Source organism: Haemophilus influenzae (genome assembly GCF_003494325.1).
Classification (GTDB): Bacteria; Pseudomonadota; Gammaproteobacteria; order Enterobacterales; family Pasteurellaceae; genus Haemophilus; species Haemophilus influenzae_I.
In genome coordinates, this window is sequence record NZ_QQIK01000003.1 from 113,659 (window position 1) to 344,344 (window position 230,686).

Genomic DNA, 230,686 nt, shown 5'->3' on the forward strand with positions numbered 1-230,686 from the left:
AGAGAAGAACAAAATTGGCTCACAATTCTAAAAAATGCCATTTCAGATCCTAAATTATTACTAAAAGCCTTAAATTTACCAGAAGATGATTTTGAGCAATCCATTGCTGCGCGGAAACTTTTTTCGCTCCGCGTGCCACAACCTTTCATTGATAAAATAGAAAAAGGTAATCCGCAAGATCCCCTTTTCTTGCAAGTGATGTGTTCTGATTTAGAGTTTGTGCAAGCGGAGGGATTTAGTACGGATCCCTTAGAAGAAAAAAATGCCAATGCGGTGCCAAATATTCTTCATAAATATAGAAATCGCTTGCTCTTTATGGCAAAAGGCGGTTGTGCGGTGAATTGTCGTTATTGCTTTCGCCGACATTTTCCTTACGATGAAAACCCAGGAAATAAAAAAAGCTGGCAACTGGCGTTAGATTACATTGCGGCACATTCTGAAATAGAAGAAGTGATTTTTTCAGGTGGCGATCCTTTAATGGCGAAAGATCACGAATTAGCGTGGTTAATAAAACATTTGGAAAATATACCGCACTTACAACGTTTGCGTATTCACACCCGTTTGCCTGTTGTGATTCCGCAACGGATTACTGATGAATTTTGCACTTTATTAGCAGAAACTCGTTTGCAAACAGTTATGGTGACACACATTAATCACCCGAATGAAATTGATCAAATTTTTGCTCATGCGATGCAAAAATTAAACGCCGTGAATGTCACGCTTTTGAATCAATCTGTTTTGCTAAAAGGCGTGAATGATGATGCGCAAATTCTAAAAATATTGAGCGATAAACTTTTTCAAACAGGCATTTTGCCTTATTACTTGCATTTGCTGGATAAAGTTCAAGGGGCGAGCCATTTTTTGATTAGCGATATTGAAGCTATGCAAATCTATAAAACCTTGCAATCTCTGACTTCTGGCTATCTTGTTCCTAAACTTGCACGAGAAATTGCGGGCGAGCCAAATAAGACTTTATACGCAGAATAAGATCCGATAAAATACACATAATTTTTTCGCCGCACTTTTGAGCTTCTCAATTTTGTGGCTAATTAATATAAATAAGAACAAGCATCAGAGGCAATCCAGTGAATTCTATGGATAAAAATCAACAATCATCTCAAAATGAATTGGATTTAGGGCTTAATCAAGAGCCAATTACACCAAAGAAAACAATTCAGCCAAGTTCGTCAATTTTAGGTAAAGCAAAAGGGTTATTTGCCAAAAAAAATCACGTGCAAACTAACTTTCAGCAACGTAAAGAACCTACTTTTGGCGATTCATCAACGCAAGAAAATGATCCTTTAATTCCGAGTGAAAATTTGAAAAAAGTGCAAAAGCCTGTTCTTCAAACTTCTTCCACAGAAGAAAATATTTCTGCGGTTGATGAAGAAATCAGTGCTGAAAATAACGCGGATGAACCCGTCGAAAAGGCTGAAAAACCTATTTTAGCTCAACCAGAAAAATGGAAAATATTACAAGTATTGCCAGCAAAACATCGCCGTTTATTTATGGCTATTTTTGTGTTGGTTATTTTATTGATTATTTTCTTCGCATTAAAACCAAGTTCTGACACCGTTGAGTCTTTTACTCAATCTAACAGCAATGAAGTTCCTGTGCAGTTCCAATCGTTAGATCAAAGTCAGCCACTGGAAACCACGATTTTAGATAATCCTCCTGCACAAAATCAAATGGCTGTAGAACAAGCTAACCAATCTGAATTTGCACCAAAAGCAGAGGAAGCGGCGAATAATACGACGGCTCAAAACCCATTAGTAGAAAATGCGCCAATGCAACAAAATGTTGTTCAATCTCCAAGTCAAATGCCAAATGAAATGGCTGCGGCATCTGTTGCGCCTATGCAACCAGCTCAAGCGGAACAGCCAAAAGCAACTGTGCCAGTTCAGCCGATGAAAAAAGCGGTAGAGCCACAAGTTGCGCATAAAGATACAGTGAAAAAAGAAGTGAAAGTTGCGCATAAAGATACAGTGAAAAAAGAAGTGAAAGTGGCGGAGAAAGCACAGGCTCCAGCAAAAGCAACGGAACAAAACGTCGCTAAAACAGCAGGAAACGCACCGATTGTTGAAGCCAAACCTGTTCAAGCTAAAAAAGAAAAGAAAGTTCAAATCGTTGATGCAAAACCTGTGAGTAAATCTACAGCTTCTCGCCTTTCAGCAAAAACATTAACTGTGCCGAAAGGTGTTTCGCTGATGCAACTCTTCCGTGATAATCAACTTAATATTTCCGATGTAAACGCAATGAGCAAAGCGACAGGGGCGGGAAATGTTTTAAGTAGCTTTAAATCTGGCGATAAAGTAACGGTATCTGTGAATAATCAAGGGCGAGTAAATGAAATGCGTTTATCCAATGGTGCGCGTTTTGTGCGTCAGTCTGATGGTTCTTATCAATATAAAAAATAATTTTTTGGGCGAGTAATCGCCCCTTTTTCTTTTTAAGTTCTTTTCTCAAGGTAGGATTTATGTTGAAAAAAACATCTCTTATTTTTACCGCACTTTTAATGACTGGCTGTGTGCAAAATGCGAATGTAACAACACCTCAAGCGCAAAAAATGCAAGTAGAAAAAGTGGATAAAGCCTTACAAAAAGGCGAAGCTGATCGATATTTATGTCAAGATGATAGAGTTGTTCGTGTTGTACACGCCACGCATAAAAAATACAAAAAAAATTTGCATTATGTTACTGTCACTTTTCAAGGCGTATCAGAAAAACTAACCTTAATGATTTCTGAACGTGGTAAAAATTACGCCAATATTCGTTGGATGTGGCAAGAGCGTGATGATTTTAGTACGCTAAAAACGAATCTCGGCGAAATTTTAGCAACGCAATGTGTCTCACAAACAAGTGAACGCTTATCTGGACAATAATCGTGCAAAGCGAACTTCAACGTGGTTTTGTTTTGCATCGTCGCCCTTATAGTGAAACGAGCTTATTGGTAGATTTATTCACTGAAGAAAGTGGGCGTTTAACCGTGATTGCAAAAGGGGCGCGGGCAAAGCGTTCATCTTGGAAATCGGTTTTGCAACCTTTCACACCTTTATTGTTGCGTTGGACGGGAAAAAGCACATTGAAAACCCTCACTAAAGCTGAACCTGCCGCAATTACACTGCCTTTACAACAAATCGCCCTTTATAGTGGATTTTATGTAAATGAATTACTCACTCGAGTTATTGAGTCTGAAACGCCAAATCCTGCACTTTTTCAACATTATTTAAAATGCTTAACGGGCTTGGCAACGGAAACTAATATTGAGCCAACGTTGCGTCTTTTTGAATTTCAACTGTTACAAATTCTTGGTTACGGCGTGGATTTTCTGCATTGTGCTGGTTCTGGCGAGCCAGTGGATTTCTCAATGACATACCGTTATCGTGAGGAAAAAGGTTTCATTGCGTCTTTAGTGAAAGATAATCTCACGTTTTACGGCAGAGATTTGTTAGCCTTTGAAGCCCTTGATTTTTCCGATGATGCGGTACGTCAAGCGGCAAAACGTTTTACTCGTATTGCACTGAAACCTTATCTTGGCGATAAACCGCTAAAAAGCCGAGAGTTATTCACTCAAAATATTTTACTTTTAAAATAATGGTTCTTCTTTATACCCCAAAGCAAAAAACAAAAAATGTTCAAACCATTACGGCTGATATTCTTGATTTAGATTATCAAGGTTTAGGCGTGGCGAAAATTAATGGTAAAACTTGGTTTATTGAAAATGCGCTTCCGCACGAAAAAGTGGAATGTCGTATTTTGGAAGATAAACGCCAATATGGACACGCCATTGTAAAAAAATGGCGTGTAAAAAGCCCTGAACGTTTAGAACCTAAATGTGCTCATTTTATGCGTTGTGGTGGTTGCCAAGGACAGCATATTCCTATTGAAATGCAGAGAAAAGCGAAAGAATCTGCATTGTTTAAAAGATTAAGTAAATTACAGTCAGAACCGATTTCATTTCAACCTATGATTTGTGGCGATGCTTGGGCGTATCGTCGTCGTGTGCGTTTGAGTTTATGGTTTAACCCAAGCACAAAACAAATCGAAATGGGCTTTCGTCAGAAAAATACCAACGATTTAATACCCGTTCAATCTTGCGAAGTAGCAGAACCTGCAATTAATTATTTACTGCCTAAATTAACCGCACTTTTAGAAAAATTTTCAGCACCGAAACAGCTTGGGCATATTGAATTGGTGGCTGCCGATAATGGTGTCGCAATGTTGTTACGTTACACCAAAAACCTTGCGGAAATTGACCGCACTTTATTGCTTAAATTTGCTGAACAAGAAAAGTTAATGCTGTTTTTACAAAGCGATGAAGGCATTGAACAAATCTATGGCGATGCGCCTTATTATCAATTTTCTGATGGCATAAAATTACATTTTGATATTCGTGATTTTATTCAAGTAAATAGTGCATTAAATGAACCTATGGTCAATACAGCGTTGGATTGGCTTGAATTGAGCCAACAAGATTGCGTGCTAGATTTATTTTGCGGCATGGGAAATTTTACGCTTCCTCTCGCCAAACGCGTGAAAAGTGCGGTAGGAATTGAAGGTGTTTTTGAAATGGTGCAAAAAGCGGTGCAAAATGCCGAGAGAAACCAAATCAAAAATATTGAATTTTTCCAAGCGGATCTTGACCAATCCTTTGTTGAACAACCTTGGGCTAATCAGTCGTTCAATAAAATTTTGCTTGATCCTCCACGCAGTGGTGCAGCTTTCGCGTTAAATGCGTTGTGCGAGCTGAAAGCAGAGAAAATTTTATATGTATCTTGTAATCCTGCAACATTAGTGCGTGATGCGGAAATTTTATGTGATTTTGGCTACAAGATTGAAAAAAGTGCGGTGATAGATATGTTCCCTCATACGGGGCATTTGGAATCGATAACCTTATTCACTACAAAATAACTCGGTTATTCGGTACAATATCCACCCAAAATAAAAGCGACAGGAAGTTGCTTGCTCTTCATCAACAAGGGGGTATTATGGTTGCTGTTCGTGGTTCTCATTTGTTAAATCCGCAGGATTTTGTGATTGAACAATGGTGCGCTGGCTTAAAACTAGCAGAACAAACAGAAAAAAGTTTGATCGATGCGTGGTATTACGCACGTGATTTAATGAATGCCTACCCCGATGAAATGAAGAATGCGACCTTGATGCTGCAGTCTGGTGTGGAAATGGTAGAAATTTTGCACGAACTTAATATGGATGCGGAAACATTGCTTACTGCCATGTTGTTTCCTATTGTTGCAAATAAATTAACAGACTGGGAAAGTCTAAAAGAAAAATTTGGTGCGAAAATTACTAAATTACTTAAAGGCGTGTTGGAGATGGATAATATTCGCCAACTTAATGCCAGTCATTCCGCTAACGCTCTGCAAGTGGATAATGTTCGCCGTATGTTGTTGGCGATGGTGGACGATTTCCGCTGCGTAATCATTAAACTTGCCGAACGTATTACTTTCTTGCGTGATGCAGAGCATCGTTGTGCAGAGGAAGATAAAGTCCTTGCCGTCAAAGAATGTTCTTATATTTATGCCCCTCTTGCCAATCGTCTTGGAATTGGTCAGCTGAAATGGGAGTTAGAAGATTACTGCTTCCGTTATCTTCATCCTGAACAATATCGCGCTATTGCTAAATTATTGCAGGAACGTCGTCTTGATCGTGAACATTACATTGCTGATTTCGTCAGTGAGTTGAGCGGTTATTTACGTGAAAATATCGAGCAAGTGGAAGTCTATGGTCGTCCGAAACATATTTACAGCATTTGGCGTAAAATGCAGAAAAAGCATCTTGAATTCAGCGGTTTATATGACGTAAGAGCGGTCAGAATTATCGTGCAAAAATTACAAGATTGTTACACCGCACTTGGGATTGTTCATACTCAATTTAAACACTTACCCAAAGAATTTGACGATTATGTAGCGAACCCGAAACCGAACGGTTATCAATCTATTCATACTGTTGTTTTAGGTAAAGGTGACAAGCCAATTGAAGTACAAATTCGAACCCAACAAATGCATGATGATGCAGAGTTAGGTATGGCGGCACACTGGAAATATAAAGAAGGCAATACGGGTAGCATGTCTGCCTATGAAGAAAAAATTGCGTGGTTGCGTAAATTGTTAGCTTGGCAAGATGATATTACGGATTCAGGCGAAGTGCTGGCAGAGTTGCGTAGCCAAGTGTTTGATGACCGTGTATATGTGTTTACGCCAAAGGGCGAAGTGGTGGATTTGCCAACGGGATCTACACCATTAGATTTTGCTTATGCCATTCATAGTGAAATTGGTCATCGCTGTATCGGGGCAAAAGTGGCAGGACGTATTGTGCCATTTACCTATCAGCTACAAATGGGCGATCAAATTGATATTATTACCCAGAAAAATCCGAACCCGAGCCGTGACTGGCTAAACCCAAATTTAGGATTTACTCACACCGCAAAATCTCGAGCCAAAATTCAAGCGTGGTTTAAAAAACAAGATCGCGATAAAAATATTCCAGCGGGTAAAGAATTACTCGATAATGAACTCGCGCTTTTGAATTTAAGTATTAAGCAAGTGGAACCTTATGCGTTACCACGCTATAACTTGAAAAATTTGGACGATCTTTATGCGGGTATTGGCAGTGGCGATATTCGTTTAAATAACTTAATCCATTTCTTGCAAAGTAAATTGATTAAAGTGACTGCTGAAGAAGCGGATCAAGAGATTTTGCGTCATGTTGCTAATAAAAGTGCGGTCAATTCTCAGCAGAAATCTGAAAAGAACAATGGCTATGTGATTGTGGAGGGTGTGGGCAATCTTATGCATCATATTGCGCGTTGCTGCCAGCCGATACCAGGCGATGCGATTGTTGGCTATATTACAATGGGACGTGGTATTTCTATTCACCGAGCGGATTGTGAACAATTCTTAGATTTGCAAGCGGCTCATCCAGAACGCATAGTGGAATCAATTTGGGGCGAAAATTACGCAAGTGGTTTCCATATTAATATCCGTATTGTGGCAGGCGATCGCAATGGCTTATTGCGTGATATTACGACGGTTCTAGCAAATGAAAAAATTAGCGTATTAGGGGTCTCAAGCCGTGCTGATACCAAAAAACAGCTTGCTACTATTGATATGGAAATTGAACTCCATAATGTTGAAAGTTTAAGTAAAATATTGGCTCGATTAGCAAAATTAGATGATGTTATCGAAGCGAAACGTTTATAAAAATAGGAAAATTTATGTATAAAACGACGGGGCTAACCCATTTAATCAATTCCACGAAATATTCATTACAAGGCTTAAAAAGTGCGTTTAAAAATGAAACGGCTTTTCGCCACGAATGTTTTTTAGCCTGCATTTTAATTCCTCTTACTTTCTTTTTAGGCGAAACAAAAATTGAAATTATATTGATGATTTCTTCTGTTTTGCTTGTGATGGCGTTAGAACTTTTAAACAGTGCGGTAGAGGCAGTTGTTGATCGCATTGGTACAGAACGCCACGAACTTTCAGGGCGTGCGAAAGATCAAGGTTCTGCATCGGTATTTATTGCCCTTTGTATTGTCGGTATCGTTTGGGGCGGAATTTTATTCTTCTAGCCCTTCCAAAGTGCGGTAAGTTTTTACCGCATTTTTGATTTATCCAATCACGTCAAAATCATTTATAAAAATAAGGAAAAATATGACCGCACTTTTAAAAATTGGTCTGGTGTCTGTTTCTGATCGCGCATCAGCAGGCGTGTATCAAGATCAAGGTATCCCAGAATTACAGGCTTGGTTAGAACAAGCGTTAGTAGATCCCTTCCATTTGGAAACAAGATTAATCCCTGATGAACAACCGATTATTGAACAAACCTTAAAAGAGCTGGTGGATGAACAAAGTTGCCATTTAGTGCTGACAACTGGTGGAACTGGGCCAGCAAAACGCGATGTAACGCCTGATGCAACCCTTGCGGTAGCAGATCGAGAAATGCCAGGTTTTGGCGAACAAATGCGTCAAGTGAGTTTGCATTTTGTGCCTACCGCAATTTTATCTCGCCAAGTGGGTGTAATTCGTAAGGAAAGCCTGATTTTAAATCTTCCTGGGCAGCCTAAAGCGATTAAAGAAACCTTGGAAGGCGTGAAAGATAAAGAGGGAAATGTGCTTGTAAAAGGCATTTTTAGCGCAGTGCCTTATTGTTTGCAACTGATTAACGGCTTATATATTGATACCAAGCCTGAAATCATCGAAAGTTTCCGTCCTAAATCCGCAAGACGCGAAAATCTGGAGAAATAGCATGAAAAAAATCGAAGCAATGATTAAACCCTTTAAATTAGACGATGTGCGAGAAAGTCTTTCAGATATTGGTATTTCAGGTATGACAATCACGGAAGTACGCGGATTTGGTCGCCAAAAAGGTCATACAGAACTTTATCGTGGTGCGGAATATATGGTGGATTTTCTGCCGAAAGTGAAATTGGAAGTAGTGGTTCCTGATGAACTTGTGGATCAATGTATTGAAGCGATTGTTGAAACGGCACAAACAGGCAAAATCGGTGACGGCAAAATTTTTGTTTATCACGTTGAGCGAGCGATCCGCATTCGCACGGGCGAAGAAAACGAGGATGCGATTTAGTGCAAAATAATTTAAATTTACACCGCACTTTGCTTGGCATTGCTGCGGTGATTATTATCTTAGCTGGCGTAAAATTGGCGGCAGAAATTGTGGTGCCATTCTTGCTATCACTCTTTATCGCGATAATTTGTTCGCCGATAATTAAGGCGATGACCCAACGCCGCGTCCCGCATTGGTTAGCCATTACTTTGCTTTTTGTCTTGATTTCTTTGGTATTTTTCTTCTTAGTCGGGTTGATTAACAGCACGGCAAGAGAATTTACCCAATCTATTCCACAATATAAAGTTTTGCTTTCACAACGTGTGAGTGATTTAACTGGATTGTTGCAACGTTTCAATCTGCCTTTCACGCTTTCGCGTGAAACCATCCAAGAAAATTTTGACCCAAGCATCATTATGAATTTTGTGAGCCGAGTATTGCTCAATTTTTCTGGTGTAGTGAGCAATGTGTTTGTTTTAGTGTTGGTTGTGATTTTTATGCTTGCCGAAGCACCAACGATGAAACATAAATTTGCAATGGTAATTAGTTCAACCCCTCATGACGCAGTCAAAGAAGAACGCCATATTGATCGCGTTTTACAAGGTGTAATTGGTTATCTCGGCATTAAAAGTATCACGAGTTTACTGACTGGTGTCGGGGTGTTTATTTTGTTGGAAGCCTGTGGGGTTCAATATGCCATTTTGTGGGCAACCTTGAGTTTCTTGTTGAATTATATTCCGAATATTGGTTCTATCATTGCGGCTATTCCGATTATTGTGCAAGCCTTATTACTGAATGGTTTTGGTGTTGGCTTTGGCGTGGCAATTGGTGTTATTGCGATCAATATGGTTGTCGGTAACATTATTGAGCCTAAAATGATGGGACAACGATTAGGGCTTTCAACCTTAGTGGTGTTCCTTTCATTATTGTTTTGGGGATGGTTACTTGGAACAGTGGGAATGCTACTGTCTGTTCCTTTGACGATGGCATTAAAAATTGCCTTAGAGTCCAGTCCCAATACAGCGAAATATGCCTGTCTATTAGGAGATGTCGAAGATTTCAAATAGATTTTAGAGATAAAAGTGCGGTGAATTTTCACCGCATTTTTTATGATAAGTCTTGCGGATCGACGTCCAAAATTAACCGCACTTGGCTGTTTTTTTCTAGTTCGGCTTGTTGATATTCTCTTAATGCTTTTTGCAACGTCATTCTTGATGGATGCTGCAATAATAACTGCCAGCGATATTGCCCCGCTTTTTTGCTGAACGGTGCAGGCATTGGGCCAAGCATTTGTAATCCCGTAATTTGCTTCGATTGAAAAAAATCTGCAATTTGGCTTAAGCAATTTTCTGCAAGATCAGAATGTCGAGCCTGTGCTTTGATTAACGCCTGAAAAGTAAAAGGCGGCAATCCCATTGAATGGCGTAATTGTAAGGTTTCTTTTGCAAAAGCTTGGTAGCCATTTGCCAATAAAGTGGTAAGCAAAGGATGATCTGGATAATGTGTTTGTAGCACCACTTCACCTTGTTTATCGGCACGTCCTGCACGTCCAGCAACCTGAATATAAAGTTGAGCTAAACGTTCTTCTGCACGAAAATCCAGTGAAAATAATGCACTATCTACATTCACTAAGGCAACGAGAGTAACATTCGGGAAATGATGTCCTTTCGCAAGCATTTGTGTGCCAATCAAAATTTGACTTTTGCCTTGTTGAATATCTTCTAAATAACCTTCCAATTTTCCTTTACGCGAAGTGCTATCGCGGTCGATTCGAGCCACAGAATAATGAGGAAATAGAGTTTTCAAGGTTTCTTCTAATTGTTCTGTGCCGAGACCTGTAGTGACTAAATGAGTCGAGCCACAATCACCACATTGTCGAGGAATAGTTTTCTGTGCACCACAATGATGACAACGCAATACATTTTGATGCTGATGATAGGTATAAGGTTTTTCACAATGCGGGCATTGTGCGATCCAACCACATTCATGGCAAAGCAATACGGGCGCAAAGCCACGACGATTCAAGAAAAGCAACACTTGATTGCCTTTTTCGAGGTGGGCTTTCATTCGTTCCAACAAGGGTTTTGAAAGCCCGTTTTGTATATTTTGATTTTTCAAATCAATAACGAAATGACGAAGTGCGGTAGAATTTCCCGCTCTTTTTGATAAAACTAAATGTTGGTATTTGCCGTTTTGTACATTATTAATACTTTCTAAACTTGGCGTAGCAGAACCCATTAATACTGAAATGTTCAGTTTTTGAGCCAGTACAATCGCCAAGTCTCGCGCGTGATAACGCCAACTGTCTTGCTGTTTGTAAGACGAATCGTGTTCCTCGTCCAAAATAATTGCACCAAGATTAGAAAATTGCGTGAACAATGCCGATCTAGTGCCAATCACAATAGCACTTTGTCCAGAGCGGGCGCGATCCCATACATAAAGCCGTTGCGTATCGGTTAAATTAGAATGCAGCACATCAATTTCTACATTGAAACGCACTTTGAAACGTTGCACCGTTTGTGGTGTTAGCCCGATTTCGGGTACAAGCACTAATACTTGTTTGCCCGATTTTAAAATTTCTTCAATATACTGCAGATAAATTTCTGTTTTGCCTGAACCCGTCACCCCATCGAGCAGCCATACATTGAAACCAGAATGAAAACGCAATTGACTAAACGCTAAGGCTTGCTGCTTATTTAAGGTTAAACGATTTTCAGCATTGACAATTGGATTATCGCCTAAGCTTTGTTGCCAGCTTAGGGGCTTTGTTTGGAGAGTCATTTCCTCAATAAACCCTTTGGCTTTTAAGGCTGACCAAATGGCAGAGGAAAAATCATTATTGCCTTTTTCAAGATCAGTTTCAGATAAGCATTGTAGGGCTTCAGCTTGCTTTTTCGAGCGTTTTAACAGACCTTGTTCAAGGGCATTTTTCCCCACATCTGTAATTCGCCAAAAAGTGCAGTCATTTTTCACCGCACTTTCGCCGTTACGCAATTTCACAGGCAAGGCTTGAAATAACACATCGCCTAATCCCGCTTGATAATAATTTGCTGCCCAATGAAGCCAATCCCAATAAATTGGGGTAAAGATCGGTGCTAAATCTAATGGTTGAAGAATGGCTTTGAGTTTATCCTCAGGTACATCTGATTTTGTCGGAAAATCAGCCACAATGGCGACGCGTTTTTGCGTACCAAAAGGCACAAGAACACGCATCCCGGTTTGTAATGAAACATCATCGGGGACGAGATAATCAAATAAACGAGGAAGCGGCACAGCCAGTGCCACTCGGACAATTTTCATAATCAACCTTGGGAAAAAATTTGCCCTATTATACGAGAAAAATTGGTATAATCGCCGCCAATTTTTTCACGAACAAGATTTTTATGACACAAACTTTTGCTGATCAAAAACGTAAAACCGTTGAAACCGCAGAATTTACCGAAGATGGCCGCTATAAACGCAAAGTCCGTAGCTTTGTGTTACGTACTGGCCGTTTGAGCGAATTTCAGAAAAACATGATGAATGATAACTGGGGAGCACTTGGTTTAGATTATCAAACGGAACCTTTTGATTTTGCGAAGATTTATGGTAACGATAATCCAGTTGTATTAGAAATTGGCTTTGGAATGGGAAAATCGCTCGTGGATATGGCTTTTGCTAATCCAGACAAAAATTACCTTGGCATTGAAGTTCATACTCCAGGCGTTGGTGCTTGTATTGCTTATGCAGTGGAAAAAGGCGTCACGAATTTACGCGTGATTTGCCACGATGCAACGGAAATTTTACGTGACAGTATTGCTGATGGTGCGCTTGGCGGTTTGCAATTATTTTTCCCTGATCCTTGGCATAAAGCAAAACATCATAAACGTCGTATTGTTCAACCGCACTTTGTGGCACAAGTTGTGCAAAAATTAGGTGAAAATGGTTTTATCCATATGGCGACAGACTGGGAAAATTATGCAGAGCAAATGCTAGAAGTATTAAGCGCGAATACCGATTTAGTGAATACCTCGAAAAATGGCGATTATATTCCAAGACCAGATTTTAGACCTTTAACTAAATTTGAAGCCAGAGGTCACAGACTTGGACACGGTGTTTGGGATTTATATTTTGTGAAGAAATAAGCGGATTTTAACTAAACCCAATACTTAATTTATGAATTTAATATAGAATACGCGTTTAAATATAACCTTAATAGGAGAAATACAATGTCTAAATCTTACAATCAACGCCAACGCAAAAAACTTCATCTTGCGGAATTTCAAGAACTGGGTTTTCTTGTCAATTTCCAATTTGCAGAAGGTACTGCGATTGAAACGGTAGATGAAATCGTTGATCGTTTTATTAACGAAGTGATTCAACCAAATGGATTAGCTTACGAAGGTAGCGGTTATTTACATTGGGAAGGTTTAGTTTGCCTAGAAAAAATTGGCAAATGCGATGAAAGCCACCGTGAAACAGTGAAAAAATGGTTAGAAACAAATGGTTTGCAACAAATTGAAGTAAGCGAATTATTTGATATTTGGTGGGAATATCCAGCAAAAGCAAAATAATCTAAATTGAAAGCAGCATAGCAAAAATCGCTATGCTGTTTTGTTTTAATCCCTTGCAAAATTCATTAAATCTTAGATTTTTTGATCTATAACAAATAAAGTTCAAATAATTGACAAACTACCTATTTTTGGTTGTTCTCATTCATTCATCGTAAACACATAATCCGTCATCTACAGAAGCATATTAGAAATATTTTAAAGACATTATGACCGTTGAAAATTTACCTCGCAGACAATTTTTACGCGGTAAATTTTCAACATTAAGCTGTTTAGAAAATAATCAAAAACAGAGTTTTGTGGGTATTAGACCGCCTTGGTCTATGGAAAATTCTATTTTTGTAGCGCAATGTACGCGTTGTGGCGACTGTCTTTCTGTTTGTGAAACCAATATTTTGGTAAAAGGTGACGGTGGTTTTCCTGAAGTACGCTTTGATAATGGCGAATGTACTTTTTGTGGAAAATGTGCAGATGCGTGTAAACAACCTATTTTTTATCCTCGTGAGCAGTTACCTTGGTCACATAAAATCGATATTGGCGTAGCTTGTTTGACTTTACATCGTGTTGAATGTCGAACCTGCCAAGATAATTGTCCAGCTAATGCGATTCGTTTCAAATTACAAATGGGTGGCGTAGCACAACCTTTAGTTAATTTCGATGCTTGTAATGGCTGTGGGGCTTGTGTACAAGGCTGTCCTGTGAATGCAATAACAATGAACGATCTAAAACAAAATGAATAATACAAATTTAATATCAGAAAATGCGAGAGATTGGCACGTTGTTGGATTGATCGTGCAAGGTAATCCAAAAAAATTATCAGCAATTCAAACCGCACTTTTAGCGATTGAGCATACTGAAATTCCGACTTTTGATGAAAAACTTGGAAAATTTGTGGTGGTAATGCAATCGAACGATCAGCATCTCTTGCTTGAAAAAATGGAAAGTGTGAAAGATATCGACGGTGTGATTAATGTATCGTTGGTGTATCACGAGCAAGATGAACAAAATAAATAGTTTTAAAATCAAACGTTTAACGTGGGGGAAAACGCGATGAATTTAAGTCGTCGAGACTTTATGAAAGCCAATGCGGCTATGGCAGCCGCAACGGCAGCGGGGCTAACCATCCCAGTCAAAAATGTGGTTGCGGCTGAATCCGAAATTAAATGGGACAAAGCAGTATGTCGTTTCTGTGGTACCGGTTGTGCAGTATTAGTTGGTACTAAAGATGGACGTGTTGTGGCATCTCAAGGCGATCCTGATGCAGAAGTAAACCGTGGTTTAAACTGTATTAAAGGTTATTTCTTGCCAAAAATTATGTACGGTAAAGACCGTTTAACGCAACCGCTTTTACGTATGACAAACGGAAAATTTGATAAGAACGGCGATTTTGCGCCAGTTTCTTGGGATTTTGCGTTCAAAACAATGGCTGAAAAATTCAAAGAAGCGTTCAAAAAGAACGGTCAAAATGCAGTAGGTATGTTTAGTTCTGGTCAGTCTACCATTTGGGAAGGCTATGCGAAGAACAAACTTTGGAAAGCAGGTTTTCGTTCTAACAACGTAGACCCGAATGCACGTCACTGTATGGCATCTGCAGCGGTTGCATTTATGCGTACTTTTGGTATGGATGAACCAATGGGTTGTTATGATGATATTGAACAGGCAGATGCTTTTGTTCTTTGGGGATCAAATATGGCGGAAATGCACCCAATTTTGTGGTCGCGTATTACTGATCGCCGTATTTCTAATCCTGATGTTCGTGTTACTGTGCTTTCTACTTATGAACATCGTAGTTTTGAACTTGCCGATCACGGTTTGATATTTACACCGCAAACTGATTTGGCAATTATGAACTACATCATCAATTATCTTATTCAAAATAATGCGATTAATTGGGATTTTGTTAATAAACATACCAAATTTAAACGCGGAGAAACGAATATTGGCTATGGTTTACGTCCAGAGCATCCATTAGAAAAAGACACGAATCGTGCAACAGCTGGGAAAATGCACGATTCTTCTTTTGAAGAATTAAAGCAACTTGTATCAGAATATACAGTGGAAAAAGTATCGAAAATGTCTGGGTTAGATAAAGTCCAGTTAGAAACTTTAGCGAAACTTTATGCTGATCCAACGAAGAAAGTGGTTTCCTACTGGACAATGGGCTTTAACCAACATACACGTGGTGTGTGGGTAAACCAATTAATCTACAATATTCATTTACTTACTGGAAAAATTTCAATCCCAGGTTGTGGGCCATTTTCATTAACTGGTCAGCCTTCTGCTTGTGGTACGGCGCGTGAAGTAGGTTCATTCCCTCATCGTTTACCTGCCGACTTAGTGGTAACTAATCCTAAACACCGTGAAATTGCTGAACGTATTTGGAAATTACCAAAGGGGACGGTTTCTGAAAAAGTGGGGTTACACACAATTGCACAAGACCGTGCAATGAATGATGGCCAAATGAATGTGTTATGGCAAATGTGTAACAATAATATGCAAGCAGGGCCAAACATTAATCAAGAGCGTTTGCCAGGCTGGCGTAAAGAAGGCAACTTCGTGATTGTTTCAGATCCTTACCCAACTGTATCCGCACTTTCTGCTGACTTAATTCTTCCAACGGCAATGTGGGTGGAAAAAGAAGGGGCTTACGGCAATGCAGAACGTCGTACCCAATTCTGGCGTCAGCAAGTCAAAGCACCGGGCGAAGCAAAATCAGACTTATGGCAATTAATGGAGTTCGCAAAATACTTTACGACGGATGAAATGTGGACAGAAGACTTACTTGCACAAATGCCTGAATATAGAGGTAAAACTTTATATGAAGTGCTCTTCAAAAATGGTCAAGTAGATAAATTCCCATTGAGCGAACTTGCTGAAGGTCAATTAAACGACGAATCAGAATATTTTGGTTACTACGTTCACAAAGGTTTATTTGAAGAATACGCTGAATTTGGTCGCGGTCACGGTCACGATTTAGCTCCATTTGATATGTATCATAAAGCGCGTGGTTTACGTTGGCCAGTTGTGGAGGGTAAAGAAACCTTATGGCGTTACCGTGAAGGCTATGATCCGTATGTTAAAGAAGGGGAAGGCGTGGCTTTCTACGGTTATCCTGATAAGAAAGCGATTATTCTTGCGGTGCCTTATGAACCACCAGCTGAGTCACCCGATAATGAATACGATTTATGGTTATCAACAGGTCGTGTTCTTGAACATTGGCATACGGGGACAATGACACGCCGTGTACCAGAATTGCATCGAGCATTTCCAAATAATTTAGTATGGATGCACCCATTAGATGCACAAGCACGTGGTTTACATCATGGCGATAAAATTAAGATTTCATCTCGTCGAGGCGAAATGATTTCTTATTTAGATACTCGCGGACGTAATAAACCACCTCGTGGCTTAGTATTTACCACTTTCTTTGATGCAGGTCAGCTTGCAAATAGCTTAACACTAGATGCGACAGACCCAATTTCAAAAGAAACCGACTTCAAAAAATGTGCGGTAAAAGTGGAAAAGGCTGCGTAAAAACCATGTAAAAATCAACCGCACTTTATTTCTCCCATCAATAAAAGAGGAAGATGAAAGTGCGGTTAAAATCTAAAAAGAAAATGAAGAAACCCGCACTTAATCCTGAACGTAGAAAATTTCTTAAAGAAGCAACCCGTACTGCGGGTGGTTTAGCTGGCGTTGGGATTTTGTTGGGATTGCAGCAAAATCAAAGTCTTGCACGCGAAGGTGTGCCATTACGCCCTCCATTTGCTTTGCAAGATGCGAAAGCGTTTTCTGCCGCTTGTATTCGTTGCGGACAATGTGTTCAAGCCTGTCCTTATGACATGCTGCATTTAGCCTCTTTATTATCGCCAGTAGAAGCGGGAACGCCGTATTTTATTGCGCGTGATAAACCTTGTGAAATGTGTCCTGATATTCCTTGCGCAAAAGCCTGTCCTAGTGGTGCATTAGATCGTCAAGCAACAGATATTAATGAATCGCGTATGGGGCTGTCAGTACTGTTAGATCACGAAACTTGCTTAAATTATCAAGGATTACGTTGTGATGTTTGTTATCGAGTTTGTCCATTAATCGATAAAGCGATTACATTGGAAACACAACATAATCCACGTTCTGATAAGCATGCCTTATTTATTCCAACAGTACATTCTGATGCCTGCACGGGATGTGGAAAGTGTGAGCAAGCTTGTGTGTTAGAAGAGGCTGCGATTAAGATTTTACCAATGGATCTGGCAAAAGGTATGTTAGGTAAGCATTATCGTTTAGGTTGGGAAGAAAAAGCGAAAGCTGGCCATTCTCTTGCACCTAAAGATATGATTTCGTTGCCAACTCGAACACCAGAAGGAACAACTGTAATTCCTGAACCAGCAGAACCCGTGCTTGCGCCTATTTTAGGGAGTGGCAAATAATGGCAAATGCACCAAAATTTGCAGGGAAAGAGGCTCGAGAAAAATGGGGCTGGTGGTATGCAAACCGCTTTTTGTTTTGGCGTCGATTAAGCCAACTTAGCATTCTTGCGATGTTTTTGAGTGGCCCTTATTTTGGCGTGTGGATTTTAAAAGGTAATTATAGTGGTAGTTTATTACTCGATACTATTCCACTAAGTGATCCTCTAATTACCGCTGAAAGCTTGGCTGCAAGACATTTACCAGATGCTCTCACTTTAATTGGTGCTGCAATTATTGTGTTATTTTACGCAGTACTTGGTAGTAAAGTGTTTTGTGGTTGGGTATGCCCACTAAATGTTGTGACTGACTGTGCAGCGTGGCTTCGCCGTAAGTTAGGCATTCGCCAAACAGCAAAAATTTCGCGCGGTTTACGTTATGGTATTCTTGTGCTTATTTTACTAGGCAGTAGTGTCAGCGGAATGTTGCTTTGGGAGTGGGTTAATCCAGTGGCTGCTCTTGGTCGCGCCTTTGTATTTGGTTTTGGTGCAACAGGCTGGTTATTACTTGTTATTTTTCTTTTTGATTTATTGATTGCTGAACACGGCTGGTGTGGACATCTTTGCCCAATTGGTGCTGCTTATGGTGTGATTGGTGCAAAAAGTTTAATCCGTATTAAAGTGATTGATCGTGCTAAATGCGATAATTGTATGGATTGTTACAATGTTTGTCCCGAAGCCCAAGTGTTACGTTCGCCTTTACACGGAAAAAAAGACGAAAGCCTACTAGTGCTTTCCAAAGATTGCATCAGCTGCGGACGTTGTATTGACGTTTGCGCTGAAAAAGTTTTTAAATTTTCGACCAGATTCGATCATTCAGGGGAGTGATTAATATGACTAAACAGGTATCTAAAATTTTAGCGGGATTATTTACCGCACTTTTTGCTGGCTCACTGATGGCATCTGATGCACCAGCAGTGGGAAAAGATTTAACTCAAGCGGCAGAAAATATTCCACCCGCATTTCATAATGCACCGCGTCAAGGCGAATTACCCGCATTGAACTATGTAAATCAGCCTCCAATGGTTCCACATAGTGTGGCAAACTATCAAGTGACAAAAAATGTAAATCAATGTTTAAATTGCCACAGCCCAGAAAATTCTCGTTTGAGCGGTGCAACTCGAATCAGCCCAACTCACTTTATGGATCGTGATGGAAAAGTAGGTTCAAGTTCATCGCCACGTCGTTATTTCTGTTTACAATGTCACGTTTCTCAAGCAAACGTAGATCCGATTGTTCCAAATGATTTCAAACCGATGAAAGGTTACGGAAACTAATTTAAGAGGTCTATATGTCTGAGAAAAAACCAAATATCTTAAAGCGTTTCTGGCAATGGTTTAGAAAACCAAGCCGTATGGCGATAGGTACAATTATTATCTTATCGGCTATTGGCGGTATTCTTTCTTGGGTTGGTTTTAACTATGGTTTAGAAAAAACCAACACTGAACAGTTCTGTGCAAGCTGCCATATGCAAGATGCTTATCCAGAATATTTACATAGCGTGCATTATCAAACTCGTACTGGTGTGGGGGCAAGTTGTCCAGATTGTCACGTACCACACGAATTTGGTGCAAAAATGAAACGTAAAATTATTGCAGCTAAAGAAGTATATGCGCACTATACTGGAAAAGTGGATACCTTAGAAAAATTCAATGCGCATCGTTTAGAAATGGCTCAAAATGAATGGGCGCGTATGAAAGCTAACGATTCTAAAGAATGTCGTAATTGCCATAATGTAGATCGTATGAACTTCAATGATCAACGTTCTGTGGCGGCACGTATGCACCAAAAAATGAAAACTGAAGGTAAAACTTGTATCGACTGTCACAAAGGTATTGCACACCAATTACCTGATATGAGTGGCGTTGAGTCAGGCTTCAAAGACGAGAAGTGATTTTCTAAAAATAGGCTGAAAAAATACCGCACTTTTTTCAGCCTATTATAAATTTGGGTAGTTTATAAAAAAATCTGCACTTTAATTCGCTGATTTATTCAGCCTTTAAGGTGCAGATTAATTATATTTTCTAAAGTGCGGTTAATTTTTAGATTATTTTTAGCCTAAGATTTTATCTAACTCTTGGCTAACTTCTTCCACTTTTTGTGTACCGTCTAAACGGAAATATTGAGTATTCCCCGCTTTCGCTTCTGCTTGGTAATAATCAATTAATGGGCTAGTTTGTTTATGATATACAGCTAAACGATCTAATACAGTTTCTGGTTTATCGTCTGCACGAATAATTAAATCTTCGCCTGTTACATCATCTTTACCTTCCACTTTTGGTGGATTATAAACGATGTGGTAAGAACGACCAGACGCTTGGTGTACGCGACGGCCACTCATACGTTCAACAATCACTTCGTCTGGCACATCAAATTCTAAAACAAAGTCAATTTTAACACCTGAATCTTTCAGTGCATCCGCTTGTGGAATAGTACGAGGGAAACCATCTAACAAGAAACCATTTGTGCAGTCAGCTTGAGCAATACGATCTTTTACAAGGGCAACGGTTAATTCATCTGGCACTAATTTACCTTCATCCATTAATGCTTTAGCTTGTTTGCCAAGTTCAGTCCCCGCTTTGATTGCAGCACGGAACATATCACCAGTTGAAATTTGCGGGATACCAAATTTGTTCATAATAAATTGTGCTTGAGTGCCTTTACCTGCACCCGGTGCACCTAAAAGAATAATTTTCATAAAAAATCTCCATTAATACAAAACGTGATTAAGATACTGATAAAGCATAGTGCGGTCAAATTTTTTATAATTTTTACCGCACTTTTATACTGAGCTGGTCTTATTATTTTTTTGCTTCCAAGGTGCTACCCAAAATAAACAAAGCATGCCGGGAATCGCTAAAAATAAACAAAACCAAAAATACTGATAATACCCCACTGCTCCCACAACATAACCAGAAAGTATACCTAAAACTTTACTTGGCAAAGCTGAAAGGCTTGTAAAAAGTGCAAGCTGTGTTGCAGTATAAAGAGGATTACTCTCACGCGCCATAAAAGCCACAAAAGCTGCGGTACCAAGTCCAACGCCGATATATTCAGCTGCAATCACAATACCTAGTTTCCATAACTCGGCAGATGTAATAACATCAAAATGTCCAAAAGCAGCCAACCAAATAAACCCACCAATTGTTACCATTTGTACAAGCCCAAATAGCCACAATGCACGGTTAATACCCAGTTTTAGCATTATCATACCACCAGCAAGCCCAGATAAAATGCTTGACCAAAGTGCGGTACTTTTTACAACAATAGCAATATCCTCTTTGCTAAATCCCATGTCATAAATAAATTTGGTTTGTAACGTTGTGGCAAAAGAATCCCCGAACTTATACAAAAACAAAAATAGTAAAAAACCGATAGCCTGAATGACGCCCTTACGCTGGAAAAATTCTTGTAATGGAATCCAAAATGCTTGATAGAACGGCTGATTAGTTTGCTGCATGTCTATTTTTGGCTCTTTTGCTAAAAATAGTGTCATGAAGATGCCTGCTAACATACAAAGTGCGGTCCACAAAAAGACGGTTTCCCAAGGATAAATCGCCGCCAAATATAGCGATAATCCCCCTGGAATTAATCCCGCAATTCGATAAGCATTAATATGAATAGTGTTTCCTAAACCTAATTCATGATCACTCAAAATTTCACGACGATACGCATCCAACACGATATCTTGTGTAGCTGAAAAAAAGGCGATAAGCAACGCAATATTTGCTACTGTACCCAGTTGTGTGAGCGGATCAAACAGGCTAATGATGTAAAGTAAAATCAATAATGCCACTTGTGAAAGTAACATCCAGCTACGACGACGCCCTAAAAAACTCGGGAAATAACGATCCAATAATGGTGCCCACAAAAATTTCAATCCATAAGGCAACATCACGCCGGTTACTGCACCAATAAGCTCAATTGAGAGATGTTTATCCGTCAGCCAAACAGGCAACATTTGCAATAACACAAATAATGGCAAACCAGAATTAAAACCTGTGAAGGCGCAAATTAACATCTTGCGCGTAAAAATTTGGGAAGAAAGGGAATTTGACATAAAGTGCGGTTAATTTTAGTTGTATTTTAGAAATTTCGCCTTTCAATTAAAGGATTTTTGTAAAAATTAGGGGATTTTTAATCATTCCCCTAATGTTTAGCATTCTTCTTCCTAAAAAAGAAAAACAAATATTAGAGAATATTAATCTCTATACCCTTTTGGATTATTTTTCTGCCAGTTCCACGTGTCTTGCATCATTTTTTCAAGACCACGTTCTGCCACCCAACCAAGCTCTTTTGCCGCTAAACTAGGATCAGAATAGCAAGTGGCAATATCGCCAGCGCGGCGTTCTACAAGTTTATATGCAATTGTAATATTGTTGGCTTTTTCAAAGGCTTTTACCATATCTAATACGGAATAACCATGGCCCGTACCAAGATTATAAATATGTAAGCCAGCGTCATTTTCATGACGTTGAAGCGCTTTTAAATGCCCCACAGCTAAATCCACTACATGAATATAATCACGCACACCTGTTCCATCATGAGTGTCGTAATCACTACCAAATACAGAAAGTTGTGCTAATTTACCGATAGCAACTTGGCTAATATAAGGTAATAAATTATTTGGAATACCATTTGGATCTTCACCAATCAAGCCACTTTCATGCGCCCCAACTGGATTAAAATAACGCAAGATAGTCATGCTAAATTTTGGTTCCGCTTTTGCTGTATCGCGTAAAATCTGCTCAACCATATATTTAGATGTACCATAAGGATTGGTTGTACCGCCGACTTCACAATCCTCTGTAATTGGAATAATTTTTGGATCGCCGTAAACCGTTGCAGATGAGCTAAATACAAAGTTCCAAACACCTGCTTTTTTCATTTCTTGAATTAATACAAGGGTGCCAGCGACATTGTTCATGTAATATTCTGTCGGCTTTTGAACACTTTCCCCTACGGCTTTTAACCCTGCAAAGTGAATAACCGAGTTAATCTCATTTTCTGCAAAAATTTTTTGTAACAAAGCACGATCTAAAATATCGCCTTCATAAAACTTTGCTTCTTTGCCTGTAATTTGTTTTACACGCTCAAGGGATTTTGGCGATGAATTGCAAAGATTATCTAATACCACCACCTCTTTGCCAGCATTTAATAATTCTACAACTGTGTGAGAACCGATATAACCGGCGCCACCTGTCACTAAAATGGCCATAATGATTTCCTTGTTAATTATTGAGACTAAAAAATTATATCACTATTTTGTGTGGTAAGAATGGTGATTTTCAATAAAATAAAAAACCTGTTGCTAAAAAGTATTGTTGTAGCGAGTGAGATAACCTCTCATATTTAGGGCTATGTCCATTAGTTGTGTGATATAAGGTTATCTAATCCCATTTTCTTGATTTTAAGGCGTGTTTTATATCATTAGGTAAACGTAATATATCCCAGAACAACCGAAAAATCAGATTTTGGTAAATTCTTGGTTTGGAATATATACCAATTTTTTTATATACAAACTTCGGCGGAATTAAAATATCTTGTGTGTAATTTTTCTTTTCTTCGAGAATAAAAGTAATTGGGTTATTCAGTGGTGATAAAGGAAAATAATTACATAGAGGACTTTCTGGCGAAATGCAATAAATATTTACTCCATAATGTTTTTGTAAAAAATAAAGTGCATTTAAATCATATTCCATAGAATGGATATCGCTTTGACTTTTATTTTGTGAAAAAGAAGGTAATAATTTAATAATATTTTCTTTTTGATGATGAAATGCATAAGGATTCTCTTTTTCTTGATAAAAATCAATGCCTGTCAAATAAAGATCTTTATAACCCATTGCAGTCGCCACTGCACACATATAAACGCCTGATGTAATCCTCTTATTCTCATATAATTCGTGATATTGTAAATGAGCATTAAAAGCTCGTAGTTTTTTCAAATAGCAATGACCAAGATCAATTTGTGGCAGTAATTTTTCTAAATGCTGGATTTTCTTTAATGTTGAATCCCCTAAATTCAGAAAAGATGCTAAGATAATATCAGCATATTCATATTTATATTCATTATTTTTAATTAATTGCATAAACGTATAGTATTGTTCAAAAATTACAGAACAATTAAAAAATACTTTTTTTATTTTCTTGCCAAGAAAATAATGATCTTCAAAATAAAATTGATTGCAACGGAAAACATCATAATCTTTAGGCAATAAACTATAGTCAATTGATTTTAAACTTGTTCCATTACCTGCAATAATGACAGACTTTGATTGATTGATTGATTGATTGATTGATTGATTGATTGATTGATTGATTGATTGATTGATTGATTGATTGATTGATTGATTGATTGATTGATTGATTGATTGATTGATTGATTGATTGATTGATTGACATATTGTACCGTTCATTGAATAAAATAGAAGTTATCCCTAAAAAATAATAAACATTATATAGATTTATAGAACTTTTTACTAAACGTTGATTATACCTTCCTAAAATTATTATCTAATATCAGTTGTACTATCTCCGTTGTATCTTAGCAAGAAAAATTTAAAAATGCTTTTCTTGTTCCATTCGGATAGAAACCTAATCGCTTGTTTTTTCTACCAAACAAGCGTAAACTTACCAACAATTTTTAGTCGGGGTGCCGAAAGGCTGAGATGATACCCGTGAACCTGAAACAGTTAGCACTGACGTAGGAAACTAACATGCCAAAAAATCCATTTTCTTTTCATTCCATTTCTTATCCTTTCTTTTTTATTACGCACTCCCTTTAATCATTAAGGCGAGCAATGGTGCGTATTCAAGATTTGAGTCTTGCCTTTAATGGGCAAACGTTATTTGAGCATCTTAATTTAACCCTGTTGCCGAACGAATGGGTAAGCTTGTTGGGCAGTTCAGGCGTGGGAAAATCGACACTTTTGCGACTACTGGCGGGCATTGAAACGCAAGGTGTGGTGCAGGGGAAAATCCTATTTGAACCGAAAATTCGTATTGCGTGGTTGCCTCAAAAAGAGACACTTTATCCGTGGTTGTCAATTGTCGATAACGTGCAGTTGCAAGCGGTCTTATTTGGGCGAAAATCTGCAAAAACCACTGAAAAAGCTAAAATGTTGCTTGAAAAAGTGGGAATGGCAGCACATTGGCACAAGCCTTGTTCGCAGCTTTCGGGCGGGCAAAAACAGCGGGTTGCCTTGGCACGCACCTTAATGCAAGAGGCGGATTTGATTTTGCTTGATGAGCCTTTTTCCGCTCTTGATGCCATCAGTCGCCATCAACTTCAAGATTTAGCCTTTGAACTGCTCGAAGATAAATCAGTGCTGCTCGTGACCCACGATCCACAAGAGGCATTGCGGCTAAGTCAGCGTATTTTTGTGTTGCGTTCGCCTGAAACTCATCAAACAGCATTATCGGCGGTGATTCTGCCCGAAGGTAACGCCCCGCGTGAGTTGCATCAAGCCAATTTATGGGCGTTGCAGCAACAATTATTGCAGGAATTAGGGGGCGAACAATGAAAATTCGCTTACTTAAACCGCTTTTAATTGTTGGCGTGTTGTTGATGATCTGGCAAATGGTCGCAACCTTGGGCAGCTTCCCACACTACATTTTTCCCTCACCGCAAGCTGTAAGGCAGCAGTTATTCACACACGCTGAACTGCTTTGGCAGCATACGCAAGTCACGTTGTTAGAAATTTGCTTAGGGCTGTTGTTAGGCTTTCTATTTGGGTTGATTTCGGCGTTGTTGCTCTCATTTTCTCGTCAAATTTCTGCCGTCTTATTGCCGATTTTGGTCATTTCGCAAGCGATTCCCGTGTTTGCTATTGCGCCGTTGTTGGTGTTGTGGTTTGGCTATGGAATGGCATCCAAAATTGTGATGTCGGTGCTGATTATCTACTTCCCCGTCACGGCAGCTTGTTATGATGGACTACGCAACACCCCACAAGCGTGGCTCGATTTGGCGAAAACCTTTAACATTTCCCCCTTGCGTTTATTGCTTAAAGTGCGATTACCTGCGGCTTTGCCTGCTTTTGCTTCGGGCTTGCGAATTGCGGTTTCGGTCGCCCCAATTGGTGCGGTGGTAGGTGAATGGGTAGGTTCGTCTGAAGGCTTGGGGTATTTAATGATTCACGCCAATGCCCGAATGCAAGTTGATTTAATGTTTGCCGCCTTACTGATTTTAGTGTCAATTTCACTCTGTTTATATTTCAGCATTGATTGGCTATTACACCGTTTTATTTGGTCTGTTTAACTTTTCATTAAAGGAGAAAAAATGAAGACAATCATCCGTTATTTCAGCTTTGTAATGGGGCTAATGCTCACGCTTCCTAGCTTTGCAAAAGAGAAAATCAGCGTAATGCTAGATTGGTATGTAAACCCCGATCATGCAGCCATCATTGTGGCTCAACAAAAAGGCTTTTTTGAAAAAAATAACTTGGAGGTTGAAATTATCGAACCTGCTGATCCTGCATTACCGCCGAAATTAGCGGCGGCAGAAAAAGTTGATTTAGCCGTGAGTTATCAGCCTCAGCTTTATCAACAAGTGGCAGAAGGCTTGCCTTTAGTTCGAGTGGGTTCACTGATTTCAAATCCATTAAATAGCGTAGTGGTACTAAAAAAGAGCAATTTGAAAAGCCTTGCTGATTTAAAAGGTAAAAAAGTGGGGTATTCTGTCAGCGGTTTTGAAGATGGATTACTTGATACAATGCTTCATTCTATTGGTTTAAGCAATAAAGATGTGGAATTAGTGAATGTAAATTGGTCGCTTTCGCCCTCTCTTTTAACTGGACAAGTGGATGCTGTGATTGGTGCATTTCGTAATTTTGAACTCAATCAGCTTGCTTTAGAAAAGCAAGAAGGTATCGCATTCTTCCCTGAACAATATGGCGTGCCTGCTTATGATGAGTTGATTTTAGTTGCTAATAAAAACAGCGTAACAGATAAAAAAACATCGGCATTTTTGACCGCACTTGAACAAGCCACAAGCTATCTACAAGCTCACCCCAATGAAGCGTGGCAAGCCTTTGTCAGCTATAAACCAAACGAACTTAACACGCCATTAAACCAACTGGCGTGGAAAGACACGCTCCCCTTCTTAGCCAATAAACCTCGCCAATTAGACGCTAAACGTTATCAACAAATGGCAGAATTTATGCAACAAAAAGGCTTAATTCCAAAAGCCTTAGCGTTGAAAGAATATGCGGTAGAAATTGAATAAGGAAAAAAGATGATTGAACAACTCATTCAACAAGCTCAGCCTTATTGGCAACAATATATTGAACACGAATTTGTGCAACAGCTCGCAAAAGGTACGCTACCAAAAGCTTGTTTTCAGCATTATTTGAAGCAGGATTATCTCTATCTTTTTCATTACAGCCGAGCCTTTGCCTTAGGTGTATTCAAGGCAAAAAATTTCGCTGAAATGGAAACACCTCGTAAAACCTTAGAGATTCTTTGCCAAGAAATTCAACTACATTTAAATTATTGCCGTGAGTGGGGAATTAGTGAGCAAGAGATTTTTGCTACTCAAGAAAGTGCCGCTTGCATTGCTTATACTCGCTATTTGCTTGATTGCGGCATGACGGGCAGTTTGGCTGAGCTTTATGCAGCTGTAACCCCTTGTGCTTTGGGTTACGCTCAAGTTGCTCGTTACATTACTCAGCATTATCCTCGCTTACCGAACAATCCTTATCAAACGTGGATTGATACCTATGCGAGTGAGGAATTTCAACAAGCCGCCCAAGAAACCGTTGATTTTCTTACCGCACTTTGCAAACCACTAAACCCAAACCAGCTTGCCGAGATTCAACAGATTTTCACCACCGCAACTAGAATGGAAATTGCGTTTTGGCAAATGGGGTTGGATTTGGCTTAGGCTTAGATTGGCGATTAGACGAATGACTTTATTTATCTCCAAACGGATAAATTTATTGCGATTTTCTACCTCCTCTTTGAGAAAAGAGGGGTAGAAAAATTATCTTATTCTAATCTTGCTATAAGCTAATGCTATAACAAAAAATGCGGCTTGCAGAAGAATGATACAAGCACCTGTTGAGGCATCAAAATGATAGCTCAATATTACGCCAATTAGACTTGATGTAATGGAACTGACAATAGCAATCCATAGCATTTTATCAAAAGATTTAGTAAGCGTAAGTGCGGTAATTCCTGGCGCAATTAACATTGCCACCACCAAAATAACACCTACCACTTGCATCGTGCTTACAATGGTTAAAGCAAGTAGAATTAATAAACCATAATGTAAAATTTTAGGAGAAAGCCCTGCAACACGGGCGTGGCTTGGATCAAAACAATAAAGCAAAAAGTCTTTACGTTTAAAGACAATCAGACAAAAAATTATCGCAGAAATGACCGCACTTTGAATAAGCTCTTGATAACTTACACCCAATACATTACCAAACAAAATATGGGTTAAATGCTGTTCTGTTTGAATTTTGGTAAACATAACAAGACCAATGGCAAACATTCCAGAAAATACAATGCCCATTGCAGTATCTTCTTTTATGCGACTATTTTCTTTTAAATATCCCACACCAAGGGAGCAAAAAATACCTGAGCAAAATGCACCAATGGCTAAAGGAATTCCTGCCAAATAAGCGAGTACAATACCAGGTAATACAGCGTGAGAAATGGCATCGCCCATTAATGACCAACCTTTCAAGACTAAATAGCAAGAAAGTAATGCACAGATAATAGAAACAATCAATGCAGTCAATAAGGCATTTTGCATAAACTCAAATTGTAGCGGTTCTAAAAGCCAATCAAACATTTTCTACCGCCTTTTTATTACGTGTGAGTAAGCCATATTTTGGTGAAAATAAGAAAGCGACTAAAAACAATAATGTTTGCAATGTCACAATCACACCGCCAGTGGCACCGTCTAAATAATAGCTAATATAGACCCCAACAAAATTTGTCACTGCGCCTAAAATAATAGCGATGATTGACAAGGTTTTGAATTTATCAGTGAGTAAATATGCTGTTGCACCAGGGGTAATGACCATTGCAATGACTAAAATCGCCCCCACAGTTTGCAATGCAGCTACCACACAAGCACTTAATAAAGTAAAAAATAAAACCTTATAAAATAATGGCGAAAGCCCTACTGTTCTTGCCTGTGTTTCATCAAAAAAAATCAGTAGTAAGTCTTTCCAGAACAATAAAAGCAATACTAAACAAACACCGATAATAATTGCGACTTGGTAAATATCTTCATCAGCAATGCCTAAAATATTACCTAAAATGATATTGTGCACATTTACTGCGGTTGGATTTAAAGAAACGATTAACAAACCTAATGCAAAGAAAGTACTGAAAATAAACCCGATAACGGCATCTTCTTTCAGTTTAGAAATGGATTTAATCCAAAGAATAGAAAGTGCGGCTAAAATTCCGGCAAAAAATGCACCAAGTGCATAAGGCAAAGAAAAGGCATAAGCAATAGCGACACCGGGTACGACAGAATGGGAAAGTGCATCACCAATTAGAGACCAGCCTTTAAGCATTAAATATGAAGACAAAAAAGCACAAATGCCACCCACTGCGGTACTCAAAATCATCGCCTTGAGCATATAATCATAGGAAAAAGGTTCGAGCAATAAATCTAACATTACCTATTCCTTCTTATTTTCGACCGCACTTTTATAAGGACAGTCTTCAAAATGGCAATCCTGTGTTGTTGGCGCAGGTGGATCTTGCTTAGTTTCGCCATAGAATACAACGGCTTTTTCATCATCTGTTAAGACGGTAACAGAACGTTTATCTTCATCATTATGTAAATTTTCGCCCAATAATTTAATATGACGTAACACCCCACCAAATACAATTTCCAAATTATGTTGGTTAAAGGTGTCTTCTGTTTTTCCTGCGGCGATGACCGTGCGATTAATCATTACCACTTGATCACAAAAATCAGGAACAGAACCTAAGTTATGAGTTGAGACAAGAATAAGATGACCTTCTTCTCGAAGCTGTTGAAGAAGATCAACAATGGCATTTTCAGTTTTCACATCAACGCCAGTGAAAGGTTCATCCAATAAAATAATTGGACTTTGTTGTGCTAAAGCGCGGGCTAAAAACACGCGTTTTTTCTGCCCGCCAGATAACTCGCCAATTTGACGATGCGCAAGATGCTCAATATTTACTCGCTGCATCGCCTCTTGAACTTTTTGTTTATCAATCGCTTTGGGGATACGAAGAAAATTCATATACCCATAACGCCCCATCATCACGACATCATACACTGACACTGGAAATTGCCAGTCCACTTCTTCTGATTGTGGTACATAAGCAACCAAATTACGTTTCAGTGCTTGGGAAATTGGCAGATCACAAAGTTTAATTTCACCTTGTTGTGGCTTCACAAGCCCCATTATGCTTTTAAATAATGTGGATTTACCACTGCCATTCACGCCAACTAACGCACAAATAGTTCCACTATTGAGTGAGAACGTCATATTGTGAATCGCAGTATGACCATTGTTGTAACGAACAGTTACATCATTAACCCAAATTGATGTCGAGAAAGAGTCCATTATTTTCCGAATCCTTTAACAATGGTTGATACAGTGACGTTAAGCAAATCAAGATAAGTTGGCACAGGGCCGTCTTTCGCAGAAAGTGAATCAACGTACAATACGCCACCGTATTTTGCGTCACTTTCTTTGGCTACTTGTTGTGCAGGTTTGGCTGAAATTGTACTTTCACTAAACACAACAGGAATATTGTTTTTACGAACTAAATCAATCACTTTACGCACTTGTTGTGGTGAGCCTTGTTGTTCAGCATTGATTGGCCATAAATAACCTTCTTTTAAGTTGTAATCTTTCGCCAAATAACTGAAAGCACCTTCACTTGTTACAAGCCAGCGTTGCGCTTCTGGAATTTGTGCTAATTTTGCACGAAGTGGTTCATCAAGTTGTTTAATTTTTTGAGCATAGTCAGCGGCATTTTTTTCGTACACTGCTGCATTTTGTGGATCGTATTTCACTAACGCATTTTTAATATTTTCAATATAAATTAATGCATTCGATGGCGACATCCACGCGTGTGGATTAGGCGCATCTTTATAGGGGCCTTCATAAATAGATAATGGTTGAATACCTTCTGTTACTACCACAGCAGGTTTATCTTTAACATTTTGGAAGAAACGCTCAAACCAACGTTCTAAATTTAAGCCGTTCCATAAAATTAAATCAGCAGATTGTGCTTTTACAATGTCTTTTGGAGTGGGTTCATATTCGTGAATTTCAGCACCGGGTTTGGTGATAGATTCCACTGTAGCTGCATCACCCGCCACATTTTGTGCAATATCTTGAATCACGGTGAAGGTGGTAACAACTTTGAATTTTGCATTAGCTTGCATTGCAAATAAACCAAGTGCAAGTGCGGTCATAATTTTGAATGAATTTCGCATAAGATGTCCTTATTTAAAAAAAGATAGATTGAATGCCTGAATAATTGTTCAATAGCTCAACAATTATTCATCGGAGATAATAGTACTACTTTTTATATTGTTTTGGAATGGAAATGATTATCAAAATAATAAATTTATTTATAATTATTTCGTACAAAATGTATTGAATTTATGAAAAAAGAACAAAACATTTTGGTTAGTATTAAGTTCAGCAATAGTCTTGGCTGCTTGTGATGATAAACCTAAAATGACAGAACAAACCAAAACAACTGACCAAGAAAAAGTCACTGTAGAACAGCCTGCTCATCAGCTAAAAAACGCAAGATAAAACAAACTGTTATCTCGCATTTTTATGTTTATGAACATTATTTTGATAATTTCTGAATTAGCGTATTAAATCCCACTTCATCATAGCCATCTTCATATTGGGCTTCTCCTGCTACATCACGAATTGTTCTTCCATTTAATGCTGTGCAGCCGAATTTTTCTAATTTGCTTTTAGTAAAACTAGAACGATACGCTGAGGAAGTGTTATTTAAACTAATTACGCCAATAGTTGCATTTTTGCATGGGTGTTTATTAATGAAAACGAGATTATAACCAGATTCTTGAATGTAGCCTGTTTTATTCACTGCCGCATCAAAAATTTCATCACGCACTAACTTATTGGTATTTTTAATATAAAGTTTGTGTTTCCCTGCTTGGATATAAGTTGCACTAAGATTAGATAAACGTTTAATGTCCGATTTATTTAATGAATATTTGGCGAGCTTAACTAAATCCATTGGGCTGGAAATATTATAGCTAGATAATCCTGAACTATCGTGAAAACGAGTAGAATACATACCAAGTTGATGGGCTTTTTCGTTCATTTTCTTAATAAATTGGCGACGACTTATTCCCGCTGCACGAGAAAGTGCGTGGGCGGCATAGTTATCAGAATGGACAAGCATTGCTTTCAATAATTCGTTACAAGAAATAGGAATATTTTTAGGTAATTTTGTTCCAGTGCCTTTAATTCGATCCGTATCCTCTTTTGTGATTGCGATTCGACAATTAGGATTTTTATTATTCTCTAAAAATACATTAGCCGTCATTAATTTTGTTACAGAGGCAATAGGCTGAATACTATCAGATGCGTGGCTTTCCAACACTCGATTATGGGTAAAATCATACACAACATAAGACTGTGCCAGCGCAAAAGAAGGACACAAAGATAAAATAAATAAAGCTTTTTTAAACATTATTGGTCACCTTAAAAAATAGGCTGATATTTTACCGCACTTTTTCCGCTGTAATTGAAAATATTTGCGATCTAGATCGCAAAAAAGTGCGGTAAGATTTTCTATCGTTTTTCAATTCCGCTAGATTATGCGGTGACAAATCTGTACAATCGCCGTTCATTTTTTAATTGCGAATTTTTCGTTGTGAGTTTTTGATAAAAACACCTGCACAATGCTATCGCCACAATGTGTAATAACGAGGCTAAAATGTCAGAATTATTGTCTGTGCAATCAGATGCACCCGCTAAAAAAATTAATCTAATGGATTTAACGCGCCAACAAATGCGCGAATTTTTTAAAGAACTCGGCGAAAAACCATTCCGAGCAGATCAGTTAGTTAAATGGATTTATCATTTTGGCGAAGATAATTTCGACAATATGACAAACATTAATAAAAAATTACGTGAAAAACTTAAGGCGGTTGCAGAAATTAAAGCCCCAGAAGTTGCCGTTGAGCAGCGTTCAGCCGATGGCACGATAAAATGGGCAATGCAAGTGGGCGAGCAGCAAGTTGAAACTGTGTATATTCCCGAAGCAGATCGTGCGACGCTTTGTGTATCTTCCCAAGTTGGCTGTGCCTTAGCTTGTACCTTCTGTTCAACCGCACAACAAGGCTTTAACCGCAATTTAACGGTTTCAGAAATTATCGGTCAAGTATGGCGAGCCTCTAAAATTATTGGCAACTTTGGCGTAACTGGCGTTAGACCCATTACAAATGTGGTAATGATGGGAATGGGCGAACCCTTATTGAATGTTGCTAATGTTGTTCCTGCAATGGAAATTATGTTAGATGATTTTGCCTACGGTTTATCAAAACGTCGTGTAACCTTATCGACTTCTGGTGTTGTGCCAGCATTAGATAATTTGAGCAAAATGATCGATGTGGCTTTGGCTATTTCATTGCATGCCCCAAACGATGAATTACGTGATGAAATTGTGCCAATCAACAAAAAATACAATATCAAAACATTGATTGACTCGGTAAATCGTTATTTGACAGTATCAAATGCGAATCACGGCAAAGTGACGATTGAATATGTGATGCTCGATCATGTAAATGATGGCGTAGAACACGCTCATCAACTTGCAGACGTATTAAAAAATACGCCTTGTAAAATTAATTTAATTCCGTGGAATCCGTTCCCAGAAGCACCTTATGCAAAAAGCTCGAATACGCGCATCGATCGCTTCCAAAAAACCTTAATGGAATATGATTTTACCGTGATTATCCGTAAAACCCGTGGAGATGATATTGACGCAGCCTGTGGGCAATTAGCGGGAGATGTTATCGATCGTACTAAACGTACGGCAATGAAACGCCAATTTGGACAAAATATTGGGGTGACAGAAGTTAATTAATATTCTAGGTATGTGAATTAATCAAGTTCACATGCCCTATGTTTTCATACAAATTAAAGCATATTAAATATTTCTTCCTGCCCAGTTAAAAGGAGAAAAAATGAAAACAATAAGTAAACAACTAAGTGCGGTTATTTTCCCTTTCATTTTTTCTGCTTGCGTTTCACAATCTGCATCTAGCTTAAATCATCAAGCTGCCGCTAAAGCGCGTGTGGAACTCGCTTTGAGCTATCTTCAGCAAAATAATCCTCAACTGGCTAAAATCAACTTAGACAAAGCACTTCAACACGATAAAAATTACTATCTCGTGCATTCAGCACTTGCACATTATTATCAACAACAAGGGCAAATAGAAAATGCCTTTCGTGAGTATGAAATAGCCGTAAACCTTAATCATAAACAAGGCGATGTGCATAATAATTTTGGTACGTTTCTATGTAGTCAAAAGAAATTTGAACAAGCTCAGCAACAATTTGAATTAGCACTTAATTCGCCGAATTATTATCATCAAGCAGATACATTTGAAAATATCGTGCTTTGTGCTTATTCCGCGCAAAAAATGGATATTTATCAGCAAACTTTAGAAAAATTACGTCAAATCGATGGAAAACGTGCGGAAAAATTCAATAGTCTAAAATAAAGCATTGCCAAATCAAGTATTGGACTTTAAAATTTAGCCTCCATTTACCGCCTAATTATTTGATTAAATTTATGAATCCAACTACTGAGCAAGTGCTTTCCCCTGGTGAGATTTTTCGTCAAACACGCGAAGCCTTAAATCTTTCTCTTGAAGATGTCGCTAAAGAAATCACGCTACGCCCTTCTATATTAGAGCAACTTGAAAATAATGAATTTATTCAAAAATCTACCCCTGCAATCTTTGTAAAAGGTTATGTGCGTAGCTATGCAAAGTTCTTACGTTTGCCAGATTCTGTGTGGGAAAATATTATTTTTGCTGAAACAGAAAAAAATGATTTAGGGAAAAATGCACGTTCAACCCGTGCCGTTAATCAATATTCCTCTCACAATCGTTGGATCGGGCGTTTAACCGCAATAGTATTCGTGATTGTAATTGGTATGACTGGGCTTTGGTGGTGGCAGAGTTATCAACAAAATACTCAAGAACGCGATGATTTAGTGCAAAGCTATGTTGCCTCTACCGAAAACAATCAGCCCGCCACCGCTCTTGTGACAACAGAAGAAACTAATAAATCTGCACCAGAAACAGCAGCACCAGTCTCACAACCAGTAGAAATAACAAATAATCTGTTACCAGAAATAGCACAAGAAAATAGCGTTTCACAACCCAAAAACGATGAAAAATCAGTTTCAGACATTCAAAGTGCGGTCGAAAATCCAAGTATTTCTCCAACGTTACCTATAGCAAAAGGCGATTTAGTGATTGAAATATTGACAAATAGCAGTTGGATTAGTGTAAAAGATAACGCTCGCCACGTATTAGCACAAAAAGAATATAAACAAGGCGAAATATTAACCTTTAATGGCAATGAATTTTCATTAATTGTAGGTGCACCAAGCAATGTGCGTATCACTTACAAAGGCGAGAATTATCCTCTGAAAGTGGATGGCCGTGTAGCAAAATTCAAACTTTCACAACCTTAGGAAAAATAATGTCAGCTTTTCAGCCAACTATTAAGCGTCGTGAATCGACAAAAATATATGTGGGAAATGTACCAATTGGTGGGGATGCGCCGATTGCCGTGCAATCAATGACAAATACTCGCACCACTGATGTGGAAGCGACAGTTGCTCAAATTAAATCATTAGAACGTGTTGGTGCAGATATTGTTCGTGTATCTGTTCCAACAATGGATGCTGCGGAAGCATTTAAACAAATTAAACAACAAGTGAATATCCCGCTCGTAGCAGATATTCATTTCGACTATCGTATCGCGTTAAAAGTCGCAGAATATGGAGTGGATTGTTTACGTATCAATCCTGGCAACATTGGTCGTGAAGATCGCGTCCGTGCCGTTGTTGATTGTGCGCGAGACAAAAATATTCCGATTCGTATTGGTGTAAATGCAGGCTCTTTAGAAAAAGATTTGCAAGAAAAATATGGCGAACCAACGCCAGAAGCCTTGTTAGAATCCGCATTGCGTCATGTAGAAATTCTAGATCGTCTTAACTTCGATCAGTTTAAAGTGAGCGTAAAAGCCTCCGATGTATTCTTAGCGGTTGAATCTTATCGTTTACTGGCTAAAGCAATTAAACAGCCTTTACATTTAGGCATTACAGAAGCAGGTGGTGCACGCGCTGGCGCAGTAAAATCTGCGGTGGGTTTAGGAATGTTATTAGCTGAGGGCATTGGCGATACACTGCGCATCTCTTTGGCGGCAGATCCCATAGAGGAAATCAAAGTCGGTTTTGATATTTTGAAATCTTTACGGATTCGTTCAAGAGGAATTAACTTCATTGCTTGCCCAACCTGTTCTCGCCAAGAATTTGATGTAATCGGTACAGTAAATGCGCTAGAACAACGCCTTGAAGATATTATTACACCAATGGATGTATCTATTATCGGTTGTGTAGTAAATGGTCCTGGCGAGGCACTCATCTCCGATCTGGGCGTAACGGGCGGTAACAAAAAAAGCGGTTATTATCTTGACGGCGAACGCCAAAAAGAGCGTTTTGATAACGAAGATATAGTGAACCAATTAGAAGCAAAAATTCGTGCGAAAGTCGCACGACAAGATCCAAAAAACAGAATTATTTAAGGAAAGCTCGTGGCAAAAACAATTCAAGCAATTCGTGGTATGAACGATTGCGCCCCAACAGAATCTCCATTATGGCAATGGATTGAAGCGCAAGTACGCCAGGTATTAAACAACTACGGTTATTCCGAAGTGCGTATGCCAGTTGTAGAAAGTACACCATTATTCGCTCGTGCAATCGGTGAAGTGACAGATGTTGTTTCAAAAGAAATGTACACATTTTGGGATAACGATGAACAATTAACCTTACGCCCTGAAGGCACTGCAGGTTGTGTGCGTGCCGCCATTGAACACGGTTGGATCTATAACAATGAACAACGCTTATGGTATATGGGGCCAATGTTCCGTCATGAACGTCCACAAAAAGGTCGTTACCGTCAATTCCATCAAGCAGGTGTTGAAGTATTCGGTATTGCGAATCCAGAAATCGATGCAGAATTAATCATGCTTACCTATCGTTTATGGAAAGCGTTAGGTATCGATCAACATGTTACACTTCAACTTAACTCAATTGGTTCTTTAGAAGCACGCGCAAATTATCGCTCAGCGTTGGTTGGATTCTTAGAAAACCATCAAGATTTAATGAGCGATGAAGAAAAAGAGCGTTTAGTAAGAAATCCGCTTCGTATTTTGGATACAAAAAATCCAGAATTACAAAAAGTATTAGATAACGCGCCTAAATTGCTTGATTATTTAGATGATGAAAGCCGTGCGCATTTTGAACAATTATGTTCATTATTAGATGCTGTTGGTATTCAATATGAAATTAATCCTAAACTCGTTCGTGGTTTAGATTATTACAACAAAACTGTATTTGAATGGGTAACCTCTGCTCTTGGCGCACAAGGTACTGTATGTGGCGGCGGTCGTTATGACGGTTTAGTGGAACAACTTGGCGGACACGCAACACCGAGTATCGGATTTGCGATGGGATTAGAGCGTTTAGTCTTGTTGGTACAAGAAGTTAATCCAAATGTTCCTGCGAAAAGTGCGGTGGATATTTATGTTGTTTATCAAGGCGAAGGCGCAACATTAGCCGCTTTTGAATTAGCGGAAAAAGTACGCTCAGAATTACCGCACTTAAATACTATGTTGCACTGCTCTGGCGGTAATTTCAAAAAACAATTTAAACGTGCAGATAAATCTGGTGCAACATTGGCATTAGTTATCGGCGAAAGCGAAGTACAAAATAAACAAGTCGTTGTTAAACACTTGCAAGGTGGCACAGATCAGCAAACCTTAGATTTAGTGAATATAATCGACTATCTTCAAACTCAATTTTAATTTAAAAGGGGAAAAACATGGCTTATTCCATTGAAGAAGAACAAGAGATTAACCAGTTAAAAGACTGGTGGAAAGAGAATGGCAAAACAATTATTGTCGCTTTTATCTTAGGTGTGGGTGGTATGTTTGGATGGCGTTATTGGCAAACTCACCAAGCAGAACAAATCGCTCAAGCTTCTGCACAATACGATACTTTAATTAATTCTGTGCAACAAGACGAACAGGCTAAAAAAGCAAATATAGAACAATTTGTGCAAGCGAATAGCAAAACTGCATACGCTGTATTTGCTTTGTTAGATGAAGCGAAAAAAGCCACTGAAAAACAAGATTTTTCAGCAGCAGAAGCAAATTTAAACCAAGCATTAACCCAATCTCAAGATGAAGTATTAACATCTATTGTTGCATTACGTCTCAGTGCAGTACAATTCCAATTAGGCCAATTAGATAATGCTTTAAGCACCTTAAACCAAGTGAAAGGCGAAAGTTTTAATGCTCGCAAAGCGATTTTAACGGGCGATATCCAAGTTGCAAAAGGAGATAAAGTTGCGGCGAAAAACAGCTTTGAGCAAGCACAACAAAGTGGTAGCCAATTAGAACAACAAATGGCAAAAATGAAATTAAACAACCTTTAAAAAATAATACCCGCATCAAAGTGCGGGTATTTTTTCAATCAAATTTCTGATTATTCAAATTCATCTAACCATTTTAATAAAATAGCCTCAAGAATTGATTCATTTGATTTATTAGGATCGTCATCAAAATCTTCAAGTTCACAAATCCATTTATGTAAATCAGTAAAACGAACTGTTTTTGGATCTAAATCTGGATTACGATCGTAAAGTTCTTCTGCAATTAATTGGGCGTCTGTCCATTTCATTAGTGAGCCGCCTCATTTGCGTGATTAAGGTTATATTTTGGAATTTCTACCACAAGATCTTCATTTCCCACGACGCATTGACAAGATAAACGGCTATCCATTTCTAATCCCCAAGCCTTATCTAGCATATCTTCTTCTTGATCACTCGTTTCATTTAAAGAATCAAAACCCTCACGAACAATCACGTGGCAAGTTGTACAAGCACAAGAACCATCACAAGCGTGATGAATTTCTACTCCCGCATTGTGAGCAACTTCTAATAAGTTATCTCCTGTTACAGCATCAACGACCATACCTTCAGGACAAAAATCTTCATTAGGTAAAAAAATCACTTTTGGCATAATACTTTCCTCAAAATTATTTAATATCTGACTGCAGTTTTACGGATTTTCAATGTCTGACAGATTTTTACCTGTCAAAGCTTTATTAATTGATGCATTCATTCGGCGAGCAGCAAATTCTTGGGTAGCAGTGTCTAAGGCTTTAATTCCTTGCGCAATTGCATCGCGATCTGAACCTTGTTTTACATTCATTAATTGTTTTAACACAGTTTCAATATGATGAAATTCATCTGTGCTAAGCAATTCAGCCCCATCTGCTTGTAGCGCAACAATCACGCTTTCAATAACACGATCTGCTTCCACACGCTGCTCTGCCAATTCACGTGCTTGCAAATCTTCTTGTGCATTATCAAAAGAAGATTTAATCATTGCGGTTACTTCTTCATCAGTTAATCCATAAGATGGTTTAATTTGTATTGAAGCCTGTACTTTTGTCGATTTTTCCATCGCTGTAACGCTTAATAAACCATCTGCATCCACTTGATAAGTCACTCTAATATGGGCTGCCCCCGCCGCCATTGGCGGAATACCTCGTAGAGTAAAGCGTCCTAAAGAACGACAATCATCGACTAGCTCTCGTTCGCCTTGTAGCACATGAACAGTCATTGCCGTTTGCCCATCTTTAAAAGTAGTAAACTCTTGCGCACGAGCCACAGGAATTGTTGTATTACGTGGAATAATTTTTTCCACTAATCCGCCCATCGTCTCAATGCCTAAGGAAAGCGGGACAACATCAAGTAATAACATATCAGAATCAGTTTTATTCCCGACTAAAATATCTGCTTGAATTGCAGCACCAAGTGCCACAACTTTATCAGGATCGATTGAGGTTAATGGTGTTTTACCAAAAAACTCGCCAACTTGTTCTCTTACATAAGGCACGCGAGTTGAACCACCAACCATTACTACGGCTTGCACTTCTTCGGATTCCACATTGGCATCTTTCAATGCCCGACGACAAGTTAGCAATGAACGTTTTACAAGCGGATAAATTAATTCATTGAATTGTTCCTGCAAAATCTCTACTGAAAAATCTTGCCAAGAAATAACCGCACTTTTTTCATTAGTCAAGGTAATTTTAGCTTGGTTGGCAAGGGTTATTAGCTCACGCTGTTGATTTGCTGTTTGTGGTTTTAGCTTAGTTTGTTCTATTACCCAATCTGCAATTAAATGATCAAAATCATCTCCACCTAATGCAGTATCTCCCCCCGTTGCTAAAACTTCAAAGATACCTTTTGATAAGCGTAAAATTGAAATATCAAATGTGCCACCGCCTAAATCATAAACCGCAATAATGCCTTCTTGCCCACTATCCAATCCATAAGCAAGTGCAGCTGCAGTAGGTTCATTCAATAAACGTAATACATTTAGCCCAGCTAAACGCGCAGCATCTTTAGTGCTTTGACGTTGAGCATCATCAAAATAAGCTGGAACCGTAATCACAACCCCAGAAAGCTCACCTCCAAGGCGTTGTTCTGCAATGTGATTTAAGCGCGATAAAATATCTGAAGACACTTCAATTGGACTTTTAGACCCCTGTGCCGTAATAATTAAAGGTAATCCATTTTCACTCGCCACAAATTCATAAGGCAAACTAGAATAACGAGACTGAACATCAGAAAGGCTGCGACCAATTAAGCGTTTTACTGAAATCACCGTATTTTTGGGATCAAGTGAGGCTTGTTCAAAGGCTTCTAAACCAACTTTCTTCTCTTCAACGCCATAATGAACAACTGACGGCACAAGACTGCGTTCTTGTTCATCATTAAGAATCACGGATTGCCCGCTACGCACGGATGCAACCAAAGAATTGGTTGTTCCCAAATCAATCCCAACGGCTAAACGATGTTGATGCGGTGCCGCAGCTTGTCCTGGTTCTGCAATTTGTAATAATGCCATATGCTATTTTTCTACTAGTTATGCGACGGAATACGCCAAATCAAATTTATTTTTTTCTGCAAAGCTTGCTTGGTAATGGGTTTCAATATTGACTTCCTGTTTTTGACGTTCATCAATTGCTATTTTTCTGTCTTGGTTTAAATCAGGCGTAAATACAAAAACTTGGTTACCATCTAATTGTTTTACATCATCTTGCCAATTTTTCCAAAATAGCCCTTGATAAAAGGCCTCTACATCGCCATTCAATGCCCAAGCTAAAAATTCTGTGTAAGTAAAATTTAAATTATGCCAAGTAAGATCTTTTGATGAATAGTAATAAATTTTTCCAATATTATTGCCTAATGAACCACCATTTAACGCAAAATAACCACCAATCACATCATCTGCAACTAATAAATATTTTGGTTTTTCGCCTGACTCACTAAAAGATTTACTGAAATTCCAATCCATCAAGCCACGCGGTAATTTAAAACTTCCAGAACCTAAAATACGTAACCAACCATAATGAATTAAAATTCCACCTGTTTCATAGATTACTGCACCCATTGGCGAGGATGTTGGCATTTGCATAGTAAAAAGCTCACGCTCCGCACTGGATTGATCTTTTTTAATTACTTCACAATGATTGCGAGCGTTATCAATCCATTGGGAAAGGGTTATCCAAGCAGAATGTTCTGGACTAGTGAGCTGTTCAAGAGTTTGCATAGTGTTATTTATTCACATCTCGTAGGAGCAAATTACATTTGCCCCCAGATTTAATCTAATTCAAAAATTCGTTCTTCCACACGTTCAATTTCTTCAGAAAGTTTATGGGTAAAACGTAATTTATCACAGTATTGAGATGCTCTCGCCCATTGTTGAGATTTCAAACTCTCAAAAAGTGCGGTCAATAATGATTGAGTTTCTTGTTTAATTTCTTTAGCAAAAGCATTTAATGCTCTTTCATCTTGCTGGCGTTCAACTTCTTCTAATTGTTCGCGCCATTGTAATTGTTGCATTAAAAACGCCACATCTTGCGTGCTTTTTTGTTCAAGATCTAACTGCTCACCAGTATTAAGAGCAATGATCGCTTCAGCTCGCAAAATTGGGTCTTTTAACGTTTTTAAGGCATCATTCACTTCGGTAGATTTTTGCATCGCAACACGTTGCTCTAAAGCACTACTTGAGACAAAATTATCTGGATGTAGGGCCTTTTGTAATTTTAAATAACGTGCATTTAGTACTTTTTCATCCAGCTGAAAATCAACTGGCAAATCAAAAATTTGAAAAGGATTGAACATCAGATTATTACCTTAAACGTGGAAACTTTCGCCACAACCACAAGATTCTTTTACATTTGGATTATTATATTTAAAGCCTTCATTTAGGCCTTCTTTTACATAATCCAGCTCAATGCCATTGAGATAAACGAAACTTTTTGGATCGACAATAATATTAACACCGTGCTGCTCAAAAACTTGATCTTCGGAATTTAAAACATCTACAAACTCAAGTACATAAGCTAAGCCAGAACAACCTGATGTTTTCACACCTAAACGTAATCCAATACCTTTACCACGATTATCCAAAAAGGCTTTCACTCGCTGAGCTGCTTTTTCTGTTAATGTAATACCCATCTATCCCCCAACACCGCTAAAAATGCGGTCAAAATTGACCGCACTTTTTCACATGATTAGCCTTGTTTTGCTTTATAATCAGCAATTGCTGCTTTAATTGCATCTTCTGCTAAAATAGAGCAATGCACTTTCACTGGCGGTAATTCTAATTCTTCAGCAATTTGGCTATTTTTAATTGCCCCTGCTTCTTCTAAAGATTTACCTTTTACCCACTCAGTAATTAATGAACTAGATGCAATCGCAGAACCACAACCATAAGTTTTGAATTTTGCATCTTCAATAATGCCATTATCATCTACTTTGATTTGTAGTTGCATAACATCACCACAAGCTGGTGCACCGACCATTCCAGTACCAACATTGCTATCTTTTTTGTCCAATGATCCCACGTTACGTGGATTTTCATAATGATCAATTACTTTTTCGCTATAAGCCATTTTAACTTTCCTTTTTTCAATTCTAGTGAATGCCATTGTCAGATAATGGCAACTAAATATTAGTGAGCAGACCACTCAATGGTATTTAAATCAATACCTTCTTTAAACATATCCCATAATGGCGATAATGCACGAAGTTTTTCTACCGCACCTTTCATTAAATTAATTGTGTAATCAATTTCTTCTTCAGTAGTATAACGACCTAATGTGAAACGAATTGAACTGTGCGCCAATTCATCATTTAAGCCAAGTGCGCGCAATACATAAGATGGCTCTAAGCTAGCAGATGTACAAGCAGAACCAGAAGATACAGCAATATCGCGCAACGCCATCATTAAGGATTCGCCCTCAACATAGTTAAAGCTAATATTTAAATTGCTATCTAAACGATGTTCCATTGAACCATTTACATAAGTTTCTTCAATATCTTTTAAGCCATTATATAAACGATCACGAAGTGCTTTTAAGCGCGGCATTTCTGATGCCATTTCTTCTTTTGCAATTCGATATGCCTCTCCCATTCCTACGATTTGATGAACAGGTAATGTACCTGAACGCATACCACGTTCGTGACCACCACCATGAATAATCGCCTCTAAACGTACACGAGGTTTACGACGAACATACAATGCACCAATACCTTTTGGCCCGTAAAGTTTATGGCTAGACATCGACATTAAATCAACAGCTAATTCTTCCAAATTAATTTCAACTTTACCAACACTTTGCGTTGCATCCACATGGAAAATTGTTTTATTTGCACGACAAAGCTCACCAATAGCTTTAATATCTTGTAACACACCAATTTCATTATTAGCGTGCATAATTGAAGCTAGAATTGTATCTGGACGAAGCGCAGCTTTGAATTTTTCTAAATCAATTAAACCATCAGCTTCTGGAGACAAATAAGTTACTTCAAAACCTTCTCTTTCTAATTGACGGCAAGTATCTAACACTGCTTTATGTTCAGTTTTACAGGTAATAATATGTTTACCTTTAGTTTGATAGAAATGTGCCGCACCTTTAATTGCGAGGTTGTCAGATTCTGTTGCGCCAGAAGTAAAGACAATTTCACGAGAATCTGCGCCAATGAGATCAGCGATTTGATTACGTGCAATATCAACAGCTTCTTCTGCTTGCCAACCAAATTTATGTGAGCGAGAGGCTGGATTACCAAATGTGCCATCGATGGTTAGAAACGCCATCATTTTTTTCGCAACACGTTCATCGACTGGACAGGTCGCTGCGTAGTCTAAATAAATAGGTAATTTCATTTTCACTCCTAAATTATGCTAAATATAACCGCACTTTTTTATTAAAAAATATACTGCTTATCTTTTTTATTGATTAACTAATAAATTATTAAAATCACGATGAGATTGACGTTTTACATTACGCTTATTTACCAGCTCTGCTAACGTAATCTCATTTAAAAAACTTTCAATACGTAAACTTAAATCTTCCCAAAGTTTGTGAGTTAAACATTCCACACCATTTTTACAATTTTCACGCCCCAGACATTTCGTTACGTGAATATTTTCATTTACTGCCGCAATAATCATTCCTACAGAAATTTGTTCACTTGGTAGCCCTAACTGATAACCACCTCCTGGTCCGCGAACACTTTTGACTAAACCGTCTTTACGTAATTTAGCAAAAAGTTGCTCTAAATAAGATAAGGAAATATGTTGGCGTTCAGAAATATCCGCAAGGCTTACAGGCCCGCCATCTGCATTTAAAGCAATATCTAAAACGGCTGTAACTGCATAACGACCTTTCGATGTAAGTTTCATAAAGAATCCCTAAAAATTAATTGCGCAATACTTACATATCTGACTAATTTAGTCAATTATTCTCTTTTGTTAAATCAATTCGTTTTTCAACCGCACTTAGCATACCATTTAAAATATTTAATTCGTTTTTCTCTAATTTTGCACGATAGTATAAACGCTTTAATTTACGCATAACTCCTTGATTTTGAATAAATCCAAGAGACTGATATATACGTTCTGTGTAGTCAAAAAAATAAGCTAACTGATCTGTTGTTGGATAGTTTTTCTCTATTAAAGAAAGTGAATTTTTCTTATTATTTTGAACTAAGAAAGCCATACGCAATTCATAACTTACCAGCTGCACAGCCATTGCTAAATTTAAAGAAGAATAATCAGGATTCGCTGGAATATTCAAGTGATAATGACATTTCAGCAGTTCTTCATTGGTTAATCCAATACGCTCACGACCAAACACAATAGCTATCTTGCCTTTATACGCTACAACTTTCTCTGCGCATTCTCGAGGCTCGATCAATGTATTTTGTAAATGACGTAAGCGAGCACTTGTTCCAATTACCAAAGAGCAATCATCGACGGCTTCATCAAAACTATCGACAACCCTAGCATTTTTTACAATATTTTCTGCGCCAGCTGAAAGGGCATAAGATTGTTCATCAACAGATTTAGGTGAAACAAGACAAAGCTGGGTCAATCCCATCGTTTTCATTGCTCTAGCCGCAGAACCAATATTACCACTGTGCGAAGTTTCAATTAAAACAATACGAATATTTTCCAACATAATGATACCCGACTAAAATTTAAGGGTATTCTACCACAATAACCGCTAAAAATAGTCAAGAATTTAAGCAAATTAAAGAAATTTAAAATATTAGAGATGAATAATAAAAATGGTGGGTTGTGAGAGACTCGAACTCTCGACTGACGGATTAAGAGTCCGCTACTCTACCAACTGAGCTAACAACCCAACTGGACAACTAAATCAGAGAGTGGTGGGTCGTGAAGGATTCGAACCTTCGACCAACGGATTAAAAGTCCGCTGCTCTACCGACTGAGCTAACGACCCACTGTACTAATGGATTTATGATAACGCATTTGCTCTAGAATCGAAAGAATAAATTCATTCGTTCAAGCTAATTGGTTAAATTACAAACGATGAAAACAAAACAGAATCCAATAAAAAATGGATCCTGTTTTTCAAGTATTAGAAATACTAAGAATTAGTACGCTAACACTGCACGACGGTTTTTAGAATATGCAGCTTCATCATGACCTAATACTGCAGGTTTTTCTTCACCGTAAGATACTGTGCCTAATTTACCAGCATCAACACCTTTACCAGCTAAATAACCTTTAACTGCATCTGCACGACGTTGGCCTAATGCGATGTTGTATTCTGGTGTACCACGTTCATCAGTGTTACCTTCTACTAATACTTTAGCAGCTGGCGTTGCATTTAAATATGCAGCGTGCGCATCTAAGATTTGAACGTATTCACCAGTAATGTCATATTTATCAAAACCGAAATAAACGGTATTGTAACGTTGTTGAAGATCAGCAACAGAGTAACCGCCAAAAGTTTGAGCAGCACCATTGCCTGCAGCATCGTTGTTAGATGAACTACAAGCTGCTAATGCAGCTACAGAACCTGCAACTAATAATGATTTAACAAATTTGTTCATTAGATTTCTCCTAAATGAGTTTTTTATTTAGTTAAGTATGGAGACCAAGCTGGAAATTTAACTTGACCATCACTTCCTGGAAGGCTCGCCTTAAAGCGACCATCTGCAGAAACCAATTGTAGCACCTTTCCTAAGCCCTGTGTAGAACTATAAATAATCATAATTCCATTTGGAGAGAGGCTTGGACTTTCGCCTAGAAAAGATGTACTAAGTACCTCTGAAACGCCCGTTGTGAGATCTTGTTTAACTACATTATTGTTACCATTAATCATCACAAGTGTTTTTCCATCTGCACTAATTTGCGCGCTGCCGCGACCACCCACTGCTGTTGCACTACCTCCGCTTGCATCCATTCGATAAACTTGTGGCGAACCACTTCTATCGGATGTAAATAAAATTGAATTTCCGTCTGGCGACCACGCTGGTTCAGTATTATTACCCGCACCACTCGTCAATTGAGTAGGTGTACCGCCATTTGCTCCCATAACGTAAATATTCAGAACACCATCACGAGAAGAAGCAAAAGCTAAACGAGAACCATCTGGCGAAAAGGCTGGTGCGCCATTATGCCCTTGAAAAGATGCCACTACTTTACGTGCGCCAGAATTTAAATCCTGTACAACAAGTTGTGATTTTTTATTTTCAAACGATACATAAGCCAAACGCTGGCCGTCTGGAGACCAAGCTGGAGACATAATTGGTTGGGCACTACGATTGACGATAAATTGATTATAGCCATCATAATCTGCTACACGAACTTCATAAGGTTGCGAACCGCCATTTTTTTGCACAACATAAGCGATACGAGTTCTAAAGGCACCACGGATCGCAGTTAATTTTTCAAAAACTTCATCACTCACAGTATGCGCGCCATAGCGTAACCATTTATTTGTCACTGTATAGCTATTTTGCATTAATACAGTCCCTGGCGTACCTGATGCACCAACCGTATCAATTAATTGATAAGTAATACTATAACCATTACCCGATGGAACCACTTGCCCAATTACAATTGCGTCAATTCCAATATTCGACCAAGCCTCAGGATTTACCTCTGCAGCTGAAGTTGGGCGTTGAGGCATTTGAGACACCGCAATAGGATTAAACTTACCACTGTTACGTAAATCATCTGCAACAATTTTACTAATATCTTCTGGTGCAGAACCAACAAATGGCACGACAGCAATAGGGCGCGCACCATCAACCCCTTCATCAATGACAATGCGTACTTCATCGCCAGCGAATGCATTGCTTCCAACAGCAAGTACAATCGCTAATACGCTCACTAAACGTTTTAATAATTTCATTTTGTTACCTTTAAAATTTAACAATAAATTTTTCTAAAGAATTATCGAATATCAAAGTCAATAATTGGTGATTTATATTTTTCATAAATTTCATCTGATGGCGCAGCTGGAACTTTTTTCGTTCTAGCCACCGCACTTAATGCAGCTGAACAAATATCATCAGAGCCTGAAATTTTTTGATACCCCAAGATTGTGCCATCTCGACCTAATTGAATTTTAATACGACAAACCTTTCCTGCAAAATTTGGATCTTTTAAGAAACGACGTTGAATCTCTTTCTTAATTACACCTGCGTATTGATCCCCAACCTTACCACCATCGCCAGAGCCAAGTGCAGCACCGCTACCTTGAGTTCCACCTTTATTTGTGTTTCCCCCTTTAGATGCACTACCGCCACCAATATCTCCGCCATTTAAGAAATCATCTAGGCTTGCTTGATCTGCTTTACGTTTCGCTTCCGTAGCAGCTTTAGCTTCTGCATCAGCTTTTGCTTTTGCCTCTGCTGCCGCTTTCGCTTTTGCCTCCGCTTCAGCCTTTGCTTTAGCTTCAGCAGCGGCTTTTGCCTTAGCTTCTGCCTCTTGTTTTGCTTTTTGAGCAGCAATTTCTGCTGCTTTCGCTTTAGCCTCTTCTTCAGCTTGTTTTGCCGCAGCAGCTAAACGTTTAGCCTCTGCATCTGCTTTTAATTTTGCAGCTTCAGCCGCTTGTTTAGCCCTAGCCTCTTCAGCTTGCTTCTGTTTTTCCAACGCTTCTTGACGAGCTTGCTCTTGTTGTTTTTTTATTTCTTGCTGACGTTGCTGTTCTTGCTGACGTTTTAACTCTTCTTGTCGTTGAACTTCTTGTTGATGCTTAATCTCTTCTTGATTAGGCTCAGGTGGTTTTTCTTCCACAACAGGTTCTGGGCGTTTTTGTTTATCCGCTTGCCCTTTTTTTTGTTGTTGAATACGCCCCCATTCCTGAGCAGCCGTACCAGTATCAACAATCACTGCCCCTATTACATCTCCTTCACCTTCTCCACCACCCATAATTTCAACGGTGTGATAAAATGAACTTAAAATCAATAAGCCAAACAAGATAAAGTGCAAAAGGATAGAAATAGCAAAAGCATTGATTCCTTTCTTTTGTCGATTATTTTGCACGTGTTACCTACTTAGCTAAATGGGATTTGTCATTAAACCTACAGATTTAATGCCTGCAAGATGAAGTAAATTCAATGCCTTAATCACTTCTTCATAAGGCACTTCTTTAGCTCCGCCTACTAAAAATAGCGTATTATTATCCTTATCAAATTCCTGTCTAGATAATTGAGTAACCATTTCTTCTGTTAAACCTTCTTGACGTTCTCCGCCAATAGAAATCGCATATTTTCCAATACCTGCCACTTCAAGAATGACGGGTACTTTATCTTCATTAGAAACCTCTTGGCTTTGCACAGAATCAGGCAATTCAACTTGAACGCTTTGACTAATAATAGGGGCGGTTGCCATAAAAATTAACACTAAAACTAAAAGCACATCTAAAAAAGGCACAATATTAATTTCAGATTTAATTGCTTTACGCTGACGACGAGCCATATATTCCTCTAAAATTTTAACTTATTTTTACCGCACTTTTTCTTCAAAGTGCGGTCAATTTTCCCTATTTTTAGTGAGGGGCTTTACCAAAGGCTTGACGGTGTAAAATCGTCGTAAATTCATCAATAAAGTTACCGTAATCTTGTTCAATGGCATTCACTCGTAAGCTTAAACGGTTATAAGCCATTACTGCAGGAATTGCGGCAAATAAACCAATCGCAGTGGCAATCAAGGCTTCGGCGATACCCGGTGCCACCATCTGTAACGTTGCTTGTTTTGCACCACTTAATGCCATAAAAGCGTGCATAATTCCCCAAACAGTGCCGAATAAACCAATATAAGGGCTAACAGATGCCACTGTGGCTAAAAATGGAACTCGATTTTCCAAGCTTTCAATCTCACGGTTCATCGCAAGATTCATTGCACGCATTGTGCCTTTAATAATCGCTTCAGGTGCGTCTGGATTTACTTGTTTTAAACGTGAAAATTCTTTAAATCCCACGCAAAAAATTTGTTCGCTGCCCGTTAATCCATCGCGACGATTAGATAGCCCTTCATAAAGTTTATTTAAATCTTCTCCTGACCAGAAACGATCTTCAAACGTACGCGCTTCTTTTAAGGCATTCGTTAAAATACGGCTACGTTGAATAATAATTGCCCAAGATATGATTGAGAAAGAAATCAAAATCACAATTACCAGTTGCACAACAATACTTGCTTTTAGAAAAAGATCTAAAAAATTCAATTCTGCAGTCATTGCATACTCCGAAAAATTATTTTAAGTGATGAAACGCCGCTTTAACTTCTTTGGGAAACGCCACAGGTTTCATCTTGCCTAGATCAACACAGGCTACTTTAACAGTAGCCTTTGATAACATCAGGGTGTTGCGCATCAGTCTCTGTTCAAAAAGGATTGTAGCTCCTTTTACTTCTGAAACCTCTGTTTCCACCATAAGTAAATCATCCAATTTTGCTGCCACGCAATAATCAATGGCGAGCGTTTTGACAACAAATGCGAGTTGTTGTTCCTCTAGTAAGGTTTGTTGCGTAAAATTTAATGTACGCAAACATTCTGTTCTTGCTCGTTCAAAAAAATGCAAATAGCGAGCGTGATACACTACGCCACCTGCATCAGTATCTTCATAATACACACGAACAGGAAAAGAAAAGCAATTATCCAACATATTCTCACCCGATTGGTCGCAATAAACCCTGTATTCTAGAACCAGTTTTTGGGATAAGCAAGCTATCTATGAAAAAACTCAATAAGATTTTATTCATTTTAAAACATCTAAAATTTTTACCGCACTTTTAGTCTGACTAGCAAAAGATAAGGTAATGACAAATCATTTTTGACCTTTCTCATTGAGCAAAATCTATTCAAAACATAACCGTTCTTTAAAAATAGCCTCTATGTAATCTTAAGCCACCAGTATTTTTATTCTTGATATTTAGCGTTTCTATGCGACAATCTTTGCGGTTATTTACTTTAAAAATATGTTTTACTAGATGGATTACGAAAATCAAATTGCCAATATTTTCTCACTAAATGGCGAATTAAGCCAAAATATCAAAGGTTTTCGTCCTCGAGCTGAACAACTTGAAATGGCACATGCTGTAGGTAAAGCAATTCAAAATAAATCTTCTCTTGTAGTTGAAGCTGGAACGGGGACAGGAAAAACCTTTGCATATCTCGCGCCTACTTTAGTTTTTGGTAAAAAAACCATTATTTCTACAGGATCTAAAAATCTTCAAGATCAGCTTTTTAATCGAGATCTTCCAGCTATTAAAAAAGCCCTTAATTTCACGGGAAAAATTGCGTTGCTAAAAGGTCGGGCAAACTATCTTTGTTTAGAGCGTTTAGATCAAGTGATTGCTCAAGGTGTGCTTGGAGATAAGTCTGTTTTAGCTGAATTAAGTAAAGTACGAAAATGGAATAATAGTACTAAAACAGGCGATTTCACAGAATGTATCGAGCTTGCAGAAGATAGCCCAATTATTCCTCAACTGACGAGTACAGCTGAAAGTTGTTTAGGCACCGATTGCCCTAATTATTCAGAATGTTATGTAGCAAGTGCGCGTAAAAAAGCATTAAATGCTGATTTGGTTGTAGTTAATCATCATTTATTTTTTGCTGATATGGCTGTGAAAGAAAGTGGTTTTGGCGAACTTATTCCAAATGCAGAAGTGATTATTTTTGACGAAGCTCATCAGCTGCCAGATATTGCCAGTCAGTATTTTGGTCAATCTTTAACATCACGCCAGCTTTTTGATTTATGCAAGGATATTAATATTGTCTATCGCACAGAACTTAAAGATATGCAGCAGCTTGGCACAACATCTGATACCTTACTGAAAGTGGTACAAGATTTTCGTTTATTACTGGGTAATGGGAGTAATGTTCGAGGAAATTGGCGTGAGCTTTACAGGCAAAGTGCGGTAAAAAAAGCCTTTGAATTATTACAAGAGAAAATAGATTTTTTATCTGAAGTAATTAAATTAGCACTTGGTCGTTCCCAAACTTTAGACAGTATTTTTGAGCGTGTTGAGTCCATTAAAATCCAGCTCAAACGTTTATCAGAAACAAATATTGTGGGTTATTGTTATTGGTATGAAGGAAATGGTCGCCAGTTTGGTTTACATATTACGCCATTGACAGTGGCCGATAAATTTGGTGCTCAGCTCGAAGCGAAAGAAGCCGCTTGGATATTCACATCTGCGACATTAGAAGTGGGGGGAACTTTTAATCATTTCTGCCAACGTTTAGGCATTGAAAATGCGACACAAAAAATTTTATATAGTCCCTTTAATTATCCTGAACAATCTTTGCTTTGTGTGCCTCGATATTTGCCGAATACCAATCAAGTGAATACATTAAATTCACTAGGCGAAATGTTATTACCCGTGATTGAAGCAAACAAAGGGCGTTGCTTTGTTCTTTGCACTTCTTATTCAATGATGCGTGGTTTAGCTGAATATTTCCGTGAAACAAGTCATCTTTCGATTTTATTACAAGGCGAAACCTCAAAAGGCAAATTACTCGAACAATTTATAAAAGAAACGCATAGCGTTTTGGTGGCAACTTCTAGCTTTTGGGAAGGTGTAGATGTACGCGGCGATGCACTTTCTTTAGTCATTATTGATAAACTTCCCTTTACTGCACCAGATGAGCCTTTGTTGAAAGCTCGCATTGAGGATTGTCGTTTACAAGGTGGCGATCCATTCAATGATATTCAAATTCCTGAAGCGGTAATTACCTTGAAACAAGGCGTTGGACGTTTAATTCGTGATATTACAGATCGTGGCGTTGTGATTATTTGTGATAATCGATTAGTGATGCGCAATTATGGCGAAACTTTTTTGAAAAGTTTACCTAACTCAAGTCGTACCCGTGATCTCAACAAAGTGATACAATTCTTACAAAATAAGTAAACGAGAATAAGAATGCAAAATTTAACTTTATTGGCGTTGGACACCTCTACTGAAGCCTGTTCTGTCGCTTTATTGTATCGTGGTGAGAAAACACATATTAATGAACTTGCCCAACGCACACACACTAAACGAATTTTACCTATGATCGATGAAATTTTGGCAAATTCGGGTTTAGGTTTAAATCAAGTTGATGCTTTAGCTTTTGGGCGTGGGCCTGGTAGTTTTACTGGTGTTCGTGTTGGTGCTGGGATTGCACAAGGTTTAGCGTTTGGTGCGGATTTGCCTGTCATTCCAATTTCAAATTTAACCGCAATGGCTCAGGCAGCATTTGAATTACATCAAGCAGAAAATGTTGTTGCCGCGATTGATGCGAGAATGAATGAAGTCTATTTTTCTCAAGTAGTGAGAGAAAAAGTGCGGTCAGATTTTGGGGAATTTTTTCAATGGCGAGAAATCATTAGCGAACAAGTTTGTTCTCCAGAACAAGCGATTAACCAGCTTCAAAATGATAACGCATTTAGAGTCGGAACAGGCTGGGCTGCTTATTCTCAATTTACTGAAAAAAATCTAACTGGCTCAGATATAGCATTGCCTAATGCCTTATATATGTTAGAACTTGCGCAGGTAGAATACTTGCAAAAACACACAATTTCAGCTTTAGAAATTGAACCGATTTATTTGCGCAACGAAGTTACTTGGAAAAAATTACCAGGGCGTGAATAAGTTTAAATAACTGGAGGATAGAAAATGAAAGGAAAAATCACCTTATTTTTTACCGCACTTTGTTTCGGATTAACGGGCTGTATTGCACCACCAAAAGGGTTAGAAAAAGAGCGATTCTCAATTAATTCCTATCGCGAGATTTCCCCTCAGGATTTGACCTGTCATTGTAAAACAGTTCGACTTGGAGGAAAAATTGTCAATACTACCGTTTTAGCAAATCAAACAAAAATTGAAGTGTTAAGTTTACCCGTATCATCAATTTCAGCTAAACCATTTGTTGAATTGCAATCCGATGGTCGCTTTATCGTGTATTTCAACGGTTTTGTTGAGCCTGAAAATTTAAAAGAACGTTATATTACTGTAGGTGGTCAATTAGCTGGAACAGAGAAAGGCAAAATAGAACAAGCTGATTATACTTATCCTGTTGTTCAAGCGGATAAATACCGTATTTGGACACTCAGTACCACCTATGATTATCCAACAGATGATTGGGATGAAGATGATGATTGGGGATTTTTTAGATGGAGATATCGCCCTTGGTATGTTCAGCCTGAAATTCGCTATTATTTGAATTAATGATAAAATCTTAAAGATTTTCCAACAAATTAGGATAAAAAATGGAAAAAATTTGGTTTCAAAATTATCCAGAAGGTTCTGAAAAATTTCTAGATACCTCAAAATATGAATCTATTTTGGATATGTTCGACAAAGCAGCGCGCGAACATCCAGATCGCCCCGTTTACATTAATATGGGGCAAGTACTTACTTTCCGTAAATTAGAAGAGCGCAGTCGTGCATTTGCCGCATATTTGCAAAATGAATTTAAACTTCAACGTGGCGATCGCATGGCATTAATGATGCCAAATTTATTGCAATATCCTATCGCACTTTTTGGTATTTTACGGGCTGGCTTAATTGCAGTAAATGTCAATCCTCTTTACACACCGAGAGAATTAGAGCTCCAGTTGCAAGATAGTGGTGCGGTAGCGATTGTCGTGGTATCAAATTTTGCTTCTACCTTGGAAAAAGTCGTTTTCAATACCAATGTCAAACACGTTATTCTTACCCGAATGGGCGATCAACTTTCTTTTGGTAAACGTACTTTAGTCAATTTCGTCGTGAAATATGTGAAAAAACTCATGCCGAAATATAAATTACCGCACGCAGTAACATTCCGTGAAGTATTGAGTATTGGTAAATATCGCCAATATGTTCGTCCAGAAATATCGCGTGAGGATTTAGCCTTTTTACAATATACTGGCGGCACAACTGGTGTAGCGAAAGGCGCAATGCTGACGCACAGAAATATTATAACTAATGTATTCCAAGCAAAATGGATTGCAGAGCCATTTATTGGCGATCATTCTCGCACTCGTTCAGCTATTTTAGCCTTGCCTCTTTATCACGTATTTGCCTTAACCGTAAACTGCTTATTATTTTTAGAGTTAGGTGTCACGGCGATCTTAATCACCAATCCGAGAGATATTGAAGGATTTGTGAAAGAGTTGAAAAAATACCGTTTTGAAGCAATCACTGGTGTGAATACCTTATTTAATGCGTTGTTAAATAATGAAAATTTCAAAGAAGTTGATTTTTCTGCGTTGAAACTTTCTGTGGGTGGCGGTATGGCTATTCAACAGTCTGTAGCAACACGTTGGCACGAATTGACGGGCTGTAACATCATTGAAGGTTATGGAATGACGGAATGTTCGCCATTAATCGCCGCTTGTCCGATTAATGTTGTGAAACATAATGGTACTATTGGTGTGCCAGTGCCAAATACGGATATAAAAATCATTAAAGATGATGGCGCTGATGCAAAAATTGGCGAAGCTGGCGAATTATGGGTGAAAGGCGATCAAGTAATGCGAGGTTATTGGCAACGACCAGAAGCAACCAGTGAAGTGTTAAAAGATGGTTGGATGGCAACTGGCGATATTGTCATTATGGATGAATCATATAGCTTACGCATTGTAGATCGTAAAAAAGATATGATTTTGGTTTCTGGCTTTAATGTCTATCCAAATGAAATTGAGGATGTCGTTATGCTTAATTACAAAGTGGCGGAGGCTGTGGCAATTGGTGTTCCTCATGAAGTTTCTGGCGAAACGATAAAAATCTTTGTGGTGAAAAAAGACGATAGCTTAACTCGTGATGAACTTCGCAACCATTGTCGTCAATATCTCACAGGCTATAAAGTGCCAAAAGAAATTGAGTTCCGAGACGAACTACCAAAAACCAATGTTGGCAAGATTTTACGTCGGGTTCTACGCGATGAAGAGATCGCAAAACGTGTAAAACATTAATATCAAAATGGGATAGCAATATCCCATTTTTGTTCTTTTTAAATAAAAAATCACTATGATAAAAGAATGTCAAAATCCACCGCACTTTAGGGTCATTGCGGATAATGCTGCGCTATTAGAAGTTTGTAATTTAGCCCAACAGAAAAGTGCGGTCGCCTTAGATACAGAATTTATGCGTGTTTCCACTTATTTTCCTAAGTTGGGATTAATCCAACTTTATGATGGCGAGCGCGTCTCTTTAATTGATCCTTTAGCGATTACGGATTTTTCTCCTTTTATCGCATTGTTAGCCAATCCTAAAGTATTAAAAGTCTTACATTCTTGTAGTGAAGATTTATTGGTTTTCTTACAAGAATTTGATCAGCTTCCACGCCCAATGATTGATACGCAAATTATGGCGCGATTTCTTGGGCTTGGCACATCCGCAGGCTTGGCAAAATTAGCACAACAATATTTAAATGTAGAAATCGATAAAGGCGCAACTCGCACCAATTGGATCAAACGCCCCCTTTCTGATATTCAACTTCAATATGCCGCAGGCGATGTTTGGTATTTGTTGCCACTTTATCATATTCTTGAAAAAGAGTTAGCTAAAACACCTTGGGAACAAGCAGTAAGAGATGATTGCGAACTTGTTCTTGCTAAAACGCATAAATTACAAGAGCGAGATTCAGAAAAAGCGTATTTAGATATTCCAAATGCTTGGAAATTAAATCCATTAGAACTGTCTCGTTTAAGAATTTTGGCACAGTGGCGACAAAACGTGGCAATAGAACGTGATTTAGCACTTTCTTATATTGTGAAATCAGAACATCTTTGGAAAGTGGTAAAGAATAATCCACGTAATACATCTGAAATGTTAGAAATGGGATTAACTGAAAATGAAGTGCGTGTGCGTGGTAAAAAGATTTTACAATTACTTGCTCAAGCAAGACGTGTTTCTTCTGACGACTATCCAAAACCTATTGAACGTATTTCTGAAGATCCTCGTTATAAAAAAACAATTCAATTATTACAAGAAAAAGTGAATAGCCTAACACCAGCAGGTTTAACCCCTGAAATCGTTGCAAGTAAACGCACTTTGGATGAATTAATTAAATGGGTTTGGAAATATGATTGTTCTCAAAATAAACTACCAGAGTTGCTGATTGGATGGCGAAAACCTATTGGTGAAAAGTTAGTTGATGAACTTAGGTAAATATACAAAAAGCGTTGGGCAAATAGCTCAACGCTTTTCGTTTTTACTCGTAGAGTTTTTTCACTTGTTCAGCTGTCATTACTCGCTGGTATTTACTAAATTCTTTTGCCATATAGTAAGCACCAAAATTTGTTAGGTGATCTTGATCCCCATACAAGTATTTTCCTTCTGCCATAACGCTATCTTTTGGTAAATACTGTTGAGCATCTACCCAATAAACATTAGGAATATCTTTGACTAAATCATGAATAATTTTGTTACTCGCATCAATATCGCCCATTCTACGAATTGGTTCCAAATATTTTTCAAGGCCATATTTTTCTAGTAAATATCCTCGAACAGGAGATCTACTAATAGAACTGTTATTTGCAAAGATATAAACTGATTTTGATTTAGCCAGTAATTTTACAGTTTCAACAAAGCGAGTTTTGAAGTTATCAATAAAGGAAGCCTGAGCGTTAAATCGGGGAACAGGTTGTCCTCCCATTCTTAAATCATAAAATCCAGAAATAAAAATAGCTTTATATTTAGGTGAATTAATCTCATCAAGTAACCCTTGACACTCAGGTGTTATTTTATTGTTTTTATCCACTAAAACAAAACAATCCTTCCCATCAGTTATGCTTAAAATAGTTGACTTCCATCCTTCTTGCTTACCAAGATATTTTAAAAAATAAGTAAGATGACCAGCATGAGAATCCCCTATTGTTAAAACTGTAGTTGGGAAGTTATTCTCTAAATTAACAGATAAAACATCTTGTTCAATATGTTCTTTTTCTTTTCTAATCTGTTTTCTTTCATAAGTGTTATAACCAATAATAAAAAGAGATGGAATTAGATAAAGATAGATAAATGCCTGTTTAAAGTTTAATTTGGATTTTCTTATAGGTTGCTCAATTAAATAATAACTTGTGATAGAAAAAATAATAGTTAATATAACAACAATTAAAACTGTAATGCCTTGAATCTGCTTGCTTCCAGTAATGTAATAAGCAAACGCAATAAAAATCCAATGATATAAATAAAGAGAATAAGAAATTTTTCCAATAAACACTATTGCTTTATTAGATAAACATAATTTAACGATGTTATTTTGTGATGTGGTATGAATAATTAATGCTGTAAAAATACAAGGAAGAATTAAAGTAACACCTGGAATAAATGCAATATCATTATTCATTAAAAATAAGCAGGAAAATAATAGTAATGTACTTAATATTGCAATAACATTGCTTGCTTGCTTGCTTGCTTGCTTGCTTGCTTGCTTGCTTGCTGAAAGATTATGATAAATTGCTAACAAAGATCCTACAAGTAATTCTGGAAATCTTAGGTTAGAGAGATAATAAATATTAGGCTGATGCAATACTTCTTTGTAAAAATTAGCTGGAATAAAAGAGGTGGCAAGTAAAATAAAAAACAAAATTAGCGTTATAATAAATAATACTTTAATTTCTCTAAATTTTTTATAAGCTAAAATTAGGATAAGTGGAAAAATAAGATAGTATTGTTCTTCTACGGCTAATGACCAAATATGTAACACAGGATTTTCATTTGCGCTTAAATCAAAATAACCTTGTGTTAAACCTAAATAGAAATTAGATAAGAACGCAATGGCTAATTCAATGGTTTTTCTTAATTTATTAAAATCATTATAAATGAAAATAGCAGACGCAATGAAAGACACTAATGCCATCGCTGTAATAAAAGCAGGATAAATTCGTTTAATACGTCGAGTATAAAATTGTTTAAACGAAAAAGAATTCTGTTGAATTTCTGTGATAATAATACCCGTAATCAGAAAGCCAGAAATAACAAAGAAAATATCCACCCCAAGAAAACCACCAGATAACCAGTTTTCATTAAGATGATAAATAATGACTGAAATAACAGCAATTGCACGTAGTCCATCAATTTCTGGACGATATTTAATAGATGACATAATATTCCTTTTATAAAATATCAACCGCACCTTGATTTATGCGTCAAAAGTGCGGTTATTTTTTTATATATTTTTATACATTGAATCGGAAGTGCATTACATCGCCATCTTGTACGATGTAATCTTTGCCTTCTAAACGCCATTTACCTGCTTCTTTTGCACCGTTTTCACCGCTGAATTGGATAAAGTCTTCATAAGCAATAACTTCTGCTCGGATAAAGCCTTTTTCAAAGTCGGTGTGGATTACTGCGGCTGCTTTTGGTGCGGTTGCGCCAACTGAAACTGTCCAAGCTCGTACTTCTTTTACGCCAGCAGTGAAATAAGTTTGAAGATTTAAAAGCGCATATCCTGCACGAATTACACGGTTCAATCCCGGTTCTTCAATGCCTAAATCTTGTAAAAACTCGACTTTTTCTTCATCATCAAGTTCTGCAATTTCAGATTCAATCGCTGCACATACTGGAACAACAACCGCTCCTTCTTTAGCGGCAATTTCACGAACGAGATCTAAATATGGATTATTTTCAAAGCCATCTTCATTTACGTTTGCGATATACATTGTTGGTTTTAACGTTAAGAAGTTGTAACTCTTGATTGCTTGCAATTCTTCTTTATCTAACCCAACAGAACGAATCATTCCTGCATTTTCCAGCACAGGAAGGATTTTTTCCATTACGGAAAGTTCAAATTTAGCTTCTTTATCGCCACCTTTTGCACGTTTTTGTAAACGTTGGATTGCTCGTTCACAACTGTCTAAGTCTGCTAAGGCTAATTCAGTGTTGATAGTGTCAATATCATCAAGTGGGTCAATTTTCCCTGCAACGTGTACAATGTCATCGTTTTCAAAACAACGCACTACGTGACCAATTGCATCGGTTTCACGAATATTTGCTAAGAATTTATTACCCAAGCCCTCGCCTTTGCTAGCACCTGCAACTAAGCCTGCAATGTCCACAAATTCCATCGTGGTAGGTAATACGCGTTCAGGTTTAACGATTTCTGCCAATGCATCTAAACGCGGATCTGGCATTGGCACGACACCCGTATTTGGCTCGATAGTACAGAATGGATAGTTTGCGGCTTCAATACCTGCTTTAGTGAGTGCGTTAAAAAGAGTAGATTTGCCAACATTTGGCAATCCCACAATACCACATTTGAATCCCATAATTTTTCCTTATTTTGAGTAAAACGGTTGTAAAACTAACCGCACTTTTAAATTTTGAAACTGTTTAAACGATTGGTCGCTTTGACCATTCCATCTTTGAAAATCATTTCTACACAATCAGTCGCTTCATCTAGCACTTTTTCAAGTGCATCGCGATCTGACGGTAATGGTTTATTTAAGACGTAACCTGCCACTAAATCACGATGACCCGGATGACCAATGCCAATGCGTAAACGGTAGAAATTATTGTTATTGCCTAGTTGAGCCACAATATCTTTTAAGCCGTTGTGCCCACCGTGCCCGCCACCTTGTTTGAGTTTCGCTGTGCCAGGTGGTAAATCTAATTCATCATGAACCACTAAAATTTCTTCAGGTTTAATACGGTAAAAACTTGCCAATGCCCCAACTGCTTTACCGCTTAAATTCATAAAAGTTGTTGGCACTAAAAGGCGAACTTCTTTTCCATTCACTAAAGTGCGGGCAGTTTTTCCGAAGAATTTACTTTCCAGATTTAGTGAAACGTTAAAACAACGTGCCAAGCGTTCAACAAGCCATTCGCCAGCATTGTGGCGTGTATCGGTATATTTATCGCCAGGATTGCCTAAACCAACAATGAGTTTTATTTCTGACATTTTTATTTGATGATGTAAAAAATGGTGGCGTATTGTAGCGAAAAAGCCTTAAATTCTCAATCTATAACGCTAAAACAAGCGGCTATAATTGAGGGAATTTATTGCGCGTGATTTATCATTAAAAGTCACCGCACTTTTCCGTTATAATGGTTAAAATTTTTTAATGAAGAAGTAAAAATGAATCAGATTAACATTGAAATCGCTTATGCTTTTCCCGAACGTTATTATTTGAAATCTTTTCAAGTTGATGAAGGAATCACCGTGCAAACGGCGATTACGCAATCAGGGATTTTAAGCCAATTTCCAGAGATTGATTTAAGCACAAATAAAATTGGGATTTTCAGTCGTCCAATAAAATTGACTGATGTATTAAAAGAGGGCGATCGTATTGAAATTTATCGCCCATTACTTGCTGATCCGAAAGAAATTCGCCGTAAACGTGCAGCAGAACAAGCTGCCGCTAAAAATAAAGAAAAAGGAGCTTAAAAATGACCGCACTTTCATCTGTTGATTTTTGTTTACCTGAACATATCACGCCAGAAATTTTTCTACGTGATTATTGGCAGAAAAAGCCACTTGTAATTCGTAACGGTTTGCCTGAAATTGTTGGGCAGTTTGAGCCACAAGATATTATTGAACTTGCACAAAATGAAGATGTTACCGCTCGTTTAGTGAAGACATTTTCTGATGATGATTGGAAAGTTTTTTTTAGCCCTTTAAGCGAAAAGGATTTCCAAAAGTTACCAGAAAAATGGTCGGTGTTAGTTCAAAATTTAGAGCAATGGTCGCCTGAATTAGGACAACTTTGGAACAAATTTGGCTTTATTCCTCAATGGCAACGTGACGATATTATGGTGTCTTACGCGCCGAAAGGTGGCTCTGTTGGTAAGCATTATGATGAATATGATGTATTTTTAGTGCAAGGATATGGTCATCGTCGTTGGCAAGTGGGTAAATGGTGCGATTCAAGCACTGAATTTAAACCAAATCAATCGATCCGAATTTTTGATGATATGGGCGAATTAGTCATTGATGAAGTAATGAATCCAGGGGATATTTTGTATATTCCAGCCCGTATGGCACATTATGGCGTGGCTGAAGATGATTGTTTAACCTTTTCTTTTGGCTTGCGTTATCCAAATTTAAGTAATTTGATTGATAGCGTAAGCAAAGGTTTCTGTCATCAAGATCCAGATTTGAATTTAAGCGAATTTGATTTACCGCTACGTTTAAGCCAGTCTGTACAAGCTACAGGTAAACTTGCAGATGAAAATATTCAAGCAATGAAACAGCTTTTATTAGATAAATTGGCTAATTCTGAAGCTTTTGATACGTTATTTAAACAAGCTGTAGCAAGTGCGGTGAGTTCTCGCCGTTATGAGTTATTAGTTTCGGATGAAATGTGCGATCCAGATGAAGTGCGGTCAATTTTAGAAGAAGATGGCGCATTCCTTTCTCAAGACAACAATTGTAAATTGCTTTACACCGAAAATCCGTTGCGAATTTATGCGAACGGCGAATGGTTAGATGAGCTTAATGTGATTGAGAGCGAAGTATTAAAACGCTTATCTGACGGCGAAAGTTTAGATTGGGCATTTTTATCAAGTTTAGTGAATAAAACCGAAGATCCTAAAACCTCAATGGATTTGCTGTTAGATTCAATTTGTAACTGGGTTGATGATGGTTGGGTGTTAATTGAATAATATGTCAGACAATATTTATTCTGTCTCTCAACTGAATTCTGCCGCACGTCAGATGTTGGAGGGGCATTTTTCCCAAATTTGGCTAACGGGGGAAATTTCCAATTTTACCCAACCTGTGTCTGGGCATTGGTATTTAACGCTGAAAGATAAAAATGCACAGGTGCGTTGTGCGATGTTTCGTATGAAGAATTTGCGTGTTGCTTTTCGTCCACAAAATGGAATGCAAGTGCTTGTGCGTGCCAATGTGAGTTTATATGAGCCTCGCGGCGATTATCAACTTATTATTGATTCTATGCACCCAGCTGGCGAGGGCTTGTTGCAACAGCAATTTGAAGCGTTAAAAATGAAGTTGGCTACGGAGGGATTGTTTGCTCAAAATCTCAAGAAAAATCTACCGCACTTTAGTAAGGCGGTAGGGATTATTACTTCTTCTACAGGTGCGGCATTGCAAGATATTTTGCATATTTTGGCACGCCGTGATCCAAGTTTAAAAGTTGTTATTTATCCCACTGCGGTTCAAGGCAAAGAGGCGACAGCAGAAATTGTGCAAATGATTGAACTTGCTAATGTGCGACAAGAAGTGGATGTATTAATTGTGGGGCGTGGTGGTGGTTCATTAGAAGATCTTTGGTGTTTTAATGAAGAAGAAGTAGCGCGAGCGATTTTTCGTTCAACCTTACCCATTATCAGTGCTGTGGGACACGAAACAGATGTGACGATTGCCGATTTTGTGGCAGATCTTCGTGCACCGACCCCTTCCGCTGCGGCTGAGTTAGTTAGTCGTAATCAAGATGAATTATTGCAACAACTTCGCCATCAACAGCAACGTTTAGATATGGCATTTGATCGTTTATTTACGCGAAAAAGCCAGCGTTTGAAACAGCTAACCTTAAGATTACACAATCAACATCCGCAGAATCAGTTACGCGCTCAACAAGCGAAAAATGAACAGCTTACGCATCGCTTGCAACTTGCAATGTTGCGTCAGTTTGAAAATACACAACAAAAATTTACCGCACTTTCTTCTCGTTTGAAGCAAAATCCATTGCCATATCGAGTGCAACGTCATCAACAACGCTTAGAACAACTTCAAGTGCGGTTAAATTTTTGCGTAAATCGCCAAGTGACGGAGCGTCAAAATAAACTGGCAACGTTATGCGGAAAACTGGACGGTTTAAGCCCGTTGAAAGTTTTGGCAAGAGGTTATTCCATTGCGGAAAACCCACAAGGTAAAGCCATTGTTAGTGTAAAAGATGTCAATCAAGGGGACTTAATTACAACTCAAGTGGCTGATGGAAAAATTGTGAGTAAGGTTTTGTAAGATACTTATTTTGTAAAAACGGAGTAAAACATTATCTTACGAAAAAAGAATACCGTGATTATTGATAAATTATCACGGTATTTTATTTTGTGACTCACTTCAAACTTTCAACAAAAAGTGGAAACCTTCTATTTTTTTTGTAGTCTTTTAAGCGTATGATTTTGCGTTCAGTTTTGGAGAAAACAGATGTCAGAAATTCAACATTTTAGCCAACAAGATATAGAAATATTGGGCGAACAAACTTTGTATGAAGGTTTTTTCACGCTTAAACAAATCCAATTTAAACATAAACTTTTTGCTGGAGGGCAAAGTGGCGTCGTAACCCGAGAATTACTGATTAAAGGTGCCGCCTCAGCAGTTATCGCTTATGATCCAAAAGAAGATTCTGTGATTTTAGTCGAACAAGTTCGTATTGGCGCGGCTTATCATCCAGAATCTAATCGTTCGCCTTGGTTACTCGAATTAATTGCGGGTATGGTGGAAAAAGGCGAAAAGCCAGAAGACGTTGCTTTGCGTGAGAGTCAAGAAGAAGCGGGAATTCAAGTCAAAAATTTAACGCATTGTTTAAGTGTGTGGGATAGCCCAGGTGGCATAGTGGAGCGAATTCATTTATTTGCAGGCGAAGTGGATAGCTCACAAGCAAAAGGTATTCACGGTTTGGCTGAAGAAAATGAAGATATTCGAGTACAGGTAGTAAAACGTGAACAGGCGTATCAATGGATGTGCGAGGGGAAAATTGATAATGGCATTGCAGTGATTGGATTGCAGTGGCTTCAATTAAATTATGCTCAGTTACAACAAAGTTGGAAATGTAGTTAGGGGGCATTAATGAAAAATACGTTTGTTTATCAGGCGGAAAAGCCTGTTATTAAATTATTACAAATTACGGATCCCCATTTATTTAAAGATGAAAGTGCGGAATTATTGGGGGTCAATACACAAGCAAGTTTTGCTCAAGTATTAAAGGAAATTCAGCAAGAAAATAACCAATTTGATGTGATTCTTGCTACAGGCGATCTGGTGCAGGATAGTAGTGATGAAGGTTACACTCGTTTTGTAGAAATGATGAAGCCTTTTAATAAACCCGTATTTTGGATTCCAGGAAATCACGATTTTCAGCCTAAAATGGCAGAATTTTTAAATCAGCCTCCAATGAACGCGGCAAAACATCTTCTATTGGGCAAGCATTGGCAAGCTGTATTGTTGGATAGCCAAGTTTACGGTGTACCACACGGACAACTAAGCCAGCATCAACTCGATTTATTAAAAGAAACCTTAGAAAAAAATCCTGAACGTTATACGTTGGTTGTATTACACCATCATTTATTACCAACTAATTCCGCATGGCTTGATCAACATAATCTTCGTAATTCTCACGAATTGGCAGAAGTGCTTGTGCCTTTTACTAATGTGAAAGCTATTTTGTATGGGCATATTCATCAAGAAGTAAACAGTGAATGGAATGGTTATCAAGTGATGGCAACACCAGCAACTTGTATTCAATTTAAACCTGATTGCCAGTATTTTTCTCTTGATACCTTACAGCCTGGTTGGCGTGAAATTGAGCTACATTCAGATGGTTCAATTCGTACCCAAGTGAAACGTATTCAGCAAGCGGAATTTTTGCCGAATATGCAAGAAGAGGGATATTAAATTTTGTGGAGGTTTTAGAAATCACTTTCATAATAAGCATTTTTAAAACGTCCACTATTCTAACCCAACAAAAGTGCGGTCGAGTTTCTCATTGTTTTTAACGATTCGCCAGTTCAAAAATCATCGCTTCTGCTTGGCAACTAAAAGTGAAAGAAGCATTTAATTGAACGCCGTTTTCAACTGCCACGATTTCGCTTTTAATTTCGCAAGGATCACTTTCTGTATTGCGCGCTTTCTTTGTTAATCGTTCAAGCGCTGCATTGGCATCAGCTTCTGTGTTATAAACTTGATGTACTTCTACGCTACAGTCAGAGCCATCAATAATTGTGCCTACATCAACACAGCTACAAGTTAAGGATTCTTCTGCTTTGCATTTTACGGTCATTTTCTTTTCCTTATATGAATATTTTGGTGCATTTTATCATTTTTCTTGTTCCCCATAAATGACAAAAATTGAACAAAACAATCCATTAAATGCAAAAAGCTCCTGCTAACTAGTCGTAGCTCTAATAAAAATAAGGAATAGAGTTGCACTCAATAGATTCGGGCTTTATAATTGCCCAGATTTTTATTTATAACAAAGGGTTCCAAATGAAAAAATTTAATCAATCTCTATTAGCAACTGCAATGTTGTTGGCTGCAGGTGGTGCAAATGCGGCAGCGTTTCAATTGGCGGAAGTTTCTACTTCTGGGCTTGGTCGTGCCTATGCAGGTGAAGCGGCGATTGCAGATAATGCTTCTGTCGTGGCAACTAACCCAGCTTTGATGAGTTTATTTAAAACGGCACAGTTTTCCACAGGTGGCGTTTATATTGATTCTAGAATTAATATGAATGGTGATGTAAATGCTTTGCTAAAAAGTGGTTCAATGAACTTAACAAAGTACGGCTCAGCTTCAGCGCGTAATGTTGTTCCTGGTGCTTTTGTGCCAAATCTTTATTTCGTTGCGCCAATGAATGATAAATTCGCGCTGGGCGCAGGAATGAATGTCAATTTCGGTCTAAAAAGTGAATATGACGATAGTTATGATGCTGGTGTATTTGGTGGAAAAACTGACTTGAGTGCTATCAACTTAAATTTAAGTGGTGCTTATCGAGTAACAGAAGGCTTGAGCCTAGGTTTAGGGGTAAATGCGGTTTATGCTAAAGCCCAAGTTGAACGGAATGCTGGTATTATTGCGGATAGTATTCAGGATACCCAAATAAAAAAAGCACTCACAACAGTAGATCCACAAACAAAAATTCCTAACTATTTGACCTCTAAAGACAAATCTGTTGTGTCATTACAAGATAGAGCCGCTTGGGGCTTTGGCTGGAATGCAGGTGTAATGTATCAATTTAATGAAGCTAACAGAATTGGTTTAGCCTATCATTCTAAAGTGGACATTGATTTTACTGACCGCACTGCCGCTAGTTTAGGAAAAAAGGATATCGTGGCGGGGAAAACAGGTAATTTAACCTTTACATTGCCAGATTACTTAGAACTTTCTGGTTTCCATCAATTAACTGACAAACTTGCTGTGCATTATAGTTATAAATATACCCATTGGAGTCGTTTAACAAAATTACATGCTAGCTATGAAAATGGTGAAAAAGCTTTTGATAAAGAATTACAATACAGTAATAACTCTCGTGTTGCATTAGGGGCAAGTTATAATCTTTATGAAAAATTGACCTTACGTGCGGGTATTGCTTACGATCAAGCTGCATCTCGTCATCAGCGTAGTGCTGCAATTCCAGATACCGATCGCACTTGGTATAGTTTAGGGGCAACCTATAAATTCACGCCGAATTTATCTGTTGATCTTGGCTATGCTTACTTAAAAGGCAAAAAAGTTCACTTTAAAGAAGCACAAGAAGCTGCAAATGGCCAAATAATAACAACCGCAAATTACACTTCTCAAGCACATGCAAATCTTTACGGTTTGAATTTAAATTATAGTTTCTAATCCGTTAAAAAATTTAGCATAATAAAGCACACTTCCACACCAAGTGTGCTTTTCTTTTTATAAAACAAGGCGAAAAATGACCGCACTTTATTACACTTATTATCCTTCACCCGTCGGGCGGCTTTTGATTTTATCTGACGGCGAAAGCATTACACATATTGATTTTGAAAAAGAGCAATATGCGCCTAATCCAAAATGGCACAAGCAAGATGAATTGCCTGTTTTTCAAAAAGTGCGGTTAGCTTTTGAACGATATTTTAATGGGGAAATTGAGCGGTTTGCAGACATTCCCTTAAAACCAGAAGGCACCGCGTTTCAACAAGCCATTTGGCAAGCCTTGCGAGAAATTGCTTATGGCGAGCTTTCAACTTATGGCGAGCTGGCGTTACGGATTAATAATCCTAAAGCTGTTCGTGCCGTGGGCGGTGCGGTAGGCAGTAATCCCATTAGTATTATTATTCCTTGTCATCGCATTTTAGGTAAAGATCGTACTTTAACTGGTTTTGGCGGTGGCTTAGAGGCAAAACGTTTTTTATTGCAGTTAGAGAAAATTCCTTATATTGATAAAGGCACTGAAAACACGAAGCCACGCTTTTTTAAGAAATATCACGAATGATTCCACAAACCCTTGAACAATTGCTTTCCCAAGCACAATCTATCGCTGGCTTAACTTTTGGAGAGTTAGCGGATGAACTGCATATTCCTGTCCCACCTGATTTAAAACGTGATAAAGGCTGGGTGGGAATGTTATTAGAGCACGCTTTAGGTGCAACGGCAGGGAGTAAAGCCGAACAGGATTTTTCCCATTTAGGTGTTGAACTTAAAACATTGCCGATTAATGCGGAGGGTTATCCGCTTGAAACCACTTTTGTGAGCCTTGCTCCATTGGTACAAAATTCTGGGGTTAAATGGGAAAATTCTCACGTTCGTCATAAACTTTCTTGTGTACTTTGGATGCCTATTGAAGGCAGTCGCCATATTCCATTGCGTGAACGCCATATCGGTGCGCCAATTTTATGGAAACCAACCGCTAAGCAAGAACGTCAATTAAAACAAGATTGGGAAGAATTGATGGATTTAATTGTACTTGGCAAATTGGATCAAATTACCGCTCGAATCGGGGAAGTTATGCAACTTCGCCCGAAGGGGGCAAACAGCAAAGCCATTACAAAAGGCATAGGAAAAAATGGCGAAATTATAGAAACCTTGCCTTTAGGTTTTTATCTAAGAAAAGAATTCACCGCTCAAATTCTGAACGCATTTTTAGAAACAAAGTCGCTTTAACTTGATTTTAAAACACGTCAAAAACACGGAAAAAACCGACCGCACTTTTTAGCTTGTTGCCGTAAAAAATTAAAGGGATTCTATTTCGTTCCCAAGGTGGTACGCTTAATTCTTGCCAGATTTTTTTTATATCTTCTCTTGGGCGTTTCGGATGATGTTTCACTTTGCCCGAATAGCCAAAACGAATAGAAATAGGCAAGTTCGTTTTTTCCAGCGTAACAGAGTAATCCTGCCAGTAGAAAATCAGATTATGTTCATTTTCTTGAATTGTGAGATTGCCTAAATCATCAGGTAAATTTAGCGTATTTTGTTCTAATTTTAGGCAGTATTTGGTTAGATCAGAAAACGGCTTAGTTAAATATAAACTATCTTGATAACGTCGAATGACTTTATTTACAAGCTGAAATTGAGGATTTGCCTCTTCTTTTGCAAAAATGACATCATTAATAAGCTGTGTAAGCTGACGTTTACTTGGCATTTCAAGTTGGTTTTCGGCAAGCCACATACGCAAAAGTGCGGTCTGTTTTGCGAGAGAATATTTGCGGAACTGGCACAGTTTAAATTGGTTTTTTATTTGACAATGTTCTGTAAAAATTTCGCTCAATAAATCATTAATTAGCTGTTGTTGCTCAAAACAATGTTGTGCGGAACGTTGCACGGCTAAATCAAAATAAGCCCAGCGTTCACGTAATTTTGGCAAAATTTCATTGCGTAAGAAATTACGATCGTATCGATTATCCTCATTACTTTCATCTGTAATCCAGTTGAGTTTTTCTTTTTGTGCGTAATTTTCTAACTGGGTGCGAGTAAAACCTAACAAAGGGCGTAAAATTGGCATGCCGAACAATACACTTTGTTGTTGCATTGCGCCTAAGCCTTGTAGCCCACTGCCACGTTTTAGGGCTAAGAAAAAGGTTTCAGTTTGATCGTTTAGATGATGCGCTGTGACCAGCATTTCTTGTGTTTGAAGATGTTTTTTTATGGCTTGATAGCGTGCTTCACGTGCACCAGCCTCAATGCCATTGGTTTTATCTACTTGTACTCGCTCGATAATCAATGGAATTTGCAATTGATCGCACAAGTCTTGGCAGTGTTTAGCCCAACAATCTGCGTTTTGGCTTAATCCGTGATGAATGTGGATTGCTCGTATAGATAAAGGCGGTAAGTGCGGTTGTTTTTGACGAAGTTTTGCAAATAAAGAAAGAAGTACAGTGGAATCCAAACCACCACTCAAGGCAATAAGAAATGCTTGAGCGGTGGTTTGTTTGAGTTGTTTTTCAATGTCTGAAAGTAAATCCATTAGGCAACTTTTTCAGCTTTATAATGGCTGCTTGGATTGAGGATTTCAAAACGTGCAGCAATGGTTTGTAATTCGTAAGAACCTAGTTCAAAGGTGGTTTTCATTACGCCTGCTACTTCATTATTCATGGCTTCAAAGGCTTCTACGTCAGATTTTCCATTGAGTAAATTTGCTAAGAATGTCCCTGCGATTAAATCGCCCACGCCCACTGGTTCAAAATTGAATTGATAAAGTGGACGGCTTAAATGCCAAACACCTTCAGGGGTTGCCATAATAATTTCAAATGTATCAGGATCATTGATTTTACCCGCACTGCCTAAATGTTTAACGAGAACTTTCTTCACGCCTTTTGCAATCAACGCATTCACTGCTTTTAACACATCATCAAAGGTATTAATTGGGAATTCTGTGAGCTGACGCAATTCATGCAAGTTTGGCGTCATAATGTCTGCCACTGGAATCGCTTTTTCAATAAGAGCCTCGCAAACACCATTGGCAACCACGCAGCTTTTTTTCGGATGTGGCATTACAGGGTCGCATAAATAAAGCGCATTTGGGTTACGCAGTTTGATTTGCTCTAAAGCAAAAAGAATTTGATCGACTTGTTCCGCAGAACCTAAGTAACCAGATAACAAGGCATCACATTCCTGTAGTTTTTCAATGTTATCGAGCCCAGTTACAATTTCTCGGATTTGTTCTTGTGGAATGACCATGCCTGTCCATTTTCCATATTGAGTATGATTAGAAAATTGAACGGTATTTAATGCCCATACATCTACGCCTAATAACTGCATTGGAAAAGTCGCAGATTTGTTACCTGCAAAACCATAGACCACGTGGGATTGGATTGAAAGTACGTTTTTCATTGTGTTTTCTCCTTTGTTGTATATTTAGATCAAAAAAGAGCGGCAAAAATCACCGCTCTTTTAGAATGTTAGTTAGCAATAACCGTAAGACATTAAACGTTCATAGCGTCTATTTAATAATTCTTCTTTGCTTAGTCCGTCAAGCTCTGCTAAATCTTCTTTTAAACGAAGTTTTAAGTTTTCAGCTATTTCTAGATAATTACGATGCGCACCACCTAAAGGTTCTTGCACAATGCTATCGATGAGATTTAATTCTTTTAAACGGCTTGCGGTTAATCCCATTACTTCTGCTGCTGTTGATGCCTTTTCCGCACTTTTCCAAAGAATGGAAGCGCAGCCTTCTGGCGAGATCACAGAATAAGTGGAATACTGTAACATATTCACTTTATCGCCCACGCCAATAGCTAACGCACCGCCCGAACCGCCTTCGCCAATAACAGTACAAATAACAGGAACGGTAAGTTGTGCCATTTCGCGTAAGTTACGGGCGATAGCTTCCGCTTGACCACGTTCTTCAGCACCGATACCAGGATAAGCCCCTGGTGTGTCAATAAATGTGATAATTGGCAATTTAAAACGTTCAGCCATTTCCATTAAACGTAACGCTTTACGATAGCCTTCAGGTGCTGGCATACCAAAATTACGTTGTACTTTTTCTTTTACAGAACGACCTTTTTGATGACCGATAACCATCACTGGACGACCATCTAAACGCGCCAAGCCACCAACAATCGCTTTATCATCAGCAAAAGCGCGATCCCCTGCAAGTTCTTCAAATTCCGTAAAAATATGTTCGATATAATCTAATGTATAAGGGCGGTTTGGATGACGCGCCATACGTGAAACTTGCCAAGCATCGAGGTTGGCAAAGGTTTTTTTAGTGAGTTCGTTACTTTTCTTTTGTAAGCGTTTGATTTCATCAGTTAAATCAACTTTATCATCTGATGCTGCTCGTAATGCTTCAATTTTTGCTTCTAATTCGGCAATCGGCAATTCAAAATCTAAATATTCTTGGTTCATTTTGTTATCCTAAAAAGACCGTAAAAATCGACCGCACTTTATCAAGAATTAAACTGTGGCGCAAATGGTTTTCACTGGTTGGGCAAGCTTATAATCGCTCTTTTTTGAAGAGTGATAAGACAAATAAAAACGCGGAACAAATCACAACGGAAGGCCCAGCAGCAGTATCATAAAAGGCTGATAATATTAATCCACCTATAATCGATAACATACTCATAATAATCGCCCAGCCCACCATAGATTCTGGCGTTCTCGCAAAGCGACGAGCGGTTGCCGCAGGGATTATTAATAAGGATGTGATAATTAATGCCCCGACAAATTTCATACTCAAGGCAATAGTCAATGCGGTTAATATCATTAAAATAAAACGCATTTTTTTGATATTAATACCTTCAACTTGCGCGAGTTCTGGCGATACGGTGGTGGAAAGTAAGGATTGCCAAAAGTAAATTAATGTTGAAAGCACAATTATCACGCCAATCCCGATATAAATTAAATCCGTATAATTAATTGCGAGTAAATCCCCAAATAAATAATTCATTAAATCTACCCGTACATTCCGTAATAATCCTACGGTTACAACCCCGAGAGATAAACAGCTATGGGCGATAATGCCGAGCAAGGTATCAATAGAAAATTGCGTATTGCTTTCTAACCACACCATTGCGATAGCAAGAATTAAGGTAAGCACCACAATCGCAATGTAAGGATTGACTTGTAAAAAAATACCTAATGCTACACCGAGCAAGGCAGAATGAGAAAGGGTGTCGCCAAAATAAGCCATTTTCCGCCACACCACAAATACGCCAAGTGGCGCGGTAATAAGCGAAAGCACAATGCCTGTTAAAAGGGCAGGAAATAAAATTTCAAACATTATTTATCCTTATTTTGACAATGCACTGCTGATGAATTACAACCGCACACATCGCCGTGCAAGGTGTGATGATGATTGTGATGATGGGTATAAAAGCCGACATTTTGTGCGATCTGATTTCCCCATAAACGCATAAATGTTGGATCATTTGAGAGAACATCAGGCGTACCTGCACAGCAAATATGTTGGTTAATACACAATACTTCTTTACTATCCGCCATCACAATGTGTAAATCGTGTGATACCATCAATACGGCACAATTTAATTTTTGTTGGGTTTGATGAATTAGCTGATAAAGCTCTGCCTGCCCAGTAATATCTACGCCTTGAGTGGGTTCGTCTAGCACAAGTAAATTTGGTTTATTCAAAATTGCACGCGCCAATAATACGCGTTGCATTTCGCCTCCAGACAGTTTTTGCATATTATTTTTGCGTAAATGTGAAATCGAAAGTTGCTCAAGTGCGGTGGATATTTCTTGGGTTTTAATGCCTTTTTTTAGCGAAAGAAATCGCTCAACCGTAATAGGCAAACTATGATCCAAATGGATTTTTTGTGGTACATAACCAATGCGAACATTTTTACTATAAATGACTTCGCCAGAAGTGGGTATTTGTAGTTTTAATAAGGTTTTTAACAACGTAGATTTGCCACCACCATTTGGCCCCACAATGGTAATAATAGAATTGGGATAGATATTTAAATTAATATCTTGCAGAGCGGTTTTTTGTGCGAAAACCACATTGATATTTTTTAATTGAATGAGCGGTTGTGGATTTTGCTCGTTGCGAATGGCTGTGATATTCATAAAATCGCCGTGTTTTCAACAATGGTTGGGGAAAATAACGCATTTTTATAGAATTCTCAAGATTTTCTATCCAATGTCGAATATTTAAGCATTTGAATAATGCTTTTTCCATAGGAATGAATTTTCTTTATAATCTGTAGTCTGAATGCTGAAAACTTTTTTATTTTAGGGATGCCAGTGCAACACGTAAAATTAGCTCGAGATAGACGAAAAAAACGCGCATATATAAAAGTAGGCGTGTTTTTTGTTGCTATTCTGCTTATTTTGACAGGCATTTTACTTACAATAAAAGACAAATCTGAAGAAAATCCCATATTTTCCACCTCTGACAGTGGGGAATATCACGAGTTAAATACATCGCCAAATAAAAATTCCACCGCACTTCAACCTGATGAAGATGCCACCTCTTATGATGATGAACTGCAAGCAAAAGATGATGAAGTTGATGAAGTAAAACTATCTTCAGATGATCTCGGTACTTTACCTCAACACGCACAAGACGCACTCAATGGTTTATTAGACGCAGCCGATCAAGCCATAAGAATTACTGATCAATTTAGCTATACGGTAACCGAAGGGGATACGTTAAAAGATGTTTTAGTTTTATCTGGTTTAGATGATTCATCAGTACAACCGTTGATTAAGCTTGATCCCGAATTAGCCCACTTAAAAGCAGGTCAGCAATTTTACTGGATTTTAAATAAAAATGATAACTTGGAATATTTAAATTGGCTGGTTTCTGAAAAAGAAGAACGTATTTATGAACGTCTCGAAGATGGGAAATTTAAACGCCAAGTTATTGAAAAGAAAAGTATTTGGCGAAAAGAAGTATTAAAAGGCGAGATTCAAAATTCTTTAAATAGTAGTTTAAGAGCACAAGGTCTTGATACGCGACAAATTAGCCAACTTAGTAACGCCTTACAATGGCAAGTGAGTTTACGAAAACTAAAAAAAGGCACTCAATTTGCCATTTTAGTTTCTCGTGAATATTTAGGCGATAAACTTACAGGTCAAGGTAATGTTGAGGCGTTACGTATTTCATCTGGTGGTAAAAATTATTATGCAGTGCAAGCGGCAAATGGTCGTTATTATAATCAGCAAGGGGAAACTTTAGGCAAAGGTTTTGCTCGTTATCCATTGCAACGCCAAGCGCGAGTTTCCTCCCCTTTTAATCCAAATCGTCGCCATCCAGTAACAGGACGTGTTCGTCCCCATAAAGGCGTGGATTTCTCCGTTTCTCAAGGCACACCAGTTATTGCACCAGCAGATGGCACAGTTGAAAAAGTCGCTTATCAGGCTGGCGGTGCAGGACGTTATGTTATGTTGCGTCACGGGCGTGAATATCAAACTGTTTATATGCATTTGAGCAAATCCCTAGTAAAAGCAGGGCAAACAGTTAAAAAAGGCGAACGTATTGCACTTTCTGGTAACACGGGGATTTCTACGGGGCCGCATTTACATTATGAATTTCATATTAACGGTCGAGCAGTGAATCCTCTTACTGTTAAATTACCCGGTACTAGCAGTGGTATGACTTCAGCTGAACGGAAACAATTCCTTGTTCGTGTTCGTGACGCTGAAAAAATGTTAAAACCTTAGCGATATTGCGGTCAAAAATGGTCGCATTTTTACCTTATGTAAAATAATATTTACACTTTGTTGTAAAGAAATTATCATAGCCATATCTTAATTATCTCCATTCCCTGAATATGACGATTTCTAAATTTAATCCACAAAAACCTTTCGAGTGTTTTATTGTACAAAGTGAAGCGATGAAAAGTGCGGTAGAAAACGCGAAACGTTTTGCTATGTTTGATGCGCCTTTGTTAATTCAAGGCGAAACGGGGAGTGGAAAAGATTTGTTAGCGAAAGCCTGCCATTATCAGAGTTTGCGTCGCAATAAAAAATTTATCGCAGTAAACTGTGCTGGTTTGCCTGATGAAGATGCGGAAAGTGAAATGTTTGGTCGAAAAGTCGGAGACAGTGAAACCATCGGTTTTTTTGAGTACGCTAATAAAGGGACGGTTTTACTCGATGGCATTGCCGAACTTTCATTAAGTTTACAGGCTAAATTATTACGTTTTTTAACGGATGGATCTTTCCGTCGAGTAGGCGAAGAAAAAGAGCATTATGCAAATGTGCGCGTGATTTGCACATCACAGGTTCCACTTCATTTGCTTGTTGAGCAAGGTAAAGTACGTGCTGATTTGTTTCATCGCTTAAATGTTCTCACTATTAATGTGCCTGCATTACGAGATCGCATGGCTGATATTGAGCCACTGGCACAAGGTTTTTTACAGGAAATCAGTGAAGAATTAAAAATTGCAAAACCAACTTTCGATAAAGATTTTCTTCTTTATTTGCAGAAATATGATTGGAAAGGGAATGTTCGAGAGCTTTATAACACTCTTTATCGTGCTTGTTCGTTAGTACAAGATAATCATTTAACTATCGAAAGTTTAAATCTTGCTCTGCCACAAAGTGCGGTGATTTCTTTGGATGAATTTGAAAATAAAACCTTAGATGAAATTATTGGTTTCTATGAAGCACAAGTCCTAAAATTATTTTATGCTGAATATCCAAGCACGAGAAAATTGGCTCAACGTTTAGGCGTTTCCCATACTGCCATTGCGAATAAATTGAAACAATATGGAATTGGAAAGTAGTTTTCACATTTGAGATGAAAAAAGTGCGGTCGAAATTTCCTGAGAATTTTCAACCGCACTTAATAAATATTAATTACCCATTAATGGTATTGTGATTACTCTGCTTGAGTTTCCACGTTTTCAACTGCTTCTGTTGGAGTAGTATGATGATTGTTATTGTGATGGGAAACTGAACGAGCAGGCACAACCGTTGAAATTGCGTGTTTATATACCATTTGATTCACGGTGTTTTTTAATAAAATCACGAATTGATCGAATGATTCAATTTGACCTTGAAGTTTGATTCCGTTTACAAGGTAGATTGATACAGGAATGCGTTCACGACGAAGCGCATTTAAATAAGGATCTTGTAAAGATTGTCCTTTTGCCATTTTGCTATCCTTTGTTGTCGTTATTATGAAATTTGTTGATAGAAACGAGTTGTCTCCGTGTGTAAGTGTAGCAATAAACAGAAATATTGTCTATTTGCTTTCCCGCAACTTTTGCAAAATTGCTTTCATTTGATGATCTAGTGACGCATTGAAACGTAGTGTTTCGCCATTTTTAGGGTGTTCAAACCGAATTGAAAAAGCGTGCAAAAACAAACGATTTAATCCTAATTCATTCATTTGTTTATCAAAATCTTTATCGCCGTATTTATCATCTAATGCAATAGGATGTCCTGCATATTGTGTATGCACACGAATTTGATGGGTTCGCCCTGTGACTGGTGAAGCCTTCACAAGCGTAGCATTTATATAGCGTTCTTCAATACTAAAGCGGGTTTCAGATGGTTTTCCTTGCTCGCTGACACGCACAATGCGCTCCCCGCTAGATAATTCATTTTTCAAAAGAGGGGCTTGAATAACTTTTATATGGGATTGCCATTGCCCACGTACTAACGCTAAATAATCTTTTTGAACGGTTTTGACACGAAGTTGTTCGTGCAAATTGCGTAATGCTGAACGTTTTTTCGCAATTAATAAAATGCCTGATGTATCGCGATCCAAACGATGAACCAGCTCTAAAAAACGAGCTTCTGGGCGTAATGCTCGTAAGGCTTCAATCACACCAAAATTTAAACCACTGCCACCGTGTACCGCAATTCCTGAAGGTTTATTTAAAACAATCAAGCAATCATCTTCAAACAAAATTTGGTTTTCAAGTGCGGCAACTTTATTGAGATTTTTTGAAATCGGCGCATCATTTTTTTCTGCGACACGCACAGGTGGAATGCGTACAACATCGCCTGTTTGCAGTTTATATTCTGGTTTAATTCTGCCTTTGTTTACTCGCACTTCGCCTTTACGCACAATGCGATAAATTAAACTTTTGGGTACACCTTTGAGTTTTGCTAATAAATAATTATCAATTCGTTGTCCACTTTCATCTTCACTAATTGTCAGCATTTTTACCGATGAATTAATGATTTTTTCATTTTGTTTTGTCATTTTTTTTCCTTTTGAAAATCGCTGCAAATCATATCATAAAGGCACTATAAACGTAATATGAACGTCACTCTATGAACGCAAATTCGCCTTGCTAATTAATCGTTTTCTATGGATAATAGAACGTCTTTTTGTGCCTAAGAATTTGCGTAAAAAAGAATAAGTTTTGTTGGTGAAAACTCAATGCAGCAATTGGCATAAGACATTGATAATCAACATTTTTCTTAAAATAAATCAGCCGTTTGCAACGCGTGCGGAATATCGCGTTGTTTTATCAAGCAAATATTTATGCTTAATAACGTTATCAATGCACCCAGCAACATACAGTCGTGAGATTGACTGGCGCGAGAAACACGAGGTCGATAACGAAGCAAAGTGCGGTTTATTTTGAGGTTTTTTTTAAATATTTAATAAGAGAATTGACAATGAAAAGAATGTTAATCAATGCAACTCAAAAAGAAGAGTTGCGTGTTGCGCTTGTCGATGGACAACGCCTTTTTGACTTGGACATTGAAAGTCCAGGACACGAACAAAAAAAAGCGAATATCTACAAAGGAAAAATTACTCGCGTTGAGCCAAGCTTAGAAGCGGCTTTTGTAGATTATGGTGCAGAACGTCACGGTTTTTTACCTTTAAAAGAAATTTCCCGTGAATATTTTCCTGATGATTATGTTTTTCAAGGTCGTCCGAATATTCGCGATATTTTGACTGAAGGACAGGAAGTTATCGTTCAAGTTAATAAAGAAGAAAGAGGAAACAAAGGTGCAGCCTTAACTACTTTTGTTTCTCTTGCTGGCAGTTATTTGGTGCTTATGCCGAATAATCCACGGGCAGGAGGAATTTCTCGCCGTATTGAGGGCGATGAACGTACTGAACTAAAAGAGGCATTAAGTTCATTAGATGTGCCTGAAGGTGTAGGCTTAATCGTCCGTACTGCTGGTGTGGGAAAATCGCCAGAAGAATTACAATGGGATTTAAAAGTATTATTACATCATTGGGAAGCGATCAAACAAGCTTCACAAAGTCGTCCAGCACCTTTCTTGATTCACCAAGAAAGTGATGTGATTGTGCGCGCTATTCGCGATTATTTGCGTCGTGATATTGGTGAGATCCTGATTGATAGCCCAAAAATTTTTGAGAAAGCGAAAGAGCATATCAAACTTGTGCGTCCTGATTTCATCAATCGCGTGAAACTTTATCAAGGCGAAGTGCCACTTTTCAGTCACTATCAAATTGAATCTCAAATTGAATCCGCATTCCAACGTGAAGTGCGTTTACCTTCTGGCGGTTCAATCGTTATTGATGTAACTGAAGCATTAACCGCCATTGATATTAACTCCGCACGTTCTACTCGTGGTGGCGATATTGAAGAAACGGCATTAAATACCAATCTTGAAGCGGCAGATGAAATCGCGCGTCAATTACGCTTACGTGACTTAGGTGGATTAGTTGTCATTGATTTCATTGATATGACACCAATTCGCCATCAACGTGAAGTAGAAAATCGTATTCGTGATGCGGTTCGTCCAGATCGCGCCCGTATTCAAATTAGCCGAATTTCTCGTTTTGGTTTGTTAGAAATGTCACGTCAGCGTTTAAGCCCATCATTGGGCGAATCTTCGCACCATATTTGCCCTCGTTGTCAAGGAACAGGCAAAGTGCGTGATAATGAATCTCTTTCTTTATCTATTTTGCGTTTGCTGGAAGAAGAAGCATTAAAAGAAAACACCAAGCAAGTGCATACCATTGTGCCAGTACAAATTGCCTCTTATCTTCTTAACGAAAAACGCAAAGCAATCAGTAATATTGAAAAGCGTCATAATGTCGATATTATTGTTGCCCCAAATGAAGCAATGGAAACACCGCACTTTAGTGTTTTCCGTTTACGTGATGGCGAAGAAGTAAATGAATTAAGCTATAACTTAGCGAAAATTCACTGCGCTCAAGATGAAAATACTGAAGAATCACTGGTTTCTCGTAATGTGGAAACAACCGTTGTTACTGAACAACCAGCGGTTGAAAGTGCAGTAGTTGCGCTTTCTATTTCAGAAGCAGCCCCAACGCCAGTTGAGCGTAAATCAAATGAACCCTCTTTGTTAGCTAAAATTATTGCGAAGATTAAAGGTTTATTTGCGACTAAATCTGAAGAAAACAAACCAAAAAATAACCGCACTTCGCGCAATCCTAATCGTAATCAACGCCGTTCACAGGATCGTCGTTCTTCTCGTCGTCCACGTTCTGAAAATAACGAAACAGAAAGAACCGAAGAACAGGTTCGTAATGTCCGTGAGCGTAATCAACGCCGTCCGCGCCGTAACTTAGTGGAAGAAAGTATCGCTGAAAGTGCGGTAAATTCTACACCTGTTTTTGAGGCTAAAGAAGAAAGAACTGAGCCTGTAACTCAACGCCGCCAACGCCGTGATTTACGTAAACGCGTGCGCGTTGAAGATAATGAAACAGTTGTTGAAAATAACTTCAGCACGACTGAAAAAATGCCAGAAGTGGATGTAATTACGGTTCAAAATAATGATGAAAAACCCGTTCATCAGAACCAACGTTCTGAACGTCAAGAGCGTCAGCGTCGTACTCCACGTCATTTACGTGCAGCGAATAATCAGCGTCGTCGCCGTAATCAAGAGCCAAAATCGCCAATGCCATTATTTGCTGCGGTGGTTTCGCCTGAATTGGCAAGTGGCAAGGCTTGGATTGATTATTCAACGGTAAATCTGCCAAAAGAAAATCATTTCTTATCTGTGGATGAATTGCTTGAGCAAGAGAAAACTAAAAAAGGGTTTATCACGCCAGCAATGGGAATTGTCGTTGAAGAAAAATCCCCTGATGTAAAACCTGCATTAGATTTTATTACTCAACCAGCTAATGAATCGGTACAGAAAAAAGTACAAGAATCTTTAGACCGTTTAAGTTCATATAAACCTCAAGAAGTTGTTGAATCTATTGATCCAGCAATTAATGTAGATGAACCTGAAACGCTCGAGAAAGTATCAAAATTTGTCCGCACTTATGAATTTAATGGACGTTTAGGTACAATTTCTTCAGTACCCCATACAAAAGCGGAGATGACTTTAGCGAAAGCAAATGATGAAATGCCAGAGGCTTTCCCAATTAGGGCTTGGCAGGATTCTCGTTATTATTTCTATGGAAAAGGTGCGGCAGGACATCATTGTGCAATTAGCCACGTTTATTCTGAACCAACCCGCGCAAAATCAGAATAATCAAAAATAAAAATAGAATTGACGTAACCAAAATTACGTCAATTCTTTTTATTTTATAAATACAGTTTGATTGAAAGCATAAAAAACCAATCAGTCAAATTTTGCTGTTATTTTATGCTTTAATTAAAACATTTTTACTTATATTATAAAACAGAGTAAGTTGGGCATGTTGCTACCAGCGGTTACACAAAAGATGAATTTACAACAAAACTTACATTTAAGACTAACAATATGCCAATAGGCGGAGATGTGAAGGCGGATCAGGAAACATCAGGTTCTAGAAGCATAAAACGCATTGGCTTTGGTTTTATTGGTGGTATTGGCTATGACATTACACCGAATATTACCTTAGACTTAGATTATCGTTATAACGATTGGGGACGCTTAGAAAACGTGCGTTTTAAAACTCACGAAGCCTCTTTCGGTGTACGTTACCGTTTTTAATTAAACAAATTTAGTTTTCTATTTAAGCGGTCAAATTCTTCTCATTATTTGCAAAATGAGGGAAAAATTTGACCGCTTGTTTTTTCTTGAAAAGAAGCGTAAACTTCATGCAATTTTTAGTCGGGGTGCCGAAAGGCTGAGATGATACCCGTGAACCTGAAACAGTTAGCACTGACGTAGGAAACTAATATGCCACATATTCAACCTTTCTCTATCACGATTTTATCCTGTTTATTTTTCCAATTTTCTACATTTTATTACATCCGCTAATTGCTCACAGTGAATAGCGGGCATTTTTGTTTATTTTATATTCAATACAAGGAATGCTTATGCAATCAATTTATCTCTCCAAAATCCGTGAGCAGAATCCGCTCATTCATAACATCACCAACATTGTGGCAGCAAATTTTAGTGCCAATGGCTTGTTGGCATTAGGAGCTTCGCCTTTGATGTCGGCGAATATCGAAGAAATGCAGGAAGTACCGAAAATCAGTCAAGTATTGGTCATTAATATTGGTACGCTGATTGGTAAAGATCGGGAGGCAATGTTGCAGGCAGGAAAAACGGCAAATGAGGTTGGAATTCCTGTAGTGTTAGATCCTGTTGGTGTGGGGGCAACGAGCTATCGCCGTGAGACCATTCGCCAATTGCTGGCAGAAGTAAAATTCGCACTTATTCGTGGTAATGCAGGTGAACTGGCTGCCATTGCAGGCGAGACGTGGCAGGCAAAAGGTGTAGATGCAGGGCAAGGCGAAGTGGATTTAAAAGCCGTTGCCGAGAAAGTGGCTCAACGCTATGGCTGTACGGTGTTGATTAGCGGGGCGGTGGATATTGTCAGCGATGGCACACAAACTGCGACCGTTCACAACGGCACGTCATTGTTCCCGAAAGTTACGGCTTCGGGCTGTTTATTGAGTGCCGTGTGTGCTGCATTTTTAGCGGTAAGTGAAGGGAATTATTTTTCTGCGACATTAGAAGCCTGTGTAGCATACACCATTGCAGGCGAGTGTGCGGCGCAAGGCTTAACCACACAAGTGGGACAGTTCCAAATCCGTTTGTTGGACGAGCTTGCTGCACTTTCCCCTGAAACCATTGGACAAAGAGGGCGCATTAATGAGTAATGTGAAACAAGTTTTAACCATCGCAGGGTCAGACAGTGGCGGTGGTGCAGGCATTCAAGCAGATCTTAAAACCTTCCAAATGCGCGGCGTGTTTGGTACATCAGCAATCACGGCAGTTACGGCACAAAACACACTTGGCGTATTTGATATTCACCCTATTCCACTGAAAACAATTCAAGCGCAACTGGAAGCGGTCAAAAATGATTTCCAGATTGCAAGTTGCAAAATTGGTATGTTGGGCAATGCAGAAATTATTGAATGCGTTGCAGATTTTCTTGCTGATAAACCTTTCGGCACGCTGGTGCTAGATCCTGTGATGATCGCCAAAGGTGGTGCACCCTTATTGCAACAGCAAGCGGTGAGTGCGTTAAGCCAAAAATTGCTGCCGTTAGCGGATGTGATTACACCCAACATTCCCGAAGCGGAAGCATTAACGGGGATTGCGATTGTGGACGACATCAGTATTCAACAAGCCGCAAAAGCGTTGCAAAAACAAGGAGCGAAGAATGTGATTATTAAGGGCGGACATTCGCTCAATTCGCAAAGTGAGCTGTGCCAAGATTGGGTTTTACTTGCAGATGGTCGTCATTTTACTTTGCAAAGCCCCCGTTTCAACACGCCGCATACACATGGTACGGGCTGTACCTTTTCTGCCTGTTTAACCGCAGAGTTGGCGAAAGGCGAACCGTTACAAAGTGCGGTAAAAACAGCGAAAGATTTTATTACCGCTGCGATTTCTCACCCGTTGAATATTGGGCAAGGACACGGGCCGACAAATCATTGGGCTTACAGTCGCCTTTAAGGATTGAAAGATGAAAAATATTCAAAAAATCTTACCGCTTTACTTTGTGGCAGGCACGCAAGATTGCCGTCATTTGGGCGAGAACTTATCAGAAAATTTATTATTCGTGCTTAAACAAGCGTTAGAAGGCGGAATTACCTGCTTTCAATTTCGGGATAAAGGCAAATTTTCGTTAGAACATACGCCCTCAGCACAGAAGGCACTGGCGATTAATTGTCGTGATTTGTGCCGTGAATATGGCGTACCCTTTATTGTAGACGACAACGTTGATTTGGCGTTGGAAATCGAGGCGGATGGCATTCACGTTGGGCAAAGCGATATGCCTGTGCAAGAGATTCGAGCTAAAACAGATAAACCGCTAATTATTGGTTGGTCGGTGAATCGTTTAGACGAGGCAGAAATTGGGGAAAATTTAGCGGAAATTGATTATTTTGGAATTGGCCCGATTTTCCCAACGCAATCAAAAGAGAATCCGAAACCAACACTAGGAATGGCGTTTATTCAAACTTTGCGAAATGTGGGCATAACTAAACCGCTTGTGGCAATTGGTGGGGTGAAATTAGCTCACGTTAAAACCTTACGAGAATTTGGGGCGGATGGTGTGGCAGTGATTACTGCAATTACGCACGCCGATAATGTGCAAGCCGCAACAAAAGCATTACGGGAGGCAAGTGATGAATACGCAAAATAGTTTAAAGCAAGTAGCAACAGCGACGATGGTCGGCACTGCAATTGAGTATTTCGATAACTACATTTACGCAATGGCAGCGGTATTGGTATTTAACCATCAATTCTTCCATGCCGCAGATCCACTTTCAGGGCAGATTGCGGCACTTTCCACCTTAGCACTCACTTTTATTGCTCGCCCTTTGGGAGCAATATTGTTCGGGCATTTCGGTGACCGTTTCGGGCGGAAAAATACTTTTGTGATGAGCTTGCTGTTGATGGGCGTTTCCACTGTGGTTATCGGTTTGTTGCCAACCTATGACAGCATCGGTATTTGGGCGACAATTTTGCTCTGTTTATGCCGTATTGGGCAAGGTATCGGTTTAGGCGGAGAGTGGGGCGGTGCTGCGTTAGTTGCGGTTGAAAATGCTCCAGAAGGTAAACGTGGTTGGTATGGCACTTTCCCACAATTGGGAGCCCCGCTTGGCTTGTTGTTGGCAAATGGCGTATTCTTAGGCATTACGGCAATTTTCGGGCAAGAAGCTATGACTGAATGGGCGTGGCGGATACCGTTTTTATCTTCCATTATCTTAGTGGCAATTGGCTTATATGTTCGCCTAAAACTGACTGAAGCCCCGATTTTCCTCGCGGCACTTAACAAGCCAAAACCTAAACGCTTACCAATGTTGGAAGTCATCACTACTTATTTCAAGCCGTTTTTCTTAGGAATGTTGGTTTGCATTGCTGGCTATGTGCTGTTCTACATTATGATTGCCTTTAGCCAAATTTACGCCAAATCTGCTCCAACGGTTTCAGAGGCAGGATACGCAATGGGATTAGGATTTTCCCCGCAAATTTTTACCGCTTTATTGATGGCAAGTGCGGTTTCTTTGGCTATTACCATTGCCGTTTCGGGCAAATATATCGACAAAGTTGGTCGCCGTATTTGGCTCATTTGGACAACTGTTGGCGTTGCGATTTTTGGTTTATCCTTGCCGTTATTTCTCGAAAACGGTACAACTACCAGTTTGTTTTGGTTTTTATTCATCGGTATGGGGTTAATTGGAATGGGCTATGGACCATTAGCGAGTTTTTTACCTGAACTCTTCCCTACTCACGCCCGCTATTCAGGTGCTTCTTTAACCTATAATATTGCAGGTTTATTCGGGGCAAGTGTTGCGGCAATCATTGCCTTACCGCTGAATGCTCACTACGGCTTAAAAGGTGTGGGGATTTATTTAACCCTAAACGCTGTGTTGAGCTTGATTGGATTATGGTTTATTTCAGAAACGAAAGATAAATTACTATCCTAAGATTTGAGGAATTAAATACAACCTATTAAGCGGTTAAATTTTACATAAAATTCTACTAAGAATTTAACCGCACTTTCCTTTACAAGCCAAATATTTTCTCTACAATACCCCACCTAACGATTTACCTTGAGTAAATCCCTGACCTGAAATCAGACAAAAGAGAATATTATGACAACCCAATTCAAACCAGAATTACTTTCCCCTGCAGGCTCTCTTAAAAATATGCGCTATGCGTTTGCTTATGGTGCAGATGCGGTTTATGCAGGCCAACCTCGTTATAGCTTACGTGTACGCAATAATGAATTTAATCACGCCAATTTGAAAATCGGGATCGATGAAGCCCATTCCCTTGGCAAAAAATTCTATGTAGTGGTAAACATTGCACCCCATAATTCCAAACTCAAAACTTTTATTAAAGATTTACAACCTGTCATCGATATGAAACCAGATGCTTTAATTATGTCTGATCCAGGCTTAATTATGTTGGTGCGTGAAAATTTCCCTAATATTGATATTCATCTTTCTGTGCAAGCCAATGCGGTAAACTGGGCAACAGTGAAATTCTGGAAACAAATGGGATTAACTCGTGTGATTTTATCGCGCGAACTTTCAATAGATGAAATTGCTGAAATTCGCCAACAAGTGCCAGATATTGAACTCGAAATTTTCGTACATGGTGCGTTGTGCATGGCGTATTCTGGCCGTTGCTTACTTTCTGGCTATATCAACAAACGCGATCCAAATCAAGGCACTTGCACCAATGCTTGCCGTTGGGAATACAAAATGGAAGAAGGCACGACGGATGAAATAGGCAACATCGTGCCGAAAATCGATCCTGCTCAACAAATCGAAGTGAAAAATGTAGCACCAACCTTAGGCGAGGGTGCGGTAACGGATAAAGTCTTCCTTTATACCGAATCACAAAAGCCTGACGAACAAATGACAGCGTTTGAAGATGAACACGGCACCTACTTTATGAATTCAAAAGATCTACGTGCCGTACAACATGTAGAAAAATTGACCGCACTTGGTGTGCATTCTTTAAAAATCGAAGGCCGCACTAAATCATTTTATTATTGTGCAAGAACGGCTCAAGTTTACCGCAAAGCAATTGATGATGCAGCCGCAGGCAAACCATTTGATGAAAGTTTAATGGATACGTTGGAATCCCTTGCACATCGTGGTTATACCGAGGGCTTCTTACGCCGTCATACGCATGATGAATACCAAAACTACGAATACGGTTATTCTATTTCTGATCGTCAGCAATTTGTCGGTGAATTTACGGGTAAACGTAACGAACAAGGTATGGCAGAAGTAGCAGTAAAAAACAAATTCTTACTTGGCGACAATGTAGAAATGATGACGCCACAAGGCAATATTAATTTCAAAATTGAAAAAATGCTAAATCGTAAAAATGAAACGGTTGATGCAGCACTAGGCGATGGGCATTTTGTATTCTTAAATGTACCACAAGATATTAACTTAAATTACGCTTTATTAATGCGTAATTTAGTTAATACCAATACAAGAAACCCACATTGCTAGTGTGATATAAAACAGAATTTAAATCATACCTAATTAAACATTACTGTTACTTGGCTTGCGTCGTTTGCCGATATTTTTTGTATCCTTATGACGCAATTTTACTTTTTTCTTTGCCTCTGTTTTTTTCTTTTCTTCACGTTTTTCTTTAATACGAGCCTTTTGTTTTTTGCTGACCGATTTCACTTCGCCATCTTTTGGTGGCTTAGTACGAGGTTCTAAACCTGCTAAAATGCGCGCCTTTAAAATTTCCTCGGTATAGCGTTTGATTTTACCAAGTAACTTGTAATCATGGGCTTCGACAAAAGAGACTGCCGTGCCTTTTTTGCCAGCTCGTGCGGTACGTCCAATTCGATGCAAATAAGTATCCGCACTATAGGGCAAATCAAAATTCATCACGTGGCTTACATCATCAATATCAATACCACGTGCAGCCACATCTGTTGCAACCAATACCGTCACAATACCTGATTTCAATTTATCAATGGCATTGTTACGTTGAGTTTGTGCCATTTCGCCTTCTAAATATGCGGAACGAATGCCTCGTTTACGCAATGTTTCAGAAAGTTCACGCGCATCTTCACGACGGCGAACAAACACAATTCCACGCGTCACTTCTTCAGTTTCAATAAAACGTGCGAGCAATTTGATTTTGTGTTCATTGCTGTCTGCGTGATAATACCATTGGTTGATTTTTTTTCTTTCACGGCGACTTGGTTCCGCATCTACTTTCACAGGATCATTCAACAAACGCTCCGCAAAATCGACCAATAACTCTCCTTCTAAGGTTGCAGAAAACAACAAAGTTTGTTTCCGCCAACGGGTTTCAGCTGCAATTTTTTCCGCATCTTGCCCAAATCCCATTTGTAACATTCTATCGGCTTCGTCAAAAATCAGCATTTCAACGGAACGGCAATCAAAATTTTCTTCCTTAATGTATTGCAATAAACGGCCTGGCGTAGCCACCACCAAATCTTGATTGGTATTGAATACATCACCGTGATTTTGATACGCCACGCCACCTGTAATTGTCGCAATATTTAAATGGGTGAACTGCGCTAATTCTTCCGCTTGTTCAGCCACTTGCATTGCCAGTTCGCGGGTTGGTGTTAATACCAAAATACGCGGTGGGCCTGGTTTACGACGCGGATAATCCAATAAATGTTGTAGCGCAGGTAATAAAAAAGCAGCCGTTTTCCCTGTTCCCGTTGGTGCAGAGCCTAATACATCACGCTCTTCCATTGCGGCAGGAATGGCTTCCATTTGAATAGCTGTTGGGCGGGAATAACCTTTTTTCTCAAGCGCCTTTAAAAGCTCAGGAGAAAGATCGAATTGTTCAAATTGGGATAAATTCATTATTGTGCGGTTCTTTGTTAAAATTGGCGAGGATTATACCTGAAAGTGCGGTCAATTTACGAAAAATTTATGAACGGATTTACCTTTAAACAATTCCATATCAATCAAGATTCTTGTGCCATGAAAGTCGGCACTGATGGCATTTTGTTAGGTGCTTGGGCTGATGTAAAGCATTGTAAAAATATTTTAGATATGGGCTGTGGCACAGGATTATTGGTGTTAATGTTGGCACAACGAACTGAAGAAAACTGTCAAATTCAAGCGGTTGAGTTGGATCCCATTGCAGCAAAACAAGCACAAGAAAACATCAATAATTCAGTGTGGAAAAATCGCATTCAACTTACTCAAGCGGATATACAACATTTTTTACAAACCACTGAACAAACCTTTGATTTAATTGTGGCAAATCCACCTTATTTTGAACAAGGTATAGCTTGTAAAAATGAAGAACGAGAATTGGCTCGTTATACCAAGCAAAGCCACTTAAATTGGTTAGAATGGGCTGCAACACGCTTGTCGGAAAATGGGAAAATAAGTTTTGTTTTGCCTTATGAGGCAGGCAAAACGCTCACAAAATCCACCGCACTTTTTTGCATAAAACAGACCAATGTCATCACTAAAATAGGAAAAACGCCCCAGAGAATGTTGCTTACCTTTGCCAAACAACCCGAAGTTTTAATGCAAGATCAATTGGTGATTTATGATGCGGATAATCAATACACTGAAGCATTTATTGAATTGACTAAAGACTTTTATTTGAAATTTTAAAGGGGAAATCATTTTCCCCTTTAATCATACACTATCTAAAATACCACTTCGCTAACAACACACCCGCATTCACTGCAATGTTTAAGCCTGATTTAATTGGGCTTGCGAGCGTTAAACGCACTTGTGTGTCTTCTGGCGTCGCTAAACTTTCCGTAGAACTTTCACTTAGCACAAAAACCACTTTATTTTTTAACCGCACTTTATCCAATGGGTCGCCTTGTTTATTGTGCGATACGTGAATAATTTGATAGCCTGATTTACGCAATTGCATTAAAGCTGAATCAATATCATCCGTTTCTAACACACGAATATATTCTGCGCCACCTTCTGCTACACGCATAGAGGCTCCCGAATACAGATTTTCCACATTATCGGCGACAATATTTTTCACGCCAAAATAAGCACAAGTACGCAATACACCTCCGATATTTTGTGCATTATTCACGTTGTCTAATAGCACTAAACAATCCTCGTTACGAGGAATATCCAAATATCCTTGCAACGTGAAAGCACGCGGTTTCTTCACTAATAAGCAAATGCCACCGTGATGTTCTGTTCCGCTCACTCGGGCTAATTCTTCACTATCTACAACGTGATAAGCCTTCTTGTTTTCGGCTAAATAACTCAATACCTCGCCAATTTTGTGTGACATTTGCACGGTTGCCCACAATCGAACAATACTTTCAGGACGTTCTGCAAATAAAGCTAAACAGGCATTTTCACCGTAAACCTTCATTTCTTCCGCACGGTTTTTCTTAATTTTTTCAGGTGCTCGTGGAGAAAGTGCGCCAGTTTTCTTTTGTTTTATAAGCCGTACCCGTACTTTTTATCATCACTTGAACCTTAGGTTGTTCTGTATTTTTATTTGATGGCGCGCGAGATAAAGAGAGTTGCGTAATTTTAGTTTCTTTCACTTCTTGTTTATCACGAGGAAAACGAGATTTTTCGTTTCTATTTCCATTAAATTTATCATTAAAGTGCGGTCGATTTTGGCTTGGTTTTTCTCTGTACTTTTCCCCCACTGAGCGTTCTTGAAAGGTTTTGCCTGCGGATTGAAAAGACGGTTTGCGTTTGTCGTTCATAGGGTTTCCCTGAGTAAAAATGAATATTTTTTAGCCAAAAAATGCTAAAATTTGTGAGCATTATAACGAAAAAAAGCCTTTTTTCTATTAATAAGCACGTGAAATATTGTAAACTAGTGCACTAGTCTTTAATCACGAGATGGATTATGTTAATCAATAAAACCAAACGAGCTGAACAAAATTTAAATAATTTGCCATTCCTTGCCTTGCAAGCCGAGCAAATTGAATTTTTGGGTAGCCCGGCTGAATTTAAAACTCAAATTATTGAATTAATCAGAAACGCAAAAAAACGTATTTATGTCACCGCACTTTATTGGCAAAAAGACGAAGCGGGGCAGGAAATTCTCGATGAAATTTATCGCGTGAAGCAAGAAAATCCACACTTGGATGTAAAAATTCTCATAGATTGGCATCGCGCACAACGCAATTTATTAGGAGCGGAAAAATCTGCCACTAATGCAGACTGGTATTGCGAGCAACGCCAAACTTATCACTTACCTGATGATCCAAATATGTTCTTTGGCGTGCCAATTAACACACGCGAAGTTTTTGGTGTATTGCATGTCAAAGGCTTTGTATTTGATGATACGGTGCTTTATAGCGGTGCAAGTATTAATAATGTCTATCTTCATCAATTTGAAAAATATCGTTACGACCGCTATCAAAAAATCACTCATGCCGAATTAGCTGATTCAATGGTAAATTTCATCAATGATTACTTGTTAGATTTCAGTGCAGTTTATCCACTTGATGTCGCCAACCGCCCTCGCACCAAAGAGATCCGTGGCAATATTCGCGCTTATCGTAAAGACCTTGCTCAAAATGGTGAATATTCATTAAAAAATGCGGTGAAATTACCGAATGTTTTAAGCGTATCGCCACTGTTTGGCTTAGGCGCATCAGGCAATGAATTAAATCAAGTAATTGAAGATTTATTCTTGCAAGTGCAAGAAAAATTGGTGATTTGTACGCCATATTTTAATTTCCCACGCACATTGCAACATAAAATAGCAACGTTATTGGAAAACGGTAAACGAGTAGAAATTATTGTTGGCGATAAAGTCGCAAACGATTTTTACATTCCACCAGAACAACCATTCAAAATGGCGGGGGCGTTACCTTATCTTTATGAAAGTAATCTTCGCCGTTTCTGTGAAAAATTTGAGACTCAAATTGAAAATGGTCAGCTTGTGGTGCGTTTATGGCGTGATGGCGATAATACCTACCACTTAAAAGGTGTGTGGGTAGATGACCGTTATATTTTATTGACGGGCAATAATCTTAACCCTCGAGCGTGGCGTTTGGATGCAGAAAATGGCTTATTAATTTACGATCCACAACAACAGCTTTTAGCCCAAGTGGAAAAAGAGCAAAACCAAATTCGCCAACATACAAAAGTATTAAAACATTACTCTGAATTAGAAGAATTAAATCAATACCCAGAACCAGTGCAAAAACTTTTGAAAAAATTTGCACGGATTAAAGCAGATAAATTGGTGAAAATGATTTTGTAATTATAAGAAAAGTTTTATGTTTTTTTCTTAAATTCGCTTCCAGTATTAATCTGATAAATTTTGTGGCAATCGTTCTAAAATGGCTTTCCAATAGGTTGAAGAACGTAAATTATGTTTACGGATGCAATCCACTACTGCATCTGCATTTCCCTCAAGACAAATTTGTTGCATTTCTAAATAAAATTGCTTTGTTAATTCACGGTGTTTTTTTTCTTTAAAAAATAACAACCCTATTCGCTGATAAACGCCTTTTAAACTATTGAAAATTAAACGATAAAAGGGTTTGTTGGCAACAACAGTGAATTGACGAAATAATTGGTAATCAAATTCTGTGTAATCTTGTGCTGTGTTTTGTAATTGCTCTAATTCAGCAAAAAGTGCGGTTGATTTTTGAGGAGAATTCTTTACTGCTTCATAAATGTAAGATTCCGACATTTTACTACGTAAAGAGAGCATATTATCAATAATTAAGGGCGCGGACTGCATATCCAAAGCAATTAGGGTTTCAATAATATTCGGCCCTGCAGCATCCCAAATATTATTTACTTTGGTAGGTTTGCCGTGCTGAATTGTTAGCCAACCATCACGAGCCAAACGTTGTAAAACTTCACGTAGGGTGGTGCGAGTTACACCAATCTTATCGGCTAAATCACGTTCTGATGGCAAATTACTGCCCGAAGGAAAAACATCTTGCCAAATACTCTTTACAATATATTCCTCTGCTAAAGCTGCTGGACTTTGGGCTTTTAAAATGTCGTTATTGTTTTGCATTACAATTAAAAATCAGATAAAAATCAAAAAAAATGCAATTTTATAAAAAAATTACTTGGTTTTTATTATCCTTTAAAGGGGGATATATTACAATGTTCGCGTGATAAAAATAATGGAGTTCACTATGACAAACATTCAGGCTTTTATGAAAAACTTTCTTGGGGCAAGTCCAGAATGGTACAAACTTGCCATTGTGGTTTTTCTTATTATAAATCCAATTGTTTTCTTTTTTATTAGTCCTTTTATTGCGGGTTGGTTACTGGTTGCAGAATTTATTTTCACATTGGCAATGGCATTAAAATGCTACCCTCTTCAACCGGGTGGTCTATTAGCAATTGAAGCTATTATTATTGGAATGACAAATGCCAAACACGTCAAAGCAGAAATTATGGCAAACTTTGAAGTGATCTTGCTACTGATATTTATGGTGGCAGGTATTTTCTTTATGAAACAATTACTGCTTTATGTATTTACTAAATTACTTGTCAAAATTCGTTCTAAAATTGCACTTTCTATTGCCTTTTGTTTTAGTGCTGCTTTTTTATCGGCTTTTCTCGATGCTTTAACGGTTGTTGCTGTTATCATTAGTGTCGCAATGGGATTTTATGGTGTGTATCACAAAGTTGCATCAGGCAATAATTTAATTGATGTGGTTGATATTTCAGACGATGGAAAAATTATTGAACAACAGCACGAAATCTTAGAAAAATTCCGTGCATTCTTACGTAGTTTAATGATGCATGCAGGTGTAGGAACTGCACTCGGTGGTGTAATGACCGTTGTTGGAGAACCGCAAAACTTAATTATTGCAGAACAAGCAAAATGGAACTTTATGGAATTTTTCCTCCGTATGGCACCCGTGACTATTCCTGTGTTTATCTGCGGATTACTCACTTGTTTCTTGGTCGAAAAATTCAAATTATTTGGTTATGGCGAGAAATTACCAGACGAAGTCTGGAAAATCTTATCAGATTTAGATCGCACTAATTCAGAAAAAATGTCTAAACAAGATAAAATTAAATTAGGTATGCAAGCGTTAATCGCAATTTGGTTAATTCTTGGATTAGCATTCCATCTTGCCGCAGTCGGTTTAATTGGTTTAAGTATCATCATTTTTGCTACGTCTTTCACTGGTGTGACGGATGAACATACTATCGGTAAAGCCTTTCAGGAATCTTTACCCTTTACTGCATTGCTCGTTGTATTCTTTTCTGTTGTTGCAGTAATTATTGATCAAAAACTTTTTTCACCAATTATTCACTTCGTTCTTTCTGCGGAAGAAAATACACAACTTGCTTTATTCTATTTGTTTAATGGCTTGCTTTCTTCTATTTCTGATAATGTATTTGTTGCAACGGTTTATATTAATGAAGCTAAAGCTGCGCTGACAAATGGAGTAATTGCACCGCATCAATTTGAATTGCTTTCTGTTGCCATTAATACAGGTACAAACTTACCATCAGTTGCAACACCAAATGGACAAGCTGCTTTCTTATTCTTATTGACTTCATCAATTTCGCCATTAATTCGCCTTTCTTATGGCAGAATGGTTTATATGGCTTTACCTTACACGATTGTACTTTCAATCATTGGTTTACTAGCTATTGAATTTATTTTACCAGCTGCCACAATTTGGTTAGCAAGTTTAGGTTTAATTTTGCCAATTTAAGGAGAGAAAATGCTCGCACTATTAAAACAATTTTCCGAAAAACGTTTTGTGTGGTTTTTATTGGCTTTTTCAAGTTTATCCTTAGAATCCACCGCACTTTACTTCCAATATGGAATGGGCTTACAACCTTGTGTGCTCTGTGTTTATGAACGTTTAGCAATGATTGGCTTATTTGTAGCGGGCATTATTGCTTTATTTCAACCTCGCACTTTCATACTTCGATTAATCGCCTTGGCTTTAGGTTTATTCAGCAGTATTAAGGGCTTATTGATTTCATTTCGTCATCTTGATTTGCAAATGAATCCAGCTCCTTGGAAACAATGTGAGTTTATTCCAAATTTTCCCGAGACTTTACCATTTCACCAATGGTTTCCATTTATATTTAACCCAACTGGCTCTTGTAATGAAAGCCAATGGTCATTATTTGGTTTAACGATGGTGCAATGGCTAGTGGTTATTTTTTCACTATATGTGGTTATTCTCACATTATTGTTAATCGCACAAGTGATTAAAACACGGAAACAAAGAAGATTATTTAACTAAAAAAATACGGTGAAATTTCACCGTTTTTTTTATTACATTAAAATCAACCGCACTTTATTCAACGGTAACTGATTTTGCTAAGTTACGAGGTTGATCTACATCAGTGCCTTTAATTAAAGCCACATAATAAGAAAGTAATTGCATTGGAATGGTATAAAAAATCGGTGCAACAATATCATTGACTTTTGGCATCGTGATGATTTTCATTCCTTCACTTGGCGTAAATCCTGCTTCTTTATCGGCAAATACGTATAATTGACCACCACGAGCTCGCACTTCCTCAATGTTCGATTTTACTTTTTCTAATAATTCATTATTTGGTGCAACGACAATCACTGGCATATCAGCATCAATTAACGCTAATGGCCCGTGTTTCAATTCTCCTGCCGCATAGGCCTCAGCGTGAATATAAGAAATCTCTTTCAATTTCAAAGAAGCCTCTACCGCAATTGGATAAAACGCACCACGGCCTAAGAAAAGTGCATGATGTTTTTCAGCAAAATCCTCTGCTAAAGCTTCAATTTCTGAATCAAAGGCTAATGCTTTTTCAATTTCAGCAGGTAAAGATTGCATTGCTTTGATAATCTCACGTTCTTTTTCTACAGAAATATGACCTTTAACTTTACCAAGTGCCGTTACCAGCATTAATAATGCAGCGAGCTGTGTCGTAAATGCTTTTGTCGATGCCACCCCAACTTCAACACCAGCACGAGTCATAAATGCAAGATCTGATTCGCGTACGAGCGAAGAGCCAGCAACATTACAAATTGTTAATGCCGCCATATAGCCTTTTTCTTTCGCTAAACGAAGTGCAGCTAAAGTATCGGCTGTTTCGCCAGATTGAGAAAGGGTAATCAATAAGCTATTTGGACGGGTAACAAATTTGCGATAACGAAATTCTGATGCAATTTCAACATCACAGCTCACTCCAGCTAAAGATTCAAACCAATAACGCGCCACCATACCTGCATTATAAGATGTACCACAAGCAACAATTTGAATATGCTCAACTTTTTCTAAAATGCCTTTTGCACCATTACCGATTGAATCAACAATCACATTTTCGTGATTAATACGCCCTTCCATTGTATTAATAAGTGCGGTTGGCTGTTCGTAAATTTCTTTCTGCATAAAATGACGGAATTTGCCTTTCTCTGCCGCGTCATTTTCAAGATTAGACTCGTGAATTTCACGTTTAGCCTTATTACCGTGAGTATCATAAATATCAACTGTACGACGTGTAATTTCTGCAATATCTCCTTCTTCTAAAAAGATAAAACGACGGGTAACACTTAAAAGTGCAAGTTGATCTGAAGCTAAGAAATTTTCACCGATACCTAAGCCAATCACAAGTGGACTACCAGAACGAGCTGCCACTAAATGTTCAGGATGACGGCTATCCATTACCACCATACCATATGCGCCCGTGAGTTGTTTTACCGATTTCTGCACAGCCTCTAAAAGGGAATCCGTGCTACGCATTTCCCATTCAACGAGGTGAGCGATCACTTCAGTATCGGTTTGTGATAAAAAGACATAACCACGAGATTTTAATAATTCGCGAAGTTCTTCGTGATTTTCAATAATACCGTTATGTACTACAGCAAAAGTACCTGATGAATGCGGATGCGCATTAGTTTCTGATGGTTCGCCGTGAGTTGCCCAGCGGGTATGTGCAATTCCCGTTCCACCAATTAATGGTTTTTCTGATACGGCTTCATCTAAAGCTTTAACTTTGCCTAAACAACGAATACGTTGTAATTCATTTTGTTTATTGATTACTGCAACACCAGCTGAATCATAACCACGATATTCTAAACGATGTAAACCATTAATTAAGATTTCCGCTACATCTCGTTGCGCTACTGCACCGACAATACCACACATAAGTTTTCCTTATTTATTCTATTACTAAGTTTGTTTTTACATTTGCCACGCGTTTACACAATAAAAAAACCCTGCGCAATCGACAGGGCTTCATTTCATTGATGTTATCAATTATTTGATTGCATCTTTTAATGCTTTACCAGATACAAATGCTGGCACTTTAGATGCTGCGATTTGGATTTCAGCACCAGTTTGTGGGTTACGACCAGTACGAGCAGCACGTTCATTTACTTTAAATGTACCGAAACCGATTAATTGTACAGGCTCACCTTTTTTTAGGCTTGCAGTAATTGCATCTAAAGTCGCTTCTAACGCTGCTTTAGCTTGTTTTTTGTTTAACTCTGCAGCGTTTGCAATTGCATCAATTAAATCTGTTTTGTTCATAAATTTGTACCTTCTGTTAAATAAAAAGTTTGATTCTTTAAAAGTATCTTTGCGAATTTGTCGCAAAAACTGTGCAAAGGATAATCTAACTTGAGATGAATTAAAAGCATGATTTATAAAAATTGTGACAAATCTCACGTTATTGATGAAATTCTATACCAATGTTAGATATACCCTCAGTCCGAATTTCATTTTTTAAAGCTAAAATTAATTCAATATCACGTTTTTCACATTCTTTAAGCAAACGATAAACTTGCCATTGCACATCAAGTTCTGTTTGAATATCTTCATTTTCTTTTAGCTTACTTTCTGACCAATCTCGTCCAGTTTCTGTTTCCAATAATGCCCTTATTGTTCCCAACGAAATTAAGCTTATTTCCACCGCTTTTTCTAAGGTTTCGCCCGCAATAATGGCGTGTAAAATTTCAGCTAAAGCCTGACAGGCATCTAACGCTGGCACAACACCAAAACTATCATAATCATTCACATCAGGAATAATGCTTTCTAATTTCTCCAACTGATTTTCAAAGTTGATTTTGACATCTTTAATTGTTAAATATTCCCACACCAAATTGAGAATATTTTGATACGTTTTGGCTTCCGCACTAAGCTCGTTCATTTGACAGAACAATTTAAAATTTGGTGCCATACGTTCACATAAAGCAGCCATAAAAGTAAGATGTTGCCAACTTTCTAAGTTTTCTAAGCGTTTATGAATCGGATTTCGCATCTTATTTCCTTAATTCGTAAGAGTTGGAATATTTATTAATCGCATTTATGTTCCGCTTTACAAAGTTCAAGCGTCACATGAATTAATTTGCGAGCGATAGTACCCGTTGGCGGTAATTCTGGCAAGGGTTGATCATAAGAAAACCATTGTGCATCGTGAATTTCACTTTCCTGCAATGTTATTTCTCCGCTTTCATAATCAGCCAGAAAACCGACCATTTGAGAATTTGGAAATGCCCAAGGTTGGCTACCGAAATAACGAAGATTTTTTATTGAAATCCCTGTTTCTTCAAAAACCTCTCTCTGCACTGCTTGTTCAAATGTTTCCCCTACTTCGACAAAACCTGCAAGCGTCGTGTATATTCCTCCGTTAGGACTATAATGTCGCTTATGATTTGCCAATAGAATTTCGTGACCACGACGAACCGCAACAATAATTGATGGGCAAATCACAGGATAAGTTTGATACCCACAGTGAATACATTGCACTGCAAGCTCTTCTTGAATTTGTTGTGTTTTATGACCGCACTTTCCACAGAATTTATGGGTTTTCAGAAAATGATTAATTTCCACACCTCGGCTTAATATATGGAATTCATCCTCTGGCAGTGAAAGCAAGTTACGCAAACTCACATATTCTCGTTCATCACTTTCTTGCTCAGCCACAAGCCACAACGGATGATTTTTCCATTCTCCAATTTGCATTGCCTGTAATCCTTCCAAATCAATATCTTTAGCGATACCAAAAGGCAATTCATTATTCACTAAATACAGATTAGAACCTTGTGTAAGCAACCAATAACCAAAATCATCTTGTTGAAGTATTTTCATTTTTTCTCCATAAAAATAACCGCACTTTCAAAAGTGCGGTCATTATAAATCTTCTTTTATAACTCACTAATAATAAGAATGTTCGCCACGTTGATGCTCAGTTATATCTTTTGCACCTTTTAATTCATTCGGGAATAAGCTAACAAGTTGTTTTTCTACGCCATCTTTTAACGTAACATCCACCATTGAACAACCGTTACAGCCACCACCAAATTGTAAAACTGCGTAACCATCTTCAGTAATTTCAATTAAGGTTATACGTCCACCGTGATTTGCAAGCTGTGGGTTAATTTGAGTTTGAATTACATATTCAACACGTTCAATTAATGGCGCATCATCAGCCACCTTACGCATTTTGGCATTCGGTGCTTTTAAGGTCAGTTGCGCACCAAGCTCTTCGGTAACATAATCAATTTCTGCTTCTTCTAAGAAAGGCAAACTCACTTCATCAATAAATGCAGAAAAAGTATTATATTTCATTTCAATATCGCTTTCTTCCACGGCATTCGGGGGGCAATAAGATACGCCACATTCCGCATTAGGCGTACCTGGATTAACCACGAAAATACGAATATTCGTTCCTTCTTCTTGCGTGTCTAAAAGTTTTCGAAAATGCGCTTGTGCGGCATCAGAAATAGCGATTTGCTGGGTTGCTTGTTCCATAATTATGTCCTAAATACTTGAGAGAAAGTATCGGGAATAATACGCTTATCGCGCTTTTTTTTCCAGTGCTTTATATTAAGCTCGTGCCAGCCCCCACACTTGAATCTCCTCCACACCTAATTTTCGCAACAATTTTGAGATTTCATTGAGTGTAGAACCAGTAGTAATCACATCATCCACCAATGCTATACGACGATAAGGAAACTCATTTTTCAAAACAGCAAGAGAAAAGGCATTTTTTAAATTCTGACGACGATCTTTTGCACTCAAACCACGTTGAGCGTGGGTGTGTTTCACACGCTTTACGATATTGTTCAAATTAGGAATATCCAGCCAGCGACTTAATTGCCGAGATAATAAATCAGCCTGATTATAACCCCGTCGCCACTGACGAAAATGATATAAAGGCACTGGAATGATTGCCTCTGGCAATTTAAGTTGATGCGTTCGTTTAGCATCACGCACCGCAAGATATAAAAGCCGAGCTAAAGTGCGGTCAATCCAAAATTGATTTTGAAATTTAAAACGCTGAATCAATATCGAAAGAGGTTCAATATAATGCCCAATAATGACCATCTTATCCCAACTAGGTTCTTGTTTAAGACAATTACCACAATGCTGCGCATAATATTGCAATTCCGAACCACAATGACCGCAATAAGGAAAAGATTTAATTTGTTTTTGGCAACCTGAACATAGCCCATTTTTTGCAATATGAAGATTGCCACGACAGTGGATACAGCGAAAATTAAAAAAATTCATCGTCTAAAAAAGTTATTTTTTCCCCGCACTTTTTTGTTTCAACGCCTCTAACGTTTCTCCTGCTTTTAAAATATGCGGCGTGACGAAAATCACGAGCTCACGTTTTTGATGTCGTTCACTTTCTTTGCTAAATAATCGTTTAATAACAGGTATATCGCCAAGCAATGGCACTTTATCTTCGCTTTTCGTGATTGTGTCGTGAAATACGCCGCCAAGCACAATGGTTTCCCCATCTTTGGCAAAAACCTGAGTATTAATTTCTTGTTTATCAATAGAAACCACCTCATTTTGTCCATAAGCGACACGAGAACCAGGGGAATTTTGACTTACCAATAAATCAAGTAAGATATTGTTATCTTTAGAAATATGTGGCGTCACTTCCAAACCAAGTACTGCCTCACGAAATTCCACAGATTGCGTATCGTTACGAGTATTACTCACGATGTAAGGAATTTCTGTCCCCTGTTTAATGCTCGCACTTTTCTTATTGGTAGTGAGTAAGCGAGGACTTGCAATAATTTCTACATTATTTTCACGCTCCAACGCACTCAATTCTAAATCAAGCAATCGCCCATTAATTTTCGCGACTTGTAATGCTATAGAGCCAGCAGGTGTCGTCGTTGTCGCAAAATTTACATTAAGATTATCCGCAATATTTTCAAAGCTATTGCCTGTAAGGCTGCCCGCAACTCGTCTTGCATTTTCAGTTGGATTAAAAATCCCCCACCGAACGCCAAGTTCTTTCAAACTCTCATCCGTAATTGTCACAATTCGTGCTTCAATAGCGATCTGTTCAATAGGCTTATCCATTTCAGCAATCAGTTTTTTGATATTTTGCACAAAACGAGGTTCATCCTGAATAACCAGCAAATTACTGCGATCATCAAAGGTAATGCTCCCCGCAGGAGAAAGCAAAGATCCACTTCCTGTTGTTAAGGATTTCATTAATTCAGAGGCTTTAGCAAAATGAAGTTTTATCGTATGACTCACTAAGTGCGGTTCATTTGTCGCAAGATTTCCTGCAACTTCACCTTTGCCAGATTGACTGCCGTTTAAATAATAAATCCCATCATCTTTATTCAAAGTAAGATGCTTACTTTTTGCGATTATTTTTAGCAAACGTGGCATATCAATATTGTTTAATTTCAAAGAGATCTTGTTTTCCAATATATCTCCAATCACTAAATTCACATCTTGTTGAAAAGCTAATTGCTCCAGTGTTTGAGCTAAAGGTGCTTGCGATAAACGAATAAAAAAACGTTCGTTATCTGTTTTAGGATTAGCAAAAACGATTAATGGCAAACAAAAATACACTAAAAAACAACCGCACTTTAAAAAATATTTCTTCATAATCTTCCTTTAAAAACTTAATTTTTTCCATTCACTACTATCACATTGCTCTCCTAGCTTGCGCATAAATTGAACATTGTTTTGGTTGATTTTTTCTACAATATAGCCCTCTTGAGCCACATCAACGCCCTCTAAAACGCTGTAAACTTGCAAACCTTGATCTTGCAATAAGGCAAAGGCTTTATCTTTAGAAATCACTACGCCCACCAATTTTAAAGCGTTCAAAGGAATTTCAGCCGCTTGGCGATTTTCATCCGCTCCGCATAGATTATTAGGTACATCTGAGGAAATTATTTCTGTCTGTTCCATTACTGTTTGTGCGTTATCAAACTGAGAACGGTTACGCTGTGTTTTATCGAAAGGATCTTGTCCCCAAGTGCAATTTATAAAAAGCAATGCTGTTAGGAAAAACCAATACTTCATTTTGTCTCCCTATCTAACTGAAAAATAATCTCGGTTTGCAATGGGTTGTCTTCGGGTTTCATAAATTGCAGCCGACTTACAGAAAGCTGTGACGTATTAGCCAAAAGTGCGGTTAAAAATGTCTTCGTTTTCTCAAAATGACCTGTAAGCTGTAAATGCAAAATAGGCTGCTGCCCCATTTCCCAACGTAAATGCTGAGATAAACCGTTGCGTGCAGCTAAACGTTGAATTTGTTTATTCAAAGGAATAATTTGTGGAGAAAGTTTTCGACTTTCCGATTGCTGTTGTAAAGAGGTTAAAATTTTCTGTTGATGCAACAATTCTGAACGTTTCACCGCTAACTCATTTTCAATTTCATGGAAACGTGAACTCCCCTCGATATAATCTAAAACGGGGCGAAAAATCACCGCACTTAATAGCAATAAAAAGGTTAAACCGTGCACATAAAAAGGCTGACTTAGCCATTTTCCAAAAGGAGTCAAAGGATCGTTAAAAAAAGCTTTCATTTTTCCGCCCCTTGTTCCACATCAAAGTGAAAAAACAATGTATCTTGTTCAGGTTGAACCTGACTTAATTTCACATTGGGAAAATGTTTCTTTAAAAATTGATGAATCAGTTCAAATTCTGTTTGATCTTGTGCGTTACCTTCCAAGCTTAAGTTATTCGCATCTTGTTTAAATTTATTCAGTTCTCCTTGTTGAAAAGGTAATTCACTTAGCTGTTGTAAACTCTTTTTTACTTGCTCGTTGGGAATAGATGTCAAAACTTCACCAACTTTCACCGCACTGCGTAACTGATCAATTCGCATCGTAGTTTTATGAAGCTGTTGATTAAGTTGTTCAAACGACTTTTGCTGTGCCTGCAAATTTTGTTTCTGTTGTTCAATCAAATTGCTAAAAGCCAACATTAAATTAATAGCAAGCAAGATAAATAAAGCGATATAAAAAGCTAAACGACGTAAACGCTTTTGATGTTGATAAGTACGCCAAGGCAATAAATTCATCGACATTTAACCACCCACTTTTTGTTGATGTAAATCTTTTTGCCATAGCGCGTTGCCAAGTGCAATAAAAGGGAGTTCTGTTTCTACTCGCTGCCAATTTTCTAGTAATGGTGTATGACTTGAGGGAATTTGATAAACAAAAACTTGTTCAAGTTGTCCTTCAAAACGTTCGGTAAATTGTTCATAAAGTGCGGTCAAATTTTCGTGAGATTGTAAAATTTGTGATTGCTGAGATCTTTCACAAATCGCCAAGCAATAGTCATCTTCTTGAAATAAAAATAAGGTATTTTCTGACCGCACTTGTTCATTCAACAAATACTGAAATGCACGCAAAATAGCATTTGACGCAACATCCAACACATTAATTTTAAATGGCTGAAAATCTTGCAAATAAGTTTGAGCAGTACTTTTACGAATTGCAGTAACCTCTAATCGAAAACCTTGCTTTAACGGGGTAGAACGATAATCAAACCACAATTCTTCTAAAAAAATAGGCAGCTCTTTCTCAATCACAAATTTACATTGTTGATGACATTCTTGTGCATTTAACACTTGTGGCAACATTAATACTTTCGACCAAGTTAAGTGAGCGGGAATGCTTGCTACAAACTGCAAAGGAAAGGTTTTCCCTTGATATTGTGTTTTTAGCTGTTGTAAAAAACGATTTTTAAAATAACGATCATTAACAAAGATTTGATAACTTTGTGGCTGCTCAAGATCATCAAACCACACAAAATCAAAATAACTCTGCTTACGATGAATGCCGATTTGTAAAGTGCGGTAATTTTTCAGGGAGAATTGCATATTCTTTCCTATTCTTTAAAGGCTGAATCTTTTATACTTAACAACCAAATCATAGGTCTCTTGACAAGAATATTCATTAACGAAGCGAGAATTTTACGATGCGGATCGCAAAATTAATATTAAACACCCTATTAACTTTATGTATTTTAGGTTTAGTAGCAGGCGGAATGCTGTATTTCCACCTAAAATCTGAATTGCCCTCAGTAGAAACATTAAGAACCGTTGAATTACAGCAACCAATGCAGATTTATACGGCAGACGGTAAATTAATTGGCGAAGTGGGCGAGCAACGCCGTATTCCAGTGAAATTAGCCGATGTGCCACAACGCTTAATTGACGCATTTTTAGCGACGGAAGACAGTCGTTTTTACGATCATCACGGATTAGACCCTATTGGCATTGCCCGCGCATTGTTTGTCGCAGTGAGTAATGGCGGTGCATCACAAGGCGCAAGTACGATTACTCAACAATTAGCGCGTAACTTTTTCTTAACCTCAGAAAAAACCATTATTCGTAAAGCTCGTGAAGCCGTGCTTGCCGTAGAAATCGAAAATACCCTCAACAAACAAGAAATCTTAGAGCTTTATTTAAACAAAATCTTTTTAGGCTATCGTTCTTATGGTGTTGCAGCGGCAGCACAAACCTATTTCGGTAAATCATTGAATGAATTGACCTTATCTGAAATGGCGATTATTGCTGGTTTACCTAAAGCACCTTCAACAATGAACCCGCTTTATTCACTAAAACGTTCAGAAGAACGCCGCAATGTGGTGCTAAGCCGTATGTTAGATGAAAAATACATCAGCAAAGAAGAATATGATGCTGCATTGAAAGAGCCGATTGTGGCGAGCTATCACGGTGCAAAATTTGAATTTCGAGCCGATTATGTCACTGAAATGGTGCGTCAAGAAATGGTGCGTCGTTTTGGCGAAGAAAATGCTTACACCAGTGGTTATAAAGTATTTACCACTGTACTTTCAAAAGACCAAGCTGAAGCCCAAAAAGCTGTGCGTAATAACTTGATTGATTACGATATGCGTCACGGTTATCGCGGTGGCGCGCCATTATGGCAAAAAAATGAAGCAGCTTGGGACAATGATCGCATTGTCGGTTTTCTACGCAAACTACCTGATTCAGAGCCATTTATTCCTGCGGCAGTGATTGGAATAGTGAAAGGCGGTGCTGAAATATTGCTTGCCTCTGGAGAAAAAATGACCTTATCAAGCAATGCAATGCGTTGGACAGGCAGAAGCAATCCTGTGAAAGTCGGCGAGCAAATTTGGATTCGTCAGCGTGCTAATGGGGAATGGCAATTAGGACAAATTCCCTCAGCAAATTCAGCATTAGTTTCTCTTAATTCAGATAATGGCGCGATTGAAGCAGTGGTGGGTGGCTTTAGCTATGAACAAAGTAAATTCAATCGAGCCACACAATCTTTAGTTCAAGTGGGTTCTTCTATTAAACCATTTATTTACGCGGCAGCATTAGAAAAAGGCTTAACGCTTTCAAGCGTATTACAAGACAGCCCGATTTCTATTCAAAAACCGGGACAAAAAATGTGGCAACCGAAAAACTCGCCTGATCGTTATGATGGCCCAATGCGTTTACGCGTAGGATTAGGTCAATCCAAAAATATGATTGCTATTCGTGCGATCCAAACGGCAGGTATTGATTTCACAGCAGAATTTTTACAACGTTTTGGCTTTAAACGTGATCAATATTTTGCAAGTGAAGCCTTAGCACTTGGCGCGGCCTCTTTCACACCATTAGAAATGGCGCGAGCTTATGCCGTGTTTGATAATGGTGGCTTCCTCATTGAACCTTATATTATTGAAAAAATTCAAGATAATACAGGAAAAGAATTATTTGTCGCAAACCCTAAAATTGCTTGCATTGAATGTAATGATATACCTGTAATTTATGGCGAAACCAAAGACAAAATCAACGGCTTTGCCAATATTCCTTTAGGCGAGAATGCCTTAAAACCAACAGATGACAGCACCAATGGCGAAGAATTAGATCAACAACCTGAAACTGTACCTGAACTGCCAGAATTACAGTCAAATTTCACCGCACTTAAGGAAGATGCAATTGATTTAATGGCTGCTGCAAAAAATGCTTCGTCGAAAATAGAATATGCACCACGTGTCATTAGTGGCGAACTTGCTTTTCTCATTCGTAGTGCCTTAAATACGGCGATTTATGGCGAACAAGGTTTAGACTGGAAAGGCACCAGCTGGCGCATTGCACAAAGCATTAAACGTAGCGATATAGGCGGTAAAACAGGTACTACCAACAGTTCAAAAGTGGCTTGGTATGCAGGATTTGGTGCAAACTTAGTCACTACAACTTATGTCGGGTTTGATGATAACAAACGTGTACTTGGGCGCGGAGAAGCGGGTGCGAAAACAGCCATGCCAGCTTGGATCACTTATATGAAAACGGCTTTAAGTGATAAGCCAGAACGTAAATTGCCACTGCCGCCAAAAATTGTGGAAAAAAGCATTGATACTTTGACAGGTTTGCTTTCTCCAAACGGTGGACGCAAAGAATATTTTATCGTGGGAACAGAACCAACTCGAACCTATCTTTCGGAAATGCAAGAGCGTGGTTATTACGTTCCTACAGAGTTACAGCAACGCTTAAATAATGAAGGCAATACGCCAGCGACGCAACCACAAGAACTCTTCTAAAAATGACCGCACTTTAGTGTGAAATCGAGCGAGTCAATTGGCTCGCCTTCGTTATTAAACAAAGGATATATTATGCTGAGTTATCGTCACTCATTTCATGCTGGCAATCATGCCGATGTCTTGAAACATATTGTTTTAATGCTCATTTTGGAAAATCTTAAACTCAAAGAAAAAGGCTTTTTTTATTTGGATACGCACTCTGGCGTGGGGCGTTATCGTTTATCCTCAAATGAATCAGAAAAAACGGGGGAATATAAAGAAGGTATTGGACGCCTGTGGGATCAAACAGATTTACCCGAAGATGTTGCTCGTTATGTAAAAATGATCAAAAAACTCAATTATGGTGGCAAAGAACTACGTTATTACGCAGGTTCTCCATTAATTGCCGCGGAATTATTGCGCCCACAAGATCGGGCGCTATTGACCGAGCTTCATCCTAGCGATTATCCAATACTTCGCAATAATTTTAGCGACGACAAAAATGTCACCGTAAAATGTGACAATGGCTTTCAACAAGTCAAAGCAACGCTTCCGCCAAAAGAACGCCGAGGCTTAGTACTCATCGATCCGCCTTATGAATTAAAAGATGATTATGATCTTGTCGTCAAAGCCATTGAAGAAGGTTATAAACGTTTTGCCACTGGCACTTATGCGATTTGGTATCCTGTTGTATTACGCCAACAAACTAAACGTATTTTTAAGGGCTTAGAAGCAACGGGAATTAGAAAAATTCTAAAAATTGAGCTCGCTATTCGCCCTGATAGCGATCAACGAGGAATGACCGCAAGCGGTATGGTGGTAATTAATCCACCTTGGACATTAGAAACCCAAATGAAAGAAATTTTGCCTTATCTCACAAAAACATTAGTTCCAGAAGGTACTGGAAGCTGGACTGTCGAATGGATTACACCTGAATAACCATATCTTCCCATTCTAAACCCCACTAAATTTCACCGCACTTTATAGCTTAAAAGTGCGGTAAGATTTTCTAAGATTTTAAATAAATCCCACAGTTCCCAAAAGCCCATTTTTTCGCTAGAATGCACGCAATTTTTGACTTAATAAAGGATAACATTATGTTTGGAAAAGGCGGTTTAGGCGGCTTGATGAAACAAGCCCAACAAATGCAAGAAAAAATGCAAAAAATGCAAGAAGAAATCGCGCAACTAGAAGTAACAGGTGAATCTGGTGCAGGTTTAGTGAAAATCACAATTAATGGTGCACATAACTGCCGTCGCATTGACATTGATCCGTCTTTAATGGAAGACGATAAAGAAATGTTAGAAGATTTAATCGCAGCTGCTTTTAATGATGCGGTGCGTCGTGCAGAAGAATTACAAAAAGAAAAAATGGCATCGGTTACCGCTGGAATGCCATTACCACCAGGAATGAAGTTTCCGTTTTAATCGAACACTTGTCTTCCCCTGCTTGCGGGGGAAGGTGTCGCAAAACGACGGAAGAGGGTTCCCCCTAAGCCTTCGGTAGCTTCCCCCGTAAATAGAGGGAGCGGAAAGTAGCCTTATATTTCATCTCAAATTATGCAAAGCAGCCCACTTTTAGAACACCTTATTGAAAACTTACGTTGTCTTCCAGGCGTAGGGCCTAAATCTGCGCAACGTATGGCTTATCATCTTTTACAACGTAATCGTAGCGGTGGAATGAATTTAGCTCGAGCACTCACAGAAGCCATGTCTAAAATTGGCCATTGTTCACAATGTCGAGACTTTACGGAAGAAGATACTTGCAACATTTGCAATAATCCACGCCGTCAAAATTCAGGTTTGCTTTGTGTCGTTGAAATGCCAGCAGATATTCAAGCGATTGAGCAAACAGGGCAATTTTCAGGACGTTATTTTGTTTTAATGGGACATTTGTCTCCACTTGATGGTATTGGACCTCGTGAAATTGGCTTAGATTTACTGCAAAAACGCTTAGTAGAAGAATCTTTCCACGAAGTGATTCTTGCAACAAATCCAACTGTGGAAGGCGATGCAACAGCAAATTACATCGCTGAAATGTGCCGCCAACACAATATCAAAGTGAGTCGTATCGCTCACGGTATCCCTGTCGGTGGTGAACTGGAAACTGTGGACGGCACAACGCTTACTCACTCTTTTCTAGGTCGTCGTCAAATCGACTAATCTTCTCATACCATTATGCGTTTATTTATCGCCGAAAAACCAAGCCTAGCTCGTGCTATTGCTGACGTGCTCCCTAAGCCTCATCAACGTGGGGATGGTTTTATTAAATGTGGCGATAATGATGTGGTAACTTGGTGTGTAGGGCATTTGCTCGAGCAAGCAGAACCCGATGCCTATGATCCTAAATTCAAACAATGGCGTTTAGAACATCTCCCTATCATTCCTGAAAAATGGCAACTTTTACCGCGAAAAGAAGTAAAAAAACAACTTTCTGTGGTAGAAAAACTGATCCATCAAGCGGATACACTTGTTAATGCAGGAGACCCTGATAGAGAAGGACAATTACTTGTAGATGAAGTGTTCAGTTATGCCAATTTATCTGCCGAAAAACGCGATAAAATTTTACGCTGTTTGATTAGCGACCTAAATCCAAGTGCGGTAGAAAAAGCGGTTAAAAAATTACAACCTAACCGTAACTTTATTCCTCTTGCCACATCTGCACTCGCACGAGCCCGAGCTGATTGGCTTTATGGCATTAATATGACCAGAGCCTATACCATTCGTGGCAGACAAACTGGCTATGATGGCGTGCTTTCGGTTGGACGAGTGCAAACCCCTGTGCTAGGTTTAATTGTACGTCGAGATTTGGAAATTGAACATTTCCAGCCCAAAGACTTCTTTGAAGTACAGGCTTGGGTTAATCCAGAGAATAAAGAAGAAAAAACTCCAGAAAAATCAACCGCACTTTTCAGCGCCTTATGGCAACCTAGCAAAGCTTGCGAGGATTACCAAGATGATGACGGCAGGGTGCTCTCTAAAGGATTAGCAGAAAACGTTGTAAAACGTATTACAAATCAACCAGCAGAAGTCACCGAATACAAAGACGTTCGTGAAAAAGAAACGGCGCCTTTGCCTTATTCTCTTTCTGCGTTACAAATTGATGCAGCAAAGCGATTCGGTATGTCCGCTCAAGCCGTATTAGATACGTGCCAACGCCTATATGAAACTCATCGTTTGATTACTTATCCGCGTTCTGATTGTCGCTATTTGCCCGAAGAACATTTTGCTGAACGACACAATGTATTAAATGCAATTTCAACCCATTGTGAAGCTTATCAAGTCTTACCAAATGTCATTTCAACTGAACAGAGAAATCGCTGTTGGAATGATAAAAAAGTAGAAGCTCACCATGCAATCATTCCAACTGCCAAAAATCGTCCAGTAAATCTAACACAAGAAGAACGTAATATTTACAGCCTTATCGCTCGCCAATATTTAATGCAATTTTGCCCTGACGCAGAATATCGTAAAAGTAAAATCACATTAAATATCGCTGGCGGTACTTTTATAGCTCAAGCACGAAATTTACAAACGGCTGGGTGGAAAGAATTGTTAGGCAAAGAAGACAACACAGAAAATCAAGAACCCTTATTACCAATAGTAAAGAAAGGACAAATTTTGCATTGTGAACGCGGAGAAGTGATGAGTAAAAAAACTCAGCCGCCAAAGCCCTTCACGGATGCAACCTTGCTTTCAGCAATGACGGGCATTGCGCGATTTGTGCAGGATAAAGAACTCAAAAAAATTCTGCGAGAAACCGATGGATTGGGTACAGAGGCTACTCGCGCTGGCATCATTGAATTACTTTTTAAACGCGGTTTTTTAACAAAAAAAGGGCGAAATATTCACAGTACAGAAACTGGAAGAATTTTAATTCAGGCATTACCAGATATTGCCACCCAACCAGATATGACGGCTCATTGGGAATCGCAACTCACAGACATTAGTCAAAAACAAGCAACCTATCAACAATTTATGCATAACTTAAATCAAATGTTGCCTGATTTAGTCCGTTTTGTAGATCTTAATGCATTAAGACAATTAAGCCGCATTAAAATGATTAAATCCGATAGAGCGAAACCTAAAAGTGCGGTAAAAAAATCGAGTAAATCAAACGGTAAAACTGATTAAAGTTAAACCAATTAATATTTTTTTTATGCAAAGCACTTGCGAGAAAATTGAATTTTCTATAACATTCACGACCAGTTTTCTTGCAAAATTGCAAATTAGAGAGAAAAAATGTATCAAGTTCTTTTATTTATTTATGTTGTTGTCGCGATTGCCTTGATCGGGTTTATTCTCGTTCAACAAGGTAAAGGGGCGAATGCGGGTGCATCTTTTGGTGGTGGTGCATCAGGTACAATGTTTGGCTCTGCTGGTGCAGGTAACTTTTTAACACGTACTAGTGCGATTTTAGCAACCGCATTTTTTGTTATTGCCCTTGTTTTAGGTAATATGAATTCACATAAAGGCAATGTTCAAAAAGGTGCTTTTGACGATTTATCACAAGCTGCAGAGCAAGTTCAGCAACAACAAGCAGCTCCAGCGAAAGAAAATAAAAATAGCGACATCCCACAATAAAATAGGGTTAGCATAAAAATTAAAGCTCTGGTGGTGGAATTGGTAGACACGCTATCTTGAGGGGGTAGTGACCACAGGTCGTGCGAGTTCAAGTCTCGCCCAGAGCACCAAATTAAAAATATACAGCACTAAAAGCATTACAAAGCCTTGATTCTACTGAAATCAAGGCTTTTTTATTCCCTATACTCCACTATAAAATACTATCGAACCTTAGAATTTTAGTAATAGACTTAATAATATATTCACGCTAAGGCAAAAAAATCTATTACTAAAACAGCATAGAGACTTGTAAATACTAGGATTATCGCCTAGTTTGTTATATTACTACGTAGGGCTATTTTATGGCATACTTAACAAATCCGCTTTCTGACACCCAAATTAAAAAAGCAAAACTGAAAGAAAAAGATTGCTCCTACTTTTACAAACGATTCACGAATACATCCATAACTAAAAGGACTAAGCCCTGTAGATTACAGAGCTTAGTCCTTGATTTCATAGTCTAACTTTTTCAATGAAAATTATTTTTTACATTCAAAGTGCGGTATTATTCCGCATTGTTTTTCGATTTAATAATGGCGTAAACCACACCTGTTGATAAAGCACCAATCGCAATTGCACCAAGATATTTCAATGGCTCAGATACAAATGGAATGACAAATAATCCGCCGTGCGGAGCTTGTAAGGTAATATTTAATCCCATTGAAATCGCACCAGCCACCGCACCACCAATCACAGAGCTAATAATGACTCGAATTGGATCTGCTGCCACAAATGGTAATGCACCTTCAGAAATAAAACATAAACCAAGAACAAATGATGCTTTCCCCGCATCGCGTTGGCTAACGGTAAATTTATTGCGAGCAATCCAAGTCGCAACTGTCATACCAATTGGAGGAACCATACCCGCCGCCATTGCCGCAGCCATTGGTGTATAAACTTGGGAAGCAATCAATCCAACCGAAAAAGTGTACGCTGCTTTATTTACTGGTCCGCCCATATCGATACACATCATTGCGCCGATAATTGCACCTAACACAATCGCATTCACTTCGCCCATTGAAGTAAGCCAATTACTTAGCTCTTTCATAATTTCAGCCACTGGTGGATTGATGAGGTAAATCATCGTCAAACCAACAATCATCGAACCTAAGAGCGGTAAAATTAAAATCGGTTTTAATGAAGTCAGACTTGCTGGCAATCGAATAATCACATTTAGCCCTTTCACCACATAGCCCGCTAAGAAACCTGCAATAATACCGCCAAGAATCCCTGCACCCGCTTCACTTGCCAGCATCCCTGCAATCAAACCAACTGCAAGTCCTGGACGATCAGCGATAGAAAATGCAACGTAGCCAGCAAACACGGCAATCATTAACTTGAACGCCACACCACTACCGATATTTATCAACATATTTGGAAGATCTTGAAAAACTCCTGTATTTTCAATTACATTAAAACTAAACATAAAGGAAATCGCGATCAACAATCCACCAGCAACCACTAACGGTAACATATGAGAAACACCAGTCATTAAGTGTTTGTACACACCTTTTTTCTCACGGCTTTCTTCTTTCGTTCCCGCATTATTTCCACCATCAAAAATTTTGGCCTCTTTAAATGCTTTATCAAATTCTTGATCGGTTTTCTTCAAGGCTAAGCCTGTTGAAGTGCGGTACATTGGCTTACCTTTAAATTTATCTAAAGGCACATCAATATCTGCTGCAACAAATACCAAATCAGCCGCTGCGACTTCTTCTGCAGTAATTTCATTGCCAGCCCCAACTTGACCACGGGTTTCAACTTTTACATTCCAACCTTGCTTTTTCGCATAGGCTTCAATCGCTTCAGCCGACATAAACGTATGTGCAACGCCTGTTGGACAAGCCGTTACCGCAACAATATTTTTTACACCAGAAACACCTGTAAAAGTCACCGCACTTTTCGGTGCAACATAATCAGCCCCATTGGCTAAAGCGTTTGCCAACGTGACCTCAGGAGAAATCATGGCGATAGCTTCGCCGATAATAAAGACTTTTTTACCGACTAACGCAGGGTTATTTGGTAATACAGAACCAAATACAAGAACAAGATCTGCTTCGGTTGGTGTTTCTACAATAGAGACATTTGCTTTTTGTGCAACTGCTCGAAAAACTTCATGTAATAAATAGGCTTTCGCATCGCCTACATTAGCTGATTGGGTTAAAAATAACTTCATACTATCCTTCAATCATCGTTATTTGTACTTTTTCTAAAATGGGGTCAAGTAAACTCAAATCACTCACACCGACGTTACTCTGAGATACCGCAAAAGCGGACACAGCCGTAGCAAAAGCTAAAGTTTCTGTTTTCGATAAACCTTTTTCAAAACCATAGATTAAGCCTGCTACCATGGAATCGCCCGCCCCAACGGTACTCACGACATTTTCACATTGTGCTGGTTCGGCTTTGAGCACGCCTTCATTATTAATCCATAAAGAACCTTTTTCGCCCATTGAAATAATCACGTTTTCAATGCTTTCCGCTTTAAGTTGCTGTGCGGCGGCAATCATTTCTTCAAGACTATTTAATGGATGACCAACCCAAGTCTCAAATTCTCGATGATTAGGTTTTACTAGCCAAGGTTTCGCTTTTAATCCAGCGGTGAGTGCAGCATTGCTACTATCAAGCACCACTTTTACGCCAGCTTGGTGAAGCTGATTTAACCAATCAGCAAACAATTCAGGAGACACACCTCGAGGTAAACTGCCACACACTGCGACAATGTCATAATTTAAACAATAAGCCAAAGAATCCGTCACAAATTGTTGCCAAACTTGTGGGCTTATTTGATATCCCAAGAAATTTAAGTCTGTCACATCCGCTTCAGTCTCGGTAATTTTTACATTGATACGCGTTTTGCCATCAACACGGTGGAATTTATCTTCCAAACCGTGCTGATTAAACATTTGCCCGAAATCAGCTGAATTATCCTCGCCCAAGAAACCACCTACTACAACATCAACGCCTAAATCTTTTAGTACTTTTGCAACATTAATGCCTTTTCCTGCAGGAAATAAGCCCAGCGTTTCTACCGTGTTTACTTCGCCAAGTTGAATACGATTTAAACGCCCGACTAAATCATAAGCGGTATTTAAGGTAATTGTTACGACGTTTGCCATACTATTCCCCTAAACCCGATTCGATTACAGCACCGATTCCGTCAATAGCTTGTTGCGCTTCATCGCCCGTCGCAACAAAACGTAAACGAGTCCCTTTCACTACGCCTAATGCCACAATTTTCATCAAGCTTTTAGCACTGACTAATTGAGAATTACGATCAAGATTTTGAACTGCTACGGAAGCATTATATTTCTTCACTTCGTTTACCAATATCGCACTTGGGCGAGCGTGCAAACCTTGCTCATTTTTAATCACAAATACGGCTTCAATGGCATTTGCCGGCAAATTATCATCTTCTGTTACCGCAGATGTGTGAATTTGATCGCCCATAATCTCAATGGTATCTGGTTCAGACGGTGGCACTGCCGAAACATTCTCGCCCAAGCCATTGGCTATCGCTTTGCCCAATGATTCAATCGCTTGTTTGGCATCTTCTCCTTCAGCCACAAAACGTAAGCGATGTCCTTGCGTTACACCGAGCGCAACAATCTTCATCAAACTTTTTGCACTCACGACTTCACTTTCACGAGTAAGATTTTGCACAGTAATTTTAGAAGTGAATTTTTTCACTTCATTAACCAAATTTGCACTTGGGCGCGCATGTAAACCGTGTTCATTACGAATTGTAAAAGTTCCTACAACTGCACCTTCTACAGATTGAGTTTCAACATCACACGCTAAACCCAAAAGTGCGGTCAAAATTTCTGTTGAATTACCATTGAGCAAGGTTGTTTGAACCTCATCATCTAATAAACGCGCTAAAGTTGGATTAATTTGATCACTGACAGCTGCAACAGTTATCACGCCTTTTACGGCTTTGCCATTGTGGCTAAAGATCGTTTTGGCACGACTAAATGCTAAGGCATTTTTCACATTTCCTACGACAGAATCCGTTACCCATAATCCTTTGCCAAGCGGTAATGCCGCATTATTAATCACTTCAGAAATAAAGCGATTTTCCACCGCACTTTGCACTTGTAATTGCCCTGCATTAATCGCGACTAAAGTTAATAAACTTTGGGTATCTACGTCTAAACTGATATTGGCAGCAGGAATTTCAAATGGCTCAATTGTCTCACCCATTAAAATCGCACGAAATTCAGCCACATCGGTTATTTTTGCTAATTTCGCTGCGGTATCTTCATCGCTCAAAACCTGAGTAAGTTGGCGTAACAAAGACAAATGTTCATCAGATCGCGCCGCAATACCAATCACGACATAAGCAATATTGCCCTCGCCCCATTCTATGCCTTGAGGAAATTGAAACACTTGCACACCCGTTTTCTTTACCATCGAACGAGTATCCAAGGTGCCGTGAGGAATCGCGATACCATTGCCTAAAAAGGTTGAGGTTTGCAACTCACGCGCTAACATTCCTTGCAAATAACCATTTTCCACATTGTCTGCTTCAACTAATGCGGACGCTGCCATTTCAATTGCTTGTTGTTTATCCGCTGCGTTAGCATTTAAATGAATGTTGCTTTCCGAAAGTTCTAACATTCTTGCTCCTTAATAATTTAAAAAGAAAGCTGCTGGTAAAATAAATCGACCAGCAGCTTAGAAAAACAATTATTTAGATATACAGGCTTTCAGCAGTGCTTCACTACCTTGCACAATATATTCATCATTTTCGCCTCGCGCTTTGCCTTTTTGTAAATCACGCATCGCATCATAAATACCTTGAGCCATACTTTGCGAATCCACTTTTTCCCAACAATTTGCACTCAAACGTTTAAGGTTAGCTTGCAATGCTTCCGCATGTAACACACCGCTATAATAAGCATATACATCAGAATCATGGCCGCCTGTATAAAGTTTATCCTGAATTTGTTTCACAGGAACTAAAATACGACCTAAATACCAGTCATTCGCACCACTTGCAAAATTATCTACAAAGAAATTTTCATTCACACGACCTTTATATGTCGCCACAGTCGCTTCATAAGCTGCTGCATAGGATTTCTGATCGATTTTATCTTTATCTAAATCAATCACTTTTTTATCGTTCCCCATAAATGGAACATAATTAGTAATAGACGACCAAGAAGAACAACCTGCCAACATTAACACAAAAAATAAAACAGAGATTTTTTTAAACATAGTCATACCTAATTGAGAATCAACAAAAACGCAGCCATTATACTGGCTGCGTGGGATTAAGCAAGGAAGCCTATAAGCCCCATTTAAACAAATGCTTAACTTCGTATAAAGTCAGTGAAGTCAGACCATTGCTCAATACGAAAAGCACGAATATCTCGTACCGACTGAGAAATCCACGCCAACTGTTTTAGCGAATTCATTGCCTGAAAAAGGTTTGCCATATCTTCATTTGTATTGGTATATAAACTTCCTTGTGTTCTAACAAAACCAAATTTTGCTAAAACCGCACCAATGTCTGTATAAGCCTGCTGAACACCTTTTGGATGATGATCTTGAGTATCTTTTACAACTAAATCAAAAGCAATTGCGTACATAGTTTTCCTTATTCAGCTTCGGGATCTTCAAGTAAGTGAGATAAGCGATAAATATCTTTTTCTCCAGATTGTAACAATGTGATATTTACCAACGCATCTCCATCTGGCAAAAATTCCGCAACCTCGCCAACCACATAAGGCACGCCAAATTGCCCAAATTGTTTAATACAGCCTGTTGGAATTTGTTGTCTTAGTTCCATATTTAACCTCATATTTTTATGGTTTTATAACATAATTTTGTAGAGAAATGGATAAAAATTTACCGCACTTCTACTCCTGCTCTTTTACTAAAGACACCAAAATCTGATCGATTTTAAAGTTTTCTGTATCAATCACTTCAAACTTGTATTTTCCGTAAACCACAGAATCGGTTTTTTTCGGGATTTTACGTAACATATACATCATAAAACCACTGATGGTTTCGTAGTTTTCTTCATCGGGAAAATAAGCAATATCTAATACTCGAGTAACTTCTTCTAATGGCGTTGCACCATCAATCAGCCACGAGTTTTCATCACGGCTCACAATATATTCTTCTTCGTTAGAAACCAATTCCCCCATAACAATGCTCATCACATCATTTAGTGTAACAATACCCACCACAAGAGCATATTCATTCACAATAATGGCAAAATCTTCGCCAGTAGATTTAAACAATTCCAACACTTCGTAAAGAGAAAGCGTATCAGGCACAAATAATGCTTTACGGAGTAGTTTAGGATCTGTGAGCACCACATTTTCATTTTGCAAATACATTGTGAGCAAGGTATGGGATTCGATATAACCTAAGATTTTATCAAGGCCATTGTCACAAATCACAATTTTAGAATGAGAATTACGAGAAAGCGTATCCATGACTTCTTGGCGAGAAAAAGTGCGGTCTAAATATACGATGTTTTCACGGGTTGTCATGGTGGAAGTTACTGTACGGGCTTGCATATCGAAAATGTTTTCGATCAAATAATGCTCTTGAGTTTTCAACACACCAGCTTCCGCGCCTGCTTCAACTACGGCGAAAATATCTTCAGAGGTCATGCCATCTTCACGCACAGTAGAAATGTGAAATAGACGGAAAAAGACATTAGCAAGCGTATCAAATAACCACACAAGCGGTTTAAACAGATACATACTAAAATTCATAATACCCACAACGCGCAAAGCCACCATTTCAGGATAAGTAATGGCAATACGTTTTGGAATAAGATCAGCAAATAAAATAAACAAACAAGTCACTAATATAAAAGCGATTGTAGAGGCGGTTGGCTCAATCCAACTTCCTTCAAAAGAACGATTTAAAATATCTGCAATGTAAGGACTTAGTGCACTTTCGCCAATTCCCCCACCCAAAATCGCCACCATATTCAACAAAATTTGAACCACCGTAATAAAACGACCAGGATGCTCTTGTAATTTAAGCACTTGAAGCGCACGCACGTCGCCTTCGTTCGCAAGAGATTGCAATTTTAATTTGCGAGAACTCGCTAGAGAAATTTCAGCAGAAGAAACAACTGCGCTACTTAAAATTAAAGCCACAATTGCCAAAATAGTATGAAATAATTCCATAATCATTACTCAAAAATATAAAAGAAAACGACCGCACTTTGCGGCCGTTTGGGAGATTACTTGTCGCTGTCAAACCAGCCGCGAATAAATTGGATAGACAAAAATAATGTCGCCAGCAAGAATACATATAAAATCCACGAAACAATCGGATTGCTTGGTGTATCATCAGCAGTAATTTCTTTAATTGAGGTTGCATTACGATATTCATCTATCATCGTAATACGCCAACCATAGTATTTAATTTGCACAAGTTTGTTGTCATTGCCTAAAGCCTGCGCTTCAGCTTGTAAATTGGCTGAACCAAATTTGAAGTAGAACGGGAAACCCCAACGCGTATCTTCATTGCGATACACCATAATTTTGCCATCGTCATTTTGCGTATTGATATAATACACATCACGTGTTGGGCTATCAGCTGGATTCGATTTGGTGATTGGCCCATCTTTATCAACACGTTTAACTTCTACGCCAGTAACACGCGTCACATCGTAATGAGGAAATACATAATTCACCACAGAAAACATAAAACCGTGGAATAAAAAAACAACAATAAATAAGAAATATTTAAAAAACTTTCGCATACTTTTCCCTTGTCAGAACTGTGCATTTATTCTACACGAATTTTAAATAAACGCTCGAAATTTTTTGTAGTGATTTGAGCAAACTCCTCTGCAGAAACGCCTTTTAGGGTTGCCACGTATTCACAGACTTCTCTCGTATAAGCTGGTTGATTTTCTTTTCCTCGATAAGGCACTGGCGCAAGATAAGGCGAATCCGTTTCCACCAATAAGCGATCCATTGGCACATAACGAATAACCTCACGAATCGCTTCGGCATTTTTAAAGGTCACAATGCCAGAACAAGAAATGTAAAAACCTAAATCTAACGCTTTTTTCGCAAATTCCATGGTTTCCGTAAAACAATGAATAACGCCACCGCACTTTTCAGCATGGTGTTGGCGTAACATTGCAATGGTGTCATCGCCTGCCGAACGTGTATGAATAATTACAGGCTTATCTAATTGGTTTGCAATATCGATTTGGCTACCAAACACCGCTTGTTGTGCCGCTTTATTATCTGAGCTGTAATAATAATCTAAGCCAATTTCGCCAATCGCAATCACTTTCGGATCTTGCGCCAAACGCAATAAGCGTTCTGCGTCATAAGGTTCTTCTTCAAAATCCAGTGGATGCACACCGCAAGCAAGCGAGACATTATTAAATTCCCGTAAAGAGTCATAAGCCTGCTCAAAACGGCTTAAAGTCACACCAATGGCAAGCAAATGTTTCACATCACGTGCGCACGCTTTTTCCACCACATCCGCGATATTTTTATGTAAATTTTCATAATCCAACGCATCTAAATGACAGTGAGAATCAACAATAAACATAATTATTTTCCTAATTTGTACCTTGGGTAAATTGATAATTAACCCTTAAACACTTCTGTAACTAATCTGGTCAAGCCATCTAATAGCATCAATTCAACATTCACGCCATTAATCGTCAGCAAATCTGACCGCACTTTTTGCATAATTTTAATGGCTTGTAATAAACCAAGAGCAGTTTGCTCGTCGCTGAATTGTTCGATACCACGCCCGAGATCAGCCACTTGTCGATAGCTATTAATTTCAAGTTTCTGTTTTAAACAATCGGAAAGAAAAGCCAAAATCCAATCCACTTGCTGAACATAGCGTTCTTTATCAAACAACGGAAGTAATTCCAATGGCGAACGTCGGCGATAGAACACCCAAAATTGACGTAAGAAGTTTTTACGCTGTTCAATCAACCCTTGTTGTAACGTTTCTAAGGCTAAAAGCGGTCGTCCAAGATTCATCGCAAGTGCGGTCAAAATTTCCTGATTTTCTGCCGCACTTTCTGATTTCAACCAATCAACAGCCATTTGTTCATTAGGCACGGACAGATTCCACACTTGGCATCGACTGTAAATGGTTGCTAATAAACTAGCTGAACTATCCGTTTGAAGCAAAAAATAAGTATTTGGACGAGGCTCTTCCAATGTTTTCAATAACGCATTGGCAGCTGCTTCCGTTAAACGTTCCGCCCCTTGCACATACACTACTTTATTGCCGTTTTGTTGTGCGTGTTGAGCAACAATTTCATTAATATTGCGTACTTGATCAACGCCAATATCCTTACCGTCAATGGGGCTTAACTCGTGATAATCTGGATGGCTATGAGCTTGCATTAAATGACAATAATGACATTGACCACAAGGTTTATAACCTTGAGCCACACACATTATTTTCTGTGTAAGTGCATCAAATAAACGTTCTACACCTAAACCAGCATCCGCTTTAATCAGCACAGCATGATGCCCCAAACCTTCGTCAAAGGTTTGAGCAATTTGATGATAAATTGGCATTAGCCAAGGGTAAAGTGCGGTCATTTTTCGTTTGATTTCCACCAATTTTTAACCGCACTTTCGATATCAGCTTGCACAAGTTCAATACTCTGCTCTGCATTAATCATGACTGCTTTTGGATTATCTTTTACTAACGCTAAATAGCGAGCTCGAGTGCGATGGAAAAAATCCAAATCCATTTGCTCAATACGATCTAACTCGCCACGTCCACGAGCTCGTGCTAAACCGATGCTCGGATCTATATCCAAATAAATGGTGAGATCTGGCTCAAAATCACCTAATACGGTTTCTTTCAAAGTAAGCATAAAATGCGGGTCTAATTGACGTCCGCCACCTTGATACGCCTGAGATGACATATCGTGACGATCGCCCACCACCCATTTCCCTTGCATTAAGGCAGGTTTAATCACATTTTCCACTAACTGAATACGAGCCGCATAAAGCATTAATAACTCTGCTTTATCTGTCACGGGTTCTTCGGTTTCATGTTTGATGAGATCGCGTAATTTCTCAGCCAGTGGCGTTCCACCAGGTTCGCGTGTAAACACGACATCTTGAATACCAAGTTCATGCAAAACTCGCACAACAGACTGATGAGCGGAACTTTTCCCCGCACCTTCCAAACCTTCAATGACAATAAATTTTCCTTTCATATTTTCTTCCGCACTTTTATTTGGCATTTTTTTGGTTGCGATACCAACGTAAATATTCTTGCACCGCTTTATTATGTTCATTCAAATTTCGGGTAAATTTATGCCCACCAGAACCATCTGCCACAAAATAATAAAAATCTGTTTTTTCAGGGTTCGAAACAGCCTGTAACGAACTTTCGCTTGGCATAGCAATAGGCGTTGGCGGCAATCCATCAATCACATACGTATTATAAGGCGTCTTGGTTTCTAAATCTTTTTTGCGAATATTCCCATTGTAATTTTCGCCCATACCATAAATTACCGTTGGATCCGTCTGTAATTTCATTTTTGCTTTTAAACGGTTGATAAATACAGAGGCCACTTTTGCTCTCTCATTAGCAATACCCGTTTCTTTTTCTACGATAGAAGCCAAAATCAACATTTCATAAGGATTCGCTAACGGTAAATCCTCATCGCGCTCGTTCCAAGCCTTATTTAACGCCTTTTTCATTCTCTCTGCTGAGCGTTTCAGTAGCTCCAAGTCTGTGGATTTAGGCGTATAATTATAAGTATCAGGATAAAGCCAACCTTCCACATTTTTTAGTTCAAGATTTTGACCGACATCTGGCAAGTCAAGTAATGTGAAAATTTCTTCGTTACTCTTATCTTTCAAGGTTTGCACCAAGTGCGGTGCATTTTCGAGATCTTTTCGCCAATCCTTGAAGGTCTTTCCTTCAATCCATTTTACATTGAACTGCACTTCCTTACCTGAATTAAGCAAATCCAGTAAATCTTGCACAGTTTTAACATTCTCAAGAGAATAAGTCCCTGCTTTTATTTTATTTAGCTCAGGTTTCAACTTCAGCAAATAAGGTAATAATTTCCCATCAGCAATTAACTTTTCTTGCTCAAAAAGTGCGGCTAATTTTGAACCTGTTGTGCCACGTTCAATAGTTAAAAGTTGATCTGCCTGCACATTTACTGGTGTTTTTACAAATTCAGTCATTTTGTAATAAGCAAAACTCGCCACGCCCGCTAAAATCAAAATTAAAAGTAAAATCGCAATTAAAAATTTCTTCATAAGCTATAAGAAAGAGAAAATAAAAAACAACAAAAGGGGCAATTAAGCCCCTTTATTTTTGATACTTTGTTATTTATGAAAATACTGAATATTCGCTCTTTTACGCAATGCTTTAACCCAATCGTTCGTCGCATCTTGTAATTGAGTATTTACTAAACGTTCATATGCTTTTTGTGTGTAGGCTTCTGCTGTAAGATCGCCATCACGTACGCCAGTTACTTCCAAAATATGCCAACCAAACTCAGTTTTAAATGGTGCAGAAACCACACCTTGTTTACTTTTCACGACGGTTTGCGCAAACTGTGGTGCATAAGTTTCTGGGAACGCATAACCTAAACTACCGCCATTCGCACCCGATAAATAATCTTTAGAATATTTTAATGCGGCATCAGCAAAAGTTGTTTTACCTGCAATAATATCAGAACGAATTTTAGCTAATTGTTTTTTTGCTTGAGCATCATTTAACAATGGATTAAGTTTTAACAAAATATGGCGAACTTCATACTCTTTCCCCATAACTTTCTGTGCCGTACCCTTTTCTTTCGCTTCTTCTAACATTTTTTGACCGAGTGCGACAACTTCTTCACGCGTTACATCAATACTTTCTTGAATAGCTTTGTTACGTACAGCCCCCATTACCATTTGATTGGCAATTTGCTGACGGAATGTATTTAATGAAATGCCTTGGTAATCCAGTGCATCTAAAAATTGACCATAAGTTAAGCCATTTCTAGCCGCGGTGTCTTCCACAATATGATCAATTTCACGCGGATCAATTTTGACTCCCGATTCTTGAACTGCTTTTTGCACCAAAATATCATCAATAATTTTATCAATCGCACTTTGGCGATCACCTTTTTTACCCATATTGGCACGCACTTGACTTTCTAAAACAGGAATACCATCCACTGTCGCTACGACACGTTCCTCCGCTTGTGCCATAGAAGCGAAAGCGACACATCCCAAAGTAGCCAATAAAAAAGATTTTAGAATAAATTTTTTCATTTTCATCTCATCAAAAAAGAGTCCATAACGTTGGTTAGAGTAACAATTCTATTGAAGGTTCACAATAGATAAGATTTATTTCCCTAAGATAGCAACTTCGTAACAGCCATCTTGTTTTTCAGTTCGAACTTGTACAAGTTCATCACGGCTTGTTGGCACATTTTTACCTACGTAATCAGCACGAATGGGTAATTCACGATGACCACGATCAACAAAAATCACTAATTCAATTTTTGCGGCACGACCAAAATCAGTAAGTGCATCCATTGCCGATCGAATGGTTCGACCAGTAAACAACACATCATCAACCAAAATGACGGTTTTATCTTGAATATTCAAATATTGTGATGAACCACTATAAACTGGCATTTTATCTTCCTGATCAACCAAGGTTAAATCATCGCGATAAAAGGTGATATCCAGTTCCATTGAAGGTAAATTTATACCACTTAACTCTTCAACTCGACGTTGTAATAATTCTGCAATTTCCGCGCCACGGCGTTTAATCCCAACAATAACAAGATCATCTAAGGTTTGATGTTTTTCAATAATTTCGTGAGAAATACGCGAAATCGTGCGAAGAAAACGATCGTGGTCGATAATAATTTTTTCCATTTTTCCCAGCTTTATCAATAGTATTTCAATGCGCAAAGTATAAAGAAAATACGCCTAAAAAGCGACGGCATTTGCACCATTTTTCTTGTTCGTTATACTATCCAAAACATTCCATCAAAGGAAACCAAATTATGCGCTACTCCATTCAAGATTTTATTCAACTCATCGCCCAACTTCGCAATCCAAATGGCGGATGCCCGTGGGATTTAAAACAAAATTATGAATCCATGATTCCTTGCTTAACGGAAGAAACTTACGAAGTAATTGAAGCGATTGAGAAAAAAGACATACCAAATTTACGCGAAGAATTAGGGGATTTATTGTTACAAGTCGTTTTCTTCAGTCAGCTTGCTAGGGAAGATAAATACTTTACTTTTGATGATGTATTGCAAGATGTCGCTGAAAAAATTGTGCGCCGTCATCCTCACGTGTTTGGTGATGCAAAAGCGGGGGACGAAACAGAAGCCCTTTCCCGTTGGAACGAAATGAAAGCCAAAGAAAAACAAGGTAAAAGTGAAGAAACCTCTATTTTAGATAATGTGCCTCGTGCTTTGCCTTCTCTTATGCAAGCGGCAAAATTACAAAAACGTTGTTCAAAAGTAGGGTTTGATTGGGAAGAAATTTCCCCCGTATTTGACAAAGTGCGGGAAGAATTACAAGAAGTTCAAGCTGAAATTAACCGCACTTCGATTGAACAAAATAAAGTAGAAGAGGAAATCGGCGATTTATTGTTCGCAACCGTCAATCTTGCTCGCCACTTAAAATGTGATCCTGAAGATGCATTACGAAAAGCGAATTTAAAATTTGAACGTCGTTTTCGAGCAGTAGAACAAGCGGTTCAACAACAAGGTAAGCAAGTGAATAATGTGCCACTTATTGAATTAGATTTGTTATGGGATGAAGTGAAAAAACAAGAAAACTAATTGAAAAGTGCGGTAAAAATTTCTCTCATTTTTTACCGCACTTTCTTCGTTAAAGTTGCTGAATATCCAGTGCCATTTGGTCTAGCATTTCATAACGTTTACGATACATAGAACGTTTTTTACTTGCGATATCTTCTAATTGTTTGCGTTCAATATGCAAAGGTAATTGCCAATAGTTATGGCGATATTCTCCTTGGTTTTCTTGCCAAAATTCATCGTAATTAAACAAAATCTTACTGCGAGCAGAAAGACGGTATTTTCCTTGTGCTTTGTGCGGAATGCCCACTAACTCACATTGCCATTTTTCAGCAAGCATTTTGAACGCATTAACCAACATAAACATTGGTCGCATACCGTGTAATGCTTTCGTAGCCTGTTTCACAAGTTCTTGTGCATTGTCGCTTGAGGGGCCTTGAATTGAGGCGATAAGCAATTTATTCGGGCTTAAAAAAGTGAAAGACGCATCATATACTCGTTCGTTATTTTGATTGCGAATATTAATAGAAAAATATCCCTCAAAGGGATCGATATGATTGATACTCAAAGATAAACGCAAATCCTCTGTTAATTGGGTTAGCACGATATGTTGTTGAGCCAATAATTGTTGGCAAAGCGAACGCCCCATTTTTTCTTCTGCCAAACGTAAATTCTCAGTAATCGCCGTTAAACGTTCCGAGGCAGAAAAGCGTTTATCGCAAAAAGTAGTCAGAATTGTATTGATACGATAATAATCTTGTGTAAATAAAGGCTGCCATTGCGTTTCTTTATTAAGAAAATCCACTAATTGGTTACATTGCTTTTGATACAACCATTTATAGCCATAATAGCGTAATTTTTCCCGCACTTGTTTGAGAAAAGGACGATCCTTAGAATAAGGATACATTTGAACATAGGTGGGGAAAATAAAATGATTTTTCGTGGACATAACTCAATATTTTGTGAAATTTAATAAAATTTTTCGTTATTTTAGCCATTATCACTTCATTTGCCAAAATTCTTTTTTGTTTAAAACCCACTTTATAACTCAGATTTTGTTATAATCTTTTCCTTGAATTCCTTTTTCCCTACCCCAATATTTACCCAAATTATCGGAACGAAATTATAAGAGAGACCAATTATGGCGAAGAATACCCAACGTACAATGCCCGTATTGCCATTACGCGATGTTGTCGTTTTTCCTTATATGGTGATGCCACTTTTTGTAGGGCGCGTAAAATCAATTAATGCCCTTGAAGAAGCGATGAACGATGACAAACAGATTCTTTTGGTATCCCAAAGAGAAGCAGATTTAGAAGAACCGACCCCTGAAGATTTATTTGATGTGGGTACTATTGCTAACATTATTCAGTTATTAAAATTACCTGATGGCACAGTAAAAGTGCTAGTTGAAGGTCAAAATCGCGCGAAAATTAACAACCTTGAAGACGGCGAAAAGTACTTTTCCGCAAAAATTACCCCTATTGAAACCACTTATGGCGATGAAAAAGAGTTAGTAGTGGCAAAAAGTGCGGTGCTTTCTGAGTTTGAAAATTATCTTACCCTCAACAAAAAAGTGCCTACAGATATTCTCAATGCCCTTCAACGTATTGATGATGTTGATCGCTTAGCTGACACAATGGCTGCCCATCTCCCTGTAAGCATTCGCCATAAACAAAATGCGTTAGAACTCGCTAATGTGCAAGAACGTTTAGAATATTTGCTTGGTATGATGGAATCAGAGGCTGATATTCTCCAAGTGGAAAAACGGATTCGCGGTCGTGTCAAAAAACAAATGGAGAAAAGCCAGCGTAACTATTATTTGAACGAGCAAATTAAAGCCATTCGTAAAGAAATGGATGGTGGCGAAAATGAAGATACCATTGATGAAGTTGAACAACTGCATCAAAAGGTGGAAGCGGCAGGCATGCCAGCTGATGTACGCGACAAAGTAGAAAATGAATTACAAAAACTTAAAATGATGTCAGCCATGTCTTCTGAAGCAACGGTAATACGCAGTTATATTGAATGGATGATCCAAGTGCCTTGGCATCAACGTTCTAAAGTGAAAAAAGACATTGTTAAAGCACAGCAAGTTTTAGATACCGATCACTATGGTTTAGATCGCGTAAAAGAACGCATTCTTGAATATTTAGCAGTACAAGCACGTTTAAACAAAGTGAAAGGCCCGATTCTTTGTTTAGTTGGTCCTCCAGGTGTAGGTAAAACTTCTCTTGGTCAGTCTATTGCCAATGCTACTGGTCGTAAATATGTACGTATGGCATTAGGCGGCGTGCGTGATGAAGCAGAAATCCGTGGTCACCGTAAAACCTATATTGGTGCATTGCCGGGTAAATTAATTCAAAAGATGGCAAAAGTGGGCGTAAAAAATCCATTATTCTTGCTTGATGAAATCGACAAAATGGCATCCGATATGCGAGGTGATCCTGCATCAGCATTGCTTGAAGTATTAGACCCTGAGCAAAACACCACCTTTAACGATCACTATTTAGAAGTGGATTATGATCTTTCTGATGTGATGTTTGTGGCAACATCAAACTCTATGAATATTCCAGGCCCATTATTGGATCGTATGGAAGTTATTCGTCTTTCTGGTTATACAGAAGATGAAAAACTTAATATCGCAATGCGCCATTTATTAGCAAAACAAATTGAACGTAATGGTTTAAAGAAAGGCGAACTTACCGTAGAAGAAAGTGCAATTTTAGATATTATTCGCTATTACACACGTGAAGCGGGCGTACGTGGATTAGAACGTGAAATTTCAAAGATCTGCCGTAAAGCAGTGAAAAATTTATTGGTAAATCCAAAACTTAAATCTATCACGGTAAATTCAGATAATCTGCACGATTATCTTGGCGTAAAACGTTTTGAATTTGGTAAAGCTGACACGCAAAACCGTATTGGCGAAGTAACTGGTTTAGCTTGGACAGAAGTGGGCGGCGATTTACTCACTATTGAAACTGCCTCTGTTGTGGGCAAAGGAAAACTTTCTTTCACTGGTTCATTAGGCGATGTGATGAAAGAATCCATTCAAGCGGCAATGACCGTTGTGCGTGCTCGTGCGGATAAACTGGGTATCAATGCTGAATTCCACGAAAAACGTGACATTCACATTCACGTGCCAGATGGTGCAACACCAAAAGATGGCCCAAGTGCAGGTATTGCAATGTGTACTGCATTAATTTCTTGTTTAACAGGTAATCCTGTGCGTGCTGATGTAGCAATGACGGGAGAAATCAGTTTACGTGGTAAAGTATTACCAATCGGTGGATTAAAAGAAAAACTTCTTGCGGCACATCGTGGCGGAATTAAAACCGTATTAATTCCAAAAGAGAACGTTAAAGATCTTGAAGAAATTCCAGAAAACGTAAAACAAAATCTTGCAATTCACGCAGTAGAAACCATTGATGAAGTGCTTGGTTTTGCATTGGAAAATCCACCAGAGGGCATTGAGTTTGTTAAAGTGGAGGCTAAACCTAAAGCACCACGCCGTAAAGTGACGAGTAAATCAGAAAGAGCGGTCAATTAATTGAATGTTTTAGGGCTTGTGAAAACAAGCCCTTTTATTGATTTTAGAGATGATAATTTCATCTTTACACAAGGTTAATTTATACTTTTCCAAATTGAAAACTTGTTAATAACACAATGCCAAAACTTCCTCCACTTTCCCTTTATATACACATTCCATGGTGCGTTCAAAAATGCCCTTATTGTGATTTTAATTCGCACACACAAAAAGGCGATATACCAGAACAAGACTATATTTATCATCTTCTGCAAGATTTGCAGGCTGATTTGCAACGCTTTAAAGATTCTATTCAACAACGAAAACTCCATTCAATTTTTATTGGTGGCGGTACACCAAGTTTGTTCTCGGCAGAAAGCATTGCGTATCTCTTAAAAGAAATAAAAAAACAGATTGATTTTGAAGATAATATTGAAATTACATTAGAAGCTAATCCTGGCACGGTAGAAGCTGAACGTTTTAAAGGTTATGTATCTGCAGGCATTACACGAATTTCTATGGGGATACAAAGCTTTAATGATGACAAATTACGGCGTCTTGGGCGAATTCATAATGCAACAGAGGCAAAAAGTGCGGTCAATTTAGCGAAAGTTTCTGGACTAAAAAGTTTCAATTTAGATTTAATGCACGGCTTACCGAACCAAACGTTGGAAGAAGCTTTAGATGATCTTCGTCAAGCGATTGAGCTATCCCCTCCCCATATTTCTTGGTATCAGCTCACTATTGAGCCAAATACGATGTTTGCTTACCGCCCACCTAAATTGCCAGATGATGATGCGCTTTGGGATATTTTTGAGCAAGGTCACCAACTTTTAACGGCGGCAGGCTACCAGCAATATGAAACCTCAGCTTACGCAAAAACAGGTTTTCAGTGTAAACATAATTTGAATTATTGGCGGTTTGGGGATTATTTAGCCATTGGCTGTGGCGCACACGGGAAATTGACGTTTCCGAATGGCGAGATTACTCGCTTTTCTAAAACCAAACACCCGAAAGGTTATTTGCGTGGCGAATATCTTTACGAAGAAAAAAACGTGCAAGAAATTGACCGCCCTTTTGAGTTTTTTATGAATCGCTTTCGTTTGTTAGAAGCGGTACCCAAACAAGAATTTGAAGATTACACAGGCTTGTCGCAAAGTGCGGTAAAAAATCAAATTGATTTTGCCATTCAACAAAACTATATTGTGGGAAACGCTGATTCTTGGCAAATCACTGAGCAAGGCAAATTATTTCTCAATGAACTATTGGAATTATTTTTAACGGAAGAATAGCCTAGTCCTGAAATAACTTAGTCGTGAAATAACATTGCTTGAGAAAAACGTCCACTAAAAAATTATACTTGTTTATTAGATAGGCTAGTAATAAAGTAACGCAATCGTTTACTTATTGAAATAAGGAAAAGAAATGAATCAATTAGAAATGAAAAAACTCGCCGCACAAGCTGCATTGGAATATGTAAAAGCAGATACAATTGTTGGCGTGGGCAGTGGCTCTACTGTGAACTGCTTTATTGAGGCTTTGGGTACAATCAAAAATAAAATTCAAGGCGCAGTTGTGGCTTCAAAAGCATCAGAAGAATTATTACGTAAACAAGGGATCGAAGTATTTAATGCAAATGATGTTTCTAGCTTAGATATTTATGTGGATGGCGCAGATGAAATCAATCCACAAAAAATGATGATTAAAGGCGGCGGTGCGGCACTTACTCGTGAAAAAATCGTTGCGGCATTAGCGAAAAAATTTATTTGTATTGTAGATTCTAGTAAACAAGTGGATGTGTTAGGTTCGACTTTCCCATTGCCAGTTGAAGTTATTCCAATGGCTCGTTCACAAGTGGGCAGAAAATTAGCCGCACTTGGTGGTGCACCTGAGTATCGTGAAGGCGTGGTTACAGATAATGGCAATGTGATTTTAGATGTACACAACTTCAGTATTTTAAATCCAGTTGAAATGGAAAAAGAATTAAACAATGTTGCAGGTGTCGTCACTAATGGGATATTCGCGTTACGTGGCGCAGATGTTGTAATCGTCGGCACGCCTGAAGGTGCCAAAATTATTGACTAATTCATAATAAAAATCATAAGGAAGCAAATATGACAAACAAAGTTTCACTCGACAAATCAAAAATTAAATTTGTATTGTTTGAAGGTGTGCATCAAAGCGCACTTGATACGCTCCACGCGGCAGGCTATAGCAATATTGATTACTATAAAAAAGCACTGGATGGTGATGAATTAAAAGAAGCCATTAAAGATGCACACTTTATTGGCTTGCGTTCTCGCACCCATTTAACCGCAGAAATGATTGAAGCTGCACCCAAATTAATCGCAGTTGGCTGTTTCTGCATTGGTACAAATCAAGTGGATTTAAATGCAGCAAAAGCACGTGGTATTCCTGTATTTAATGCGCCATTCTCAAACACTCGTTCCGTCGCAGAACTAGTATTAGGCGAGATTTTATTACTTATGCGCAATGTGCCACAGGCTAATGCCGAAGTACATCGTGGTGTTTGGAATAAATCCGCGACTGGCTCTCATGAAGTGCGGGGAAAAAAATTAGGCATTATTGGTTACGGCCACATTGGTTCACAATTAAGTATTATTGCTGAATCATTAGGCATGGATGTGTATTTCTACGATATTGAAAATAAACTTCCGCTTGGTAATGCAAAACAGGTTCGTAGTCTTGAAGAATTACTTAGTTCTTGCGATGTGATTTCACTACACGTGCCAGAACTGCCCTCCACCAAAAACTTAATGAACGCAGAGCGTATTGCACAATTAAAACAAGGGGCTATTTTGATCAATGCTGCGCGTGGCACAGTAGTAGATATTGATGCTCTTGCTCAAGCCTTAAAAGACGGTAAAATTCACGGTGCGGCAATTGATGTATTCCCCGTTGAACCCGCTTCAATTAATGAAGAATTTGTCTCGCCGTTACGTGAATTTGATAATGTGATTTTAACGCCACATATCGGTGGCTCAACAGCGGAAGCACAAGAAAATATCGGTTTTGAAGTGGCAGGCAAATTTGTCAAATATTCAGACAACGGATCAACCCTTTCTTCGGTAAACTTCCCAGAAGTCTCTTTACCAGAGCACGAGGGAACAAAACGCTTATTGCATATTCATGAAAATCGCCCTGGTATATTGAACAAACTGAACCAAATTTTCGTCGAAGCCAACCTCAATATTGCCGCGCAATATTTACAAACTGACCCAAAAATTGGTTATGTTGTCGTTGATGTAGAAACGAATGATGCATCACCATTACTGACAAAATTGAAGGAAATTGATGGCACAATTCGTGCGCGTGTACTTTACTAAATACAAAAAAAGATCAGGTTAATGCCTGATCTTTTTTGCTTTCTTATTCAGTAATCGAATAAGGTAACTGCACTCGCTCTAACAGTATTTCATTACTCGGCAATCTAAATTGTTGCTCTGAATCCATGTCATTATTCATCACAACTTGCAACCATAAAACACCGTCTAAATTGACCGCACTTGTAATCGTGCCAGTCTTACGCCAATTGGCTTCAAGCTGCATTTCGATTTCACTGCCAATTTCCACTTCCTGCTGAGTTTGCGCTTTAAAAATAAACATTGCACGTTTGTTTGCCCCACGATATTTCGCACGTGCCACGGTTTCTTGCCCAATATAACAGCCTTTGGTAAAAGAAATTGCTTGCTCAACGACCTGTAAATTTAGTGCTTGTGGGATAAATTCATTTTGCGTTTGCGGACTTAAATTTGGCAATCCTGCTTGAATATCGGCTACTTCCCAAATTTTTTCATCGCCATTAAAATTCACGGGTAATTCAGTTTCATTTAATAAAATTGAACGCTGTCCATCAATTTCCAATGAAAAGTGCGGTGTAATTTTTCCACATTTTTCACCTATTACGCCGATGATTTGCCAATCACGTAAATCAAAACTCACTTTGGAAAATACCGCATATTTTTTCAAAGCATCCAGAGCACTTGGCAAAATATCTTTCTTAACGAGCAAAAAGAATTGTTCACTACTTACTTTAAACAAACGGTAAATTGCATTCATTTTACCTTTTGGGTCACAGTGAGCCGTAAGCGTCGTTGCGCCACTCGCTAATCGCACAACATCAGAAGTTAATTGCCCTTGCAAATATTTTTCTACATCCGCACCCTGTACTTCAATCAGTTGATATTGAGTAAGAGAAATAAATTGAGACATTCTGCTTTCCTATTCTAAATTCTGAATTTGCTCACGCATTTGTTCGATAAGCACTTTTAGCTCCACCGCAGAAGCCGTAATATCCGCATTAATGGATTTAGACGCAAGGGTATTCGATTCACGATTCAATTCTTGCATCATAAAATCTAATTTACGCCCAACTGCACCGCCTTTTTTCAAAATATTCGTGGTTTCTTTCACGTGCATTTGTAAACGATCGAGTTCTTCCGCCACATCAACACGTTGAGCGAGTAAAATCATTTCTTGTTCCACACGCTGTGGATCAAGATTAAGTTGAGCATCTTCAAAACGTTGCAATAACCGTTCACGCTGCCATTGTAAAACTGCTGGCATTTGTGACCGCACTTTATCCGCTTCCACTGCAATGGCATCTAAGCGTTGTTGAATAATATCGTTCAGTTTTTCCCCTTCACGACCACGCATTGCAATAAAATCGGTCAGTAAATCATCAAAGGCTGTCAATAAATCTTGACTAATCGCATCTAAATCTTGCTCTTGCGCTTCCACCACACCAGGATAACGCAACACATCTGTCAAATTAATTTCACCTTCTCCAGCTTGAGTTTTAATCCATTGCAAAGATTGAATCACTTGATTCGCAAGTTCTTTATTTAAATTCAATTCAGCATTTGTTTGTTTTTTTGTTTCAATACGCAAAGAACATTCAATTTTCCCGCGAGTAAGACTTTGACGAAGTTTCTCACGCAACGTGTTTTCTAATCCGCGAAATTGCTCGGGTAAACGGAAAAAGTTTTCTAAATAACGTTGATTGACGGAACGAATTTCCCATACCGCATCGCCCCAATCTTTTTTCACTTCAAGGCGTGCAAAGGCGGTCATACTGTAAATCATAAGCTCTCCTATTTTGTCTTAGCTTTGTCTTAGTTGATTCGCTAAGTATTTTAACGAGATGAACACAGAAAGGGAAAAGAAAAGTGCGGTAAATAATAAAGATATTTTGTATTCTGTTGTTTACACGCTGTAAATTATACAATACAATCATCGTAAATTTTACATTACACTATAAGGAAAAAAAAATGAACAAAACTGTTGGCAGCACACTTCTTGTTGCTGGTACGATGATTGGCGCGGGAATGTTGGCTATGCCACTCACTTCCGCTGGCATTGGCTTCGGCTTTACTTTAGTCTTGTTATTGGGGCTTTGGGCATTATTAACTTTTAGCGCACTTTTATTCGTTGAACTCTATCAAACTGCGGAAAGTGATGCAGGTATCGGCACACTTGCAGAACAATATTTTGGTAAAACAGGACGCATTATTGCCACAGCCGTGCTAATTATTTTCTTATACGCATTAATTGCCGCTTATATCAGCGGTGGCGGTTCACTACTAAAAGATTTATTACCAGAAAGTTTTGGCGATAAAGTTAGCGTCTTATTATTTACCGTGATTTTCGGTTCATTTATTGTCATCGGCACACATAGCGTAGATAAAATTAATCGCGTGTTATTTTTCGTTATGCTTGCTGCCTTTGCCGTGGTGTTAAGCTTAATGTTGCCAGAAATCAAATTTGATAACTTAATGGCGACGCCAATTGATAAGGCTTTAATTATCTCTGCAAGCCCTGTATTTTTCACGGCATTTGGTTTCCACGGTTCCATTCCAAGTTTAAATAAATACTTAGATGGCAATGTAAAAGCATTACGCTTCTCTATTTTGGTCGGCTCTGCCATAACACTTTGTGCTTATATTCTATGGCAACTATCCACGCACGGCTTGCTTACACAAAATGAATTTTTACAAATCTTAAAAGAAGATGCGACTTTAAATGGCTTAGTAAAAGCAACCTTCGCCATCACTGGAAGCAATGTGATCGCAAGTGCGGTAAAATTATTTTCTACATTAGCACTTATCACTTCTTTCTTAGGTGTGGGATTAGGATTGTTAGAATGTATTGAAGATTTACTAAAACGTTCATTTAACGTTACAGCAGGCAGAATTTCACTTGGTTTACTGACTTTTATTCCACCACTTGTTTTTGCATTATTTTACCCAGAAGGTTTTATTTTAGCACTAGGCTACGCAGGTCAAATGTTTGCATTCTACGCCGTAGTATTGCCAGTTAGCCTTGTTTGGAAAGCTCGTCGTGTTCACCGCAATTTGCCATATAAAGTGTGGGGAGGAAATCTGACTTTAATTATCGTATTGGTATTAGGCGTGATCATTACATCCATTCCATTTGCGATTCGTGCGGGTTATTTACCCTTTGTTGTAGGTTAAAAACAAACTAAAAATTTACCGCACTTTTTATCTAAAAAAGAGTAAATATTGTCCTAATTAATTTAGATAAAAATTTCAGACAAAACTTATCATTCATCTTATACAACAAAAAGGCTAAGTTCTAAAATTATAGAACTTAGCCCTTAAACTAAATGAAGTTCACTTCATCTATATTATACTTTCAATTATCGTCTTGTTTTCAATAGTTTTTCAGTGAGTTCATAAGCTCGAAGTTTTGCTAACTCTTTAGAAAGTTTTGCAACAAGTAAGTCGTGATCTACATCAGATCCGTGAGATACTATATTTTCTTCTGCTTTACGTTTTGCTTCGTGAATACGATCTGCATCTAATTCACTACCTCGAATAGCAATATCTGCTAATACTGTCACAATATTTGGTTGAACTTCTAAAAAACCACCAGAAACATAGATAACTTCTTCATTCCCATCTTTAAGAGTAAATTTAACAATCCCAGGCTTAATTGCTGTTAGCAATGGCGTATGTCCGGGCAAAATACCAAGCTCCCCTTCCACACCAGTTACCTGAATTTGTTTTACTTCACCTTCAAAGATTTTCTGCTCTGCGCTTACTATTGTTAAATTAAATGTCGCCATTTTGTTCTCCTTCAAATGACTTGAAGTGATTACATATTTTTGGCTTTTTCTAACACTTCATCGATTGAACCAACCATATAGAACGCTTGTTCAGGAATATGGTCATATTCGCCCTCTAAGATACCTTTGAAGCCACGGATGGTGTCTTTTAATGTCACGTATTTACCTGGTGAACCTGTGAAGACTTCTGCAACAAAGAATGGTTGTGATAAGAAACGTTCAATTTTACGTGCACGTGCTACCACTAGTTTATCTTCTTCAGATAATTCATCCATACCAAGAATTGCAATAATATCCTTCAATTCTTTATAACGTTGTAAAATACCTTGTACACCACGAGCAACATCATAATGCTCTTGACCAACAACAAGCGGGTCTAACTGACGTGAAGTTGAATCTAATGGATCAACCGCAGGGTAAATACCTAAAGATGCGATTTGACGACTTAATACAACTGTTGAGTCTAAGTGTGCGAAAGTTGTTGCTGGAGATGGGTCAGTTAAGTCATCCGCTGGTACGTACACCGCTTGCACAGAAGTGATAGAACCTGTTTTGGTTGAAGTGATACGTTCTTGTAACACACCCATTTCTTCTGCCAATGTCGGTTGGTAACCTACCGCAGATGGCATACGACCTAATAACGCAGATACTTCCGTACCAGCAAGGGTATAACGATAGATATTATCCACAAAGAATAATACATCTCGACCTTCATCACGGAATTTTTCAGCCATAGTTAAACCAGTCAATGCAACACGTAAACGGTTACCTGGTGGCTCGTTCATTTGACCATAAACCAAAGATACTTTATCTAATACGTTAGAATCTTTCATTTCATGATAGAAGTCATTACCTTCACGAGTACGTTCGCCTACACCCGCAAATACAGAGTAACCTGAATGCTCAATCGCAATATTACGAATCAATTCCATCATATTTACGGTTTTACCTACACCTGCACCGCCGAATAAACCAACTTTACCACCTTTTGCGAATGGACAAATTAAGTCGATCACTTTGATACCAGTTTCTAATAATTCCGTACTGTTTGATTGTTCTTCATAGCTCGGTGCCGAACGGTGGATAGCCCAACGCTCTTCTTCACCAATTGCTCCTTGTTCGTCAATTGGTTCGCCCAACACATTCATAATACGACCAAGTGTTTTTGTGCCTACTGGTACTTGAATTGGGTTATTTGTGTTTTCTACTTTTAAGCCACGTTTTAAACCATCAGATGTACCCAATGCAATACAACGAACTACTCCACCACCTAATTGTTGTTGCACCTCAAGTGTTAAACCTGATTCAACTTTTAATGCATCGTAAACTTTTGGCACTGCATCTTGTGGAAATTCAACGTCAATCACCGCACCGATGATTTGTACAATTTTTCCTGCTGACATTACCGTTCCTCTTTTCTTAAATCGCCGCCGCACCGGCTACGATTTCATTCAATTCATTTGTGATACTTGCTTGACGAGCTTTGTTGTACACCAACCGCAGATCATTAATTAAATTACCTGCATTATCCGTTGCTGCTTTCATTGCTACCATTCGAGCCGCTTGTTCTGAAGCTAAATTATCTACAACCGCTTGATAAATTTGGGACTCTAAATAACGAACTAAAAGGCTATCTAATAGTACTTTTGGTTCTGGCTCATAAAGATAATCCCAAGTCTGTTGTCTTTCATTTAAATGATCGTCTTTAGATTCTGGTAAAGGAACTAATTGTTGTACAACAGGCTTTTGCGACATCGTATTAACAAATTTATTGTATGCAATATAAACTGCATCAATTTCACCATTACGATAAGCATCAAACATTGTATTTGCCACACCAATTAACTCTTCTAGAACGGGCGTATCGCCTAAACCAGAAAGCTGACCTTTGATATTAAATCCAAAGGAACGGAAAAAACTAATCCCTTTTGAACCTATTAAGCCCAAATCTGTAGAAATATTTTGTTCTTTCCAATTTTTTATTTGGTTAAGTGTGGTTTTGAATAAATTAACATTTAACCCACCACACATCCCACGATCTGTTGAAATAACCAAGATACCGATTTTCTTCACTTCGCGCTCAACTAAGAACGGATGTTTATAACCGATACTTGCCTTAGACACATGACTAATAACGTTACGGATAGTTTCAGAATACGGACGAGATGCAGCCATACGATCCTGCGTTTTACGCATTTTCGAGGTTGCCACCATTTCCATTGCCTTAGTGATTTTTTGTGTACTTTGTACACTGGCAATTTTGGTTTTTATCTCTTTTGCACCTGCCATCTTATCTCTCCGTTACTACCAAGCACTATTCGCTTTAAAACCATCTAAAATACTTTTTAACGTATCTTTGATTTCATCATTATAGTTACCGGTTTTATTAAGCTCTTGCATAAATTCAGTGTGATTACGGTTAGAATAATCTAAAAGTGCGGTCTCAAAACTTGCAATTTTTGATAATTCCACGTCATCCAAATAACCAAATTCAACAGCAAACAATATAACCGCTTGTTCTGCAACAGATAATGGCGTGAATTGTTTTTGTTTTAATAATTCAGTTACTTTTTCACCGTGAGAAAGTTGCTTACGAGTCGCATCATCTAGATCTGATGCAAACTGTGCAAACGCTGCTAATTCACGATATTGAGCTAGCGCGGTACGAATACCACCCGCTAATTTCTTAATAACTTTAGTTTGCGCTGAACCACCAACACGAGATACCGAAATACCTGGGTTTACCGCAGGACGAATACCTGAGTTAAACAAGTTAGATTCTAAGAAGATCTGACCATCGGTAATAGAAATTACGTTGGTTGGAACAAACGCAGATACGTCACCAGCTTGGGTTTCAATAATCGGAAGTGCGGTTAAAGAACCTGTTTTTCCTTTTACTTCGCCTTTAGTGAATTTTTCTACATAATCTTCATTTACACGAGAAGCACGTTCTAGTAAACGAGAATGTAAATAGAACACATCACCTGGATAGGCTTCACGACCTGGTGGACGACGTAATAATAATGAAATTTGACGATAAGCTACGGCTTGTTTTGATAAATCATCATAAACAATTAACGCATCTTCGCCGCGATCACGGAAATATTCCCCCATCGCACAACCAGCATAAGGGGCTAAATATTGTAACGCTGCTGATTCAGATGCAGATGCAGCTACCACGATAGTATTTGCAAGCGCACCATGTTCTTCTAATTTACGCACGACGTTTGCAATAGTAGAGGCTTTTTGACCAATCGCAACATAGATACATTTAATACCTGAATTACGTTGATTAATAATAGCGTCAATTGCTAACGCAGTTTTACCCGTTTGACGATCACCGATGATTAACTCACGCTGACCACGACCAATCGGTACCATGGAATCGACAGCTTTATAACCAGTTTGAACAGGTTGATCAACAGAACGACGATCGATAACACCTGGCGCAATCACTTCTACTGGTGAGAAACCATCATTTTCAATTTCGCCTTTACCATCGATTGGCTGACCAAGCGTATTAACTACACGACCTAATAAACCACGACCAACTGGTACTTCAAGAATACGACCTGTACATTGAACTTCCATACCTTCCGCTAAATCTGCGTAAGGTCCCATAACTACAGCACCAACAGAATCGCGTTCAAGGTTAAGTGCCATCGCATAACGATTACCTGGTAAGGCGATCATTTCACCTTGCATCACATCGCTTAAACCGTGGATGCGAATAATACCATCGCTTACAGAAACAATTGTCCCTGTATTACGCGCTTCACTGACCACGTCGAATTGAGCGATGCGTTTTTTAATCAATTCACTAATTTCAGTTGAATTTAGTTGCATCTTGTATTCCTCTTATAATTGCAACTCGTTTGCGAGACGAGTAAGTTGCCCACGGCTACTTCCGTCAATCACAAAGTCTTCAGTACGAACAATCACACCAGCAATAAGTGCGTTATCCACGTTGCAATTTAATTTCACTTTGCGAGCTAATCTTTTTTCCATTGCAGCTGCAATTTTTTCGATTTGTGTTGCATTCAATGGTTGCGCAGATGTTACTTCAACTTCTGCAATAGCTTGGTGTTCCTCTACGTGATGTTTAAATTCTTCAAACACCGCAGGAATAGCACTCAAACGCTTATTTTCAGCCATTAACCGAATAAGATTTTGCCCATATTGATCCAATTGTTCGCCACAAATAGAAATTACTGTATCAGCTAATTTCTGTGCAGAAAGAGAACTACTTAAGTAAGCTTTTACCGTTTCATCTTCAGCTACGGCAGCAGCAAAACCTAACATTTCAGTCCATTTTTCGACCGCACTTTGTTCAATGGCAAAGTCGAATGCAGCTTTTGCATAAGGGCGAGCTATTGTAGTTAATTCTGACATAAGCTAAGCCTCTTATAACTCTGCAACTAATTTATCAATAATGTCATTGTTTGCCGCTTCATCAATAGAACGACCCACAATTTTCTCAGCACCAGCCACAGCCAATGAAGCCACTTTAAGACGTAATTCTTCTTGAACACGTTTACGTTCTGCTTCTACTTCAGCATAACCTTGTGCAATAATTTTTGCTTTTAGTTCTTCGGCTTCTGCCTTCACTTCGTCTAATACTTCATTGCGACGTTTATTCGCTGCATCTAAAATTTCTTGAGCTTGTACTTTTGCAGCTGAAAGTTCTTGTTCAACAAGATTTTTCGTATCTGCTTGCTCTTTTTTAGCTGCTTCAGCTGACGCTAAAGCGTTCGCAATTTGGCTTTGACGTGTTTCAATCGCATTAATAATTGGTGGCCAAACAAACTTCATGCAAAACCACACAAAAAGTGCGAATGCGATAAGTTGGCCAATCAATGTTGCATTTAAATTCACAACGTCCTCCTTACTATGCTTGTTTTACGTTGATAAGCAAATAAGGTGATTAGTTTAATAAACCGATGAATGGGTTTGCGAAAATGAAAAGTAATGAAATACCAACAGCAATCATTGCAATCGCATCTAAAAGACCAGCTACGATAAACATTTTAGTTTGTAAGCTAGATGCTAATTCTGGTTGGCGAGCTGATGATTCTAAGAATTTACCACCTAGAATAGCAAAGCCAATTGCAGTACCTAATGCAGCAAATGCAAGAAGAATTGATGCACCGATGATTGTCGCTGTAATTACAGTTTCCATAATTTTCTCCAATAGAAGTTAAGTTTTAGCCCTAGAGCCAGTTAATAAAAAACGATTAATGATCTGCTTTGTTATAAGCAATACTTAAATAAACAACCGTCAACATCATAAAGATGAAAGCCTGCAAGGTAATAACCAAAATATGGAAAATAGCCCAAGCAAGATGTAACGGAATCCCTAATGCTGCAATGGCCATATTAGCGGAATACATTACAGCGATAAGAATAAAGATCAACTCCCCTGCATACATGTTACCGAACAAACGGAAAGCAAGTGAAATTGGTTTAGCCAATAAAGTCACCGTTTCAAGAATAAAATTAACAGGAATAAACGCCCAATGATTGAATGGATGAAGCGTATATTCTTTAACTAAACCTTTGAATCCTTTAGATTTTATTGTATAAAAAAGAATTAAAAAGAAAACACAAATGGACATACCCAAAGTTGCGCTAATATCTGCTGTCGGCACTGCACGAAGATAATGAATACCGAACAAACCTGCAAATTGAGGTAAGAAATCAACAGGAATTAAGTCGATAGCATTCATGATGAATACCCAACAGAAAATTGTTAATGCAAGTGGCGCAACTACGTTACGTGGACCATGAAAATTTTCTTTCACGATTCCATTAACCCATTCCACAACAATTTCAACTAAGCATTGCATTTTTCCTGGAACGCCAGTTGTTGCTTTTTTCCCTACTCGAGAAAAAACAAATAGGAAAATAACCGCAGCAAGAATAGAAAAGAACAACGTATCTATATGAACATTCCAAAATCCATCCCCTGTTTTGAGAAAGGATAAATGGTGGCTAATGTATTCCGATGTTGTTTGTCCAGACATAATCGATCCTTTGTTCTGAAGAAGAATAACCCAAAGTTAAATTTTATTGAGAATAAGTGGAATAATATTATTCAGCACTAATGCCAATAAAAAACCAACAAAAAACGCAATAAAATTGATAACGAATAACCATTTGATGGCAATAATGATAAAAACCATCGTTAAAATAAACTTTATTGCTTCAGCACGATAAAGTGCGGTCAGTTTTGTTGAAAAATTTTGTTTTCTGTAAAAAATGATAAATATAAATGTACAAAAAGGCAAAAAGGCACTTAAAAAACCGTAGCTAAAATCTACCGCACTTTGGCGTTGCCATCCATAAATAAGCAAATAAAAAACTACAAGCAAAAGACTCTCAATAACAATAGCTTTTCTGTAGTTTTTTTTAGCGTGAGATAAAATGCGCGACATCACTTTTACAAAATAATTTTAGCCCGCCGATTATACCTTTGCTGGCTTTAGATTCAACTTAAAAACACATAAAAAGTGTTATATAAATCACACTTTTAGAAAATAATTTATCTATTTGTTACTTTTTAACGTAAAACGATTAAATGTCGTTCGCCTATAAGTTCAGGAACAGATAATTCAATCACTTTTTGAATAGTATATTTTTTATTCAATTCATTAATTTCATCTTCCTGATAAATCCCTTTTAATGCATAAAAATATCCATTTTCTTTTGGTAAATGATGGCACCAATCTGTCATATCTTTTAGTGAAGCAAAAGCACGGCTTAATACACCATCAAATTTATCTTCAGGTTGATATTCTTCTACTCGACTTAAAACGGGGGTTACATTAGTTAGTCTAAGCTCACGTATAGCATTTCGAATAAAACTAATACGCTTACCTAAGCTATCAAGGAGGACAAATTGTTTGGAAGGATTAATAATTGCCAAAGGTAAACCAGGCAAACCGGGCCCTGTACCGACATCAATAAAACGATCACCTTGTAAATAAAGACTTACAACAAGACTATCTAAAATATGTTTAACTAACATTTCTTGCGGATCACGAACTGACGTCAAATTATAAGCTTTATTCCATTTATTGAGTAAATTGACCAGATTAATCAACTGCTGAATTTGTTGATCACTTATTTTTATATTTGCTTGCGCAAGTAAACTGACTAATTTGGCTTTCATATTTATTATCTCTTTGAAAAATTACGCTATTTTACTTAAAAGTGCGGTAAATTTCCTTAATGTTTTTAGTAATTTGATGAATTATTTACCGAATCAATGTCCAGTTTTACACCATAAATTGAATGCACCTCCGCATAATTCATTTCAAAGGCTTTAATTGCTTCTGTTCAAGAACCAAAGAATGAATGTTCGCTAAAAAATAAGTTTGTTCTGCTTCAGGAATGGAAAATGGCATTAACTTGAGTAAATCTTGATGAATAGCTAAAACTTGTGGAAAAATGACCGCACTTTGCATTTCTTCGAGCATTTCTGAATAAAGCGAAGAAACACAACCTCCTCGTTCTATCCGACCTAAGCTGCAAGCAATGTGTAGCAGCATAAAATCCACTTGAGGCGTATTCACATCAACTTGCCAGTACTGAGCTAATCGATCTCGTAAACGAAATACCACATCAATAATAGATTGATTTATTTGCCTGCGAGTTTTCCAACGTTCTAGTTGCTTAAATAACCGCATTTGTTTTTGTTAGTTCAAAATTTGTTCGCTAATTTACCGCACTTTACTGAAATAAAACAGTGCATAGATCACAGTTTTGTAGCAAAATGGTAAAAAAATTTGTAAGGATGTAAAAATGTTAGATTACGAGATCTTCAATCCATATGAAGGATTGATTTTTGATATGGATGGAACTTTAATTGATACAATGCCCGTGCATGCACAGGCTTGGACAATGGTGGGAAAGAAATTTGGCTATGAATTTGATTTTCAAATTATGTATAACTTCGGCGGGGCGACGGTTCGAACTATCGCGGGGGAAATGATGAAAGCGGCGAATATGCCACTAGATCGAATTGAGGATGTGCTGGCTGCAAAACGTGAGTTGTCTTATCAACTTATTCCGACTCAATCAAAGTTATTGCCAACCTTTGAGATTGTTAAATCCTTCCATCAGAAAAAGCCGATTGCTTTAGGTTCTGGCTCACACCGTAAAATTATTGATATGTTGATGGATAAACTGGCTATCGCACCTTACTTTAATGCCATTGTCAGTGCAGATGATGTAAAAGAACATAAACCACACCCAGAAACTTTTTTACGTTGTGCGGAGTTAATTCAAGCAAATCCAAGTCGTTGTATCGTATTTGAAGATGCAGATTTAGGCGTGCAAGCAGGATTAAGTGCGGGAATGGATGTGTTTGATGTTCGCACACGAGAAATTATTTCGCCAAGATAATGGATATTTTTTCATTTTTTAGTGCTGATTTTTGGCAGGCTAATAGCTTATGCTTTATGTTTATCAGCGCGTTTTTGAGTGCAACAGTATTACCAGGTAATTCAGAAGTTATATTTGTTGCGCTTGCTGTACCTAAATTAATGTTAGGTTCTTTATTTAACGCAGATATATTAGCTCTAATATTGATTGCAACCGCTGGAAATAGCTTAGGAAGTTTAACCACTTACGGGATTGGACGATGGATGCCAAAATTCGATCCCAAAAATTACCGCACTTTATGGGCAATAAATCAGCTACGGCGTTATGGGGCGATTGCTTTACTTTTGAGCTGGCTGCCTGTAGTTGGCGATTTATTTTGTGCCATAGCTGGTTGGTTAAGATTAAATTTTGTAACGAGTAGTCTCTTTATCTTTCTGGGAAAAATGGTTCGTTATATTGCGTTATTGTTTTTGAGTACACCATTCTTATTATAAAATGAGCAAGAAAAAACCCCACAATAAATGTGGGGCAAATAACCTAAGGAACCAATTTTATTAAAACAACTGCAAGTTGCTTACACTATAAGACTAATACTTTATAAGAAAGTTCAAAATTTTTTAAAAATTTTCAAAATAAAAATTTTTGCATAAAAGAAACCCCACAATAAATGTGGGGCAATAACCTAAGGAACCAATTTTATTAAAACAACTGCAAGTTGCTTGTTCTATAAGACAATGAACCTTACTATAAAGTTCATTAAAATTTGTAAAAAATAAATATTTATTCAATTATTTCTTAACCAACTGATTTATAAGGAAAATTTATGCCATTACTTGATAGTTTTAAAGTGGATCACACAAAAATGAACGCACCTGCAGTACGCATTGCAAAAACGATGCGCACGCCAAAAGGCGATAATATTACTGTTTTTGATTTACGTTTTTGTATTCCAAACAAAGAAATTCTTTCCCCAAAAGGCATTCATACACTTGAACATTTATTTGCTGGATTTATGCGCGATCACTTAAATGGCAATAGCATAGAAATTATTGATATTTCTCCGATGGGATGTCGCACGGGATTTTATATGTCTTTGATTGGCACACCAAATGAACAGGAAGTATCTGAGGCTTGGTTAGCTTCAATGCAAGATGTTTTAGGTGTACAAGATCAAGCTGCTATTCCAGAATTAAATATCTATCAATGCGGAAGCTATACGGAACATTCCTTAGAAGATGCACACGAAATTGCCAAAAATGTTATCGCACGCGGTATAGGCGTAAATAAAAATGAAGATTTGTCACTCGATAATTCCTTATTAAAATAGGAAGACGCTTGATTAACCTAAAAAAGTTAGTAGTAAAAAACGCACTTTATGATCTACCCCAAAAGTTGACTAAATAACCAACTAAGGTGTAGATTTTTTATGACCAAATACAACACTCTTTTCAAACAACAAGTCATCGAATTTGATCTTCAAAATGGTAAAAATCGTTCACTTACCCGCAGGTATTTTCAACTTGCCTAAATGACACTAAAACGTTGGATTAACCAATTAATCATAGTTAAATCAATAGATTATCCGTACTTAGTAAGAAGCAAAATTACTTACCTGAATTTAAACTTAACATAATACAAGCGGTTAAAAATGGGCAATTTTCTGCAGAAGCCGCATATTTACATTTTGGCATTACCAATTCAGACGTTGTCTGTCAATGGCTGCAAGCCTTTGAAAAACAAGGTATAAACGGCTTAATCCTCAAATCTAAAAGTCGTCCAATCATGAAACCGAAATACCCTAAGATTCCACCTAAACCGAAAACATGAGGGGAAGAACTAGAATTGGAAAATTTACTACGTGCGGAGAACGCAATTCTAAAAAAGTTGCAAGAACTCAACCAACAAAAAAGACTTGAAGACGCAAAACCCAATTTTACATTCCGACCAAGGTTGGCAGTATCAAATGGTCGGTTATCAGGCGATTTTACGAGAGAATAGCATTCAACAGAATATGTCAAGGAAAGGAAATTATTTAGATAACAATGCGATGGAAAACTTCTTTGGACGATTAAAAACTGAATGTTATTACGACAAACGATTTGAGACGTTCAAACAACTGAAAAAACAACTCATGAGTATATTCATTATTACAACCATGATCACATTCAGGGGAAACTAAAAGGGCTGGAACCCTGTGAATGACAGAACTCAGTCCTTGAACTAAATCAATCTAACTTTTTGGGGGAAGATAAAGCCCAACTTGCGGTCAATTAATAGCTTGAATTAATTAACACTTCTTCGCCATAGCCGCCTAAAGTTGGCATTGGTTGATAAGTTGAGTTTGCGGCACGCATTAAACGAATACCACGAACACCTGCTTCTTTAGCTGCTAGTACATCATCATCGCTATCGCCATAGTGAATACTCACTTTATGTGAAATGATTGCAGGCGTTTTGTTATATTTTGTTGTACGTTCACGGCTGCCCATAAATTCAACTGGGTGCATATTCTTAATATTGAACGTTTTTTCTAAAATTGGTGTTACGCCATCTACTTTACCTGCAGTACGGCCAGTGAAAAAGTAAACTTGGTCGCCACGTGCTTGATGCATATTAATTAAATCTATGGCAATTTGTTTTGGAATAGAATATTTATCGCAACCTGCGTTTACTTCATTCCAGAAATCTTGATTTTTCAAATAATCGTGTTTACCTGGTGAGAATTTTTGTTGTCCGTGGTAGAAGCAAGGGCTGCTGAAAAGCACAGTATCATCAATATCAAAGCTTACATTAATTGGTGCTTTACCTTCTAAACTTTGCTTGATTTGATCAACACTAATCCAATGAATTGCTTGCTCTTGTAACATTTCACGAGCATTAGTGCCAGATTGAGTATAAGGTTCAGTTTTGCCTGCCATCGCTGGAACTGCAGCTGCAGTTAAAAGTGCGATTACAGATAATTTCATGATGTTTTTCATTGTGTTTCCTCACAAATGTTGATTTAAAAATCGTCCACATCATACACTTTTTTAATATGCATTCAATGACTAGCAATCGTTTGCTAGTTCAAAGTATGATCCAGTTCACATTTTTATTTATGAGTGAAGAATAAATCGTCAATATAAATTTTCCTCTTGAATTTAATCAATTTGTCGCCATATAACGAACAACTTTTCACTTTATAAAAAGGACTGAATAATGACAACGATTGTAAGCGTACGTCGTAATGGACAAGTCGTCGTAGGCGGTGATGGACAAGTTTCTTTAGGCAATACCGTAATGAAAGGTAATGCCCGTAAAGTACGCCGTTTATATAATGGCAAAGTGCTTGCTGGTTTTGCAGGTGGCACGGCTGATGCATTCACGCTTTTTGAATTATTTGAACGTAAACTTGAAATGCACCAAGGACATTTGCTAAAAAGTGCGGTGGAATTAGCGAAAGATTGGCGTACAGATCGCGCACTTCGTAAGTTAGAAGCGATGTTAATTGTGGCGGATGAAAAAGAAAGCTTAATCATCACGGGTATTGGCGATGTAGTTCAACCAGAAGAAGATCAAATTTTAGCCATTGGGTCTGGTGGTAACTATGCGTTATCTGCGGCACGTGCGTTAGTGGAAAATACAGAACTTTCTGCCCGTGAAATTGTTGAAAAATCTTTGAAAATTGCTGGTGATATTTGCGTATTCACAAATACCCATTTCACTATTGAAGAATTACCGAATTAAGGAAAAGCTATGTCTGAAATGACTCCTCGCGAAATAGTTTCTGAATTAGATCAACATATTATTGGTCAAGCCGATGCAAAACGTGCTGTGGCGATTGCGTTGCGTAACCGTTGGCGTCGTATGCAGCTTCAAGAACCTTTGCGTCACGAAGTAACGCCAAAAAATATTTTAATGATTGGCCCAACTGGCGTGGGTAAAACTGAAATTGCGCGCCGTTTAGCCAAATTAGCTAACGCACCATTTATCAAAGTTGAAGCAACGAAATTTACCGAAGTGGGCTATGTGGGGAAAGAGGTGGATTCCATTATTCGTGATTTAACGGATAGTGCGATGAAGCTTGTTCGCCAGCAGGAAATTGCGAAGAACAGAGCAAGAGCTGAAGATGCGGCTGAAGAGCGTATTTTGGATGCTTTACTTCCTCCAGCAAAAAACCAATGGGGCGAAGTTGAAAGCAATGATAACAGTAGCACACGCCAAACATTCCGTAAAAAATTACGTGAAGGTCAATTAGATGATAAAGAAATTGAAATTGATGTGTCTGCGGGCGTGTCTATGGGCGTTGAAATTATGGCTCCTCCAGGCATGGAAGAAATGACAAATCAGTTGCAATCATTGTTCCAAAATTTAGGTTCAGACAAAACGAAAAAACGCAAAATGAAAATTAAAGATGCGTTAAAAGCGTTGATTGATGATGAAGCAGCCAAATTAATTAACCCTGAAGAACTTAAACAAAAAGCCATTGATGCTGTAGAACAAAACGGTATCGTCTTCATCGATGAAATCGACAAAATTTGTAAGAAAGGCGAATACAGTGGGGCTGATGTATCGCGTGAAGGCGTGCAACGTGATTTACTTCCGTTAGTGGAGGGTTCGACAGTTAGCACCAAACACGGAATGGTAAAAACCGATCACATCTTATTTATTGCATCTGGTGCATTCCAAGTTGCCCGTCCTTCAGATTTGATTCCAGAGTTGCAGGGGCGTTTGCCGATTCGTGTTGAACTTACCGCATTAAGTGCGGCAGATTTTGAGCGTATTTTAACAGAACCTCACGCCTCTTTAACCGAACAATATAAAGCGTTGATGGCAACAGAAGGCGTGAATATTGAATTTACAACAGAGGCGGTTAAGAAAATTGCTGAGGCTGCATTCCGAGTAAATGAAAAAACGGAAAATATCGGTGCGCGTCGTTTGCATACGGTAATGGAACGTTTAATGGATAAAATTTCTTTCAGTGCAAGCGATATGAATGGTCAAACCGTCAATATTGATGCAGCTTATGTTGCGGATGCACTTGGCGAAGTGGTCGAAAATGAAGATTTGAGCCGTTTTATTCTTTAAGAATAAAAATTTTACATATAAAAAAAGTGCGGTAAATTTTTACCGCACTTTTTTGTTTTCTGCATAGAGAAACTAATTAGTTTTTAATTTACTCCAATATTTTTCATAAATATCGACAGCTTCTCCTACATCGCCTTGCATAATTCCTTTTTCTACTTCTTCCGCTGGTGGGAATAATTTTGGATCATTAGCGACTTCCGCGCTTAGCAATGTTTTCACCCCATTATTTGGCATAGAAAAGCCCATACGTTCAATAACAATTTTTGCATTTTCAGGGCGAAGTAAAAAGTCGATGAACTTATGCGCCCCTTCCACGTTTTTTGCCGAACTTGGAATAGCGTAGTTATCCATCCAGAAAATAGCCCCTTCTTTTGGATAAACAAATTGCAAAGATGGATTTTCTTTCTGCGCTAAATAAGCTGAACCATTCCAAATCATCCCAATTGTAGCTTCGCCTTGTACGTAAGGGACTTCTGGCGAATCAGAGTTAAAGGTCACTACATTTGGTAACAGTTTTTCTAAACGCTCATAAGCTGTTTTGATGTCTTCTTCATTGGTGGTATTTGGCGATTTACCATCAAGTAATAATGCTACGTGGAACACTTCACGGGCATCACTGGTCATAAGAACTTTACCTTTAAATTCAGGTTTCCATAAATCCGCCCAGCTCGTGATGGTTTTAGGATCAATTTCATCCGCATTAACTTCAATACCTGTTAAGCCGTAAACGTAAGGTAATGAATATTTATTTTCTGGGTCGAATTCTTTATTTAATAAATGTTTAGGGATTTGATGAATATTGGTCAATTTACTTTGATCAATCGGTTGAAGCATCTTTTCCTTAATCATTTTATTTACGTAGTAACTTGATGGAAACACCAAATCATAGCCAGAACCCGTATTCTGAGTAAGTTTAAGTTTCGCATACATTTCTTCGTTGCTTTCAAAGGTAGAATAAATTACCTCGATGCCAGTTTCTTTAGAGAACTGTGCGACTAAATCAGAAGGCACATAGTCTGTCCAGTTATAGACGTAAAGTTTGTTATTGGCAAAAGCGGAAGCCGCAAAAAGTGCGGTGGTGGAAAGGAAAAGATTTTTGAGTGAGTGAGCAAAGAATTTTTTCAATTTATTGACCTCCGAGGGTTATCGTTCATCATAAAACACGCAAATTTTGCGCGTGCGCAGTATAGCATTTTTTTCTAAAAGGTTTGACATATTTCCCTTTCGGGGTAAGATTTTGCCAGTTTTTTCCTAAGGGATTTTTTATGCTTAATTTTGCCTATCAAGAACACGTTCGCTCTTATTATTTCGACTCTCGTAACCAAGATTTTCAATTCCCGCCGCTCACTCAAATTGAACATGCTGATGTATGTGTGATCGGGGCTGGATTTTTTGGTTTATCTGCAGCATTAGAACTGGCGGAGAAAGGAAAAAAAGTCATTGTATTAGAGGGCGCTCGAGTAGGATTTGGTGCTTCTGGTCGTAGTGGTGGGCAGGCAATTAATGGCTTTGAAGAAGGCATTGATGAATACGTTAAACAAGTTGGCGAAGATAAAGCACATAAACTTTGGAATATGTCATTAGAGACCATTGATATTATTGATGAACGTATTGAAAAATATAGCATTCAATGCGACTGGAAAAAAGGCTATGCCACATTAGCATTAAATGAACGCCGAATGGATGACTTAATTGAAATGGAAAAAGAAAGTCATAAAAATTTTGGCTATCAGAATATGCAACTTTGGGATAAAACTAAATTAAAACAGCACTTAGGCAGTGATATTTATGTGGGGGGGCTATTTGATAGTAATTCAGGGCATTTGCATCCACTTAATTATTGCTTAGGTTTAGCGAAAGCTTGTGTCGATCTGGGTGTTCAGATTTTTGAACAATCTCCTGTCGTGGATATGGTTGAGAAAAATGGTTGCGTTGAGGTTAAAACAGCTAAAAGTGCGGTTATTTCTCAAGACGTTATTTTAGCCACCAATGCTTATATTGATGTGCTCCCGAAATCTATTCATCACGGAATTAATCGTAAAATATTACCTGTGGAAAGTTTTATTATCGCCACAGAGCCGTTAAGCCAAGCGGTTGCTGATTCTGTCATTAATAATGGCATGTCGGTGTGTGATAACAATTTATTATTAGACTATTATCGTTTAAGTGCTGACAATCGCTTGCTTTTTGGTAGTGATTCTAGCTCAGAAAAAGATATGGTCGCGATTATGCGGAAAAATATGTTGTGTGTATTCCCACAACTTGAAAATGTAAAAATCGATTATGGCTGGGCTGGCCCGATTGATATGACCTTAAACTCAACGCCACATTTTGGTCGTATTTCTCCGCATATTTATTTTGCTCATGGTTATTCTGGTCACGGTGTTGCTTTGACGGGTCTTGCAGGACGAATTATAGCGGAGGCGATTTTGGGTGACGATGAACGTTTATCTATTTTTGAAGGACTGAAAATCCCTTCTGTTTATGGTGGTCGAATTATCAAAGATCTTGCGACAAAGATTGGTGTGCAGTATTACAAGTTTTTAGATAAATACCGTTAAAATACAACAATGTTTTTCTAAAGCATTGCCATCAAAATTGACTAAAATAATTAAATTTTGTATGGATATAAATTCTAAATCAGTTAAAAAATTTACCGCACTTTAAAGCAAGAATTAAAATAATATTTTTCGCTACAATTTGTGTTTTCCATTAAGAGAGAAATATGTCAGAAAATTTGTTACTTTTCAGCTTGTTAGCTGTTGTTATTATATTGATTTTATTACTTATTCTACGCCAGCAAAAATATACACATCTTCATCAAGAATTATCGAAAACGACTCAAGATTATAATCAGCTTGCCAGTAAATTTGATGAACTTAGTAGCATTAAAAACCAGTTTGAACAACAAACAATTAAAGTACAGACTGAAAATCAAGGACTGCAATATCGTTTAACTGAACGTGATGAACAAATACATCATCTCACACAAGAACGACAAAATTTGACTGAAAAATTGACCGCACTTTCTCAAGAATTAACGGGGTTACAAACAACCTTAACAGAGAAAGAAAAATATTTTTCCGCACAACAACAGAACTTTGAACAATCTAAACAGCAGTTGGGCGTGGAATTTCAAAACCTAGCAAATCGTATTTTGGATGAAAAAAGTCGATCATTTAGTCAATCAAATCAAACGGCATTGGAAACCTTGCTCAAGCCTTTCCGTGAGCAAATTGAAGGTTTCCAAAAACGCATCAATGAAATTCACTCCGAATCCGTGAAAGGCAATGCAGGCTTGGAAGCGGAAATTAAAAAAGTGCTGGAAATTGGTCTGAATATGTCGCAAGAGGCGAGTAATTTAACTTCTGCACTGAAAGGCGAAAAGAAAACGTTAGGCAACTGGGGCGAAGTGCAATTAGAACGAGCGTTGCAACTGGCAGGACTTGAAGAAAATGTACATTACCGCGCTCAAGCGCATTTTAAAGATGAACAAGGCGGGCGTAATTACCCTGATTTTGTGTTGAATTTACCTGATGAAAAACACTTAATTATCGACAGCAAAATGTCGCTCGTGGCTTACGAAAGTGCGGTGAATTCTGAGGATGATTTTGAACGAGAGCGTTTACTCAAAGAACATATTTCCGCATTAAAAACCCATATTAACGATCTGCATAAAAAAGATTACAGTAACCTTATTGGCATGCGTAGCCCGAATTTTGTTCTTATGTTTATTGCGGTGGAACCTGCGTATATTGAGGCTTTAAAAGCTGATCCTGCCTTATTTAATTACGGTTATGAACGCAATGTAATTATGGTTTCTCACACTACGCTAATGCCGATTTTACGCACCGTGGCAAACCTCTGGCGTATCGAACGTGGTAATGCTGAAGCCAAAGAAATTGCTGAAAAAGCAGGCGAAATCTATAACCAAATTTGTTTGGTGGCAGAGCGTTTAAACAAACTCGGCAATACGCTTTCCACTGTCAGCAACCAATACAACAGCACCGTCACCGCACTTGTTGGCCAACAAGGGTTAGTTGGCAAAGTAGAACGATTTAAAACCCTTTCCGCAAAAGCCAATAAAACAATGCCCGATGTGGACTTATTGAATAATCAGCTGGATTTGGCTAGATTGAATGTCTTAAATCAAGAAAATCTTCAATAATTTATTCTCCGATTGAATGTAAATTTGGTCGGAGAATTTTTTATCCTATCTAGAAATTTTGTGATCAATATCCCAAATTTGAAATTTCTTAGTTGTTTTTCTATTTTTGTTATCTATATTTGTCTTATCGAAACGTTTCGACAAGAATGGAAAGAGGAAATATATGAAAAAAACAATGTTATTAAATGCACAACTTTCTCGTTGTATCGCTTCTGTTGGTCACACAGAAAGTTTGACGATTTGCGATGCGGGACTTCCAATTCCGTTAAGTGTGGAACGTATCGATCTCGCATTAACTGCGGGTGTACCAAGTTTTCTACAAACGTTGAATGTAGTAACGAATGAAATGTATGTTGAACGCATTGTTATTGCAGAAGAAATTAAAGAAAAAAATCCAGAAATATTGACCGCACTTTTAACACAACTTCAACAACTTGAAAGCCATCAGGGTAATCAAATACAAGTGAAATTTGTATCACACGAAACTTTTAAAAAATTCACCCTCGGAAGTAAAGCTATTGTTCGTACTGGCGAATGTTCACCTTGTGCCAATGTGATTTTATATTCTGGCGTGCCATTTTAATCAGGGTGAAATTATGGAAACTTTACTCAAAATTAGTGGTGTTGATAAGTCATTTCCAGGTGTGAAAGCCTTGAATAATGCCTGTTTATCTGTTTACGCTGGACGCGTAATGGCTTTGATGGGGGAAAATGGGGCGGGTAAATCGACTTTGATGAAGGTGCTTACTGGTATTTATTCTAAAGATGCAGGCACAATTGAGTATCTTAATCGATCAGTTAATTTCAATGGACCTAAAGCCTCACAGGAAGCTGGCATTAGTATTATTCACCAAGAACTGAATTTGGTCGGTAATCTCACGATTGCAGAAAACATTTTCCTTGGTCGTGAATTTAAAACCTCGTGGGGAGCGATTAACTGGCAGAAAATGCACCAAGAAGCAGACAAGCTACTTGCGCGTTTGGGGGTAACTCACAGCAGTAAACAGCTTTGCGCTGAACTTTCTATTGGTGAGCAACAAATGGTGGAGATAGCCAAAGCCTTAAGTTTTGAATCCAAAGTTATCATTATGGATGAACCAACCGATGCGCTCACAGATACGGAAACCGAAGCCCTATTCAATGTGATTCGTGAACTCAAAGCAGAAAATCGTGGCATTGTTTATATCTCTCATCGTTTAAAAGAAATTTTCCAAATTTGTGATGATGTGACGGTTTTACGCGATGGTCAATTTATCGGTGAACGCGTTGTGGCAGAGATTACAGAAGATGATTTAATTGAAATGATGGTTGGTCGTCGTCTTGATGAACAATATCCGCATTTATCACAAGAAAAAGGCGAATGTGTATTGGATGTGAAACATGTGAGCGGAAGCGGCATTGATGATGTTTCCTTCAAATTGCATGCCGGTGAAATTGTTGGTGTCTCGGGCTTAATGGGCGCGGGTAGAACGGAACTCGGCAAGCTACTTTACGGTGCTTTGCCAAAAACGGCGGGAAAAGTGCGGTTAAAAAATCAAGAGATTGAGAATCGCAGTCCGCAAGATGGTTTGGATAATGGTATTGTATATATTTCTGAAGATCGTAAAGGTGATGGCTTGGTTTTAGGAATGTCAGTAAAAGAAAATATGTCGCTCACATCGCTCGATCATTTTTCACAAAAAGGCGGTATTCGTCATCAAGCGGAAAAAATGGCAGTAGATGACTTTATTCTGATGTTTAACATTAAAACACCTAATCGTGATCAACAAGTAGGTTTGCTATCTGGTGGAAATCAACAAAAAGTGGCTATTGCTCGTGGATTAATGACTCGCCCAAATGTGTTAATTTTAGATGAACCAACTCGTGGCGTAGATGTTGGCGCGAAGAAAGAAATTTATCAGTTGATTAACGAATTTAAGAAAGAGGGCTTGAGTATTTTAATGATCTCATCTGATATGCCAGAAGTGCTTGGTATGAGTGACCGCATTTTGGTTATACGAGAAGGCAGAATCAGTGCAGAATTTTCTCGCAAAGAGGCAACACAAGAAAAGTTATTAGCAGCAGCTATTGGTAAATAAGAGTAGGTAAGTATGATGAAAAATGAAACATCTAATTTTCAAATAGGAAGATTTTTGATTGAACAGCGTTCTTTTATTGCGTTGATTATTCTTATCGCGATTGTATCAATGATTAATCCTGATTTTTTTAGCGTAGATAATATTTTGAATATTTTACGCCAAACTTCGGTTAATGCGATTATTGCAGTGGGTATGACTTTCGTTATTTTAATTGCAGGTATAGATCTTTCTGTTGGATCTGTATTGGCATTGACAGGTGCAATCGCCGCTTCAATGGTGAGTATTGAATTGCCTATTTTTTTAGTCATTCCTGTGGTTTTATTGATTGGAACACTTCTTGGTGGCATAAGTGGTGTAATTGTGGCAAAGGGAAAAGTTCAGGCTTTTATTGCTACCTTGGTTACCATGACCTTACTGCGTGGTATAACAATGGTTTATACAGATGGTCGTCCTATTACGACAGGTTTTTCGGATAATGCTGATCTATTTGCTAGCATTGGTACAGGCTATGTTTTAGGTATCCCAGTACCAATTTGGATTATGAGTATCGTGTTTGCGGTTGCTTGGTATATTTTAAAACACACACCAATCGGTCGCTATATTTATGCTTTAGGTGGAAATGAGGCAGCGACCCAACTTTCTGGTATTAACATCAATAAAATCAAAGTATTTGTTTTTGCGGTGAGTGGATTTCTTTCTGCGCTGGCGGGTTTAATTGTAACTTCACGTTTATCTTCCGCTCAACCCACTGCTGGCGTATCTTATGAATTAGATGCAATTGCCGCCGTGGTAGTCGGTGGAACCAGTTTGATGGGGGGGAAAGGTCGTGTAATGGGAACGCTCATCGGTGCATTAATCATCGGATTTTTAAACAATGCATTAAATTTATTAGATATTTCATCTTACTATCAAATGATAGCAAAAGCGTTGGTTATTTTGGTTGCTGTTTTAGCCGATAACTATCTTGGTACAAAAAAACTGTAACTCACTTTAAGGAAAAACTATGAAAAAACTAACCGCACTTACTTCTGCTGTATTATTAGGTTTGGCTGTTTCTGGCTCTGCTTCTGCACAAGACACAATCGCTTTGGCAGTATCTACATTAGATAACCCATTTTTTGTAACGTTAAAAGATGGCGCACAGAAAAAAGCGGATGAATTAGGTTATAAGTTAGTCGTGCTTGATTCACAAAATGACCCTGCTAAAGAATTAGCTAATGTCGAAGATTTAACTGTGCGTGGTGCAAAAATATTATTGATCAATCCAACTGATTCTGAAGCTGTTGGCAACGCAGTGGCGATTGCAAACCGTAAGCATATTCCAGTAATTACATTAGATCGTGGTGCAGCTAAAGGAAGCGTAGTGAGCCATATTGCATCTGACAATATCGCAGGTGGTAAAATGGCAGGTGATTTTATCGCACAGAAATTAGGCGATAATGCCAAGGTGATTCAGCTTGAAGGTATTGCAGGAACATCTGCGGCACGCGAACGAGGTGAGGGTTTCAAACAAGCTATTGATGCTCATAAATTCAATGTGCTTGCCAGTCAGCCAGCAGATTTTGATCGAACAAAAGGTTTGAATGTAACGGAAAATTTGTTGGCATCTAAAGGTGATGTTCAAGCAATTTTTGCGCAAAATGATGAAATGGCATTAGGTGCATTACGTGCGGTGAAAGCCGCAAATAAAAAAGTCCTTATCGTAGGTTTTGATGGTACCGATGATGGTGTTAAAGCGGTAAAAAGTGGCAAAATGGCAGCAACTATCGCACAACAACCCGAGCTTATTGGTTCATTAGGTGTTGTTACCGCTGATAAAATCTTAAAGGGCGAAAAAGTTGAAGCGAAAATTCCAGTAGATTTGAAAGTAATAAGTGAATAATCTATCTACTAAATAAGCTCGTTATATCACATTATGGGGCAAATTATATTTGTCCCATTGTGTAGAAAGAAAAAATATAACAATACAGGATAAAATAATGAGAAAAACCCTCACGGTTCTCGGTAGTATCAATGCTGATCACGTTATTTCTGTGCCTTACTTTGCTAAACCCGGTGAAACGCTAACAGGTCAAAATTATCAAATTGCCTATGGTGGCAAAGGTGCCAATCAAGCAGTGGCAGCCGCTCGTTTAGGGGCAAAGGTCGCGTTCATTAGTTGCATTGGATCAGATAGCATAGGCAAAACAATGAAAAATGCGTTTGAGCAAGAAGGAATTGATACAACCTATATTAATACCGTTTCACAGGAAATGACAGGAATGGCATTTATTCAAGTCGCCAAGTCTAGTGAGAACAGTATTGTGTTGGCTAGCGGTGCAAATTCACATTTGAGTGAGATGGTTGTTCGTCAAAGTGAGGCGCAAATTGCACAATCAGATTGCTTGTTAATGCAATTAGAAACCCCACTTTCTGGTGTGGAGCTGGCTGCTCAAATCGCTAAGAAAAATGGTGTCAAGGTTGTGCTAAATCCTGCTCCAGCGCAGATTTTATCGGACGAATTATTGAGTTTGATTGATATTATTACACCAAATGAAACTGAAGCTGAAATCCTGACTGGGGTAGCGGTAACCGACGAGCAAAGTGCGGTGAAAGCTGCGAGTGTTTTTCACGATAAAGGCATTGAAACCGTAATGATTACCCTTGGCGCGAAAGGTGTGTTTGTCAGTCGAAAAGGTAAAAGCCGCATCATTAAGGGCTTTTGTGTGCAAGCAATAGATACTACCGCAGCTGGTGATACATTTAATGGCGGTTTTGTTACGGCTTTATTGGAAGAAAAATCCTTTGATGAAGCCATTCGTTTTGGTCAAGCTGCCGCTGCGATTAGTGTGACGAAAAAAGGAGCTCAATCCTCTATTCCAACGCGGCAAGAAACTTTGGAATTTCTTGAACACGCTTAAAGTGCGGTGAATTTTTAGGGTGTTTTTATGGCGACAATGAAAGATATTGCACGACTGGCGCAAGTTTCGACTTCCACAGTTTCACATGTCATTAATGGATCGCGTTTTGTTAGCGATGAAATTCGTGAGAAAGTGATGCGTATTGTCGCTGAACTGAATTACACCCCCTCAGCTGTTGCACGAAGCCTTAAGGTGCGCGAAACCAAAACTATCGGACTACTTGTCACCGCAACAAATAATCCCTTCTTTGCGGAAGTGATGGCTGGCGTGGAGCAATATTGTCAGAAAAATCAATATAATCTTATTATTGCTACAACGGGTGGAGATGCCAAACGCCTACAACAAAATCTGCAAACTCTAATGCACAAACAAGTGGATGGTTTGCTTTTGATGTGTGGTGATAGCCGTTTTCAGGCTGATATAGAGTTAGCCATTTCGCTGCCACTGGTTGTGATGGACTGGTGGTTTACTGAGTTAAATGCAGATAAAATACTCGAAAATTCAGCACTTGGTGGCTATTTGGCGACAAAAGCATTAATTGATGCAGGACATCGTAAAATTGGCATTATTACGGGAAATCTCAAAAAATCTGTCGCACAAAATCGTTTGCAAGGTTATAAAAATGCGCTCTCGGAAGCAAAAATTGCGTTAAATCCTCATTGGATTGTCGAAAGTCATTTTGACTTTGAAGGCGGTGTACTTGGCATACAATCTTTACTTACTCAATCTTCACGTCCAACAGCAGTTTTTTGTTGTAGTGACACCATTGCTGTCGGTGCATACCAAGCTATTCAACAACAAGGCTTACGTATTCCGCAAGATCTTTCAATTATGGGCTATGATGACATTGAATTGGCTCGTTATCTCTCACCTCCCCTTTCCACCATTTGCCAACCGAAAGCTGAACTTGGCAAACTCGCTGTTGAAACACTATTGCAACGAATTAAAAATCCTAATGAAAATTACCGCACTTTGGTGTTAGAACCAACTTGTGTGTTAAGAGAGTCTATTTACAGTTTCAAATAAAATTAGAATAACTCGATTTCTCTATTGCTATTTTCAAAAAAACTGCTATTTTCTTGCGGTTTTTTTGTTTATTTAACCCACTGTTTAATTTAGGAATAAAATCTTATGAAAGAAAACAAACCTGTTGATCCTTATGCGAAATATAACGAACAATCGAATATTATCGCGAAAATCATTTTTGCTAGTCGCTGGTTGCAAGTGCCGATTTATTTGGGCTTGATTGTCACCCTTGCAATCTACTCTTATAAATTTATCAAAGGATTATGGGAGTTAGTGATTAATGTCAATGATATGGATTCCAACACAATTATGTTAGGCGTGTTGAATTTGATTGATGTCGTGATGATCGCAAACTTGCTTGTGATGGTGACTATCGGTGGCTATGAAATCTTTGTATCTAAATTGCGTACGCGTAATCACCCCGATCAGCCTGAATGGATGAGCCACGTAAATGCGACTGTGCTGAAAGTTAAACTTTCTATGTCTATTATCGGCATTTCATCTATCCATATGTTGCAAACTTTTGTGAATGCAAGCAATATGCCAGAAAAAACGATGATGTGGCAGTTATTGTTGCACTTGGGCTTTTTAGTGTCGGCAATTGCTTTAGCTTATACGGACAAAATTTTGTATAGCACAAGCCATAAAACTCATTAAAAATTTACCGCACTTTTAACCCCGTTCAAATTGAACGGGGTTTTATATATCATATAGTTACAATTTAATTTTTTAGTATGATACGCCGTTTAGAATAGGAAAGCTTAAATAAAATACTAAGATGTTAATCAAGTAGAAATTAATCTTCTAAATCTAGAGGCTCTTGCGAAAGTATAATTCCTGTCAGATCTGCGTAAATATAATCTTCTGGGAAAAAGGTTACGCCACCAAAATTCACTGGAATATCACTCTCGCCAGCACTGCTTTCATCTGCACTAACTGGAATTGGCGCAAGGGCATGAATACCAATATCGAGGTTTTCTAATTGCTGAATTTGGCGTACTGCACCATATACAATAATGCCTTCCCAACCATTATCAACGGCAAGTTGAGCCAATTCTGCATCAATCAAACCACGGCGTACCGCACCACCGCCATCAATGACAAGCACTCGACCTTCGCCGTTTTCTTCTAATACTTCAGCAATTAATCCATTACTTTCAAAGCATTTTACTGTAGTGACTTTACCGTAAAAATTACTTACGCCACCAAAGCTTGAAAAAATTGGCTCCACGACATCCACTTGTTCTGCATAAAGATCGCAAAGTTCTGAAGTATCAATAAACATAACTTTCCCCTATCGATTGTTGAAATTTTGTTTGCTTTAGTATATGCCGATTTAGCCGATAAGCAAGCCTAAACTAAACAAGATATTGATTAATAACGAAATCATAGACATTTGAGCCAACATTGGACGCAATTCACTTGGCTGCTGACTGCGATAAACAAAGATCGCGTGTTTAGCTAACAACGGCATTGCTAATACAAATAAATAATTTGTCCAAGAAATGGCCGTTGCCACCGCAAATGCTAAATAACATAGGGCCGCCACACTTAATAAAATACAATGATAAACACGCCCTTTATATGCACCTAAACGAACGGCTAGGGTATTTTTGCTAGCTTTCGCATCCTGTTCAATATCGCGTAAATTATTGATATTTAATACCGCACTTGCCAATAAGCCAGAACCAATAGCAGGCAAAATAATGTGGCTATCAATACTGTGAGTTTGCAAATAATAAGTACCGCCAACACCAAGCAAACCAAAAAATACCAACACAGAAATATCGCCCAAGCCCATATAGCCATAAGGTTTTACCCCAACTGTGTAAGTAATGGCAGCAACAATAGCTAAAATTCCAAGCCCAGCGAAAGCGAATAAATCTGAGAGATTTTCATAAGCGATTCCAATCAAGAAACTTCCTGAAAGAAAACTTGCCGTCACCATTAGAATTAATCCCCATTTCAGTTCTTTTGCTGAAATTGCGCCTTTTTGAATGCCACGTAATGGCCCAATACGTTCTTCAGTATCTGAACCTTTTTGATGATCCCCATAATCATTGGCAAAATTAGAAAGCACCTGCAATAAAATTGTCGTGAGTAAACAAAGCACCATTACAAGCCCATTAAAACCTTGTGGATTCGCCCAATAACCTAATGCCGAACCCGTGAAAATCGATGCCAACGCTAAGGGCAAAGTTTTCGGTCGAGCCGTTTCCCACCACATTTTCAATTTTTCATTTGTCATTTTTTTTGACCGCACTTTTGATTACAATAAGCCGCGTATTCTACACTAAGACACCCAATTTATGAATGATTTAACCTTATCGCCTATCGCCATTATCCACACGCCTTATAAAGAAAAATTCTCCGTACCACGCCAACCTAATTTAGTTGAAGACGGAGTAGGCATTGTAGAACTCTTACCGCCTTATAATTCGCCAGAAGCCGTGAGAGGATTAGAACAATTCAGTCATCTTTGGTTAATTTTTCAGTTCGACCAAATCCAACAAGGAAAATGGCAACCCACCGTACGCCCTCCTCGGTTAGGCGGTAATCAACGAGTTGGTGTATTTGCTTCACGCACAACGCACCGCCCAAATCCTCTTGGTTTATCCAAAGTTGAATTACGTCAAGTAGAATGTATCAACGGTAACGTTTTTCTCCATTTAGGTGCGGTGGATTTAGTGGATGGCACGCCCATTTTCGATATCAAACCCTATATTGCCTATGCGGATAGTGAGCCAAATGCGCAATCGAGCTTTGCCCAAGAAAAACCACCAGTAAAACTGACTGTTGAATTTACCGAGCAAGCCAAAAGTGCGGTAAAAAAACGAGAAGAAAAACGACCGCACTTAAGTCGTTTTATTCGCCAAGTGCTAGAGCAAGATCCTCGCCCAGCCTATCAACAAGGTAAACCGAGTGATCGTATTTATGGTATGAGTTTGTATGAATTTAATGTGAAATGGCGAATTAAAGCGGGTACGCTTGATTGTGTAGAAGTGATTGAAATAGAAAAAGACAAATAGATGTAATATGTAAATAAGGCAGGTAATCCCTGCCTTAGTTAATTTAAATGCCTTATTTTAGGAAAAACTGCCCTTTAGTTAATTTATATATTGTCATTAAAACCAATAAGCCAATCATTACATTTGAGAAAACAAAGGCAAAAATAGACACGCCTTGTAAAACATTGCCATGATAGAAAGCGGTAGCACTGTTTGCCATAGACGCTAATCCGAATGAGAATGCCCATAAGCCAATGTTAAGTCCTTTTTCCACAATCCAAGGGAATAATCGCAATAAGAAAAATAATTGCAAAAATCCATATCCCCAAAGGATTTTAGCTAACGTATCCACCTTGCCGTGATTGATCGATAAATAAGCAGATACACACACAAACGCAGGTGCTAAAACAATCCCTATGGTGGCTCTAAATTGTGGCTCAAGAGATGAAATACGTAAATGTTGTAATAATACAGGCTCAAAAAAAATCCAAGCAATCATTCCTGCGCCAAAGAATAAGTAGGCTAAATCATGGTAGCCAAGTAATGCTAATGAACTTGCACTTGTGAAATTTGCAGCAACTGCAGGCAAATAAAACGAAGGATGAGTAGATTTTTGCTCAAATACACCACCTTGCCATAATTCACTGACACGTAATGTTGAGAAAAGTAATTGACCAATCGTTCCAATCCAAATTAAAACTTCAGCAATTAAAGGATTCCAACGATAAAGAATATCGCCTACCAACATAGTTGTAATAGGAATCAATGCAATAAAGGAAAAACGAACTGGGCTATGATACTCTGCACGAACTTCCTCAAAGTAATAACGAAGTTTATACGCATACATTAAAATAAATAAAATCCAGACCGCACTTGCTACAATGCCAAGAACATCACTTACCATTCGCGCAGCAGGAAATAAGTTTTCTAAATGAAACCAAGCTAAAGATAAGGCTGCTAAACCAAGAGGAATACCGAAATATCCTGTTGGAAGAGGAAAAGGCTTTGTTATATTCATAGTATGATCCTTATTTTGAAAAATATGAGCAAAGTGTAACATAACTATCAACAACAGACTTTTCTAAAAGTCTCAAATTTTTGTGAATTTCTATGAAGAAACATACTTGTTGTTCTGGCATAAAACCTCTACCCATTTTCATAAAAATAAAAAACCCGAACTTTCATTCGGGTTTTCTTATATAGGGAATTAATTATTCCGCATCATCTGCCATGTTAAGCATTTCAGCTAAGTTCGCACTTGCATCATCTGCAGTCATAACAAATTCATCAGCGATAGCTGCTTCATCTTCTTCAGATAATTTCGCTACGACATCATCAACTAAACGATGTTTGTGACGATTTTGATGATACGCAAAACCTGTACCTGCTGGGATTAAACGACCTACGATTACGTTCTCTTTCAAGCCACGTAATTCATCTCGTTTACCTGCCACTGCTGCTTCGGTAAGAACACGAGTAGTTTCTTGGAACGATGCTGCGGAAATAAAGGATTCAGTCGCAAGAGACGCTTTGGTGATACCCAATAATTCACGTTCAAATTCAACTGGTAGTTTACCTTCTGCTTCACGTTGGCGATTAACAATTTTCACGCGAGCCACTTCGACTTGTTCTCCCTCAAGGAATTCTGAGTCGTAAGCTTTAGTAATTACCGCTTTACGTAACATTTGACGAACGATAACTTCGATATGTTTATCGTTGATTTTTACCCCTTGTAAGCGGTAAACATCTTGCACTTCGTTCACGATGTATTCAGTTACTGCACGCACGCCACGTAAACGTAAAATGTCATGTGGTGTTTCAGCACCATCAGAAATTACGTCACCACGTTGTACCATTTCGCCTTCAAATACGTTGAGCTGACGCCATTTTGGAATCATTTCTTCGTAAGTTTCGCCTTCTGTAGGAGTAATTAATAAACGGCGTTTACCTTTAGTTTCTTTACCGAAAGACACGATACCAGAAATTTCAGCCAAAATAGCTGGTTCTTTTGGTTTACGTGCTTCAAATAAATCCGCAACACGTGGTAGACCACCAGTAATATCTTTAGTACCCACAGATTCTTGCGGAATACGTGCTAATGGTTCACCCACTTTTACTGCTGCGCCATCGTCTAAACTTACGATTGCTTTACCAGGTAAGAAGTATTGTGCAAGAACATCAGTTTCAGGTAAGAAAATATCGTTGCCATTTGCATCAACTAATTTAATAGTTGGACGTAAATCTTTACCCGCAGTTGCACGTTCACCCACATCTTGAACCACGATTGATGATAAACCTGTTAATTCATCTGTTTGACGCGTCACAGTTAAACCATCAATAATGTCTACAAATTTCACAAAACCAGATACTTCAGAGACAACTGGCATTGTATGTGGATCCCAATTTGCGATAGTTTCGCCTGCAGTGACTTCTTGACCGTCACCTTTGCTTAATACCGCACCGTAAGGCACTTTATAATGTTCTTTAGTACGACCAAATGCATCAGTAATAGTTAATTCCGTGTTACGAGAAGTTAATACTAGTTTGCTTTCATCGTTAGTCACGAATTTTGCATTCATTAAATGCACTGTACCAGTGTTTTTAACTTGCACACTAGATTCTTTCGCTGCCGCAGATGCCGCACCACCAATATGGAACGTACGCATTGTTAGCTGTGTACCCGGCTCACCGATAGATTGAGCGGCAATAACGCCCACCGCTTCGCCTTGGTTGATTAAATGACCACGCGCAAGATCACGACCATAACATTTCGCACATACACCAAAATCAGTATCACAAGTTACAACAGAACGTACTTTTACGCTATCTACAGAGTTTGCATCCAACACATCACAGAGTTTTTCATCTAATAAGGTGTTACGCGGAATTAATACTTCTTCTGTACCTGGTTTTAAAATATCTTCTGCAGCAACACGACCTAATACTAATTCACGAAGTGGCACTTTTTCATCTCCACCTTCAATTAATGGGGTCATGACTAAGCCTTCGTGCGTACCACAGTCATCTTCTACAATCACTAAGTCTTGTGCCACATCAACTAAACGACGAGTTAAGTAACCTGAGTTCGCTGTTTTTAATGCCGTATCCGCCAAACCTTTACGAGCACCGTGGGTTGAAATAAAGTACTGTAATACGTTCAAACCTTCACGGAAGTTTGCTGTAATTGGGGTTTCAATGATCGAGCCATCTGGACGAGCCATCAAACCACGCATACCTGCTAACTGACGAATCTGAGCTGCAGAACCACGCGCACCAGAATCAGCCATCATAAAGATACTGTTAAAGGACGCTTGTTTTTCAGGATTACCTTCACGATTGATGACTTCTTCTTGAGATAAGTTTTCCATCATCGCTTTCGCTACGCGCTCATTCGCGGCAGCCCAAATATCGATTACTTTATTATAGCGTTCGCCTGCCGTCACAAGACCTGATTGGAATTGTTCTTGGATCTCAGCTACTTCTTCTTCCGCTGCAGAAATAATTTCGTATTTCTTCGCTGGAATTTCCATATCATCAATACCAACTGATGACCCAGAACGTGCCGCATACGCAAAACCGGTATACATAATTTGGTCAGCAAACATTACCGCTTCTTTTAAACCTAAACGACGATATGCTTCGTTAATCAGTTTAGAAATGGCTTTTTTACCTAATGTTTGGTTGAACAATGAATAAGGCATGCCTTTCGGCGCGATCATCCATAAGATTGCACGACCGATAGTTGTATCAGTCAGCGTGGTTTTCGCATCAAATTCGCCCGCTTCATTTTTCATATATTCAGTAATACGCACTTTCACGCGAGAATGTAATTCTGCTTCGCCTGTACGATATGCTTTTTCAGCTTCGCGAGGATCTTGCAATAACATACCTTCGCCTTTACCGTTCACTTTTTCGCGGGTCATATAGTAAAGACCTAATACCACGTCTTGTGATGGAACGATAATAGGATCACCGTTTGCTGGAGAAAGCACGTTATTGGTGGACATCATCAACGCACGAGCTTCTAATTGCGCTTCAAGGGTTAATGGAACGTGTACCGCCATTTGGTCACCATCGAAGTCTGCGTTGAACGCAGCACAAACGAGTGGGTGTAATTGAATCGCTTTACCTTCGATTAAGATCGGTTCAAACGCTTGGATACCCAAACGGTGAAGTGTTGGCGCACGGTTCAATAGAATCGGATGTTCACGAATAACTTCTGCAAGAATATCCCAAACGATCGCATCTTCACGCTCAACCATTTTCTTAGCCGCTTTGATTGTCGTAGCATAACCACGGCTTTCTAATTTCGCGTAGATAAACGGACGGAATAATTCCAATGCCATTTTCTTAGGTAAACCACATTGGTGTAAGTGCAAGTATGGACCAACAGTGATTACAGAACGACCTGAATAGTCAACACGTTTACCTAATAAGTTTTGACGGAAACGACCTTGTTTACCTTTGATCATATCCGCTAATGATTTTAATGGACGACGGTTAGAACCCGTAATTGCACGACCGCGACGACCATTATCTAATAAGGCATCAACAGATTCTTGTAACATACGTTTTTCGTTGCGCACAATAATATCTGGCGCAATTAAATCTAATAAACGTTTTAAACGATTGTTACGGTTGATTACACGACGATATAAATCGTTCAGATCTGAAGTCGCAAAACGACCACCATCAAGTGGTACTAATGGGCGTAAATCTGGTGGAAGAACTGGCAATACCGTCATAACCATCCATTCTGGTTTATTACCAGATTGAACAAATGCTTCTAATAATTTTAAGCGTTTAGTGATTTTTTTACGTTTAGTTTCAGAGTTAGTTTCTTGTAATTCTTCACGTAATTTTTCACATTCAGCTTCAAGATCCATACCTTTTAAGAGATCTTGAATCGCTTCGGCACCCATTTTCGCTTCAAATTCATCTTGCCAGCGATCTTCAGCGTCAAGGTATTGTTCTTCTGTTAATAATTGACCGCGCTCTAAGTCCGTCATACCTGGTTCGGTCACGATGTACATTTCAAAATAAAGTACACGTTCGATATCGCGCAATGGCATATCTAAAAGTAAACCGATACGAGACGGCAATGATTTTAAGAACCAAATATGTGCAACTGGCGATGCAAGTTCAATATGACCCATACGTTCACGACGAACTTTAGTTTGAGTGACTTCAACACCACATTTTTCACAAATCACACCACGGTGTTTTAAACGTTTATATTTACCACATAAACATTCGTAATCTTTTACAGGCCCGAAGATACGCGCACAGAAAAGACCATCACGTTCAGGTTTGAACGTACGGTAGTTAATGGTTTCAGGTTTCTTCACTTCACCAAATGACCAAGAACGGATCATATCTGGGGAAGCTAACCCAATTTTAATCACATCAAAATCTTCACTGGTTTTTGATTGTGCTTTTAAAAACTTAACTAAGTCTTTCACAAATGTTCTCCTGTCGGAGTTAAAGGTTTAAAGTGCGGTTAAAAATTTCGGAGAATTTTGACCGCACTTCGGCGATTTATTGTTTCGTCATTTTTTCTCTTCGCTCCCCCTGTTTACGGGGGGAGCTGCCGTAGGCTGAGGGGGGAATTTCCCCCTTCCGCCCTTCGGGCACCTTCCCCCGCAAGCAGGGGAAGGCAAGAATGAAATTACTCTTCGTCTAACTCGATATTTAAACCAAGTGAGCGGATTTCTTTCATAATTACGTTGAAAGATTCCGGTGTGCCTGGCTCCATATGTTGGTTGCCACTTACGATATTTTTATACATCTTCGTACGACCATTCACATCATCGGATTTCACAGTTAGCATTTCTTGTAAGGTGTAGGCTGCACCATATGCTTCAAGTGCCCATACCTCCATCTCACCGAAACGCTGACCACCAAATTGTGCCTTACCGCCCAATGGCTGTTGTGTAACAAGGCTATAAGAACCTGTTGAACGAGCGTGCATTTTATCATCAACTAAGTGGTTCAATTTGAGCATGTACATATAACCCACGGTTACTGGACGTTCAAATTTCTCGCCAGTACGACCATCGTAAAGGGTAATTTGACCTGAAGTTGGTAATCCACCAAGTTTTAATAGCTCTTTGATTTCAGCTTCGTCTGCACCATCGAACACTGGCGTTGCAACTGGTAAGCCTTTACGTAAATTTCCCGCTAAACGCAATACTTCTTCATCAGTAAAGGTGCTTAAATCCACTTTTTGTGAACCATTACCTAATAAATCGTATGCTTTTTGGATATAGCTACGTAATTTTTCCACTTCTTGTTTTTGTTTAAGCATTGCATTGATTTGATCACCAATACCTTTTGCCGCTAAACCTAAGTGAGTTTCAAGGATCTGACCGATGTTCATACGAGACGGTACGCCCAGTGGGTTTAATACGATTTCAACCGGCTGACCATTTTCATCGTATGGCATATCTTCAACTGGGTTAATTTTCGAGATAACACCTTTGTTACCGTGACGACCCGCCATTTTATCCCCCGGCTGGATTTGACGTTTCACTGCAAGGTAAACTTTCACAACTTTTAATACGCCCGGTGCAAGATCATCGCCTTTAATGATTTTCTTACGTTTCACTTCAAGTTTATGTTCAAACTCTTTACGAAGTTCTTCGTATTGCTCAGCAAGCTGTTCTAATTGGTTTTGTTTTTCTTCATCTGCAATGGTTTGTTCTAACCATTTAGTGCGATCTAATTTATCTAATTGCGCTGCATCAGCACCACTAGAAATAAGAAGATTACGCACACGAGCAAATAAACCAGCTTCTAAAATCTCTAACTCTTCAGTTAAATCTTTTTTCGCTTCACGAAGTTGCATTTCTTCGATTTCTAATGCACGTTTATCTTTTTCTACGCCGTCACGAGTGAAGACTTGAACATCAATAACCGTACCTGATGTACCATTTGGCACGCGTAATGAAGAATCTTTCACATCGGAAGCTTTTTCCCCAAAGATTGCACGTAACAATTTTTCTTCTGGGGTTAATTGAGTTTCGCCTTTAGGGGTTACTTTACCTACTAAGATGTCGCCACCTTTAACTTCAGCGCCGACATAAACGATACCAGATTCATCAAGTTTACTTAATGCAGACTCCCCTACATTTGGAATATCCGCCGTAATTTCTTCTGAACCTAATTTAGTATCACGCGCAACACAAGATAACTCTTGAATGTGAATTGTAGTAAAACGGTCTTGTTGAACAACACGTTCAGAAACTAACATTGAGTCTTCAAAGTTATAGCCGTTCCAAGGCATGAACGCTACGCGAATATTTTGACCTAATGCAAGTTCCCCTAAATCAGTTGAAGGACCATCTGCTAATACTTCACCACGATTAATTGGATCGCCTAAATTCACACAAGGAATTTGGTTAATACAAGTATTTTGGTTAGAGCGGGTGTATTTAATTAAATTATAAATATCAATACCAGCTTCACCTGCAATGGTCTCATCTTCATTTACTTTAATCACAATACGAGACGCATCAACGTACTGAACGGTACCACCACGTTTTGCAACAACCGCAACACCTGAGTCAAGTGCGATTGGTTTTTCCATACCTGTACCAACTAATGGTTTATCCGCACGTAATGTTGGAACTGCTTGACGTTGCATGTTCGCACCCATCAACGCACGGTTCGCATCGTCATGCTCAAGGAATGGAATTAATGCAGCCGCAACAGATACCACTTGTTGTGTCGAAACATCCATATAGTGAATATCTTCGGGTTTATATAAACCAGATTCACCACGTTCACCACGAGCAGTAACGAAAGCATCAGTAAAACGGTTATTTTCGTCTAAGTTTGAGTTTGCCTGTGCAATGATGTAGTTTGCTTCATCAATTGCAGATAAGTATTCAATTTCTTCAGTAACTTGACCATCAACCACTTTACGATATGGTGTTTCTAAGAAACCATAATCATTAGTACGTGCAAACGCAGAAAGTGAGTTGATCAAACCGATGTTTGGGCCTTCAGGGGTTTCAATCGGACATAAACGACCATAGTGAGTATTATGTACGTCACGCACTTCAAAGCCTGCACGCTCACGCGTTAAACCGCCCGGACCTAATGCAGAAATACGACGTTTGTGTGTCACTTCTGACAATGGGTTGTTTTGATCCATAAATTGCGAAAGCTGTGAAGAACCAAAGAATTCTTTTACTGCCGCAGAAATCGGTTTCGGGTTAATTAAGTCTTGCGGTGTGATTGCATCTAAATCACCTAAAGATAAGCGTTCTTTCACCGCTCTTTCTACACGCACTAAACCAATACGGAATTGGTTTTCCGCCATCTCACCCACGCTACGGATACGACGGTTACCCAAATGGTCAATATCGTCTACTTCGCCACGACCATTACGGATGTCGATCAATTTACGCATTACCGCAATAATATCTTCATTGCTTAAAATACCCGCACCTTCCCCTTCTGGAAAAGCTAAAGAACGGTTGAACTTCATACGACCTACTGTAGATAAATCATAACGTTCTGCAGAGAAGAATAAATTATTGAATAACGCTTCTGAAGATTCTGGTGTTGGTGGCTCGCCCGGACGCATCATACGATAAATTTCGTAAAGCGCACTGGTTTTGTCATAAGTTGGATCGACACGTAGCGTTTCAGAAATATATGGACCGTAATCTAAATCATTAGTAAATAAAGTTTCGATCGTGGTGTAACCAGCTTGTGCTAATTTTGCGAGGGTTTCTAACGAAATTTCGCCATTTGCAGGACAAATAATTTCGCCAGACTCTAAATCAACATAATCTTTCGACGCAACTTTACCTAAAATATATTCAGAAGGCACAACTACTTGTGAGATATTATCTTTTTCTAATGCTTTAATGTGACGAGCAGTGATGCGACGACCACGTTCAACATACACTTTGCCATTTGCTTCAATATCAAAAGAAGCCGTTTCACCACGTAAACGTTCTGGCACTAAAGTCATTAACAATTTATCGCCAGCGATTTCAAAGGTAATTTTATCAAAGAATAAGTTTAAGATTTCTTCAGTGGTGCAGCCTAATGCACGAAGAATGATTGTTGCCGGTAATTTACGACGACGGTCAATGCGCGCAAATAAGTTATCTTTTGGATCGAATTCAAAATCTAACCAAGAACCACGGTAAGGAATAATGCGTGCGTTATAAAGCACTTTACCTGAAGAATGGGTTTTACCTTTGTCAGAATCGAAGAATACGCCCGGACTACGGTGTAATTGTGAAACGATAACACGCTCGGTACCATTAATTACAAAAGTACCGTTATCAGTCATTAATGGGATTTCCCCCATATAAACTTCATTTTCTTTAATATCTTTAACTGCGCGTGAAGAAGATTCTTTATCGTAGCTCACTAAACGTAATTTTACACGTAAGCCTGCTGCATAAGTTGAGCCACGAATTTGGCACTCACGTACATCAAACTCTGGCTCTTCTAAACGATAATCTACATATTGTAATTCTGTATAGCCATTATTGCTTACAATAGGGAATACAGAACGGAATGCCGCTTCTAAACCTTGCTGACCTTCAGGATCTTTTTGAATAAATTTATCAAAAGAATCCAACTGAATGGTTAATAAATAAGGAACATTTAAAACTTGCGGACGTTTACCGAAATCTTTACGAATTCGTTTTTTTTCAGAATAGGAGTAACCCATTGGTTTTCCTCTGCTAACTGTTCAGTGACCTAGCCACAAACTAACTGTGACGTGAATGACCGTTAAAATGACCGCACTCTGAACCTTACTTCTATAGTGGGGTGACAACTCAAATTACATAGAACGACAACTTGAGCAAAACAACGACAAATAACGGTGAATTTGTCATTGTGTGGATGTGCTTTCTATCAAAAACACGGTTAAATTAAGCAATAAAAGGTCAAAATTGATTAAAAATCAATCTAAATCTTTGCTAATTTCAAGGCGGTAAATTTTAAATGAATGCAGCTTTCTCGTCAAGTTGAAAAATTATGTAGAAATTTTATGAAATAAAAAACCGCACTTTCAAAAAGTGCGGTTTAAAATCTATCAATTCTTTAAATTATAAAGAAGTTTGATCAACAGCAACACCTGCACCCATAGTGGTAGAGATGCTTACTTTCTTGATGAAAATACCTTTAGCAGTAGTTGGTTTTGCTTTATTTAAAGCAGCCAATAATGCTTGAAGATTTTCTTTTAATTGAACTTCAGAGAAGTTTGCTTTACCGATAGTGGTGTGGATGATACCGTTTTTATCATTACGATAACGGATCTGACCAGATTTAGCATTTTTAACTGCTTCAGCAACGTTTGGTGTTACAGTACCAACTTTAGGGTTTGGCATTAAACCGCGTGGGCCTAATACTTGACCTAATTGACCAACAACACGCATTGCATCAGGAGAAGCGATAACAACATCAAAGTTCATTTCGCCTTTTTTGATTTGCTCTGCTAAATCTTCCATACCTACTAAATCAGCACCAGCTTCTTTAGCTGCATCTGCGTTAGCACCTTGAGTGAACACAGCTACACGTACTTCACGACCAGTACCGTGTGGTAATACAGTTGCACCACGAACGTTTTGGTCAGATTTACGAGGATCGATACCTAAGTTTACTGCAACATCAACACTTTCAACGAATTTAGCGGTTGCGAATTGTTTTAATACCGCGATTGCTTCGTTGATTTCATATGCTTTAGTAGAATCTACGCCAGCTTTGATTGCTTTCATTTTTTTAGTCAATTTAGCCATCGTATTATTCCTCCACCACTAAGCCCATTGAACGAGCAGTACCAGCGATTGATTTCATTTTGGTTTCGATAGACGCGCCAGTCATATCTGCTGCTTTAGTTTCAGCGATTTGACGAACTTGATCTAAAGTTACTTTACCCACTTTATCTTTGTTCGGTTTACCAGAACCAGATTTGATACCTGCAGCTTTTTTCAATAATACTGCTGCTGGTGGAGTTTTAGTGACGAAAGTAAATGAACGGTCTGCATATACAGTGATAACAACTGGAATTGGTAAACCTTTTTCTAAGCTCTCAGTACGAGCGTTGAATGCTTTACAGAATTCCATAATGTTCACACCTTGCTGACCTAATGCAGGACCAACTGGTGGTGATGGGTTAGCCATACCAGCTGCAACTTGCAACTTAACATAGGCTTGGACTTTTTTTGCCATTTTAGTTTTCCTCTAATTGGGTAATAACGCTATTAAATAGCTCCCCGATAATTTTTAGTGCAAAATTCATTGCACCACACAAAAATATGAGCCCTGAACGGCTCATAATGGGCGCGGATTATATTAAAAGTGCGGTTGTTTTTCAAGCACTTCTTAAATCCGCTAGAAGATATTATTGCGCATCACCAATTAATACTGAATCTAACGCAATTTCAATCATATCATTGAATGTTAATTGACGTTCTTCTGCCGTGGTTTGTTCGTGAGTACGAATATGGTCAGACACGGTACAAATCGTTAATGCTTTTGCACCATATTCTGCAGCCACACCATAAATTCCAGCAGCTTCCATTTCCACACCTAAAATGCCGTATTTTTCCATTACATCGAACATTTCAACATCGGGTGTATAGAATAAATCCGCCGAGAATAAGTTACCGACACGAACGGCTTTGCCTTTTGCTTTTGCAGCTTGAACAGCAGCTTGTGCCATATCGAAGTCAGCAATAGCTGCAAAGTCGTTATCTTTGAAACGAATACGGTTTACTTTCGAATCAGTACATGCACCTAAACCGATAATCACATCGCGCACTTTTACGTCCATACGAACAGCACCACAAGAACCTACACGGATGATTTTTTTCACGCCATATTCAGTGATTAATTCTTTCGCGTAAATAGAGCAAGATGGGATCCCCATTCCGTGTCCCATAATAGAAATTTTACGACCTTTGTAAGTTCCAGTAAAACCAAGCATATTACGAACATTCGTTACTTCAACTACATCTTGTAAAAAAGTTTCTGCAATGTATTTTGCACGAAGTGGATCGCCAGGCATTAAAACAACATCAGCAAATGCACCTTCAGGCGCGTTAATATGTGGAGTCATAATTTTTCCTTAATTTTTGATAATGAATAAAAATGAATAAAGTGCGGTCATTTTTACCGCACTTTTTAATTGATTAAGATAAATTAAAGTGCTGCAGCACCTAAGCCGATAAATAAACCAGCAATAGTTGCACTCATTAAGTTAGCGAGAGTACCAGCGATAACGGCTTTGATACCTAAACGAGCAACATCACTACGACGGCTTGGAGCCATACCACCTAAACCACCGATTAAGATTGCAATTGAGCTGAAGTTAGCAAAACCACAAAGCGCGAAAGTAATAATAGCTTTGGTTTTTTCAGTTAATACAATCGCAGAATCTGGTTGTAAGTATTTTGCAAATTCAAGATAACCCACAAATTCATTAACCGCTAATTTCATCCCGATCATTTGTCCTGCGATACCTGCTTCAGCACCATCTGTTACACCGATTAAGTATGCTAATGGCTTGAAAATTAAACCAAAGATAGATTGTAAAGTTAAGTCGCCGTAGCCAAACCAGCCACCAACGCCACTTAAAATACCATTAATTAATGCAATTAAACCAACAAATGCGATTAACATTGCACCTACGTTTAATGCAAGTTGCATACCTGCAATCGCACCGCCCGCCATTGCTTCAAGTACGTTAGTTGGTTTTTCTGAATCATTGTCTTCTGGTTGTTTATCTGTGAATTGTTCAGTTTGTGGGAACATTAATTTCGCAAATAATAAACCTGCTGGCGCTGCCATAAATGATGCTGCGATTAAGTATGTCAATGGCACGCCCATTCCTGCGTAACCCGCCATTACTGAACCCGCAATAGAGGCTGTTCCACCTACCATAATGGCAAATAATTCAGATTGGGTCATATTTTTAATGTAAGGGCGAACAACTAATGGTGCTTCAGTTTGACCAACAAAAATATTCGCAGCCGCTGACATTGATTCTGCTTTTGACGTACCCAATGCTTTTTGCAATGCACCACCTAATACTTTAATCACGACTTGCATAATGCCGAGATAGTAAAGCACAGAAATTAAGCCAGAGAAGAACACGATAATCGGTAATACTTTCACTGCAAAAATGAAACCAGATGGTTTACTTGGATCTGCCAATCCGCCGAAAACGAAATTAATCCCGTCGTTACCATAGGCAATAACGTTAGATACCATATCCGCAGCGGCACCCAACGCCTGTTTACCTGCTGGCACATATAAAATAAGGGCGGCAAATCCTACTTGGATTGCTAACGCCCCCATTACGGTTCGAATACTAATCGCTTTACGATTATTGGACAGTAACACGGCAATAGCGATTAATACGACCATTCCCAAAATGCTGCTTAACACACTCATTTTTGATTCCCCTAGATTAGTTAAGTTAATAAAATTCGGCTTATTCTACTTGTTTTCTTATGAAAAGTCGGAGAATTTTCACCGCACTTTTTGTAAACGTCTATAAAATAGTCAAAACCTTGTTAATTCCACATTGACGTGCATAAGCAGCTAGGGCATTAGTTTCTTCCACACTTGGAATATATGCTGATAACCCTGATTCATCACGCGCACCTTTACTATGCACACGGATAATTTTTAATGCCACGTCTGGATAATTTCGTAGTAGTTGAGCAGCTTTGCTCACTAAATGTTCTGCATCAAAAAAATGCTTTAAAAAAACCAACCGCACTTCTTCCACTTTATTTAATGGCAATAAGGTAGCTAAATTTTGCAAATTCCGCTCCAGTTTGTCGTTTTTTATATGTAAACGTTCTGGCATCACTTGCTGTGGTACGATTCCTGCTTGATTTTTCCGATCGAAACAAAGTGTTTGCAAGCCAACCCCCTCTCCTTTCAGATCGAATAAAAATTTGTCAGTAACATCAATTAACGAACGAATGCGATCAAATTCAAAAAAGCCACTACTATCCAAATAACAAGTCAATCCTTTTGAACGTAAAGCCTTAAAGAGTGGCACAAGTTTTTTGTGATGAATAGTGGGTTCTCCACCAGAAACCGTTACACCGCGAATAAATGGAACTGCCTCCATAACCTGTTCATACAAATACTGCAAACTGACCAATTTCGCACTTTCCGTATAACGAGGTATGGTTTCCGGATTATGGCAATACAAGCAATTTAGCTTGCAACCTTGCAGAAAAATACTCGAACGATTGCCTTGTCCCTCTACATTTGAAAAAGGAATAATCCGATGCAACGGCACAAAAATCTCAGAAAGTGCGGTCATTTTTCCAATTATTTTTCAGCGGTGATATCTTTTTCATCGCGTAATTGGCGATCAAACACGTTGGCACATTCATCCGTACCCGAGCCATACCAAGTTGTATCGCGTAATGCAACTTCGCCTTTACGGTATTTTTCAACTTCGCTTTTCTTCACTAAATAACCTGTAACTCGAATTAAATCCGTGTTTTTCAAATAGGTGGTAATGTAGCGATAGCCTAAGGAAAATGCACCATCAATAATATCCACCACTGCATCACAGTGATCTACATAGGTTTGATCAAAAGCAAATAAATCCCCTGTACCAGATGGGAAATATTTATGGAAAGGTGCAGATTGTTTCAAATGCGCAAGTAAAGTTGGTTCTTCGCCTACACGAATACGGTGAGCCGGTGCGTTGCGTTTGTCTTCTTCGTGGTTACTTGCGCCCACTTGTGCGTGTAATAAATAACGATTGCCAGTACGTTCGGCATAAACTCCTTCGTGCGCATCAGTGATTTCTTTCAATTTATCCATAATCGCAGTGGCAATTTCATCGCCACGAACGCTCTTACCAAAGGTTTCATTTAAGCCTTCACATTGCAATAAGTGATTTGTGGCATCAGCCAAGCCCACAATCGCAAACATTCCTGTAAAATTAGTGCGTTTGATAAAGCCCTCTTTTTCGAGGAATGAACTGTTAAAGAAATTACTTTCTTCCACTACAAATTTGTGGCGTTTATCCATGGTTGAAAGAGCACATTTCGCCACACGCGGTAATAATTCATTCAGCATTTCATCCGCACTTTTACAGGTGCGAGCAATTGTCCCTAGACGTAAACGCGTTAAGGTGTAGGCACCGCCACATTCAGGCAGTGCGTTATAGCAACTTGCTACACCGTATTCTTCGCCTAGATCGGAAATATAGTAAGCATCGTTTGCAAAAGATGGTTTAGAAACCAACAAACAGGCTTTTGCTGCAAGTTCAGCAAACTCACGGCTTGTTTTCGATTTGTCATAACGAATAGTCATATTCGGTGTTGGTGCTTCAAGCTCAATCACGGCGCGTAAAATCAAGCGACCTGCTTTCGTATCATAAGGCCCAATATTGGCATGACAGAATGAATCTGGCACAGTTTTATCAATATGATTTAAGAAACGTTTAATTTTTATGTAATCTTTTTCTTCATCAGTAATGAACGGTTCGAGCAACACATCAAGACGCCCAATATAAACAGGATAAGTCGTAATGGATGGCACGTGGGAGTAAAGAATCAATAATCCATCAAGTGCCTCATCAAGATCTTTTGGAGGCGGCAACTCTAAAAATTCGCAGCCCTTTTGGATATACACATTGTAGTCAGGCAGGATATAACGAGGACGATAAATCGCGTAACCTTCACATAAATCACAAATCATTTGATTCTGTAAAAAGCCCCATTCTTCATCGGTATAACCAAGCAAATCGCGAGGATCAAATAAACGCTCGGCAATATTGCCTAATGTCATTAATTTTTGATGATAAGTCAGATTATTGGCTTTAACCGTATCGAGAATATCTTGAAGTGAAGCTAACATAACGTCCCCTTTGAAAATGGTTTTGTATTGTACGCAATGGTAACAAAATAGACAATTTTGAAAACGTGAGGAAGATCACAGTTTTAGAAAATAAACATTATGCAAACGGTTACTCAAAATAAATATGTTTTTGATATAAATGAACTGACAAAATTATTTCTGTTTTTGCATCTTTCCTTTTATGATAAAACGGAATATAAAAGGTAATAAATATGAAGAAAAAAGTACGCGTTATACCTCGCACATCTTGGGCTGCCACATCATTATGGACCGCGCAATATAAAACCATTTCAATCTTACTTTTTGCTCTTTCTATTTTAGGTATTGGAGATGGGCTTATTGTATTATCAGGTTTAGGATCGACACCTTGGACTGTACTTTCACAAGGTATAGCAATACAGACAAATTTTGATATTGGCTGGTCATCTTTTTTAATTAGTTGCGCAGTAATGTTGGTATGGAAACCTCTCAAATTACGCCTTGGGCTTGGGACATTATTAAATATTATCGTTATTGCTCTATTTCTAGGGATCACAACAAAAATACTGACGCCGCCAACCGCACTTTTTTCACGAATGATCTTCTGTCTGATCGGTATATTACTCTATGGTTTTGGAACTGCCTTATATCTCACTTGTCACTTAGGTGCGGGCCCTCGAGACGGATTAATGGTTGGTATTTGCCAACGTTTTCATTTAAGCATCAACGTGGTACGCTCAAGCCTTGAGATCTCGGTTTGTTTACTTGGTTTTTTACTTGGTGGTGTCGTTGGCTTGGGTACTGTCCTTTTCGCCACCAGCATAGGCAGCGTTGTTCAATTCTTCTTAAATATTATTGCTCGTTTGCCACATATTCCGTATGAAAAGTGATATTTCAGCTAACGCATTGTCTATTGAAATTAACTCTAAATTCATTTGAGTCTCTTTTCCCGCAGGTGGGCAAAAGGCAAGATGCTTATCGACATCATTAATGGGTTTCCAACGTCTCGGCTGAGAAGAACGACTATTTGGATAAAACCCGATAGTCGGAATATTAAACGCACTGCTCAAATGCAATGGCCCAGTAGATCCCGCAATAAATAAATCTGCACAAGCCAAAGAATGAGCAAAATCCACTAAACCTTTATTCTTATCGTAAATGACTATGCGTGAATCATTCACAAGATTTGCTAATTCATAGGCTTTTTCACTTTCGCCAGGCCCTGCAGTCAGCACAACATTGCAATCAAACTCAGCCAATAAGCCTTTAATTAAATCCGCATATTGCGCTAAAGAAAGATTCGTAGCTGAACCACCAGAACCACTATGCACAAAGATCCATTTTTTATTTGCGGAAAGCCCTAAACTCTCTTGTAAAAAAACGCGCTGATTTTCTACCGCACTTTTCTCAAAGGTTAAATAAGGCGGTTTAGGTTCAACAACTGGCATATTATGCTTTTGCAAAAAAGCCCGAACTAAATCTTGATTGTATTCCGCTTCTGATTTTTCAGAACGAGAACGGCGTTGTGTTAGACGATGATTATAAAGAATTTGAACCCATTTAGTCGCAGGTGCAAGGCGATATTTAATTCCACTTTTCCAAGCGAGTTTTCCATTATGGGTATTAGAAAAGAAACTAATCATTCCATCAAACTGCTGCGTTTTGATTTCCTGCACAAGACGTTTGAAATCCGTTTTGTCATTTTTTTTGCTATCAATAATAACATCATCAATAAATGGACAAATTTCCGCTAAAGGCGCAGTGTAATTCGGCACAAGTGCGGTTAATTTTAGCTCTGAATTTGAGGCTTTCAACATTGCAAAAGCAGGCCATGCTTGCATAAAATCGCCTAATTTATCGTTACGAATAACTAAAATCTTTTCCATAATTTCTCCGCTAAAATAAAAAAACCGCACTTGAAAGTGCGGTCGTATTTTATGTTATTTTTGTGGATTATAAAACATCAACACAATTTAAGTCTTCGAAAGATTGCTCTAAGCGTTTAGACATAGATTCTTCCATTTTACGTAACCAAACACGTGGGTCGTAGTATTTTTTGTTTGGTGCATCTGGGCCTTCAGGGTTACCTAATTGATCTTGAAGATATGCTTCATTTGCTTTGTAGAAGTTCAAAATACCATTCCAAGATGCCCATTGAGTATCGGTATCAATGTTCATTTTGATTGCACCGTAGCCAATTGCTTCGCGGATTTCTTCGCGGCTAGAACCTGAACCACCGTGGAATACGAAATTAATTGGTTTTGCAGGAAGATTGCGTTCTTTAGAAACGAACTCTTGTGATTCACCTAAAATAGATGGTTTTAATTTTACATTACCTGGTTTGTAAACACCGTGTACGTTACCGAATGCAGCAGCAACGGTAAAGTTAGGGCTTACTGGATGCAATTGATCGTAAACATAAAGCACATCAGAAGGTTGTGTATATAAACGTGATTCATCAACATCAGAGTTATCTACGCCGTCTTCTTCGCCACCAGTAATGCCGATTTCGATTTCAAGAGTCATCCCCATTTTATCCATACGAGCAAGATATTCACGGCAGATTGCCATATTTTCTTCCATTGGCTCTTCAGATAAATCAATCATATGTGAAGAGAAAAGTGGACGACCCGTTTCAGCAAAATGTTTTTCGCCTGCATCTAATAAACCGTCGATCCAAGGTAATAATTTTTTCGCTGCGTGATCAGTATGAAGAATAACAGGCACACCGTATTCTTTCGCTAAAGTATGAACCTGTTTCGCTCCAGCAATCGCCCCTAAAACATCTGGACGAGTACCACTCGTTGGTTTGATACCTTTACCTGCGTAGAACGCTGCGCCACCATTTGAAAATTGGATAATCACTGGTGCTTTTACGCGTGCAGCAGTTTCTAACACGGCATTAACGGAGTCAGAACCCACACAGTTTACGGCAGGAATAGCAAAGTTATGCTCTTTAGCATAAGCAAAAACTTTTTGCACATCTTCGCCTGTTATAACACCGGGTTTCACGATATCTAATAATTTAGCCATACTTGTGTTTCCTTTTTATGTTTAGCGGGATAAGCCCACAATTTGAAGAATTTGTATTGATGATGGCATTTTTGATGCCACCATCAATATGTTATAGAGGAAAAGTGCGGTTAGTTTTTCGCACGTTTTTCAAGAATTTCTACTGCAGGTAATACTTTGCCTTCTACAAACTCTAAGAATGCACCACCACCCGTTGAAATGTAAGAAATCTTATCAGCAATACCAAATAAATCGATAGCCGCTAAGGTATCGCCGCCACCAGCAATAGAGAATGCATCGCTGTTTGCAATGGCGTGAGAAATGATTTCAGTCCCTTTACGGAAGTGAGGGAACTCAAACACACCAACTGGGCCATTCCACAAAACGGTTTTTGCATTTTTGATAATTTCAGCCAATTGTTCTGCTGATTTATCGCCAATATCAAAAATAGATTCATCATCTTTCACTTCATTTACCGCTTTTTCTGTTGCTGTTGCCGTTTCAGAGAACTCTAAACCTACACGCACATCAACTGGAACTGGAATATCTGTATTTGCGGCTAATTCTTTCGCAACTGGAATTAAATCAGCTTCATATAAAGATTTACCTACATTGTGACCAGCTGCCGCGATGAAAGTATTTGCAATACCACCGCCCACAATAATTTGGTCAGCGATTTTTGAAAGAGAATTTAATACTTCTAATTTAGTGGAAACTTTAGAACCACCAACAATAGCCACCATTGGACGAGCAGGTTCTTTTAATGCTTTACCTAATGCATCTAACTCAGCCGCTAATAATGGGCCTGCACAAGCGATTGGCGCAAATTCTGCAACGCCATAAGTTGATGCTTGCGCGCGGTGAGCTGTACCAAAAGCATCCATTACAAATACATCGCAAAGTGCGGCATATTTTTTACCTAATTCTGGATCATTTTTCTTTTCGCCTTTGTTTACGCGTACGTTTTCTAAAACAACGATTTCGCCATCTTTAACATCCACACCATTTAAATAATCTTGTTCTAAACGCACATTAAAGCCTGCGTTTTTTAAGTAATCAACAACTGGTTGTAAAGAATCTTCTGGTTTGAATTCTCCTTCAGTTGGACGACCTAAGTGAGAAGTTACCATCACTTTCGCGCCTTTTTCTAAGGCTAATTTTAAAGTAGGAATGGTCGCACGAATACGCGCATCTGAGGTCACTTTGCCATCTTTTACTGGCACATTAAGATCTGCACGGATAAATACACGTTTACCCGCTAAATCTAAATCGGTCATTTTGATTACTGACATAATCTATCCTCTTGTTAAGTTAAAATTAAAATTGAAAACTTTTCGTATTATACCTACTTCGTGCTAGGTTGTAACGATTTAGATCAAAGAAATTCTTATTTGCTTTGGCAATTCATTACCTGCCATTTTTTATCATAACAAATAAATAATTCATTTCGACTAGCCCTCAAATACGCATTTTTTAATTGTGGATTATGTTGCTTCATCCAACCAAAAAGTTCATCTCTACTTAATTTTTGATTCGGTAATTTTAATGCGTTAAATAATTCCTGCTCCTTAGCAAAATATTGCTGGGCAGAATCAAAGGCGCAACTACCGTGTTTTTCCCATTCGCCTTGCAATAATTTCTCGCCCGGAGAAATCGCCAAATATTGTGCTAATAAACCTTTTGGCAAGGCGGGTAAATCGCCTTTACAAAAACGAGGATGATCTGAAACAGTGCGAGCATTTGCATTTTGAGGCCATAGCCCATGTACAACCCAACCAAAAGTGCGGTTATTTCCACATTGATATTGAGAGGAATAAGGCAACTGATCGCCATATTTTTCACGCTGAATATCACAAAATCCAGGCGACCAAGACAATGCCAACATATAATAATCGACAGGTGCCTTTGCGTTTTGCCCAATATGATCATTGCGCATAATCACATCATAGTTTGCAAAAACATCTGGATTTTTTACCGCACTTTTTTCAATATCCGTCCGCTTTGTCTCAAATTGAGGCTCGAATTTAGGTTCAAATTTAGGTTCAAATTTAGGTTCAAATTTAGGCTCAAATTTAGGCTCAGATACTTTTGTTTGCTTCGTCTGCTCAATTACGGGCGAAGATGATTGATGTTTAGTTTTGGCTGTATCGGTAAAATATTGCCAAATTGCTAATATAACGAGAACAATAAGAGAAAGAATGGAAGTAAGTTTTTTCATAAATTTTGTTTAGTTTTTGTCAATCAGGTTTTTGTCGGCTATAATTCGCCGCTTTCAACTTTCTATTAAGGATCACAATGGCATTATTCATCACTAGCAAATGTACCAACTGCGATATGTGCTTGCCTGAATGCCCAAACGAAGCCATTTCCATTGGCGATGAAATTTATGTGATCGATCCTATACTTTGTACGGAATGTGTCGGTCATTACGACACCCCAACCTGCCAAAAAGTTTGCCCAATCACTAACTGTATTAAGCCCGATCCTGAACATCAAGAAACCGAAGAACAGCTTTGGGAACGCTTTGTAATGATTCATCATTCGGATAAATTGTAATTTTTAAAGCAACTGAAATATGACTTATTATCTTCTAAAAGAGTGCGGTTAATTTTGAGCTTATTTTTATTATCAAAAAACGAAATTTTTCACCGCACTTTTATCTATAAAAAGAACTATATTGAGTTACTTTTCTTCACATTACCCCGCCACCACTGGTAAATATCCCCATTGAATTAAAAATGGAATGAGCATAATCACGACGCCAATTAATAACGCAAACACCAAAGCAAAATTACCGCCAGAAACACGATATGGCAATGTTGGATTTTCAATACGTGTACGCCATGCCAAGCTAATTGGTAAAATTAAGCAATAGAACGCACACAATAAACCTGCGTAACTTAATGCTGTAATAAATCCTTCAGGATAAAATAATGCAAATACAAGTGGCGGTAAAAATGCGGCTACAGTTAATACAAAGCGATTATTTGGCAAATGATAGCGTTTGAATAAATCACCTAAGCCTTCAAATACCCCAAGCATTACGCCTAAGAATGAAGTAATTAAGGCGAGTGATGAGAACACGCGCACCACTTCCCCCATAAAATGAGAACCTGTAATTTCACGTGTTGCATTCACTAAGCCATTTAGCGTTGGGTCAGCTTGTAAAATACGCACAAATTCACTTTGACTTAATACACCATGAGTTGCTAACTGCCATACAAGATAAGCAGCTAATGGAATCGCAGTACCAATCAAAATGGCACGACGAAATTTATCAACACTTCCACCTAAGTAGCTATTCACACTCGCCATAATAACGTGGAAACCGAAAGAAGTAAAAAATATTGGTGCCGCAGAAACCACAAAAGCATAATCCAAAGGCAATGCCATTAAATTATCTGTTGCCACTTTGGGAAGCATCATAAACAGCACAAAAGCAAAGGCGATTAACTTACCAATAAATAACACGCGAGTTAAGCCATCCACGCCTTTCGTTCCTACAACGACAAAAGAACCTAATACAACAGTAAAAATAATAATCGCCGTTTTAAGTGGCATCGCTTCCATTCCAAAAGCCGTTGGCAAGCCTGAAAGTAAAGATCCACCACCAGTAATATAAGCGGCTGAAAGTGCATAAAGTAAAACTAACAAACTCAACGTTGCTAAAATTCGCCCAGGAACCCCAAAATATTTTTCAGCGAGCGTGGCGACACCATCATCCAACTGATCCGCTGTTTGATACACTTCTACAAACAACAATCCGCTGTAAACCAACAAAGCCCACAAGCCAACGAGCAATAACAGGGTATAACCAAAGCCCATACCTGCTGATGTAAGTGGCATAGCAAGCATACCTGCTCCAATGGTTGTGCCTGCAATAATCAGCGCACTCCCAAAAGTTTTGTTTTTTAGCATAAAATTGTCCTTATAATGTTGTGTTTAAAAACTAATTTAAATTTGACCGCACTTTTCTTTATAGTGTAAACGGCAAACAGAAAGATAAGAATCATTGCCTCCAATTTGAATTTGCGCGCCTTCTTTAATGACCTCGCCCTGATCATTTAAACGCAAAACAAAATTAGCCTTGCGGCCACAATAACAAATTGTTTTTAATTCTTCGAGTTGATCCGCCCAAGCCAGTAAATATTTACTTCCTTCAAAAAGTTCCGCTTGGAAATCTGTACGCAAGCCATAACAAAGCACAGGGATTTTGAGTTTATCAACAACATCACTCAACTGGTAAACTTGTTGTTTGCTAAGAAATTGAGCTTCATCCACCAACACGCAATGCACTTTTTCTTTTTTTAAGTGTTCATTGATTTCATTAAACAGATTGGTTTCCGAGCGAAATAAAAAGGCATCTTGCGAAATGCCAATACGCGATGTGACTTTTCCCACGCCAAAACGATCATCAATCGCAGCCGTATAAACTAATGTGTTCATATCACGCTCACGATAGTTATAGGAAGATTGTAGCAACGTCGTTGATTTTCCAGCGTTCATTGTGGAGTAATAGAAGTAGAGTTTTGCCATTTTTCCTCCTAAATTGCCGGTAATTCCGCCATTGCCCAACGAGGTTTAACATCAATAGCCAGATCGCTATGCAGACCTTGTTTTAAACGTAAAAAACCTGTGTAAGCAATCATCGCACCATTATCTGTACAAAATTGAGGTTGAGGATAAAACACTTCGCCACCTAAATTTTGCATTAAGTGTACAAGCGTTTCTCGGAGTTTTTTATTTGCGCTCACCCCTCCCGCAATCACTAAACGTTTATAGCCTGTTTCTTTCAATGCACGCTTACATTTAATGGCAAGAGTATCCACCACCGCATCTTGGAAAGCATAAGCAATATCTGCTTTAGTTTGCTCTATCAGTTCGCCCTCGTTTTTAATTGCTTGATTAACTGTATTCGCGGCAAATGTTTTTAAACCAGAAAAACTAAAATCAAGGCCTGCACGATCTGCCATTGGACGTGGAAATGTGAAACGATTTGGCGTACCTTTTTCCGCTAAACGAGAAAGTGCCGCGCCACCCGGATAATCTAATCCAAGTAATTTTGCTGTTTTATCAAAGGCTTCGCCAGCAGCATCATCAATAGATTCTCCTATCACTTCATATTTTCCTACACCATCGACACGCACTAATTGAGTGTGGCCACCCGATACCAACAGAGCAACAAAAGGAAAGTGCGGTGAATTTTCATCAAGCATTGGCGCAAGTAAATGCCCTTCCATATGATGAACGCCAATCGCAGGAACATTCCAAGCATAGGCTAAAGAACGTGCAATCGTAGCACCAACAAGCAATGCGCCAACAAGCCCAGGACCACTCGTGTAAGCAACGCCATCAATATCGCTCGCGGTTAAATTGGCTTCCTCTAATGCCGCTTTAATAAGAGGCGCTGTTTTCCGAATATGATCACGTGATGCTAATTCAGGAACCACACCACCATAATCTGCATGCAGGGCAATTTGAGTATAAAGTTGATTAGCAATTAACCCTTTTTCTTCATCATAAATCGCCACGCCCGTTTCATCACAGGAAGTTTCAATGCCTAAGATTTTCATTGATTTTCTTAATTTATTACCTAAAATGTTGCGCGATTTTACCCTGTTTAAGCGGTTTTAACCAGTTGAAACCACAAATATTAAGGTTAATTGGCATTCTATCCTTTACTTTTTCCCTAAAAATAGATTAGAATTGCGTCCTTTATTAAATTTGTCATTTACACACAGGTGCTTTGGCAAAAATAAAATTTTAAATTGCAATTAAATTAAACTCATTGAGGTGATTGGCTTATGCCTGTAATTAAAGTACGTGAAAACGAATCATTTGACGTAGCTTTACGTCGTTTCAAACGCTCTTGCGAAAAAGCGGGAATCTTAGCTGAAGTACGCGCTCGCGAATTTTACGAAAAACCAACTACAATTCGTAAACGTGAAAATGCAACACTTGCAAAACGTCACGCAAAACGCAACGCTCGCGAAAACGCGCGCAATACCCGTTTATACTAATTTATAGTATTTTCTGACTCGAGTTAAGACAAACCGTGAATCCTTTGGACTCACGGTTTTGTTACTTTAAGCACAACAAAAATCTACGCCAAAAACGACCGCACTTTCACACCACGATCACGGAGGCTCGACAATGAAAGGTTCTATTCCACGCCCCTTTATTGATGATTTGCTGACAAAGTCCGATATTGTCGATGTGATTAACACGCGCGTAAAACTAAAAAAAGCTGGCCGCGATTATCAAGCCTGCTGCCCTTTCCATCACGAAAAAACACCATCCTTCACGGTTAGCCAAAAGAAACAGTTTTATCATTGCTTTGGTTGTGGCGCACATGGTAATGCGATTTCCTTTTTAATGGACTATGACAAACTTGAATTTATAGAGGCGATTGAAGAACTTGCAGCAATGGCAGGGCTTGAAATACCTTACGAAAAACGCGCTAATCACAGCGGAAAACCTCAAGCTAATTACCAAACCAAACGAAATCTCTATGAATTAATGCGAGAGGTTGCCACGTTTTATCAAAAACAATTACCATTAAATACTCAAGCACAAGAATATTTACAACAACGTGGGCTTTCAGCTGAAATTATTGAGCGTTTCCAAATTGGGTTTGTGCCGAATGCAATGGATACTGTACTGCGTAAATTTGGTGTTAATCGTGAAGAACAACAAAAACTCATTGAGTTAGGCATGCTTTCTCGAAATGATCGTGGCAATATTTACGATAAATTCCGAAATCGCATCATGTTTCCAATCCGCGATAAACGTGGTCGTACAGTGGCTTTTGGTGGGCGTGTATTAACAGATGAAAAACCGAAATATCTGAATTCGCCAGAAACCATTACTTATCATAAAGGTAAGGAGCTTTATGGTTTGTATGAAGCCTTGCAAACCAACGATGAACCCAAACAATTACTTGTTGTTGAAGGTTATATGGATGTAGTGGCATTAGCACAATTTGGCGTGGATTATGCGGTCGCTTCTTTAGGGACATCCACAACATCAGAACAAATTCAACTTATTTTTCGTTCGACCGAACAGGTTGTTTGTTGTTACGATGGTGACCGTGCAGGGCGTGATGCTGCTTGGCGCGCACTAGAAAATGCGTTGCCCTATTTAGAAGATGGCAGACAACTCAAATTTATTTTCTTGCCAGATGGAGAAGATCCTGATACTTACATTCGTCAATACGGCAAAGAAAAATTTGAAGAATATATCGAAAGTGCGCAATCTTTAAGCGAGTTTATGTTTGCACATTTAAGTCCTCAGGTTGATTTTTCCACTAAAGAAGGGCGTGGAAAATTAGTTGCGCTAGCTGCGCCGTTAATTCACCAAATTCCAGGAGAAATGCTTCGCTTATCGCTACGCAATATGCTTGCTCAAAAACTTGGGATTTTTGATCAAACTCAGCTGGAAAATCTTATTCCCAAACAATTAGAACAAGCCAATACACAACAAAAAGTCACTCATAATAAGATCAAGAAGACACCGATGCGAATGGTCATTTCATTGCTTCTGCAAAATCCTGAGTTAGTAAAACGTATGTCTGAAAGCGGCGTGCAAGCATTACGTGCGGAAGCAGGGTTTGAAATTCTGGAAAAATTGACCGCACTTTGTCGCCAACGAGAGGGCATTACTACGGGGCAAATTTTGGAATACTTCCGCAATACATCTTACAGTAATCCCCTTGAAATACTGGCAACTTGGGATCATTTATTGGACGAATCCGACATAATCAACGCATTTTCTCAAAATTACCGTCGCTTAAATATTCAAGCTATTGAGCGCGATATTGAAATGCTTATTGCTAAAGAACGAACAGAGGGTCTCACTAATGAAGAAAAAACGGTACTTGTACATCTTTTAGCTGGTAAAGAACAGCAGAAAAAACAGTTAGTGAATCCGCTATAACAATGGTAGAATCTCAAGTTCATAAAAAATCTTATCTTCTCAATCACATCAAGCAAAACGAGTATAAAAATGGAAAAAAATCAACAATCTACGGCTGAACAATATTCAGAACAAATTGAGCAATTGATGGAGCTAGGTCGTACACAAGGGTATTTAACTTTTGCTGAAATCAATGACTTATTGCCCGAAGATGCTATTGATCCTGAATATTACGACAAATTGCTACAAACGTTGCAAAATGATGCTGGTATCCCTGTATTAGATGAAGCACCAGAAAGCGATGATATGATGTTGAGTGATACCATCCCTGATGAAGATGCAGTGGAAGAAGCAACTCAAATTCTTTCAAATGTAGAATCTGAAATAGGTCGAACAACGGATCCCGTACGCATGTATATGCGCGAAATGGGAACGGTGGATCTTCTTACTCGTGAAGATGAAATTAGCATTGCAAAACGTATTGAAGGAGGGATTGATGAAGTTCAAACCTCTATCGCAGCCTATCCTGAAGCATTAAATGGATTACTAAAAAATTATGATGATGTAGAAAAAGGTAATTTCCGTTTGACCGATTTAATTACGGGTTTTGTTGATCCAAATGCCGAAATAGAAGAACACAACGGACTTGATGAAGACTTTTCTGACGAAGATGATGAAGAAGAATCTAGTAATGCAGATGTGGAAGACAATGAAGATGAAGAAGACAATGAATCAGAATCTACATCAGATTCAAGCGACTCTGATAACAGTATTGATCCTGAAGTTGCTCGCGAAAAATTTCAGCAATTAAGAGAACAGCACTCTAAAACCCTTGCTGTTATTGAAAAACACGGTCGCTCTGGAAAACGTGCCCAAGATCAAATTGCACTACTTGGCGAAATTTTTAAACAATTCCGTTTAGTACCAAAACAATTTGATTTACTCGTTCTATCAATGAAAGAAATGATGAAACGTGTGCGCTACCAAGAACGTCAGCTACAAAAAATATTAGTGGATATAGCAGGAATGCCAAAGGATGATTTTGAAAAAATTATTACCACTAATGGCAGTAACAGTGAATGGGTAGCAAAAGCATTAAAATCTAGCAAACCTTGGGCTAAACGTTTAATTAAATATGAAGATCGTATTTATGAAGCCTTAAACAATCTAGCGATAACAGAAGAAAATACTAAACTTACCATTACTCAAATGCGTGACATTTGCGATGCAGTCGCACGAGGCGAACAAAAAGCACGTCGAGCTAAAAAAGAAATGGTTGAAGCTAACTTGCGTTTAGTAATTTCCATCGCGAAAAAATACACAAATCGAGGTTTACAATTCTTAGATTTAATTCAAGAAGGGAATATCGGTTTAATGAAAGCGGTAGATAAATTTGAATATCGACGTGGCTACAAATTCTCTACATATGCTACTTGGTGGATTCGTCAAGCAATCACTCGCTCTATTGCGGATCAAGCGCGTACAATCCGTATTCCTGTGCATATGATTGAAACAATCAATAAACTTAATCGTATTTCTCGCCAGTTGTTACAAGAAATGGGACGTGAAGCAACACCAGAAGAATTGGCAGAACGTATGGGAATGCCAGAAGATAAAATCCGTAAAGTACTGAAAATTGCAAAAGAGCCGATTTCGATGGAAACACCTATTGGCGATGACGATGATTCACATTTAGGCGATTTTATTGAAGATTCAACCTTAGAACTTCCTCTTGATTCTGCCACAGCACAAAGTTTAAAAGTTGCAACTCACGAAGTGCTAGAAGGCTTGACGCCACGTGAAGCAAAAGTATTACGTATGCGTTTTGGCATTGATATGAATACCGACCATACACTTGAAGAAGTGGGTAAACAATTCGATGTAACACGCGAACGTATTCGTCAAATTGAAGCAAAAGCATTACGTAAATTACGTCATCCTAGCCGTTCTGAAACACTGAGAAGTTTTTTAGATGAATAGAGAGAAACATAAAAGAGAAAAATCGATCTAATCTTAAAAAATCAGATACATTTGTTTAAGGACTAAATTCTATAATCCGCAGAATTTAGTCCTTTTACTTTTACTTAAAGCACCGCATTAATATGCATTCAAATTTCAACTATTTTAGTTAGATAAGCCATTAACATTTAACAATGGCAACAAATATTGGTTATTTAAAACATTTTAATCATAAAAAAATCTGCACCCAATTAGCTGGTTTATTTATTCAGCTTTAAGGCACAGATTAAAGTGCGGTAAATTTTCTTGATATTTGGCGTAAATTATTTATTTAATTTCGCTTTGTAAGTTGGATTCATTAAGTTTTCTACAGAAAGAATGTCATCCAATTGTTCTTCTGTTAATAAACCTTTTTCTAACACAACTTCACGTACGCCTTTACCTGTTTGAGCACAGATTTTACCCACTAAGTCGCCGTTGTGGTGACCGATAAATGGATTCAAGTAAGTCACAATACCAATTGAATTAAACACGTAGTTTTCACAAATTTCTTTATTTACAGTGATTCCATCTACACATTTATCACGTAAGTTCACACAAGCATTGGTTAAGATGTCGATAGATTCGAACATTGCTTGACCAATCACTGGTTCCATTACGTTTAATTGTAATTGACCTGCTTCAGATGCGAAAGTCACAGTGGTATCGTTACCAATTACTTTAAAGCACACTTGGTTTACCACCTCTGGAACAACTGGGTTTACTTTTGCTGGCATAATAGAAGAACCTGCTTGTAATTCAGGAAGATTAATTTCTTTTAAACCTGCACGAGGGCCAGAAGAAAGTAAACGTAAGTCATTACATACTTTAGAAAGTTTCACTGCAGTACGTTTTAATGCACCGTGAACCATGACATAAGCACCACAGTCAGATGTTGCTTCAATTAAGTTTTCTGCTGGTACACAAGCTAATCCAGTCACTTCAGCAAGATGTTTTACAACTAATTCTGTATAGCCTTGTGGTGTATTTAAACCAGTACCGATTGCAGTCGCACCAAGGTTTACTTCAAGTAATAAACCTGCTGTACGTTTTAAGTTACGCACTTCTTCTTCAAGTAATACGGCGAAAGCTTTGAATTCTTGACCAACAGTCATTGGCACCGCATCTTGCAATTGGGTACGACCCATTTTTAAGATATTTGCAAACTCTTTTGCTTTATTATCAAAACCGTCGTGTAAATATTGAATTTTATCGATCAATTTTAAGATGCTGTTATACACTGCAATACGGAAACCGGTAGGATACGCATCGTTGGTTGATTGGCTTGCATTAACGTGATCCATCGGATTAATCACGTTATATTCGCCTTTTTTATGACCAATTTTTTCAAGGGCAAGATTAGCAACCACTTCATTAGTATTCATATTGACAGACGTACCTGCACCACCTTGATATACATCTGATGGGAATTGATCTAAGCATTTTCCAGTGATAAGGATTTCATCACAAGCTGCTACAATCGCTTTTGCAATATCACTTGGAATTGCACCTAATTCGCCATTGGCTAAAGCCGTTGCTTTTTTTACCATTACCATACCACGTACAAACTCAGGCACGTCAGAAATGGTTACGTTAGAAATATTGAAATTTTCTACCGCTCTTAATGTATGAATCCCCCAATATGCTTCTGCAGGCACATCACGTTCGCCGAGTAAATCCACTTCTTTTCTAAATTGAGTCATTTTAATCACCTTTTTGGGTTAGTTAATTTATCGTCATTATAGAAATTTCAAGAAGAAAAAACTTGATGAAGATCACATTTTCAAAAAATGCTCTCAAGACATATTTTCATTTTTCGGATTAGTTTTTTTAGGGAAAAATGTTCTATCTATCAATCTTACACAGATTTCAATAGCCTACCAATTTTCTCAAATAATTTCTGAATTTGCTCTGCACGACACCCGAGTACCCGCACCATTAAACCATATTCATTGAGTTGTGATATGCCTATCAGTAGATCTTTTTCTTCCGTACTTTGTTGCTGCAAGGCTTGCACCTGTTGTTTGATTTCCGCATTATTTTTCGCCAAATTTAGATAAGTCAGCGAACCTTGATGGGAATAATTTTCCATCTGACTCAAAGCGGTAAGGTTCATTTTAGACGGCAGCCACTGGATACAATCACTGACAAGCGGTCGTTTTTTACCATCGTTTTGCAAAGCATAAATTTTCAAATGGGAAGAAAACTGACGGAAGGCAAAACGTTCGCCATTCAACACTCTCCCAATTGCTACGATTTCACCGTAAATCAGCTCGCTTTGTTCGCCCATTTCAATCTGGGTTTGCTGCTTGAAAGCGGAATCTTTATGCAACACCAGTGGATGCGGCAAATAGAATAAACGGCTGTTTTCCGCAAGCGAAATATGGGTTGTTTGCATCGCACTGTCGCCTTCATTCATCGCCTGCACCCTAGTAAATGCCTGCGTATTTAAAGAAAGTGCGGTCAATTTTGCCAATGAAATATCAATCTCTAACAGATCGCCCGCCAGCACGCCAGGGGAGGACGACATCTGCATCGCATTCAAGCCATTCGCCCACGCATCATCGTAACTTGGCAACGTTATCACTTTAAAAGGTGGCATAGCAAAGTATTCGGCTAGCTGGGTTTTGCCGTTGGAGGAAAGTTTGGTGGAAAGGGATAATTTGCTGTTCATAGATTTTGTAGGGGCTAATTACATTAGCCCCGATATTTCACCAATAATTGGGCAAATGTAATTTGCCCCTACGATTAACGAACCAAAGATGCAGGTTCTTCCACATTCTTCAACAACGCATATTTTTCGATCCAACCGATCACGCCATCCAGATTTTCTTTTTTCATCAGGTTAGTGAAAATAAACGGCTGACCGTTACGCATACGACCAGCATCACGTTCCATGACGCTTAAGTCAGCACCAACGAATGGAGCAAGATCAGTTTTGTTGATCACAAGTAAATCTGAACGAGTGATACCCGGCCCACCTTTACGAGGGATTTTTTCCCCTTGAGCCACGTCAATCACGAAAATCGTCACGTCTGCCAAATCTGGGCTGAAAGTCGCTGAAAGGTTATCGCCGCCCGATTCAATAAATACAATTTCCACATCAGGGAAACGAGCCACCATTTCATCAACCGCTTCTAAATTCATCGAGGCATCTTCACGAATTGCTGTGTGCGGGCAACCGCCCGTTTCCACGCCCATAATTCGCTCAGGTGGAAGCAAACTGTTTTTTGTTAAAAATTCCGCATCTTCTTGGGTGTAAATATCGTTAGTAATGACTGCTACGCTATATTTTGACGCTATTTCACGAGTGAGTTTTTCGATTAACGCCGTTTTACCCGCCCCAACAGGGCCAGCCACGCCGATTTTAATGTAGTTACGCATAATGTTCCTTTTGTTTATCATCGTAGCAACTGTGTTGCTCATGGGTGTAGGGGCAAGTTACATTTGCCCCTATATATCAACGAATGTTCAAGGGCAAATGTGATTTGCCCCTACAAGTAAAATCTCAATAAAAAATAACCGCACTTACGACATATAAAGTCGCGTATAAAGCACTTCGTGTTGCATAGCCCGAATATCATTCGCCAGCGTTGCCGCACCAAGCCATTCTTCGTCGGGGTCAAAGCTTAATTCCACCGCTTGTACGAGCGAGCCACGCAAGTCAAACAGAATATCTTGCCCATCCATTTGGCTGAGAGGAATTAGCTTCACGCCGTTAGTGATTACACCAACTGCTGCGTTATAGTAGAACGCATAGAGTGTGTCGGCTTTGGTTAAGCCCATGGCTTGAGCAACCATTGCAAACACTATTGGGAAATAGCCCTGTACTCGTTTTTCTGCAATCGCTTGCTGGTAAGCTGTGAGTAACGTATGTGTTTCATAGCGAATAAAAATTTTCAGCAATCGTACGCCGAGTTTGAAACTCCCTTCACGACTTTCGCGTGCCACTTTGGTGGCGGAAAGTTGCCAATCCAGTTCGCACAAGCGGTCAAAATTCCCCTCACACATTGCATCGAAGGCAAGAGAAAAATACGCCCCGTCGTTGTAAATCCAGTTTTGTAAAAGCTGGGTTTGCACATATTCTTCGAGTGTTGCTTTAGTCGAAACAACGCCTTGCTGGACAAAAGTTTCCAAGCCATTGGAATGGTTAAATCCACCAATCGGTAAAGTTGGATCGACCAAGTGCAACAACGCACCTAAATCCGTTAAAGAGCGGTTTAATGTTTGTGCCAATGTCCATCTCCGTGATGATGATAGCCATGATGATCATGCGAATGGCTATGAGAATGTCCGTGCCCCTGTGCAGAATTTGCTCTCAACGCTTGGCTTAAACGGCGTTCTTCTTTTTGCGGATGAAATCCCGCAGCTTGCAGCCATTCAAACATCGGCTTATCGTAAGGTAATGTTACTTCATCGCCATCTAAAAAAAGCGGCGAATGTTTGTTGCCGATTTCATAACAAGCTCGAGCCATTTCAGGCAAGGTTTTCGGCGACAGCACAATCACGTCACTCGGTAAAATTTCAATCGCAATCACTAATTCATCGCTGATAAACACTACATCATCGTGTTTCAAGCGTTGCCCCTCTTTTAGCAAGCGAAATGCTACTTCACGCCCCGTATTTGTAGTTTTACGCAAAATATTGCGTTCGCTTTCATACCACTGCAATGCCACGCGTTCAATGGGCTGTGTGGTAATTTTGCCCTCTGCTTGAAGTGCGGTTAAATTTCCCAAGATATTTTCTATAATAGGGAGAATTGGGTTAATTATTTTCATCTTTCCTCTATAAATCCACTTTCTTCTCTTCGAAAGAAAAACTACAGCTACAATGATTTCTTATTTATCAAGTAAGAGGCGTATCGTACACGCCCTTTTACACTAATTCGTCTATGAAAACAGTCCTTTAGAATAGGAAATATCGCTGACCCAATGGTACGCTATCCACTGGTTCACAGGTAATTAACTCTCCATCCACTCGAACTTCATAACGTTCAGCATCAACAGTAATGTTTGGTGTTACATCATTATGAACCAGATCTTTTTTACCTACGTTGCGGCAGCCTTTCACAGCAATGGTTTCTTTGTGTAAACCGAATTTTTCACGAATATCGGCTTTTTCAGCGGCTTGTGAAACAAAAAATACCGCTGTTTGTGCCGTTGCTAAGCCTTGTGCACCGTACATTGGACGGTAGAATACAGGTTGTGGCGTTGGAATTGAGGCATTTGGGTCGCCCATTTTGGCGTAGCTAATAAAACCTTTTTTAATGACGACTTCAGGTTTTACCCCAAAGAACATCGGTTTCCATAACACGATATCTGCGATTTTACCCACTTCTAACGAGCCAATATGCTCCGCAATACCATGTGCAATTGCTGGGTTGATAGTATATTTCGCAATGTAGCGTTTAATACGGAAGTTATCGTTTCCTTCATTACCTAGCTCACCACGTTGCATTTTCATCTTATCTGCAGTTTGCCATGTACGAATAACGACTTCTCCAATACGTCCCATTGCTTGAGAGTCTGAACTCATAATGGAGAAGACGCCCATATCATGCAAAATATCTTCTGCCGCAATGGTTTCAGGGCGGATACGGCTATCGGCAAAAGCTACGTCTTCCGGCACGCGTTTATCTAAGTGATGGCAAACCATCAACATATCCAAGTGTTCATCAATGGTGTTTTTGGTAAACGGACGAGTCGGGTTGGTTGAAGCAGGTAATACGTTTGAATACATCGCTGCTTTAATAATGTCAGGCGCATGACCGCCACCCGCACCCTCCGTATGGAAAGTATGAATGACACGTCCATCAATTGCTTTCATGGTATCTTCTAAGAAACCACTTTCATTTAGCGTGTCTGTGTGAATGGCCACTTGAATATCCATTTCATCTGCTACTTTTAAGGCAGAATCAATCACGGCAGGCGTTGCACCCCAGTCTTCGTGGATTTTTAAACCTAATGCACCCGCTTCAATTTGCTCACGCAGAGGATCTAGGGTTGAACAGTTGCCTTTACCAAAAAAGCCTACGTTTACAGGCAATGCTTCTGCTGCTTGGAACATACGCTCCATATACCACGCACCCGGTGTACAAGTAGTCGCGTGTGTACCATCAGCAGGGCCTGTTCCGCCACCAATTAGCGTGGTAACCCCACTTTCAATCGCATGCTGTGCTTGTTGAGGGCAAATAAAGTGAATATGCGTATCAATACCGCCAGCGGTCGCAATTAAATGCGCACCGTTATGCACTTCCGTGCTTGCACCGATAATCATATTTGGCGTAACGTTATCCATCGTATCTGGGTTACCTGCTTGACCAATGCCCACAATGCGACCATCACGAATACCAATATCGGCTTTGATAATGCCTAATTTGGCATCAATAATCATCACGTTGGTAATCACAAAATCCAATACATTTGGATTATCGCGAGTTGCCGTACCACTTTGAGCCATGCCATCACGCACACTTTTACCGCCACCAAATTTACACTCATCGCCTTTGGTCAATAAATCTTGTTCAATAGTTGCCCATAAATTGGTATCGCCTAAACGGACTTTATCGCCAACGGTTGGGCCATAAGTTGCTACATATTGCGCTCTTGAAATTGTTAATGCCATCTTGCCCTACTTTATAATTTGCCATCAATTTGATTATGGAAACCGTAAATAATTTGGTTACCACCAAAAGCCACTAACTCAACGGTTTTGACTTCGCCTGGTTCGAACCGTACCGCATTGCCTGAAGGCACATTTAAACGCATACCGCGTGCCAAAGTGCGGTCAAATTTAAGGGCATCATTGGTTTCAAAAAAATGGTAGTGAGAGCCAACTTGAATTGGGCGGTCGCCTGAATTTGTTACTTCGATTTTTACGGTTTTTCTGCCGACATTAGCAATAATATCGCCTTCGGCTAATTGGTATTCGCCTGGGATCATATCTTTGTTCCTTGTAGGGTGGGCTTTAGCCCACCATTAATATTTTTATTTTGGTGGGCTAAAGCCCACCCTACGGTTATCTAATCGGATTATGCACGGTAACAAGTTTTGTGCCATCTGGGAAAGTTGCTTCAATTTGTACTTCGTGTACCATCTCAGCGACGCCTTCCATCACATCATCAACGGTTAAAAGTGTTGAACCATACTGCATGACTTCAGCCACACTCATTCCATCTCTTGCCGCCTCTTGTAAATGACTCGCAATATAGGCAACAGTTTCTGGATAATTTAATTTAACGCCACGTGCTTTGCGTTTTGCCGCCAATTCTCCTGCGAGGAAAAGCATCAGTTTTTCTTGTTCTCTGGAAGTTAAATGCATATTTTCATTCCTTAATTTATTTATTATACGAAAGTCAGCGAATTTTACGTAAAAAATCTAAAATAGGAAAAATATTTTGTCAGAATTTTTTGTAACTCCCCTTGAAAGAAAAAAAATCTTCCTTATATAAAGACCGCACTTACAAACTCTTAAGAAGGAAATTAATTATGAATATTCGTCCTTTACACGATCGTGTAATTATTAAACGTGAAGAAGTCGAAACCCGTTCAGCTGGCGGTATCGTATTAACAGGTTCAGCGGCGACCAAATCAACCCGTGCGAAAGTATTAGCTGTGGGTAAAGGTCGTATTTTAGAAAATGGCACGGTTCAACCTTTAGATGTTAAAGTTGGCGATACCGTAATTTTCAACGACGGTTACGGCGTGAAAAACGAAAAAATTGACGGAGAAGAAGTATTAATTATTTCTGAAAACGACATCTTAGCAATTGTAGAATAATTAGATAAGGAAAAAGAAAATGGCAGCAAAAGACGTAAAATTTGGTAATGACGCACGCGTAAAAATGCTTAAAGGCGTGAATGTATTAGCCGATGCAGTAAAAGTAACCCTTGGCCCTAAAGGTCGTAATGTAATTTTAGACAAATCATTTGGCGCACCAACTATCACTAAAGACGGTGTATCTGTTGCTCGTGAAATCGAATTAGAAGATAAATTCGAAAATATGGGCGCACAAATGGTAAAAGAAGTAGCATCTAAAGCAAATGATGCAGCAGGCGATGGTACAACCACTGCAACTGTGCTTGCTCAAGCTATCGTAAATGAGGGATTGAAAGCAGTAGCGGCAGGCATGAACCCAATGGATTTAAAACGTGGTATTGATAAAGCAGTAAGTGCGGTTGTTTCTGAGCTTAAAAATTTATCTAAACCTTGTGAAACAGCAAAAGAAATTGAACAAGTAGGGACTATTTCTGCAAACTCTGACAGCATTGTGGGTCAATTAATTGCTCAAGCTATGGAAAAAGTGGGCAAAGAAGGCGTGATTACCGTAGAAGACGGTACAGGTCTTGAAGATGAATTAGATGTGGTTGAAGGGATGCAATTCGATCGTGGTTACCTTTCTCCATATTTCATCAACAAACCAGAAACAGCAACGGTTGAATTAGATAATCCATATCTTCTTCTTGTAGATAAAAAAATCTCTAACATTCGTGAATTACTTCCAGTGTTAGAAGGTGTTGCAAAAGCAGGTAAACCATTATTAATCATCGCTGAAGATGTGGAAGGCGAAGCACTTGCAACCTTAGTAGTGAACACGATGCGCGGTATCGTAAAAGTTGCAGCCGTGAAAGCACCAGGCTTTGGAGATCGTCGTAAAGCAATGTTACAAGATATTGCAATTTTAACAGCGGGTACTGTGATTTCTGAAGAAATCGGTATGGAGCTTGAAAAAGCGACACTTGAAGATCTTGGTCAAGCAAAACGTGTTGTTATCAATAAAGATAACACAACCATTATTGATGGTATCGGAGATGAATCTCAAATCAAAGGTCGTGTGGCTCAAATTCGCCAACAAATTGAAGAATCAACTTCTGACTACGATAAAGAAAAACTTCAAGAACGCGTTGCTAAATTAGCTGGCGGTGTGGCTGTAATCAAAGTGGGCGCAGCAACTGAAGTTGAAATGAAAGAGAAAAAAGATCGTGTAGATGATGCACTACATGCAACTCGTGCAGCAGTTGAAGAAGGTATCGTTGCTGGTGGTGGCGTTGCATTAGTTCGCGCAGCAGCGAAAGTTGCAGCAAGCCTAAAAGGTGACAACGAAGAACAAAATGTGGGTATCAAACTTGCATTACGTGCGATGGAAGCGCCTTTACGTCAAATCGTCACTAACGCAGGTGAAGAAGCTTCAGTTGTGGCAAGTGCGGTTAAAAATGGCGAAGGAAACTTTGGTTATAATGCAGGAACAGAACAGTACGGCGATATGATCGAAATGGGTATCTTAGATCCAACTAAAGTCACTCGTTCTGCATTGCAATTCGCAGCTTCTGTAGCAGGCTTAATGATTACCACTGAATGTATGGTAACTGATCTTCCAAAAGATGATAAAGCCGATTTAGGTGCTGCTGGAATGGGCGGTATGGGTGGAATGGGCGGAATGATGTAATTCGCTTATACGAGTAAAAAATCTATCCCAACAGAAAATTTGAGCTCTATATGACTTAGGGCTCAAATCTACTAAAATAAGGGATATTTTTTATTACCCTATTCTAAATTTATATATGATAAAAATAAAAAAACCCAGTTTTAAACTGGGTTTTATTTTATCTATTGGATAAATTATTCTGCAACAACGATTACATCTAATGTTGCAAATACTTCACCGTGAAGTTGGAAACGAACATCGTGGTCACCAAGAGTACGGATTGGACCGTTTGGTAAACGAACTTCACTTTTCGCAATTTTAACGCCTGCTGCAGTTACTGCTTCTGCCACATCACGAGTAGTGATTGCGCCGAATAAACGACCTTCATCACCTGCTTTAGATGCGATAGTCACAGAACCTAATGCAGTAACTTCTGCTGCACGAGCTTGAGCTGCTGCAAGATTTGCTGCCGCTGTCGCTTCTAATTCTGCACGACGTGCTTCAAAGTGTTCAATGTTAGCTTTAGTTGCCATAACTGCTTTACCTTGTGGGATTAAGAAGTTACGTGCAAAACCTGATTTAACATTTACTTGATCGCCCACTTGACCTAAGTGAGCAATTTTATCTAAAAGAATTACTTGCATTACCGTGTCTCCTTAATTACTGATGATTGTCAGTGTATGGAAGTAACGCTAAATAGCGAGCGCGTTTGATTGCACGAGCTAATTGACGTTGGTACTTCGCACGAGTACCGGTAATACGGCTAGGTACAATTTTGCCGCTTTCTGAAATATAGTTCTTTAATGTAGCGATATCTTTGTAATCGATTTCAACAACATTTTCCGCTGTGAAACGGCAGAACTTACGACGACGGAAATAACGTGCCATTTGGCTAGTCTCCTAATCTATAAATTCGATTTGCTCGGCATGTAAAACTAATTGGCATAACCCACTTTGGGTTTTATGTGATGTAATAAATCCCACCACCAAAATTTTACTACCGACCGTAATGCTTTGAGTTTTTTCTATCAATTGATTACCACTAATTTGAACTGGCATCTTTAACCAAGCTTGACGTGTGAAACCACCTTCAATCTGTTCAGAACGATGTTCTAACAAAAACTTGCAATGCTCAATTCCACTAGGGCTCTTTAATCGCTTTGGTAACTGAGAAACGACTCCCATAACCGAAAAACGATTATCAATTTTCAAATTACTCTTCAGCATCCTCAAAATCGTTGTTTTCAACTTCAGCTAAAGGTTTACGTTCTTCTTTAGCCGCTTTCATTGGGGACGCTTCTGTTACGGCGTGCTTAGTATGGATAACAAGACTGCGTAATACAGCATCGTTATAACGGAAAGTCGTTTCTAGCTCGTCGATGACTTGTTGAGGCGCTTCTACATTCATAAGCACATAGTGTGCTTTGTGTAATTTATTAATTGGGTACGCTAATTGACGACGACCCCAATCTTCTAGGCGATGAACCTGACCACCTGCTTCTTTTACAGAACCGGTGTAACGTTCGATCATACCTGGTACTTGCTCGCTTTGGTCCGGATGAACCATAAACACGATTTCGTAGTGACGCATTACTGCTCCTTACGGGTTAATCAGCCTTTGACGTAGATTAGCCACCAATCTGCAAAGGCAAGGAACGAAAAATTCAATGTGGCTAAGGGTTGCGGATTATACCGATTTTTTTACGTTCCGCAACCAATTTGAGTTATTTTTGAGCAAAAAAAGAAGACCGATATATATCGGTCTATCTCACATATTCTGCAATTAACGGCTGCGGAAAATAATACGACCTTTACTTAAATCATAAGGGGTCATTTCTACAGTCACTTTATCCCCAGTCAAAATACGGATATAGTTTTTACGCATTTTCCCGGAAATATGCGCAGTAACCACGTGACCGTTTTCCAACTCCACGCGGAACATAGTATTCGGTAAAGTCTCTAAAATTGTGCCTTGCATCTCAATGCAATCTTCTTTCGCCATTGTATCCTCTAAAAATAATCGATTTTTTATCCGCACTTTAGGCGGAAAAGTTAAGAAAAACGGGCGGATTATAGCCGTTTTTAGCTTTCTACGAAAGAAAAAATAATATTGTTCATAAAAAACTCAATTTGGCATAATCTAACAATGATTTACAAAGCTAAAACAACCCCTATAATAACCGCACTTTTATAAAAGAAAATAGTATATGAATTCAAAAAAACACTTAGGCCATACGGCACGTAAACGCTTTGGTCAAAACTTTTTACATGATACCTCTGTAATTCAAGGTATCGTGGCGGCGATTTACCCACAATCCAATCAATTCTTAGTGGAAATTGGTCCGGGACTTGGCGCATTAACAGAGCCTGTTTGTGAGCTTGTCGATCATCTGACTGTGGTAGAGCTTGACCGAGATCTTGCAGAACGTTTACGTCATCATCCATTTTTACATCAAAAGCTCACTGTTATTGAAACAGATGCGATGCAATTTGATTTTCGTGAGCTTTACACAAAAGAAAATTTAGCAGAAAAAGGGCAAAAATTACGTGTATTTGGTAACTTGCCTTACAACATTTCTACCCCATTAATGTTCCACTTGTTTAAGTATCATGATGTGATTCAAGATATGCACTTTATGTTGCAAAAAGAAGTGGTAAAACGCCTGTGTGCCGCACCAAATAGCAAAGCTTACGGCCGCTTAACTATTATGGCTCAATACTTCTGCCAAGTGATGCCTGTACTTGAAGTACCTCCTTCTGCATTCAAACCAGCACCGAAAGTGGATTCAGCCGTTGTGCGTTTAATTCCGCATAAAGAATTGCCGCACCCTGTAAAAGATTTATATTGGTTGAATCGTGTTTGCTCCCAAGCGTTCAATCAACGCCGCAAAACGCTGCGTAATGCACTCTCAACATTATTTTCACCTGAAAATCTGACCGCACTTGGTATTGATTTAAATGCACGCGCAGAAAATTTGGCTATCGCAGATTATGCGCACTTAGCGAACTGGCTGGCAGATAATCCACCAGCAGATGTTAATAACGATGAAATATTAGATTCAGAAGAGTAAAAATAATAAAGGTGTAATCCTTGTTACACCTTGGCTTTCTACATAAAACGGACAATTTCTTTACCTTGCATTTCTTTAATACGTTGTTGTTCTTTCCATTTTTTTCTATTTAAAGCTCGTATAATATTTTCTTTTATCCGAGTTAAACGCTGTTTCAATGTCTTTTTCTTACGGATTTTTGGACGTTTTTCTCGTTCTTTTTCCAATCCACTTGTTAATACACTTTTACTTTGATTCGCTTGGAGTTCTTGAATACAAATTGCTGGATTAAGTTGATAGACAATATAATTATCAACATCAACTAATTTATTAAAAATAAGTTCATCAACTGCAACAATTTCATCAGAAGGAATATTCTTTAAATATTCAATTACATATTTAGCCGCACCTTGAGAAATAATATAACCAGCCGTCCCCCAGTGAGTCGATTTTAAAATATCAAAGTTCCTAGAATAAAAAGGTGGAATTTTAGTTTGTTTCTCAAGTTTAACTGGCTGTAAAAAAGTTTCTAAACGAATAATAAAAATATCATTAAAATCAAAACGTGTTTTTAACCATTCATCTTGTGCCAAAAACACTTCCGCATTCTCGCCAAGAATTACATCATCTTCAAAAATTGTGAGATATTCCAAATTTTCATTCACACACTTATTCCATAATAAGAAATGGCTAATTAAACAGCCTTTTTCTCCTTTAGTAAGTATTCTAGATTTCTCTATATTATGTAATATGGAGTTTGATTGATTGATTGATTGATTGATTGATTGATTGATTGATTGATTGATTGATTGATTGATTGATTGATTGATTGATTGATTGATTGATTGATTGATTGATTGATTGATTGATTGATTGATTGATTGATAAGTGTACGCATTAAAGAAACTAAATGAAAGTTTTTTTGATTCAAATTGCTTAGTAATATGTTTGCGACGTTCAGTTGCATTTTCCATACTAATGACAATATTTTCAATAGCACTCATATTTAAATAAAAATGGAAATAACTAAATTTTTCGCATTCTACTATACAAAAAGAATAAATCAACAATAAAAGTCTGTGTTAAAATTTTCAAAATTTATTTATAAAAGAGCGGTCAAAAATGGCAACCTATTTCGTCGGTGATTTGCAAGGCTGTTATGATGAATTACAGCTTTTATTAGAACGTGTAGATTTCAATCCTACGCAAGATAAACTTTATCTTGTGGGGGATCTTGTGGCGCGTGGGGATAAATCACTTGAATGTCTTCGTTTTGTAAAATCACTTGGTAATGCAGCGCAAACCGTACTAGGCAATCACGATTTACATTTAATTGCGACCGCACTGGACATTAAAAAAGTGAAACCGCGTGATCGTGTTGATGCCATTTTTAATGCGCCCGATTTTGATGAGCTGATTCATTGGTTACGTCATCAGCCATTACTTGTGCATAATGAAAAGTTAAACTTCCTGATGTCACACGCAGGCATTTCCCCAGATTGGGATTTGAAAACTGCGAAATCTTGTGCGGCTGAAGTTGAACAAATTTTACAGCACGGCGATTTTCATTATCTTATTGAAAATATGTATTCTGAACAGCCTGATCGCTGGTCGCCAGATTTACAGGGCTTACCACGTCATCGCTACATTATTAATGCTTTCACTCGAATGCGTTTTTGCTATTTGGATCATCGCTTTGATTTTGCCTGTAAATCCCCTTTAAAAGATGCGCCAGCGGAGCTCACGCCTTGGTTTAATTTAGATAATCCACTTTATAAACAAATTCCCATTGTCTTTGGGCATTGGGCAAGTTTAGTCGATGAGCCTACTCCAAAAGGTATTTATGCCTTAGATACTGGTTGTGTGTGGAATAATCGAATGACTATGTTGCGTTGGGAAGACAAGCAGTTCTTCACTCAAAGTGCGGTCAAAAATTACAGTGATTTTTAAGGAAACACTATGCTCTCGCTTACGGCTGAATCTTGCGAACTGTTCAACATTCCTTTCTACCAATTCGCCCAAATGAAAAAATTCTGCCCAGAAGATATTCCAGCAATTAAAGCGGATTACAAATTACATTGGGATAATTGGAAAGCGATAATTCAATCTGTTTCAGCACAACTCGGTACGCCTTTTGCGAAACCGCATATTGAAAGCTGGACCAATGGTTGGCAAGTGCGGGCTCATTTCTTCGCTTATTTTAAATACGAGTTTAACCAAAATTCTGCCGCAATCTTTTCTGTGCTATTAAATCGTCGCCGACTAAGAGTGTGTTTAGATTGGCATTGCTATCGTGCAGATCGCTCACAAATTAATGTGCAACAATATAATCAGTGGCTTGATCAATTTGATTTCAAACAATTTGCTGATTTTGATATTTGGCAAGAAGATGAAAGTGAATATGATGATTTTCGCCAAGTAAAGAACATTTCTGAAAAAGATCTTCTCTTACGTTCAGATGAAGATTTTTGGTGCATTGGAAAAAGCATTGAAAAAGCCGAATTAAATCAAATAGATCCCGCTTTATTTATTACACACACCATTCAACAATTACAACCGCTTTACGATCGCTGCCATCAATAAAGTATACCCTTAGTATAAATAATTGAGCTCTACATTATGCAGAGCCCAATATTTCAGCAAATTAATAAACTATCCAAATTTATGGCAACAGTTTAAAGTGCGGTAATTCTTATTGATGTTTTTAACTACACATCATAAGTAGTTGATGCTGTATTACCGCCACGACCAGTCCAGTTGGTGTGGAAAAACTCGCCACGTGGTTTATCTGTGCGCTCGTAAGTGTGCGCACCGAAATAGTCGCGTTGAGCTTGCAATAAGTTTGCAGGTAAACGTGCTGAAGTATAGCCATCTAAGAATGTAATAGCCGATGCCATACAAGGCATTGGGATACCCACTTCGATAGATTTTGCCACCACTTTACGCCAGTCACTTAATGCGTTTTCTAAAATGCCTTTGAAGTAGCTATCTGAACCTAAGAAAACAAGATTTGGATTGGCTTCATAAGCATCGCGAATATTACCTAAGAAACGGCTGCGGATAATACAACCCTCACGCCATAACAACGCCGTTGCACCATAGTTAATATCCCAACCAAATTGTTCAGAGGCTTCACGAATCAGCATAAAGCCTTGTGCGTAAGAAATAATTTTTGACGCCAATAATGCTTTACGCACTGCTTCAATCCATACTTTTTTGTCGCCTTCAACTGGGGCAATGGTTTTGCCGAATAATTGATTAGCCGCAACACGTTGATCTTTAAATGAAGATACGCAGCGTGCAAAGACTGATTCAGTGATTAAAGTTAATGGAATACCAAAATCTAACGCATTGATACCCGTCCATTTACCTGTCCCTTTTTGACCCGCAGTATCCAAGATTTTTTCGACTAAAGGTTCTCCACTTGCATCTTTATAGCCAAGAATGTCGGTAGTAATATCAATCAAATAACTATCAAGTTCCGTTTTTTTCCATTCAGCGAAGATGGATTGCATTTCGTCATAACTCAAACCTAAACCTTCTTTTAAGAATTGGTATGCTTCGCAAATTAACTGCATATCGCCATATTCAATACCATTGTGAACCATTTTCACAAAGTGACCAGCACCTTCGCCGCCGACCCAGTCACAACAAGGTTCGCCTTGTTCTGTTTTAGCTGAGATTGCTTGGAAAATAGGTTTCACATACTGCCACGCTTCTTGATTACCGCCTGGCATAATTGAAGGCCCGTGACGCGCCCCTTCTTCGCCACCAGACACACCCGAACCGATAAAGCGAATACCTTTCTCCGCCAAGGCTTTCACTCGACGGTTCGTATCTGGATAGTTTGAGTTACCGCCATCAATAATAATGTCGCCTTCTTCCAGGTGCGGTAGTAATGCGTCAATAAATTGATCCACCACATCGCCTGCGCGCACCATTAACATCACTTTACGTGGTTTTTCTAATTTAGCGGTTAAATCTTCTAAAGAGTATGCACCGATAATATTCGTGCCTTTTGCTGCACCTTGTAAAAATTCATCCACTTTTGAGGTGGTACGATTATACGCCACAACTTTAAAGCCATGATCATTCATATTTAAAATGAGGTTTTGCCCCATTACGGCTAAGCCGATAACACCGATGTCGCCTTTTACTGACATTGTTTTCTCCTGTTGGATTACTAAATCTTTGTTTATGATGAGGGCTAATATAATTAGCCCCTACATGTTTTGTCTATGATGTAGATAAATTGTAGGAGGGAATTACATTCGCCCTTTTAATCTACATATAATTAATCTTGTTCCCATAAAATAGGATTATTTTGAATATATTCATAAATCTGCAAATAGGATTTTTCATCACGAATAATATGTTCATAAATCTGCAAATAGGATTTTTCATCACGAATAATATGTTCATAATAATTTCGCTGCCAAACATCAAAAATTTCACTATTTTTTCTTGCCCAAGATGTTACACCTGATTTAAATCCACGAACTATTGAGCCAATTGTTTGAGATGTTCCCTTTTGTGGCAACTGCGTTACTCTCGATTGTAGGGGCAAATTACATTTGCCCTTTACCTGTTCAATAATTTCAATAATACCGTGTAAATGATTTGGCATAATAACAAATTCATCAATTCGTACTTGTGGAAAGAACATTGGAATATTTTCCCAACACTGTTTTACGTAATTCCCTAAATCATTTAATTGCATTTGTTGATTAATGATATGCCCAAATAGACATTCTTTATTTTTACAACAAATGGTGATGAAATAAAATCCTTCAGAACGATAATTATAATGTTTTAAACGAATCGATCTTCGATGATGAATACCTGCATTATATTTCGTAGTCATACATTCCGCTGTAATTGTTTTTATAGGGCAAATGTAATTTGCCCCTACAAGCGATCAATTTTATGCAACCATTTGCAAAACTATTGCCAACACTGCAGGCAACCAATGTTCAAGGGTGACAAGTGCAAGTTAAAATATGAGCTAAAATTTCCATTAGAGAAGCCTTGCCGCTGCTTTGTCTAAGTACCACTCCGTCACTCCATTTTTTGCTTTAATTTTAGCAGCGGGATAAGGCAAGTTTTCTGCTGGGGTAGTTTGAATTTCTTTTAAAATATCCGCTTTGCTTTCACCAGTGACCAAATAGGTAATGCGTTTAGCTTGTTCAATGAGTTTGGCTGTTTTAGAAATGCGAATTTGACCACTTTCAGGATGCTTAGCAATGACAGCTAGGTTTTCATCATCAAAATTAGTTTGATGTGGGAAGAGAGAAGCAGTATGACCGTCTGTCCCCATGCCTAAAATAATCCAATCAAAAACACCGTTTGGAATGACCGCACTTAATTCTTCTTCGAAGCGTTTTAGTTCAAAGTGCGGTTCATTTTCGCCACGAATTCGATGGATGTTTTCCGTTGGAATTTGAATATGATCGAATAAAAGTTTTTGCACTTCGCCATAGTTACTTTCAGGATCAGATGGCGGAACCATACGATCATCTCCCCACCAAAAATGCAGATTTTTCCAGTTAATTTGTTCCGCATAAGGTGATTTGGCTAAGGTTTTAAATAGCAACTTAGGTGTTGAACCACCAGAAAGGGAAATATGCACAGGGTGATTTAATTGGCCATAAATCAAAAATTCTTGTGCAATTTTATCGACTGCATGTTGAGCAGTTGGGAAGCTGATATAGTTCATTGATTTTCCGTTGGGCTTTAGCCCACAATTTATTATGTTAGTAAGAGCGGTGGGCTAAAGCCCACCCTACATTAGATTAGTTAAACTTTTTTCTTCATCAATCCACTTGGTTTACGCCACACTTTGCCTTGTTTTGCGATTAATTTATCAGCTGCAACAGGCCCCCAAGAGCCAGCTTCATATTCGTGAATACGACCGCCATTGGCTTTGTAATCTAAAATCGGTTGCACAAATTTCCATGCAGCATGCACAGCATCAGTACGAGCAAACAAGGTTGCATCGCCTTTCATCGCATCCAACAATAAACGTTCATAAGCGGTTAATACTTGCGTGCCTGCTAAATCTGCATAACGGAAATCCATTGATACTTCTTTCGCCTCAAAACCTGCACCTGGTTTCTTCAAACCAAAACGCATTGAAATCGCTTCATCAGGTTGAATACGAATAATCAATTTATTCTCTGGTGCATTTTGGCTGAATACAGGATGTGGCGTAGTTTTAAAATGGATCACAATTTCAGTCACACGAGCTGGTAAGCGTTTACCCGTACGAACATAGAACGGCACGCCAGCCCAACGCCAGTTTTCAATTTCACAACGCAATGAGATGTAGGTTTCAGTACGAGAATCTGCAGGCACACCTTTTTCTTCTAGATAGCCTTTTTCCATTTTGCCGTTAATTTCAGCCGCAGTGTATTGACCCAAAACAAGGTTATTCTCCATATCCTCCGAAGTTAATGGACGCAAACTATGCATCACTTTTGCCACTTCATCACGCATTGAATTCGCGTTAATAATCGCTGGTGGCTCCATTGCCACCATAGCAAGGACTTGTAATAAATGGTTTTGGAACATATCTCGCATTGCGCCAGAACCATCATAATAGCCACCGCGCTCTTCCACGCCAATAGATTCTGCACCAGTAATTTCTACATAATCAATGAAATTACGGTTCCAAAGCGGTTCAAACCAACCATTTGAAAAACGTAATACGAGCAAGTTTTGAACGGTTTCTTTACCTAAATAATGGTCGATACGATAAATTTGGTGTTCTTCAAAGAAACGGTGGATTTGTACGTCTAATGCTTGCGCTGTTTTTTCATCGTAACCAAAAGGTTTTTCAACGATAATACGTTTCCAGCCATATTCTTCCGTATTTAAACCATGTGCAGCCAAACACTCAGGAATCACGCCATAAAGACTTGGTGGAGTGGACATATAGTAAAGGGTGTTACCACAGGTTTGATATTTATCGTGAAGATCGTCTAAGCGTGGAACAAGTTTGCCATAATCTTGAGCATCAGATGTATTCACTGCTTGGTAATAAAGATGAGAGCAGAAAGCATCTAAGGTTTCTGGTGTTGTTTCTTCATTATGAATTAAAGCTTCACGCATTTTTTTACGGAAAGTTTCATCGTTCAAGTCAGAACGTGCAACACCAAGAACGGAAAAGTTTTCACTCAAACGCCCGATTTTGTAGAGATTATAAAGGGCTGGAATGAGTTTACGATGAGTTAAGTCACCAGACGCGCCAAAAATGACGATACAATTATTATCAGTTTGCATAATTATTCCTTATTCGGCTTCCGAGTAATGTCGAAAATAATGCCGTATTCTAGAGAAAAAAACCAATCGAACCAATCAATTAAATTGAAAGATAGAACGCCAATCTGTTGATTACTTCTGTTCAATATATTTCTTCACAATCTGTCCTAGCTCTGAATCAGAATCATTAATATGAACGTACAAAGTATCTATTGGTCGAGTTAATGCCATTAACACCCAAGTCGCAGCATATTTCTTTCTGCGCTCTTCTTCCGAAAGATATAAATCATCACTTAAATAACTCGCTGCTAGCTCTTCTTGTTTCTTACGTTCATAGAATAAATCAAGATCAAAACACACAACAGACCAAGCTTCTAATCCACGACAAGATTCGTAAAATAGACTTCGATATGTATCTGCGGACGGAAAATCATCTTCTTCACGATCATTATCTTCATCATTTTGTCGCACACCTGTCTTTTTCTGATTGTGTAAAAATAGTTGCTCTTCAGGAATATTTGTTAATTCAGATAAATTTGATAATTTACTCTTTATTGATTCTGAAAGCAGCACATTATTATTACTATCAATCAGGAGATCTGTATGAATCTCTCCCCCGCTAAATAAAGTTCCTGATTCTGATTCCGTTAAAAATAAGATACTTTCATAATTAGAAAGCCCGTTATCTTCACCTATTTTTCTTAACTTATCTACGGTATTTTTCAGTTTAGAATTCCGAAGATCATTAATTTCAATAATGACTGAACCTTTATCTTCATTAGAACGAATTGCGCTCAAATCAAGATTAATCTGAAATTCATTAGCAACAAAGTTACACAGTTCAACAATATTCTGCTTCATTCTAAACGTGCGATTACGTTTTTGAATTTCGATCACATTATGGATAACCTGATTATCTGTATCTGAATATTTCCAATTACACTCTTCATTATGGCGAATTAGTTGTTCTCTACCACCTGTACAAACGACTATATTCTTTTTCTCCCAAAGTAAAAGAAAGATATCTCGCTCAAGGGGGTGGCAATCTTGCCCTTCATCAATAAATAAGGTTTGTTGTGCACGAATACCGCCGAGAGATCTGTTTACAAGTTCAGCAAAGGCTTCTGGGGTTCTTGGATATACTTTGCCCTTTTCTCGCATCCAATCATTCCATTGCTCATCCTCAATTTTGTCTATTCCTAATTGATAAAATAATTTTAGGGGATCTTTTATAGCCTGAATAAAATAACGTAAAACTTGATAATAATCTTGTAAAAACACTTGATTATGTAGTGTATTAGAAATTTTTCTCTTATTACTTTCAACATAAGTCTTCAAGTCAGGACTACCATTATGATTTTTCCATCTTAAGAAGAATTCTCTCATACCGCTATCCCAAGAACTATCTGGGTAATTAGTATTAGCTTTTTTTAGTAAATACTCTTCTACTCTTGCTTTTCGTTGATCTTGAATCGCTGAAAGTTCTGCAATTCTCCCTGCTGTCATCGCTCGTAATATTTGCAGGCTACGTGTTCTTTCATAAAAAAACTTATGGATAGTTCTAACAGCTATCTTTGTTCCTTGTTGGTAATGATCCGTGATAATCCTAACATCATTAGCTAACAATTTGTTATAGGTTAGGTAATAACCACTTTTTGCACCATAAGCTGTTTTATTTCTTGCATTCTCATAAGATTTTTTAATAAGAGATAGCATCTCAAATGTTTTTCCTGAACCTGCTTTTCCGCTAATGATGACAAGGTTTTTATTAAGTTCTTTTTCTGCTTTTATCCTTTCAGGCAAGTTGATTCTTTTTTGTTTTTTACTTTCCGCACCAAAAACAAGGTCAAAGATATTTTCTTCATCATCTTCTTGATTATTTTTATTTTGTTCTGAAAGATATTTCTCATAGATTTTTAGATCTTCCGCATACAGTTTATTAAGACGATCTATTTTTTTCTTAGTTAACGAACCTATTTTATTATCTCTTTCAAGTTGTTCTTTTAATAATTCTATATGTTTATCAATGATTTCATATGCCTCATGATTATCTTTCTCTATTGACCAGTGTGCATTTGATGTGAAACTATTATGCTTATAAGGAATACTTTTTAGATAGTATGTTAACTCTTTGAAACCAAATCTAGGTGCATAAATAAAGTTAGATCGGGAGAAATCACGATATTGTTCACTAGGGCTTATAACCCAAATTATAGGGTGGGGTGTAATCCGAAACTTGATAGGTTCTCCCTGATAAGAGAGTTCAAGTTGGTGATCTTTCCAAATGTATTCTAAATAATTTTTTGTTTGTTTAAATAGTTCACTTCTATATATGCCAATATCTTCCTCATATTTATCAGTGTATAGATAATTTATTCTACCTTCATATTCAGGTTGTTGAATATTTTCAAGATAATCAATGAATTTAATTGGAATAATAAGGTTATTAAAATAAACTTTTTTTGGGGTTATTCTTTGGTTGGTTGGTTCGTTGGTTGAATAGTTTTGCACAGAATAAAAACATTTATCTTTATTCTCTATCGCAATAATTAAAAGTAAATCAACATTAGTTTCAATCATCCCTTTAATCCTAGGGGTATTGATAAAAAATACTTTGACATTTTGTTTGAATCTATCATATTTTATTTCATCTTTTAGTTCTTCCTCAAAAAGTTTAATATCTACTAAATGATGTTGTTGATTATGTGAGTGAATCTCTATCGTCATTAACCCCCCCTATATAAAGCAATAAAAAATTTACACAAATTTTATTAAATTCTAACTAAAAACAACAATCAATTAAATTGAAAGACAGAACGCCAATCGAACGATTGATCGCCCACCATAACAAAATGCGGATTAATCAAGGTTTCGCGTTGGTTATAGGTTAAAGGCTCAAAATGAGAGTCAAAAATGGCACCGTGAGTTTCACTCAGCAACACTTCTGCGCCAGCAGTATCCCATTCGCCTGTTTGTCCTAAACGAACATAACAATCTACTGCACCTTCAGCCACCAAACCGCTTTTTAAGCTACTTGAACCAACCACAACAAATTCACAAGGAAAATCCTTCGGCAAAATCGACCGCACTTTTTCTTGTGAAGTGGTTGCACCTACCGCAATTCGTAAAGGGCGGTCAAAATTTGTCGTGTTTTTAGTGAGTTTTTTTACCTGATCCAGTTGTTTTTTAAACGTGCCGAAATCACACATTGCATAATAAGTTGTCGATAAAATTGGCGCATGAATAACGCTTAACACGGGTTTATTTTTACGAACTAAGGTTATCAACACAGAAAATTGATCGGTACGATTAATAAATTGCTGTGTGCCATCAAGAGGATCAACCAACCAATATTCTTTCCAATTTTTACGTTCTTCAAAGGAAATATGGCAATTTTCTTCCGAAAGAACGGGGACATTAGGGAAAAGTGCGGTCAATTTTTCGGTTAAAAATTGGCTCACAAAAAGATCCGCTTCCGTCACAGGCGTGTTGTCTTCTTTCAATTCAACATGAACCTGTTTTTGATAAAACTGTTGCAAATGCTTACCTGATTGGTAAGCAATCAGCAATACTTGGTTAAGTAAATGTTCGTTTAACGTCAGCATAAAATTATTCTCTTGTTTTTGGCAGCAGCCAAGGCATTACAAATAGAGCATAAAAAACCATTCCGCATGTGCTTATTAACCCGAGCGATAATCCTCCATTCGTTACCCATTCCCAAAAGGATGATTCTTGTTCGCCAAGTAATAACAAATAAAAATAAGATGCCATATTGCAGTAAACAAATGAAATGATCGATGAAACTAATACAATCGAAGCAATGTTATAACGTGTGTAACGGAATTTTGCGGCTAAAAGTGCGGTTAAAAATGCGGGAATGGTGGCAAGAAGAAATGCTGTGAGAGCATAACTAGAAAAAGGAACGATAACGCCACTTGAGTCATCATCGAACCAAATCAAAAGTGCGGTGACGACTATCTGTAAAATCAGAGGGAAAAAAATAAGTATTTTTAAGTAAGATTTCATAGTGAAAAATAGGTTATCCAGAAGATAACCTATTCTAAAATAAATTTAAGGATTAATCAGATTTTTTCGCACGTAATACGCGAGATGCAAAAATCACAATGCCCACGATAAATACGATTAAACCTAACCACTCGCCAATTGTATCCCAATTTTCAAGATTTAAGGATAATGGTGCTTCAGAACCACCAGTGGTAACAGAAGCCGCAATAATGAATGCTAAAATGACACCCATTAAACTTTCGCCTACAATTAAACCTGCAGAGAAAAGCGTACCGAAACGTTCTGCTTTAGCTGACACTTCTTTGTTACCAAGTTTTGCAATATGGCGAGCCATAATCCACGCTAGGAATGCACCAACAATCACAGGCGTATTAATTGATGGTGGTAAGTAAATACCAATCCCCACAGCAATAACTGGCAAGCTAAAGACTTTGTTGCTGACTTTTTTCAAAAATGCATCAATCGTAATTAACACAGCACCTAAACCCACACCAGTTAAGATGTAAGTCCATTCCAATTTATTTGTGAAAATACCTTGAGAAATGGCGGTCATTAACGTTGCTTGTGGTGCAGATAAGGCTTGTGAAGGATCCATATCTGGACGTGGCAACGCACCGCTGAAACCATACGCGTGATATAAGATTTCTAATACTGGCGCGATAACAAGTGCACCGACAAAGCAGCCGATAATTAATGCAACTTGTTGTCGCCAAGGTGTTGCTTCAACTAATAAACCCGTTTTTAAATCTTGTAGATTATCATTAGAAATACAAGCTGTAGTGATTACGATAGATGCCGTAAACAATGTAAGTGCGGTTAAAAATTTCTGACCATCTACAGTTTCAAATAAGCCCGAGGCGTTACCGATTGACACCAATACTAATGAAATCACGATAACAGAAATAATTCCGATACCAGAAATTGGGCTTGAAGATGAATCCACTAAACCTGCCATATAACCAGAAGCAGCTGCCACAAAGAAGCCGATAAATACCGCTAAGAAAGTACAAACTACCACTAATAAAATGGAAAGCTCAGGCGAAATTGGTGCCGCCGCAATAAAGTGATGTAATGAAATAACAATTAACGCAACCGTCGCAATTAAGATATAAATCATTGTTTTTGGAGAAAGGTCAATATCAATACGATGTTCTGATGCCTCTTGCCCACCTTTCAGCATACGGAAAGAATGAACCATCCCTTCAATCATTGGTTTCATTAAAATCAGCAATGTCCAAATCGCAGCAATACCAATTGTACCCACACCAATATAACGCACTTTGGTTTTCCAAACAGTCATCGCAGAATCAATTAAACTTGCATCCGCGGCAATATCTTCTGACATTGTGAAATATGGCACTGCCACACCCCAAGTCAAAATAACACCGATTAACATCGCAATACCGCCGACAATACCAATTAAATAACCAGCACCGAGTAAGGCAAGTGAAAAGCCCATTGGTAATTGGAACGCCGCTTTTCCTGTTTGAATCCAAGCACTTGCACCATCAGCCATAACGCGTAAACCGTTAGTTAAAAATGCCACTAATCCCGCTAAAACACCACCGTAAGCAATATCTTTCACACCGCTGTCGCCATCTGCATGATTACCTGCTTTCAAAATTTCTGCAGCAGCTACCCCTTCAGGATAAGGTAAATTACTATTTACCACCATTGCACGGCGTAATGGAATAGTGAATAACACGCCCAATGTACCACCAGCTGCACAAATCAACATCGTTTGCCAGAATGGAAAATCTTGCCAGTAGCCCATCATTAATAAACCAGGCAAGACGAAGATCACAGAAGAAAGCGTACCTGCTGAAGATGCTTGAGTTTGCACCATATTATTTTCAAGAATGCTAGAATCTTTGAAAAATTTGAGTACTGCCATAGAAATGACGGCCGCTGGAATAGATGACGCAAATGTCACCCCCACTTTTAGACCGAGATACACATTGGATGCAGTGAAAATTACCGTAATCAATGCACCGAGAATAATTCCTCGAACGGTCAATTCTTTTAAGTTTTCGTTATGCATAAATTGTTACTTGAGCTTAAAAAAAGAAAACCACTCAACCTTGTCAAAAATTTGACTATTTTTCAAGTTTTTTTAACATAAAATTTGTTTTATTGAAAAATGTTTAAATTAACCTGTTTTTATTTTTTTTCATTTAATAAAAATCCTATTAAAGAATAAAATTTTTAATAACAGTTCATTAGCATACTTTGTGGTACTATTTTGTCGAATCAAAATAAGGAGAAAATAATGGCAGAAAAAGAAGTCAGATTAGATAAATGGTTGTGGGCTGCCCGATTTTACAAAACACGGAGCATTGCTAAAGCGATGATTGAAAGTGGTAAAGTGCATTACAACAATCAACGTGCGAAAGTAAGTAAAATTGTGGAAGTGGGCGCAATGTTAAAACTTCGCCAGGGAAACGAAGAAAAAGAAATAAAAATTATCGCCTTAAGCGATCAACGCCGAGGTGCGCCAGAAGCACAATTACTCTATCAAGAAACCGAAAGTAGCGTGAAAAAAAGAGAAGAAATCGCGTGGGCAAGAAAAAATAATTCCCTTTCAATGCCCCATCCTGATCGTCGCCCAAATAAAAAAGAGCGGAGAGATTTATTGAAATTTAAACACCAAGATAAATTTGAATAAAAATTTCACCGCACTTTCTGTGTTTTTAAGGTTTAATATCTCGCAAAATTGGATTTTGCATTGAAATCAAGGTTTCAGTGGATTGAATTTCATCTATTAACTGAATCTTGGTCGCCAAAACAGAATGTAGTTCTGCGATTGTGTGCGTCATCACTTTTAAGAAAATCGAGTAATTGCCTGTTGTATAATAGGCTTCCACTACTTCATCAAAACTTTCTAGCTTTTTGATTACCTTTTCATAATCTTTTGCGCTTTTTAGAATAATGCCGATAAAACAACATACATCATAGCCTAATTTACGTTCATCAATAATCACTTTTGTGCCTTTAATAATGCCCGATTGACGCATTTTTTCTACTCGCACATGAATCGTTCCTGGACTAACTCCAAAATTTTTAGCCATTTCTGCGTATGGTGTTCTCGCATCTTTAGTGAGTACACGTAATATTTTTTGATCTAAACTATCGATGTTGTGCATAAAACCTTCTCCTTTAGATTTTATTTAATTTTTTCCCAATGAATTGGATAATATTCAACCAGAAAAAGAAAGTAAACAAAATACTTGAAATAAAATCATCATTTACTGAATAATACTCAAAAATATTACTCCTCGTTAAAAAAGGTTATCAAAATGAAAAAGACATTTATTTTACAACAACAAGAAATTAGCTTTGTAAAGAACACTTTTACCCAAAATCTTATTGAGCAACTTGGCATTATTGAAGTGCAAGGCCCAATTTTGAGCCAAGTGGGTAACGGAATGCAAGATAACTTATCAGGCATTGAAAAAGCCGTACAGGTTAATGTGAAATGTATTCCAAATGCGGTATTTGAAGTTGTACATTCTCTTGCGAAATGGAAACGCCATACATTGGCTCGCTTCAAATTTAAAGAAGGAGAAGGCTTGTTTGTTCATATGAAAGCATTGCGTCCAGATGAAGATTCTCTTGATCCAACTCATTCTGTTTATGTGGATCAATGGGACTGGGAAAAAGTGATTCCTGAAGGTCATCGTAATTTCACATACTTAAAAGAAACGGTAAATTCAATTTATCGTGCTATTCGTTTAACGGAATTAGCCGTAGAAGCACGTTTTGGTATTCCTTCCATTCTTCCAAAACAGATTACCTTTGTGCATAGCGAAGATTTAGTCAAACGCTATCCAGATTTAAGCAGTAAAGAACGTGAAAACGCAATTTGTAAAGAATACGGCGCAGTATTCTTAATCGGGATTGGCGGCAAACTTTCAGATGGCAAACCTCATGATGGTCGTGCACCTGACTATGATGACTGGACAACAGAATCTGAAAATGGCTACAAAGGCTTAAATGGCGACATTTTGGTATGGAACGACCAATTAGGCAAAGCCTTTGAACTATCCTCAATGGGTATCCGCGTAGATGAAAGTGCATTACGCTTACAAGTTGGCTTAACAGGCGATGAAGACCGTTTAAAAATGGATTGGCACCAAGATTTATTAAACGGGAAATTGCCATTAACTATCGGCGGTGGTATCGGTCAATCTCGCTTAGCGATGCTTTTACTTCGTAAAAAACATATCGGTGAAGTGCAATCAAGCGTATGGCCAAAAGAAATGTTAGAAGAATTTTCAAACATTCTTTAAAATCAATTAAGTAGATAACAAAAGTGCGGTAAAAATTAACCGCACTTTTTATTAGATGGAAAACTTAAAGAATACTTAATAGCTGGGCAAAATCATCAAACACCCAATCTGGATTGGATTCACGGATAGGGATATTGTAATTGTAGCCGTAAGTTAAACCAACAACTGCACAGCCCGCAGCGTGACCTGCGATAATATCATTTTTAGAATCGCCCACGAAAAGCACTTGGCGTGGTTCAAAACCAAATTTTCCGCATAAATAATAAAGTGGAGCTGGATGTGGCTTAATGGCAGGTAAGGATTGACCGCCCAACATTTCACTAAATAAATGATCAATGCCAAATGCGGCCAATACTGGCTGAACATGTCTTGTGGGTTTATTGGTAACAACTGCTAGGACATAGCCTTTTTCTTTCAGGATTTCTAAAGTTTCTTTTACATTTGGATACAAGCGGCTGACATTACATAAATTCTCGCCATAATAAAAATTAAAACGTTCTGTTACTTGCTTAACCTCTGTTTCAGTTAGCACTTTTCCTGTTTGTTTTTTCGCCCAATCTAACGCACGGGCAATTAATACAGGCGCGCCATTGCCGATCCAAGTTAAAACTAATTCTTCTGGCGCTTTCGGTAAATCAAATTCAGCCAAGGCAGAATTTACGGATAACGCTAAATCAGGCAAGCTATTTACCAAGGTGCCGTCTAAATCAAAGCCAATAAGTTTAAATTGTGTATTCATTGTTTTTCTCTGTTCTATTACGATCGTATTTTATTAAAATAACGGTTATGCGCTAACACTTGCTAACTGTGTACGTATTTGGTCAATAACTTGTTTATAATCTGGCTTACCAAAAATTGCGGAACCTGCCACAAACATATCAGCACCTGCCGCTGCAATTTCTGCAATATTATCAACCTTCACGCCACCATCTACTTCAAGACGAATGTCATAACCACTTTCATCAATGATCTTACGAGCCTGTTGTAATTTCTTCAATGTTGCTGGAATAAAAGATTGTCCGCCAAATCCGGGATTAACTGACATTAATAAAACCACATCCACTTTATCCAAAACGTAATCTAAATAGCTCAACGGCGTCGCAGGATTAAAAACTAATCCAGATTTACAACCACAATCGCGAATAAGCTGCAAAGAGCGGTCAATATGTTCGCTAGATTCTGGGTGAAAAGTGATGTAGTTCGCACCCGCTTTAGCAAAATCGGGAATAATGCGATCGACGGGTTTTACCATTAAATGCACATCTATCGGTGCGGTAATGCCATAATCACGTAAAGCTTGACATACCGCAGGCCCAAAAGTGAGATTAGGTACATAATGATTATCCATAACATCAAAATGAATAACATCCGCGCCTGCATTAAGTACGTTTTGTACATCATCACCAAGACGAGCGAGATCGGCAGAAAGAATTGATGGGGCGATAAGATAAGGTTTCATAAAGGTTCTCCGTTGAGAAAATGAGTGCATTTAGTTTACTCACTTAAGTTCAAAAAACCAATAGTAATCCTTATATGAAATAACAAGATAAACAAAGAAAGGGCATCTAAATGCCCTTTCAGTCATGAATATAAATAGACGAAAATTTACACGTCCAAATTTGCTCTTAACGCATTCAGCTCAATGAACTCACGACGTGGCTCAACTTCATCTCCCATTAAGGTCGTGAAGAGTTGATCTGCTGCAACGGCGTCCTTAATAGAAACCTTCAACATACGACGTGAATTTGGATCCATTGTGGTTTCCCAAAGTTGATCTGCGTTCATTTCCCCAAGTCCTTTATAACGTTGTACTTCAAGACCTTTACGAGATTCTTTCACTAGCCATTCAACGACTTGTTCAAAACTACGTACTGGTTGTACTTTTTCGCCACGAATAACATAAGCCCCCTCTTCTAATAAACCATTGAGTTGTTTATTAAGAGAAACAATTTTCGCGTATTCATTGCCGTGAACAAAATCAAAATTCAAGAAATAATCGGTATCAATACCGTGTTTGCGAACAGTAATCACCGCTTCATACACTTGGCGTTCCGCATTAAATTGTGTACGCACTGAATATTGATGCGCTTCTGTTTCTTTTGCAGTCAGTTGTTCAACAAAAGATTTACCCCAATTTTCAACCGCACTTTCGTCTTTCATCATTTCAACAGAAATTGGCGACTGATAAATTAATCCTTGCAATACAGGCACTGGGTAATGACGATTTAAACGACCGATAAGTTTTTGTACGCTGTTATATTCTGCCACCAATTTTTCAAATACAAGAGCATTCATTGCTGGTGCATTTGCGCTAATATGTAATTCTGTGCCATCTAACGCAAGGGTTAATTCATATTGCTCCATTTCATCCGCATCTTTAATGTAGCGTTCTTGTTTTCCTTTTTTCACTTTGTAAAGTGGCGGCTGAGCAATGTAAACATAACCACGCTCAATCAGCTCAGGCATTTGACGATAGAAAAACGTTAAAAGCAACGTACGGATGTGAGAACCATCCACATCAGCATCGGTCATAATAATGATATGATGATAACGTAATTTATCTGGATTATATTCATCACGACCAATACCGCAGCCTAAAGCAGTAATTAATGTGCCCACTTCTTGGGAAGACAACATTTTGTCGAAACGTGCTTTTTCTACGTTTAAGATTTTACCTTTCAATGGCAAAATTGCTTGAGTTTTACGATCACGACCAACTTTTGCAGAACCACCCGCGGAGTCCCCCTCCACCAAGTAAAGTTCAGAAAGAGCAGGATCTTTTTCTTGGCAGTCTGCTAGTTTACCTGGTAAACCTGCAATATCTAATGCCCCTTTACGACGCGTCATTTCACGCGCTTTGCGTGCTGCTTCACGCGCACGAGCTGCCATAATAATTTGATTTACAATGATTTTTGCATCTGCAGGATTTTCCAATAAATATTCCTGCATTTTTTCATTCATCGCTGATTCCACCGCACTTTTAACTTCTGAAGATACGAGTTTGTCTTTAGTTTGCGATGAGAATTTTGGATCTGGCACTTTAACTGAAATAATCGCCACTAAACCTTCACGTGCATCATCGCCTGAAGTCGCCACTTTTTCTTTTTTCAGCATACCCTCGTTTTCCATATAGCTATTTAAGCTACGGGTTAAAGCTCCACGAAAACCAGCTAAGTGAGTACCGCCATCACGTTGAGGAATGTTATTGGTAAAGCAGTACACGTTTTCATTTACACCATCATTCCACTGCAAGGCGACTTCTACGCCGATGCCATCTTTCTCAGCGGTAAAATAAAATGGCTTTGGATGAATTGGGTTTTTATTTTTGTTCAAATATTCTACGAATGCTTGAATACCGCCTTCGTAATGGAAATGATCTTCAGATCCATCACGTTTATCGATTAAACGAATAGATACGCCAGAATTCAAGAAAGAAAGCTCACGTAAGCGTTTTGCTAAGATTTTGTAATCAAAGGTTGTGATAGCAAAAATATCTGAGCTTGGCCAGAAACGAACCGTTGTCCCCGTTGCCTCTGTTTCGCCAATTACTGTTAATGGCGATTGAGGCTCCCCTAAATGATAAAACTGCTCGTGAACGTGACCTTGACGACGAATGGTTAATTGTAACTTATCAGAAAGAGCATTCACTACAGATACGCCCACGCCGTGTAAACCGCCCGATACTTTATAAGAGTTATCGTCAAATTTACCGCCTGCGTGAAGCACAGTCATAATCACTTCTGCTGCAGAAACGCCTTCTTCAGGATGAATATCCACAGGAATCCCGCGCCCATCATCTTGCACCGATACAGAATTATCATCGTGAATTGTCACGATAATATCGGAACAATGGCCAGCGAGGGCTTCATCAATGGCATTATCCACCACTTCAAATACCATATGGTGCAAACCAGTACCGTCATCGGTATCGCCGATATACATACCAGGACGCTTACGCACCGCATCAAGGCCTTTTAATACTTTAATGCTCGATGCACCATAGTTATCATTGGTCGTTTCTGACATAATTTATCTCATTCTTTTGTAAATAAAAATTGGGCGAGATTATAGCAAAAAATCGCCGTTTTGGCGATGCTTTTCGGGAAAGGAAAACGATAAAAAAAGGGCGAATAATTTCGCCCCATAACTTGTTATTTTTTCCAATTTTTTAGCGCATCAGCAAAGGCATTGCCCATCACATTATTACCTCTTGAATTACGCTCCTCTCGTTGCATATTTCCACGAGGTCTTGCGGATAAAGTGCGGTCAGATTTACTGTCATTTTTGACCGCACTTTCATCTAATCGCATCGTCAATGCAATGCGTTTACGTGGCACATCCACTTCTAACACTTTGACTTTTACAATGTTGCCTGTTTTTACCACTTGATGGGGATCTTCCACGAATTTATCGCTTAATGATGAAATATGTACTAAACCATCTTGATGAACACCAATATCCACAAATGCGCCAAAATTGGTTACATTAGTAACAGTTCCTTCTAAAATCATTCCAGATTTTAAATCCGTTATTTCTTCCACGCCCTCAGCAAATACAGCGGTTTTGAACTCGCCGCGTGGATCGCGCCCTGGTTTTTCCAACTCTTTGAAAATATCTTGGACGGTCGGTAAACCAAATTGTTCATCAATGAATTGTTTTGCATCAAGCTGACGTACCACACCGGCATTACCCATTAAATCTTGAATAGATTGTGCGGTAGCTTGCAAAATTTTTTCGACAACAGGGTAAGCTTCTGGGTGAACACCTGAAGCATCAAGTGGATTTTTCCCGTTTGCAATACGCATAAAGCCTGCACATTGCTCAAAGGCTTTTGGCCCTAAACGTGGCACTTTTTTCAATTCTGCACGGCTTTCAAAACGCCCATTTTCATCACGATATTCCACAATGTTTTGTGCTAAGGTTTTTGTCATACCAGCTACACGAGCAAGTAATGGTGCCGATGCGGTATTTAAATCTACGCCTACCGCGTTTACGCAGTCTTCCACTACTGCATCAAGTTTACGCGCAAGTTGGGTTTGGTTTACATCGTGTTGATATTGCCCAACACCAATGGCTTTCGGTTCGATTTTCACTAATTCTGCCAATGGATCTTGTAAACGACGCGCAATTGATACCGCACCACGTAAAGATACATCTAAATTCGGGAATTCATTTGCGGCAAATTCAGAAGCTGAATAAACGGACGCACCAGCTTCACTGACCACAACGGTTTGTGGTTTATTTTCTTTAATTTCTTTAATCACGTCTTTCGCAAAACGTTCAGTTTCACGAGAAGCTGTACCATTACCAATGGCAATTAATTCCACGTTATGTTTGCGGATTAAGCTGAAAATCGCCACTTGTGCTTCAGCTTCACGCCCCGTGTGTGGATAAATGGTGGTGGTATCTAATAATTTACCTGTGTTATCAACCACCGCGACTTTAATACCTGTACGTAAGCCTGGGTCCAAGCCCATAGTACTTTTCGCCCCTGCCGGTGCAGCCATTAAAAGTGCGGTCAGATTTCGGGCGAAAACATCTATGGCTTCTTCTTCCGCTTTTTCACGTAAACTTGCCATTAATTCCGTTTCTAAATGCAACGAAACTTTGATTTTCCACGTCCACGCAATCACTTGCTCACGCCATTTATCTGCTGGCTGTCCCGTGAAACGTACATCTAAATAATCACGAATAATCTCTTCACAATAGCTTTGGCGACTTCCTTCTTCCGCATCAGGATCAGCATTTAAACTTAATTGTAAAATGCCCTCATTACGTCCACGGAACATGGCCAATGCACGGTGAGAAGGCACATTTTTCAATAATTCTTGGTGGTCGAAATAATCTTGGAATTTTGCGCCTTCCGTTTCTTTGCCTTCGATCACTTTTGATACGATAACCGCATTTTTCGCTAAATAATCACGGACTTTCGCTAATAAACCTGCATCTTCAGCAAAACGCTCCATTAAAATATAGCGAGCACCGTCTAACGCAGCTTTGCTATCAGCTACGCCTTTTTCAGCATCCACAAAGGAAAGTGCGGTTGATTCTAGATCATTTTTTGGCTCGCTCCAAAGTAAATCAGCCAATGGTTCAAGACCGGCTTCAATGGCAATTTGCCCTTTGGTGCGACGTTTTGGTTTGTACGGCAAATATAAATCTTCTAATTCGGTTTTGCTTTGTGTCGCATGAATTTTGTCACGCAATTCATCAGTCAATTTTCCTTGCTCTTCAATAGATTTCAAGATGGTTTGACGACGTTCTTCTAATTCACGCAAATAAATTAAACGGGTTTCAAAATGACGAAGTTGGGTGTCATCTAAGCCACCTGTAGCTTCTTTACGATAACGGGCGATAAATGGAATGGTATTGCCATCATCTAATAATTGAATGGCAGCAAGAATTTGTTGGGGTTGAACGGTTAATTCTGCCGCAATAATTTGGCTAATTTGTTGATTTAACATTGTCGTACTTCTTTATTATAAAAAAACGAAGATAGAATACTGGTTTTAGTGGGCTGGCTCAAATATAATTCAAAAAACTTTCTTTTATTTTTATTATGGCAAAATCAAATTATATTACCCGTCAAGGCTGGCTTGCGCTTGACCAAGAACTCAAGTTTTTGTGGAAAGAAGAACGCCCAAAAGTCACTCAAGCCGTTTCAGATGCAGCTGCACTAGGCGATCGTAGCGAAAATGCCGAATATATTTATGGTAAACGTCGTTTACGTGAAATTGATCGCCGCGTGCGTTTTTTAACTAAAAGATTGGAAGTGCTACAAATTGTCGATTACAACCCAAAGCAAGAGGGAAAAGTTTTCTTCGGTGCGTGGGTGGAATTAGAAAATGAAGAAGGTGAAATTAAGCAATACCGTATCGTCGGTTGTGATGAATTTGCCCCTGCGAAAAATTGGATATCCATTGATTCCCCAGTTGCTCGAGCTTTAATCGGAAAAACATTAGACGACGAAGTGCGGGTAGACACGCCATCAGGTTTTATCACACTTTATGTGAATAAAATTTGGTATGAGAATAACTCGGAAAAATAAAAGATAGCAAATACCTAAGCACAAAGAAAAATTAATTGACTAGATATAAAAACTATCTTACTTGCCTCTTTCCTTATTCGCTGCAAAATCAGCACCTTTTGCAAGCATTCTCAATTGCAAAATCACTCGAGCTTTAAGTTGCTCACGCTCAGCTTTACTCATATCTAAAGCATTCGCCCCTGCAGTGAATACGATTGTTACGATGCCTTCCGCTTGAACATAAGCAACATATTGCGAATATTGATGTTTGTAGGAAATATATTCTGCTAACTCATCAACAAAATGCTTAATTTCTCGTGCTGCCGCAGTACGAAAAGCTTGAGAAGTGCCTGAACTTTCGCGTAATAGCAAGCGAAAAACGTTCGTGCTATTAGTAATAAATTCAAAAAATGTATCCACAGAAACAGAAATAACGCTACCGCCAGCATCAATACGTTTACGCGCTTGACGCATTAATTGGCGCAACATCAAACCAGCTTCATCCACCATTTCTAAGCCAAGTTCATCCATATCACTAAAATGGCGATAGAAAGAGGTAGGCGCAATACCAGCCTCGCGTGCCACTTCTCGTAAACTTAAATTAGAAAAACTTTTTTCTGCGCTAAGTTGATTAAATGCCGCATCCACTAAAGCGCGACGAGTCTTTTCTTTTTGAACAGCACGAACACCAGCCATTATTTCAACCCACCTAGAATAGATTTAACTTCATCGCTGACCGCACTTGCCACACGCTCATAACGATTACGTAATGGCGAACCAGGACGATAAACCAACGCAATGGTGCGTGATGGCTCTGGCGAATAACAAGGAATATATTTCACACCTTTGCGCGTACCTTCATTTAGTACTGCCAATTCAGGCATAAAAGTGATACCAGCATTCGCTGCCACCATATTGCGCAAAGTTTCAAGACTAGTTGCTTGGAAATGGGAATTTTCTTTTGCACCAGCAGTGAAGCAATAATCTAGCGCTTGATTGCGCAAACAATGACCATCATCAAGCATTAACATTTCTTGACCATTTAATTGGTTCATTGGAAGTTTACTTTCTTGAGCCCAAGGATGATGCTCTGATACGGCGAGTAACATTTTCTCGTTGAAAATAGGTACTTCAATAAAAGCCTCAGTTTCTGGAACAGTGGCAACGATAGCACAATCTAAACGCCCCGTTTCCAATTGTTCTAATAATTGATGCGTTTGCGCTTCATAAAGAAAAACTTCTAAATCAGGGAATGCCGCTTTTAACATTGGCACAATATAAGGGAGCAAATAAGGACCAACCGTTGGAATTAAACCGATGTGTAATGGCCCGGTCATCTCTTTACCTTGATTACTCGCCATTTCTTTCAATAATTTTACTTCTCGAAGAACTGTGCGAGCCTGATCAACCAATAACATCCCAGATTGAGTAAACAACACTTTACGGCTAGTACGTTCTAACAAAATAATACCAAGCTCATCTTCTAACTTACGAATTTGCCCACTTAATGTTGGTTGGCTCACATTACAAGAATCGGCAGCACGGCGGAAATGTTTATATTCAGATAAGGCAACAAGATATTCTAGATCACGGATATTCATGAGATTTTCCCTATAGAAAAATTCAATTAAAAGAATAGAATTAATTGATTATGACTATATCATAATTTTCCCTATAATACAGCACGTAAAATTTAAATTAACAACCAATAGGAGAAAAAACAATGTCTAGTATGGAAGGAAAAAAAGTCCCTCAAGTGACATTCCGCACTCGTCAGGGTGATAAATGGGTTGATGTAACTACCTCAGAGTTATTTGATAACAAAACAGTGATCGTGTTCTCATTACCGGGCGCATTCACTCCAACTTGCTCATCATCACACTTACCACGTTACAACGAATTAGCGCCAGTATTCAAAAAATACGGTGTAGACGATATTCTTGTTGTATCTGTAAATGATACTTTCGTAATGAACGCATGGAAAGAAGATGAAAAATCTGAAAACATCACTTTCATTCCAGATGGTAATGGTGAATTTACCGAAGGCATGGGTATGTTAGTTGGTAAAGAAGATTTAGGCTTCGGCAAACGTTCATGGCGTTATTCTATGCTTGTGAAAAACGGCGTAGTTGAAAAAATGTTTATCGAACCAAACGAACCAGGCGATCCGTTCAAAGTATCCGATGCTGACACTATGTTGAAATACCTTGCACCACAACACCAAGTACAAGAGTCTATTTCAATCTTTACAAAACCTGGCTGTCCTTTCTGTGCAAAAGCAAAACAACTTTTACACGATAAAGGCTTAAGCTTTGAAGAAATCATATTAGGTCACGATGCAACAATCGTGAGCGTACGTGCAGTTTCAGGTCGTACTACTGTTCCACAAGTGTTTATCGGTGGTAAACACATTGGCGGTAGCGACGATTTAGAAAAATACTTTGCATAAGCAAGTATTTAGCTGATTATTATTTGGGAATTTAATTTAAAGGGCGCATTAAGCGCCCTTTTCATTTGTACGAATTTATTGTAAAAATCAATAATGGGGCGGTGGCGTTTCTTCAGATTGACTTGCAATGTTAGACGGTTGAAAGTCTTTTAATTTATTTGCCATATAACGCAATTGGACTTGCATTTTATCAATATCAAATTGCTGTTGAACTAAAGCGTGATTTAATTCATCTAATAACTGTTCCTGAAATGCAATTTTCATTTCAAGTTCTTCGATGCGATTTTCTAACATTTGTTGAATTTGCATAAATTTTCTCTAAATTCTAAAAAAAAGTTGAGAATAGATAGAAAGCCATTTAATCTATTCCTCGTATTATTCCATTCATTATAAAGGATTAACTTATATGTTAAAAATTCAAAAATTATCTATCGCAGCATTAATGGTAAGTGCGGTAATTTCTGGTCAAGTTTTTGCAGAAGATAACACATTCGATGAAAAAGCGGCATCTTATGCAGTAGGTGCGTTAATGGGCAGTCAAATGAAAGATCTTGTTGATTCCCACAAAGAAGTCATTAAATATGATAATGCACGTATTTTAGATGGCTTAAAAGATGCTTTAGAAGGCAAAGTGGATGTTCGTAAAGATGAAAAAATCCAAAAAACCTTAGAATCTATTGAAGCAAAATTAGTGGCTGCATCAAAAGCAAAAGCAGAAGCGATTGCTAAACAAGCAAAAGAAGAAGGCGATAAATTCCGTGCTGAATTTGCTAAAGGGAAAGATGTAAAAACGACGCAATCTGGTTTAATGTATAAAATTGAAAGTGCAGGTAAAGGCGATACAATCAAATCAACGGATACCGTTAAAGTACATTACACGGGTAAATTACCAAATGGAAAAGTATTTGATAGCTCTGTCGAGCGCGGACAACCTGTAGAATTCCAACTTGATCAAGTAATTAAAGGCTGGACTGAAGGTCTTCAATTAGTGAAAAAAGGCGGAAAAATTCAATTAGTTATTGCACCTGAATTAGGCTATGGCGAACAAGGTGCTGGCGCATCTATTCCACCAAATTCAACATTAATTTTTGATGTGGAAGTATTAGACGTCAATCCGAAATCTGAAAAATAACGGATAAGTTTAATAGCGCGCGTTCTTTAACGCGTGCTTTTTATTATAAAAAACGAGCGGAATTTTTACCGCACTTTTAACCTAACGCTATGACATTAAACGATAAATATCCTTTCACTGATGAAGATCAGGCTATCATAAATTCCTACAAAGCAGTCGTTGATGGTGTCAGCGCACTGATTGGCGAGCACTGCGAAATCGTGCTTCATTCTCTGGAAAATATTGAACATTCTGCTATTTGTATTGCCAACGGACATAACACTAATCGACAAGTTGGTTCGCCAATCACCGATCTTGCCTTACGTTCGCTCCGAAATATGCAAAGCGAAAGTGTTTCAAAGCCTTATTTTACACGAGCAAAAGGCAGCGTACTGATGAAATCAGTTACTATTGCCATTCGTAATAAAACTCAACGTATTATTGGTTTGCTTTGTATTAATATCAATTTAGATGTACCCATGTCTCAATTTTTGCAATGCTTTATGCCAACGGAGCATACGAATGAAACATCTTCAGTGAACTTTGCGAATTCAGTGGAAGACTTGGTTGCGCAGACTATTGAAAAAACAATAGAAGAAGTCAATGCGGATCGTGCTGTTGCCAATAATACTAAAAACCGACAAATCGTCCTTTCTCTTTACGAAAAAGGTATTTTTGATATTAAAGATGCGATTAATTTGGTCGCAGAACGTTTAGATATTTCCCGACATACGGTTTACCTCTACATCCGCCAAATCAAACAAGAGCAAGAATAATGCGCTATGTTATCGCCGTCAAAAGCCCTATTTACGGAAAGCAAGGGGCATTTTTAGCTTATCAATTTGCAGATGCCTTAATCAAAAAAGGACACGAAATCTCACAGATTTTTTTCTTTCAAGATGGAGTGAGTAACGGAAATGCATTAGTGTATCCAGCCAATGATGAAGTTAATTTACAAAAACATTGGCAAATGTTTTCTATTACCTACAATGTTCCTTTACATTTATGTGTTGCAGCATCTCAACGACGAGGTGTTGTTGATAACTTAACTACACCAACTACAGCTCACTACAATCTTGCAGAGGGATTTATAATTGCAGGTCTTGGAGAATTTATAGCAGCAAGTTTAAACGCAGATCGAGTAATAACCCTATGAAGATAGCCTTTTTATTTCGCACATCTCCACATGGCACATCCATTTCACGAGAAGGCTTAGATGCAATTCTTGCCGCGACAGCTTTTTGTGAACCCAATGATATTGGGATATTTTTTATCGATGATGGCGTATTAAATCTTATCGATAACCAACAACCCGAAATCATTCAACAAAAAGATTTCATTAGAGCCTTTAAATTATTAGATTTATATGATGTAGAACAACGCTTTATCTGCACAGCGTCTTTGCAGAAATTTAAATTAGATAATAGAGAACTTATCCTATCTTGTGAAAAAATTGACCGCTCTTTATTGCTAGAAAAGCTTAATCAAGCAGAAAAATTGTTTACTTTCTAAGGAATATTATGCTTTATACATTTTCTCAATCAGATTATCCCAAAACTGAACTAGATGACTATTTTTCATATATTACAGAAAAAGATGCGGTAGTACTATGGCAAGACGGTGTGTTATTGGCAATAAAATATCCTGATTATTTTGCCAAATGTAAAGGGAATTGCATGATATTAAAACAAGATATTTTAGCAAGAAATCTCACCGCACTTTTACCTCAAAGTAGCAAGATAAAATTAATATCAATAGAAGAACTTGTTGGAATCACTGAAAATTATTTAC

The 230,686-nt window shown here is 38.5% G+C and carries 230 protein-coding genes, 3 tRNA genes, 2 pseudogenes and 2 riboswitches (2 of these 237 running past the window's edge); of the genes and pseudogenes, 104 read left to right on the top strand and 131 right to left on the bottom strand.

The features are described 5' to 3' along the window. The 10 genes from epmB to DV356_RS06230 form a co-directional block, all read left to right on the top strand. Nucleotides 1–987, top strand: partial view of an EF-P beta-lysylation protein EpmB gene (epmB, locus tag DV356_RS06185; RefSeq protein ID WP_005691796.1) — the 3' portion only. 30 nt of this gene lie to the left of the window's left edge; 987 of the gene's 1,017 nt are visible here — the last part of the coding sequence; its start codon lies beyond the left edge, outside the window; the stop codon is at nucleotides 985–987. Between the two features lie 98 nt (nucleotides 988–1,085). Next, entirely contained in the window at nucleotides 1,086–2,417 is a 1,332-nt protein-coding gene (gene oapA, locus DV356_RS06190; protein WP_118806686.1) for an opacity-associated protein OapA, read from the top strand. 59 nt (nucleotides 2,418–2,476) lie between these two features. Continuing rightward, nucleotides 2,477–2,881 (top strand): opacity-associated protein OapB, encoded by a 405-nt coding sequence (locus DV356_RS06195; RefSeq protein ID WP_005694341.1) that lies wholly within the window; start codon nucleotides 2,477–2,479, stop codon nucleotides 2,879–2,881. Nucleotides 2,882–2,883: 2 nt separating this feature from the next. Next, nucleotides 2,884–3,594 carry a DNA repair protein RecO gene (gene recO / locus DV356_RS06200; RefSeq protein ID WP_005654053.1) on the top strand — a complete coding sequence of 237 codons (711 nt, stop codon included), beginning with the start codon at nucleotides 2,884–2,886 and terminating at the stop codon, nucleotides 3,592–3,594. Then, nucleotides 3,594–4,910 (top strand): 23S rRNA (uracil(1939)-C(5))-methyltransferase RlmD, encoded by a 1,317-nt coding sequence (rlmD, locus tag DV356_RS06205; protein ID WP_118806687.1) that lies wholly within the window; start codon nucleotides 3,594–3,596, stop codon nucleotides 4,908–4,910. The genes recO and rlmD overlap by 1 nt, the downstream gene beginning before the upstream one ends. A 77-nt stretch (nucleotides 4,911–4,987) precedes the next feature. Continuing rightward, nucleotides 4,988–7,219: a GTP diphosphokinase gene (relA, locus tag DV356_RS06210; RefSeq protein ID WP_118806688.1), complete on the top strand. Its 2,232-nt coding sequence runs from the start codon at nucleotides 4,988–4,990 to the stop codon at nucleotides 7,217–7,219. Nucleotides 7,220–7,233: 14 nt separating this feature from the next. After that, on the top strand, nucleotides 7,234–7,590 hold the full coding sequence (locus DV356_RS06215; protein ID WP_005632174.1) for a diacylglycerol kinase: 357 nt from the start codon (nucleotides 7,234–7,236) through the stop codon (nucleotides 7,588–7,590). An 82-nt stretch (nucleotides 7,591–7,672) separates the two neighbouring features. After that, on the top strand, nucleotides 7,673–8,266 hold the full coding sequence (gene mog, locus DV356_RS06220) for a molybdopterin adenylyltransferase (RefSeq protein WP_040034342.1): 594 nt from the start codon (nucleotides 7,673–7,675) through the stop codon (nucleotides 8,264–8,266). A 1-nt stretch (nucleotide 8,267) separates the two neighbouring features. Beyond that, nucleotides 8,268–8,606, top strand: coding sequence for a nitrogen regulatory protein P-II (glnB, locus tag DV356_RS06225; RefSeq protein ID WP_005649085.1), 339 nt, complete (start codon nucleotides 8,268–8,270; stop codon nucleotides 8,604–8,606). Continuing rightward, on the top strand, nucleotides 8,606–9,652 hold the full coding sequence (locus DV356_RS06230; RefSeq protein ID WP_118806689.1) for an AI-2E family transporter: 1,047 nt from the start codon (nucleotides 8,606–8,608) through the stop codon (nucleotides 9,650–9,652). Before glnB ends, DV356_RS06230 begins: the two co-directional genes overlap by 1 nt. Before the next feature lie 40 nt (nucleotides 9,653–9,692). On the opposite strand, the gene priA is transcribed toward DV356_RS06230, so the two are convergent. Further along, a complete protein-coding gene (gene priA, locus DV356_RS06235; protein ID WP_118806690.1) occupies nucleotides 9,693–11,885 on the bottom strand; it encodes a primosomal protein N' in 2,193 nt (730 codons plus the stop codon). Nucleotides 11,886–11,968: 83 nt separating this feature from the next. On the opposite strand from priA, the gene trmB reads away from it, so the two are divergent. The 9 genes from trmB (at nucleotide 11,969) to DV356_RS06280 (ending at nucleotide 19,491) form a co-directional block, all read left to right on the top strand. Then, complete coding sequence (gene trmB, locus DV356_RS06240) at nucleotides 11,969–12,709, top strand: tRNA (guanosine(46)-N7)-methyltransferase TrmB (protein WP_118806691.1); 741 nt, start codon at nucleotides 11,969–11,971, stop codon at nucleotides 12,707–12,709. Nucleotides 12,710–12,793: 84 nt separating this feature from the next. Further along, a complete protein-coding gene (locus tag DV356_RS06245; RefSeq protein ID WP_105905464.1) occupies nucleotides 12,794–13,138 on the top strand; it encodes a YggL family protein in 345 nt (114 codons plus the stop codon). 206 nt (nucleotides 13,139–13,344) lie between these two features. Further along, the gene (napF, locus tag DV356_RS06250; protein WP_005659948.1) at nucleotides 13,345–13,875 is read left to right on the top strand and encodes a ferredoxin-type protein NapF; all 531 of its coding nucleotides are present in this window, start codon (nucleotides 13,345–13,347) and stop codon (nucleotides 13,873–13,875) included. After that, entirely contained in the window at nucleotides 13,868–14,149 is a 282-nt protein-coding gene (locus DV356_RS06255; protein WP_005688960.1) for a chaperone NapD, read from the top strand. The genes napF and DV356_RS06255 overlap by 8 nt, the downstream gene beginning before the upstream one ends. Before the next feature lie 36 nt (nucleotides 14,150–14,185). Then, a complete protein-coding gene (napA, locus tag DV356_RS06260) occupies nucleotides 14,186–16,669 on the top strand; it encodes a nitrate reductase catalytic subunit NapA (protein ID WP_118806692.1) in 2,484 nt (827 codons plus the stop codon). A gap of 53 nt (nucleotides 16,670–16,722) precedes the next feature. Next, nucleotides 16,723–17,562: a ferredoxin-type protein NapG gene (gene napG, locus DV356_RS06265; RefSeq protein ID WP_005694328.1), complete on the top strand. Its 840-nt coding sequence runs from the start codon at nucleotides 16,723–16,725 to the stop codon at nucleotides 17,560–17,562. Beyond that, nucleotides 17,562–18,425: a quinol dehydrogenase ferredoxin subunit NapH gene (gene napH, locus DV356_RS06270; protein ID WP_011271996.1), complete on the top strand. Its 864-nt coding sequence runs from the start codon at nucleotides 17,562–17,564 to the stop codon at nucleotides 18,423–18,425. The genes napG and napH overlap by 1 nt, the downstream gene beginning before the upstream one ends. A 5-nt stretch (nucleotides 18,426–18,430) precedes the next feature. Further along, nucleotides 18,431–18,874, top strand: a complete 444-nt coding sequence (locus tag DV356_RS06275) for a nitrate reductase cytochrome c-type subunit (RefSeq protein WP_005649106.1) — start codon at nucleotides 18,431–18,433, stop codon at nucleotides 18,872–18,874. Between the two features lie 14 nt (nucleotides 18,875–18,888). Then, nucleotides 18,889–19,491, top strand: coding sequence for a cytochrome c3 family protein (locus DV356_RS06280; RefSeq protein WP_005649107.1), 603 nt, complete (start codon nucleotides 18,889–18,891; stop codon nucleotides 19,489–19,491). A gap of 159 nt (nucleotides 19,492–19,650) precedes the next feature. On the opposite strand, the gene adk is transcribed toward DV356_RS06280, so the two are convergent. The 4 genes from adk to DV356_RS06300 form a co-directional block, all read right to left on the bottom strand. Next, entirely contained in the window at nucleotides 19,651–20,295 is a 645-nt protein-coding gene (gene adk, locus DV356_RS06285) for an adenylate kinase (protein ID WP_005649108.1), read from the bottom strand. 84 nt (nucleotides 20,296–20,379) lie between these two features. Then, complete coding sequence (locus tag DV356_RS06290) at nucleotides 20,380–21,657, bottom strand: MFS transporter (protein WP_112123036.1); 1,278 nt, start codon at nucleotides 21,655–21,657, stop codon at nucleotides 20,380–20,382. A 141-nt stretch (nucleotides 21,658–21,798) separates the two neighbouring features. Further along, on the bottom strand, nucleotides 21,799–22,815 hold the full coding sequence (gene galE, locus DV356_RS06295) for a UDP-glucose 4-epimerase GalE (protein WP_084999845.1): 1,017 nt from the start codon (nucleotides 22,813–22,815) through the stop codon (nucleotides 21,799–21,801). A gap of 172 nt (nucleotides 22,816–22,987) precedes the next feature. After that, nucleotides 22,988–24,016, bottom strand: coding sequence for an alpha-2,3-sialyltransferase (locus DV356_RS06300; protein ID WP_118806693.1), 1,029 nt, complete (start codon nucleotides 24,014–24,016; stop codon nucleotides 22,988–22,990). Nucleotides 24,017–24,238: 222 nt separating this feature from the next. Further along, nucleotides 24,239–24,327, top strand: a riboswitch (TPP riboswitch). A gap of 73 nt (nucleotides 24,328–24,400) precedes the next feature. On the opposite strand from DV356_RS06300, the gene DV356_RS06305 reads away from it, so the two are divergent. Genes DV356_RS06305 through tenA form a run of 4 tightly spaced genes read left to right on the top strand, consistent with a single transcriptional unit; the run spans nucleotide 24,401 to nucleotide 27,480 of the window. After that, complete coding sequence (locus DV356_RS06305; RefSeq protein WP_071162825.1) at nucleotides 24,401–25,123, top strand: ABC transporter ATP-binding protein; 723 nt, start codon at nucleotides 24,401–24,403, stop codon at nucleotides 25,121–25,123. Next, nucleotides 25,120–25,857 carry an ABC transporter permease gene (locus tag DV356_RS06310; protein WP_005693804.1) on the top strand — a complete coding sequence of 246 codons (738 nt, stop codon included), beginning with the start codon at nucleotides 25,120–25,122 and terminating at the stop codon, nucleotides 25,855–25,857. The genes DV356_RS06305 and DV356_RS06310 overlap by 4 nt, the downstream gene beginning before the upstream one ends. A gap of 21 nt (nucleotides 25,858–25,878) precedes the next feature. Next, complete coding sequence (locus tag DV356_RS06315) at nucleotides 25,879–26,823, top strand: ABC transporter substrate-binding protein (protein ID WP_065245014.1); 945 nt, start codon at nucleotides 25,879–25,881, stop codon at nucleotides 26,821–26,823. Between the two features lie 9 nt (nucleotides 26,824–26,832). Continuing rightward, nucleotides 26,833–27,480: a thiaminase II gene (gene tenA, locus DV356_RS06320; RefSeq protein WP_105879978.1), complete on the top strand. Its 648-nt coding sequence runs from the start codon at nucleotides 26,833–26,835 to the stop codon at nucleotides 27,478–27,480. A 99-nt stretch (nucleotides 27,481–27,579) separates the two neighbouring features. On the opposite strand, the gene DV356_RS06325 is transcribed toward tenA, so the two are convergent. The 5 genes from DV356_RS06325 to DV356_RS06345 form a co-directional block, all read right to left on the bottom strand. Next, nucleotides 27,580–28,395 (bottom strand): metal ABC transporter permease, encoded by an 816-nt coding sequence (locus DV356_RS06325; RefSeq protein ID WP_005669089.1) that lies wholly within the window; start codon nucleotides 28,393–28,395, stop codon nucleotides 27,580–27,582. Next, a complete protein-coding gene (locus DV356_RS06330; protein WP_112088112.1) occupies nucleotides 28,388–29,236 on the bottom strand; it encodes a metal ABC transporter permease in 849 nt (282 codons plus the stop codon). The genes DV356_RS06325 and DV356_RS06330 overlap by 8 nt, the downstream gene beginning before the upstream one ends. A 3-nt stretch (nucleotides 29,237–29,239) precedes the next feature. Beyond that, nucleotides 29,240–30,160, bottom strand: coding sequence for an ATP-binding cassette domain-containing protein (locus DV356_RS06335; protein ID WP_116967415.1), 921 nt, complete (start codon nucleotides 30,158–30,160; stop codon nucleotides 29,240–29,242). Beyond that, on the bottom strand, nucleotides 30,160–31,041 hold the full coding sequence (locus tag DV356_RS06340) for a metal ABC transporter substrate-binding protein (protein ID WP_116966159.1): 882 nt from the start codon (nucleotides 31,039–31,041) through the stop codon (nucleotides 30,160–30,162). The genes DV356_RS06335 and DV356_RS06340 overlap by 1 nt, the downstream gene beginning before the upstream one ends. A gap of 365 nt (nucleotides 31,042–31,406) precedes the next feature. After that, complete coding sequence (locus DV356_RS06345; protein ID WP_112087529.1) at nucleotides 31,407–32,285, bottom strand: D-alanyl-D-alanine carboxypeptidase family protein; 879 nt, start codon at nucleotides 32,283–32,285, stop codon at nucleotides 31,407–31,409. 246 nt (nucleotides 32,286–32,531) lie between these two features. Here DV356_RS06345 and rlmN point away from each other — a divergent pair, with 246 nt between their 5' ends. The 6 genes from rlmN to DV356_RS06375 all read left to right on the top strand — a co-directional run bounded on the left by rlmN (nucleotide 32,532) and on the right by DV356_RS06375 (nucleotide 38,334). Then, the gene (gene rlmN, locus DV356_RS06350) at nucleotides 32,532–33,683 is read left to right on the top strand and encodes a dual-specificity RNA methyltransferase RlmN (RefSeq protein WP_005662659.1); all 1,152 of its coding nucleotides are present in this window, start codon (nucleotides 32,532–32,534) and stop codon (nucleotides 33,681–33,683) included. A gap of 100 nt (nucleotides 33,684–33,783) precedes the next feature. Continuing rightward, nucleotides 33,784–34,323 carry a type IV pilus biogenesis/stability protein PilW gene (gene pilW / locus DV356_RS06355; RefSeq protein WP_075913234.1) on the top strand — a complete coding sequence of 180 codons (540 nt, stop codon included), beginning with the start codon at nucleotides 33,784–33,786 and terminating at the stop codon, nucleotides 34,321–34,323. Nucleotides 34,324–34,394: 71 nt separating this feature from the next. After that, nucleotides 34,395–35,306, top strand: a complete 912-nt coding sequence (locus tag DV356_RS06360) for a RodZ domain-containing protein (protein WP_112119363.1) — start codon at nucleotides 34,395–34,397, stop codon at nucleotides 35,304–35,306. Nucleotides 35,307–35,314: 8 nt separating this feature from the next. Continuing rightward, nucleotides 35,315–36,421, top strand: a complete 1,107-nt coding sequence (ispG, locus tag DV356_RS06365) for a flavodoxin-dependent (E)-4-hydroxy-3-methylbut-2-enyl-diphosphate synthase (RefSeq protein ID WP_005656366.1) — start codon at nucleotides 35,315–35,317, stop codon at nucleotides 36,419–36,421. A 9-nt stretch (nucleotides 36,422–36,430) separates the two neighbouring features. Continuing rightward, nucleotides 36,431–37,702, top strand: a complete 1,272-nt coding sequence (gene hisS, locus DV356_RS06370) for a histidine--tRNA ligase (RefSeq protein ID WP_116962329.1) — start codon at nucleotides 36,431–36,433, stop codon at nucleotides 37,700–37,702. A gap of 17 nt (nucleotides 37,703–37,719) precedes the next feature. Beyond that, nucleotides 37,720–38,334, top strand: coding sequence for a YfgM family protein (locus tag DV356_RS06375; protein ID WP_005693794.1), 615 nt, complete (start codon nucleotides 37,720–37,722; stop codon nucleotides 38,332–38,334). Nucleotides 38,335–38,384: 50 nt separating this feature from the next. Here the strand turns inward: DV356_RS06375 and iscX are convergent, their stop codons facing one another. The 18 genes from iscX to ybgC form a co-directional block, all read right to left on the bottom strand. After that, nucleotides 38,385–38,579 (bottom strand): Fe-S cluster assembly protein IscX, encoded by a 195-nt coding sequence (gene iscX, locus DV356_RS06380; protein WP_005659903.1) that lies wholly within the window; start codon nucleotides 38,577–38,579, stop codon nucleotides 38,385–38,387. Continuing rightward, the gene (gene fdx, locus DV356_RS06385) at nucleotides 38,579–38,920 is read right to left on the bottom strand and encodes an ISC system 2Fe-2S type ferredoxin (protein ID WP_118806694.1); all 342 of its coding nucleotides are present in this window, start codon (nucleotides 38,918–38,920) and stop codon (nucleotides 38,579–38,581) included. Before fdx ends, iscX begins: the two co-directional genes overlap by 1 nt. Nucleotides 38,921–38,959: 39 nt before the next feature. Beyond that, a complete protein-coding gene (hscA, locus tag DV356_RS06390) occupies nucleotides 38,960–40,819 on the bottom strand; it encodes a Fe-S protein assembly chaperone HscA (RefSeq protein ID WP_118806695.1) in 1,860 nt (619 codons plus the stop codon). An 18-nt stretch (nucleotides 40,820–40,837) separates the two neighbouring features. Further along, complete coding sequence (locus DV356_RS06395; protein ID WP_005649159.1) at nucleotides 40,838–41,524, bottom strand: DUF2625 domain-containing protein; 687 nt, start codon at nucleotides 41,522–41,524, stop codon at nucleotides 40,838–40,840. Between the two features lie 50 nt (nucleotides 41,525–41,574). Next, on the bottom strand, nucleotides 41,575–42,099 hold the full coding sequence (gene hscB, locus DV356_RS06400) for a Fe-S protein assembly co-chaperone HscB (protein ID WP_112087524.1): 525 nt from the start codon (nucleotides 42,097–42,099) through the stop codon (nucleotides 41,575–41,577). 12 nt (nucleotides 42,100–42,111) lie between these two features. Further along, nucleotides 42,112–42,435 carry an iron-sulfur cluster assembly protein IscA gene (gene iscA / locus DV356_RS06405; protein WP_005688927.1) on the bottom strand — a complete coding sequence of 108 codons (324 nt, stop codon included), beginning with the start codon at nucleotides 42,433–42,435 and terminating at the stop codon, nucleotides 42,112–42,114. 56 nt (nucleotides 42,436–42,491) lie between these two features. Further along, nucleotides 42,492–42,872, bottom strand: coding sequence for a Fe-S cluster assembly scaffold IscU (gene iscU / locus DV356_RS06410; RefSeq protein ID WP_005654861.1), 381 nt, complete (start codon nucleotides 42,870–42,872; stop codon nucleotides 42,492–42,494). A 59-nt stretch (nucleotides 42,873–42,931) separates the two neighbouring features. Further along, complete coding sequence (locus DV356_RS06415) at nucleotides 42,932–44,146, bottom strand: IscS subfamily cysteine desulfurase (RefSeq protein ID WP_021035653.1); 1,215 nt, start codon at nucleotides 44,144–44,146, stop codon at nucleotides 42,932–42,934. A 66-nt stretch (nucleotides 44,147–44,212) separates the two neighbouring features. Continuing rightward, entirely contained in the window at nucleotides 44,213–44,665 is a 453-nt protein-coding gene (gene iscR / locus DV356_RS06420) for a Fe-S cluster assembly transcriptional regulator IscR (RefSeq protein ID WP_005662648.1), read from the bottom strand. Nucleotides 44,666–44,717: 52 nt separating this feature from the next. After that, the gene (gene trmJ / locus DV356_RS06425; RefSeq protein ID WP_005654873.1) at nucleotides 44,718–45,443 is read right to left on the bottom strand and encodes a tRNA (cytosine(32)/uridine(32)-2'-O)-methyltransferase TrmJ; all 726 of its coding nucleotides are present in this window, start codon (nucleotides 45,441–45,443) and stop codon (nucleotides 44,718–44,720) included. 110 nt (nucleotides 45,444–45,553) lie between these two features. Beyond that, a tRNA-Lys gene (locus DV356_RS06430) sits at nucleotides 45,554–45,629 on the bottom strand. A gap of 23 nt (nucleotides 45,630–45,652) precedes the next feature. After that, a tRNA-Lys gene (locus DV356_RS06435) sits at nucleotides 45,653–45,728 on the bottom strand. Nucleotides 45,729–45,882: 154 nt separating this feature from the next. Continuing rightward, nucleotides 45,883–46,344: a peptidoglycan-associated lipoprotein Pal gene (gene pal / locus DV356_RS06440; protein ID WP_005652235.1), complete on the bottom strand. Its 462-nt coding sequence runs from the start codon at nucleotides 46,342–46,344 to the stop codon at nucleotides 45,883–45,885. 23 nt (nucleotides 46,345–46,367) lie between these two features. Next, nucleotides 46,368–47,651 (bottom strand): Tol-Pal system beta propeller repeat protein TolB, encoded by a 1,284-nt coding sequence (gene tolB, locus DV356_RS06445; RefSeq protein WP_105898070.1) that lies wholly within the window; start codon nucleotides 47,649–47,651, stop codon nucleotides 46,368–46,370. Nucleotides 47,652–47,692: 41 nt separating this feature from the next. After that, a complete protein-coding gene (gene tolA, locus DV356_RS06450; RefSeq protein ID WP_118806696.1) occupies nucleotides 47,693–48,787 on the bottom strand; it encodes a cell envelope integrity protein TolA in 1,095 nt (364 codons plus the stop codon). A gap of 15 nt (nucleotides 48,788–48,802) precedes the next feature. Next, the gene (gene tolR / locus DV356_RS06455; RefSeq protein ID WP_005649190.1) at nucleotides 48,803–49,222 is read right to left on the bottom strand and encodes a colicin uptake protein TolR; all 420 of its coding nucleotides are present in this window, start codon (nucleotides 49,220–49,222) and stop codon (nucleotides 48,803–48,805) included. Nucleotides 49,223–49,292: 70 nt separating this feature from the next. Then, a complete protein-coding gene (tolQ, locus tag DV356_RS06460) occupies nucleotides 49,293–49,979 on the bottom strand; it encodes a protein TolQ (RefSeq protein ID WP_005649191.1) in 687 nt (228 codons plus the stop codon). A 16-nt stretch (nucleotides 49,980–49,995) separates the two neighbouring features. Beyond that, the gene (gene ybgC, locus DV356_RS06465) at nucleotides 49,996–50,406 is read right to left on the bottom strand and encodes a tol-pal system-associated acyl-CoA thioesterase (RefSeq protein ID WP_015701607.1); all 411 of its coding nucleotides are present in this window, start codon (nucleotides 50,404–50,406) and stop codon (nucleotides 49,996–49,998) included. A 325-nt stretch (nucleotides 50,407–50,731) separates the two neighbouring features. Here ybgC and yoaA point away from each other — a divergent pair, with 325 nt between their 5' ends. From yoaA to rnd, 5 genes are read left to right on the top strand one after another with little or no spacing between them, the layout of a single operon-like run. After that, nucleotides 50,732–52,654, top strand: a complete 1,923-nt coding sequence (gene yoaA / locus DV356_RS06470) for a DNA repair helicase YoaA (protein ID WP_044364805.1) — start codon at nucleotides 50,732–50,734, stop codon at nucleotides 52,652–52,654. A 12-nt stretch (nucleotides 52,655–52,666) separates the two neighbouring features. Next, on the top strand, nucleotides 52,667–53,377 hold the full coding sequence (gene tsaB / locus DV356_RS06475; protein WP_005693782.1) for a tRNA (adenosine(37)-N6)-threonylcarbamoyltransferase complex dimerization subunit type 1 TsaB: 711 nt from the start codon (nucleotides 52,667–52,669) through the stop codon (nucleotides 53,375–53,377). A 24-nt stretch (nucleotides 53,378–53,401) separates the two neighbouring features. Next, nucleotides 53,402–53,953 carry a Slp family lipoprotein gene (locus DV356_RS06480; protein WP_044364802.1) on the top strand — a complete coding sequence of 184 codons (552 nt, stop codon included), beginning with the start codon at nucleotides 53,402–53,404 and terminating at the stop codon, nucleotides 53,951–53,953. A gap of 41 nt (nucleotides 53,954–53,994) precedes the next feature. Next, on the top strand, nucleotides 53,995–55,683 hold the full coding sequence (gene fadD / locus DV356_RS06485) for a long-chain-fatty-acid--CoA ligase FadD (RefSeq protein ID WP_118806697.1): 1,689 nt from the start codon (nucleotides 53,995–53,997) through the stop codon (nucleotides 55,681–55,683). 55 nt (nucleotides 55,684–55,738) lie between these two features. Further along, on the top strand, nucleotides 55,739–56,881 hold the full coding sequence (rnd, locus tag DV356_RS06490; RefSeq protein ID WP_050829108.1) for a ribonuclease D: 1,143 nt from the start codon (nucleotides 55,739–55,741) through the stop codon (nucleotides 56,879–56,881). 43 nt (nucleotides 56,882–56,924) lie between these two features. On the opposite strand, the gene DV356_RS06495 is transcribed toward rnd, so the two are convergent. The 3 genes from DV356_RS06495 to pth form a co-directional block, all read right to left on the bottom strand. Then, entirely contained in the window at nucleotides 56,925–58,820 is a 1,896-nt protein-coding gene (locus tag DV356_RS06495) for an acyltransferase family protein (protein WP_118806698.1), read from the bottom strand. A gap of 73 nt (nucleotides 58,821–58,893) precedes the next feature. After that, nucleotides 58,894–59,985, bottom strand: coding sequence for a redox-regulated ATPase YchF (gene ychF, locus DV356_RS06500; RefSeq protein WP_085012580.1), 1,092 nt, complete (start codon nucleotides 59,983–59,985; stop codon nucleotides 58,894–58,896). A gap of 47 nt (nucleotides 59,986–60,032) precedes the next feature. Then, nucleotides 60,033–60,617 carry an aminoacyl-tRNA hydrolase gene (pth, locus tag DV356_RS06505; RefSeq protein WP_118806699.1) on the bottom strand — a complete coding sequence of 195 codons (585 nt, stop codon included), beginning with the start codon at nucleotides 60,615–60,617 and terminating at the stop codon, nucleotides 60,033–60,035. Nucleotides 60,618–60,794: 177 nt separating this feature from the next. Here pth and DV356_RS06510 point away from each other — a divergent pair, with 177 nt between their 5' ends. The 5 genes from DV356_RS06510 to cpdA all read left to right on the top strand — a co-directional run bounded on the left by DV356_RS06510 (nucleotide 60,795) and on the right by cpdA (nucleotide 65,294). Next, complete coding sequence (locus DV356_RS06510; RefSeq protein WP_005652202.1) at nucleotides 60,795–61,103, top strand: RnfH family protein; 309 nt, start codon at nucleotides 60,795–60,797, stop codon at nucleotides 61,101–61,103. 2 nt (nucleotides 61,104–61,105) lie between these two features. After that, the gene (locus tag DV356_RS06515; protein ID WP_118806700.1) at nucleotides 61,106–62,320 is read left to right on the top strand and encodes a ribosomal protein uL16 3-hydroxylase; all 1,215 of its coding nucleotides are present in this window, start codon (nucleotides 61,106–61,108) and stop codon (nucleotides 62,318–62,320) included. 1 nt (nucleotide 62,321) lies between these two features. Continuing rightward, nucleotides 62,322–63,641 (top strand): exodeoxyribonuclease VII large subunit, encoded by a 1,320-nt coding sequence (gene xseA / locus DV356_RS06520; protein ID WP_118806701.1) that lies wholly within the window; start codon nucleotides 62,322–62,324, stop codon nucleotides 63,639–63,641. Nucleotides 63,642–63,827: 186 nt separating this feature from the next. Beyond that, complete coding sequence (nudF, locus tag DV356_RS06525) at nucleotides 63,828–64,460, top strand: ADP-ribose diphosphatase (RefSeq protein WP_105877179.1); 633 nt, start codon at nucleotides 63,828–63,830, stop codon at nucleotides 64,458–64,460. A 9-nt stretch (nucleotides 64,461–64,469) separates the two neighbouring features. Then, nucleotides 64,470–65,294, top strand: a complete 825-nt coding sequence (gene cpdA, locus DV356_RS06530; RefSeq protein ID WP_050949007.1) for a 3',5'-cyclic-AMP phosphodiesterase — start codon at nucleotides 64,470–64,472, stop codon at nucleotides 65,292–65,294. Nucleotides 65,295–65,391: 97 nt separating this feature from the next. Here the strand turns inward: cpdA and DV356_RS06535 are convergent, their stop codons facing one another. Continuing rightward, nucleotides 65,392–65,679: a YfcZ/YiiS family protein gene (locus DV356_RS06535; protein ID WP_042601099.1), complete on the bottom strand. Its 288-nt coding sequence runs from the start codon at nucleotides 65,677–65,679 to the stop codon at nucleotides 65,392–65,394. A 206-nt stretch (nucleotides 65,680–65,885) separates the two neighbouring features. On the opposite strand from DV356_RS06535, the gene DV356_RS06540 reads away from it, so the two are divergent. The 3 genes from DV356_RS06540 (at nucleotide 65,886) to mutH (ending at nucleotide 68,525) form a co-directional block, all read left to right on the top strand. Further along, nucleotides 65,886–67,241 (top strand): porin, encoded by a 1,356-nt coding sequence (locus tag DV356_RS06540; RefSeq protein ID WP_118806702.1) that lies wholly within the window; start codon nucleotides 65,886–65,888, stop codon nucleotides 67,239–67,241. A 76-nt stretch (nucleotides 67,242–67,317) separates the two neighbouring features. Further along, nucleotides 67,318–67,857 (top strand): methylated-DNA--[protein]-cysteine S-methyltransferase, encoded by a 540-nt coding sequence (locus tag DV356_RS06545; RefSeq protein ID WP_105892460.1) that lies wholly within the window; start codon nucleotides 67,318–67,320, stop codon nucleotides 67,855–67,857. Then, nucleotides 67,854–68,525, top strand: a complete 672-nt coding sequence (gene mutH, locus DV356_RS06550) for a DNA mismatch repair endonuclease MutH (protein WP_048952003.1) — start codon at nucleotides 67,854–67,856, stop codon at nucleotides 68,523–68,525. Before DV356_RS06545 ends, mutH begins: the two co-directional genes overlap by 4 nt. 7 nt (nucleotides 68,526–68,532) lie before the next feature. Here the strand turns inward: mutH and tilS are convergent, their stop codons facing one another. From tilS to znuC, 5 genes are all read right to left on the bottom strand, one after another. Further along, a complete protein-coding gene (gene tilS / locus DV356_RS06555) occupies nucleotides 68,533–69,825 on the bottom strand; it encodes a tRNA lysidine(34) synthetase TilS (protein WP_048952004.1) in 1,293 nt (430 codons plus the stop codon). Continuing rightward, nucleotides 69,825–70,691, bottom strand: a complete 867-nt coding sequence (pdxY, locus tag DV356_RS06560) for a pyridoxal kinase (RefSeq protein WP_005656408.1) — start codon at nucleotides 70,689–70,691, stop codon at nucleotides 69,825–69,827. Before pdxY ends, tilS begins: the two co-directional genes overlap by 1 nt. 72 nt (nucleotides 70,692–70,763) lie before the next feature. Next, a complete protein-coding gene (gene accA, locus DV356_RS06565) occupies nucleotides 70,764–71,711 on the bottom strand; it encodes an acetyl-CoA carboxylase carboxyl transferase subunit alpha (RefSeq protein WP_032823965.1) in 948 nt (315 codons plus the stop codon). 88 nt (nucleotides 71,712–71,799) lie between these two features. After that, nucleotides 71,800–72,585 (bottom strand): zinc ABC transporter permease subunit ZnuB, encoded by a 786-nt coding sequence (gene znuB / locus DV356_RS06570; RefSeq protein ID WP_005691433.1) that lies wholly within the window; start codon nucleotides 72,583–72,585, stop codon nucleotides 71,800–71,802. After that, nucleotides 72,585–73,391 carry a zinc ABC transporter ATP-binding protein ZnuC gene (gene znuC / locus DV356_RS06575; protein ID WP_118806704.1) on the bottom strand — a complete coding sequence of 269 codons (807 nt, stop codon included), beginning with the start codon at nucleotides 73,389–73,391 and terminating at the stop codon, nucleotides 72,585–72,587. The genes znuB and znuC overlap by 1 nt, the downstream gene beginning before the upstream one ends. Nucleotides 73,392–73,568: 177 nt before the next feature. Between znuC and mepM the strand changes: the two genes are divergently transcribed. Further along, the gene (gene mepM / locus DV356_RS06580; RefSeq protein WP_482183501.1) at nucleotides 73,569–74,990 is read left to right on the top strand and encodes a murein DD-endopeptidase MepM; all 1,422 of its coding nucleotides are present in this window, start codon (nucleotides 73,569–73,571) and stop codon (nucleotides 74,988–74,990) included. Between the two features lie 110 nt (nucleotides 74,991–75,100). Next, nucleotides 75,101–76,057: a sigma-54-dependent transcriptional regulator gene (locus DV356_RS06585; protein ID WP_042593324.1), complete on the top strand. Its 957-nt coding sequence runs from the start codon at nucleotides 75,101–75,103 to the stop codon at nucleotides 76,055–76,057. A gap of 95 nt (nucleotides 76,058–76,152) precedes the next feature. Here DV356_RS06585 and hfq read toward each other — a convergent pair whose 3' ends face one another. Then, complete coding sequence (gene hfq, locus DV356_RS06590; protein WP_005686877.1) at nucleotides 76,153–76,428, bottom strand: RNA chaperone Hfq; 276 nt, start codon at nucleotides 76,426–76,428, stop codon at nucleotides 76,153–76,155. Nucleotides 76,429–76,518: 90 nt separating this feature from the next. Further along, on the bottom strand, nucleotides 76,519–77,487 hold the full coding sequence (gene rluC, locus DV356_RS06595) for a 23S rRNA pseudouridine(955/2504/2580) synthase RluC (RefSeq protein ID WP_118806706.1): 969 nt from the start codon (nucleotides 77,485–77,487) through the stop codon (nucleotides 76,519–76,521). Nucleotides 77,488–77,909: 422 nt separating this feature from the next. Between rluC and rne the strand changes: the two genes are divergently transcribed. The 7 genes from rne to trhP all read left to right on the top strand — a co-directional run bounded on the left by rne (nucleotide 77,910) and on the right by trhP (nucleotide 86,611). After that, nucleotides 77,910–80,717, top strand: coding sequence for a ribonuclease E (gene rne / locus DV356_RS06600; RefSeq protein WP_118806707.1), 2,808 nt, complete (start codon nucleotides 77,910–77,912; stop codon nucleotides 80,715–80,717). A gap of 231 nt (nucleotides 80,718–80,948) precedes the next feature. After that, nucleotides 80,949–81,161, top strand: a complete 213-nt coding sequence (locus DV356_RS06605) for an opacity family porin (protein ID WP_005686879.1) — start codon at nucleotides 80,949–80,951, stop codon at nucleotides 81,159–81,161. 111 nt (nucleotides 81,162–81,272) lie between these two features. Next, a riboswitch (TPP riboswitch) is annotated at nucleotides 81,273–81,361 on the top strand. Between the two features lie 129 nt (nucleotides 81,362–81,490). Continuing rightward, nucleotides 81,491–82,282 carry a hydroxyethylthiazole kinase gene (thiM, locus tag DV356_RS06610; RefSeq protein ID WP_005686880.1) on the top strand — a complete coding sequence of 264 codons (792 nt, stop codon included), beginning with the start codon at nucleotides 81,491–81,493 and terminating at the stop codon, nucleotides 82,280–82,282. Continuing rightward, entirely contained in the window at nucleotides 82,275–83,084 is an 810-nt protein-coding gene (gene thiD / locus DV356_RS06615) for a bifunctional hydroxymethylpyrimidine kinase/phosphomethylpyrimidine kinase (protein WP_005649264.1), read from the top strand. The genes thiM and thiD overlap by 8 nt, the downstream gene beginning before the upstream one ends. A gap of 10 nt (nucleotides 83,085–83,094) precedes the next feature. Then, a complete protein-coding gene (thiE, locus tag DV356_RS06620) occupies nucleotides 83,095–83,775 on the top strand; it encodes a thiamine phosphate synthase (RefSeq protein WP_118806708.1) in 681 nt (226 codons plus the stop codon). Then, nucleotides 83,759–85,063 carry an MFS transporter gene (locus DV356_RS06625; RefSeq protein ID WP_118806709.1) on the top strand — a complete coding sequence of 435 codons (1,305 nt, stop codon included), beginning with the start codon at nucleotides 83,759–83,761 and terminating at the stop codon, nucleotides 85,061–85,063. The genes thiE and DV356_RS06625 overlap by 17 nt, the downstream gene beginning before the upstream one ends. A 168-nt stretch (nucleotides 85,064–85,231) precedes the next feature. Then, nucleotides 85,232–86,611: a prephenate-dependent tRNA uridine(34) hydroxylase TrhP gene (gene trhP, locus DV356_RS06630; protein ID WP_077643692.1), complete on the top strand. Its 1,380-nt coding sequence runs from the start codon at nucleotides 85,232–85,234 to the stop codon at nucleotides 86,609–86,611. 33 nt (nucleotides 86,612–86,644) lie between these two features. Here the strand turns inward: trhP and srmB are convergent, their stop codons facing one another. Beyond that, nucleotides 86,645–87,964 (bottom strand): ATP-dependent RNA helicase SrmB, encoded by a 1,320-nt coding sequence (gene srmB / locus DV356_RS06635; protein WP_015701636.1) that lies wholly within the window; start codon nucleotides 87,962–87,964, stop codon nucleotides 86,645–86,647. Between the two features lie 69 nt (nucleotides 87,965–88,033). Between srmB and DV356_RS06640 the strand changes: the two genes are divergently transcribed. Next, complete coding sequence (locus DV356_RS06640; protein ID WP_192882167.1) at nucleotides 88,034–88,732, top strand: tRNA1(Val) (adenine(37)-N6)-methyltransferase; 699 nt, start codon at nucleotides 88,034–88,036, stop codon at nucleotides 88,730–88,732. 31 nt (nucleotides 88,733–88,763) lie between these two features. Here the strand turns inward: DV356_RS06640 and DV356_RS06645 are convergent. Beyond that, a pseudogene (locus tag DV356_RS06645) lies at nucleotides 88,764–89,814 on the bottom strand (tRNA/rRNA methyltransferase). Nucleotides 89,815–89,960: 146 nt separating this feature from the next. On the opposite strand from DV356_RS06645, the gene pssA reads away from it, so the two are divergent. Continuing rightward, nucleotides 89,961–91,328: a CDP-diacylglycerol--serine O-phosphatidyltransferase gene (pssA, locus tag DV356_RS06650; RefSeq protein ID WP_112119347.1), complete on the top strand. Its 1,368-nt coding sequence runs from the start codon at nucleotides 89,961–89,963 to the stop codon at nucleotides 91,326–91,328. Between the two features lie 45 nt (nucleotides 91,329–91,373). Here the strand turns inward: pssA and fadR are convergent, their stop codons facing one another. Beyond that, nucleotides 91,374–92,099, bottom strand: a complete 726-nt coding sequence (gene fadR, locus DV356_RS06655; RefSeq protein WP_005659812.1) for a fatty acid metabolism transcriptional regulator FadR — start codon at nucleotides 92,097–92,099, stop codon at nucleotides 91,374–91,376. Between the two features lie 124 nt (nucleotides 92,100–92,223). On the opposite strand from fadR, the gene nhaB reads away from it, so the two are divergent. Beyond that, a complete protein-coding gene (gene nhaB, locus DV356_RS06660; RefSeq protein ID WP_105894592.1) occupies nucleotides 92,224–93,768 on the top strand; it encodes a Na(+)/H(+) antiporter NhaB in 1,545 nt (514 codons plus the stop codon). Nucleotides 93,769–93,777: 9 nt separating this feature from the next. Further along, nucleotides 93,778–94,311 carry a disulfide bond formation protein DsbB gene (dsbB, locus tag DV356_RS06665; protein ID WP_105878016.1) on the top strand — a complete coding sequence of 178 codons (534 nt, stop codon included), beginning with the start codon at nucleotides 93,778–93,780 and terminating at the stop codon, nucleotides 94,309–94,311. 54 nt (nucleotides 94,312–94,365) lie between these two features. Here dsbB and glmS read toward each other — a convergent pair whose 3' ends face one another. The 11 genes from glmS to DV356_RS06720 all read right to left on the bottom strand — a co-directional run bounded on the left by glmS (nucleotide 94,366) and on the right by DV356_RS06720 (nucleotide 103,147). Then, nucleotides 94,366–96,198 carry a glutamine--fructose-6-phosphate transaminase (isomerizing) gene (glmS, locus tag DV356_RS06670; RefSeq protein WP_112119346.1) on the bottom strand — a complete coding sequence of 611 codons (1,833 nt, stop codon included), beginning with the start codon at nucleotides 96,196–96,198 and terminating at the stop codon, nucleotides 94,366–94,368. Between the two features lie 111 nt (nucleotides 96,199–96,309). After that, nucleotides 96,310–96,582, bottom strand: coding sequence for an HU family DNA-binding protein (locus tag DV356_RS06675; RefSeq protein WP_014550417.1), 273 nt, complete (start codon nucleotides 96,580–96,582; stop codon nucleotides 96,310–96,312). Between the two features lie 139 nt (nucleotides 96,583–96,721). Continuing rightward, entirely contained in the window at nucleotides 96,722–97,312 is a 591-nt protein-coding gene (locus DV356_RS06680; RefSeq protein ID WP_005656455.1) for a YjaG family protein, read from the bottom strand. Between the two features lie 35 nt (nucleotides 97,313–97,347). Then, on the bottom strand, nucleotides 97,348–98,142 hold the full coding sequence (nudC, locus tag DV356_RS06685; RefSeq protein WP_014550416.1) for an NAD(+) diphosphatase: 795 nt from the start codon (nucleotides 98,140–98,142) through the stop codon (nucleotides 97,348–97,350). 66 nt (nucleotides 98,143–98,208) lie between these two features. Continuing rightward, a complete protein-coding gene (gene nfuA, locus DV356_RS06690; protein ID WP_005649300.1) occupies nucleotides 98,209–98,805 on the bottom strand; it encodes a Fe-S biogenesis protein NfuA in 597 nt (198 codons plus the stop codon). Nucleotides 98,806–98,880: 75 nt separating this feature from the next. Continuing rightward, nucleotides 98,881–99,567: a ComF family protein gene (locus DV356_RS06695; protein WP_005669238.1), complete on the bottom strand. Its 687-nt coding sequence runs from the start codon at nucleotides 99,565–99,567 to the stop codon at nucleotides 98,881–98,883. A 12-nt stretch (nucleotides 99,568–99,579) separates the two neighbouring features. Next, nucleotides 99,580–100,917: a type IV pilus secretin PilQ family protein gene (locus DV356_RS06700; protein ID WP_118806711.1), complete on the bottom strand. Its 1,338-nt coding sequence runs from the start codon at nucleotides 100,915–100,917 to the stop codon at nucleotides 99,580–99,582. A 9-nt stretch (nucleotides 100,918–100,926) separates the two neighbouring features. Continuing rightward, nucleotides 100,927–101,340, bottom strand: coding sequence for a pilus assembly protein PilP (locus DV356_RS06705; protein WP_005669241.1), 414 nt, complete (start codon nucleotides 101,338–101,340; stop codon nucleotides 100,927–100,929). Beyond that, nucleotides 101,337–101,846 carry a competence protein ComC gene (comC, locus tag DV356_RS06710; RefSeq protein WP_118806712.1) on the bottom strand — a complete coding sequence of 170 codons (510 nt, stop codon included), beginning with the start codon at nucleotides 101,844–101,846 and terminating at the stop codon, nucleotides 101,337–101,339. The genes DV356_RS06705 and comC overlap by 4 nt, the downstream gene beginning before the upstream one ends. Continuing rightward, nucleotides 101,843–102,349, bottom strand: a complete 507-nt coding sequence (gene comB, locus DV356_RS06715; RefSeq protein WP_005656467.1) for a competence protein ComB — start codon at nucleotides 102,347–102,349, stop codon at nucleotides 101,843–101,845. Before comB ends, comC begins: the two co-directional genes overlap by 4 nt. Then, nucleotides 102,350–103,147, bottom strand: a complete 798-nt coding sequence (locus DV356_RS06720) for a type IV pilus biogenesis protein PilM (protein WP_005652119.1) — start codon at nucleotides 103,145–103,147, stop codon at nucleotides 102,350–102,352. A gap of 98 nt (nucleotides 103,148–103,245) precedes the next feature. Here DV356_RS06720 and DV356_RS06725 point away from each other — a divergent pair, with 98 nt between their 5' ends. The 7 genes from DV356_RS06725 (at nucleotide 103,246) to DV356_RS06755 (ending at nucleotide 110,512) form a co-directional block, all read left to right on the top strand. Beyond that, nucleotides 103,246–105,840: a penicillin-binding protein 1A gene (locus DV356_RS06725; protein WP_118806713.1), complete on the top strand. Its 2,595-nt coding sequence runs from the start codon at nucleotides 103,246–103,248 to the stop codon at nucleotides 105,838–105,840. A gap of 72 nt (nucleotides 105,841–105,912) precedes the next feature. Then, a complete protein-coding gene (locus DV356_RS06730; protein WP_005656472.1) occupies nucleotides 105,913–106,758 on the top strand; it encodes a 23S rRNA (adenine(2030)-N(6))-methyltransferase RlmJ in 846 nt (281 codons plus the stop codon). A gap of 158 nt (nucleotides 106,759–106,916) precedes the next feature. Next, nucleotides 106,917–107,246, top strand: coding sequence for a YbaB/EbfC family nucleoid-associated protein (locus tag DV356_RS06735; protein WP_005629464.1), 330 nt, complete (start codon nucleotides 106,917–106,919; stop codon nucleotides 107,244–107,246). 132 nt (nucleotides 107,247–107,378) lie between these two features. Then, a complete protein-coding gene (recR, locus tag DV356_RS06740; RefSeq protein ID WP_005626527.1) occupies nucleotides 107,379–107,981 on the top strand; it encodes a recombination mediator RecR in 603 nt (200 codons plus the stop codon). A 15-nt stretch (nucleotides 107,982–107,996) separates the two neighbouring features. Then, complete coding sequence (locus DV356_RS06745) at nucleotides 107,997–109,952, top strand: DNA topoisomerase III (protein WP_116961918.1); 1,956 nt, start codon at nucleotides 107,997–107,999, stop codon at nucleotides 109,950–109,952. 108 nt (nucleotides 109,953–110,060) lie between these two features. Beyond that, nucleotides 110,061–110,402, top strand: coding sequence for a preprotein translocase subunit SecG (gene secG / locus DV356_RS06750; protein WP_005669259.1), 342 nt, complete (start codon nucleotides 110,061–110,063; stop codon nucleotides 110,400–110,402). 24 nt (nucleotides 110,403–110,426) lie between these two features. Beyond that, nucleotides 110,427–110,512 (top strand) — tRNA-Leu (locus tag DV356_RS06755). Nucleotides 110,513–110,946: 434 nt separating this feature from the next. Here DV356_RS06755 and DV356_RS06760 read toward each other — a convergent pair. The 14 genes from DV356_RS06760 to pyrR form a co-directional block, all read right to left on the bottom strand. Beyond that, the gene (locus DV356_RS06760) at nucleotides 110,947–112,617 is read right to left on the bottom strand and encodes a fructose-specific PTS transporter subunit EIIC (RefSeq protein ID WP_116961917.1); all 1,671 of its coding nucleotides are present in this window, start codon (nucleotides 112,615–112,617) and stop codon (nucleotides 110,947–110,949) included. A gap of 1 nt (nucleotide 112,618) precedes the next feature. Next, a complete protein-coding gene (gene fruK / locus DV356_RS06765) occupies nucleotides 112,619–113,560 on the bottom strand; it encodes a 1-phosphofructokinase (protein WP_118806714.1) in 942 nt (313 codons plus the stop codon). Nucleotide 113,561: 1 nt separating this feature from the next. Then, nucleotides 113,562–115,061 carry a fused PTS fructose transporter subunit IIA/HPr protein gene (gene fruB / locus DV356_RS06770; RefSeq protein ID WP_118806715.1) on the bottom strand — a complete coding sequence of 500 codons (1,500 nt, stop codon included), beginning with the start codon at nucleotides 115,059–115,061 and terminating at the stop codon, nucleotides 113,562–113,564. A gap of 69 nt (nucleotides 115,062–115,130) precedes the next feature. Continuing rightward, complete coding sequence (locus tag DV356_RS06775) at nucleotides 115,131–115,661, bottom strand: hypothetical protein (RefSeq protein WP_192882168.1); 531 nt, start codon at nucleotides 115,659–115,661, stop codon at nucleotides 115,131–115,133. A gap of 95 nt (nucleotides 115,662–115,756) precedes the next feature. Next, complete coding sequence (locus DV356_RS06780; protein WP_118806717.1) at nucleotides 115,757–116,035, bottom strand: virulence factor; 279 nt, start codon at nucleotides 116,033–116,035, stop codon at nucleotides 115,757–115,759. 8 nt (nucleotides 116,036–116,043) lie between these two features. Next, nucleotides 116,044–116,235, bottom strand: a complete 192-nt coding sequence (locus DV356_RS06785; protein ID WP_012055040.1) for a DUF5397 family protein — start codon at nucleotides 116,233–116,235, stop codon at nucleotides 116,044–116,046. 70 nt (nucleotides 116,236–116,305) lie between these two features. After that, on the bottom strand, nucleotides 116,306–117,604 hold the full coding sequence (gene paeA / locus DV356_RS06790; protein WP_118806718.1) for a polyamine export protein PaeA: 1,299 nt from the start codon (nucleotides 117,602–117,604) through the stop codon (nucleotides 116,306–116,308). Between the two features lie 50 nt (nucleotides 117,605–117,654). Further along, nucleotides 117,655–118,179 (bottom strand): DUF1523 family protein, encoded by a 525-nt coding sequence (locus DV356_RS06795; protein WP_005669286.1) that lies wholly within the window; start codon nucleotides 118,177–118,179, stop codon nucleotides 117,655–117,657. A gap of 26 nt (nucleotides 118,180–118,205) precedes the next feature. Next, the gene (locus DV356_RS06800) at nucleotides 118,206–118,988 is read right to left on the bottom strand and encodes a YchF/TatD family DNA exonuclease (RefSeq protein ID WP_118793532.1); all 783 of its coding nucleotides are present in this window, start codon (nucleotides 118,986–118,988) and stop codon (nucleotides 118,206–118,208) included. Nucleotides 118,989–119,026: 38 nt separating this feature from the next. Beyond that, the gene (locus DV356_RS06805) at nucleotides 119,027–120,007 is read right to left on the bottom strand and encodes a DNA polymerase III subunit delta' (protein WP_118806719.1); all 981 of its coding nucleotides are present in this window, start codon (nucleotides 120,005–120,007) and stop codon (nucleotides 119,027–119,029) included. After that, a complete protein-coding gene (gene tmk / locus DV356_RS06810; protein ID WP_005662579.1) occupies nucleotides 120,004–120,636 on the bottom strand; it encodes a dTMP kinase in 633 nt (210 codons plus the stop codon). The genes DV356_RS06805 and tmk overlap by 4 nt, the downstream gene beginning before the upstream one ends. A 16-nt stretch (nucleotides 120,637–120,652) precedes the next feature. Next, complete coding sequence (gene mltG / locus DV356_RS06815) at nucleotides 120,653–121,696, bottom strand: endolytic transglycosylase MltG (protein ID WP_005662578.1); 1,044 nt, start codon at nucleotides 121,694–121,696, stop codon at nucleotides 120,653–120,655. 69 nt (nucleotides 121,697–121,765) lie between these two features. Then, nucleotides 121,766–122,701 carry a peptidylprolyl isomerase gene (locus tag DV356_RS06820; protein WP_181152621.1) on the bottom strand — a complete coding sequence of 312 codons (936 nt, stop codon included), beginning with the start codon at nucleotides 122,699–122,701 and terminating at the stop codon, nucleotides 121,766–121,768. Between the two features lie 75 nt (nucleotides 122,702–122,776). Beyond that, nucleotides 122,777–123,316, bottom strand: coding sequence for a bifunctional pyr operon transcriptional regulator/uracil phosphoribosyltransferase PyrR (pyrR, locus tag DV356_RS06825; protein ID WP_005656508.1), 540 nt, complete (start codon nucleotides 123,314–123,316; stop codon nucleotides 122,777–122,779). A 131-nt stretch (nucleotides 123,317–123,447) separates the two neighbouring features. On the opposite strand from pyrR, the gene mazG reads away from it, so the two are divergent. After that, nucleotides 123,448–124,239 (top strand): nucleoside triphosphate pyrophosphohydrolase, encoded by a 792-nt coding sequence (gene mazG / locus DV356_RS06830; protein ID WP_118806720.1) that lies wholly within the window; start codon nucleotides 123,448–123,450, stop codon nucleotides 124,237–124,239. A 49-nt stretch (nucleotides 124,240–124,288) separates the two neighbouring features. On the opposite strand, the gene DV356_RS06835 is transcribed toward mazG, so the two are convergent. Next, entirely contained in the window at nucleotides 124,289–125,164 is an 876-nt protein-coding gene (locus tag DV356_RS06835; RefSeq protein ID WP_118806721.1) for a VirK/YbjX family protein, read from the bottom strand. Between the two features lie 192 nt (nucleotides 125,165–125,356). Here DV356_RS06835 and lon point away from each other — a divergent pair, with 192 nt between their 5' ends. The 4 genes from lon (at nucleotide 125,357) to serA (ending at nucleotide 131,091) form a co-directional block, all read left to right on the top strand. Then, nucleotides 125,357–127,768, top strand: coding sequence for an endopeptidase La (gene lon, locus DV356_RS06840; protein WP_118806722.1), 2,412 nt, complete (start codon nucleotides 125,357–125,359; stop codon nucleotides 127,766–127,768). Between the two features lie 116 nt (nucleotides 127,769–127,884). After that, entirely contained in the window at nucleotides 127,885–129,036 is a 1,152-nt protein-coding gene (gene hemW, locus DV356_RS06845) for a radical SAM family heme chaperone HemW (RefSeq protein WP_118806723.1), read from the top strand. Nucleotides 129,037–129,169: 133 nt separating this feature from the next. After that, nucleotides 129,170–129,829, top strand: coding sequence for a ribose-5-phosphate isomerase RpiA (gene rpiA, locus DV356_RS06850; protein WP_112119330.1), 660 nt, complete (start codon nucleotides 129,170–129,172; stop codon nucleotides 129,827–129,829). Nucleotides 129,830–129,858: 29 nt separating this feature from the next. Then, entirely contained in the window at nucleotides 129,859–131,091 is a 1,233-nt protein-coding gene (serA, locus tag DV356_RS06855; protein ID WP_118806724.1) for a phosphoglycerate dehydrogenase, read from the top strand. Nucleotides 131,092–131,134: 43 nt separating this feature from the next. On the opposite strand, the gene ygfZ is transcribed toward serA, so the two are convergent. Together ygfZ and DV356_RS06865 are read right to left on the bottom strand one after the other, a co-directional pair. Further along, nucleotides 131,135–131,977, bottom strand: coding sequence for a CAF17-like 4Fe-4S cluster assembly/insertion protein YgfZ (gene ygfZ / locus DV356_RS06860; protein ID WP_118806725.1), 843 nt, complete (start codon nucleotides 131,975–131,977; stop codon nucleotides 131,135–131,137). Between the two features lie 9 nt (nucleotides 131,978–131,986). Beyond that, on the bottom strand, nucleotides 131,987–132,850 hold the full coding sequence (locus DV356_RS06865; protein WP_011272075.1) for a YicC/YloC family endoribonuclease: 864 nt from the start codon (nucleotides 132,848–132,850) through the stop codon (nucleotides 131,987–131,989). 185 nt (nucleotides 132,851–133,035) lie between these two features. On the opposite strand from DV356_RS06865, the gene DV356_RS06870 reads away from it, so the two are divergent. Further along, on the top strand, nucleotides 133,036–134,238 hold the full coding sequence (locus tag DV356_RS06870; protein ID WP_005649395.1) for an aromatic amino acid transporter: 1,203 nt from the start codon (nucleotides 133,036–133,038) through the stop codon (nucleotides 134,236–134,238). A gap of 185 nt (nucleotides 134,239–134,423) precedes the next feature. Here the strand turns inward: DV356_RS06870 and DV356_RS06875 are convergent, their stop codons facing one another. The 11 genes from DV356_RS06875 to DV356_RS06925 all read right to left on the bottom strand — a co-directional run bounded on the left by DV356_RS06875 (nucleotide 134,424) and on the right by DV356_RS06925 (nucleotide 142,540). Further along, nucleotides 134,424–134,852 carry a F0F1 ATP synthase subunit epsilon gene (locus tag DV356_RS06875; RefSeq protein WP_015701694.1) on the bottom strand — a complete coding sequence of 143 codons (429 nt, stop codon included), beginning with the start codon at nucleotides 134,850–134,852 and terminating at the stop codon, nucleotides 134,424–134,426. Between the two features lie 29 nt (nucleotides 134,853–134,881). Next, nucleotides 134,882–136,255: a F0F1 ATP synthase subunit beta gene (atpD, locus tag DV356_RS06880; RefSeq protein WP_005652049.1), complete on the bottom strand. Its 1,374-nt coding sequence runs from the start codon at nucleotides 136,253–136,255 to the stop codon at nucleotides 134,882–134,884. Between the two features lie 16 nt (nucleotides 136,256–136,271). Continuing rightward, entirely contained in the window at nucleotides 136,272–137,141 is an 870-nt protein-coding gene (gene atpG, locus DV356_RS06885) for a F0F1 ATP synthase subunit gamma (RefSeq protein ID WP_038439396.1), read from the bottom strand. A gap of 15 nt (nucleotides 137,142–137,156) precedes the next feature. Then, nucleotides 137,157–138,698, bottom strand: coding sequence for a F0F1 ATP synthase subunit alpha (gene atpA, locus DV356_RS06890; RefSeq protein WP_118806726.1), 1,542 nt, complete (start codon nucleotides 138,696–138,698; stop codon nucleotides 137,157–137,159). Between the two features lie 12 nt (nucleotides 138,699–138,710). After that, nucleotides 138,711–139,244, bottom strand: a complete 534-nt coding sequence (atpH, locus tag DV356_RS06895) for a F0F1 ATP synthase subunit delta (RefSeq protein WP_005642563.1) — start codon at nucleotides 139,242–139,244, stop codon at nucleotides 138,711–138,713. A gap of 12 nt (nucleotides 139,245–139,256) precedes the next feature. Then, on the bottom strand, nucleotides 139,257–139,727 hold the full coding sequence (atpF, locus tag DV356_RS06900) for a F0F1 ATP synthase subunit B (protein WP_005652038.1): 471 nt from the start codon (nucleotides 139,725–139,727) through the stop codon (nucleotides 139,257–139,259). 49 nt (nucleotides 139,728–139,776) lie between these two features. Continuing rightward, nucleotides 139,777–140,031 carry a F0F1 ATP synthase subunit C gene (gene atpE, locus DV356_RS06905; RefSeq protein ID WP_005652035.1) on the bottom strand — a complete coding sequence of 85 codons (255 nt, stop codon included), beginning with the start codon at nucleotides 140,029–140,031 and terminating at the stop codon, nucleotides 139,777–139,779. Nucleotides 140,032–140,086: 55 nt separating this feature from the next. Then, the gene (gene atpB / locus DV356_RS06910; RefSeq protein ID WP_005629251.1) at nucleotides 140,087–140,875 is read right to left on the bottom strand and encodes a F0F1 ATP synthase subunit A; all 789 of its coding nucleotides are present in this window, start codon (nucleotides 140,873–140,875) and stop codon (nucleotides 140,087–140,089) included. Between the two features lie 36 nt (nucleotides 140,876–140,911). Continuing rightward, nucleotides 140,912–141,286, bottom strand: coding sequence for an ATP synthase subunit I (locus DV356_RS06915; RefSeq protein ID WP_005659757.1), 375 nt, complete (start codon nucleotides 141,284–141,286; stop codon nucleotides 140,912–140,914). Between the two features lie 125 nt (nucleotides 141,287–141,411). Next, complete coding sequence (gene rsmG / locus DV356_RS06920) at nucleotides 141,412–142,023, bottom strand: 16S rRNA (guanine(527)-N(7))-methyltransferase RsmG (protein WP_042611910.1); 612 nt, start codon at nucleotides 142,021–142,023, stop codon at nucleotides 141,412–141,414. A 139-nt stretch (nucleotides 142,024–142,162) separates the two neighbouring features. Then, nucleotides 142,163–142,540, bottom strand: a complete 378-nt coding sequence (locus DV356_RS06925; RefSeq protein WP_042611909.1) for a PRD domain-containing protein — start codon at nucleotides 142,538–142,540, stop codon at nucleotides 142,163–142,165. 115 nt (nucleotides 142,541–142,655) lie between these two features. On the opposite strand from DV356_RS06925, the gene DV356_RS06930 reads away from it, so the two are divergent. The 5 genes and pseudogenes from DV356_RS06930 to DV356_RS10010 form a co-directional block, all read left to right on the top strand. Further along, nucleotides 142,656–143,258 carry a beta-phosphoglucomutase family hydrolase gene (locus DV356_RS06930; RefSeq protein WP_005652027.1) on the top strand — a complete coding sequence of 201 codons (603 nt, stop codon included), beginning with the start codon at nucleotides 142,656–142,658 and terminating at the stop codon, nucleotides 143,256–143,258. Next, complete coding sequence (locus DV356_RS06935; protein WP_112119323.1) at nucleotides 143,258–143,731, top strand: YqaA family protein; 474 nt, start codon at nucleotides 143,258–143,260, stop codon at nucleotides 143,729–143,731. Before DV356_RS06930 ends, DV356_RS06935 begins: the two co-directional genes overlap by 1 nt. A 329-nt stretch (nucleotides 143,732–144,060) precedes the next feature. Beyond that, nucleotides 144,061–144,564, top strand: coding sequence for an S-ribosylhomocysteine lyase (gene luxS / locus DV356_RS06940; protein ID WP_112119322.1), 504 nt, complete (start codon nucleotides 144,061–144,063; stop codon nucleotides 144,562–144,564). Between the two features lie 305 nt (nucleotides 144,565–144,869). Further along, nucleotides 144,870–145,064, top strand: coding sequence for a hypothetical protein (locus tag DV356_RS10005; protein WP_422567862.1), 195 nt, complete (start codon nucleotides 144,870–144,872; stop codon nucleotides 145,062–145,064). A gap of 283 nt (nucleotides 145,065–145,347) precedes the next feature. After that, nucleotides 145,348–145,439 (top strand): annotated as a pseudogene (locus tag DV356_RS10010) (IS3 family transposase); the annotation flags it as partial. A gap of 68 nt (nucleotides 145,440–145,507) precedes the next feature. On the opposite strand, the gene aphA reads toward DV356_RS10010, so the two are convergent. Then, nucleotides 145,508–146,215: an acid phosphatase AphA gene (gene aphA, locus DV356_RS06950; protein ID WP_005630577.1), complete on the bottom strand. Its 708-nt coding sequence runs from the start codon at nucleotides 146,213–146,215 to the stop codon at nucleotides 145,508–145,510. 220 nt (nucleotides 146,216–146,435) lie between these two features. Between aphA and hslV the strand changes: the two genes are divergently transcribed. Beyond that, the gene (gene hslV / locus DV356_RS06955) at nucleotides 146,436–146,963 is read left to right on the top strand and encodes an ATP-dependent protease subunit HslV (RefSeq protein ID WP_021034624.1); all 528 of its coding nucleotides are present in this window, start codon (nucleotides 146,436–146,438) and stop codon (nucleotides 146,961–146,963) included. Between the two features lie 9 nt (nucleotides 146,964–146,972). Then, nucleotides 146,973–148,304: an HslU--HslV peptidase ATPase subunit gene (gene hslU / locus DV356_RS06960; protein WP_118806727.1), complete on the top strand. Its 1,332-nt coding sequence runs from the start codon at nucleotides 146,973–146,975 to the stop codon at nucleotides 148,302–148,304. 72 nt (nucleotides 148,305–148,376) lie between these two features. Here hslU and DV356_RS06965 read toward each other — a convergent pair whose 3' ends face one another. After that, nucleotides 148,377–149,429, bottom strand: coding sequence for an extracellular solute-binding protein (locus tag DV356_RS06965; protein WP_118806728.1), 1,053 nt, complete (start codon nucleotides 149,427–149,429; stop codon nucleotides 148,377–148,379). A 140-nt stretch (nucleotides 149,430–149,569) separates the two neighbouring features. Here DV356_RS06965 and DV356_RS06970 point away from each other — a divergent pair, with 140 nt between their 5' ends. The 9 genes from DV356_RS06970 to DV356_RS07010 all read left to right on the top strand — a co-directional run bounded on the left by DV356_RS06970 (nucleotide 149,570) and on the right by DV356_RS07010 (nucleotide 159,133). Then, entirely contained in the window at nucleotides 149,570–150,865 is a 1,296-nt protein-coding gene (locus DV356_RS06970; protein WP_074039272.1) for an NAD(P)/FAD-dependent oxidoreductase, read from the top strand. Nucleotides 150,866–151,029: 164 nt separating this feature from the next. Further along, complete coding sequence (locus DV356_RS06975; RefSeq protein WP_118806729.1) at nucleotides 151,030–152,472, top strand: DNA recombination protein RmuC; 1,443 nt, start codon at nucleotides 151,030–151,032, stop codon at nucleotides 152,470–152,472. A gap of 163 nt (nucleotides 152,473–152,635) precedes the next feature. Next, nucleotides 152,636–153,055 carry a D-ribose pyranase gene (gene rbsD, locus DV356_RS06980; RefSeq protein ID WP_118806730.1) on the top strand — a complete coding sequence of 140 codons (420 nt, stop codon included), beginning with the start codon at nucleotides 152,636–152,638 and terminating at the stop codon, nucleotides 153,053–153,055. 13 nt (nucleotides 153,056–153,068) lie between these two features. Continuing rightward, nucleotides 153,069–154,550, top strand: a complete 1,482-nt coding sequence (gene rbsA, locus DV356_RS06985) for a ribose ABC transporter ATP-binding protein RbsA (RefSeq protein WP_118806731.1) — start codon at nucleotides 153,069–153,071, stop codon at nucleotides 154,548–154,550. Nucleotides 154,551–154,565: 15 nt separating this feature from the next. Then, entirely contained in the window at nucleotides 154,566–155,534 is a 969-nt protein-coding gene (rbsC, locus tag DV356_RS06990; RefSeq protein ID WP_162628604.1) for a ribose ABC transporter permease, read from the top strand. 19 nt (nucleotides 155,535–155,553) lie between these two features. Beyond that, on the top strand, nucleotides 155,554–156,432 hold the full coding sequence (rbsB, locus tag DV356_RS06995; RefSeq protein WP_112119314.1) for a ribose ABC transporter substrate-binding protein RbsB: 879 nt from the start codon (nucleotides 155,554–155,556) through the stop codon (nucleotides 156,430–156,432). Nucleotides 156,433–156,529: 97 nt separating this feature from the next. Further along, nucleotides 156,530–157,450 carry a ribokinase gene (gene rbsK / locus DV356_RS07000; RefSeq protein ID WP_112119313.1) on the top strand — a complete coding sequence of 307 codons (921 nt, stop codon included), beginning with the start codon at nucleotides 156,530–156,532 and terminating at the stop codon, nucleotides 157,448–157,450. Between the two features lie 27 nt (nucleotides 157,451–157,477). After that, nucleotides 157,478–158,476 (top strand): substrate-binding domain-containing protein, encoded by a 999-nt coding sequence (locus DV356_RS07005; protein ID WP_005686992.1) that lies wholly within the window; start codon nucleotides 157,478–157,480, stop codon nucleotides 158,474–158,476. Nucleotides 158,477–158,581: 105 nt separating this feature from the next. Then, nucleotides 158,582–159,133: a TIGR00645 family protein gene (locus tag DV356_RS07010; RefSeq protein WP_005649445.1), complete on the top strand. Its 552-nt coding sequence runs from the start codon at nucleotides 158,582–158,584 to the stop codon at nucleotides 159,131–159,133. Between the two features lie 139 nt (nucleotides 159,134–159,272). Here the strand turns inward: DV356_RS07010 and rraA are convergent, their stop codons facing one another. After that, nucleotides 159,273–159,761: a ribonuclease E activity regulator RraA gene (gene rraA / locus DV356_RS07015; RefSeq protein WP_005669389.1), complete on the bottom strand. Its 489-nt coding sequence runs from the start codon at nucleotides 159,759–159,761 to the stop codon at nucleotides 159,273–159,275. A 51-nt stretch (nucleotides 159,762–159,812) separates the two neighbouring features. Further along, a complete protein-coding gene (gene menA / locus DV356_RS07020) occupies nucleotides 159,813–160,724 on the bottom strand; it encodes a 1,4-dihydroxy-2-naphthoate octaprenyltransferase (protein ID WP_005649448.1) in 912 nt (303 codons plus the stop codon). Nucleotides 160,725–160,785: 61 nt separating this feature from the next. Between menA and tsaA the strand changes: the two genes are divergently transcribed. Further along, a complete protein-coding gene (gene tsaA / locus DV356_RS07025; protein ID WP_112119312.1) occupies nucleotides 160,786–161,505 on the top strand; it encodes a tRNA (N6-threonylcarbamoyladenosine(37)-N6)-methyltransferase TrmO in 720 nt (239 codons plus the stop codon). 52 nt (nucleotides 161,506–161,557) lie between these two features. Here tsaA and tehA read toward each other — a convergent pair whose 3' ends face one another. The 9 genes from tehA to DV356_RS07080 all read right to left on the bottom strand — a co-directional run bounded on the left by tehA (nucleotide 161,558) and on the right by DV356_RS07080 (nucleotide 177,357). Further along, entirely contained in the window at nucleotides 161,558–162,502 is a 945-nt protein-coding gene (tehA, locus tag DV356_RS07030; protein WP_162628603.1) for a dicarboxylate transporter/tellurite-resistance protein TehA, read from the bottom strand. Between the two features lie 193 nt (nucleotides 162,503–162,695). Beyond that, a complete protein-coding gene (gene rpoC, locus DV356_RS07035; protein ID WP_118806732.1) occupies nucleotides 162,696–166,946 on the bottom strand; it encodes a DNA-directed RNA polymerase subunit beta' in 4,251 nt (1,416 codons plus the stop codon). 206 nt (nucleotides 166,947–167,152) lie between these two features. Next, on the bottom strand, nucleotides 167,153–171,184 hold the full coding sequence (gene rpoB / locus DV356_RS07045; protein WP_118806733.1) for a DNA-directed RNA polymerase subunit beta: 4,032 nt from the start codon (nucleotides 171,182–171,184) through the stop codon (nucleotides 167,153–167,155). Nucleotides 171,185–171,566: 382 nt separating this feature from the next. Further along, nucleotides 171,567–172,256: a 50S ribosomal protein L1 gene (rplA, locus tag DV356_RS07055; RefSeq protein ID WP_005627655.1), complete on the bottom strand. Its 690-nt coding sequence runs from the start codon at nucleotides 172,254–172,256 to the stop codon at nucleotides 171,567–171,569. 4 nt (nucleotides 172,257–172,260) lie between these two features. Beyond that, nucleotides 172,261–172,689: a 50S ribosomal protein L11 gene (gene rplK / locus DV356_RS07060; protein WP_005627653.1), complete on the bottom strand. Its 429-nt coding sequence runs from the start codon at nucleotides 172,687–172,689 to the stop codon at nucleotides 172,261–172,263. 172 nt (nucleotides 172,690–172,861) lie between these two features. Continuing rightward, nucleotides 172,862–173,578 carry a purine-nucleoside phosphorylase gene (gene deoD, locus DV356_RS07065; protein ID WP_005658023.1) on the bottom strand — a complete coding sequence of 239 codons (717 nt, stop codon included), beginning with the start codon at nucleotides 173,576–173,578 and terminating at the stop codon, nucleotides 172,862–172,864. 83 nt (nucleotides 173,579–173,661) lie between these two features. Then, complete coding sequence (locus DV356_RS07070; RefSeq protein ID WP_061725095.1) at nucleotides 173,662–174,915, bottom strand: NupC/NupG family nucleoside CNT transporter; 1,254 nt, start codon at nucleotides 174,913–174,915, stop codon at nucleotides 173,662–173,664. Between the two features lie 100 nt (nucleotides 174,916–175,015). Next, complete coding sequence (locus DV356_RS07075) at nucleotides 175,016–175,804, bottom strand: 4Fe-4S cluster-binding domain-containing protein (RefSeq protein ID WP_118806734.1); 789 nt, start codon at nucleotides 175,802–175,804, stop codon at nucleotides 175,016–175,018. 8 nt (nucleotides 175,805–175,812) lie between these two features. Next, a complete protein-coding gene (locus DV356_RS07080; RefSeq protein ID WP_005669410.1) occupies nucleotides 175,813–177,357 on the bottom strand; it encodes a YjjI family glycine radical enzyme in 1,545 nt (514 codons plus the stop codon). Nucleotides 177,358–177,569: 212 nt separating this feature from the next. On the opposite strand from DV356_RS07080, the gene yczE reads away from it, so the two are divergent. Continuing rightward, nucleotides 177,570–178,226 carry a membrane protein YczE gene (yczE, locus tag DV356_RS07085; protein WP_011272097.1) on the top strand — a complete coding sequence of 219 codons (657 nt, stop codon included), beginning with the start codon at nucleotides 177,570–177,572 and terminating at the stop codon, nucleotides 178,224–178,226. On the opposite strand, the gene DV356_RS07090 is transcribed toward yczE, so the two are convergent. The 4 genes from DV356_RS07090 to DV356_RS07105 all read right to left on the bottom strand — a co-directional run bounded on the left by DV356_RS07090 (nucleotide 178,182) and on the right by DV356_RS07105 (nucleotide 182,566). After that, nucleotides 178,182–179,222, bottom strand: a complete 1,041-nt coding sequence (locus tag DV356_RS07090; RefSeq protein WP_032824028.1) for a glycosyltransferase family 9 protein — start codon at nucleotides 179,220–179,222, stop codon at nucleotides 178,182–178,184. The two genes, yczE and DV356_RS07090, sit on opposite strands and share 45 nt — an antisense overlap. A gap of 67 nt (nucleotides 179,223–179,289) precedes the next feature. Continuing rightward, on the bottom strand, nucleotides 179,290–180,369 hold the full coding sequence (gene fbaA, locus DV356_RS07095) for a class II fructose-bisphosphate aldolase (protein WP_118806735.1): 1,080 nt from the start codon (nucleotides 180,367–180,369) through the stop codon (nucleotides 179,290–179,292). Between the two features lie 110 nt (nucleotides 180,370–180,479). After that, the gene (gene pgk, locus DV356_RS07100; RefSeq protein ID WP_012055079.1) at nucleotides 180,480–181,640 is read right to left on the bottom strand and encodes a phosphoglycerate kinase; all 1,161 of its coding nucleotides are present in this window, start codon (nucleotides 181,638–181,640) and stop codon (nucleotides 180,480–180,482) included. A gap of 95 nt (nucleotides 181,641–181,735) precedes the next feature. Then, nucleotides 181,736–182,566, bottom strand: coding sequence for a ribonuclease T2 family protein (locus DV356_RS07105; protein WP_118806736.1), 831 nt, complete (start codon nucleotides 182,564–182,566; stop codon nucleotides 181,736–181,738). 77 nt (nucleotides 182,567–182,643) lie between these two features. Here DV356_RS07105 and DV356_RS07110 point away from each other — a divergent pair, with 77 nt between their 5' ends. Continuing rightward, a complete protein-coding gene (locus DV356_RS07110) occupies nucleotides 182,644–182,904 on the top strand; it encodes a YfhL family 4Fe-4S dicluster ferredoxin (protein WP_005651954.1) in 261 nt (86 codons plus the stop codon). Nucleotides 182,905–183,045: 141 nt separating this feature from the next. Here DV356_RS07110 and DV356_RS07115 read toward each other — a convergent pair whose 3' ends face one another. From DV356_RS07115 to tsaD, 3 genes are read right to left on the bottom strand one after another with little or no spacing between them, the layout of a single operon-like run. Continuing rightward, a complete protein-coding gene (locus DV356_RS07115) occupies nucleotides 183,046–184,266 on the bottom strand; it encodes an aromatic amino acid transport family protein (RefSeq protein ID WP_118806737.1) in 1,221 nt (406 codons plus the stop codon). 36 nt (nucleotides 184,267–184,302) lie between these two features. Beyond that, nucleotides 184,303–184,884: a thymidine kinase gene (locus tag DV356_RS07120; RefSeq protein WP_118806738.1), complete on the bottom strand. Its 582-nt coding sequence runs from the start codon at nucleotides 184,882–184,884 to the stop codon at nucleotides 184,303–184,305. A gap of 8 nt (nucleotides 184,885–184,892) precedes the next feature. Further along, nucleotides 184,893–185,921, bottom strand: a complete 1,029-nt coding sequence (gene tsaD / locus DV356_RS07125; RefSeq protein ID WP_118806739.1) for a tRNA (adenosine(37)-N6)-threonylcarbamoyltransferase complex transferase subunit TsaD — start codon at nucleotides 185,919–185,921, stop codon at nucleotides 184,893–184,895. Between the two features lie 231 nt (nucleotides 185,922–186,152). On the opposite strand from tsaD, the gene rpsU reads away from it, so the two are divergent. From rpsU to rpoD, 3 genes are all read left to right on the top strand, one after another. Then, the gene (rpsU, locus tag DV356_RS07130) at nucleotides 186,153–186,368 is read left to right on the top strand and encodes a 30S ribosomal protein S21 (RefSeq protein WP_005627632.1); all 216 of its coding nucleotides are present in this window, start codon (nucleotides 186,153–186,155) and stop codon (nucleotides 186,366–186,368) included. 133 nt (nucleotides 186,369–186,501) lie between these two features. Continuing rightward, entirely contained in the window at nucleotides 186,502–188,283 is a 1,782-nt protein-coding gene (gene dnaG, locus DV356_RS07135) for a DNA primase (protein ID WP_118806740.1), read from the top strand. 69 nt (nucleotides 188,284–188,352) lie between these two features. Then, a complete protein-coding gene (gene rpoD / locus DV356_RS07140; protein ID WP_005666402.1) occupies nucleotides 188,353–190,242 on the top strand; it encodes an RNA polymerase sigma factor RpoD in 1,890 nt (629 codons plus the stop codon). Nucleotides 190,243–190,544: 302 nt separating this feature from the next. Here rpoD and aspA read toward each other — a convergent pair whose 3' ends face one another. The 8 genes from aspA to ureA all read right to left on the bottom strand — a co-directional run bounded on the left by aspA (nucleotide 190,545) and on the right by ureA (nucleotide 197,580). After that, nucleotides 190,545–191,963 (bottom strand): aspartate ammonia-lyase, encoded by a 1,419-nt coding sequence (gene aspA, locus DV356_RS07145; protein WP_112119303.1) that lies wholly within the window; start codon nucleotides 191,961–191,963, stop codon nucleotides 190,545–190,547. Nucleotides 191,964–192,118: 155 nt separating this feature from the next. Further along, the gene (locus tag DV356_RS07150; RefSeq protein ID WP_112119302.1) at nucleotides 192,119–192,934 is read right to left on the bottom strand and encodes an urease accessory protein UreD; all 816 of its coding nucleotides are present in this window, start codon (nucleotides 192,932–192,934) and stop codon (nucleotides 192,119–192,121) included. A gap of 74 nt (nucleotides 192,935–193,008) precedes the next feature. Then, complete coding sequence (gene ureG / locus DV356_RS07155) at nucleotides 193,009–193,686, bottom strand: urease accessory protein UreG (RefSeq protein WP_112119301.1); 678 nt, start codon at nucleotides 193,684–193,686, stop codon at nucleotides 193,009–193,011. Between the two features lie 102 nt (nucleotides 193,687–193,788). Then, a complete protein-coding gene (locus DV356_RS07160; RefSeq protein WP_112119300.1) occupies nucleotides 193,789–194,496 on the bottom strand; it encodes an urease accessory protein UreF in 708 nt (235 codons plus the stop codon). Next, nucleotides 194,481–195,038: an urease accessory protein UreE gene (gene ureE / locus DV356_RS07165; protein WP_050822829.1), complete on the bottom strand. Its 558-nt coding sequence runs from the start codon at nucleotides 195,036–195,038 to the stop codon at nucleotides 194,481–194,483. The genes DV356_RS07160 and ureE overlap by 16 nt, the downstream gene beginning before the upstream one ends. Nucleotides 195,039–195,165: 127 nt before the next feature. Next, nucleotides 195,166–196,884 (bottom strand): urease subunit alpha, encoded by a 1,719-nt coding sequence (gene ureC, locus DV356_RS07170; protein WP_005688620.1) that lies wholly within the window; start codon nucleotides 196,882–196,884, stop codon nucleotides 195,166–195,168. A gap of 11 nt (nucleotides 196,885–196,895) precedes the next feature. Then, the gene (ureB, locus tag DV356_RS07175; protein WP_116945949.1) at nucleotides 196,896–197,201 is read right to left on the bottom strand and encodes an urease subunit beta; all 306 of its coding nucleotides are present in this window, start codon (nucleotides 197,199–197,201) and stop codon (nucleotides 196,896–196,898) included. A 76-nt stretch (nucleotides 197,202–197,277) separates the two neighbouring features. Further along, on the bottom strand, nucleotides 197,278–197,580 hold the full coding sequence (gene ureA / locus DV356_RS07180; protein ID WP_021034590.1) for an urease subunit gamma: 303 nt from the start codon (nucleotides 197,578–197,580) through the stop codon (nucleotides 197,278–197,280). Between the two features lie 167 nt (nucleotides 197,581–197,747). Between ureA and DV356_RS07185 the strand changes: the two genes are divergently transcribed. Both DV356_RS07185 and groL read left to right on the top strand, forming a co-directional pair. Further along, complete coding sequence (locus DV356_RS07185; protein ID WP_012055092.1) at nucleotides 197,748–198,038, top strand: co-chaperone GroES; 291 nt, start codon at nucleotides 197,748–197,750, stop codon at nucleotides 198,036–198,038. Between the two features lie 19 nt (nucleotides 198,039–198,057). Continuing rightward, the gene (gene groL, locus DV356_RS07190; protein WP_118806741.1) at nucleotides 198,058–199,704 is read left to right on the top strand and encodes a chaperonin GroEL; all 1,647 of its coding nucleotides are present in this window, start codon (nucleotides 198,058–198,060) and stop codon (nucleotides 199,702–199,704) included. Between the two features lie 173 nt (nucleotides 199,705–199,877). On the opposite strand, the gene rplI is transcribed toward groL, so the two are convergent. The 5 genes from rplI to infA form a co-directional block, all read right to left on the bottom strand. Beyond that, nucleotides 199,878–200,327, bottom strand: a complete 450-nt coding sequence (gene rplI, locus DV356_RS07195; RefSeq protein WP_005660979.1) for a 50S ribosomal protein L9 — start codon at nucleotides 200,325–200,327, stop codon at nucleotides 199,878–199,880. 16 nt (nucleotides 200,328–200,343) lie between these two features. After that, complete coding sequence (gene rpsR / locus DV356_RS07200; protein ID WP_005598105.1) at nucleotides 200,344–200,571, bottom strand: 30S ribosomal protein S18; 228 nt, start codon at nucleotides 200,569–200,571, stop codon at nucleotides 200,344–200,346. 12 nt (nucleotides 200,572–200,583) lie between these two features. Beyond that, nucleotides 200,584–200,910 (bottom strand): primosomal replication protein N, encoded by a 327-nt coding sequence (gene priB / locus DV356_RS07205; RefSeq protein WP_005657967.1) that lies wholly within the window; start codon nucleotides 200,908–200,910, stop codon nucleotides 200,584–200,586. After that, nucleotides 200,897–201,274 carry a 30S ribosomal protein S6 gene (gene rpsF / locus DV356_RS07210; protein WP_005627620.1) on the bottom strand — a complete coding sequence of 126 codons (378 nt, stop codon included), beginning with the start codon at nucleotides 201,272–201,274 and terminating at the stop codon, nucleotides 200,897–200,899. Before rpsF ends, priB begins: the two co-directional genes overlap by 14 nt. Nucleotides 201,275–201,466: 192 nt before the next feature. Then, nucleotides 201,467–201,685: a translation initiation factor IF-1 gene (gene infA / locus DV356_RS07215; protein ID WP_005627617.1), complete on the bottom strand. Its 219-nt coding sequence runs from the start codon at nucleotides 201,683–201,685 to the stop codon at nucleotides 201,467–201,469. Between the two features lie 205 nt (nucleotides 201,686–201,890). Between infA and rsmA the strand changes: the two genes are divergently transcribed. Next, entirely contained in the window at nucleotides 201,891–202,754 is an 864-nt protein-coding gene (rsmA, locus tag DV356_RS07225; RefSeq protein ID WP_118806742.1) for a 16S rRNA (adenine(1518)-N(6)/adenine(1519)-N(6))-dimethyltransferase RsmA, read from the top strand. Nucleotides 202,755–202,792: 38 nt separating this feature from the next. On the opposite strand, the gene DV356_RS07230 is transcribed toward rsmA, so the two are convergent. Continuing rightward, nucleotides 202,793–203,737 (bottom strand): glycosyltransferase family 25 protein, encoded by a 945-nt coding sequence (locus DV356_RS07230; protein ID WP_118806743.1) that lies wholly within the window; start codon nucleotides 203,735–203,737, stop codon nucleotides 202,793–202,795. Nucleotides 203,738–203,855: 118 nt separating this feature from the next. Between DV356_RS07230 and apaH the strand changes: the two genes are divergently transcribed. Both apaH and DV356_RS07240 read left to right on the top strand, forming a co-directional pair. Next, nucleotides 203,856–204,683, top strand: a complete 828-nt coding sequence (gene apaH / locus DV356_RS07235; RefSeq protein WP_118806744.1) for a bis(5'-nucleosyl)-tetraphosphatase (symmetrical) ApaH — start codon at nucleotides 203,856–203,858, stop codon at nucleotides 204,681–204,683. Nucleotides 204,684–204,692: 9 nt separating this feature from the next. Next, a complete protein-coding gene (locus DV356_RS07240; RefSeq protein ID WP_050949406.1) occupies nucleotides 204,693–205,316 on the top strand; it encodes a glucose-6-phosphate 1-dehydrogenase family protein in 624 nt (207 codons plus the stop codon). A 125-nt stretch (nucleotides 205,317–205,441) separates the two neighbouring features. On the opposite strand, the gene gnd is transcribed toward DV356_RS07240, so the two are convergent. The 8 genes from gnd to DV356_RS07280 all read right to left on the bottom strand — a co-directional run bounded on the left by gnd (nucleotide 205,442) and on the right by DV356_RS07280 (nucleotide 216,060). Next, complete coding sequence (gene gnd / locus DV356_RS07245) at nucleotides 205,442–206,896, bottom strand: decarboxylating NADP(+)-dependent phosphogluconate dehydrogenase (protein WP_118806745.1); 1,455 nt, start codon at nucleotides 206,894–206,896, stop codon at nucleotides 205,442–205,444. A gap of 131 nt (nucleotides 206,897–207,027) precedes the next feature. Next, nucleotides 207,028–207,597 (bottom strand): transposase, encoded by a 570-nt coding sequence (locus DV356_RS07250; RefSeq protein ID WP_118806746.1) that lies wholly within the window; start codon nucleotides 207,595–207,597, stop codon nucleotides 207,028–207,030. Nucleotides 207,598–207,750: 153 nt separating this feature from the next. Next, a complete protein-coding gene (gene pgl, locus DV356_RS07255) occupies nucleotides 207,751–208,449 on the bottom strand; it encodes a 6-phosphogluconolactonase (RefSeq protein WP_005664427.1) in 699 nt (232 codons plus the stop codon). Between the two features lie 80 nt (nucleotides 208,450–208,529). Beyond that, complete coding sequence (zwf, locus tag DV356_RS07260; protein ID WP_118795107.1) at nucleotides 208,530–210,014, bottom strand: glucose-6-phosphate dehydrogenase; 1,485 nt, start codon at nucleotides 210,012–210,014, stop codon at nucleotides 208,530–208,532. A 111-nt stretch (nucleotides 210,015–210,125) separates the two neighbouring features. Further along, nucleotides 210,126–212,720 carry a UvrD-helicase domain-containing protein gene (locus DV356_RS07265; RefSeq protein ID WP_118806747.1) on the bottom strand — a complete coding sequence of 865 codons (2,595 nt, stop codon included), beginning with the start codon at nucleotides 212,718–212,720 and terminating at the stop codon, nucleotides 210,126–210,128. A 68-nt stretch (nucleotides 212,721–212,788) separates the two neighbouring features. Next, nucleotides 212,789–213,598, bottom strand: a complete 810-nt coding sequence (cysQ, locus tag DV356_RS07270) for a 3'(2'),5'-bisphosphate nucleotidase CysQ (RefSeq protein ID WP_105894535.1) — start codon at nucleotides 213,596–213,598, stop codon at nucleotides 212,789–212,791. Between the two features lie 4 nt (nucleotides 213,599–213,602). Continuing rightward, complete coding sequence (locus DV356_RS07275) at nucleotides 213,603–214,019, bottom strand: hypothetical protein (RefSeq protein WP_105894534.1); 417 nt, start codon at nucleotides 214,017–214,019, stop codon at nucleotides 213,603–213,605. Nucleotides 214,020–214,071: 52 nt separating this feature from the next. Then, complete coding sequence (locus DV356_RS07280) at nucleotides 214,072–216,060, bottom strand: OPT family oligopeptide transporter (RefSeq protein WP_118806748.1); 1,989 nt, start codon at nucleotides 216,058–216,060, stop codon at nucleotides 214,072–214,074. Between the two features lie 228 nt (nucleotides 216,061–216,288). Between DV356_RS07280 and hslR the strand changes: the two genes are divergently transcribed. Beyond that, nucleotides 216,289–216,684, top strand: a complete 396-nt coding sequence (gene hslR, locus DV356_RS07285; RefSeq protein ID WP_005654696.1) for a ribosome-associated heat shock protein Hsp15 — start codon at nucleotides 216,289–216,291, stop codon at nucleotides 216,682–216,684. Nucleotides 216,685–216,709: 25 nt separating this feature from the next. Here hslR and asnC read toward each other — a convergent pair whose 3' ends face one another. Continuing rightward, a complete protein-coding gene (gene asnC, locus DV356_RS07290) occupies nucleotides 216,710–217,162 on the bottom strand; it encodes a transcriptional regulator AsnC (RefSeq protein WP_005649540.1) in 453 nt (150 codons plus the stop codon). Between the two features lie 153 nt (nucleotides 217,163–217,315). Between asnC and asnA the strand changes: the two genes are divergently transcribed. After that, nucleotides 217,316–218,308 (top strand): aspartate--ammonia ligase, encoded by a 993-nt coding sequence (gene asnA / locus DV356_RS07295; protein WP_118806749.1) that lies wholly within the window; start codon nucleotides 217,316–217,318, stop codon nucleotides 218,306–218,308. Between the two features lie 64 nt (nucleotides 218,309–218,372). Here asnA and DV356_RS07300 read toward each other — a convergent pair whose 3' ends face one another. The 4 genes from DV356_RS07300 to DV356_RS07315 all read right to left on the bottom strand — a co-directional run bounded on the left by DV356_RS07300 (nucleotide 218,373) and on the right by DV356_RS07315 (nucleotide 224,772). After that, on the bottom strand, nucleotides 218,373–219,047 hold the full coding sequence (locus DV356_RS07300) for a phosphoglycolate phosphatase (protein WP_065245061.1): 675 nt from the start codon (nucleotides 219,045–219,047) through the stop codon (nucleotides 218,373–218,375). 45 nt (nucleotides 219,048–219,092) lie between these two features. Continuing rightward, the gene (rpe, locus tag DV356_RS07305; RefSeq protein WP_112081355.1) at nucleotides 219,093–219,767 is read right to left on the bottom strand and encodes a ribulose-phosphate 3-epimerase; all 675 of its coding nucleotides are present in this window, start codon (nucleotides 219,765–219,767) and stop codon (nucleotides 219,093–219,095) included. Nucleotides 219,768–219,913: 146 nt separating this feature from the next. Further along, nucleotides 219,914–222,334 carry a DNA topoisomerase (ATP-hydrolyzing) subunit B gene (gyrB, locus tag DV356_RS07310; protein WP_112119292.1) on the bottom strand — a complete coding sequence of 807 codons (2,421 nt, stop codon included), beginning with the start codon at nucleotides 222,332–222,334 and terminating at the stop codon, nucleotides 219,914–219,916. A 125-nt stretch (nucleotides 222,335–222,459) separates the two neighbouring features. After that, a complete protein-coding gene (locus DV356_RS07315; protein WP_118806750.1) occupies nucleotides 222,460–224,772 on the bottom strand; it encodes a Tex family protein in 2,313 nt (770 codons plus the stop codon). 95 nt (nucleotides 224,773–224,867) lie between these two features. On the opposite strand from DV356_RS07315, the gene greB reads away from it, so the two are divergent. Then, nucleotides 224,868–225,356: a transcription elongation factor GreB gene (greB, locus tag DV356_RS07320; RefSeq protein ID WP_112119290.1), complete on the top strand. Its 489-nt coding sequence runs from the start codon at nucleotides 224,868–224,870 to the stop codon at nucleotides 225,354–225,356. Between the two features lie 57 nt (nucleotides 225,357–225,413). Here greB and fabR read toward each other — a convergent pair whose 3' ends face one another. Both fabR and oxyR read right to left on the bottom strand, forming a co-directional pair. Further along, nucleotides 225,414–226,031, bottom strand: a complete 618-nt coding sequence (gene fabR, locus DV356_RS07325) for an HTH-type transcriptional repressor FabR (RefSeq protein WP_005629669.1) — start codon at nucleotides 226,029–226,031, stop codon at nucleotides 225,414–225,416. Next, nucleotides 226,031–226,936, bottom strand: a complete 906-nt coding sequence (gene oxyR / locus DV356_RS07330) for a DNA-binding transcriptional regulator OxyR (RefSeq protein WP_005687082.1) — start codon at nucleotides 226,934–226,936, stop codon at nucleotides 226,031–226,033. Before oxyR ends, fabR begins: the two co-directional genes overlap by 1 nt. Before the next feature lie 122 nt (nucleotides 226,937–227,058). Here oxyR and pgdx point away from each other — a divergent pair, with 122 nt between their 5' ends. Continuing rightward, on the top strand, nucleotides 227,059–227,784 hold the full coding sequence (gene pgdx / locus DV356_RS07335) for a hybrid peroxiredoxin PGdx (RefSeq protein WP_005692022.1): 726 nt from the start codon (nucleotides 227,059–227,061) through the stop codon (nucleotides 227,782–227,784). An 87-nt stretch (nucleotides 227,785–227,871) separates the two neighbouring features. Here the strand turns inward: pgdx and DV356_RS07340 are convergent, their stop codons facing one another. After that, complete coding sequence (locus DV356_RS07340) at nucleotides 227,872–228,093, bottom strand: SlyX family protein (protein ID WP_005649565.1); 222 nt, start codon at nucleotides 228,091–228,093, stop codon at nucleotides 227,872–227,874. A 97-nt stretch (nucleotides 228,094–228,190) separates the two neighbouring features. On the opposite strand from DV356_RS07340, the gene fkpA reads away from it, so the two are divergent. The 5 genes from fkpA to DV356_RS07365 form a co-directional block, all read left to right on the top strand. Then, nucleotides 228,191–228,916, top strand: a complete 726-nt coding sequence (gene fkpA / locus DV356_RS07345) for an FKBP-type peptidyl-prolyl cis-trans isomerase (RefSeq protein WP_012055111.1) — start codon at nucleotides 228,191–228,193, stop codon at nucleotides 228,914–228,916. Nucleotides 228,917–229,005: 89 nt separating this feature from the next. Then, nucleotides 229,006–229,671, top strand: coding sequence for a helix-turn-helix transcriptional regulator (locus DV356_RS07350; protein WP_005657913.1), 666 nt, complete (start codon nucleotides 229,006–229,008; stop codon nucleotides 229,669–229,671). Further along, nucleotides 229,671–230,051, top strand: coding sequence for a sulfurtransferase complex subunit TusD (gene tusD / locus DV356_RS07355; protein WP_112071111.1), 381 nt, complete (start codon nucleotides 229,671–229,673; stop codon nucleotides 230,049–230,051). Before DV356_RS07350 ends, tusD begins: the two co-directional genes overlap by 1 nt. After that, nucleotides 230,048–230,407 carry a sulfurtransferase complex subunit TusC gene (gene tusC / locus DV356_RS07360; protein ID WP_005687089.1) on the top strand — a complete coding sequence of 120 codons (360 nt, stop codon included), beginning with the start codon at nucleotides 230,048–230,050 and terminating at the stop codon, nucleotides 230,405–230,407. Before tusD ends, tusC begins: the two co-directional genes overlap by 4 nt. A gap of 8 nt (nucleotides 230,408–230,415) precedes the next feature. Beyond that, nucleotides 230,416–230,686, top strand: the 5' portion of a protein-coding gene (locus DV356_RS07365; RefSeq protein WP_005649577.1) for a DsrH/TusB family sulfur relay protein. Its footprint extends 17 nt past the window's final position; the window shows 271 of its 288 coding nt (coding positions 1–271); its start codon is at nucleotides 230,416–230,418; its stop codon lies beyond the right edge, outside the window.

Excerpts from the sequence above, each read along its gene's own strand:
- pgk (WP_012055079.1), bottom strand. The coding sequence starts at position 181,640 with ATGTCAGTAATCAAAATGACCGATTTAGATTTAGCGGGTAAACGTGTA.
- rplA (WP_005627655.1), bottom strand. The coding sequence starts at position 172,256 with ATGGCTAAATTGACTAAAAAAATGAAAGCAATCAAAGCTGGCGTAGAT.
- comB (WP_005656467.1), bottom strand. The coding sequence starts at position 102,349 with ATGTCGATGAATTTATTGCCTTGGCGTACTTATCAACATCAAAAGCGT.
- glmS (WP_112119346.1), bottom strand. The coding sequence starts at position 96,198 with ATGTGTGGTATTGTCGGTGCAGTAGCGCAACGAGATGTAGCGGAAATC.
- rsmA (WP_118806742.1), top strand. The coding sequence starts at position 201,891 with ATGAATTCAAAAAAACACTTAGGCCATACGGCACGTAAACGCTTTGGT.
- pyrR (WP_005656508.1), bottom strand. The coding sequence starts at position 123,316 with ATGGAAAAAATTATTATCGACCACGATCGTTTTCTTCGCACGATTTCG.
- DV356_RS07070 (WP_061725095.1), bottom strand. The coding sequence starts at position 174,915 with ATGAGTGTGTTAAGCAGCATTTTGGGAATGGTCGTATTAATCGCTATT.
- xseA (WP_118806701.1), top strand. The coding sequence starts at position 62,322 with ATGTCAGACAATATTTATTCTGTCTCTCAACTGAATTCTGCCGCACGT.
- DV356_RS06480 (WP_044364802.1), top strand. The coding sequence starts at position 53,402 with ATGAAAGGAAAAATCACCTTATTTTTTACCGCACTTTGTTTCGGATTA.
- pgdx (WP_005692022.1), top strand. The coding sequence starts at position 227,059 with ATGTCTAGTATGGAAGGAAAAAAAGTCCCTCAAGTGACATTCCGCACT.
- zwf (WP_118795107.1), bottom strand. The coding sequence starts at position 210,014 with ATGCAAACTGATAATAATTGTATCGTCATTTTTGGCGCGTCTGGTGAC.
- rlmD (WP_118806687.1), top strand. The coding sequence starts at position 3,594 with ATGGTTCTTCTTTATACCCCAAAGCAAAAAACAAAAAATGTTCAAACC.
- galE (WP_084999845.1), bottom strand. The coding sequence starts at position 22,815 with ATGGCCATTTTAGTGACAGGTGGCGCCGGTTATATCGGTTCTCACACA.
- DV356_RS06415 (WP_021035653.1), bottom strand. The coding sequence starts at position 44,146 with ATGAAATTACCTATTTATTTAGACTACGCAGCGACCTGTCCAGTCGAT.
- fkpA (WP_012055111.1), top strand. The coding sequence starts at position 228,191 with ATGTTAAAAATTCAAAAATTATCTATCGCAGCATTAATGGTAAGTGCG.
- luxS (WP_112119322.1), top strand. The coding sequence starts at position 144,061 with ATGCCATTACTTGATAGTTTTAAAGTGGATCACACAAAAATGAACGCA.
- rpsF (WP_005627620.1), bottom strand. The coding sequence starts at position 201,274 with ATGCGTCACTACGAAATCGTGTTTATGGTTCATCCGGACCAAAGCGAG.
- DV356_RS07340 (WP_005649565.1), bottom strand. The coding sequence starts at position 228,093 with ATGCAAATTCAACAAATGTTAGAAAATCGCATCGAAGAACTTGAAATG.
- DV356_RS07010 (WP_005649445.1), top strand. The coding sequence starts at position 158,582 with ATGAAAGAAAACAAACCTGTTGATCCTTATGCGAAATATAACGAACAA.
- DV356_RS07105 (WP_118806736.1), bottom strand. The coding sequence starts at position 182,566 with ATGAAAAAACTTACTTCCATTCTTTCTCTTATTGTTCTCGTTATATTA.
- hslR (WP_005654696.1), top strand. The coding sequence starts at position 216,289 with ATGGCAGAAAAAGAAGTCAGATTAGATAAATGGTTGTGGGCTGCCCGA.
- DV356_RS06360 (WP_112119363.1), top strand. The coding sequence starts at position 34,395 with ATGAATCCAACTACTGAGCAAGTGCTTTCCCCTGGTGAGATTTTTCGT.
- napG (WP_005694328.1), top strand. The coding sequence starts at position 16,723 with ATGAAAGTGCGGTTAAAATCTAAAAAGAAAATGAAGAAACCCGCACTT.
- DV356_RS06395 (WP_005649159.1), bottom strand. The coding sequence starts at position 41,524 with ATGCAAACTCTTGAACAGCTCACTAGTCCAGAACATTCTGCTTGGATA.
- DV356_RS06335 (WP_116967415.1), bottom strand. The coding sequence starts at position 30,160 with ATGGACTCTTTCTCGACATCAATTTGGGTTAATGATGTAACTGTTCGT.
- ureE (WP_050822829.1), bottom strand. The coding sequence starts at position 195,038 with ATGAAAATAATTAACCCAATTCTCCCTATTATAGAAAATATCTTGGGA.
- rpsR (WP_005598105.1), bottom strand. The coding sequence starts at position 200,571 with ATGGCACGTTATTTCCGTCGTCGTAAGTTCTGCCGTTTCACAGCGGAA.
- relA (WP_118806688.1), top strand. The coding sequence starts at position 4,988 with ATGGTTGCTGTTCGTGGTTCTCATTTGTTAAATCCGCAGGATTTTGTG.
- ygfZ (WP_118806725.1), bottom strand. The coding sequence starts at position 131,977 with ATGTCTCAATTTATTTCTCTTACTCAATATCAACTGATTGAAGTACAG.
- greB (WP_112119290.1), top strand. The coding sequence starts at position 224,868 with ATGGCAAAATCAAATTATATTACCCGTCAAGGCTGGCTTGCGCTTGAC.
- tenA (WP_105879978.1), top strand. The coding sequence starts at position 26,833 with ATGATTGAACAACTCATTCAACAAGCTCAGCCTTATTGGCAACAATAT.
- DV356_RS06820 (WP_181152621.1), bottom strand. The coding sequence starts at position 122,701 with ATGAAAAAATTTATTCTAAAATCTTTTTTATTGGCTACTTTGGGATGT.
- nudF (WP_105877179.1), top strand. The coding sequence starts at position 63,828 with ATGTCAGAAATTCAACATTTTAGCCAACAAGATATAGAAATATTGGGC.
- hslU (WP_118806727.1), top strand. The coding sequence starts at position 146,973 with ATGTCTGAAATGACTCCTCGCGAAATAGTTTCTGAATTAGATCAACAT.
- rplI (WP_005660979.1), bottom strand. The coding sequence starts at position 200,327 with ATGCAAGTAATTCTTTTAGATAAAATTGCTCACTTAGGTCAAGTGGGC.
- DV356_RS06255 (WP_005688960.1), top strand. The coding sequence starts at position 13,868 with ATGAATAATACAAATTTAATATCAGAAAATGCGAGAGATTGGCACGTT.
- napA (WP_118806692.1), top strand. The coding sequence starts at position 14,186 with ATGAATTTAAGTCGTCGAGACTTTATGAAAGCCAATGCGGCTATGGCA.
- aspA (WP_112119303.1), bottom strand. The coding sequence starts at position 191,963 with ATGACTCAATTTAGAAAAGAAGTGGATTTACTCGGCGAACGTGATGTG.
- DV356_RS06700 (WP_118806711.1), bottom strand. The coding sequence starts at position 100,917 with ATGAAGAAATATTTTTTAAAGTGCGGTTGTTTTTTAGTGTATTTTTGT.
- DV356_RS06970 (WP_074039272.1), top strand. The coding sequence starts at position 149,570 with ATGCTTAATTTTGCCTATCAAGAACACGTTCGCTCTTATTATTTCGAC.
- hfq (WP_005686877.1), bottom strand. The coding sequence starts at position 76,428 with ATGGCAAAAGGACAATCTTTACAAGATCCTTATTTAAATGCGCTTCGT.
- DV356_RS07230 (WP_118806743.1), bottom strand. The coding sequence starts at position 203,737 with ATGAGTGCTATTGAAAATATTGTCATTAGTATGGAAAATGCAACTGAA.
- atpE (WP_005652035.1), bottom strand. The coding sequence starts at position 140,031 with ATGGAAACTGTAATTACAGCGACAATCATCGGTGCATCAATTCTTCTT.
- thiE (WP_118806708.1), top strand. The coding sequence starts at position 83,095 with ATGAAAAATATTCAAAAAATCTTACCGCTTTACTTTGTGGCAGGCACG.
- DV356_RS07120 (WP_118806738.1), bottom strand. The coding sequence starts at position 184,884 with ATGGCAAAACTCTACTTCTATTACTCCACAATGAACGCTGGAAAATCA.
- gnd (WP_118806745.1), bottom strand. The coding sequence starts at position 206,896 with ATGTCAGTAAAAGGCGACATCGGTGTTATCGGCTTAGCCGTAATGGGG.
- recR (WP_005626527.1), top strand. The coding sequence starts at position 107,379 with ATGCAAAGCAGCCCACTTTTAGAACACCTTATTGAAAACTTACGTTGT.
- DV356_RS06975 (WP_118806729.1), top strand. The coding sequence starts at position 151,030 with ATGTCAGAAAATTTGTTACTTTTCAGCTTGTTAGCTGTTGTTATTATA.
- tsaA (WP_112119312.1), top strand. The coding sequence starts at position 160,786 with ATGAATGATTTAACCTTATCGCCTATCGCCATTATCCACACGCCTTAT.
- DV356_RS07250 (WP_118806746.1), bottom strand. The coding sequence starts at position 207,597 with ATGACTACGAAATATAATGCAGGTATTCATCATCGAAGATCGATTCGT.
- DV356_RS06865 (WP_011272075.1), bottom strand. The coding sequence starts at position 132,850 with ATGATTTACAGTATGACCGCCTTTGCACGCCTTGAAGTGAAAAAAGAT.
- deoD (WP_005658023.1), bottom strand. The coding sequence starts at position 173,578 with ATGACTCCACATATTAACGCGCCTGAAGGTGCATTTGCTGATGTTGTT.
- fruK (WP_118806714.1), bottom strand. The coding sequence starts at position 113,560 with ATGGCAAACGTCGTAACAATTACCTTAAATACCGCTTATGATTTAGTC.
- DV356_RS06340 (WP_116966159.1), bottom strand. The coding sequence starts at position 31,041 with ATGCGAAATTCATTCAAAATTATGACCGCACTTGCACTTGGTTTATTT.
- DV356_RS06540 (WP_118806702.1), top strand. The coding sequence starts at position 65,886 with ATGAAAAAATTTAATCAATCTCTATTAGCAACTGCAATGTTGTTGGCT.
- nfuA (WP_005649300.1), bottom strand. The coding sequence starts at position 98,805 with ATGGAACAAGCAACCCAGCAAATCGCTATTTCTGATGCCGCACAAGCG.
- DV356_RS06785 (WP_012055040.1), bottom strand. The coding sequence starts at position 116,235 with ATGGAACTAAGACAACAAATTCCAACAGGCTGTATTAAACAATTTGGG.
- ychF (WP_085012580.1), bottom strand. The coding sequence starts at position 59,985 with ATGGGATTCAAATGTGGTATTGTGGGATTGCCAAATGTTGGCAAATCT.
- DV356_RS07265 (WP_118806747.1), bottom strand. The coding sequence starts at position 212,720 with ATGACGATAGAGATTCACTCACATAATCAACAACATCATTTAGTAGAT.
- DV356_RS07185 (WP_012055092.1), top strand. The coding sequence starts at position 197,748 with ATGAATATTCGTCCTTTACACGATCGTGTAATTATTAAACGTGAAGAA.
- ybgC (WP_015701607.1), bottom strand. The coding sequence starts at position 50,406 with ATGTTGGATAATTGCTTTTCTTTTCCTGTTCGTGTGTATTATGAAGAT.
- DV356_RS07315 (WP_118806750.1), bottom strand. The coding sequence starts at position 224,772 with ATGTTAAATCAACAAATTAGCCAAATTATTGCGGCAGAATTAACCGTT.
- DV356_RS06805 (WP_118806719.1), bottom strand. The coding sequence starts at position 120,007 with ATGACCGCACTTTACCCTTGGCTAATGCCAATTTATCATCAAATTGCT.
- atpA (WP_118806726.1), bottom strand. The coding sequence starts at position 138,698 with ATGCAACTAAATTCAACTGAAATTAGTGAATTGATTAAAAAACGCATC.
- asnA (WP_118806749.1), top strand. The coding sequence starts at position 217,316 with ATGAAAAAGACATTTATTTTACAACAACAAGAAATTAGCTTTGTAAAG.
- pssA (WP_112119347.1), top strand. The coding sequence starts at position 89,961 with ATGTTAATCAATAAAACCAAACGAGCTGAACAAAATTTAAATAATTTG.
- lon (WP_118806722.1), top strand. The coding sequence starts at position 125,357 with ATGGCGAAGAATACCCAACGTACAATGCCCGTATTGCCATTACGCGAT.
- rpsU (WP_005627632.1), top strand. The coding sequence starts at position 186,153 with ATGCCTGTAATTAAAGTACGTGAAAACGAATCATTTGACGTAGCTTTA.
- DV356_RS06605 (WP_005686879.1), top strand. The coding sequence starts at position 80,949 with ATGCCAATAGGCGGAGATGTGAAGGCGGATCAGGAAACATCAGGTTCT.
- fadD (WP_118806697.1), top strand. The coding sequence starts at position 53,995 with ATGGAAAAAATTTGGTTTCAAAATTATCCAGAAGGTTCTGAAAAATTT.
- rraA (WP_005669389.1), bottom strand. The coding sequence starts at position 159,761 with ATGTTTATTGATACTTCAGAACTTTGCGATCTTTATGCAGAACAAGTG.
- secG (WP_005669259.1), top strand. The coding sequence starts at position 110,061 with ATGTATCAAGTTCTTTTATTTATTTATGTTGTTGTCGCGATTGCCTTG.
- cysQ (WP_105894535.1), bottom strand. The coding sequence starts at position 213,598 with ATGCTGACGTTAAACGAACATTTACTTAACCAAGTATTGCTGATTGCT.
- trhP (WP_077643692.1), top strand. The coding sequence starts at position 85,232 with ATGACAACCCAATTCAAACCAGAATTACTTTCCCCTGCAGGCTCTCTT.
- tusC (WP_005687089.1), top strand. The coding sequence starts at position 230,048 with ATGAAGATAGCCTTTTTATTTCGCACATCTCCACATGGCACATCCATT.
- priA (WP_118806690.1), bottom strand. The coding sequence starts at position 11,885 with ATGAAAATTGTCCGAGTGGCACTGGCTGTGCCGCTTCCTCGTTTATTT.
- fbaA (WP_118806735.1), bottom strand. The coding sequence starts at position 180,369 with ATGGCTAAATTATTAGATATCGTGAAACCCGGTGTTATAACAGGCGAA.
- rpe (WP_112081355.1), bottom strand. The coding sequence starts at position 219,767 with ATGAAACCTTATCTTATCGCCCCATCAATTCTTTCTGCCGATCTCGCT.
- apaH (WP_118806744.1), top strand. The coding sequence starts at position 203,856 with ATGGCAACCTATTTCGTCGGTGATTTGCAAGGCTGTTATGATGAATTA.
- DV356_RS06705 (WP_005669241.1), bottom strand. The coding sequence starts at position 101,340 with ATGAAGTATTGGTTTTTCCTAACAGCATTGCTTTTTATAAATTGCACT.
- hscA (WP_118806695.1), bottom strand. The coding sequence starts at position 40,819 with ATGGCATTATTACAAATTGCAGAACCAGGACAAGCTGCGGCACCGCAT.
- tmk (WP_005662579.1), bottom strand. The coding sequence starts at position 120,636 with ATGAAAGGAAAATTTATTGTCATTGAAGGTTTGGAAGGTGCGGGGAAA.
- rpiA (WP_112119330.1), top strand. The coding sequence starts at position 129,170 with ATGAATCAATTAGAAATGAAAAAACTCGCCGCACAAGCTGCATTGGAA.
- tehA (WP_162628603.1), bottom strand. The coding sequence starts at position 162,502 with ATGAATATAACAAAGCCTTTTCCTCTTCCAACAGGATATTTCGGTATT.
- serA (WP_118806724.1), top strand. The coding sequence starts at position 129,859 with ATGACAAACAAAGTTTCACTCGACAAATCAAAAATTAAATTTGTATTG.
- rpoB (WP_118806733.1), bottom strand. The coding sequence starts at position 171,184 with ATGGGTTACTCCTATTCTGAAAAAAAACGAATTCGTAAAGATTTCGGT.
- rsmG (WP_042611910.1), bottom strand. The coding sequence starts at position 142,023 with ATGAAAGCCAAATTAGTCAGTTTACTTGCGCAAGCAAATATAAAAATA.
- DV356_RS07275 (WP_105894534.1), bottom strand. The coding sequence starts at position 214,019 with ATGAAATCTTACTTAAAAATACTTATTTTTTTCCCTCTGATTTTACAG.
- pgl (WP_005664427.1), bottom strand. The coding sequence starts at position 208,449 with ATGAACTATATCAGCTTCCCAACTGCTCAACATGCAGTCGATAAAATT.
- fadR (WP_005659812.1), bottom strand. The coding sequence starts at position 92,099 with ATGCAAAACAATAACGACATTTTAAAAGCCCAAAGTCCAGCAGCTTTA.
- rluC (WP_118806706.1), bottom strand. The coding sequence starts at position 77,487 with ATGACAAAACAAAATGAAAAAATCATTAATTCATCGGTAAAAATGCTG.
- DV356_RS06280 (WP_005649107.1), top strand. The coding sequence starts at position 18,889 with ATGTCTGAGAAAAAACCAAATATCTTAAAGCGTTTCTGGCAATGGTTT.
- DV356_RS06640 (WP_192882167.1), top strand. The coding sequence starts at position 88,034 with ATGAACGGATTTACCTTTAAACAATTCCATATCAATCAAGATTCTTGT.
- rnd (WP_050829108.1), top strand. The coding sequence starts at position 55,739 with ATGATAAAAGAATGTCAAAATCCACCGCACTTTAGGGTCATTGCGGAT.
- gyrB (WP_112119292.1), bottom strand. The coding sequence starts at position 222,334 with ATGTCAGAAACGACCAATGATAACTATGGTGCATCGAGCATTAAAGTA.
- DV356_RS06215 (WP_005632174.1), top strand. The coding sequence starts at position 7,234 with ATGTATAAAACGACGGGGCTAACCCATTTAATCAATTCCACGAAATAT.
- DV356_RS06305 (WP_071162825.1), top strand. The coding sequence starts at position 24,401 with ATGGTGCGTATTCAAGATTTGAGTCTTGCCTTTAATGGGCAAACGTTA.
- nhaB (WP_105894592.1), top strand. The coding sequence starts at position 92,224 with ATGACAAACATTCAGGCTTTTATGAAAAACTTTCTTGGGGCAAGTCCA.
- dsbB (WP_105878016.1), top strand. The coding sequence starts at position 93,778 with ATGCTCGCACTATTAAAACAATTTTCCGAAAAACGTTTTGTGTGGTTT.
- nudC (WP_014550416.1), bottom strand. The coding sequence starts at position 98,142 with ATGAAAATACTTCAACAAGATGATTTTGGTTATTGGTTGCTTACACAA.
- DV356_RS06760 (WP_116961917.1), bottom strand. The coding sequence starts at position 112,617 with ATGAAGTTATTTTTAACCCAATCAGCTAATGTAGGCGATGCGAAAGCC.
- DV356_RS06510 (WP_005652202.1), top strand. The coding sequence starts at position 60,795 with ATGAATCAGATTAACATTGAAATCGCTTATGCTTTTCCCGAACGTTAT.
- DV356_RS06625 (WP_118806709.1), top strand. The coding sequence starts at position 83,759 with ATGAATACGCAAAATAGTTTAAAGCAAGTAGCAACAGCGACGATGGTC.
- DV356_RS07280 (WP_118806748.1), bottom strand. The coding sequence starts at position 216,060 with ATGCATAACGAAAACTTAAAAGAATTGACCGTTCGAGGAATTATTCTC.
- iscU (WP_005654861.1), bottom strand. The coding sequence starts at position 42,872 with ATGGCTTATAGCGAAAAAGTAATTGATCATTATGAAAATCCACGTAAC.
- DV356_RS06915 (WP_005659757.1), bottom strand. The coding sequence starts at position 141,286 with ATGTCGCGCATTTTATCTCACGCTAAAAAAAACTACAGAAAAGCTATT.
- DV356_RS06870 (WP_005649395.1), top strand. The coding sequence starts at position 133,036 with ATGAACAAAACTGTTGGCAGCACACTTCTTGTTGCTGGTACGATGATT.
- accA (WP_032823965.1), bottom strand. The coding sequence starts at position 71,711 with ATGAACCAAGAATATTTAGATTTTGAATTGCCGATTGCCGAATTAGAA.
- napH (WP_011271996.1), top strand. The coding sequence starts at position 17,562 with ATGGCAAATGCACCAAAATTTGCAGGGAAAGAGGCTCGAGAAAAATGG.
- rpoD (WP_005666402.1), top strand. The coding sequence starts at position 188,353 with ATGGAAAAAAATCAACAATCTACGGCTGAACAATATTCAGAACAAATT.
- aphA (WP_005630577.1), bottom strand. The coding sequence starts at position 146,215 with ATGAAAAACATCATGAAATTATCTGTAATCGCACTTTTAACTGCAGCT.
- hslV (WP_021034624.1), top strand. The coding sequence starts at position 146,436 with ATGACAACGATTGTAAGCGTACGTCGTAATGGACAAGTCGTCGTAGGC.
- DV356_RS06195 (WP_005694341.1), top strand. The coding sequence starts at position 2,477 with ATGTTGAAAAAAACATCTCTTATTTTTACCGCACTTTTAATGACTGGC.
- ureB (WP_116945949.1), bottom strand. The coding sequence starts at position 197,201 with ATGATCCCAGGCGAATACCAATTAGCCGAAGGCGATATTATTGCTAAT.
- rbsK (WP_112119313.1), top strand. The coding sequence starts at position 156,530 with ATGAGAAAAACCCTCACGGTTCTCGGTAGTATCAATGCTGATCACGTT.
- fdx (WP_118806694.1), bottom strand. The coding sequence starts at position 38,920 with ATGCCAAAAGTGATTTTTTTACCTAATGAAGATTTTTGTCCTGAAGGT.
- DV356_RS06935 (WP_112119323.1), top strand. The coding sequence starts at position 143,258 with ATGGATATTTTTTCATTTTTTAGTGCTGATTTTTGGCAGGCTAATAGC.
- tolR (WP_005649190.1), bottom strand. The coding sequence starts at position 49,222 with ATGGCTCGTCGTCAGCGTAAAGCAATTAAATCTGAAATTAATATTGTG.
- yoaA (WP_044364805.1), top strand. The coding sequence starts at position 50,732 with ATGGATTACGAAAATCAAATTGCCAATATTTTCTCACTAAATGGCGAA.
- trmJ (WP_005654873.1), bottom strand. The coding sequence starts at position 45,443 with ATGTTGGAAAATATTCGTATTGTTTTAATTGAAACTTCGCACAGTGGT.
- atpB (WP_005629251.1), bottom strand. The coding sequence starts at position 140,875 with ATGTCTGGACAAACAACATCGGAATACATTAGCCACCATTTATCCTTT.
- mog (WP_040034342.1), top strand. The coding sequence starts at position 7,673 with ATGACCGCACTTTTAAAAATTGGTCTGGTGTCTGTTTCTGATCGCGCA.
- iscX (WP_005659903.1), bottom strand. The coding sequence starts at position 38,579 with ATGAAATGGACAGACGCCCAATTAATTGCAGAAGAACTTTACGATCGT.
- rbsC (WP_162628604.1), top strand. The coding sequence starts at position 154,566 with ATGAAAAATGAAACATCTAATTTTCAAATAGGAAGATTTTTGATTGAA.
- trmB (WP_118806691.1), top strand. The coding sequence starts at position 11,969 with ATGACACAAACTTTTGCTGATCAAAAACGTAAAACCGTTGAAACCGCA.
- DV356_RS06780 (WP_118806717.1), bottom strand. The coding sequence starts at position 116,035 with ATGTACGCAATTGCTTTTGATTTAGTTGTAAAAGATACTCAAGATCAT.
- groL (WP_118806741.1), top strand. The coding sequence starts at position 198,058 with ATGGCAGCAAAAGACGTAAAATTTGGTAATGACGCACGCGTAAAAATG.
- DV356_RS06345 (WP_112087529.1), bottom strand. The coding sequence starts at position 32,285 with ATGTTTAAAAAAGCTTTATTTATTTTATCTTTGTGTCCTTCTTTTGCG.
- DV356_RS06245 (WP_105905464.1), top strand. The coding sequence starts at position 12,794 with ATGTCTAAATCTTACAATCAACGCCAACGCAAAAAACTTCATCTTGCG.
- asnC (WP_005649540.1), bottom strand. The coding sequence starts at position 217,162 with ATGCACAACATCGATAGTTTAGATCAAAAAATATTACGTGTACTCACT.
- DV356_RS06585 (WP_042593324.1), top strand. The coding sequence starts at position 75,101 with ATGACGATTTCTAAATTTAATCCACAAAAACCTTTCGAGTGTTTTATT.
- DV356_RS06725 (WP_118806713.1), top strand. The coding sequence starts at position 103,246 with ATGCGGATCGCAAAATTAATATTAAACACCCTATTAACTTTATGTATT.
- znuC (WP_118806704.1), bottom strand. The coding sequence starts at position 73,391 with ATGAATATCACAGCCATTCGCAACGAGCAAAATCCACAACCGCTCATT.
- rbsA (WP_118806731.1), top strand. The coding sequence starts at position 153,069 with ATGGAAACTTTACTCAAAATTAGTGGTGTTGATAAGTCATTTCCAGGT.
- DV356_RS07150 (WP_112119302.1), bottom strand. The coding sequence starts at position 192,934 with ATGAACAGCAAATTATCCCTTTCCACCAAACTTTCCTCCAACGGCAAA.
- tusD (WP_112071111.1), top strand. The coding sequence starts at position 229,671 with ATGCGCTATGTTATCGCCGTCAAAAGCCCTATTTACGGAAAGCAAGGG.
- fabR (WP_005629669.1), bottom strand. The coding sequence starts at position 226,031 with ATGGCTGGTGTTCGTGCTGTTCAAAAAGAAAAGACTCGTCGCGCTTTA.
- DV356_RS06720 (WP_005652119.1), bottom strand. The coding sequence starts at position 103,147 with ATGCAATTCTCCCTGAAAAATTACCGCACTTTACAAATCGGCATTCAT.
- pilW (WP_075913234.1), top strand. The coding sequence starts at position 33,784 with ATGAAAACAATAAGTAAACAACTAAGTGCGGTTATTTTCCCTTTCATT.
- rlmN (WP_005662659.1), top strand. The coding sequence starts at position 32,532 with ATGTCAGAATTATTGTCTGTGCAATCAGATGCACCCGCTAAAAAAATT.
- mazG (WP_118806720.1), top strand. The coding sequence starts at position 123,448 with ATGCGCTACTCCATTCAAGATTTTATTCAACTCATCGCCCAACTTCGC.
- DV356_RS06675 (WP_014550417.1), bottom strand. The coding sequence starts at position 96,582 with ATGAACAAAACAGATTTAATTGATGCAATTGCAAACGCTGCAGAGTTA.
- cpdA (WP_050949007.1), top strand. The coding sequence starts at position 64,470 with ATGAAAAATACGTTTGTTTATCAGGCGGAAAAGCCTGTTATTAAATTA.
- DV356_RS06875 (WP_015701694.1), bottom strand. The coding sequence starts at position 134,852 with ATGGCGACATTTAATTTAACAATAGTAAGCGCAGAGCAGAAAATCTTT.
- yczE (WP_011272097.1), top strand. The coding sequence starts at position 177,570 with ATGAAGAAAAAAGTACGCGTTATACCTCGCACATCTTGGGCTGCCACA.
- tsaD (WP_118806739.1), bottom strand. The coding sequence starts at position 185,921 with ATGAAAATCTTAGGCATTGAAACTTCCTGTGATGAAACGGGCGTGGCG.
- thiD (WP_005649264.1), top strand. The coding sequence starts at position 82,275 with ATGAGTAATGTGAAACAAGTTTTAACCATCGCAGGGTCAGACAGTGGC.
- paeA (WP_118806718.1), bottom strand. The coding sequence starts at position 117,604 with ATGATTATGGAATTATTTCATACTATTTTGGCAATTGTGGCTTTAATT.
- DV356_RS06315 (WP_065245014.1), top strand. The coding sequence starts at position 25,879 with ATGAAGACAATCATCCGTTATTTCAGCTTTGTAATGGGGCTAATGCTC.
- pal (WP_005652235.1), bottom strand. The coding sequence starts at position 46,344 with ATGAACAAATTTGTTAAATCATTATTAGTTGCAGGTTCTGTAGCTGCA.
- fruB (WP_118806715.1), bottom strand. The coding sequence starts at position 115,061 with ATGTTAGAACTTTCGGAAAGCAACATTCATTTAAATGCTAACGCAGCG.
- DV356_RS06695 (WP_005669238.1), bottom strand. The coding sequence starts at position 99,567 with ATGAATTTTTTTAATTTTCGCTGTATCCACTGTCGTGGCAATCTTCAT.
- DV356_RS06300 (WP_118806693.1), bottom strand. The coding sequence starts at position 24,016 with ATGAACGGTACAATATGTCAATCAATCAATCAATCAATCAATCAATCA.
- znuB (WP_005691433.1), bottom strand. The coding sequence starts at position 72,585 with ATGTTTGAAATTTTATTTCCTGCCCTTTTAACAGGCATTGTGCTTTCG.
- DV356_RS06745 (WP_116961918.1), top strand. The coding sequence starts at position 107,997 with ATGCGTTTATTTATCGCCGAAAAACCAAGCCTAGCTCGTGCTATTGCT.
- DV356_RS06290 (WP_112123036.1), bottom strand. The coding sequence starts at position 21,657 with ATGTCAAATTCCCTTTCTTCCCAAATTTTTACGCGCAAGATGTTAATT.
- DV356_RS06925 (WP_042611909.1), bottom strand. The coding sequence starts at position 142,540 with ATGCGGTTATTTAAGCAACTAGAACGTTGGAAAACTCGCAGGCAAATA.
- DV356_RS06800 (WP_118793532.1), bottom strand. The coding sequence starts at position 118,988 with ATGTTTATTGTTGATTCTCACTGTCATTTAGATGCGTTGGATTATGAA.
- DV356_RS06535 (WP_042601099.1), bottom strand. The coding sequence starts at position 65,679 with ATGACCGTAAAATGCAAAGCAGAAGAATCCTTAACTTGTAGCTGTGTT.
- DV356_RS07300 (WP_065245061.1), bottom strand. The coding sequence starts at position 219,047 with ATGAATACACAATTTAAACTTATTGGCTTTGATTTAGACGGCACCTTG.
- priB (WP_005657967.1), bottom strand. The coding sequence starts at position 200,910 with ATGCTGAAGAGTAATTTGAAAATTGATAATCGTTTTTCGGTTATGGGA.
- DV356_RS06515 (WP_118806700.1), top strand. The coding sequence starts at position 61,106 with ATGACCGCACTTTCATCTGTTGATTTTTGTTTACCTGAACATATCACG.
- menA (WP_005649448.1), bottom strand. The coding sequence starts at position 160,724 with ATGACAAATGAAAAATTGAAAATGTGGTGGGAAACGGCTCGACCGAAA.
- DV356_RS06735 (WP_005629464.1), top strand. The coding sequence starts at position 106,917 with ATGTTTGGAAAAGGCGGTTTAGGCGGCTTGATGAAACAAGCCCAACAA.
- adk (WP_005649108.1), bottom strand. The coding sequence starts at position 20,295 with ATGAAAATTATTCTTTTAGGTGCACCGGGTGCAGGTAAAGGCACTCAA.
- comC (WP_118806712.1), bottom strand. The coding sequence starts at position 101,846 with ATGAAAGCTTTTTTTAACGATCCTTTGACTCCTTTTGGAAAATGGCTA.
- DV356_RS06495 (WP_118806698.1), bottom strand. The coding sequence starts at position 58,820 with ATGTCATCTATTAAATATCGTCCAGAAATTGATGGACTACGTGCAATT.
- atpH (WP_005642563.1), bottom strand. The coding sequence starts at position 139,244 with ATGTCAGAATTAACTACAATAGCTCGCCCTTATGCAAAAGCTGCATTC.
- DV356_RS06325 (WP_005669089.1), bottom strand. The coding sequence starts at position 28,395 with ATGTTTGATTGGCTTTTAGAACCGCTACAATTTGAGTTTATGCAAAAT.
- DV356_RS06680 (WP_005656455.1), bottom strand. The coding sequence starts at position 97,312 with ATGCGAAATCCGATTCATAAACGCTTAGAAAACTTAGAAAGTTGGCAA.
- DV356_RS07350 (WP_005657913.1), top strand. The coding sequence starts at position 229,006 with ATGACATTAAACGATAAATATCCTTTCACTGATGAAGATCAGGCTATC.
- DV356_RS07110 (WP_005651954.1), top strand. The coding sequence starts at position 182,644 with ATGGCATTATTCATCACTAGCAAATGTACCAACTGCGATATGTGCTTG.
- dnaG (WP_118806740.1), top strand. The coding sequence starts at position 186,502 with ATGAAAGGTTCTATTCCACGCCCCTTTATTGATGATTTGCTGACAAAG.
- atpD (WP_005652049.1), bottom strand. The coding sequence starts at position 136,255 with ATGTCAGCAGGAAAAATTGTACAAATCATCGGTGCGGTGATTGACGTT.
- glnB (WP_005649085.1), top strand. The coding sequence starts at position 8,268 with ATGAAAAAAATCGAAGCAATGATTAAACCCTTTAAATTAGACGATGTG.
- DV356_RS07090 (WP_032824028.1), bottom strand. The coding sequence starts at position 179,222 with ATGGAAAAGATTTTAGTTATTCGTAACGATAAATTAGGCGATTTTATG.
- tsaB (WP_005693782.1), top strand. The coding sequence starts at position 52,667 with ATGCAAAATTTAACTTTATTGGCGTTGGACACCTCTACTGAAGCCTGT.
- tilS (WP_048952004.1), bottom strand. The coding sequence starts at position 69,825 with ATGGATTTACTTTCAGACATTGAAAAACAACTCAAACAAACCACCGCT.
- DV356_RS06375 (WP_005693794.1), top strand. The coding sequence starts at position 37,720 with ATGGCTTATTCCATTGAAGAAGAACAAGAGATTAACCAGTTAAAAGAC.
- DV356_RS06310 (WP_005693804.1), top strand. The coding sequence starts at position 25,120 with ATGAAAATTCGCTTACTTAAACCGCTTTTAATTGTTGGCGTGTTGTTG.
- DV356_RS06775 (WP_192882168.1), bottom strand. The coding sequence starts at position 115,661 with ATGTTTAAAAAAATCTCTGTTTTATTTTTTGTGTTAATGTTGGCAGGT.
- DV356_RS06275 (WP_005649106.1), top strand. The coding sequence starts at position 18,431 with ATGACTAAACAGGTATCTAAAATTTTAGCGGGATTATTTACCGCACTT.
- pth (WP_118806699.1), bottom strand. The coding sequence starts at position 60,617 with ATGTCAGAAATAAAACTCATTGTTGGTTTAGGCAATCCTGGCGATAAA.
- hscB (WP_112087524.1), bottom strand. The coding sequence starts at position 42,099 with ATGTTCAATCCTTTTCAAATTTTTGATTTGCCAGTTGATTTTCAGCTG.
- rne (WP_118806707.1), top strand. The coding sequence starts at position 77,910 with ATGAAAAGAATGTTAATCAATGCAACTCAAAAAGAAGAGTTGCGTGTT.
- hemW (WP_118806723.1), top strand. The coding sequence starts at position 127,885 with ATGCCAAAACTTCCTCCACTTTCCCTTTATATACACATTCCATGGTGC.
- DV356_RS06795 (WP_005669286.1), bottom strand. The coding sequence starts at position 118,179 with ATGCGAAAGTTTTTTAAATATTTCTTATTTATTGTTGTTTTTTTATTC.
- ureA (WP_021034590.1), bottom strand. The coding sequence starts at position 197,580 with ATGCATTTAACTTCCAGAGAACAAGAAAAACTGATGCTTTTCCTCGCA.
- DV356_RS07005 (WP_005686992.1), top strand. The coding sequence starts at position 157,478 with ATGGCGACAATGAAAGATATTGCACGACTGGCGCAAGTTTCGACTTCC.
- DV356_RS06330 (WP_112088112.1), bottom strand. The coding sequence starts at position 29,236 with ATGTTAGATTTATTGCTCGAACCTTTTTCCTATGATTATATGCTCAAG.
- ispG (WP_005656366.1), top strand. The coding sequence starts at position 35,315 with ATGTCAGCTTTTCAGCCAACTATTAAGCGTCGTGAATCGACAAAAATA.
- ureG (WP_112119301.1), bottom strand. The coding sequence starts at position 193,686 with ATGAGCAACACAGTTGCTACGATGATAAACAAAAGGAACATTATGCGT.
- infA (WP_005627617.1), bottom strand. The coding sequence starts at position 201,685 with ATGGCGAAAGAAGATTGCATTGAGATGCAAGGCACAATTTTAGAGACT.
- tolB (WP_105898070.1), bottom strand. The coding sequence starts at position 47,651 with ATGAAATTATTAAAACGTTTAGTGAGCGTATTAGCGATTGTACTTGCT.
- mutH (WP_048952003.1), top strand. The coding sequence starts at position 67,854 with ATGATTCCACAAACCCTTGAACAATTGCTTTCCCAAGCACAATCTATC.
- atpG (WP_038439396.1), bottom strand. The coding sequence starts at position 137,141 with ATGGCAGGTGCAAAAGAGATAAAAACCAAAATTGCCAGTGTACAAAGT.
- ureC (WP_005688620.1), bottom strand. The coding sequence starts at position 196,884 with ATGGCATTAACAATTTCAAGAGCGCAATATGTAGCAACTTATGGCCCA.
- rbsB (WP_112119314.1), top strand. The coding sequence starts at position 155,554 with ATGAAAAAACTAACCGCACTTACTTCTGCTGTATTATTAGGTTTGGCT.
- srmB (WP_015701636.1), bottom strand. The coding sequence starts at position 87,964 with ATGAATTTATCCCAATTTGAACAATTCGATCTTTCTCCTGAGCTTTTA.
- DV356_RS07075 (WP_118806734.1), bottom strand. The coding sequence starts at position 175,804 with ATGACCGCACTTTCTGAGATTTTTGTGCCGTTGCATCGGATTATTCCT.
- oxyR (WP_005687082.1), bottom strand. The coding sequence starts at position 226,936 with ATGAATATCCGTGATCTAGAATATCTTGTTGCCTTATCTGAATATAAA.
- DV356_RS06730 (WP_005656472.1), top strand. The coding sequence starts at position 105,913 with ATGCTGAGTTATCGTCACTCATTTCATGCTGGCAATCATGCCGATGTC.
- rbsD (WP_118806730.1), top strand. The coding sequence starts at position 152,636 with ATGAAAAAAACAATGTTATTAAATGCACAACTTTCTCGTTGTATCGCT.
- iscA (WP_005688927.1), bottom strand. The coding sequence starts at position 42,435 with ATGGGTATTACATTAACAGAAAAAGCAGCTCAGCGAGTGAAAGCCTTT.
- pdxY (WP_005656408.1), bottom strand. The coding sequence starts at position 70,691 with ATGAAAAACGTACTTTCAATCCAATCCCACGTGGTCTATGGTTTTGCA.
- DV356_RS06835 (WP_118806721.1), bottom strand. The coding sequence starts at position 125,164 with ATGTCCACGAAAAATCATTTTATTTTCCCCACCTATGTTCAAATGTAT.
- napF (WP_005659948.1), top strand. The coding sequence starts at position 13,345 with ATGACCGTTGAAAATTTACCTCGCAGACAATTTTTACGCGGTAAATTT.
- tolQ (WP_005649191.1), bottom strand. The coding sequence starts at position 49,979 with ATGACTGCAGAATTGAATTTTTTAGATCTTTTTCTAAAAGCAAGTATT.
- DV356_RS06545 (WP_105892460.1), top strand. The coding sequence starts at position 67,318 with ATGACCGCACTTTATTACACTTATTATCCTTCACCCGTCGGGCGGCTT.
- DV356_RS07080 (WP_005669410.1), bottom strand. The coding sequence starts at position 177,357 with ATGTTAGCTTCACTTCAAGATATTCTCGATACGGTTAAAGCCAATAAT.
- thiM (WP_005686880.1), top strand. The coding sequence starts at position 81,491 with ATGCAATCAATTTATCTCTCCAAAATCCGTGAGCAGAATCCGCTCATT.
- mltG (WP_005662578.1), bottom strand. The coding sequence starts at position 121,696 with ATGAAGAAATTTTTAATTGCGATTTTACTTTTAATTTTGATTTTAGCG.
- iscR (WP_005662648.1), bottom strand. The coding sequence starts at position 44,665 with ATGAAACTTACATCGAAAGGTCGTTATGCAGTTACAGCCGTTTTAGAT.
- DV356_RS07240 (WP_050949406.1), top strand. The coding sequence starts at position 204,693 with ATGCTCTCGCTTACGGCTGAATCTTGCGAACTGTTCAACATTCCTTTC.
- DV356_RS07115 (WP_118806737.1), bottom strand. The coding sequence starts at position 184,266 with ATGCTAAAAAACAAAACTTTTGGGAGTGCGCTGATTATTGCAGGCACA.
- rplK (WP_005627653.1), bottom strand. The coding sequence starts at position 172,689 with ATGGCAAAAAAAGTCCAAGCCTATGTTAAGTTGCAAGTTGCAGCTGGT.
- DV356_RS06930 (WP_005652027.1), top strand. The coding sequence starts at position 142,656 with ATGTTAGATTACGAGATCTTCAATCCATATGAAGGATTGATTTTTGAT.